Source organism: Sporosarcina luteola, from assembly GCF_023715585.1.
Lineage (GTDB): Bacteria > Bacillota > Bacilli > Bacillales_A > Planococcaceae > Sporosarcina > Sporosarcina luteola_D.
Genome location: NZ_JAMBOK010000003.1, coordinates 1 through 230,686 on the forward strand (window position 1 = coordinate 1; position 230,686 = coordinate 230,686).

A 230,686-nucleotide genomic window follows, 5' to 3' on the forward strand; every position below is an offset into this window, starting at 1 on the left:
TCCCTCAAAGAAGATGAGGTGGATAGGTCCGGGGTGGAAGCGTGGCGACACGTGCAGCTGACGGATACTAATCGATCGAGGACTTAACCTTAAGTTACTTAAGTACGGTTGAACTTGAAGTTCAGCACAATGTTGGTTTTATCCGGTTTTGAACGAACAAGAGTCGTTCAATTGTCTGGTGACGACGGCGAAGAGGTCACACCCGTTCCCATACCGAACACGGAAGTTAAGCTCTTCAGCGCCGATGGTAGTAGGGGGATTCCCCCTGTGAGAGTAGGACGTCGCCGGGCAACCCATCACTTTTCGATAAGAATGTAACCAGGTTAGAATTGATCAATTACTATAAATTTGCAGTTAGTGAACCTTGCATTCTATCGGAAAGTATACATATTAATGGTCCCGTGGTGTAGCGGTTAACATGCCTGCCTGTCACGCAGGAGATCGCCGGTTCGATCCCGGTCGGGACCGCCATTTTAATTTAACCTTGTCAACCGATTATGGATTTATTCCAGAGTCGGTTTTTTATTGTTTTTCTTTACAACTAAATCTCCAAACCTCATAGCTTTCGCAATCGCCGTATTTTCGGTACACTAAAGCAAAGTGGAGATGAAAGGAACATACGATGACTATAGAATTTACTGTTCATTCCTTAGCGGAAACTGAACACATTGCGAATAGATTGGCAGGCTTGCTTTCCCCTCCCGATGTTGTGACGTTGGAAGGCGACCTTGGTGCAGGTAAGACGATGTTTACAAAAGCATTGGCGCGCAGCCTCGGCATTACACGGACGGTGAACAGTCCGACATTTACGATCTTGAAACAATATGAAGGCCATGTCCCATTCAATCATTTGGACGTTTATCGATTGGCGGACAGTGATGAGGATCTTGGTTGGGACGAGCTGTTTTATGGGAACGCGGTTTCCGTCGTTGAATGGGCACATTTAATAGAAGCCGATTTGCCGGAGGAACGCTTGGAAATCCGGATTCAGCATACTGGGGATACTTCGAGAAAAATAGTGTTCACTCCAAAAGGGAAACGTTTTGAAAAGATTTGTGAGGCGATGACGTTATGATATGGTTAGGGATTGATACGGCGAACACGCCATTGTCCGTTGCGATTGTAAAGGACGGAACCATTTTAGCCGAGGTGAATTCTTCGATGGCGGTCAATCATTCGCTGCGTGCGATGCCGATCATTGAAGAACTTTTTGCGACGGTGCAGCTTCAGCCTAAAGATGTTGATGCAATCGCAGTGTCGGAAGGACCGGGATCTTATACAGGGGTCCGCATCGGCGTAACGATTGCGAAGACATTGGCATGGACGTTGAAGAAGCCTCTGTTTGGCGTCTCCAGCTTGAAGGTGCTTGCGGCGAATGCTCTTTATTTTGAAGGATTGATTTGCCCGATTGTAGACGCACGCAGAAATAATGTGTACGCAGGGGTATATGAATTCGTGGATGGCGGATTGACCGCCATCGCGGAGGACGGGCATTTTGCGATTGAAAATCTGCTGGATGTTTTGGCAAGCAAGGAACGGCCTGTCCTATTTGTCGGCAAGGATGTTGCAATGCATGAAGAGCTTATAAAAGAAAGATTACGGGAGAATGCAGTTATTGCTCCGTTCCCGATGCAGCTGCCGCGGGCGTCTTCGTTGGTTTTCATTGCGCAGCAAGATGGACAGGAAGAGAATACACATGCATTTACGCCGGAATACCGCCGTATCGCTGAGGCAGAGGCGAATTGGCTGATGCAGCAACGGAAGGAAAAGGGCCGTGAATAAGATCATAGCATATCGGAAGATGACGTTGGAAGATATTCCAGCGGTCGTTGAAATCGAGCAGGAGGCATTTGCGACGCCATGGACGCAGGAAGTCTTCGAACATGAGATGACGGGAAATGATTATGCTCATTACATTGTCGCAGTTTCGGATGATGAGGTGATTGGGCATTGTGGGATGTGGGTTGTGCTGGATGAGAGCCATATTACGAATGTGGCAGTGAGGACGCATATGAGGGGCTATGGGATCGGCGAGGCGCTTATGCGGAAGGCGATGGAGTTGTGCAAGGCGAATGATGTGAGGCTGATGACGCTTGAAGTCCGGGTTAGCAATCATACGGCACAGAACTTGTATCGCAAGCTCGGCTTCCAGGATGGCGGTATACGGAAAAACTATTATACGGACGACCATGAAGATGCGCTCGTCATGTGGGTGGAATTGTAATGGATAAAGATATTTATATTTTAGGAATTGAAACGAGTTGTGATGAGACGGCGGCTTCGATCGTGAAGAACGGACATGAGATCGTCTCGAATATTGTTGCGTCGCAAATCCAGAGTCAGCAACGGTTTGGCGGCGTCGTGCCGGAAATCGCTTCGAGGCATCATGTTGAACAGATTACGCTTGTCATAGAGGAAGCGTTGGAGAAGGCTAATCTTGCCCCATCGGATTTGGATGCGGTTGCTGTGACGGAAGGCCCGGGGCTTGTCGGGGCTTTATTGATCGGCATCAATGCGGCGAAGGCGTTCGCGTTTGCGAATGGGCTGCCTGTCATCGGGGTGCATCATATTGCAGGGCATATATATGCGAATCAGTTGATGCAGCCGATGGAGTTTCCGTTGTTGGCGCTAATCGTCTCAGGAGGGCATACGGAATTGGTCCTTATGGAGAAGCATGGGTCGTTCAAATTGATCGGCGAAACGCGGGATGATGCAGCAGGTGAAGCGTATGACAAAGTGGCACGCGTCCTCGGGCTGCCGTATCCGGGAGGGCCGCATATCGATAAGCTTGCGCTTGAGAGCGATGAAGCGGTCGACTTTCCGCGAGCATGGCTTGAGTCGGATTCGTATGATTTCAGCTTCAGCGGGTTGAAATCCGCAGTCATCAATTATAAGCATAATCTTGAGCAAAAAGGCGAAGAGGTCGTTCCTGCTCATGTAGCGGCGGGCTTCCAGCAAAGTGTCGTTGAGGTGTTGACGGAGAAAACGTTGAGGGCAGCGAAGGAATATGGCGTGAAGCAAGTCATCGCTGCGGGAGGCGTAGCTGCGAATAAAGGCTTGCGGGCTTCATTGGATGAAGTTTTTGAAAAAGAGGGGATACCTTTTTACGTACCGCCAATCTCGCTTTGCACGGATAATGCGGCAATGATTGCAGCTGCAGGTACTTCGATGTTCGAAAGCGGAAAACGGGGTACGATGGAAATGAACGGACGCCCGGGTATGGAACTAACTTCATGGGATGAATGAGCAGATGAATGAAGGAAATCGTCGAGTTCTGACGATTTCCGTTTTTATTTGTCCCGAAATGAATCCGAGTTGTCAAGAGGGAACATTCGTACTTATGCACAATTGTTGATAAGTTGTGGATAGTTAAAAGATTCATGTGTATGACCGATTCATCTTTTGGATAACTATGTTGGTATTTGCAACAAAAAATGTGGATAACGTGGATAACTATGTTCATATCCTATTATACCAACGTGCGACGTGTTGATAAGATTGTGGAAATCAAATGGATGGGATGTCGAAAATGGAAAAAAGCTGTCGAATGGGCGTTCATTCCCGTCGACAGCTATTCTTAGGCTTCCCTATTCATTTTTTCGAGCTCTTCCTGCAAATTCAGCCATTCCTCTGATAGGTTATCGTGCTGCAACTGCAGTTCGTCGATCTGTTCCTGAAGTTCCATTAGCTTCACATGGTCGTCGGCGAAGGCGGGATTCAGTAGTTCTTCCTGAAGGATGGAGATTTCGGCATCCAATTTGCCGAGCGAGTCTTCGATTTCAGTGATCGCCCTTGTCAATCGGCGCTCTTGCCGTTTAACTTCTTTATCGTCTTCATTCCTTCTGTTCTTCGGTTGGGCTTTTTGATCGGAAGCAGCTTGTTCTGCCTTCAGCTCTTCAAGCTCATTTTTCTTTTCAATGAAGTAATCGTAATCGCCGAGATACTCCGTGACGCCAATCGGGCCAACGTCAATCACTTTCGTGGCGATCCGGTTGATGAAATACCGGTCATGGGAGACGAAGAGGATCGTGCCAGGAAAGTCATCCAGTGCATTTTCCAACACTTCCTTGCTGTCGAGGTCGAGATGGTTCGTCGGCTCGTCTAGCACGAGTGTGTTCGATTTTTGAAGCATAAGCTTTGCCAGTGAGAGACGCGCCTTCTCGCCGCCGGATAGTGAAGCGACCGGCTTTTCGACGTCTTCCCCAGTGAACAGGAAGCGCCCGAGTACGGAGCGGACGTCCTTTTCATTCATCATCGGCCACTCATCCCATAGCTCATGGAGGACTGTCCCTGTCCCGAGGATTGTGGCCTGGTTCTGATCGTAGTAACCGAACTGGACATTCGTTCCGTAGCGGATCGTCCCGTCAACCGGCTCCTGCCTTTTGACGATCGTTTTCAGCAATGTCGACTTGCCGATTCCGTTCGGACCGATGATCGCAATCCGGTCTCCTTTGTATGCGTGCATGTTAATATGCTTGGAAACAGGTTTGCCATCATAGCCGACAGCGATGTTATCCAATGTAAGCACATCGTTGCCGCTTGGCCGATCGATTGAGAAAGAAAAGCTTGCGGACTTCTCATCCCCGTCGGGCGCGTCCATCCATTCCGTCCGTTCGAGCTGCTTCCGTCGGCTTTTCGCCATCTTGGAAGTTGATGCGCGCGCGATATTCCGTTGAATGAAATCCTCGAGCTTCGCTTTTTCGCTCGTCTCGCGCTCGAATAGCTTCTTGTCCCGCTCGTAGTTCTTCGCTTTTTCCACAAGATAGGCACTATAGTTGCCGACATACTTCGTCACTTTCCGCCTTGACACTTCATACGTGATCGTCACGATCTGATCGAGGAAATACCGGTCATGGGAAACGATTAGGATCGCCCCTTCATAAGAGACGAGGTATTTTTCGAGCCAGCCGAGTGTCTCAATATCCAAATGGTTCGTCGGCTCGTCCAAGATGAGAAGATCCGGCTTGCTGAGCAGCATTTTCGCAAGCGCTAGACGCGTTTTCTGTCCGCCTGACAACAGATTGACATTCTTCTCGTAGTCTTCAGGGTAGAAGCGCATGCCGTGAAGGACTGAACGCATATCTGATTCATACTGATACCCGCCTGAATCCTTGAAATCAATTTGCAAAGCGTCATAATCCTTCATGACCCGCTCGTATTCTTGGGGATTTCCGTAAACGGAAGGGTCCGCCATTTGCGCTTCGAGCTTGCGGAGCCTATTCTCCATTTCAAGCAGCGGTCCGAAAACGGTCAGCATCTCATCCCAGATGGTGAGGGGGGAATCAATGCCCGCATGCTGTTCAAGATAGCCGACTTGTACATCTTTCGGCATGATGATATCGCCGGAATCCGCGTTCATGTCTCCCGCAATGATCTTCAGCAACGTCGACTTGCCGGCTCCATTTCGTCCGACGAGGGCAACCCGGTCGCGGTGCTGCACTTCGAGTCGGACATTATTCAATATGTCAGTTCCTGAGAACGATTTCGTTATTCCATTCACTTGTAATACGATCATTCAGCACACCTCTATTCCACTTTTAGTGTAATCGAATGGGCGTGCCGGTGCAATGGTTGGCTTTACATCAGCACGCATCTGGAGTACGATAAAAAGAGGTATATAGCCCGTACAGGAGGTAAGAAATGGCTGAATCGACTCCAAGAGTTCCGCAGGCGACGTCAAAACGCCTTCCTTTATATTATAGATTCCTACAAAACTTCGCGAATGCCGGCAAGAAGCGAGTATCATCCAGCGAATTGAGCGAGGCGATGAAAATTGACGCCGCTACGATCCGCCGTGACTTCTCCCATTTTGGAGCGCTCGGGCGCAAAGGCTACGGCTATGATGTGAACGACCTCCTTTTATTCTTCCGAAGGGCATTGAATCAGGATGAAGAGACGGATGTTGCATTGATCGGCGTAGGAAGCTTAGGAAACGCATTTCTGAAATATAATTTCCAGAAGAACCATAATACGCGTATTGTTGTCGCGTTCGATCCGAAGGCCCCGAAAGAAGGCAAGACGATTAGTAATATCCCGGTGTTCCATCCCGATATGATGGAAGAGAAGATTAAAGAATTCGGCATTAATGTTGTCATCCTCGCTGTACCGACAAGGGCGGCGCAAGAAACTGCTGATCGGATGGTCAATGTTGGCGTGAAAGGGATCCTTAATTTCACACCGGTCCGACTGACACTGCCTGACTGGATGCGTATACATACAATCGACTTGTCGGTGGAGCTCCAGACATTGATTTACTTCATTAAAAATGACGAAAAACATTCACAAATAGAGTGACCTGTTCAATAGTAATAGAAGTTGTTTTCATGTAAAATGGAATACATATAAGGAGGTGTCCGAAATGGCTCCAGGAGTAACTAGTTTAATTCTTATCGCAATCATTGCATTGCTCATTTTTGGACCGAAGAAGTTGCCAGAGATCGGAAAAGCGTTCGGCTCTTCATTGCGTGAATTCAAATCAGCGACGAAAGGACTTGTGTCCGATGATGACGACACAGTCAAAAAAGTGGAAGACAAGAAAAATGATGTGCAATAAGTAAGGATGTCTGTCCGATGAAAGAGAAAAATTTAACAGTCATTGAACATATAGATGAAATTAGAAAACGACTGATGGTAATCGTCGTTTTCTTTGTTATTGCGGTGATCGGGAGCTTTTTCATCGCCAAGCCGATCATTAAGTTCCTGCAATCAGAGGCAGGGTATGAGGAATTCCACGCGTTCAATGTCGTTGATCCGATTGCCCTGTATTTGAAGGTCATCATCTTCATAGCTGTCGTCATCATTTCGCCGGTCATCATGTACCAGTTCTGGTCGTTCATTTCGCCGGGGCTGCATGAGACGGAGCGGAAAGTGACGTTGAGCTACATCCCGTTCGCTTTTATCCTTCTTCTCGTTGGAATTGCGTTTTCCTATTTTGTCCTCGTGCCGTTCGTCATGAATTTCATGAAGGAGCTTTCGGCGGAATTGGGCATTACGCAGACGGTAGGCATTAATGAATATTTCGCCTTCCTGTTTCAAATATTGATTCCGTTCGGCGTCATCTTCCAATTGCCGATCGTCCTGTTATTCCTGTCGAGGCTTGGCATATTGGATCCTGTGAAACTGGTGAAAATCCGAAAGGTAGCGTATTTTGTCCTGTTCGTCATTGCAGCATTCATCACGCCGCCGGACATCATGTCGCATTTATTGGTGACTGTGCCGTTGTTCCTGCTTTACGAACTGAGCATCATTATCTGCCGCGTCGGCTATCGTAAATTCCTGAAAGCCGAGGAGAAGCGGAAGATCGAAGAAATAAAGGCTGAGCAGCAGCGTCAGATTGATGAAGTGATGGGGAATTTGGAGAAATAAACTGGAGTCCCGCTTCCCGGGTGATGGAAGCGGGATTTTTTTGTAATGAAATTCCAAATAGATTCCAGTATGATAGGTGGTAGGGGACTTAACAGCAAGTCCTACTTCATATACATAAGAGTAAAAGGGGGAAAGAGCATGAATCCATTGCTATCCATTTGGAGCCAGCCGACAAAGACGCTTCAATACATGCTTGAGAATAAGTCCGTCGGGTATGGATTTCTTATTTATTTGTTAGGATCGATCAGCTCAGGTTCCATCGCGATGGCATCGACGGGTTGGTTCGGCAGTCTTCCGTTGTTCGCCATTGTTGTCATATCCATCATTCTATCCTACGGAGGAGCTTTGATCGGTTGGGTGGCCATGTCGGCCTTGTATACTTGGATCGGGAAGTTGCTCGGGGGAAGAGGGAAGTTTTCCGATATGGTGCGCATCACGCCTGCAGCGGCAATTCCGATGATCTGGCTTGCACCGATGAATTTCCTTGTGTTAGCTGTCTATGGGTCACGGTTATTCGAAGCGCCGCAGGATTATAGTGTGACGAGTTTGCCGCTCGGTATCTATTTCTTAATGAATTTGATTTCATTCGGTGTGGGCGTCTATGGAACGGTGATTTCCTGTAAGGGGATCGGCCTCGTACATGGCTTCTCGGCGTGGCGGGGATTTGGTGTCGTCGCGATTGTCATGGGCATATTCATCTTGCTGGCGATTCTGTTCGCCTTAACGATTGGCGTCCTCATCTTTTCGATGTTGTCGTGAATCGGCTGAACGAAAAAAGACTTCCACGTGGGAAGTCTTTTTTTATTGAAGGAAATGGATAAATGTTTTCTTCAAGTTTTGCAGTTGTTCCAGTTTATCGTAATTCAGTTGGACGATCATGACGAAGCCGTTCATGAGGAAGTGGGCGATCATCGGTGCCCAAATGCGCTTCGTGTGATGGTAAATGAAGGCAAACACGAATCCAGGCGCCATATAGATGAGCAGATGTTGAAGTTCGCCGTGGACAGCCGCGAATACAATACCGCTTACAATCGCCGCGATCCAGAAATTGGTCTTTGTATAAATGCCTCCGAATAAGACCCTTCTGAAAATGATTTCTTCCAAAAGCGGGGCGAAGATGACGATTGAAAAGATGATGATCGGCGACAGTTTGGCGACTTCGCTTAGTAAAGCGGTATTTTCAGAGCCCGGCTCGATGCCGAGAGCGATTTCGATGATGCCGGCAATCATTTGCCCAGCCATCGCCATGAAAAATCCTAGTACTCCCCAGAGGATTGTTATCAAGGGCGTCGCTTTCTTCCCTTTGAAGATATCCCAGAACCGTTTGTTCCGCGTTGTCATGAAGAGGATGATCGGTGCAGCGATCATGTTGGTGATGAACAGCGCCCAGGCGAAGCCGTAAAATGCGGCGTCTTCCTTAGCCATGCCGCCGGTGTCTTGAAAGTAGGTGAAGAGTCCTTTTGAGACAGGAATGCTCCCGAACTGCATTGCTATGTATAATAGAACGATCGAAATAGAGATTTTCCAGTTTTTCATTGCCAACTTCCTTTCTTCTATTGTCCATTTTAGCCTTTCTCGGAAGACAAGCAAAGGGAAAAGGGTATACCGATTTGAGACTGTCTGATGATGGATAGGGGTCGGCTGTCATTTTATTTTATTCTATTATCAGTCGAGTATTTTGCTTGCAATTTCTGGGCAACTTTATTATGATAAGAATTGTATTAGCACTCTTGATTGCTGAGTGCTAAAAAGAAGATAATTTGTCGAGGAGGTTGTTTCACTTGTTGAAACCATTAGGTGACCGTATCGTAATCGAACTGATCGAAGCAGAAGAAAAGACGTCTAGCGGTATTGTATTACCGGATTCTGCGAAAGAGAAACCGCAAGAAGGAAAAGTTGTAGCGGCAGGTACTGGACGAGTTCTTGAAAACGGCCAGCGTGTTGACCTGGAAGTAAAAGAAGGCGACCGCATCATCTTCTCAAAATATGCTGGAACTGAAGTGAAATATGAAGGCAATGAATATTTGATCCTGCGTGAAAGCGACATTCTGGCTATCATCGGTTAAGTCGCCCTTATAGATTAAGTACACGAAAAAACAGGAGGAATTCATAAATGGCTAAACAAATTAAATTTAATGAAGACGCGCGCGGTGCAATGCTACGCGGTGTAGATACACTTGCTGACGCTGTTAAAGTGACGCTTGGACCAAAAGGACGCAACGTCGTTCTTGAAAGAAAATTCGGTTCACCGCTTATCACGAATGACGGTGTGACGATTGCAAAAGAAATCGAGCTTGAAGACGCATTCGAAAACATGGGTGCTAAACTTGTAGCGGAAGTTGCTTCTAAAACGAACGAAATCGCTGGTGACGGTACGACGACAGCGACAGTTCTAGCACAAGCAATGATCCGTGAAGGCTTGAAAAACGTAACAGCTGGCGCAAACCCTGTCGGCATCCGTAAAGGGATCGAAAAAGCGGTTGCAACGGCAATCGAAGAGTTGAAAGGCATTTCCGATGAAATCGAAAGCAAGCAGGAAATCGCGCAAGTTGCAGCTATTTCTTCAGGCGACGAAGAAGTCGGCGAATTGATCGCTGAAGCGATGGAGCGCGTCGGCAACGATGGCGTCATCACGATCGAAGAGTCAAAGGGCTTCACGACTGAGCTTGACGTTGTGGAAGGTATGCAATTCGACCGCGGCTACGCATCTGCTTACATGGCGACTGACACGGACAAGATGGAAGCGGTTCTCGACAATCCTTACATCTTGATCACAGATAAGAAGATTTCAAATATCCAAGAAATCCTGCCGGTTCTTGAGCAAGTCGTTCAACAAGGCAAGCCGTTGTTGATGATTGCAGAAGACGTTGAAGGCGAAGCGCTTGCAACACTTGTTGTGAATAAACTTCGCGGTACATTCAACGCAGTTGCTGTTAAAGCACCTGGATTCGGCGACCGCCGTAAAGCGATGCTTGAAGATATCGCAATCCTTACAGGCGGGGAAGTCATCACTGAAGACCTTGGCCTTGATCTTAAGTCCGCTGACATTAATCAGCTTGGACGCGCTGCGAAAGTCGTTGTTACAAAAGACCACACGACAATCGTTGAAGGAAATGGCGATACACAGCAAATCGCTTCACGTGTCGGCCAAATCCGCTCACAACTTGAAGAATCAACTTCCGAGTTCGACAAAGAGAAGCTGCAAGAGCGCCTTGCAAAACTTGCTGGCGGCGTAGCAGTCATCAAAGTCGGAGCGGCTACTGAAACAGAATTGAAAGAGCGCAAACTTCGCATCGAAGACGCATTGAACTCAACGCGTGCGGCTGTCGAAGAAGGTATCGTATCCGGTGGTGGTACGGCGCTTGTGAACGTCTATACGAAAGTGGAAACACTTCTTGAAAGCACAGAAGGCGACGTTGCAACAGGCGTGAAGATCGTTCTTCGCGCACTTGAAGAGCCAGTTCGCCAAATCGCGACAAACGCTGGCCTTGAAGGTTCTATCGTTGTTGACCGCTTGAAACGTGAAGAAGTCGGCATCGGCTTCAACGCTGCAACAGGCGAATGGGTTAACATGATGCAAGCGGGTATCTTGGACCCTACAAAAGTTACGCGTTCTGCACTTCAAAACGCAGCATCCGTGGCGGCAATGTTCTTGTCCACTGAAGCGGTCGTTGCAGACATCCCAGAACCAGCTGGAATGGGCGGCGGCATGCCTGACATGGGCGGAATGGGCGGCATGATGTAATTAGAAAAGCGGAAGCGGCTGTCTAGCCCCGACAAGCATAAGACCTCTAAGAAAGGAAGGCGCTTTTTGCCTTCATTCTTAGAGCGGCTTATGACCTCGAGGGGCTAGCCGCTGGAGCTGGACAATAAGAAAAGCGGAAGCGGCTGTCTAGCCCCGACAAGCATAAGACCTCTAAGAAAGGAAGGTGCCTTTTGCCTTCATTCTTAGAGCGGCTTATGACCTCGAGGGGCTAGCCGCTTAAGCTGGTCATATGCCTTACCCAAATTAGAAAAGCTCCTCAAAAGTCATTGGACTTGTGAGGAGCTTTTTTCATTCTATTCGTTATTCTGGAATTTTCTCATAAGCCATCTTTCTGATGACATCTTTATGTTGAGGGTATTTTTCTAAAAGCTCTTGCTGTGTAAATAATTCAAAGTCCTCGTACTCAAAACCAGGAGAAACCATACACCCAACTAAAGAGAATGTATCCGGATCCATCACAGAGGATCCGAAGATGGTGTTTTTGGGAACTAACGCCTGGGGGACTTCCCCTTTATCCAAATTCAACCCTAATTTAATCTCTTTATACTCCCCATTTTCCTCAATGACATGAATGGTTAGAGGACTTCCCGCGTGATAATACCACAACTCGTCAGATTTTAAGCGATGGAAATGGGAAATGTCTTTTGAAGTTAGAAGAAAGTAAATACTCGTATATAGCTTGCGGTTCCCTTCGAAGTTCATCGTTACTTCCTGATCGGAAATCGTTTCGGCCGAATGGAATGATTGTTTATAATATCCACCCTCTCGATGTGGAGTTAATCCTAGGTTGGATATGAAAAATTGTGCATTATGACTATTCACTTTTAAATACCTCCGATTGTTTTTGTTATAATACCAATTTAATACTTTATTGCTGCATTTATTCTGGAGCATTCCCTTATTGTACAAATTCAGTTGGCTAGTTGCAAACATTTAAAACATTAAGAAGGCGAATATTACCTATTATTTCGGCTGATAATTCTAGTCGTTCGTGCAATTAGCGAACGATGTTGCGTTTTTTGAATTAATCATTCGGTTTTATATTGACACCTCGAATTCAGGGTGTTATTATTGGGTAGTAAAAATTGAATAATATTCTCGTATAATGTTGGGGATAGGGCCCAAAAGTTTCTACCAAGCTGCCGTAAATAGCTTGACTACGAGGTAGTACATATAACGATAGCGATCCTAACTTATTGATCTCTATCGTCTACCTTCCTGAAGTCAAGCACCGGTATCTACACGGTGCTTTTTTCAATTTTTACACAAACGCAGTTCAAACATATTAACAGGGAGGGTCATTTACATGACAAAAAATACAAAGAAAATAGCAATGGTATTATTCCTTGCTTTCATGACTGTTGTTATGGCCGCGTGCGGAAATAACACAGCTAATAAAAAAGAGGACAAGGCGGGAACTGGTGAAGAAGGCTTGAAAATTGCCATCGTCACAAGTCCTTCTGGTGTTGATGATGGTAGCTTCAATGAAGATAACTATAACGGCATTTTGAAGTTTATCGAAAATAATCCAACTGCAACAGTAAAGTCAGTTAAAGAACCAACAGGTGACCCAGCTGCAGCTGTCCAAGCTGTCGCCGACATTGTGGCGGATTATGATGTAATTGTTACTCCTGGTTTCCAATTTGCCGGAGTTTCTAGCATCGCTGTAGAAAATCCGGATAAGATCTTTATCATGAATGACACTGAGCCAGCTCCAGTAGATGGCCAAACTGATTTCGATAATATTTATGCAATGAATTTCGCCGAGCAGGAAAGTGGTTTCTTTGCGGGAATGGCAGCAGCACTTGAAACGAAGACAAACAAAGTAGCGGTTGTAAATGGGATCGCTTATCCTTCAAACGTAAACTATCAATTCGGTTTTGAATCAGGCGTAAATTATGCCAATAAAGTTTATGGGAAAAATGTTGAACTCGTTGAACTATCTGGTTATGCAGGAACAGATGTAACGGGTGCTAATGTAGGCGGTAACTACGCAGGATCCTTTGCAGACGAAGCAACTGGTAAAGTCATCGGCAATTCATTGATTAAACAAGGTGCAGATATTATCTTTGTTGCTGCAGGTGGAACGGGTAACGGTGTATTCACAGCAGTCAAGGAAGCGAAGGGCGATGTAAAAGTAATTGGTGTGGATGTTGACCAATATGATGACGGTGCAAACGGTTCTGAAAATATCGTTTTAACGTCCGGCGTAAAATTCATGGCTATGAATATTGAAAAGGCATTGAATTCTATTGCAGATGGAACGTTTAAAGGCGGAAATGTTGTTCTTTACGCAGATACAGATTCAACAGGTTTTATTAAAGAAGATGGCCGTCACCAATTATCTGAGGATACGCTTAACAAAATGAATGAGGTGTACGAGTTAGTCAAAGATGGCACGATCGTACCTGCATCCAATTTTAATGAACATTCTCCAGATAAGTTCCCAGGACTATAAGAGTAAGTAGAGACACAATAACAATAGAAGTTTATCAGTTCCCTACTAAATGTTTGGAATGATGAACTTCTATTATTTTTCCGATTTCTGAGGGAGGAGAATGAATGATGTCTGAATATATCGTAGAAATGAAACATATTACGAAACGTTTCCCTGGAATCGTAGCAAATGACGACGTATCCATCGGTATTAAAAAAGGTGAAATTTTTGCCTTGCTTGGTGAAAATGGTGCAGGCAAATCAACATTGATGAGTATGCTAAGCGGAATGTACGAACCCGATGAAGGAGAAATTCATATTCGCGGAAAGAAGGTTCAAATCAGTTCACCGAATCATGCGGCGAATCTCAATATCGGAATGGTCCATCAGCATTTTAAGCTAGTGGAGGATTATACGATTACAGAGAATATCATTTTAGGGATTGAGCCCATCAGCAAGTTTGCCGGTCTCATTCCATATGTTGGGATTCGACAGGCCAATCGTAAAATTGAAGAACTGTCCAAGAGCTTTGGCTTGGAAGTAGATCCGACGAAAAAAATTGCCGATCTTACGGTATCCATGCAGCAACGGGTGGAAATTTTAAAAGTGCTTTATCGTGAAGCCGAAATTCTTATTTTTGATGAACCAACGGCGGTCTTAACGCCACAAGAAATCGATTTTCTCCTCGGTATTATCGAAGGTCTGCGAGACAGTGGAAAAACAATCATTTTGATCACACATAAATTAGAGGAAATTAAGAAAGTGGCGGACCGTTGTGCCGTATTGAACAAAGGTAAATTGATTGATGTGTTGGATGTGAAGACAACAACAACCAACCGTATGGCTCAATTAATGGTCGGTAGGGAAGTAAGTTTTGAATCTGAAAAAGCACCTGCGAACTTTAAAGAGGAAGTATTGAAAGTAGAAAAGTTAACCGTGAAAAATGAGGATGGATTTGAAGTAGTCAAAGACGTTTCCTTCACGATACACAGTGGGGAAATATTTGCGATTGCGGGCGTCGCTGACAATGGTCAAGTTGAAATAGCGGATACCATTGCCGGTTTAGCAAAGGCGAGCGGCGGAAAGGTATTCCTCAATGGACAGGACATTACGAAAGACAGTATACGAAAACGGTCTGAAGCTGGAATCTCTTATGTACCCGAAGATCGACAAAGATTTGGACTGTTTCTGGATTTTGATCTAGCAACAAATTTAGCATCAAAGCAGTATTACAAGAAGCCTTTTTCCAATAAAGGAATCTTGAATAAGTCGGAAGTTGAGCAAGTTGGCACTCAGTTGATTGATAAATATGATATTCGAAGTGGGCAAGGGATCCATACACAAGTCCGTTCGATGAGTGGCGGAAACCAGCAAAAGGCCATTATTGCTCGTGAAATCGAATTACAATCCCCACTCATGATTTTCGTGCAGCCGACACGGGGAGTAGATATCGGTGCAATTGAAAATATCCATAAGATGATCATTGAACAACGCGATCAAGGAAAAGCGATCTTACTCGTGTCGCTCGAGTTGGAAGAAATTATGAATGTGGCGGATACGATCGGCGTTATCTATAATGGGCAACTGCAAAAAGTTGCAAGCAGTGAATCATTAACGACGAATGAAGTCGGTGAATATATGATGGGGGCAAAGCATGATGAAAGATAAAAAGAACAAAAGCTTACGTTATCGTCTGCTTTGGCCAATACGAAATGAGAAATGGCAACCGATCACAATCCCGGTAGCTTCTATACTAGTCAGTTTCATAGCTGCAGCCATCGTCATCCTCTTGCTTGGTAAAAATCCATTCCAAGCATTTTACAACTTGTTCCAAGGGGCAGGGATTTTGCCGAAGACTTCGTACGCTGGCTACAAGAGCATGCTTACTGATTTCTTGAGTCTGTTAGACGCCATGACGCCGCTCGTATTTGCAAGCTTGGCAGTGGCTGTAGCTCTAAGAGCGGGTCTATTTAATATTGGAGTTTCCGGTCAAATGCTTGCCTCCGGTTTTTTAGCGACCATTATTGTTGGCTACAGCGGGTTGGACGCCATTATTGCAAAACCGCTAGTGTTGCTGGTAGGAATGGTTGCCGGCGGTTTGATGGGCGGACTTGTAGGCTGGCTAAAGTACAAATTTAACATTCATGAAGTCGTAACGACGATTATGCTGAACTACATTGCACAATACGTCATCAGTTTCTTCATTCATATGTATTATATTGATCCCATTTCAAGACAGTCCAAATATATTACGGAAGCGGCACGGTTGACGTTAGTGAATGTCCAGATCGCGAACTTGAAAATGGATATTCCATTGGGCTTTATCATGGCAATCATTATCGCTATTCTCATCAAGTTTCTTCTGGATAAAACAGTCGTTGGCTTTGAAATTAAAGCAGTAGGATCCAACCGGAATGCGGCGAAGTATACGGGAATAAAGGTCGGAAGCAATACGGTCTTAGCCATGATCATTTCAGGTGGTTTAGCGGGTCTTGCGGGTGTGACGTATTATTTAGGTGATTTTGCATCTATACAACCCAAGGTGTTGACGAGCCTCGGATTTGACTCCATTGCGGTAGCGCTATTAGGTAACTCCCATCCGATCGGGATTATTTTTTCATCTTTCTTAATTTCAATTATTGACCAAGGAAGTACGTATATGAGTTCACAGGCCGGGATCAGACAAGAGATTGCGTCTGTGATCATCGGGTTAATCCTGTTGTTTAGTGCATGTGGTGCATACGTGAAGCATAAAGTCAGCCGTTTGAAGGAAAAAGAAGTGGAACGAAAGGACAGTGAATCATAAATGGATACGATACTTATTGATGGATTATCCTTTGCTCTGCCTCTTTTTATCATGGCAATCGGCGGTATATACAGTGAGAAAAGTGGGATTACCAATTTAGCGCTTGAAGGTTTTCAAGGTTTCGGCGCATTCATCGGAGCCCTGTCAGCTGTTTTGATCGCAAATGCTTCAGGAGCAGCTATTGAGGATATGTTCTACGTGGCGTTGCTATTTGCAATGATTGGCGGAATGGGGTTTTCTGTGATTCATGCAGTATTAAGTATTAAGTTTAAGGCAAACCAAGTCATCAGCGGTGTTGTCATTAATATTTTGGCGTTAGCTCTAACGACATTCTTAACAACACAGATCAATGCCCTTGTATTCGGAGCGGCTTCGGACAAGTTCCGATTAGGTGTATCGGAGCGGTTTACGATTGATGCGTTAGCCAATATACCCGTGATCGGTGCGGTATTTACGAATGTGTATCCGTTCCAAGTAATCATCATTGTAATTGCTATTTTTGCTTGGTATGTATTATATAAAACAAAATTCGGACTGCGTCTACGAGCGAGTGGGGAAAATCCTCAATCCGTTGATGCAGCAGGCGTAAGTGTATCGAGAATACGTTTTTCGGCGGTTCTTATATCGGGACTCTTATCAGGTCTCGCTGGAATGTGTTTTGCCTATTCCATTTCAGCGCAATTTTCTTCAGGCATTTATATGGGCTATGGATTCTTAGCAATTGCGGCTTTAATATTTGGCAACTGGAGGATTCTCCCGACGTTGGCCGCTTGTCTGCTATTTGGTTTCGCTAAATCCGGGGGAATGTATATTGCACAAGCAATGGCATTGCCTAGTAGTTTCACTGATCTATTCATGATCTTGCCGTACGTAGTAACATTGTTATTATTGATCTTTTTCTCTAAATCAAATCGCGCTCCGAGGGCGTTAGGTGAAATTTATGATAAAGGGAAGAGATAGGTAAATTTCAATAGGCAATAAGGTTTACCAAATTAAAAGAAGTCTCCTAACCAAACCTTAGGAGACTTTTGCTTTAATCCAGATTGATGCAGTTGTTTTAAATGCTGAGGTACTCGACAAGCCATAACAATTGCATATTTTAGTCATGGAATGAAGCTGTCTCAAATGAAATTGAGGCAGCTTCTTTTTTATAATATATCGTCGTCGCCAAGTATCTCTACGAAGCGATTACATGCAATGCAGGTGTGAAAGTGGAGTTAATTAGAAGGTTTTCTAAGTGATTATCGGTAGAAATCCAATCTTATTGGCTAACTACAGCTTTCCAATGTTCGTTCCAGTAGTTCTGCAACTTTTGTTTTCCTGCTTTCACATCGGGATGGAACTGGATATAAGCTTTGTTCCGCGTTTCTTCGATAGCTTTGATGGAATCATTGAGTTTGGCTTCTTGCTTGCCGCCGTCTGTGCTGTTGACGATTGCGAGTCCAGCAGTAACACCTTGGCTAATCGCCACTTTGGCACCTTCGATTCCTGTGATGTTTCCTGCAACGTATAGCCCTTCAAGTACCGTTTCCATCCGCTCGTTATGTAACGGTACATAGCCACCTAATTCTTCTACATGGTAGAACGGGCATCCAGCCACTGCGGCAAGCTCCGCTAATGGGTACAACCCGCCTGCGATACAGACGAAATCGGCTGCAATATTTTCTTCAGTTCCAGGGATAATGTCTCCTGAAGGACTGATGGTCGCGATTGTAACACCTTCGACTTGGCTTTCGCCGTAAATCTCGACGACCGCTTTACGAAGCATAATCGGAATATCCCACATTTTCACGCCGTTTTTCGGAAAGAAAGTGATTCCCATCCTTTTTAGAAAATCGTTTTTCATTAGCTTGCTTCCCATTTTCACGAATGCGGATGGTGCCATATGGGACACGTGCAAGAGTGAGTTCATGACATCCAAAGGATTCCCGGATTCTTTCGTAACCATATTCATTTTCGGTAATGTTATCGCTGCAACATCGATTCCAGCCAGTTTCAATTCCATTGCGATGGCTGACGACAGCACGTTGACGCCGACGATGACGCCTCGTTCGCCCGGCTTCACACGGTGGACGTTCGTCATGACTTGAGCCGCTCCGACGGACATGACGCCTGGAAGTGTCCAGCCTGGAATCGGCAGTGGCGCTTCCGCAGCTCCTGTTGCGAGCAACAGGTGGGATGTCGTATAGACTTCATCTTCCGTATAGACGTTCCAGATCCCATTCGACTCTTCGATATTGGATACAGGGGTTTGCAATTTGATTTCCACTCCTGTAGACACCGCTTTATCGAAGAGGTTTTGGGATTCCTTGATCCCATTCCACCAATTGCCGTTTGGCTCTTCGTATAGCTGGCCTAATAATCTGCCGCCAGGCTTCATGTATTCATCGATGACAAGGACGTTTAATCCGTTTTCAGCAATTGTGATTGCTGCAGATAATCCTGCGGGGCCAGCCCCGATAATGATTACTTTACTCATTATTGGCCCTCCAATCACGCACCGATGTCAATAGTTTGTCGCCGCTTGTAACGTCCATGCCTTCTTGGATCGGTGTCAAACAAGCGCGAACCCCTTGTACACCATCCACTGTGACACGGCATTCGAAACAATGCCCGATATTACAGTAGATTCCGCGAGGTGTGCCAAATTCTTCATGATGGCGGAGCGTGCGGATGCCGTTTGCCAATAAAGCTGCTGCAAGGGATTCATCACGCAACGCTTTGTATTTCTTATTATCAAACGTGAAGGAAACTGTGTCTGTTTCATCTATTCTATCAAGAACAGGATGATGAATAATTCTCCTAGTCATTGTTTCCCACACCTCCCAACTTACTGAAACTGATCGGACGGATAGGTGGCTGATATTTCAAAGTGATTTGTGAAACGTCTCTTTTAGTTGATGAATGGGCAATACTATCCACTGCATTCCGGCATGTTCTGCCGCCGCAATAACCCATTCCAGCACGCGTCCTAAGCTTTAGTTCCCTTGGCGAACAGCCATATTTGTCTGCTGTTTCCACTAACTCCCCGTATGTTACTTCTTCACATCTGCATATGATCATTTCATTTTCCGCCATTCCTATCACCCCATGCATAAATTTAATACTTATTGTCATGTATATATTTATGCAAGAACTGTGCCAACTTTATAATTTAATCCCTAATTTATTCATGCGGTTATACAATGTGGCCCTTGTGATATTTAGGTTTTTGGCGCATTCAAGTTTATTTCCATTCACCTTGTTCAACTCGCGTAAAATGATGTCCTTTTCATATTGTTGCAATTGCACACTTAATGCTTGGTTCTTATCCACAGCGAGTTGGCCAGATTGCACGTCTGGTGTCGGGCTAGAAGGATTCGATATCCGCTCCATTTCATTTGGTAGATCCTCGATTTTTATATTTCCGTTATCTGAAAAGACTACTAATCGTTCTACAACATTCCTTAGTTCGCGGATATTGCCGGGCCATGGGTGTTGCAGCAAAGATTGCATGACAGCTTGTGAAATGCCATGGATCGGACGGTTGTATTTTACTGAAATTTCGTAGAGGAAGTAATACGTCAATTCGATGATGTCCTCGGGACGTTCGCGGAGTGGCGGCACTTTGAAGTTGACGACATTTAAGCGGTAGTATAGATCCTCTCGGAACTTTCCCTCATTCACAAGTTCTTTCAAGTCACGGTTCGTTGCTGCAACAACGCGGAAATCTGCTTCAATTTCTTTCGTTCCGCCAACGGGGTAGAATCTCTTTTCCTGCAATAAACGCAAAATCTTCACCTGCATTTCAAGTGGCATTTCACCGATCTCGTCAAGGAAGAGTGTGCCTCCTCTTGCCAATTCGACTTTCCCTTTCTTCCCTTTTTGATCGGCCCCAGAAAATGCGCCTTTTTCATAACCAAATATCTCACTTTCGAATAAACCACTCGGAATCGCCCCACAGTTAATTGCGACAAACGGGGCATTCGGCTCCTCACGCAAATTATGCATGGCTTTTGCAAAGAGCTCTTTGCCCACTCCGCTTTCCCCATAAATCAAGATACTTACATTGGTCGTTGCTGCCTTCTTTGCTATTGATATTGTCTGCTTTAATGCGGGACTGTTGCCTCTTATATAGATGAACGGGTTGTCAGTCGGCAATGATTTACGGACTTCCTCCTCCAAGGTGAACAATTTTTCGGAAGTCATGTACAGTTCGTTATTTAACCGGATCTGGCTAGTGATATCTGTTTCCGAGACGACGGCGCCGATTATTTCATCATTGTAGTAGACGGGGTTTGAATTGATCAAGACGACAAGATCATTCCGTGCATTGTGCTGTCTATGGTAGACGGATGAGCCGGTTTTTAATGAGTTCAGGATCTCCAATTGATCCGAACTGAAGAAATCGGTGATTGGATTACCGATGATATCATCCTTTTTGATGGAAAATATTTTTTCGGCCCCTTTTGTCCAATACATCACGTTTGCCTGACGGTCAATGACGGTGCAGGACTCGTCGATTGTCTGAAGGATGGTATCCAAATAGGCTTGCCTCTGTTGATATTCATTCAAAAGATTTTTGGAAAAGATCTCTGTATTGACGTAGCCTACATAGTTGCTTTTGTACTCAATCAATAACGTATTATTTTCCTGCGTGAGTGTCGAGACGATACGTTCAATCGGTATAGTGATGGGATGGACTGGACAAGTCTCGTACAACAGTTCTCCTGTTGTTGCGGATATATGGACACATTGGATGGTGTGAGGATCTCGGAGAAATATCTTAGTTGGTGATTCTCGTATGATCTTTTCCTTTAATGCAGTCAGATCAATTTGTGAATCTAATATGAGGAAATCGGTATTTATTATCTTTTCGAGTAAATGTTGTGCATTGTTCATTTGTTTAGCCACCTCACTGTCAAATAATTTGTATCTGTCAAAATAATTTTACATGAATAGAATGAAAATTCAATAGAAAGATATAAATGCGTGGTTATGATTTGTTGGCATGAAACGTGCATTAGAGATAAATGAACTTTCAAATGGGAGGAGGGGTTTTATGAGTAGTATTCAACATCGAGATGTTGTGGTCATCGGTGGAGGCATTATTGGTGCAGCAATAGCCTATTACGGATCGAAAGCTAATTTAGATATAACAATTCTTGAAAAAAAGGAGCTAGCGAGCGGTACTTCCTCTAGATGCGATGGAAATATTCTAGCGATTGATAAAGATCCTGGTTTTGATAGTCAGATGTCATTGAAAAGTCAACAGCTTGTCCATGAGTTAGACAAAGACTTGGAAGTTAGCTTCGAGTACCGCAACCCTGGCAGTATCCTTGTTTGTGAAAATGATGCTGAAATGGAAGCGGCAAATCAATGGGTAAGCCGTCAACAAGCGGCTGGTCTTGATTTCAAGATGTTGGACCGCGCCGATCTTCGTAATGAGTCCAAATATTTTGCAGATGATTTATACGGAGGCCTGGAGTGTAAAACAGATTCGACAGTCAATCCATACATGTTAACGTATTCCATGTTTAGCAGTGCTGAAAAAATGGGAGCTAAAATCCATACCCATACAGAAGTGAAAAATATGAAAAGAGAAGCTTCAGGCAAATTCATCATTGAGACGAACAATGGAACCTATTCCGCTAATAAAGTGGTTAATGCAGGCGGGGTATGGGCACCTAGAATCGGCGAAATGGTGGGGCTCGACATTCCGATCTTCCCGAGAAAAGGGCAATTGATCGTAGCTTCCAGGCAACAGCCGGTTGGACTGCGGAAGGTGATGGAGTTCGGTTACCTCATCTCCAAATTTGGTGGGCAACGTACTGTAGATCCGATGACGGAAAAATATGGTGTCGCACTCGTTTTTGAACCAACGGAGTCGCAGAACTTCCTTATTGGAAGCAGCCGTCAATTCGCAGGCTTCAATACAAAAGTTGATCATGAAGTCATTAAGTATATTGCAAAAAGGGCTATCCGCTTCTATCCAAAAATTGCAGATATGACCGTGATTCGAACGTATGCCGGATTACGTCCTTGGACGGAAGATCATCTGCCAATCATTTCACGCGTCGACCATATCCCTGGGTACTATATCGCGGCAGGCCATGAAGGCGATGGCATCAGTTTGGCAGCGGTAACAGGCAAATTGATTGAAGAGATGCTTGCGGATAAGGAAACATGCATCCCGATAGAACCATTGCGATTAGAACGATTTAAACAGGCGGTGACAAGCTGATGAAGTACCAACGAGTATTTACAACAATTGATACACATACAGGTGGAAATCCAACAAGGACCCTTATTAGTGGCTTGCCGCCGTTAAAAGGAAAAACGATGTCCGAAAAAATGTTGTATATGGAAAAACATTATGATTGGATTCGGAAGTTTTTAATGAATGAACCCCGGGGGCATGGAGTCATGTCCGGCGCGTTAATGACTGACCCATGCCACCCTGATGCTGATGTTGGTGTCATCTATATTGAAACGGGCGGCTACTTACCGATGTGTGGCCACGATACGATCGGATTCTGTACAGCATTGATCGAGGCAGGATTGATTGACGTCCAAGAACCTGTAACGAATATTAAAGTTGATACGCCAGCCGGTCTTATTAACGTAGACGTCCAAGTCGTCGATGGCGTAGCGAAAGAAGTGACGTTCGTCAATGTTCCATCCTTCTTGTTGAAATCAATTGAAATCGGCGTCGAAGGAATCGGCAATGTGGAATGTGATATCGCTTACGGTGGTAACTTCTATGGAATCATCGACGCACGAAAGTTAGGCATTCCGCTCGTGGAGACCAATGCGACGAACATTATCAATAAAGGGATCGATATCCGGAATGCCATCAACGCAACCGAAGAAATTGTCCATCCGGAATTCCCATTCATCAACGGGTTGACACATATTGAGTTTTATACGGATCCTACTCATCCGGATGCGGACTTGAAAAATACAGTCATCGTGCCGCCGGGGGGAATTGACCGCTCACCATGTGGAACAGGTACATCCGCTAAGCTGGCAACATTGTACAAGAGAAAAGAGCTTGGCCTCAATGAACGATTCGTCTATGAAAGTATTGTAGGTACGCTGTTCAAAGCACGTGTCCTAGAAGAAACAACTGTAAAAGACCTGGATGCAGTCATTCCTGAAGTGACGGGTTCTGCATGGGTTATGGGGATGCATCGCTTCTTCTACAACGAAAAAGACCCATTGCGTGAAGGGTATCTGCTTATTCCGCCAATGGACCACTAATCTGAGGGAATGGGGCAAAGCGTCCGGTGGGATTATGCGTGGCGCAAATATTGTATTCGAAAGGAGTTGTTTACATGAACTATGAAAAATTGTACTGCACGATCGATACGCATGTCGTTGGAGAACCGTTCCGTATCGTCATCCAATCCCCGATTGCCTTTAGTGGGGTGGATGTCAACTCCAATCATACGGAGTTGGCAAATAACTTCGAAACTGAAAAGAACCTGTTGTTGAATGAACCACGGGGGCATCGAGGCATGAACGGTTGTATCGTCACATCGTCCCTTACTGCGGATTTTCAATTGTTATTCTTTACGCATAAAGGCGGCAACAATTTCAAGTACGAAGGATTGCTAGCGACTGTAACCGCACTCATCGAAACAGGGAATTTGAAGAGAACTACAGACGATTCTTATAAAGTGGAAACGGCACACGGCATCTACACAGTAAAAGCACACGTCAACGATCAGGAAGTGACCGCCGTTGAATTGGAGAGCGGTGTGTGTACGGTCACTGAATCAGAGGTCGATGCAGCTGCTGCGGTTTCCGTAGATAATACCCGGAACTACTTGATCTACAATTTGCCTGAGTCCATTCAGGGAATTGGACTGGAGCATTTAGCGGCGGTAAGCGATTGGGGGATCGCCAAAACTGTGGAGCTTACAAATGCGAATATCGCCTATGACGGTGTAATCCTCGTAGAGAAACTACAAGAATCATCGAATAGCGTCCGCTCCGTCACATTTGAAAAGGATGGCTATATTCTTCGGTCTCCGGGAGTGGATAGCAGTTTTGCGCTTCTAACGCTTCTCAATGCTCAGGAGTCTATAACTGACCTTGAAAATGAAAGTATTTTTGGTAGTTCATTAACTGTACATTCGCTATTGGCGAATGAAGGTCGGTATTCCGTTACAGCGGTGCCATTCGTTACTGGATCACATGAATTCATTTTTGATTCTGAAGATCCATTGAAAAACGGTTTCATCTTGGCGTGAGATTGGCTTGTCCAAATGGAGAGGATCTATTCGCGGTACAAATAAAGGGGGAGTGACGATGGAAATGGAGAAGAGATTACCGAAATTAGCAGAAGTTCTATTTGTGTTAATTAGTTTCGGTGTCATCATGGTTACATTTATAGTCGTGTTTGGAATTTCAATTCACCTGGCATTACTGACTACATGGTTCATGATTATGTTAGTAGGTTTGAAGATTGGTTACAGATATAAGGAAATGCAGGATGGGTTATTGAAGGGCGTGACAGATGGTCTGGAAGCGGTCCTTGTTCTATTATCGGTAGGCGCCTTGATTGGGACGTGGATTGCTGGCGGAGTTGTGCCATCCATCATATATTACGGCTTGTCCGTAATTGAACCGAACATCTTTTTAATGGCAGCTTTTATCATTTGTACGGTAACGTCCATTGTGACGGGTACTTCTTTCGGATCTGCAGGAACTGCGGGGATTGCAATGATGGCGATTGGAGCAAGCTTTGGCTTCCCACTGCCACTAGTTGCAGGTGCAGTAATTTCCGGTTGCTATGTAGGGGATAAGCTTTCTCCATTATCCGATACGACTGTCATGACAGCTTCTCTTTCGAAGGTAGATTTGATTGAACATATTAAATCGATGTTGACTGTCAGTTTTCCGGCCTGGTTGATCGCGGCTGTGCTGTTCTTGACTGCAGGATTCTTCTACAGTGGTTCAGGTGACTTGAGTGCTGCAACATCAACGATGGGTTCTTTGGAGGAGTATTTCCATATCGGTTGGTATATGCTCATCCCGGCACTGATTGTCATCCTCTTATTGGCATTTAAGATGCCAGCCATCCCGGTTATTCTATTTGGTGCATTTTTGGGTACAATCTGGGCGTTCTTATTCCAAGGCGCAACATTCTTGGAAGCGTTCAATATTATGTACGCAGGAAACTCCATTGAGTCTGGAGTTCAATTCATCGATAAATTATTAAATCGTGGCGGAATCGTTTTCATGCTTGATGTCATCGCATTGATCATCTTTGCGCTTGGTGTTGGCGGTTTAATGGAACGGATTGGTGTGTTACATGCGCTTGGTGACTACTTGGCGAAATGGGCTAACAACCCAGGGAAGACAACCACTGCGACCCTCCTTGCCGGAATACTCGGAAATGCTTTCGGTGGAGCGTATGTGTCGCTTATAACAGCAACTAAGATCACCGGTGAAAACTATGACCGCTTGAATATAGATCGCCGTGTGCTTTCAAGAAACTCTGAAGCAGGTGGAACAGTGACGACCCCGATGGTTCCTTGGTCAGATGGTGGAGTGTTCATGGCCGCAGCACTCGGTGTTTCCACAATGAGCTACTTGCCATTCTTATGGTTCAACTTCCTAGTAGTCATCATCTCCCTAATTTACGGCTTTACAGGTAAATTCATTTGGTACAATAAGCAACCGCTGCCTGATAGGAAAATGAATAACAGTGTAGTAATTGAAGATGAAAAGATATTAATTAAATCATAAATATAATTGGAGGAATTACAGATGGTTAAATTAGAAGGTGTATTTCCAGTACTTGTAACACCGATGTTGAATCAACAAGATATCGATTGGGACGGGTTCCGCAACAATATCGAGCATTTTATCGAAGAAGGTGTTGCAGGGATTGCAATCAACGGAAGCACGGGCGAATTCGTCAGTTTGACAAAAGAAGAACGTTTCAAAGCGGTTGAGGTGGCGGTAGAACAAGTGAACGGACGTATCCCGTTGGTTGTCGGTACAGCAGCTGAAACGACCGCAGATGCAATCGAATATACACAACAAGCGGAAAAAGCGGGCGCAGATGCAGCGCTATTGATCAATTCATACTATGCACATCCAAAAGAGGAAGAAATCTACGAGCACTTCAAAGCGGTTGCAGAATCGGTCAAATTTCCAATCATGATCTACAACAACCCATTTACGTCCGGCGTAGACATTAGTACGGAAACAATTTTACGCGTAGGCCGCGATGTCGAGAACATCACGCACATCAAAGAATCGAGCGGAGGCATCGGCAAAGCGCGCGACATCGCACGCCAAGGCGAGGGCTTCATCAACGTGTTCTGTGGTTCCGAGGACCTTGCGATAGAATCATTCCTGGTCGGTGCCACGGGCTGGATCTCCGTATCGGGTAACATTGTACCCGGTCTAGTGACTTCGATGTACAACCATGTAAAAGCTGGCGAATTAGACGAAGCCTGGAAACTATATGACAAATTGCTTCCGCTTTGCGAGTACCTAGAAGGTTCTGGAAAATACGTTCAAATCACAAAACGTGCAATGGAATTGAAAGGCTGCGCGGGTGGTCCTTGCCGTCTACCACGTCTACCACTAAATGAAGATGAGGATGCCAAATTAAAAGAATTGATGGCGGATTTAGGTGTACTTAAACGTACTTATAACTAATAGGAAGGGAGAATCATTATGCAAGCGATCAATTATGATTTAAAACCAAAAGTCAAAGCGTTCCTTGAAGGTGTAAAAGGCCTTTACATTAACGGGGAATACGTTGAGGCGAAAAGCGGGAAGACATTTGATGTAGTTGATCCGGCAACGGAGGAAGTTATCGCAAAAGTAAGCGAGGCGCAAGCAGAGGACGTTGAATTTGCCGTTGCGGCAGCTCGTGAGGCGTTCGATGAAGGTGAATGGACGAAGATGGATGCAGCGACACGTTCCCACCTCATCTATAAATTTGCTGATCTACTGGAGGCAAACCGGGAGGAGCTTGCACAACTCGAATCACTCGATAATGGTAAACCGTATGAAACTGCACTTGCGGATGATGTGGATGGAACGATTCAACATTTCCGTTACTACGCAGGCTGGGCAACAAAAATCACAGGCCAGACGGTGCAAGTGTCCCCGGATTACTTAAACTATATCGTCCATGAGCCAGTAGGTGTTGTTGGGCAAATCATTCCTTGGAACTTCCCGCTCGCGATGGCGGCATGGAAACTAGGAGCTGCACTTGCGGTCGGGTGTACAGTCGTAATCAAACCGGCAAGTGAAACACCGCTTTCCCTTCTTTATGCGGCAAAACTGTTCAAAGAAGCAGGCTTCCCGGATGGTGTTGTCAACGTAGTCCCAGGTGCTGGACGCGTTGCAGGAGAAGCCATCATTACGCATAAAGACATCAACAAAGTGGCCTTCACAGGTTCAACAGCTGTCGGTAAAGAAGTGATGAAAAAAGCGGCGGAACAAATGAAAGGTGTTACACTCGAGCTTGGCGGTAAATCACCGGCAATCGTACTCGAAGATGCGAACGTCGAAGATGCGATTGAAGGCGCATTTGCGGGTACAATGTACAACCACGGGCAAAACTGTAGTGCATGTACACGTGTATTCGTTCAGCGTGGCCTCTACAATCAATTCGTAGAAGAGCTTGCAGAAAAAGCGAAAGCGTTGAAAGTAGGACCTGGCTTGGACCCGGCGACAGAAATGGGGCCACTCGTATCTGCAAAACAACAGCAGACAGTCCTTGGATACATCGAACAAGGGAAAGCGGAAGGTGCGCGCCTTGTCGCGGGCGGAGAAAGAGCGCATGAAAAAGGCTTCTACGTACAACCAACCGTCTTTGCGGATGTTGAAGATCACATGACAATCGCACGCGAGGAGATCTTTGGACCTGTCCTTTCCATCTTTGTCTTCGACACCGTCGAGGAAGTCATCAAACGTGCAAACGACAGCGACTACGGACTGGCTGCAAGTGTCTGGACGGAGAATATCAAGAAAGGCCACTACATCGCAGGCAAACTCCAAGCGGGAACTGTCTGGGTGAATGACTTCGGCCTGGAATGGGAGACAATGCCATTCGGTGGCTACAAGCAATCAGGTATCGGCCGCGAAATGGGCGGCGAATACGGATTGGCGAACTACACGGAAGTGAAAAGTGTGTTCGTGAACATCAAGCAATAATCGAATTCCGTTTCCCCATCGAAAATCGAATAACATAAAACGCGGATATTCCCCCAAATATCCGCGAATCCGATTCTTATATGCAACACGCGAAATAAAGTCGAAAAACCTACCCCTGTAATATAGAAAAAGAGATCGCTGCACCAGTTGAACACCCACTGGTCGGCGGTCTCTTTCAAATAATAAGTAGATTTTGGCTTGGGCTAAACTCGTATTTCCTTCCGTTTACTGGAGGAGGGGATCCGTAATTCTTCACGGTACTTACTAATGGTTCGTCTAGAAATGGTAATTCCTTGTTTTGTAGTGAAGTAATCCGCTATTTTTTGGTCGGAATATGGTTTGAATTTATCCTCTGAGGCGATGTACTCCTCTAAAAGTGTCTTTACTTTTGTTTGAGAAATGCTATCGCCATCCGATGTATCTATTTTGGAGTTGAATAGAGTACGCAGTTCATATGTACCGTGTGGTGTTTGGATCACTTTATTCGCTGTCGCCCGGCTAACAGTCGATTCATGCATTCCGATTTCATCGGCTACTTCTTTCAATGTTAAAGGCATCAATGAGGATAAGCCGCTCTCAAAGAAATTCTTCTGTTTTTCTAGAAGGACCGATACGATTTTAATAATCGTATTGCGCCGTTGCTCGATGCTCGTTAACAGCCATTGATAGTTTTTATGTTGTAGCTGCATATATTTTGATACATCATTTTTCGAATGGAGGAAATGTGAATATGCCTTGTTCAGTTGGATCTTGGGCAAATAAGCGTCATTCAAGTGAAAAACGAACTCGCAATCTTTCAATTCGACGATAATATCCGGTGTCATGAACTCCGTTGGATGATCGCAATTCAAAGTACAAGGCCGTGGATTAAGCGATAGTATGAAATCGTGCAGCTCTTTCAATTCGGCCATCGTGATCCTCATCTTGGAAGCAATCTCATTCCATTTCCGATTGGCGACAAGGTCCAGATGATGTTGCACTAATTCCGAAGCTTTTCCTTTTTCAGGATGAAGATAGGAAATCTGAAGTAGAAGACATTCCCTCAAGCTCCGTGCTCCTATACCGATCGGCCCTAAATATTGAAGAAGATGAATTCCTTCTTCAATCTGCTCTTCATTGAATTCCGATGGATTGTCTGTATCGGCAATCAAGTCGGGTAAATAGCCATTGTCATCAAGATTATAGATGAGGTAACGTAATAATTTTTGAGTATATTTATCCTTATACATGAACTTGGCATGTTCGTATAATTCATCGCGCATGTTTCTACTATTGCTCCGAATTACCTCTGTCGGCATCCCAGAGGAGCTGGAAAATGAACGTTGGTTTACTTTTTCCTCATATTCGCTGCGATCCTCTTTTTCTTTCAGTTCAATGAGTGGGTTTTCCAATTCCTGTTGTCTAATATAATGTTCAAGCTCATGAGTTGAGTATTGTAAAAGTTCAATGGCTTGCCTTAGTTCCATCGTCATTAGTAAATTAAGCTCTTGTCGCTGTTGAAGAACAAGCTCCATAATTACTCCCCCTTCTTTTAAACGTTGAACTAATGTGAGCGCTTTCATCATGTAATTAGTATAACATAAAGAAAAGTGAAAAATAATAGAAAGATTGAATAGTTTTATAAAACATAGTGCGTTTGGAAGGAAAAATATTTTAAACTGCCCATCCCCTTTACATAGCAGTATATTGATTAGAGAATTTGTAGTTGTTTTGGAAAGGAAGTTAATACTTCCACATTCCCCTCCTCATTGATATAAACAATATCCTCTATGCGAACGCCGCCATCTTCGGGCATATAAATGCCAGGCTCAATTGTGAACACAAGCCCGCGCTCTGCAAGTTCCTCATTGTTGTGGTGGATGGAAGGCTCTTCATGTACTTCAATGCCTAGTCCGTGCCCCACGCGGTTATTGAAATACGCCCCATATCCATGCTCTTTAATGACATTTCTTGCAGCAATATCGAAAGTCTTCAACGGTACTCCCGCCCGTACCGCGTTAATGCCCGCTTCATTGGATTGAAGGACGATATCGTAGATTTCCTTTTGCCGCTCTGATGCCTCACCGATGATAAATGTTCTTGTAATGTCAGAGCAATAGCCATCCTTTATGACGCCGAAATCGATTAAAAGATAATCCCCTTTTTGTAGTTTACGTTCCCCAGGTGACCCGTGTGGCAAAGCCGCTTTTTCGCCTGTCAGTACGATTGTAGAGAAAGAAGGCCCATCCGCACCGAATTTCCGCATAAGGAATTCGAGTTCCGCCGTCAATTCCGCCTCATTCATGCCAATTTCGATCTTTTTGATGCCTTCTTCCAAAACTTTTTCAATTATTTCAATCGCTTTCTTTAACTGAACAACTTCTTCCTTTGACTTTTTCTTGCGTTGTGTATTGATGAAAGGTTGTACATCGACAACTTCGATATGAGGATACACTTCAAGCAAACTGTTGTAACGGAAGTAACTGAAGGCCTTTCCTTCAATGCCCACAGTCTGGGAAATAGAGCCGATTGTGTTTTTTACTACTTCAAATGGAATCTGGTCATCCCAAATTGGAATTGTTATTTCAATATCGGAGGCTTGAGCGGCCGCTTCTTTGTCTAAAGCAGGAACGAAGAGGTAGGATTCGTCGTTTTTGGTATCAATCAGCAAGGACATGAACCGTTCATGGGGATCTGAGTTGAAACCGGTGTAATAAAAAACATTGGCTGGGTCAGTAATCATTACCACATCGACCTGTTGTTCCGTCAAATAATTTTTCAAATGTTTACGTCTAACACTGTAAATAGTACTCACAACGGATTCCTCCTAGATTTATATTACTAATCCTACATCTCTATGCAAGATGCATGCCGGATTTCTTAAATATGCAATAAAAATAGTATTGTATTTCGATAATACTGACAGTTCGGTTGATTTGGCATGATACTTGCATTATCTATTGTATTGGTGAGTAGGATAGGCAGGTATATCAAGGGAGGAATGAGAGTGAAAAGACGACTAGAAAAGCTTCGAAAACAAATGGATGAACTGCAAATTGACGGAATGATGATTAATGGGGATTGGAACCGTAGATATATATCCGGTTTTACAGGGAGTAATGGCGTTGTCCTCATTACTGCAAATGATGCGAGATGTATAACAGATTACCGTTATTTTGAACAGGCGTCAAAGCAGACAGATATGGGAGTCGTATTACACGAGGAGCATACAGGGCATAAACATAAGATTTATGATGAAGTGGCAAAACAAGTGAAGGATATGGGCATCAAGCTACTTGGGTTCGAGCAACAGCATCTCAACTTCGGAAGCCATGCAAAATTGGATGGGCTCACGGATGCTGAATTAATCCCTACGTATGATTTGGTGGAAAACGTGCGCATGGTAAAGTCACCTGAGGAAATCGAGCATATCCGGGTTTCGTCAAAAATTGCGGACGCCGCTTTTGTACATGTATTGAATGTCATCCGACCGGGCCTGACGGAGTTGGAGGTCGCGGGGGAAATCGAAAATTTCATTAAAAGGAACGGTGGAGTTACTTCGACATTCAGCCCAATTGTCGCATCCGGATGTAGATCCTCTCTCCCGCATGGGCGTGCAAGCGATAAGGTCCTGGAAAAGGGTGACATGATCACAATTGACTTTGGGGCAAACTATAACGGCTACTGGTCCGATATTTCCCGCGTCGTGTCATTAGGGGAACCGAACGCTCAGCTGAATGAAGTGTACCAAGCAGTCCTTCGCTCTTTCAATAACTGTGCAAGCAACTTGAAGGCAGGATGGACAGACCAAGAAGTCGACAAATATATGAGAGACATTCTTATTGAAACAGGTTTCAATAAACTTTCCGGGACAGGCACTGGCCACGGCATCGGATTGGAAGTCCATGAAAAACCACTTTTTTCGGTGGACTCCGAGAAAATCCTATTGCCGAATATGGTCGTCACCATCGAGCCTGGTGTTTACCTTAAAGGAATCGGGGGAGCGCGTGTCGAGGATATGCTGCTCATTACAGAAGAAGGCTGTGAAGTGTTATCACCGTCTACGAAAGAGTTGGTAGTTTTATAAGATAAACCGCATTCGGCCGGGTATGCCCGATGGGGTTACTATGTATATTCAAAATAATTAGACACTAGGCATGTTGAACTTATTGATACACGATTAAAAACATAGGTAATTCACCTTGTCACATAATCACTGTAAAAGAAATTTTACAGTGAATATGTATTTAAAATATTTTTACAGTTCGCAACACTGAACTACCAATATTAAATACTGATAATTGAATAATTTGGGTTGGCACACAACTTGCATATATAGATTGCTGACTTGGTCGAAATTTTGAATGGATAGAACAAATAGATAGGCATTAGATTTCGATGCTTGGCCGGTTTACTGAAGATAAATGAGTAGAGGTGGGCACTATGTCGAATTTATTGGAAATAAAAAACTTACGTACACACTTTGTCAAAAATAAACGGATAATCCGAGCGGTGGATGGTATAGATTTTCAAATTGGGAAAGGAGAAACAATCGCTTTAGTAGGGGAGTCAGGTTGCGGTAAAAGTATGACCTCCTTGTCAATTATGGGGCTCGTACCTTCTCCAGGCGGAAAAATAGTCGAGGGGGAAATCATTTTAGATGGCGTTAATCTACTGGACTTAACTGAAAAGGAGATGTATGGAGTCCGTGGAAAAGACATCGCAATGATATTCCAAGAACCAATGACTTCCTTGAATCCTGTACTGACGATTGGGGATCAATTGACAAGCGTCATTATCCACCATCTAAAACTCAGTAAAAAAGAGGCGAATTTGAGAGCAATTGAGATGTTAGAGCTAGTTGGTTTCTCCGACCCTACTAAAATGATGAAAAATTACCCGCATCGACTATCTGGCGGTATGAGGCAACGTGTAATGATTGCAATGGCGATGTCCTGTAATCCGAAGTTGCTAATTGCTGATGAACCGACAACAGCATTGGACGTTACGATTCAAGCTCAGGTGCTAGAACTGATGAAGGAATTAAGTAAGAGATTTTCTACATCAATTTTATTGATTACCCATGATCTCGGCGTGGTCTCCGAACTTGCTGAAAGAGTTGTCGTGATGTATGCAGGTCAAATTGTAGAAATCGCAACGATCGAAGATCTATTTGATGACCCGCTCCACCCTTATACGATCGGTCTGATAAACTCCGTACCTTCCATAGAGGGTGAAATTAAAAGGCTTCAGTCCATTGAAGGCAATGTTCCGGCACCCGGTTCGATCATACAAGGGTGTAAATTTGCAGCTAGATGCAGCCATGCATTTGACCGGTGTTGGATAGAGGAGCCTGATCTTTTGCTAATGGATGATTCACGAGCTGTCCGATGTTTTTTGTACGATGACGAGGAGGCAAATGTATGAATTCTACACAATTACTCCAACCGATGGAGCAAACCGAAAGTGCAAATAAAATACCTGTCGAACCCATCTTGAAAGTGAAGAATCTGAAGGTGCACTTCCCGGTGAAGGCAGGAATTATGCAGCGAACGACAGGATACGTAAAGGCTGTTGACGATATAAGTTTTCATGTGAAAAGAGGGGAGACATTGGGCATTGTCGGGGAATCCGGTTGCGGAAAATCGACAATGGGCAGGTCTCTGATCAGACTTAATGAACCGACTGAGGGGAGCATCATTTTTAATGGAAATGATATAACGGCGATGTCCGAAAAAGAATTGAGGCCGCTGATCAGGAGAAAAATTCAAATGGTCTTCCAAGATCCCTATGCTTCCCTGAATCCTAGAAAGTCACTTGGCAATACGTTAAATGAGCCTTTGAGAGCCCATAATCTACATGGCAATCAGAGAGAACGGGATGAGAGGATTAAAGAGTTACTCAATGTAGTCGGCTTACACTCATCTTCAATGAACCACTATCCTCATGAATTCTCAGGCGGCCAACGCCAAAGAATAGGCATTGCACGTGCGCTTGTCCTAAATCCTGATCTAATCATTGCGGATGAAGCGGTTTCTGCTCTGGACGTATCGATTCAGGCTCAAATCATTAACTTATTGGAGGATTTGCAGGAGCAATTTGACTTGACGTATATCTTTATTTCCCATGACCTAAGTGTCGTACGACATATTGCTGACCGGGTGGGAGTTATGTATTTAGGGAAACTTGTAGAACTTGCAGACAAGGCTGAGCTATACGTCGAGCCGCTGCATCCATATACGAAGGCACTTCTCTCCGCGGTTCCTTCTATCCGTTCAAAGGGTGCACAGACGCGTGAAAGAATCGTTTTAAAGGGGGATATACCGAGTTCAATCAATCAGCCATCCGGTTGTGTCTTTCATACGAGATGTCCAGTCAGGATGGAACATTGCAAAGTGGCTATTCCGACTCTCAAGGAAGTTAAACCCGGACATTTTGTAGCCTGTCACTTGTATGACTGAAAAGGTTTTTCGAAAGGGGTGATGTTCCGACTTGTTTTATCCGGCAGTTACTACATTTAGGGGGAGAAAAAGAAGATGAAAAAACGTTTCTTACTGGCAGTTGTATTGATAATGACGCTAATTATTGCAGCCTGTTCTGATGGAACGGCCAATGAAGTTGAAAAGAATCAAGGGGATAAGAAAGAGGAAGCAAAGTCTGGGGGAAGGCTTTTATTAGGAACGACAGCTGCTCCTACACTATTCAATCCTTATTATTCGACCGATACATCCAGTTCGACAATTGAAGGGTTTATTTTCAGTGGACTGGTAACCGTGGATACAGATTTTAATCCAGAAGGGGACCTAGCCGAGAGTTGGGAGTTCTCCGATGATGGATTAACGTGGACATTTAAATTAAGGGAAAATGTGAAATGGCATGACGGAGAAGATTTTACCGCAGATGATGTTGTATTCTCTTATAACATTCCACTGCACGAAGATTATATTGGGCCACGTGGTCTGCCATTTGAAATCATTGAAGAAGTCAACAAAGTAGATGACTATACTGTGGAAATCATACTTTCAGAGCCATACGCACCTTTCATTACCATCACTGCACAATTTGAAATCCTGCCGGAACATATACTCGGAGATGTGCCGATCGCGGATCTTGGTAAGCAAGCATTCAATACGAAAGAGCCTATCGGAACAGGCCCATTCAAATTCACTGAATGGAAAGAAGGGGAATATATCCAATTGGATGCTTTCGAAGATTATTTTAAAGGAAAGCCAAAATTGGAATCGATCATTTATAAGATTGTTCCGGATACGAATACATTGATGGCTCAGTTACAAGTCGGAGATATTAACTTAGCAGGCATTTCGCCGCAGTATATTGAAACTGCGAAGAAATTAGAAGAACAAGGTAAGGTTGAAGTAAGTACAGGCGATTCCAATGCTTTCGAATACATTGGCTATAATCTTAGAAATGACTTATTTAAAGACAAAGAAGTTCGTCAAGCGTTGACGCACGCGATTGATAAAGATGCAATTGTCCAAGCTATTTTGGATGGTGCAGGAACTGTCGCGCATGGACCGGGAAGCCCGGCAAACTGGGCGTTCAACCCTGACATGCCAGAGTTTGAATACAATCCGGAGTTAGCAAAGAAAAAGCTTGAAGAAGCAGGATGGACACCTGGAGCGGATGGTGTTCTAGAGAAAGATGGAAAGAAATTCGAGTTCGTATTGAAAACCACTTCAGCTAACGAAATACGTCAACAGATAGCGGAAGTTGTCCAACAACAATGGAGTGAAATCGGCGTTAAGGTATCCATTGAATTGCTGGAGTGGAGTGCTTACGTTGAACAGACGAGCCCGCCATTATGGAATTTTGATGCCATTGTTGCAGGATGGTCGATTGGCAGTGATCCGGACCCGACATGGTTCTGGCACACATCAGAAATTGAAAACGGATTGAACTACAATGGTTTTTCGAATGCTCGAGTGGATGAGTTACTATCCAAAAACACACAGATCTCAGATCTCGAAGAGCGGAAGCGTATTATTGCAGAGGCAGATGCAATTGTTGCAGAAGAGCAACCGAATACATTCCTGTATTACGTCCAAGGAAGTCTTGCAAAATCGCCTACTCTTCATGGTCCGGAATTCAATGCAGCTAACACGTATTACAAAATTCATGAATGGTACTTCGACTGACTGATTGATTTGAAAAACGAACATCTCCCAAAATGAGGAGATGTTCGTCTTGTTGGGTAAGTGTGCCATGTTCGTAAATAAAAATGGCGCTCAGAAAGGAGTCTAAGGGATATGGCTTCATATATAGTAAGACGGATATTATATGCGATACCCCTGCTATTTTTGATAACCATCATATCATTTGGAATGATGAAAATGGCGCCAGGGGATCCGACTGCTCTGATGATGGATCCAATGATTAAAAAAGAGAACTTAGTAGCCTACCAAGAAGCGTATGGCTTAAATGATAATGTGCTTGTGCAGTATGTCCGATGGTTAGGGAATATGGTCCAAGGGAATTTTGGTGAATCACTCATACGCCAAGGAGTACCTATCAGTGACTTAATAACGGCTAGGCTGCCCAATACATTATTGTTAATGCTAGTTTCGTCTTTCATAGCTTTTCTTATTTCTATCCCTTTAGGTGTGATCTCGGCTACAAAGAGAAATTCACTGACTGACTATTCAATTACATTTGTTTCCTTCCTTGGTATCGCCACACCGAATTTTTGGATTGGGCTCGTATTAATTATGGTTTTTTCGGTGAATCTTGGTTGGTTTCCGACTGGCGGTGTTTCCACCCTTGGAGAACCATTCAGCATTTGGGATCGGATACATCATTTGATTTTGCCAGCTCTTGTTCTTGCAACAGCTGACATGGCAGGGTTAACCCGATATTCTCGCTCAAGTATGCTTGATGTACTTCGTCAGGATTATATCCGAACAGCGAAGGCAAATGGATTTAAAAATAGTACTGTTATTTTTAAACATGGTTTTCGAAATGGCTTAATCCCGATCATCACAATTTTGGGGTTAATGTTGCCATCATTTATCGGAGGCTCTGTCATTATCGAAAGCATATTTGCTTGGCCAGGTATTGGATTGCTGTTTGTAGAGGCTGCATTCCAACGTGATTATCCTGTCATCATGGCAGTAGTGGTCATCGCAGCTACATTAGTTGTCGTTGGAAATTTACTTGCTGACATCCTCTATGCTGTCTTTGATCCGAGAATTGAATATTAAGGGAGAGAAAGAAATGACACTTCCAAATCAAGTAGAGTTTACAAACCGACCCACCCTACTAGAAGATCATCAATTACAGCCGCACGATTCTATATGGAGAGTGATGCTACGAAAATATATGAGCAATAAATTGGCGGTAATCGGCGCAATTTTATTATTCATTATTATTGGGTCTGCACTATTTGCTCCCTGGTTAGCCCCACAGGATCCAAGTAAACAGGTATTGCTAGATAAGTTGAGTCCACCTGGTGATAAATACATCTTAGGTGCCGATAATTTAGGGCGTGACACATTGAGTCGCTTATTGTATGGTGCACGTGTCTCTTTGTTAGTCGGCTTCGCATCTGTTGCAGGTTCGATTTTCATAGGAACAGTGATCGGTGCGGTGGCGGGTTATTACGGAGGCAAGTTGGATGCAGTATTGATGCGGTTTGTTGATGCTGTTATTTCATTCCCGTCATTGTTTTTATTAATTACACTGGTCACGATTTTTGAGCCAAGTTTAATGACGTTAATCGCCGTATTCGCCATCTTTGGCTGGACGGGGACAGCCCGTTTGGTACGAGGGGAATTCTTATCCCTTCGTTCGGCAGAATTTGTATTGGCCGCAAGGACGCTGGGCATTCGGAATTCCCGTATCATCTTTTCACATATCCTTTCGAATGCAATGGGACCCATCATCGTTTCGGCGACTCTCGGTATTGGAGGGGTAATACTAGCGGAAGCTGCCCTCAGTTATCTCGGGCTTGGCATTCAACCGCCTATTCCTAGTTGGGGCAACATGTTGCAAAGTGCTCAAAATCCCCAAGTTATGCTAGGAGCCTGGTGGTATCCGCTGTTCCCAGGGTTTATGATCCTGATAACTGTGTTGGCATTTAACTTTGTCGGAGATGGATTACGCGATGCTTTTGATCCGAAGATTAATGATTAATGGAAAAGAGGGTGTGGTTATCATCTAACCACGCCCTCTACTTATTTGCAGTATATGAACTTACATCATATTCAAGTTCTTGAAAAGGAAGGAGTATATATCGGTATGTTCCTCGATGATCTTAGCAATCGGTTTTCCTAAGCCATGGCCGGCGTCTTTTTCAATCCGTATAAGGACCGGTGCGTCACCGCCTTGGGCTTCTTGTAATGTTGCAGTGTATTTCATTGCGTGTAAGGGAACTACACGGTCATCTGTATCTGCAGTAGTGACCAACGTTGCCGGGTAGGATGTGCCCGGTGAGACGTTGTGAAGTGGAGAGTATGCATAGATGTTTTTGAAATCCTCTTCATTTTCTTCTGCATTTCCAAATTCCGACGTCCAGAATCTCCCGACAGTGAATTTCTGATAACGGAGCATATCCGTGACGGGCACTTGGCAAATGACAGCACCGAACAAGTCGGGCTGCTGGTTCATACATGCAGCAACCAATAAGCCGCCGTTACTTCCGCCCATAATAGCCAGCAGAGAAGGGGAAGTATAGTTATTGCTTACGAGCCACTCCGCAGCGGCAATAAAGTCATCGAATACTTGTTGTTTCCTTTCAAAGGTGCCGGCTTGGTGCCACGCTTCACCATATTCTCCTCCGCCTCTAATATTCGCTACAACATAGACGCCACCCTCTTTTATGAACATGGCATTCGAAGCAGAGTAGGAAGGTGTCATGCTAATATTGAAACCGCCATAGCCGTACAGCAAAACAGGATTTTTCCCGTTTAATTCAAGCCCTTTTTTATGTGTGATGAACATAGGGACCTGGGTTCCATCTGTTGAAGTGTAAAAAACTTGTTTCGTTTCATAGAGAGTATGGTCGAGTCCCTTTTCAGAAGCAAATACTGTTTCTAGACGATCGGAAGCGACATCATATCGGACTATGGTTGTCGGATTCAAATAAGAGGTGTACCCTATAAAAATCTCCTGTTGTTTTTTATTGATAGAAACATCCGTGATTGTAATCATATCGGGCAATGCAATCGTTTTTACAAAGGCCCCGTCAAGTTTGAACAATGATAGGTGATGACGTGCATGCTGCATGAAGGATAAAACAAAATAATCCTCCATGATTTTTGTGAAATACATGACTTCTTGTTGCTCAGGAACAATATCTTTCCAATTCTCTTCTTCAGGTTGCTGAATATCGATTGCAATTATTTTTCCATTAGGTGCATTCTTGTTCGTATATACGTAAAAGATGTTCTCTTTATTGCCTAAAAACGAATAGTAAGCATCCCCATTTGGAGCTACTGGGATGAAATCCTCATTACTGTCAATTGAGCGGTAATAGAGCCGGCTTTTATTTTCGGTTCCTTTCCATGATTGAAGGATCAGGTAGCGATAATCGTCACCTAACGTCGCGCTGAAAGATAATTCCTTATCATCAGGACGCTCATGAATCAAAACGTCGTCCGACTGAGGGGTATTCAAGATATGCAAATAGAGTTTATTATAATTGCTTTCGTCTTCCGATGAGACCGTTCCTGGTTCAGGAAAGCGGCTATAATAAAATCCAGAACTGTCTTCCAACCAAGCGATCGTACTGAATTTACACCAGTTGATCGTTTCAGGATACTCTTCACCCGTTTCTACATTCTTGACATGGATCTCTTGCCAATCACTGCCGTTTTCGGATAGGGCGTAGGCCATTAAGTTTCCATTTTTATTGAATGTAACGTTAGTGATGGCGGTTGTCCCGTTCGGATTTAGAAGATTGGGATCGATGACTACCTCCGGAGAGGAAGTGGTGAAGTCCTTCATTCGATAGTAAACGGGCTGATTTTGTAACCCGTCATTCTTATGGAAGTAATAAAAGTCGCCGTTCTTCTGAGGTGCGAAATATTTCTCATAATTCCATTCTTCCTTAAGCTTCTCCTTGATACCCTCCCTCTCGGCAATCGAGTCGACATACTGTCTGGTCTGTGCACTTTGTTGTGAAATCCACTCTTGCGTGGAACTGGCTTTCATATCCTCTAGCCATCGATAAGGATCTTCAACAAGCACACCATGGTAATTCTCTGCAACAGTTTGTTTAGTAGATAACAAGTCCATACGACAAACACTCCTTAACGCTGTATTTTAAGTGCGTACTGCACAGTAAATACATGCAATTTTTGTGCCGAAAACACAAAAACAGGCTAATTTCCATGCTTTTCGTTACGAAAATTATTTGTCGGTGTACGGCAGTGTGAGACGCTGACTCTTTCGAATTTCTATAATCTGACGGGGTCTTTTTTTATACTTAAAATTGCATATCGGATAAATTAACGTAATTTTGTGGAATTCATGCACAAGTGTTTGTGCACTGTTGACAAATCGGTTTTTTTTGTTGGTTCACTTTAACAATGCAATTACATTTTATTGGCTACAAGGTCTAACGACTCTTACGTAAGAAGCTTGTATAATGAGGCTGAGCAATACTAGTAATTGATTAATAGTCTATATAACAAAACATAGAATTGGAGGTTTCAATATGTCAAAGGAAAATAGTAATAAAAAGAAGTTTCAACTTCCTCATATTTATGTCATTTTATTTACATTCAGTGCTCTCGCAGCCATTTCGACGTACTTTATTCCTGCAGGTCAGTTTGACCGTGTGCCTGGTCCCGACGGAAGAACAGCGATTGACCCGAACTCATTTACAGAAGTTGATGCTGCACCAATTGGCATAGCCGATTTCCTTACTGTTATTCCGAGGGGACTGATTGATGCCGGTGAAATTGTCTTTTTCACATTTATTATCGGTGGTATGTTTGCGGTTCTGAAAACGACGGGAATTATTGAAGTGGTCGTGGACAGGCTGGCCAACCGTTTTGCAAAAAACAGTATTCTGCTCATACCGATTTTAACGACTGTCTTTGCGATCGGGGCAACATTGATCGGAACTCCGGAACTATCGCTCGTTTACATTCCTGTGATCATGCCGTTAATTATTGCATTGGGGTATGATTCCATAGTGGCTGCGTCGATTGCTCTTGTCGGTACGGTAGTAGGGTTCACTACGGGAGTATTGAATCCGATTAACGTAGGATTATCGCAAAAGATTGTGGGGATCCCGGTGTTTTCAGGGTTGCCGCTGCGTTTAGCTCTGTTTATTGTTTGTATATCGGTGGGAATTTTCTTCATCATGCGTTATGCAAAAAAGGTGCAAAAAGATCCTTTGCACAGTTATGTGTATGAAGATGACCAAGAGAAAAGGGAACTATACAAGCAGAAAGATAAAATTGAAGCGAAGAGCATGAACACTAGACAAAAATATGCTTCCATTGCTGCGCTCCTCTTCCTTGGATTCCTAGTATATGGGGTGCTTCAGCACGGCTGGTTCATGGTAGAGATGGCAGGTTTATTTATCTTTATGGGGATTGCTGTCGGTTTAATTGCCGGACTGAATGCTACCCAGATTTCCAATGCTTTCACGGAAGGATTCCGAGATGTGCTTATGGGAGCGATTATTATTGGCCTTGCCCGGTCTGTCGCTGTTGTGCTTGAAGACGGACAAATTATGGATACGATCGTTTACAGCCTCGGTTCAATGGTGGGTGAGATGCCGTCTGTTCTCGGTGCAGTAGGGATGTATCTGGTCCAGTTGACCATTAATTTTATTATCCCGTCCGGAAGTGGACAGGCATTAGTCACGATGCCGATCATGGGGCCGCTATCAGATATGCTCGGCGTAACAAGACAGACAGCCGTACTGGCATTCCAGTTCGGAGACGGCTTTGCCCATATACTCTTCCCGACATCGGGTTACTTTATGGCTGCACTTGTAATTGCCGGCGTATCGTGGCAAAAATGGATTCGTTTCTATATGCCGCTATTCCTTGTGTTTTCAGCAATTGGAGTTGTCACATTAGTCATCGCTCAACTGATCCAATACACAGGCTGAATTGTGTGGGAATTGTGTGGGTGCCTGTGCAGCGCACAATTCAGATAATGCACTACAATTGCATAAAGTAAAACGAAGAAGCTGATCAAATAAGGATTTGATCAGCTTCTTTTTGCATTTATATAACGATTGTTGAATTGTCATAAATGTGTGCTGCACAGGCACCTCCCATTAATACTGGACGCCATGCCGGGAATGTGTCTTGAAGGCTTCTTCATTCGGCTCGAAATAGTCTTCTGTGTAGTTCGGTACGAATTCACCATTGGCGATGTGGCCTGCGCCCCATGTTGGGTCCATTGTGAGCCATTCGCCGTCGACTTTGACTTCGACCCAGGCGTGGCGGGACCAGTTGAAGCCCGCTCCGGCCGTTCCTGCTATATATCTTGCTTCCATGCCGGACGCGCGGAGCAAGGCGAGGGCGAGATACGTGTAGTCCTGGCAGATTCCTTTTTCAAGCTTCAGCACTTTTAACGCGCTATCATCCCATTCAAACTCGCTGTTTTTCTGTTTTTGTACGTCATAGGCAATTGACTTAGCCGTAAATTCATAGATGGCTTTCGCTTTCTCGCGATCTGACATATCTTCAGTTATGAGTTCTTTCACAATCGCAATGATTTCAGGGGCATCGGATTGAACTCCCCGTGATGGCAATCGATCACGTTGATCCTCCGTAGCTGTACTTTTTACTGTGAATTTGGCTACATCATAATAATAAAACTTTGCACTGTTTTTCTCTTTTATTTTCGGAACACTAACGGTAACGTCATAGGTTCCCGGTCCGAAGCGCAAATAGAACTCATCGTCGAATTTATAATTATCGACAGGTATGACGGATAGCGCCTCGTCTCCATCTTTTTTCGTCGTAATATATAGATGTGTCGTCTCTTTTGCAAATGGGGCGTCTTTGTCGATATTGCCTTTAATGCGATACGTTAAATTGGTTTCTTCGCCGCCGGCCGTTGGATAGGTGAGATTAACGCCTCGTTCCTCATATGTCGTCATGTACTTGATTGGTTCAGTGACAAGGTCGGATTCATTGTCGATATAGAGAATCGTTCCCTCTTGAAAATAATTGTTTCTCTCCTCGTCAGGTACGTAGACTTTTAGTTGATGGACGCCTTTTCCATAAAATAAAGGGACATCATACGCGAATTTGCCGTTTTTAACAGTTATCACATGCTTCCATGTTTCTCCGTCTTTTTTGAGTTCTAGCATCACTTGTTCGTTTGGTCCTTTAATGGAAGGGATTTCCCCTTTGAGTGTGAACATCTCGTTTTCATTCACATATCCGCTAGCCGGTGCCTCAATTGTCAATCCAGCTTCCTGGGCAAAGGGGGTGTATGTTAGGTCCCTCTGGATCGCAGGGTTGACGTTGAAGACAGTGAATTTTGCAAGGTCATAGTAATAATTTTTCTGTTTCGTACTCGGGAGCATCACAGTAACTTGGTATTCTCCCTCTCCATTAAACAACCTTACGTCCTGTTTGAATTTCCCATCCTGGATAGGTGCATAGTATTCCATCGAGTCAGTGGAAAGCGCTTCTCCAGAAAACCTGATTTTGATCCATACATAGTCTTCTTGTAATTGGTCGTGATTTTCAACCGTACCCTCAACTGTGACGATTTCATCCACTGCGAAGTTTGTGTGGGCCGGTTCAAGTAAGGTAGCACCAACTTCTTCGCTATAGGCTGTCAATTCTAAAGGTTCCATTTCGAGTTCAGCGTTTTTCTTTTCCACTGCCGCTTTATAATCATCCTTCTGCTTTTGTGGCTGCTCGGTCTTAGGCTGGGTCTCTTTGATAGGAGCAGAATCGTTTGTGCATGCGCCTAATAAAACTAGGCATAACAATGAAACAATCTGGATATGTATTTTTTTCATAGACATCGAATTCCCCCTTGGAATTAGTTGATCTTCATTTTCCGTAGTTCCTACTCCTGATTTTCCAATCCAAATCTATTTGCATTACGGGCCCGTGCCCGTTCAGCTTCAATTTCCCGATTACGAGGTTCGGCATTCGTTACCAATGTGTTGAGTAATTTTTGTGTAGCGATCACGACTTCCTCAACAGCTAGATTAATCGCATCCTCGTTTGCCTTCGATGGCTTGCTGTAACCAGAAACCTTCCGCACATACTGGAGCGAAGCGGAATGAATTTCATCCATAGTAGCCGGAGGGCAAAAATTAAACAGTGTTTTAATGTTTCGGCACATATCATTTACCTCATTTGTTGGTATTTTCTCGATTGTATCATATTCCAATAAATCGTATTGGTTCCTGTATGAGTAGAAGGCTGAAGAAAGAGGAGACCTCTTGATTCTGGTATAATGGGAAGCAGACTATGCAAAGTGGAGGAGACAAATGAATTTTATTCGTAATCGGCTATTAGGTTACGGAGTGGATGAAACCTTGGTTGACCCGCTGTCCTTTGTCATCCTGGTTGCTGTCATCACGCTCCTTTGCATCATCGCGAATTTCATTACGAAACATTTGATTATCCGATTCATCGCTCATATTGTGAAAAAGCATAAAATCCAGTGGGGCAGTATTCTGTTGGAACGGAAAGTGCTTCGCAGATTATCCCATTTTGTGCCTGCACTCATCATTTATTATTTCGCTGCAACTTTTCCGACGTATCAAAAGATCATCGAAACGTTGGCGCTGACGTATATTATGATTGTTGCTTTTAGTGTTATCAATCGACTATTAAGCGTGTTCAATGATATTTATCAGACGTATGAGATAGCAAAAACGAAGCCGATCAAGGGATACGTGCAAGTTGCTAAAATTACTGTTGTAGTTGTTGGTGCCATTTTGGTGACTGCCAATCTGATGGGGGAAAGTCCGATTATCCTACTGAGTGGGATTGGTGCTCTTTCTGCAGTGTTTATGTTGGTTTTTAAGGATTCCTTATTAGGATTAGTGGCGGGAATCCAGTTGTCGGCAACCGAAATGGTTCGAATGGGTGATTGGATTGAAGTGCCGAATTATGGCGCAAACGGGGATATCATCGATATTTCCTTGAATACGGTGGCGGTGCGGAACTTCGATCAGACGGTGACGATGATTCCGAGCTATGCGCTCATTTCGGATCATTTCATTAACTGGCGCGGAATGCAGGAATCCGGCGGCAGGCGAATCAAGCGTGCGTTGTATATCGATATGTCCAGTATCCAGTTTTGCACGAAGGACATGATTGAGCAGTATAAACAGATTCATTATCTCTCGGAGTATATTGTTGAACGGGAACGAGAGATTGAGGAGTACAATGTTTCAAACAAGATTGATCGGAATAATCATGTGAACGGAAGGGCCATGACGAATATCGGGGTCTTCCGGGCATACATTAATGAATACCTTCGACGCCATCCAGGCATCCATCAGGAAAAGACATTGATGGTGCGGCAACTGGCACCGGGGGAGCATGGACTGCCAATTGAAATTTACGCCTTTGCGAATAGTGTTAAATGGACCGTCTATGAAACTGTACAAGCTGATATTTTCGATCATCTTTTTGCCGTTGCAGGTGAATTTGGACTCCGCGTGTTTCAAAATCCGACGGGCAGTGATTTAAAAGCACTGAGCCATGAAATGATAGGCGAGTGAATTGTTTGGGAATTGTTTGGGTGCCTGTGCAGCGAACAATTCGGATAATACACTACAATTGCATAAAATAAATGAAGAAGCCGACCATATCAACATTTGGTCGGCTTCTTTCTGCATTATTATAAATTTCGTTGAATTGTCATAAATGTGTGGTGCACAGGCACCGAGAAGGACAAAGGGAAGACTGGTTTTTTGGGAGGCTATTCATTATATGTAAACATGGGTTATCGTCTATATAGTTTTATTTGCCTAGCATAATCTACTAGGAGTCTTTGAAAAGGGGGGGTAAATATGAGAAATACAGATAGCGGGCAAGAGCGTCGCCACGAGCATCGGCACGAGCATCGGCATGAGCATCGGCATGAGCATCGGCAGGAGCATCGGCAGGAGCATCGCCACGAGCATCGGCAGGAGCATCGGCATGAGCATCGCCACGAGCACCGCCACGAGCGTCGCCACGAGCATCACCATGAGCATATTCATCACCATCACATTCCGCACGTTCAACATGTAGGCCATCCAACAGGGCACCATATGGGACACCACATTATGGAACACCGCGATATGGGACACCCACAAATGATTCAAAATGTAAACTTGTTCCTTGAAGATCATAACGAGATGGTTCAACGTTTAAATTTATTTCCGGTAGGTTATCACCAAATGGTTCAACCTATAAATTTCTACCCTGAAGGTCATCACCAAATGGTTCAACCTATAAATTTTTTCCCTGAAAGTCATCACGGATGCCACTGCGGTCACATGAAGAATTTTGGAGGATTCAAGTGTTGAAATCAGACTTGCACTCAATTCGCATGTTTGGGTGCCTGTATAGCACACTATTCGGATAATACACTATAACTGCATAAAGTAAATGAAGAATCCTACCAAATCAATACTTGGTCGGATTCTTTCTGGCATGTATATAACTTTTATTGAATTGTCATAAATGTTTGGTTCACAGGCATCGAAAAGAAAGCCTGAAGATATTGGAAAGACTCTATGTAAGCATAGGGGATAGTCTAGGTTCCTTCATTACTTCCGCATAACCTAAAGGGAAGTTGAAAAGGGGGTAGTAAAATGAGAAATCAAGAGGAATTCCGTCACGGGCATGAACAGCATCGACATGAGCACCGGCATGTTCACCATCACCACCACGTTCATCACATGTCTCATCATGCAGGACACCATATGGGGCATCACCACATGGGACACCACAACATGGGACACCACCACCATATGGTCCAGCCGGTAAACTTTTTCCCAGCAGGTCATAATTTTAACCAATTCGATCACATGAGACATAATCAATTTGGAGGATTCAACCGTTTTTGAATTGAGACGTGCTCTAAATAGGTTCGTAAATATAGAATAAAGCCCTTCGGTGCCTGTGCATAACACTTTTCAGATTATACACTACAATTGCATAAAATACAGAAAGAAGCCGATCAAATAAACGTTCGATCGGCTTCTTTCTGTATTTATATAACTTTTATTGAATTGTCATAAATGTGTGGTGCACAGGCACCGAAGTTAACAGCCATCAATACCGCACGCCATACCTTCGGGGAAGTCGGGCGTTTGTTTGCGGATCTCCTGATCGATGATTTGTTCAAGTGTTTCCTTGGAATGAATGCCTGCAAACTTCGTGTTGCCAATGACAAAAGTTGGCACCGAAGTGATATTTACTTCTTCGTATGCGTGTCGAAGTGCTTCTTGATGGACTTCTTTGTATTTTCTCGTTTCTAATGCTTCGCGGTATTCTTTTTCATCTAATCCGAGTTCACCGGCTAACCGGGTCAACACGTCGATTTTGCCAATGTCTTGTTCTTCCTGGAAGAAAGCCCGGAGCATCCGATCATTGTATTCAATGCCTTTGCCTTTTTCCTTGGCATATTGATAACCTTCGAATGCCAAGTGCGTATATGGTTGAGGGGATACTTTTGGAAGGACGATATGAACGCCCAACCGTTCAGCCATCGGATAGACGCCCTGTTTCCATGTATTCTGCAAATAATGACCCTCGGGCTTTAAGGTTTCATTTGGATACGGACGCAACTCAAACGGCATCCATTCAACTTCCACGTCTTTTCCTTGGATTGCGTCTAGTAACGGTTTTTCCGCGAGTAGACAAAATGGACATACATAATCGGAATATACCTTTATTTTTACTGTCATCGTTACGACCTCCTTATTCCCTGTGGGGATATACAATTTCAGCTTACCATAAAGATATTTGGCTTTCTCCGAATGCAGCTTGCGCATGAATAAAGCCCTTGAAAACTCCAATTAGAGTTTACAAGGGCTTTATTGTTTATCAAAATTTAATTTGATTAACCGTAAGGCATACGGTTCAGTGCAGGGAATGATACCATTTCCTGTTGTGTATTTACATATTCAGTTGTATTTTTGTTGCTATCTTACTTTTTAAGCAATCCGAAGAATGAGCTGTAAGCTGTGACAACTTGGTTGTAATATCCGACTAGCTTGTCCCAAACCGTTGTTTTAACAGCATCTGTAGCTGGTTGCTCAGTAACTACTTCGTCTTCAACTACGTCTTCGCCTTCAACTACGTCTTCACCTTCAACAGCGTCTTCACCTTCAACAGCGTCTTCACCTTCAACAGCGTCGTCGCCTTCAACTACGTCTTCGCCTTCAACAGCGTCTTCGCCTTCAACAGCGTCTTCGCCTTCAACAGCGTCATCGCCTTCAACAGCGTCGTCGCCTTCAACAGCGTCATCGCCTTCAACAGCGTCATCGCCTTCAACAGCGTCATCGCCTTCAACAGCGTCATCGCCTTCAACAGCGTCTTCGCCTTCAACTACATCTTCACCTTCAACAGCGTCATCGCCTTCAACAGCGTCATCGCCTTCAACAGCGTCATCGCCTTCAACAGCGTCGTCGCCTTCAACTACGTCTTCACCTTCAACAGCATCTTCACCTTCAACAGCGTCATCGCCTTCAACAGCGTCGTCGCCTTCAACAGCGTCATCGCCTTCAACAGCGTCGTCGCCAGCAGGTAATTCTACTACATCTTCGACTTCAGCAGGTAATTCTGCCTCTTCACCTGGCAAGACAATTCCGAGGTGATCTTGGATTGCAAGGTTGTAGTAATCAAGTAAACTTACATAATTTTGTAAGATAGATTTATACTCATTTATTTGCTCATCTGTTATAATTGAATCGGCTTGGTCAGTTGACGTTGTATCTTCATTGATATTCTCGTCAGCTGGCTTTTCTGTTTCTTCAGCATCTTCTTCAACTGGTGCGTCTGTAGCATCATCTTCATTTACAGGTGCTTCATTAGAGTCTTCTTCGTCAGCTGGAGTTTCTTCAGCCGGAGCTTCTTCGTCAGCTGGAGTTTCTTCAGCCGGAGCTTCTTCGTCAGCTGGAGTTTCTTCAACTACGTCTTCGTCAGCCGGAGTTTCTTCAACTACCTCTTCATCAGCAGGTGTTTCAGCGTCTACTTCTTCCTCAGCCGGTACTTCAGCATCTGCTTCTTCGTCAGCAGGTGTTTCAGCATCTGCTTCTTCGTCAGCAGGTACTTCAGCGTCTACTTCTTCCTCAGCCGGTACTTCAGCATCTGCTTCTTCGTCAGCAGGTGTTTCAGCATCTGCTTCTTCGTCAGCAGGTACTTCAGCATCTGCTTCTTCGTCAGCAGGTGTTTCAGCATCTGCTTCTTCATCAGCAGGTGTTTCAGCGTCTACTTCTTCCTCAGCCGGTACTTCAGCATCTGCTTCTTCGTCAGCCGGTACTTCAGCGTCTACTTCTTCATCAGCCGGTACTTCAGCATCTGCTTCTTCGTCAGCCGGTACTTCAGCATCTGCTTCTTCGTCAGCAGGTACTTCAGCATCTGCTTCTTCGTCAGCCGGTACTTCAGTGTCTACTTCTTCATCAGCCGGTACTTCAGCATCTGCTTCTTCGTCAGCAGGTACTTCAGCGTCTACTTCTTCATCAGCAGGTACTTCAGCGTCTACTTCTTCATCAGCAGGTACTTCAGCGTCTACTTCTTCATCAGCAGGTACTTCAGCATCTACGTCTTCGTCAGCTGGTGCGTCTGTATCTTCTTCATTTACAGGTGCATCTGTATCTTCGTCTTCGTTATTAGGTGTGTCTGTGCCATCTTCATCTGTTGTATCATCCGAATCATCTTCACCTGGTTCTGCAGCTACAAAGTTTTTATTAGCAATTGTGCGCATGAATTGTCCTTTTTCAGGTGAACCCGGAATGCTTTTTGCATAATAGGAAACTTTTTCACCATGGTTTTTGAACTCTTTTTCACCATTTTCAGCTGCTAAAGCTGAACCACCAGCTCCAAAAATAGCTGCAGTTAGCATTGATGTCGACATGACAAACGGTAAAATTTTCTTTTTCGTGTTCTTCTCATTACGATTCATTTCATTAACCAAGAATGATCAAACTCCCTTTTTAAAAATTTTTTTACCCAACTACCAGATCAGTGAAGCGAAATAACACTCAGTTTAGTAAGTTGTTACGTTCATCCGCCTCCTTCTCAAGATTAGAGCGCTTTTTTACTATCCACCGTAACGTTTCACTTGGATAGTTTTGCAGTGCCTCATCTGCACATTACCAACAATACCAAAAGTAAATAACAGTGGTGTAACAACCAAATAACATATATTCGTGGAAATATTAACCTCTGTAACAATGAAAAATGCATTAATACACCAAAAAGAGGATGAACACTAATCGATTCGTCCCTCATAACCCATTTATTGCCAATTAATTAAATGCGGCAATCATGCTCTCCGTAGCCCTCCCATTACTTTATTAACACGAATAATGAATGGTCTGAATGGTCTAAAGTTATTTGTTACTAAGTATTACATAGACCTTGCAGTGCTAGTAATCTATGTTATAGTGTAGTAGAAAACTGAAAAGAGTTAACCACTGGGGGAGTCTTTGTGAAAGACTGAGACGTGTATTGATATGCGGACCCTTCGAACCTGATCTGGCTCATACCAGCGTAGGGAAGTGGGTCGCACGTCTTCCAAAGGTTATCTTACGCCGATATGCGAGCCGCTTCTTCAACGATTGTGTTGAGTGAAGCGGCTTTTTTGGTTTTCCAAAACTTGTAGAGGAGTGGTTGGAATGACGTTTTGTGAAGAGGTACGCAAAGAATGCAACGATGTGTGGGAGGCGAGCTTCCGTCATCCGTTCATCGCTGCGCTTGCTGACGGGACTTTGCCGGAAGATGTGTTCAAGCAGTATGTCCTGCAAGACTCGTACTATCTAAAGCATTTTGCGAAAGTGCATGCAATGGCGGCCGTGCAGGCTACGGATTTATTGACGGTGCAGCGGTTTGCGCAGCATGCGGATGGAACATGCGGTGCGGAGATTTCATTGCATGAAGGCTTCTTCGGAATGCTGGGGGTTACGGATGAAGACATTCAGAACTTTGAGCCCGCGCCGACAGCGTATGCGTACACATCGCATTTATACCGGGCAGCGTTGGAGGGGGACCTGGCCGCGACGTTGTCCGCATTGCTGCCATGTTATTGGTTATATTACGAAATCGGCGAACGATTGAAGGGTGCAAAACCGGATCACCCGATTTACGACAAATGGATTGCTACGTACAGTTCCGAATGGTTCGAACAGGCAACCCATGAACAGATCGACCGTTTGAATAAATTGACGGAAAGTCTTTCGGATAAAAGGCGCGAACAATTGAAAGCCCATTTCATAAAAAGCGTCCATTATGAATTGCAGTTTTGGGATATGGCATGGACGCAGCAATCATGGTCTCTTGAAACAAGCGAGGTGCATGTATAAATGGCTCAACCTTCATTGCTGCAAGAGCTGCGTACGCAAAACCCGTTAGTCCATTGCATCACCAATATTGTCGTCGCAAACTTTCAAGCGAACGGCCTGCTGGCATTGGGCGCTTCTCCGATCATGGCGGATGCTATCGAGGAGGCGGCGGAAGTAGCCGCCGTTTCCTCCTGTACATTGCTAAACATCGGGACGCTGGATCCTTCAGCTGTTGAATCAATGATCGCTGCCGGAAAAGTTTCTTCTATTAAAGGGCGCCCACTCGTATTGGATCCGGTCGGAGCTGGGGCGACCGCTTTCCGAAAACAGACGGTTACGAGACTTCTGGAGGAATTGGACATTACGCTCATCCGCGGAAATGCCGGTGAGATTGCGTCGATTGCGGGCGTTGAATGGGAAGCGAAAGGGGTCGATGCAGGGGCTGGCTCGGCAAATATTGAGGAGGCGGCGAGAGACGTGGCCCGCCGACATCATTGCCTAGTCGCTGTTACCGGTGAGACTGACATCGTGACGGATGGTGATAGAATTATCCGCATTACAGGAGGGCATCCGCTCATGAGTAAAATCACGGGAATGGGCTGCCTGTTAAGCGCAGTTTCCGCCGCTTTCCTGTCTGTTGGTACGAGTTCCCCGATTGACGCAGTTGCTTACAGTCTCGCCTTTTACAAACGAGCGGGTGAATTGGCAGCTGAACTAGCTTCCGGTCCAGGGGATTTTGCGGTTTATTTCCTAAACGCACTACATCAAATGGACGACGAAGCAATCGATATCGATAAATTCATTATTGAAGAGGGGGTTGCCAAATGACTTTTGTTGCGCTCACGATTGCCGGTTCCGACAGTGGCGGCGGGGCAGGGATCCAGGCAGATCTGAAGACTTTCCAAGAGCTCGGCACGTTCGGCACATCTGCATTGACGGCAATTACTGCACAGAATACGCTTGGCGTTCATGCGGTTCAACCGATTGAGACGGACATCGTCATGGCGCAGATTGATGCAGTGGTGAATGATTTCACGGTTGGCGCTGCGAAAACGGGAATGCTCTTTTCAGCGGAAATTATCGAGGCGGTCGCTGAAACATTGAGCCGTCATGAAAGGATCCCTTTGGTAGTCGATCCCGTAATGATTGCGAAAGGCGGCGAATCTCTTCTTCAGGAGGCAGCGATTGAGGCCTTGAAAGAGCGTCTCATTCCAGTAGCGGCTCTTCTGACGCCCAATATACCTGAAGCGGAAGTGTTGACGGGGATATCGATTGTGTCATTGAAGGATATGGAGAATGCCGCGAATCAATTGCTTCAAATGGGAGCGGGGGCTGTTCTGCTGAAAGGGGGGCATCGCGTGGATACCCCTGACGCGGAAGATTTATTCTTGTCCGCGGATGGCGAGTGTTTTCTATTAAGGAGCAAGCGGATCAAAACAAAAGATACACATGGCACGGGCTGTACATTTGCTGCTGCCATTACGGCGGAGCTAGCGAAAGGTGCACCGTTGCGTGACGCGGTCGTTACCGCAAAACATTTTATCCATGCGGCGATTGAAGATGGGCTCTATCTCGGGAATGGACACGGGCCGACAAACCATGCGGCATTACGGAATCGGGGCAATGTGGAAGGGAAGGATGTTGAATTGATTGGAAAACGTTGATGTTACGCTGTATTTCATTATGGGATCGACGAATGCCGAGAAGCCGCTGTCCGTTCTGGAGGATGCGTTAAAAGGCGGGATCACTTGCTACCAGTTGCGGGAGAAGGGGGCGCATGCTCTCGTTGGAACGGAAAAGAAAGCATTTGCTGTGAGCTGTCAACGGCTGTGTGCGCAATATGGAGTACCGTTCATCGTTAATGATGATGTGGATCTTGCTGTTGAGATTGACGCGGACGGTGTCCATGTTGGCCAGGACGATGTTGAGGCGCGATTCGTCCGAAAAAGAATTGGAACTGAAAAGATTTTGGGCGTTTCCGTTCATACAGTTGAGGAAGCGACGAAGGCAATTGCGGATGGGGCGGATTATGTCGGCATGGGGCCTGTCTACCCGACGATGACGAAAGCTGATGCGAAGCCGGTTGCGGGTACAGCTGTAATCGAGGAAGTTACGAAGGTGTATCCTTGCTTGCCTATTGTCGGAATCGGGGGCATTACGGCAGAAAATGCCGAGCCTGTCTTCCGGGCAGGGGCGAGCGGAATATCCGTCATTTCAGCGATTGCTTCATCTGCTGATCCTGAACTTGCGGCGAGGCGGTTGGCGGAAGTGTCATTGAAATGGAGCCGGGAAAGGGAGTTGCTGCGGTGAGTACGCGGAAGCTTGTTCTGATGACCGTATTTACGGCGATTGCGGTGGCGGGATCTGCATTCGTCTCGTTTCCTGCGGGGATAGCTCGCGCTTACCCGATCCAGCACGCGGTCAATGTCATCGCAGCGATTCTGCTTGGACCGGTTCCTGCCGTCGTCATTGCCTTCATGGCAGGTTTGGTTCGGATATTGACAGGCACGGGATCACTGCTCGCCTTTCCGGGAGGAATGATTGGCGCGGCGCTTGCAGGGCTGTTCTATAAGCAGTCGGGGAAGGCGTGGATGGCGGCACTCGGGGAAATCATCGGTACAGGGGTCATTGCATCGCTCTTCGCGGTTCCGTATGCAGCTGTGCTGATGGGAACAACCGTCACCGCCTTCTTCTTCATGCCGCCATTCCTCGTCTCTAGCGTAAGCGGGGCGGTCATAGGGGTCGTCGTTGCGGTACGGCTGGAGGCAATGCCAGTGGGCAGAAGAATCCGGAGTTATTAGAATTGTTTTGGAGTTGTTTTGGTGCCTGTGCAACACACAATTCAGACTATGCACTACAATTGCATGAAATAAAAGGAGAAGCCGACCAAATCAAGATTTGGTCGGCTTCTATCTGGATTTATATTCTTTTTGTTGAATTGTCATAAATGTGTGTTGCACAGGCACCCACACAATTGGCACCCACACAATTTAGAAGTTAGTAGTAAAAGCCAATGCTCTTGTGAATACTATGTTTTGTTTTAGGGTAAATGAACAAAATAAGGATAAAGAGGGGAGCGTCGGTATGGGTAGTGTCGGAACTGAAGGAAGCGAAAAGAGATTTCCTCATCTTATGGCAACGATGAAAGGTATCTCCCAAGTGCTTCTCATCGAGAATTGGGTGACAGGTCTACTTATTTTGGCTGCGATCTCGATTACCTCCCTACAGCTTGGTTTGATCGCATTCCTTTCAGCGGCAATCGGCACGGTTTTTGGCTCGGTTGGCGGTGGGAATCCGTCGAGTGTTGAACGGGGGCTGTATGGATATAATCCGATGTTGACAGGCATGGCGCTCTTTCTGTATTTGGAAGGGCCGGCAAGTTGGCTGGTCGCTATATTCGGAGCGGTCATTGCGGCTGCGTTCACCGCATCTGTTATGAGGTTTCTGCAGCCTGCCGGTATGCCGACATTGACATTTCCGTATATCGTGACAACATGGCTGATCATGTTGTCGTCGTATAGATTTGAAACATTCGGATTGACGGAAGAGGTAGTGCCGCAGAGTTTATCGCACTGGAAGTTGGAGAGCGCCGGCGAGATTCATTGGTCCAGTGCTTTTCTAGATGGGGCCGGGCAGATTTTCTTTCTGCAAGGCATCGCTGCGGGCTTGCTGCTCTTTTTAGGAATTTTTATTGCGAATAGGAGGATGGGGGTTTATGCGCTCGCTGGGAATTTCATTGGAATGTTTACAGCCTACATACTTGGCGGCGAACATACACTCATTGATGCAGGGCTCTACGGCTATAATGCCATCTTGACGGCACTCGCTGTCGGAGTTGTTTTCCAGGCGGGGGGAACTCGGATTTCAGTATTCAGTGCAGTGATCGCGAGCGTTTTAACGGTTGTCATTATAGGCAGTGTCGATACCATACTGTTACCGTATGGATTACCGGCCTTGACAATGCCGTTCGCTTTGAGCACTTCAATTTTTATAGGTGCAAGGATGATGATGAGAAATGCTTAACAGGGCCTTGTTCCCATTTTCGTTTTTTGTGGATGAAGTAGTGTTGTTCCTCGCAGAGCGGGTATGTGGGTAATGAAGGACGATGGAGGAGGAGAGTGTGTTGGAACATATTCAAGTAAAGGAAATGTTTAAAGGGCAAGTTCACGAACATGTAAAATTCAGTGTGACCATTGACGGCAACGATTATCAAGGCTTGTATAATGAAGGAGAAATTAATTGGTTCCGTCCGCATCCTAGAGAACAATTGGCAGATCATCATGTCGAAAAGATCGAAGCGAAAGCCCACGAAAAGATACAGGAGTTCAAGGACTGATAGAGCACAGTACAATTAGATGAATTGTTTGGGAATTGTTTGGGTGCCTGTGCAGCACACAATTCAGATAATGCACTACAGTTGCATAAATTAATTGGAGAAGCCAACCAAATCAATATTTGGTTGGCTTCTATCTGTATTAATATGAATATTGTTGAATTGTCATAAATGTGTGCTGCACAGGCACCGTAGAAAGGCCCGATAACATTTTCAAGTAATTGAGAATCAAAGGATTGAAATAAAATGATGCTTCTTTGGAATGAAGAAGTGGTTGACGAGGATGAATAATTGATACGAAAGCTGGTATGTAAGGGTTTGTGGGAGAAGTAAGTGTATCTGTTGACAAACTTCGACATCTATATGATAATGAGTATGTAATTAGAATTATTATAGTTAAGCGGTTGAGAACATAACATAATTCTTACTGCGGTTTAGGTTTTAATGAAATAACCTAGACTAACTATGAAAAATCACACTAGGAGGAATTTTTTTATGTCACTTATCGGAAAAGAAATACTACCATTTAAAGCGCAAGCTTACCATAGCGGTACAGGTGAGTTCATCGAGGTAACTGATGAGAATCTAAAAGGGAAATGGAGCATTGTATGCTTCTACCCAGCAGACTTCACGTTTGTTTGCCCGACTGAACTTGGAGACCTTCAAGATCAATACGCAACTCTAAAAGAGCTTGGCGCTGAAGTTTATTCCGTTTCTACGGACACGCACTTCACGCATAAAGCTTGGCACGATCACTCCGAGACAATCAGCAAGCTTGAGTACATCATGATCGGTGACCCTTCACAAACGATCTCACGCAACTTCGATGTATTGGACGAGGAGTCCGGTCTAGCGGATCGCGGTACGTTCATCATCGATCCAGACGGCGTTGTTCAAACAGTTGAAATCAATGCTGGCGGAATCGGCCGCGACGCAAGCACGCTTGTCGACAAAATCAAAGCTGCACAATATGTACGCAACAATCCAGGCGAAGTTTGCCCGGCAAAATGGAAAGAGGGCGAAGAAACCCTTAAACCTAGCCTTGACCTTGTAGGTAAAATTTAATTTTACGATAGCAGGAAAATCGGGAGCGGCCCCCTTCCTTTCGGGGAAAGGGGCTCCCTTTATATTATAAAAGTTTTCGGCTGATGTCTTAGATGTTGCATCGAATCATCAATTTTATCGATGCAACATCTAAGGCAATCATGCCGAGTTTTCTATGTGAAAAATACAAGTTAAGGAGTAGATTACATGATTTTAGATGCAGATATAAAACAACAATTAGCCCAATATCTAGAGTTGATGGAAGGCGATGTACTACTTAAAGTGAGTGTTGGGGAAGATAAGGTGTCTCGTGAAATGGCGGAACTTGTGGATGAACTGGCGACAATGTCATCTCGCATTAAAGTGGAGCATGCGGACTTGGAAAGAACGCCGAGCTTCAGCGTCAACCGCATCGGGGAGGATACAGGTGTTACTTTTGCAGGCATTCCTCTTGGGCATGAATTCACATCATTGGTTCTTGCTTTATTGCAAGTGAGCGGCAGAGCTCCAAAAGTGGATCAAAAAGTGATTGATCAAGTGAAAAACATTAAGGACGAGCTCCACTTTGAATCGTATATCAGTTTGAGCTGTCAAAACTGTCCTGAAGTTGTACAGGCACTGAACCTCATGAGCGTGTTGAACCCGAACATTACGCACACGATGATCGACGGCGCGGCGTTTAAAGAAGAAGTGGAGAGCAAAAATATCCTTGCTGTCCCGACGGTATACCTCAATGGTGAACCGTTCACGAACGGCCGTAAGACGATCGAAGAGATCCTTGCTGAACTTGGAAGCGGCCCTGATGCATCTGAGTTTGCTGATAAAGATCCGTATGACGTGCTTGTTGTCGGCGGCGGTCCGGCGGGTGCGAGTGCGGCGATTTACGCGGCTCGTAAAGGGATCCGCACAGGAATTGTTGCGGAGCGCTTCGGCGGTCAGATTTTGGATACGGCTGCAATCGAGAACTTCATTAGCGTAAATCGCACGGAAGGTCCTAAACTAGCTGCTAGCCTTGAAGAGCACGTGAAAGAGTATAATATCGATGTGATGAACTTGGTGCGTGCGAAGCGTTTGGAGAAGAAAGACCTTATTGAGATCGAATTGGAAAACGGTGCTGTTCTTAAGAGTAAATCCGTCATCCTTTCAACGGGTGCTCGCTGGCGTAATATTGGTGTTCCTGGCGAGGCGGAATTCAGGAATAAAGGCGTTGCATATTGCCCTCACTGTGACGGTCCTTTATTCGAAGGAAAAGATGTTGCGGTCGTCGGCGGCGGGAACTCCGGTGTCGAGGCGGCGATTGACCTTGCTGGGATCGTCAACCATGTGACTGTGCTTGAATTCAACGACGAGTTGAAAGCCGATGACGTCTTGCAAAAGCGTCTGCACAGCTTGCCGAATGTCACTGTCGTTACAAATGCCCAAACGAAAGAGATTACTGGTACGGATAAAGTGAACGGTATCACTTACGTTGACCGTGAATCAGGCGAAGAAAAGCATGTTGAACTAGCCGGCGTATTCGTCCAGATTGGTCTTGTCCCGAATACAGACTGGTTGGGTGACGTGGTTGAGCGCAATAGATTCGGCGAAATCCTCGTCGACAAGCGCGGCGCAACGAACGTTCCTGGCGTATTCGCTGCGGGAGACTGCACGGATAGCCCGTTCAAGCAGATCATCATTTCCATGGGTTCAGGCGCGACGGCTTCGTTAGGTGCGTTTGACTATCTCGTCCGGAATTAAGTAAGGAATATCAATAGACTGAAGAGGAACAGGCCATTCGTATGGACCTGTTCTTTTTTCATGTGTTGAGTGGGAATTCCTGCTTGGTTTGTTGTCAATAAACACCAATTTGAGTGGTCGGTAAGGGCTCTTTTTCCTGATTTTCGTTTATTGCACGGAAAAGAGTGAATTGTATAGATGTCAATACTTTACTGGAGGGAGCGTGTGGACATGAGAAAGTTGTTATGGATCACGATGATTCTCACCTGTGCTTTTATTTTCGCAGCATGCGCCGATGGGAAGGATGACTCGGCCGCTACGGGAACAGAAGGTGCAAAGGACGGTGCGGTCAATAAGGAGAATACGACCGATCCGGCTGAATTGGATTTAGTCGAAGACGATAAATTGCCGTCCCTTACTGTCAACCTGATGGATGGCAACGGAAAACCGGTGGGAACGGCAGAATTGACCGAGGAAGAGGACGCATTGAGGATTATGGTGGAAGCAGAGAATTTGCCTGAAGGCACTCACGGTTTTCATTTCCACGAAAAAGGGGTATGTGAAGCGCCTGACTTTGAATCGGCAGGCGGGCATTTCAATCCGACGGGTGCAAGCCATGGACTCGACCATGAAGAAGGACCGCATGCCGGTGACTTGCCGAACCTTGAAGTTGGTCCCGATGGAACTGTGAAGGAAGAATTCTTTGTTGAAAACCTGACACTATTAGCTGGAGAGGAAAACTCACTATACCATGAAGGCGGTACATCCCTGATCATCCATGCGGAAGCTGATGATGGGAAAACCCAGCCATCCGGCAACTCCGGTGACCGCATCGCATGTGGCGTAGTGGAATAAAGTCTACGTAAACTTTTAGTCGGTATTTTTCAGAATATTTCCGGTGACTGTGCAGCACACTATTCAGACAATGCACTACAATTGCATAAAATAAAACGAGAAGCCAACGTTATCAAGATTTCGTTGGCTTCTTTCTGTATTTATATTAGTTTTATTGAATTGTCATAAATGTGTGTTGCACAGGCACCAATAAGGGGACACCACTGAGAGGGCGCCGCTTAGAGAATTGGTTTGATTTTGCGGAGGATGAAGAGGCTGAGTTCCGTCCAGATCAGGCTGTAGAGCAGGGAGAAGGTGAAGATCAGGAGCAAGGTGAGCGGGTTGATAGTAGACGAGACGGTTGGGCCGAGTACAGGAAAGCCTAGTGTGTATAGGGGAATGCAGATGCCGATCGTTAATAGAAGACCGTTTGTCAGGATTACTTCTAAACGCTTATTCAGTTTTCGGAGCGTCCATCCTAACCCAAGGCCGAGTAATCCGGTTGTGAAAGGGAAGACGATCAATTCGCTTGGCTGCATTATGACCAACAAGAGAATCGTGACAGTGTAAGCGAAGACGGCGGAGCGCAAGGATAGTAAGCCGGCGATCATGATTGGGACAGTGGCAAAGGGGCTGATGGCAAACCCGATTGGGGGCAGCAATCCGCCGGCTGATTGCAGAATGGCCGTGAGTGCAGCCATTAATGCCAAGAACAGCAGCTTTTTTGTCGGATGCCATCGATTGAGAATCCGGTGGATATAATGCGGATGCGACGGAAGTGTTTTTGTGTAATGCATGGTCTCTCTCCTTTAGTAAGCAAGCCTTTCTCTATGGTATTGAAAACGGCTGATTTCCGTGCGGGTTTTGGGTACCGGAAATCTGAACGTAATAATTGGGAAAATTATGTTATTCTATATAAAAGCGGTCTAGCCACTTTTTACAAGAGTTGTTATTGCTATTGAAAAGGAGCGGATATCATGACATTTCCCGAATTACAAACAGACCGACTTCATCTTGTAGAGGTCACAATGGAGCATGCCCAAGGGATATTCGAGAATTTTTCAAATCCAGCGGTCCTCCAATATTATGGAATGGATCCGATGACTGAATTGGCGCAGGCGGAAAAGCTGGTAGAGCATTTTAGGAATTCCTTTTTAACAAGTCACAGCATTCGATGGGCGATGATTCAGAAGGAGGACAACCGTTTTGCTGGTACGATCGGCTTGAATAACCTCTCGAAAGGAATGAAACGGGCGGAAGTTGGTTTTGAGATCCACCCGGACTTTTGGCGAACCGGAATGACATCGGAGGCATTGAAGAGTGTATTGGACTATTCTTTCTCAGAGTTGGGTCTGCATCGATTGGGAGCTGTGACATTCTTGGACAATGTGGCTTCCATTAATTTATTAAAAAAGCATGGATTTGTACAAGAGGGAATCCTTCGTAGCTATCTTTTCCAAAACGGGCAATCGCATGATGCGCGGGTGTTTTCGGTTTTGAAAAATCAATGAGGGTGCCAATTAGAAGGGAGGAGGAAGTTTGAAAACGTTTTTTGCGTACAATTGGCAAGTGAGAGAGGATTGGTATCACTGGTGTGAAGAGGTGGAGGAGGCTGAGCTGCTCCGAAAACGGACTGGTGGAGTAGGGAGTATTTTAGAGACATTGTTCCACATTATCGATGTGGAGTGGAGTTGGATCCGAATGTTGCAAGGCAAACCGGATTTACAGGAGAATTTTGAAGAGTTTAGGAGTCTGGCGAAAGTCCGGGAGCTCGATGCGCGGTTCAAGCCGGAAGTGGAGGCGTTTGTCGGGGATTGGGAGGAGAGCATGGAGCTTAACTTGCTGCAAGATACGATGTCTGATGGCCGAATTGAAAAAGATGCCTGGGGCGAGATCATGCGGCATATTATTGCACATGAAATTCATCATATTGGGCAGCTGTCCGTGTGGGCGAGGGAGATTGGGAAGAAGCCGGTTTCCGCTAACGTGATCGGTCGGGGGCTGATTCCGCATACTATAAGGGAAAATGAAAAACATTTGTCTTAAGAAAATTAATTTCATCCCTATCCCAGTTACAACTTTTACAGAAAAAAGAAGTCAACCAGAACAATAGTTGGTTGACTTCTTTCTATACAAAACTAAAAGCTATGTGGGCATCGATTCAAATGCCCATTTATGCTGTTAGTCATTCAATTCTATCGTCTCATTGATGTCTGTCGACTCTGTACTTTTTCCTGTCATGCGTTTGTAGAAGAAAGCGATTTTCTTTGTGAAATTTCCAGTTTCCCAATATTCGACTGCTTCTGCTTTTACCTTTATCAAAATTATAGTAGGGTCATTGTAAGAGGTCTGCATTATTTTCTCATATGCTTTGCTCCATAATTCCTTTTTCTTGTTTAGATCCTCAACGACTTCCGCTCTTCCGCGTACGGAAACATAGGATTTTCCTGCGTATGCCACATTAACATCTTGCTCATGTAAAATTTCTTTGTATTTATTTGTCTCTTTTTTAGTGAAAAACCATAAGTCTCCGTCAAATTCCACTTCTTGTGTTTTCATAGGACGGGAAACAAGCCCTTCTTCAGACAGCGTCGTTAGCATTGCTGTATCAACGTCTTTGATTAACTCTCTTACTGTTTCTATTTCTTCTTGTTTCATTCCATCACCTCATTAATGTTATAGAAATACAATACCCTTTGCAGGAACTATTTATTCCTGTATGGGGAATCATGGTAAAAGCGGAAAGAGGTTAACAATACAATCCGGAGGGAAAAACAAATTACAAAAAGAAAGGAGCCGTGTATGGATCAGATATTTTACATGATTTTTACCTTCGTTTATCTTGCTTTACTCATTTGGGGCTTAAAAGGTATGAATGCAGGAGAGTTCAGCAAATGGACGAGTGTGGTCTACTTAGTCGCTATCGCCTTACTTTACGACAACGGAATTTTAGCTACCGGTCACTGGATTGGAGAAGGAGCATTACTAGAAAAATTAAATGCAGCAAGATTTTGGATTCATGCCATCGTTACACCATTATTAGTGATCTTCTCTATCGGAACATTACGCGAGATCGGCGTTACGTGGGCAATGAATACGTGGGTAACCGTTCTTTCCGTCCTCTACACCATAGCCGCGATTCTAATCGAAATCGTATTTGTAACCGCAGACCTTCAGCTACAAGTTGAAAAAGAATATGGGGTTGTCAGTTATTCATCCGCAGAACCGCAAAGTGGACCGCCGATTATGATTCTATTGATCACGTTTGCTATGCTCCTTGTCAGCGGGGTGCTGTGGAAGAAAACAGGATGGGCCGTGTTTTTCTTAGGCGTGGTACTTATGACAATCGGCGGTGCTGTCCCGTTTAATGTTGGAAGCAATGCCATTACCAACTTGTTTGAACTGATAGTGTTGGCATCGCTGGTATGGACAAAGCGGAGGCTTATTCAGGGAGAGTTGTATGTGAAGAGATGATGATTTGAATTAAGATCCATATCGGTGCCTGTGCAGCAAACAAATCAGTTTATTAACTACAATTGAATAAAATAAATGAGTAAGCCAACCGAATCAAATGGTTATTGATTTATTTCTGTATTTTTATCACTAGCAATGAATTGTCATAAATGTGTGATACACAGGCACCGACAAAGCGGTTGGAGTCTTGTCCAATGTGCAAGGGTGGGATTCTTTTTGCACATATGTACCGTCTAAGCATGCTGTCATCGCGTGAAAAAGAGCAGCACTCTAAGTAGCGGACAACGGGTATAGATTAAATTCCAAACAAGAAGGAAAGTTTAAATAAACATTCAATTTATATAGAGGTGAGTGATTACTGCATTTCTATATCAGGAGGTTGTTAGGTATGTCGAGAGAATTATGGTTGAACCTGCCAGTGCATGATCCAGTACGGGCAAAGGCGTTTTATACCCAGCTAGGTTTTCGGTTGAATGAGCAGTATATGAGTCAAGACGGCTCATTCAGCTTGATCATCGGAGACAATCACGTTGTTTTGATGCTCTTCCCGGAATCTAAGTTCCGCGATTTTGCGGGTAATGCTGTTGCGGATTCGGAGCAGGGCACTGAAGTGTTATTCTCTCTGGGGGCGAACTCTAGGGATGAAGTGGATGAGTTCGCCTAGAAAGTTGAACGTGCTGGCGGTACTGTTTTCAGCAAGCCGGGCGAAAAGGGTGGCTGGATGTACGGCTGCGGTTTTGCCGATCCCGACGGTCATCGGTGGAACCTGTTGTATATGGATATGAGCAAAATGCCGCAAGTTTGAAAACCGGATTCACCATTTCGTGACGAGTATTCAAACAGAAAATCAAATAAAGGTACTTAACCGCCTTTTTTAGTAAAGGGTAGGGGTAGGATAACAGGCAACAGCATCTATAAATCTTGGGTCGATACCGTAGAATTGCCAGAAAGCACCGTTCCACCTATATCCAGATACTTCTCCAGATTCCACACGCGTAGGGTAAAACCAAAACTGTCTGCCATTTGTAAGCCATACATAAGTGTTTTGATATAGACAGTCGATGATATAGGACACAGAAGGTTTTGGTGGTATGAATGTTGGAGGAGGGGATTGTGGACTCATTGGTCCCTGTTGTGGGAAATATCCCATGTAATTTCACTCCTTTAGTTAGGTTCTCAACAATATATGTTGAGAAGAAGTAAAAGGATTATTTAACGCGTAAACTATAGGTCATGAAATAATATACTTCAACGGGTGAGCAAAGCTTAAGTAGCAAGAGAATAGATGTATTTAACTGTTCGCCAGGTACACTTTTCAAAAATATTCGTTGAGGAGATGTGGCGGAAATTGATAATTCATCAAATACATCCGCTCAACATTCATCCTGACGAATTCATTTCCATCCAAGAGAGGCTGGCGGTAGAGATTGATGTCAGCCAACCGCTTTCCCTCCATGATCTCCGAATCGCGGGTGGCGTGGACGTCGCCTATGCAAGTGTGAATGGAAAAGAGATGGGTTTCTGCCATATCGCAGTTTTCGATTTGGCTACAATGGAGATCATTGAGCGGGCAGATAGCATCGGCTGCATCACCGTTCCCTACATGCCTGGCTTCCTTGCATTCCGTGAACTTCCTTTGATCATCGATGCGGCGAGACAGCTGAAGAATGTGCCGGACCTCTTTCTTTTTGATGGCAACGGAATCCTGCATCCGAGAAAAATGGGAATCGCGACACATGCATCCTTTTTTCTGGGCGCTCCGACAATCGGCGTTGCCAAAACGTATTTTAAAGTAGGCGATTCGGAAGTAACGCCACCCGGGCGGGAGAAAGGCTGTATGACAGATATTGTCGTAAGCGAGGAAACGATCGGCCGGGTGCTTCGAACGTCAGAAGGTGTAAAACCGGTCTTCATTTCCCCTGGTAATCAAATTAACATTGACTCCTCGACAAAGATTGCCCTTGCGCTGACAGGGTCTGAAAGCAGAATACCGATACCCATTCGCGCGGCGGATATCGCAACAAGGGTCATGCGGCGTGACTGGGAAATGAATCAATGATTAGTGGCAGGCACTTTATATTAAATTGTCATAAATGTGTGGCGCACAGGCACCGACAAAGTGAAATTACAATGATTGGCGAATAAGGAAGGAGTTACGAGTACACGTGCATAAGGTATATGCAAAATTCATTTTACCAATCCGCTTTTCGTAGGATGAAGGATGAAGAGGGGAGGTGTAAAAGTTGAAAACGGGGTTGTTGCATATTTGCAGGCTGTTTTTAGGTGTTATGTTTTTGGGGGCGGGGATTAATGGCTATTTTGTCGTATTCGGATGGGAGCCATTCATTGCGACGAGTCCTGAGGCGATGGCGTTATTCGAATTCAACTATTTATTGATCCCGGAAAAATCGTTGGAAATCATTTGCGGGATGCTGCTGCTCGCCAATCGATTCGTCCCATTGGCCATTGTTGTATTAGCTCCAATTGTCACTAACATCTTCTTGCTCCACTTGTTCCTCGATCATTCATTGCTTGTACTAGCCGTCCACCTAGTCCCTTCCCTCAGCTATTTGTTGTATTCTTACAGAAAAAACTTCATCGGGATATTGGAAAAAAATCCGAATCCATCTTAGGGATGTGTGTTCGCTTGTAATTCAAAAACGGTGCTGTTTTTAGCGTCAGGTTGATGACGTTAAAAATCCAGTGCCTTTTTTAGTTAATCAAGCAGATACCTTGAAAGTCAAAAAAGGTCAGTGTATAATTAGGTATAGTCAAAGATGGTCAAGGTCAGAATGAAAAACGAAAAAACGAGGAGGAAATAGCTTATGAAATGTCAAAATTGTGGTAGAAACGAAGCGACTATGAGCTTTCGCCTTCAAGTGAATCAACAACGTATGCAGATGCATATGTGTCATACATGTTTTCAAGAGATTCAAGGACAGTTAAACGCAGGCAATGCAAATCAGTTTTTCCAAGCGAACGGCAACCCTCAAGCTCATACGCAAGTTAGAGAAGCCGATGAAAATCCAGGGAACGGCTTGTTAGACCAACTTGGCAAAAACATTTCGAATGATGCGAAGGAAGGTCAAATCGACCCGGTCATTGGCCGTGATCAAGAAGTGAAGCGAGTTATTGAGACATTAAATAGAAGAAACAAAAATAATCCGGTGCTCATCGGGGAACCCGGTGTCGGTAAAACAGCGATTGCAGAAGGACTCGCAGTGAAAATTCATGAAGGCGATGTCCCGGCAAAACTGTTGAACAAACAAGTTTACGTGTTAGATGTCGCTTCACTTGTGACGAACACAGGAATCCGGGGTCAATTTGAAGAGCGGATGAAACAATTGATCGAGGAGATCGAAAATCGGAAAGATGTCATTGTGTTCATTGACGAAATCCATCTTCTTGTCGGTGCAGGTTCAGCGGAAGGCTCTAAAATGGATGCGGGGAATATCCTGAAACCGGCATTGGCGCGGGGCAGCATGCAGCTCATCGGAGCGACGACGTTGAAAGAATACCGTCAAATCGAGAAAGACGCTGCACTTGAACGTCGTTTCCAGCCGATTATCGTAAAAGAGCCTTCTATGGAAGATGCGATTACAATTCTGAACGGAATTAAAGACCGTTATGAAGCTTTCCATGAGGTCGTTTATTCCGATGAAGCGATCCGGGCATTCGTCACGTTATCACAACGCTATATCCAAGACCGGTTCTTGCCGGACAAGGCAATCGATTTAATGGATGAAGTTGGGGCACGCTTGAATCTTAAACACTCTTCTGCAGACGCAGATTCAATCGAAAAACGGTTGGAAGAAGTCGTCCTGGAAAAAGGACAAGCTGCAGAAGCGGAAGACTATGAAAAGGCGGCAGCGTTGCGTCAAGAAGAAATTCAGTTGCGTCAACGATTAGAAGAAGCCCAACAAGGCGGAAAATCCTTCATTGAAGTGACTGTTGAAGAGATTGAGGAAATTGTAGAAGAAAAGACAGGCATTCCAGTGACGAAACTGCAAGCATCGGAACAAGCGAAAATGAACGACCTTGCAGCCAATCTGCGAGCTAAAGTGATTGGACAGCAGGAAGCGGTTGAAAAGATCGCAAAAGCAATCCGCCGGAGCCGTGCAGGATTAAAATCAAAAACCCGTCCAATCGGATCGTTCCTATTCGTCGGTCCAACGGGTGTTGGTAAGACGGAGATCACAAAAGTGTTGGCGGAAGAATTATTCGGTTCCCGAGACACGTTAATTCGCCTTGATATGAGTGAATACATGGAGAAACATGCCGTGTCTAAGATCATCGGCTCCCCTCCAGGTTATGTAGGGCATGAAGAAGCGGGCCAATTAACGGAGCAAGTCCGTCGTAATCCGTATTCGATCTTGCTGCTTGACGAAATTGAAAAGGCACATCCTGATGTTCAGCATATGTTCCTTCAAATTATGGAAGATGGTCGCTTGACGGATTCGCACGGTCGGACAGTCAGCTTCAAAGACACGGTCATCATTATGACAAGCAACGCCGGGACAGGCGAGAAGAGGATCAATGTCGGGTTCAATCAAACCGCACATGAATCAGTCTCCATGCTCGAATCGCTTGGAGATTACTTCAAACCTGAATTCCTCAACCGTTTCGACGCAATCGTCTCCTTCAATGAATTGACAGAAGACAATCTGCTCGAAATCGTCGACCTGATGCTTGTCGATTTGGAAGAAGCGATTGAAGAAAACGACATTGCGATTTCAATTTCACCTGAAGCTAAACAGGAATTGGTGAAGCTCGGCTACGACAAACGCTTCGGAGCGCGGCCGCTTCGCAGAGTCATTCAAGACAAAATCGAAGATCCACTCACAGATCTCATTTTGGAAGAAGACCAGATCGAAAACGTCCATGTAGACGTTGTCGATGAAGAAATCGTTGTCAGCAAAGCATAATTGTGTGAGAATTGTTTGGGTGCCTGTGGAGCACACAATTCAGTAAATACACTACAATTGCATAAAATAAATGAAGAAGCCAACCGTATCAACATTCGGTTGGCTTCTTGCTGTATTTATATAGATTTTGATGAATTGTCATAAATGTGTGGTGCACAGGCACCGGTTTTAGATTCTCTTCAACTCAATACTAGTAATTTCTTCAGCGATGGCTTTTGTTAAGTCGGTGGCTGTTTTTGGGACGAAGGATTTCAAGATCGCGTTTACCATTGGTCCCGTTACCCCTTTTGCGGTGATGTCCAAGTTCCCGGTCATCTCTGTTTTGGAGTCCGAGATGGCGGCAGCTTTAAAATAACCGTTGCCCACAAAGTTTTCATTCAATCCTGTCAAGTTGAATGTGACGAGTGAAGGCTCTTTCCATTCCGTAATGTCGATCCGCAATTTAACGGTTTTCTGCATAATGCCGATGTCGCCTTTAAATGTCCACGTCGATTGCTTGTCATTCAAGAGTTCATGTTGGATATATCCCGGGACGAGAGGTGCCCACCTGTTCATATCGCTTACAAAATTCCACACCTTTTCAATCGGGATATCCAGTTCTGTCGCATGTGTTCCGCTAGGCATGTTATCCTTCCTCCTTTAGTAAGCTAAAACAATCTCTTCGCTGCTTATAGTACGCGCTGGTGTGCTGCCAATATGCATCCCAGACAAAAGCCAATTGTTAAAGCCGGACCGTTTGTGCCCAAGTATTGCGCATGTAGAGGCACTGCAACAAGCTTTAAATCTATTTGACTATTCCCTTAAAGTGATTGAAGGAAACGGAGTGAGCGGCCTTCGTTTTGCGCTTTTGCAAACCGCGCTAGCCGTGCCTACATTCTTATTTCGTTAAAAATGACATTAGTCCGGGCCATCTTTCATACAATATAGTTGAGGTGAATAGATGCCAAGAGTTAAATACCGTGAAAACGATGTCGATTTAATGGCAAGGATGATGAGAGCCGAAGCCGAGGGTGAAGGACAACAGGGGATGCTATATGTTGGCAATGTAATTGTTAACCGCGCTGTTGCAGATTGTTTAGATTTTCGTGATGTCAGGACAATTAATGACGTCATTTTTCAGGTGCAAGGAGGAAATTACTCATTTGAAGCTGTTCAAAAGGGGAATTTATTTTATCAACGAGCGAGAGAAACTGAGAGAAGACTAGCAAGACGGAACTTGGAAAATTGGAGACAGCATCCAGCGAAATTCGCTCTTTGGTATTTCAATCCATTCGGTCCTTGTCCTCCAACCTGGTACAACCAACCTTTTACCGGCCAATTTAAGCTTCATTGTTTTTATGAACCGATTGCAGGGACATGTGAAAGCGTTTATAACGGCTAAGTTGTCTAGTGGTAGAATAGAAAAGACCGGATGCTGGTCCATCCGGTCTTTTTCTTGTTTCAGAATTGTTTGGGTGCCTGTGCAACACACAATTCAGATTATACACTACAATTGCATAAAATAAAACGGGAATCCAGTTATAGCAGTGTTCTGTTGGCCAATTTATACATGTTTATAGATTCAGACGAATTGTCATAAATGTGTGGTGCACAGGCACCGACTTTGTTACGCTCTACTAAGAGAGGGGGAGTTAGATGTATATTCCAAAGTACTTTAAGGTTACTGATGTTGAGGAGATCCGAGGTTTTATTCAAGAGAATTCTTTTGGCACGATTGTCACGACGAAAAAGGGGAAACCGATTGCTACCCATTTACCTTTCGGGTTCACGAGAGAAGGTGATGACTTCTACATTACCGGGCATATGGCTTATGGCAATCCCCAGTGGCGGACGTTTGATGCAAATGATGATGTTCTCGTTATGTTTCAGGGGCCGCATGCCTATATTTCTTCTTCCTGGTATTCTCATGAAAATGTGCCGACGTGGAATTATCAAGCGGTCCATATATATGGCAAAGCAAGCATCGTAGAGCAAGATGAATTAATTAAGGGCTTAACAATCATGCTGGAGAAGTATGAGGGGCATCGCGAAAACCCCGTGTTATGGAATACACTTTCCCCGAAACTCCTGGAAAGTGAACTGAAAGGCATCGTCGGATTTAAGATAAAAGTAGAGGAGATTCAGGCTGCCTATAAATTAAGCCAGAATCGTAATGAAACGGACTATCAAAACATTATCGAGAAGCTTCGAAACGAAGGAAGTCCACAATCGCAACAAGTGGCGGAACAGATGGACAAGAAATAAAGCCCCTGACACATCTTCGTGTCAATCATAGAAAAAGACAAAGTGTGAATGAATCACGCTTTGTCTTTTTTCAAGACGACTGTATATAAAAACAAAACGGGCATGATGAAGCAGGCACTTGCCAGGATCGCCGTTTTTACCGCAAACCGTGATGCGATCACCCCGATAATCGGACCTCCGCCAATTTGACCAATCGCGTCGACTTGGCCTTTGACCGAAAAGAAGGTTGCCCGTGTCGAGGAATCCGAGATGATTTTATTCAACCAAATGTCCTCCAATGGGTACATGACTTGCCTTGTCACTTCGATCATGACGTAACAGACGAGCAAACTGATGACAACGGCGGAGAATGCAAATCCGATGAGTGAAGCGACAATCAGAGAGCTGCCAATGAAAAGGGCAATGTAAATATGCCGCAAATTCAAATGGATCGTACTTCGGTTCATAAAGTGAAGAACCGTGAAGGAAAGTAGGACGACGATGAATTGCAGTCCGCCCATAAAGAGGACAAGCTTTTCATTCGAAAGTGAAGACAAAGCGGATGCGTCAATGAAGTGCGTCATCCATAATCGATCGAAGCCTTCACTGTACAAGCCGATGAACAACGTAATAAGAAGCAGCATTCTCATGACAAAGCTCGCTTTGGAATAAACAACGATTTTCTTCATATTCCCCTTCATGCTTTTCCACGCTGAAACCCGTTCGCCTGTCCGCAAAGGCTTGAAATTCTTCTCTTCCATGAAAAACAGTAAGTAGATTGCCAGTCCGAGCATGCAGATGCCGCCGATGATGATGGGCAAGTGAATCATGAAATAACCGGTTAGGATGCTTAAAGGAATAGCAATGACTTGCCCAAGTTTCCCGAACTTCGCTCCACGAATGAATGCGAGAGACGCCCGTTCTTCCCCGATTTCATCCGCAATCCAAGCCTGCTGGGCACCGCTTGTAAATGTGTACCCGATGCCCCATGCAATTTGCGAGAAGATGACAGCCGCAAATAGAGGGAACATCCCTTCCATCATAAATCCGAATCCGATTAAGAAATAGCCGATGACGAGCGAAAGTTTTCGACTTTTCACGTCTGCCAGGACGCCAGTCGGAATCTCAAATAGGAAAACCGTCAGTTCCAAAACGGTACCGACCAAAACAAGCTGAAGCGGATCGAGCTTAACAATTTGCACATGGTATAACAAATTCACCGTAAAGATGAACGTGAAAAACAGTTGCGATAAAAAGCATGTGAACAAGTAAACTGTATATGGATCTTTTTTGTTGAATGTTCCCATAATCTTCCCCCTCCATATGATTATAGGGAAAGTGCACCGTCATGTCTGTTCTAATTTGCGATTTTCATATGGAATGAAGATTCATTTTCATTCCGCTCAAATTCCGTTATAATAGGACAGTTGAAGAAATTATAAGCCGTTTGAAGGCGGCTGCTTAATAGATGAAGGAAATATTGAAAGGGGAATCATGACTTGACCGTTATCATAGGAGAAAGAATGGTTGCGGAAATTGACCACTTGGACAGAAAAGGAAATGGACAGGCCGCAATTTGGCGTGAGAATGAATTGGGCAACAAGAGAAAGTTGAAGCTCGTCATTCCGCAAACATTGCCGGGGGAGACCGTGCAAGTTACTGTGGAGGATCCGACCTTGAGATGGAGTAAGGTGCTGCCTGAAGAAATCTTGGCCGCGAACCCGGACCGTATCGAGGCGCCTTGCCCGCATTTCGAACTTTGCGGCGGCTGTGTCTGGCAGCATTGGAGCTACGACGGCCAGCTGAAGCATAAGACGGAACATGTGAAAAAGGCGTTGGAAAACGTGGGAATGAATCCGGATCTCGTTCACGACACGATTGGCATGGACGAGCAGTGGCATTACCGAAATAAAATGGAATTCACCTTCTCGCCTGAAGGGAACCTCGGGCTGCATGAACAGGGGAATTTCCGCAACATCATCCCGCTAGAAACATGCTTGATCGCCGGTCGGAATATGGTCGACGCGACAATGGAAGTGAGCGAGTGGGTGAAAGAGTTTGGCCTGCCAGGCTACAACAAAGATACGCATGAAGGACTGCTGCGCCATTTGATGGTGCGTGAGTCGTTTGAAACGGGCGAAATTATGCTTGCATTGTTTGCAACGGAAGCGCCTGCTGGTGATTTTGCGGCTGCGGCGGAAAATTTGATTGACCGGATCACGAAAAACTATCCGAACGTGAAAAGCCTCATGTGGTTTGTGAACACGGATTTGGCGGACCGTACACAAGCCGAAGAGACATTCGTGTTGGCCGGCCGGGACTTCATTTATGATGAGCTGGGCGGATACCGCTACCGACTTTGGTTCGATACGTTCTTCCAGACGAACCCCGTGCAAGCGCAGAAACTGGTTGAGCTGGCACTGGAGATGGGCAATCCGCAGGAAGACGAAAAAATGATCGACCTGTTTTGCGGCGTCGGGACATTCTCACTTCCGTTCGCAGCGCGCGTGAAGGAATTGGCGGGCATTGAAATTGTCGAGACATCGATTGAATCCGCAAAACGGAACGCGGTTGACAATGATCTGCATAACACGACATTCCTTGCCCGCGATGCGCGTAAAGGAATCGATGAAATACACGAAAGCTGGGGCTTGGCGGATCTGTTATTGGTCGACCCACCACGGAGCGGTGCTGGCGGCAAAGTGATGCGCCGGATCGGCCGCGCCCAACCGAAGCGAATCGTCTATGTATCATGCAACCCGGACACATTCGCAACGGACACAGCGGAATTGCTGCAATTCGGCTACACACTCCAAAGCGTGCAGCCGGTCGACCTCTTCCCGCACACCGTGCACGTGGAACTCGTCGCGCTGTTGACGTTGGATGAAAATTGATTGAATTGTTTGGGTGCCTGTGCAGCAAACAATTCAGATTATGCACTACAATTGAATGAAATAAAAACAGAAGCCAACCATATCAACATTCGGTTGGCTTCTTTCTGTATAACGATAACTACTAATGAATTGTCATAAATGTGTGATGCACAGGCACCAGATTTCTCTCCTATTTATTACTCCGCAACTTCGATAGCAGCCGCAGGATCTCAAAATACAGCCATACGAGCGTGACCATCAGGCCGAATGCGCTGTACCATTCCATATACTTGGGTGCCTGTTGCTCCGCTCCCTTTTCAATGAAGTCAAAATCGAGCACAAGATTCAATGCCGCGACAACGACGATCCCGACCGAAATCAGAATGCCGATGAGCCCCGTTTCATGGATGAACGGAATTTCCATGCCGAAGAAGCGAAGGACGAAATCGGCCAAGTACACGAAGAAGATGGCCCCAGTCGCAGCGACAACCCCGAGCTTGAAATTCTCGGTCACCTTGATCACTCCCGACCGATACGCGAGCAACAGTGAAAACAGAGTTCCAAGCGTCAACAGAATCGCCTGCGTCGTAATTCCCTCAAACTCGGATTCGAACATTGCCGAAATCCCGCCGATCGCCAAGCCCTCCAAGAGCGCATAAAGCGGAGCCGTATATGGAGCCGCCTTTTTCACGAAAATCGTAATAAGCGCAACGACAAACCCGCCGCCAAGCCCAATCCAGATGAGCGCCTGAATATCGTTCCCTGCAAAATACTGATGCCATGTAAAAACCGCAGTCGCACATAGCAATAAAAACAGGATGAACGTCTTGTTCACAGTCCCTTGAATGGTCATCGACATCCCGTCGTCTGCCCGCAAGCCCTTAAACGTATTCTCCCCTAAACTCGGATTCGCCGATCTCATCATGCATCCCCTTTCTGTATACCAAAATAGACTAGTAGTTGAGTATACGGGGGAGGGGCGTTATAGTTTCAGGCAATCCGAATAACAAATCGAAAGTCACGTGGGAATTCATTCAAACAAACGTAATTTTAACCTCGCCAACCGCTGAATACGTGACGTTATACGTTCCTTCCTTTGCAACAAGCGGCGAAATGAAAGTCCCCGAAGAGATGACCATGCCTTTCCGCAGCGCTATATCTTTCTTCGCTAGTTTTTCAGATAACCAAGCAACGGATGACACGGGATTGCCGAGCACGGCTGAAGAAAGACCATCCCCAATCTTTTCACCGTTATGAAACAGCTCCATTTCAATGCTTTCAAATTGGTTGAAAGTCAACGGTTCAATCGGGTCGGATAAGACGACAAGTCCAGTTGCGGTATTATCGCAAAGCAAGTCCGCCAAAGAGAAATTCGGGAACCAATCGATATAACGGGCATCCGGAATTTCAATGCCTGCACAAATTTTGCTCTTCCGAATGATTTCCTCTTCACCGGCATTCAGTGACAAATCCTCCTGCAAAATAAACATAATCTCCGGTTCGATCAGCGGGTCGAATAAAGAAGAAAGCGCGATCGTATCTCCGCTCTGTTGAATATGTGTTGAAAGAAGCGTGCCGTATGCCGGCTCATCGGTGTTCGCGATTGCCTGCGTTTCAGCACTCGTCATACTGATCTTATAGCCGGCAATTTCAGCGTTATGTAAGTCCATTTTTCTCTTAATGAGTTCTTCCTGCACGAAATAGGCGGTCTCTTCATCTACCTTATAGTCGTGGCGGATAAATTCAATTGGCTGCTTTGTCTCATGTGCATGATAGATCTTATTCACAATCTCATCCATTTTAATCATCGGAAGAACCCCCCATTTAGAATTGTTTAAAAGCAAATGTACTATATTTTTAGATTTTAGTAAAGGTGGCGATAATTCAATGTATTGGTGAAGGGCACCAAGACCGCCGTGTCTGTTATAATTAGGACGATTTATAATGCAACCAGAGGAGAACTACATATGCATACATTGAAACAACAATGGTTCGGAAATATCCGGGCCGATCTATTAGCAGGAATCGTCGTAGGGCTCGCGCTCATCCCTGAAGCACTTGCCTTTGCGTTCATCGTAGGAGTGGACCCGCGTGTCGCACTCTACGCTTCATTTACAATCGCTGTCATCACTTCATTTGTCGGCGGCCGCCCTGGTCTGATATCAGCGGCAACCGGCGCAATGGCGCTGGTCCTCGTCAACTTGATGGCGGATCACGGCTTGCAGTATGTATTGGCGGCAACTGTCTTAACCGGAATCATTCAATTCATTCTCGGAAGATTTGGAGTCGCGAACTTAATGCGCTTCATCCCGAACTCCGTCATGCTCGGCTTCGTGAATGCGCTCGGCATCATGATCTTCATGACCCAACTGCCATACTTGCGAGGGCATGGCGCAATGACCTTTATTTTTGCAATCGCGACATTGGTTTTGGTCTACGCGGTCCCGCGTTTTATTAAAGCGATCCCCGCGCCACTCATTGCGATTGTCGTTATGACGGGCATTGCACTCCTTACCGGTGTATCGCTGCAAACAATCGGCGATCTAGGAAGGATGCCAAGTTCACTGCCGACGTTTTTCCTTCCGGATATTCCGCTGAATTTGGAAACGCTGAAAATCATCTTCCCGTATTCCTTGGCGTTGTCGATTGTCGGTCTGCTCGAATCATTGCTCACTTCCCAAGTGCTCGATGATATGACAGATACGCCGAGCGATAAAAATCGGGAGGCGCGCGGACAAGGGATTGCGAACTTCATTACAGGGTTTTTCGGCGGAATGGCAGGGTGCGCGTTGATCGGCCAATCAATGATCAATATCAAATCAGGCGGACGCGGACGGTTATCGACATTCACAGCAGGTGTCTTCCTCATGTTTCTGATCATCGTTTTGGGCGACGTGGTCGTCAAAATTCCGATGCCAGTGCTTGCGGGAGTGATGATCATGGTCGCTGCGACGACATTCAACTGGGGCTCGTTCAAGTTCCTCAAGCAAGCGCCGAAAACGGAATCGATCGTCATGCTGATTACCGTCGCGATCATTCTGTACACCCATAATCTAGCGATTGGCGTCGTCATTGGTGTCGTTTTGAGCTCGCTATTTTTTGTCTCCAAAATATCCCGTGTGACTGTGACTTCGGATGCGGGCATATATAAGGTTAAAGGGCCGCTGTTTTTCGCATCGACGACAAAATTCATCCAGTCATTTAACAACGTCATGGAAAAGGAAATTTGTATCGACTTTGAAGACAGCCAGCTATGGGACGAGTCCGCTGTCGGTGCCATAAGTAAAGTGAAGGGGAAGCTTGAGGAAGAAGGGATTTCTGTGACAATCCGAGGGCTCAATTCATCGAGTGAACAGTTATATGAGAAATTACAATGAGGGAGGAATGTTCATGAAAATTGCGGTCGCGATCGACGGTTCGGAAAATGCGCTGCGTGCTGCAAAACATGCCATTACGCTCGCCAAACACTTTCCGGAGTCGCAATTGGAGTTCATCTATGTAGCGGATTTTACTAAAGCGAAAGACGAACGGCTTTTATCGCAAAGCGAAGAAAGCCTCCTGCTGAAACGAAAGCAGAAAGTCGACCCAGTTTTGGAGCTGGCACGCAATGCCGGCGTAAAAGCGAAATTGACCATGCTGAAAGGAGATCCAAGCCAGGAAATCATCAAATACGTGAATACCGAAGCGATGGACCAACTCGTCATCGGCAGCCGGGGGTTAAGTACATTTCAGGAAATGGTCCTCGGCAGCGTCAGCCATAAAGTGATGAAACACGTCAATTGCCCAGTGACCGTCGTGAAATAGCGTTCATAGAAATGATGACGATTATGCTATACCGCGAGCACGTCCCTGCATATTTCCAAAACACATTTCGTGAAGTAGGTGCCCGTGAAGTAGGTGCCTGTGCAGCACACTATTCAGTTAATACACTACAATTGCATAAATTATTTTAAGAAGCCAGCTATGTAAACAATTCACTGGCTTCTTTTTGTATGAATATACTTTTCATCGAATAGTCATAAATGTATCGTGCACAGGCACCCGATCAATTCTGACAATACACTACAATTGCATAAAATAAATGATGAAGCCGATCGTTTCAATAAACGTAAGGCTTCTTTTCGTATTTATATAAATTTTAATGAATTGTCATAAATGTGTGGTGCACAGGCACCTCATTTGGGCACCTAATTTGAGTCTTTCATAGTTGCTATTTCTCTGCTTGTGTATTAATATTTAGTTAAGAAACAATTAGACGTCTAACTATATGAGTACGATATGACAGGGGACTATCCAGCAACTAGCAAGGTATTCATGACAAACAATAAGGAGAGTTTAGCATGAGATTACAAGGGAAAGTGGCAATCGTTACAGGAAGCGCATCAGGAATCGGCAGGGGAATAGCGCTTGCGATGGCGAAGGAAGGCGCACATATTGCGGTTATTGATATTAATGAAGAAAAAGGGCAAGAGACGTTAAAAGAATTGAACGAGCTTACGGAAAGCATGCTGTTTATCAAAGACATTTCAAAACCCGAAAACGTCACTGAGATTGTACAAGCTGTCGTAGCAAAGTTCGGTAAGTTGGACATCCTTGTGAATAACGCCCATGCGTCCCGACAAGCTCTATTCGCTGAGACGACGATGGAGATGATTGACTTGTCTTTCGGGACAGGCTTTTATCCGACATTCCATTTCATGCAAGCTGCGTATCCTGAGTTGAAGAAGACAAAGGGTAAAGTCATTAACTTCGCGTCAGGCGCAGGTTTGGACGGCCAGCCGACACAGGCATCTTACGCAGCAGCGAAAGAAGCGATACGCGCGATTTCACGTGTGGCGGCGAATGAGTGGGGTCCTGAAGGCATCAATGTAAACCTTATTTCACCAATCGCTTTGACACCGGGCGTGGCAGCATGGGCTCAAAGTGCACCAGACATGTTTGAAGCGATGATCAACCGCATTCCATTGCGCCGTTTAGGGGATCCGGAAGGCGATATCGGCCGCACAGCAGTGTTTTTGGCGAGCGACGATGCGAACTATATTACAGGACAAACAATTATGGTTGACGGCGGTTCTATTAAATTACGCTAAGGAGATGCTCAACATGGGTAAATTAGTCGGAAAAGTAGCGATTGTAACAGGCGGAGCTTCAGGCATCGGTGAAGGAATGGTCGACCTGTTCCAATCGGAGGGTGCGATTGTCATTGCAGCGGATATTAACGAAGTAGCTTTGCAACGTGCAAGTGAAAAGGAAAACGTGCATGGCATGAAGTTGAATGTAGCGTCTGATGAAGAGTGGGCTACGTTTGCAAACAAAGTGAAAGAAAAATTCGGCCGCATTGATATTCTTGTGAACAATGCGGGGATTTCCTCTGAAAAACCGTATACGGAAATCGGCATGGATGATTGGCAAAAAATGATGGCGATCAACAGCTTCGGTCCATTTGCAGGCATGAAGCATGTAGCGCCGATCATGGCTGAACAAAACAGCGGTTCGATCGTTAATATTTCATCTTACACGGCGCAAATCGGGCAAGGGTTTAACCATTACTCTGCATCCAAAGGGGCTGTCCGTGCAATTTCCAAGGCGGCAGCGACAACTTTCGGCCGTCAAGGTGTGCGGGTAAATGCGCTATTCCCTGGAATTATTGAAACGCCTATGACGCAAAACCTAAGCGCATCCAAAGAGTTGCTTGACCAACTCGTACGCGCAACGCCTTTACAACGTCTTGGAAAGCCGGCTGATATCGCCAATGCAGCGCTCTTCTTGGCAAGTGATGATTCTTCTTATATTACAGGCGCAGAAATTGTCATCGACGGCGGATTCTCCGCACAGTAATTGAATAAGGAAATTTTGAATGAACCTAAATCATCGAATTTAGGTTCTTTTTCTTGTATATGATAAAATGGTATTGCTTATTTAGAAAGTAGGAGAAGAAATGAAGGAAGAAACAATCTTTGACATCATACACAATATGGACAAGTTCACGAATAACTTGATCATTCAATGGAATAAACTATTCAATGAAGATTTGGGTGTATCCCATATACTCCTTCTCGGCCATTTAGCTTCCAACGGGAAAAGCCGGCCTTCTGATATCGCGAAAGTACTTGGGCTGACCCCTCCCACGGTTACTCACTTAACAGAGAAACTTGTAAAAAAGGAACTTGCCGTTCGCTCTACTGATGAAGAAGACAGACGCATTGTCTACTTGACGATTACAGAAGCGGGAAAAGAAGTCTTACAACGCGCAAACCTGGAAGGCCAAGTACTAAGAAGAAATCTATTTGAAAAACTAACATCTGAGGAGCAACAGCAAATGCTCCGTATTTATCAAAAGTTGAATGAGTAACACTAGTTTTTTAGGATTTTTTTGGTGCCTGTGCAGCACACTATTCAGTTAATACACTACAATTGTATAATTAAATTTGGAAAGCCAGCTAGATAAACAATTAGGCGGCTTCCTTTCGTATAAACATACTTTTTATGGAATAGTCATAAATGGGTGTTGCACAGGCACCCAATCAATTCTGACAATATACTACAATTGCATAAAATAATTGGGGAAGCTAACCGTATCGACAATCGGTTGGCTTCTTTCGGTATTTTTATAATATTACTTGAATAGTCATAAATGTGCGTTGCACAGGCACCTGAGAAAATACATACCAATGAGTGTCTGAATGTTGGTATAATTAATACAGCGATAGAGTGAGGAGAGGGTATGGGTGGAGCAAGGAAGGTTTGAATACGACCGTAACCGATTTAACCTCTCTGAATATCTAGTTGCGGACATGTTTCTTCTATCCTATATTTTCATTTTCATCTTAGGAAAGACAGGTTCGGCAATTCCGTATATCTGGCTTCTTATCTCAATAGCTGGCGGAATTGCGTCTTATTTTATATTTTATTCCCGAAAGTATTCATTGGGACTCGGTATTGGACTAGCAGTAGGTGTAACGGTGCCCTTGTTTCTATTCGGGGCACCGTTGTTGACTACATTGATTTTTTTCGTATACGTGTACTGGAGAATTCAAGCTAACTTTAGCGGGTCTCGAATTCATGGATGGCCATTTATAACTGTTGGTAACACAACGGTTTTCATCTTATCCTGCTTCCTAGCAAGATTGCTTTTTGTCAATGATCATCATGAGGAATTACTGCAACAACAGCTAATTCTCTACTTGCTAACCTCATTTCTGTTTTATTTTATTCGCATGGTCACAATAGCGATAATTGGTAGGCGGTTAGGCAATTTTCAAGTAAGAGAAGCTGGAAAAGTTTTCAGCATCATCATAGGGCTAGGTGCTTCTGTCTTTTTCATTGTGCTGATTGCGCTGGAACCTGTGAGGTTACTATTTATCAAAACAACGGGCTTTCTATTTGGCGGGGCATTTATGATTTTCTTAAAAGGAATAGATCCAATTTTGGAGTTTATGAGGGGACTTGCCGAAAAGCAAGGCGAAGACATCACTGAAGAAAATGAATTCCATTTTATCGGTTTTGAAGAGCGTGAGGCCACATCCTCATTATTTGAATACTTGTCAATTGCATTTGTAGTAACTGTTCTCGTCATTATCACTGTCGTTCTTATCGTGATAAAGAAAAACAAACGTTATAACGACAGACAGGAAGCTTACTTTTTTTCATTTAAAGGTAAAAGGGAACGTGAAAAAGAGCAAGGAAAGATGTTGTATGATTACTCAACAGCCAGAGATGAAGTGCGAAAATCATTCGAGCGATTCGAGAAGGAAGCGCAAAAGCATAAACTACAGCGGTATCATGAGGAGACCGTAAACGAGTGGTTTTCACGCATGGGGTGGGAGAATGACGAAAATATCTTGTCGGTGTACAATGCTGTTCGATACGGCTCGCATACGCCTTCGGAGAGTGAGCAAAACAATTTTATCGGTGCACTGACAAGCATGAAGAAAAGTTTTTTCGTGAAGTAAGTTTGAGAATGTTGTAAGACGGATTAGTAGAAGAGATAGTAAGTAAATGAAATTGGGGGATGGCCATGAAGCTGGATCGTTTGCGTCAGTCATTTGAAGAACTTGCACGATTTACAGATGAAGGGGAAGGCATCAATCGGCTGGCCTACACCGCGACCGAGCGGAATGCGCGCGATTATCTGATCAAGCAATTGGAACTTGCGGGGCTGACAGTGCGGATCGACTACGCAGGAAATGTCATTGCGCGACGGGAAGGGCGTTCTCCTGATTTGCCGGCTGTTGCGACCGGCTCGCATATCGATTCCGTCTATGCGGCAGGTGAATTCGACGGGACAGCGGGCGTTCTTGTTGCACTGGAAGTGATGCGTTCTCTCACGGATGAAGGCGTGGAGACGGAGCACCCGCTTGAAGTCATCATCTTTGCTTGCGAGGAATCCGCCCGCTTCGGTGCATCCACTCTAGGAAGCAAAGCGATGACAGGCCGTCTGGATCCGGCGTACACCCGGTCGCTCACTGACAAGAACGGAATTACGCTGGCGCAGGCATTCGAAGAAAACGGGCTCGATTTGGAAGAGGTCCATTTGGCAAGGCGATTCGGAGATGAAATCAAAGCGTTCGTCGAGCTCCATGTCGAACAGGGTCCTGTGCTCGAAAAACAGGGGAAGGCGATTGGCATCGTCTCTGCCATTGCCGCACCGATCCGCTTTCATGTACATGTCGGCGGGACAGCGGATCACTCCGGAACGACGCCGATGGATTACCGTCATGATGCGTTACTTGGAGGCGCGGAAATCGCCCTTGCCGTTGAAAAGGCCGCACTCGCGGAACTGGAGCATGGTACGGTCGGCACAATAGGTGTCTTCTCCATAGAGCCGGGCGCGATGAATGTAGTACCGGGAGCTGCCGATATGTACGTCGACATCCGAGGGACAAACCGCGAATCACGCCAGCGGGTTGTCGATGCACTCGAAACAGCTGTCAACGACGTCGCGAAAACACGGGGCTTGGACATATGGATTGACGAAATTTCAGAGGAAGAACCTGTACAAATGGACAGCACAGTCGTCGCCGAATTAAAAGCGATCTGTGAAGAAAGAGGAGTGGCATGGCTCGAAATGCCGAGCGGCGCGGGGCACGACACGATGAACATGGCTACACTTTGTCCAACCGGCATGATCTTCGTCCCGTCAAAAGACGGACTTAGCCATAATCCAGCCGAATACACATCAATGGAACAACTCATGGCAGGGGCGGAAATACTGCTCGCGTTCATGTTGAAACAAGCAAACGCAATTTAAGTAGGTTTTTAGATGAGGAATCAGGCGGTCGTGATGCAATATCAGGTGTTTCAGGCGGGAGTTCAGGCGGTCGTGAGGTAATATCAAGCGGTTCGGCCGGATAATCAGGCGATTAGTATAAATAATTCAACGGAAAAGGGCATCTCCCAATTGAATGGGGAGTATGCCTTTTAACAGTTAGGTATATCAAACAAAGAACTTGAAAGTCAAAAAGGTCAGTGTATAATAAAGTCGTAGATCAAAGATAGTCAAATTCAGTTAACATAAATGCACGAAAAAGTAAAACCCCTTCATAGCCGTGAAAAGGCTTGAAGGGGTTTTGCTGTTTTTACAAACAGTCCCAGTCTCGAAAAAGTTTCATCATGGGGTAATCTCCCTTATACCGGTCAAAGGGGAGCCGTTTATATACTTTTACACTAATTCTAACGACTGATCTTCAGACGCCTTTTCGAGCATACGCATGGTTGTTTTGCGGATCAACAAAGGCAAAACTCCGAATGAGTAAGGTTTATAGACACGTTCCGTCCATTTATGGCCGTCTTTTCCGTAGACACCTATATTTACGGATGGGATGTTCAATTTTTGAATGGTATGGAATGGAATTGTGTAAATGTTGTCCCATTCCGGCAAATTGTGAACAAGTGGTGCCAGTTCTTCCTCTGCCTCATGAATCGATAGAAAACTGCCATCTGCCAAATAAGGGAAGAATTTTTTTAACTCAAAACACTCGTCTGTCAGTTCACCCATTTCTTCCAGCACTTCCGCAATGGAAGAGTGGATCTTTTTATCACGAGAAACATCCGTCTTCAAATAATTATGCGGAAGGAACGGCGGTGCGAAGAATAAAATGACCCGAGCTTTTTTTTCAGGATCGGCTTCCTGCAAGGCGCTGACGATAGAGAAACTAACATCTCGTAAATCGCCAGACTTCTTTGCAAGCGCTTCGTCGATAATCGGTTTCACATTGACGCCACGCTGAATCAAATATTGTAAGTACTCATCATAAGTAGTCACGTCAATTTCCCATGACAAATCTCGGGAAGGCAATCCGGTAAACTCGATATATTCTTCAAACTGTTGCTGCAAGTAACGCTCGGTTTCCTTACATGCCTCTCTAGCTTCATGCAACAATTTCCCGAGTATTTGCTCGGGAGTATCTTCATAAACGAAATAGTTGAAGTAAAGATGACTGCTAATCGCCGTTTGAACCGTATAAAGCTTCTTCGTGTCGCGTTGTTGTAGACAAGTCGGCGGCAGAACAAGCTCCCCGGGAATTTTTTCCGCAAGGGCATATCGGTTATGGATCCGTTCCGTCAATTTGGCAGCAATGAAATTCGGATCAATACCTGATAGTGTGTCACCAACATGTACTTCTTTACCGTAAATATGGAAGCAAGGAAGGATCTTGCCTGCGGCTCCCGTGTAAATATATCGGTTTGAATCGCCGTCATACAAAGGAGTGATGAAATCAGTATTGATAGCGGTGACAAAATCAAGACCCTGTTCCGCTTGGAGTCGATTTAATTCGGAAAGGGCACCGATAATGCCACGGTGTTCGCTTTCTTCATCCCCATTGCATAGGAGGAGAACATTACCGGTCAGTTCTTCTGGATGTTCTGTAAAGTATAGAATATTCGTAATATGGACAGCTGCACCACTTTTCATGTCCACAGAGCCGCGTCCGAACATCCAATCGCCTGAAAGTGCCTCCTGTTGGATTACTGGATCATTTTCATATCCACGGAAAAAATCTTCCATTGCATCCGTAGAAAAAGCATCCTTTTTCAAAGGTCCGAAATCTTCGACAGCAACCGTATCAATATGAGAATGGTATAAGACGGTTTGCTTCGAGAGTTTTTCGCCTTTTACTAAAGCGAAGACATTTTGACGGCCAATCGGATCACCTTCAATCGTCTGGAGCCAGAGATGTTCGGGATGTTCTTCGAAATATGGGAATGACCGAAGTATCCGATAGATCTCCTGAACAATCTCCACCTCACCAAGTGTCCCGTTAATGCTATTGATGCTTACCAAATGACGAGTCAACATCTCGACCTGTTGTGATAATTCTAAATTTCTTAGCTGATTGTACATATTTCTTGCCTCCTTAATTGATTCATTTTTTTCGTTCGATCGGATAGAGATTCATAAAATAGTCGTTTGTAATTTCTTTCACTTTACCGCTCAAGAATAGAACAGCGATGACGTTCGGGATGACAACAAAAGCGAGCAATAAATCGAGGAACTGCCAGATGAACTGCAATCCTCCGACTGCACCGACGATAATGGCACCGATATAAATGAAGCGCATCACCTTGGAGAATGTTGTCCCGAAAAGGAACTCAGCCTGCTTTTCACCATAGAAAATGATGACGACTACTGTGGTGATGACGAATAGGAATAGCGTTGCTGAAACGATAGTCCCGGCAAGTGATGAACCGAATACTGGCACAAACGCTTCTGTCACCATGGATGAGGCATCATCCGGTGACATGGTTTTCCAGACGCCAGACGTCAAGACGACAAGGGCAGTAATTGTACAGACGACGAGTGTATCGACGATTACTTCGAACACACCCCAGAATCCTTGTTTCGCAGGATGATTCGTAATGGCTGCTGAATGGGCAATCGGCGCCGTTCCCATACCTGCTTCATTGGAATAAAGCCCCCGGGCAAGGCCCCAACGAATGGCAGCCGCTATGCCAGCGCCGGCAAAACCGCCCGCCGCCGACATCGGCCGGAACGCATATTCAAAAATCAGTCCGAACGCAGTTGGAAGTTCTTTTATATTCGAAACAATAACAACAAGTGCAGCAACAAGATAAATGACAACCATGAGTGGTATCAGCTTCTCCGACACTTTTCCGATTGTTTTAATTCCACCGTAAGTCACCAAGACAACAAGAAGTGCAACAAGAGTGCCCGTAACAATAGGAGACAAGCCAAACGAACCTTTCATCGTTGTTGCGATGGAATTGGATTGCACCATCGTACTCGCTACAATTTCAATCATAAGTGCAAATGCAAAGAAAGAAGCGACCTTTTTCCAGCCGAGTCCTTTTCGTATGTAATACATTGGGCCGCCGACATATTCACCGACCTCGTTTTTCTCCCGATAGTGCATTCCGAGAACGACTTCCGAATACTTGGTTCCAATCCCGATAAGAGCGACAAGCCACATCCAGAAAATTGCCCCCGGTCCGCCGAGTGCGATAGCTACCGGAACCCCGACAATATTCGCTGCACCCATTGTGGAAGCAAGCGCACTTGCCGTCGCTTGAAATGGAGTCAACGTACCGTCCCCTTCACTTTTTGAAAATATCTTGCCGAAAGTCTGCTTGATAATATGCGGGAAGTAGCGGAATTGGAAGAAACCAAGACGCACCGTCAAGAAAACGCCACCTCCGATGAGAATGACCATGATCGGTATCCCCCATATGAAATTTGAAATATCCGCGATGAACTTTATGAACCCTTCCATTTCTCCCATCCTCTCTATTTCTCTCTTTAGAAAGCGCTTTCACTTGTCGTGTTGAAATTCCGCATTGTGGAATTAATTCTACATAGTGAAATGTTAATATTATTTTAGTTCTGTCATTGGGTGGATGTCAACCAATTTCTCTTTTATTTTGGAAGGGTCTGATAATTAAAGATGCGGGGCTGGTCCAATATCTGCTACAATATGGGGAAGACGGGAGGCAAACGAAGATGATTCAATCGATAGACAGGGCCATGCTCATCATCGAAGTCATGTCGGACTCGCAAAAGGATAAATGGCTCGTCGCAGAGTTGGCGAAGGAGACGGGACTGCCGATTAGCACGGTGTATCGGCTGTTGCAATCACTTGAGATGCATAATCTCGTTTCGCAAATCGAACATACGAAGCAATATGAACTAGGCTATAAATGGATGGAACTGGGCTTAAAAAAATACGAGAAACTGGACATTCGTCATGTAGCTCGGCCGATTCTCGAAAAATTGGCAAAGGAAGTAGAGGAAACCGTATACCTGAATACACCGAACGATGACGTATCTATTATCATAGACCGGATTGATAGTCCGCGGAATGTACGTATCATTGATAGTATAGGTGAACGCATACCGATGAACATCGGGGCCGCTAATAAAACGATGCTTGCATATGCGCCTCCCCATAATACGGATGCCTTGCTGCAAAGGCTAATTCTGGAGGAGGGGGAGCGGGAACAATTTAAGCAACAATTGCGCTCGATCAAACGGAAAGGGTTTGCAATCAGTATAGGCGAAAAAACGAAAGGGACACTAGCAGTCGGTGCGCCTATTTTTGATTTTGAAGGAACGGTACTTGGGGCTATTAGTATCGAGGCACTCGAAATGCAAACAACTGAAGATCAATTGGATCACTTTATCGAAAAAGCAACCGAAGCTTCAGAAAAGATTTCTTCTGCGATGGGGCAAATAAAATAAATAGTGAAGTCATTGAGCTGGCAAAGGAAATGGGAGAGCTGAGATCGACTCATTTTACCGAAATAAAAGAGCAGTGGATGAAGAAGGGGCGGATAAATGAGGAGTCCCTTCGGATAGTAGGATGATTACATTTATATCATATTAGTGATGTTAGTTGCACGCTGGACCAATTAAAGACGACCTTCAAACATCATGGATTGCTATCGCATGCATATTCCCATTGGCCAGCAATACCCTGTTATCGCCCCCAATTGTAGTCAATAGGTGATTACTGTATACTCACTTACGGAAGACTCCTGATAATATCAATTAGGAGCACAATAGAACCTATTCTAAAGGGGAGATTCGATAATGCTAAAGAACAGATTTATCGTTCTATGTTGTGTTTTATTATTATTAGCTGCTTGCGGCGATGAAAATGATGTTGAGGAAACCGAGAGGAAAACTCCATTTGAATCCATTGTGCTAAATGATAATCATCCTATGTATCTCGATGACCTTGAAAGTGCTTTACATTTTGCTGAACAACATTCAAAGAAAAACATAGCAGTTGAGAATGTAGGTGGAAAAAGTTATAGCAAATATACGGATGAAACCATTATCATCTATAAAGGTTATGACAACCGAGGAATCATTACAGATATACAAATTTATTTATCTAAAGCGGATGAAGACATTGATTTGAAAAAGGGCTTGTCTGTGGCTAATGATTACTTGTCTAGCGATTTCATAAAAGAAAATTACATAATCGAAGACTCCTATAAAATTGTGCCAAAGGATCGTACTAGAAAAGATGTAAAAGACCATATCGTTATTGAATATCGCATGATTGATGAAAGCAAGAGGGATGAGGCGTCAAAACAACCTATTACCTTTTATGTCATGCTGGAGTTAGTAGATGACAAAGTTTATTTGGTAAGGATTCACACAGATAAGCCCAATTGGATGAGGCGTCTGGAGTTTAATGGTTATGATAAAGAGGACTGGGATATTAATCAATTCTAAGTCCGTAATTATTATACCTTATTATTAAACCTCTACCACGCTAAAGCACATCTCTTACAGCCAAGTATTCCAGCGCATACTTGGCGCAATAGTACGATGCTCAAGTGAAATAGGTTGTCGTACTTACAATTTTGTAGTAGATTTTGGTGCCTGTGCAGCACACAATTCAGTAAATACACTACAATTGTATAAAGAAATTGAAGAAGCCAACCGTATCAACTGCCGGTTGGCTTCTTTGTGTATTTACATACTTTAAGTTGAATTGTCATAAATGTGTGGTGCACAGGTACCTGATTAATAGTAAATATATTCTAGTCTAAAAAAATCAAAGAACGGGTAGAGAAGATATAGAATTAGGAGGTAACTAATAATGAAAAATCATGTTATTGGCATATACGAAAGTGAACAACAAGTGGTTGAAGTTGTTGAGGATTTACTAAAGAAGGGCTATACAACTGATGACATTTCAGTGATCGCTAAAAACACAACCCAACTACCGAAAATCGCAGAGGAAGTGAAACCCTCCATGAAGGATGGAGCCATCGCTGGAGCTGCAACGGGAGGAGCAATTGGTTTAGCAGGAGTGATAGCAGGGTTATCCACTATATTAATTCCCGGATTTGGAGCTGTGTTGGCCGCAGGTCCTATCATCACCACAATTGGAGGGGCAGTCATAGGGGCCAACTCGGGTGCTGGCGGATTTAAGCATGCGCTTATGGAAATGGGAATCAAAGATGATGAAGCTGAGCGCTATTCAAAAGATGTCGAGGACGGTAAAATCCTAGTATTCCTTCATCCGAAAGAGTGAGGATGGATTGGGATTAACTTAATGCAATACATGGAGATACACGGAAGTATCGTGAAGTAATTAGCTTCAATTAAGAAAAGGATGATAACATTCGGAGATACCGGGTAGAACGGATGCGAAATGCCCGCGTACAGGACGAACAATTCGTGCCAGACCCATACTTTGATCTACAGGAATACAAAACGAAGTTGTTCCAAATGTTCGAAGGCATCTTGAAAATTGACGGGTTCGCATCGCTAGGTCTTGCGAAGTCTGGGATGTTTTATCAGCTGTTTAAAGGTGTGGATGCAGAGAAGGTTAACGTGACAATCGATATGGTGGATCAAAGTACTGGAGAAGTAATGGGTACGGTTAATTGTCATGAGGCGATTGAGTATATGGAATAAGTAGGGAGTCGGAGGCTAATGCTTCTGGCTCTTTTTTGATCACATCATTATTATCGATTAATCTCCAATCACCTTAAAGATACCTTCTTGCACATGGGGCTGATTAACTAAACAATATATGAGTGCTATAATGATATATATAATTACAATAATCAAAACTAATTATTTTTCTTGTTTTTTAAGACGGTACAATAGACTGTCTCAAATTAAAGTGTCAAGGGAGTTTATCACTTCTTTAATAATTTTATAGGAGGCGAATTATGATACAGGTAGCAGCTGCAATTATCGTTAAAATGGGCAAGTTGTTAATTACTAAAAGAAGTGAAAGCATGAGCTTACCTAACTTATGGGAGTTTCCTGGCGGGAAGCTAAAAGAGGATGAATCACCTGAAGATTGCGTCGTACGGGAAATACGAGAGGAACTGAAAGTCGACATTACAGTACTTCGATATTTTACAACTACTCGTCACAAATACGATTTCGGTGAAATTGAATTAATTGCGTATGTTGCAGAATTAGACAACGGCAAGATCACCCTTACAGAACACTCAGAATTTAAGTGGGTCGATATAAGGAGTCTATGCAATTATGAGTTTGCACCCGCAGACATACCTATCATTAAAAAATTAGAGGAGGAAGGCATTTGGGATTTGATCCAGGGTTAACGATTGGACAGGTCGTTACAAATGATGATATACGAAATATTTTTAAATGTGGCAATATGGGAGGGATGAGGAGATCTAATACGACAAATACACTTATTATTGTAACCGATCATACAAAAGGGTTATATGACGATCGGTGGGAGGACGATATCCTACATTATACAGGAATGGGAAAGAACGGCGATCAAAAAATTGATTTTGCACAAAATCGTACGTTAAATGAGTCAGACACAAATGGTGTGGATGTATTCCTTTTTGAAGTTGTGAAGGAAAGAGAATACACCTATTTGGGCCCTATTGCACTTTGGGATAAGCCTTATCAAGAAGTACAACCTGGTGAAGATGGTGAAATGAGAAAGGTATGGATCTTCCCTGTCAAAGTGAAAAATAGTGAAGAAGTATCTTTACTATCTAGAGACTTAGTTGAACAAAACTTTTTCGAGAAGTCCAAAAAGGCAAAACGCTTATCAACTTCGGAAGTTAAAGAAAGAGCTGAACAAACGGGTACAACATATGTTGGTTCAAGAAAGTCACTCGTTACGACATATGAAAGAAATGTATATGTAACCGAATATGCTAAAAGAAGAGCGAAAGGGATTTGTGAATTATGTGAGGAACCAGCACCTTTTGCTAATAAATTAGGGGAACCTTATTTAGAAACGCATCATATAGTATGGCTCGCAAACGGCGGCGAAGATACAATTGAAAATACTGTTGCGTTATGTCCGAATTGCCATCGGAAAATGCATATTGTTGATTCGGAAAAGGATATTGAAAAGCTTAAACAAATTATCAAGATGTGAGGGGGCGTAAATATGTGTGCTCGAATCAAGAGTATAAAAAATTTCTGTTTGCATTGTAGTGCAGAAGCTTTCTTTCGATTATCTATACAAGAATTTATGGAAGAGATGAACACAAACTATTTAGAGATTTGTAGGGAAGAGCCATCTGACTTACAACAACAAGCATGGATTGATTCGTTTCACATACTTCAAGAATATTTATCCCCATTACAAGAGTATCCAATACATATGATTTTCGAATATGTACTTCCGCATGAAGGGGGGAGAAGGCCGGATCTTCTGCTAGTGAGTGATAAAGAAGTCCTCGTTATTGAGTTTAAAGAGAAGGCCACATTCCACCAAGCCGATGTGGATCAAGTAAGTGCATATGCCAGAGACTTGAGACATTACCATTACGAATCAAGAAATCGGAAAGTCACACCGTATTTAGTCCCTACAAAGACTAGGGGCAAGAGTGGATTATACGGTGATGTTATAGCAATTTCGCCAGATTTGTTATTGGAGGGCATACAAAAGTTTTGCCACAACGCAGATAGTCATGACAGTAAACAATGGATCAATTCAAAATACGAACCGTTACCTTCCATTGTAGAAGCGGCAAAAATGATCTATACAAATAAGCATTTACCTACTATTCATAGAGCGAACAGTAGTGGATTGCCTGAAGCTCTACGTAAATTGCAAAACATTGCTGAATCGACAGAAGCTACGAATAAAAAAGCACTCGTTTTAGTAACTGGTGTCCCAGGGGCGGGCAAAACCTTACTTGGTTTGCAATATGTTTATGAATCAAGTTTACAGGATCATAAATCTGAAGGCGTGTTCTTATCTGGAAACGGTCCCTTAGTGCAAGTACTCCAAGACGCGCTCGAGAGCAAAGCATTTATTCAACCATTACGAAATTTTATTAGCTATTACGGGAGTAAAAACTCGCTTATTCCCCAGCAACGAATATTGGTCTTTGATGAAGCTCAGCGCGCTTGGGATCGCGAACAAGTAAGAAAAAAACACTGCCACGACTTTTCGGAACCAGAGCTATTAGTCCAAGTCGCTGATCGAATCAAAGGCTGGACCGTCGTTCTAGGTTTAGTTGGAGAAGGTCAAGAGATATATGTTGGGGAAGAGGCGGGGATTGGCCAATGGATGGAGGCTATCTCAAAGAGCGAATCTGAATGGGACGTGTATGTACCGTCCAAACTTGCTAACACATTTGAAGAATACAAGGGGGCTGTGATGTATAGTGACGTTCTCAATTTGAGTATCACTTTACGGTCGCATATTGCAGAGGACGTCAGTCAATGGGCCTCAGAACTGCTGGAAGGATCTACTGATTTAGCCAAAGAACTGCTAGCGCAGATTTACGAGCAACACTTCAATATCTACGTAACGCGCGATTTAGAAAAAGCTAAACGATACGTGCAAAATCGGTATTATGAGGATCTGTCAAAACGATATGGGCTAATCGCTTCATCACAGTCTAAAATGCTTCCGCGGTTCGGAGTTGACACTTCGTTTAGAGGAACAACTTCTGTTAACATCGCTAAATGGTTCAATGATGATGTGAGAAGCGAACATTCGGGATGTCGATTATCAAAAGTAGCAACTGAGTTTTCTTGCCAAGGTTTAGAGTTAGACTTTCCGATAGTTTGTTGGGGAGAAGACTTGGTTTGGAATAAAGGTAAGTGGATTTTCAGCAATAATAACAACTCCCGACTAAGGAATCCGAATTTGTTGCGGATTAATAGCTATCGTGTGTTACTGACGAGGGGGCGAGATGGGATGATTATTTATGTGCCTAGCCATCAGGCACTGGATGAGACATATGAATTGTTGAAACGGATAGGGGTAAGGGAGTTATAGTATCAGAATGCAAAGTGTCTAGGCTGAGGGATAGGAAGATTTTTGTTTGGACAGTGTCGATCCTTGCGGTAAGTACAGAATTGTAAGATGATAATATTAATTCAATGCTAAAATAATAACCAATATTATGATAAAAGTGAAAAAGTTGGTGTACTTATGATTATATATGAATCGACAAAAGAACAATTTGTAGGAGATGTAGTCAATGAATTGCTCATAGATAGGCTATATAACTCCTATCAAAAGAAAATAGGCCGTACTTCTAAAGCTGAGATTCGTTCATGGGAGAACTCCCTGCAAAAAATGTCCAATGTCAAGCAGGATGATGAAATTCCAAATGACGCGTCAGTTGCCATTGAGTTTAATATTCCCAACACCTCTAAACGAGTGGATTTTCTAATTCCGGCAATGATGGTAATCAAGATCACGTCGTCATTGTAGAGCTGAAGCAATGGGAAGAAGTTGAGATAGTATCCAATAGAGATGCCGTAGTCCGAACTTATTTAGGAAAAGGCAACCGGGAAACGACCCATCCATCCTATCAAGCGTGGTCGTACGCTGCACTTATTGAGGACTTCAATGAGAATGTACAAGAAAAAGAAATTAAGTTGAAGCCTTGTGCGTATTTACATAACTATAGGAAGGTCGACAATGATCCTTTGACAGATGCTCATTACCAAGATCATCTTAATAAGGCCCCTGTTTTTACAAAGGGAGAAATTCAAAAACTTAGGGCATTTATTAAGAAGTTTATTCGAAAAGGCGATCAGAATCACCTGATCTACCAAATTGAAAACGGAAGAATCCGTCCTTCAAAATCCTTGCAGGATGCGTTGAACAGCATGCTAAAGGGCAACGAAGAGTTCATTATGATCGACGAGCAAAAAGTATTCTTTGAAGAGGCTTTTCACCAAGCTTTGGAAGCCTCTAAAACAGATACGAAGCAAGTGATGTTAGTAGAAGGGGGCCCTGGTACAGGTAAGTCAGTGTTAGCCATAAACTTATTAGTGAAACTGATCGACCAAGGGCTTGTCGCCATGTATGTAACAAAGAACTCAGCCCCACGGAACATATACTCTACGAAGCTTAAGGGTGATTTCAAGAAATCGCATATCGATAATCTATTCAAAGGCTCCGGCAGCTTTACAGAGGTGGATGAAAACGAATTTGATGTGCTGATCGTGGATGAAGCGCATCGTCTAAACGAAAAATCAGGTATGTTCCGTAACAAAGGTGAAAACCAAGTGAAGGAACTAATCAAAGGGTCAAAGTTCACAATCTTTTTCATTGATGAAAATCAAAAGGTCACATTGAGTGATATCGGCAGTGTCGAAATGATCAAACATTATGCTGAACAATACAATGCCGAAGTTATCTCATGCGAACTTACATCCCAGTTCCGCTGTGACGGGTCTGACGGGTATATCGCGTGGCTAGATGATGTGCTGCAAATTAGAAATACGGCAAATAAGAACGACTTAGGAATGGATTATGATATTAGATTATATGATGATCCAAATGCAATGCTTGCGGAAATTGAAAGGTTGAATGAACGAAACAATAAATCCCGTGTAATGGCGGGGTATTGCTGGGAATGGCCGAAGGAGAATCGCCAGGACGTGGACCACCATGATATCTCTATCCCTGAGCATGATTTCGGGATCAGCTGGAATATCGAAAACACCTGGGCCATTGAAAATACCTCCGTGAGAGAAGCGGGCTGCATCCATACTGCACAGGGATTGGAGTTTGACTATGTCGGCGTCATTATCGGTGACGACATGCGCTTTGAGAACGGACTAATTATTACCGATTTCACAAAGCGAGCAAAGACGGATCAATCCTTAAGGGGAATTAAAGGAATCGCAAAGAAAGATCCGGAAAAAGCACATGAATTGTCGGATCCTATTATCCGGAATACATATAGGACGTTAATGACCCGTGGGCAGAAGGGGTGCTTTGTGTTTTGTACAGATCGAGCATTGCAGGCGTATTTGGATGAACGGTTGGAGAAGGTTATGTTGTATCGGAAGGAAAGGGAAGAGATGTTGTATTTGGTGGAAGAGGGGGCGAGGTATATGCGGTACAAAAACTAGATATATCTTTTCCGAAAATCAGTTTTACCCAGTCCTAGGTTCTGACATAATTAATAAATTGTGTTAGAATCTAGCGCTTTCATTTCGATTTAATAATTTTCGTAAATCAATATGGTATTTATTAATTCGGAAAAGGAATTGAAAAACCAGTGTAAACCTTATAAGATGACATAAGCACTACCCTAAAATTATTCGAGGAGAGAAATTATGAAGAAGTTGTTTGTAAAGTTGAGTATTGTATTATTTACCTTATCTCTCTTTGAAAATGTGGCTTTGGCGCACCCTGGGCGGACAGATGGCAACGGAGGTCACACATGTAGAACAAACTGCGCCAAATGGGGACTGAAGACGGGTGAATACCATTATCATAATGGGGGCGGTTCCAGCTCTAGCTCTGGGACAACCTATTCTAAACCGAAACCCAAACCGCAACCAACTTATAGTCAAGCAGACGTTGATTATGGAAAAAATTCTGGCGAATCGCAAGGGTATGAAGATGGTTATAATAGAAGATACAAGAATGCGAGCACTGATATGGGCAACGAAGGCTATAAAAAAGGATATGCCTCCGGATATGCAGCCGGCTATCAGGAAGGGCTAGAGAAAATTAAAGAAGAGGATATACAATCTGGTGCGACTTTAGGAGAAAAAGACGGAAAATCGGCTCTTCGAAAAGGTGAAAACAAGGAAGTCTCAATGAATGATTCTAAATCAGATGATTGGAATAGCGCCTATAAAGTAGCCTTCATCAAAGCATACGATTATGAAAAAAATGTGCAAAATGCTGAGCAATCCGGCCATAATCTGGGCTACACTTTAGCTGAACTGGTGCTCCCCACTGAATTTGACAAAGACACCACGTTTAAAAAGGCATTTGAGTCCCACTACAAAACAGGTTATAAAAAACGTATAGAAGAAGAGGAGAAAAAGCACTTTGAGTTAGGAAGAAAAGATGGGTATGCCTTATCATTACTAGCAATTACATCGATGGACAATAGATTCCTAAACTCCTATGAGCAAGGATATGAAGAAGGGAAATCTAGACGAAAAGAAGAAGTCATAGCAGAAGGCCATCAATCCGCTTTCGTCAATTTTTACTATCCAGAAACAGACGAATATGATAACCAAGAACTAATAGATTGGTTTAAAGAAGGGTACGACTCGAACGAAATTGCTGTTCAAGTTAAGGATAGTGCGTTTGACAATGGTTATGCTAATTCGCAGTATGTCATACCTGAAGAGTTCAAAGTCAATGGAGCATCTATCGCATTATATGATTCATTGTTCAAAGAAGGACAAGAAGTGAGAACTCGAGAGAAAAAAGAGAATATGAAGACAGCTACAGGGGTTAGTCTAACAGCAGGCGGTATAGCGATGGGCGGATACCTACTAAGAAAACGGAAAAAGAAAAAACTGATTTAATTTTATAGTGGTGTTTATGAAGGCAGAGCTAAAATTTTAATTGGCTCTGCTTTTATTTTATAAGATCGAGCGAAGCCTAATCGGTAATTGCCGGTTTGTTTCATCATAACGTATTCTGTATTTTATTATTAGTTCACTCTTAAGCTGGACAGTGTTCGGTGACAAAAAGAGCTTGATGATTCAAGTGCAGCGTTTCCCTTTTAAGTTATAAAAACGTTCAAGTATTTTATTGAAATTGGATTCTTCTATATTAGGAATCGGGGAGAACTGCCAATAGGACATACTGCACCTCACATGCTTTTTCATATTGTATTCAGACTGTCTCGGATCTAAGACATATAGTTAAAGTATATGGGAAAAGGGGTGGGTGATTAATGTATCTCGTAGTAATGTTTTAGGTAAGTTAACCCATACATAAGAGACTAAGCAAGAGCCCAATCTTACAACAATGAAGATATAAAGTTACAACTCTTTCTTGCTCCTCTTCAAGAGGAAAAGGAATGTTGTCGACGTTAACTACTAAAACAGCTTTAAAGTCTAAATTTACGCGACAGCCACTATTTATAAAACACCCAAAGTCCTTAAAACGCAAAGTCATTGGGCGTTTTATATTTCTAGTTGAAGTTATGGAAAGTGCGGTGAACGTGAAATAAATAATACGTAAATCCGGAGATACTTCATTTAAAGCACTTGAAGGTGTAATGCTGACTTCACGGAAGATGAAAAAAAGATGTTTGATAATAATAGTCTAAAAATCTCCGGCAAATTAGTAGACTCCATTTGTGACATGATATAGAATTGAAAAGAAATTTGTAATAAAATGGAGGGTGAGAATGAAGAAATTTTTGTCAGTGTTTCTTGCTGCTGTTTTGTTGATTAATATATTTCCTATAACACCTGCTTCTGCGGCATATTCGGATGTACCTAGCAGTCATGGGTTTTATCAAGAAATCATGTTCTTGAAATCTAAGGGTGTAATTGGCGATCAAGCAAAATTTGGTGTGGATGATAAAGTAACAAGAGAAGAAGTTGCAGTAATGGTAAGTAAAGCTCTCGGACTTAACGGTAAGCAGACGTCCACAAAATTCAAGGATGTTCCTTCGAGCTTGACCTCATCTGGTTATATCAATTCCGCAGTAAAAGAAGGAGTAATCAATGGATATACAGACGGGACCTTTAGACCAAAGAGCATTGTGAACCGTGGCCAGATGGCGATCTTTTTGGCAAATGCATTCAAACTTAAAACTGAATCAACAAAGAACTTCAAAGACGTAAAACCTTCAATGGCTTCATACTCAGCTATTAAAAAGATAATACAGGCAGGAATTACAACTGGCTACTCAGATAATACATTCCGAGCAAATGATACTTTAACACGTGGGCAAATATCAGCCTTTTTAGCTCGTGCTATGGGATTTAAGAAAACTGTTGCGAAAGACATGAAAGTCCACTTTATTAATGTCGGGCAAGGAGATTCCATACTTATACAATCTCCTAACGGGAAGAACATGTTGGTTGACGGAGGTGCTAAATCTGCAGGAGCTGATGTAGTTGCATTTCTAAAAGCAAAAGGTGTCAACAGACTTGATTATGTTGTTGCCACCCATCCGGATGCTGATCACATAGGTGGATTAATTGCAGTCTTGAACGCTTTCCCGATTAGCAATTTTGTAGATTCTGGACAAGCACATACAACACAAACGTATTTAGAAATGCTTTCCTTAATTGATAGCAAAAATATAAACTACATTACTCCTAAAGCAGGTGACAAACTTGCGTTAGATTCAGCGCTTACGATTTCTGTCTTGAATGCTGCTGAACAGGGTGATGACAACAATGAAGCCTCTATTGTCCTTCAAGTGAAATACAATGGAATTTCATTCTTGTTGATGGGAGATGCTGATACAGGTCAAGAGAAAGAAATTATGTCGAAATACAGCATCCAGTCAACGATTTTGAAAGCCGGGCACCATGGTTCGAATACAAGCAGCTCAGCAACTTTCATCAATGCGGTCAAACCAAAAGAAACAATTCTTTCCTATGGGAAAGCAAATTCCTATGGGCACCCACACAAAGAAGTGGTTGCTAATTTACAGAAGGTGAATTCGAAAATCTATTCAACAGCTGAAGCTGGCAATATTACAGTTACGACAAATGGAGTAACTTATTCTGTTTCTGCAAAGCCGTTTAGTGGAAGTACGCCAATTCCAACTCCAACTCCGGTACCAACACCGAAGCCGGCTCCCAAACCACCTGGAGACCTGAATACCGGAACTTATGTAATACCAGGAGCACCGACGTCGTTTGCTAACTGTACGGAAATGCGTAAATATTATCCAAGCGGAGTAAAATCCAGTCACCCTGCCTATGCTTCAAAGCATGATCGTGATAAAGATGGATGGGCTTGTGAGCGATAAAAGGAGTGATTATATGGAGAAGTATACTCTTGACCGGTTTGATGAAGATTATGCTGTCCTCTTAAAGTATCCAACAGAAGATGAACAGTTGTTGATTCCTAAAGAAAACCTTCGAGAGTTCCATGAAGGGGATATCATGTTAGTTAAACAAGAGGGAGAGGAATTCTCCTTTCTTCCGCTGAAAACAGAAACTGATGCCATGAAATCCAAAGTAAATAATCTAATAAATAAACTGAAAACAAAATGAGCAACTGAATAACGCTTTAAATCGTACACCCCAGATGATTTAACATAAACCCTAAACTTCGGGGTGTTCTTGGGAAATAGAGAAAAATAATAAACCTTAACGATAATTGAAAAAGTAAGTGCGCAAGTAATTTGCACGCTTACTTTTTTCTTTTTTAAAACAGCGGGTTTCATAATGAATGCTGTCATCCAGTAGATTGTGTCAGCTTCAACAGTAAGTTTCTTCAAGTCATCCAGCAATTTCTGTGTAAGTAAGCGCAGTTTAGTCAACTTCTACTTCCACTAAAAAGATCCGTTCCTCGAAACCGCCACGTTTAGCGGCTTTCTCTCGCTCCAGTTCATCCGCTGTCACTCCGTGAAACTTTGCTGATTATATAAGTTGTCTGAAATATATGTTTTTGATGTGATATAATATCCATATTAATAATAGGAGGGCAGTGCCTATGTTTAGATCACATATTATTTGGGGGAACTATCCAGAAACTGAGGATTTGATTGAGGAATTACAGCAACATGAATTGGACATGATAACTGTCATCGATGATGATATGAAGCGTAGTCTGAAGAGGCAAGGTGATATTGTATATGCTTCAAGAGAATACGTGGAAGATGCTCGACTTAGCCAAGTTACAGAATACCACTATTATTATATCTCTCCTTTCAGGAGGATAGGTGGCAACGCTTGGAAGGTTCAAAAAGTAATAGGATTGTTACATGAATTTCGGACTTATAAAAAGCACTAGGCGTATATGCATGAAACTATATAAGTACCAGAAACCCGATCGATTCTGAATTCCTCGGGTACCTGGTATCAGACAGGTGATATTAGGTTAAAGGGGAGATATCGAAATTTGCTTATAAGGGGGGGCTAACATGCCAAAAAATATAACGCAATTTGATCTATTAATATCTTGTCCATCCGATGTAAAGGAAGAATTAGAAATTATTAAGGATACTGTTGCTGACTTTAATCGCATGTATGGTGCGGCTAATAATACCTCGATAGTCGCAAAGCATTGGTCTACAGATGCTTATCCACAATTGGGCGAGAAGCCACAGAATCTGTTGAATAAACAATTCGTTCTAGAATGTGACGCAGCTGTTGCTGTATTTTGGACTAGATTTGGCACTCCTACTGATAATTATGGGTCTGGAACAGAAGAAGAAATTGAAGAACTACTAAAGAGTGGTAAACAAGTATTTCTATATTTCAGTGACCGTCAGATTAACCCCGTTTCCATAAATTTTGATCAGTATAAAAAAGTCCTTGAATTTAGGGAGAGGTATAAAGATAAGGGCATTTTTGCACCTTACTCTGATCTAATGGAATTTAAAAAGAAATTTTTAAACCATCTATCTTTATACTTTGTGAATTTATTGGCAAATGGAAATGAAAAACAATCTTCACATACCAGCAAACTAGCGGTGAAAGGTGTTAGGGACGGAAAAATAACTGAAAATCTAACCATTTATAAAAGGAGGAGTTATTTAGAATCTGAATTTATGACAAACATGGTGTCGAACATCCAAAGTCTATTTGAAAAGGTGAACAATATATGTTTACCTGACAAAACAATAGTGTCGCAAGGTTCGGAAATTAAAATGGGGAATGATGGAACACCACCAGCTTTAGTTGTCGGCAAATCATTAACTAATGTTGAAAGTGCTAAAAATGAGTGGCAAGATCAACTTAAAGGACTTAATTCAATATTTAGTTCCGTTGAATTAACTTTACCAAAAGAACTACAAAGTGATATCGAATCATTCGTAGAAGAATTTAGTATTGAAATAAATAATGACATTTTTAATATCGGGAAGTTATCTAAGCAGAAACAGCCTTTTGGTGGTGGTCCATTTGGGACAGGCTCTTCATATACTTTGGTTGGTTCTGAAGATGAAAAAGAGAAATATAGAATATTAATAAAAGTCTATGGAGAAAACAATGAATTTAGACAGTGGGAATCGTTTTTTGCAACCCTAGAATCTAAATATTACTTGGATTTATGCCTAGCTAATTTTGGGACCAGCTACGATGAGGATGTTGATATTAGACTCTATGTAAAGACAGGGTATTTGTGTACAGTTAAACAACTGCCAGTGCCTGGTAATGATATTTTGGCAACAGCAATAAAATTTATCGAGCCCTTTTTCAAACCTGAAAAATCTCTCACGGTAAATGAGTATGCTGATTATCCTGAATATGGGTCAATATCTTCTTCTGATATCGCATTGTATGGTCTAACTCGTTCATATGAGGAGAAAGTTGAATCAAGGAAAGAAGAGTATTTAGAATCAATCGATAACGTTTTTTGTTATGAACACTTTCAAGATGACGGCTATGATGTTATTTGTTATAAGCAGTCATATATAAAACAGAATACTAATGTGTTTTTTCCGTCAATTATTGTATTTCATAGTTTGCCTGACACAATAAGATATGAAATATCATCAAAATTTTTTCCTGAGGTAATAGAGGGGGAACTAAAACCTATTCTGGAAAATTAATTTATATTTCTAATGTGTGGTGCGCCTTGCACCACACATTCAATACTTCTCACTCCATCTTACCTTTCCTCTCAAAATACCAATGCAACCGATACTCACAAATTTCCTTCACCCACTCAAACAGTATTTCATCATACTCTTTTGCCACCTCTATCTGCGGGGCAAAAATTCCATCTTCAAATTGGATCAGACCCTTTGAAGTGCCACTCCACTTTGTCATAGGCATAGTCTCAATGAGCTTAGCAACTTTCGCTTCATCATAATTATGTAATGCCAGTCCTTGCTTATCTGCCAGATCCGCATCTCTACGATATGGTTTCTCCATAAGATAGGCATGAAAGAAAGGTGCCACTTCCACAGCTGTAACAGGCTTATACCAATTGCCAGCTCCTCTTGAAAGCATATATTTCAGCACGACCATCTTGTAACTTTTATTCATACCAGTGCGGTTCACTTCAATCAGCCAGTCCATATGACGTTTCAACACGTCGGTTTCTAATTCATTCAACTCCCCAGCGTGTTCCAAGAGGTTAGGGTAAGTTTTGAACTTCTGTTGAATCACTTTTGAATCCTCTTTTGCCTTTAAATGATATTTCAAGTAAGAAGGTCGATGTCCGAGCTCTTCTTTTAATTCAAAATAAGCATTGAGCAGTCGTTGCTGGATCGGCTCATTCTGTTTCATTGCTTCCAAGAGGTCGATGACGGCCGTTTCGAAATTGAATTCGAAATACGTAGGTTCCGTGAATGTTTCACTGCTGATTTTAGCAGGCAGTTCATTGTTATCTGCGAAGACTTTGTATTTCTGGCGTGCATTGCGGTAATTTCCAATGAGATCGATGATTGTACAATGTGATTTGCCGGCCGCAAGTCGTAGTCCGCGTCCGATTTGTTGAGTGAAGACGGTAAGTGATTCTGTTGGACGAGCGAACAACAATGTATCTACAGAAGGGATATCGACACCTTCATTAAATAAATCTACTGTGAAAATGATGTCAAGTTGCCCTGATTCCAACATGCTCCTAGCGGCATTCCGGGTCTCCCTGTCTGTATTGCCATGAAGTGCGAGGGAGCGGTAGCCTGCTTGCTGGAAATGCTCGCTTAGGAAAACGGCTTGCCGGATGGACGAGCAGAATCCGATAGTCTGGCTCTGTTTATGCTCCTTCCAAGCTGTCAGCACAGCTTCCGCATAACTGTCACGTATTTGAAGACGGAGCAGTTCCTCTTCGTCATACCGATTGTTTCGCCACTTCAACTCGCTGTAATCCGTTTCATCCAATACGCCGTAATAGACGAAAGGGGATAGCCAGTTTTGCCGGATAGCGTCCAGGAAGTGGATGGATATGGCTTCGTTGCCGTCACACAAACTATAGACGTCCTTGTTGTCCAATCTGTCAGGTGTTGCGGTCAAGCCTAGCAGGAACTTCGGCTTGAAATAAGCCAATACCTTTTCATACGTAGGGGCGGCGGCATGATGAAATTCATCGACGACAATCAAGTCGAACGCAGTCGGTTCAAAACGCTGCAAATGATGTCGCATAGCAAGTGTCTGAATTGAAGCGAACACAAAATCTACGTCACTTTCTTTCTGTTGACCATTATAAATTCCGCTTGTTCTGTCAGGGAATACATGCTTGAAAGATTGCTGTGCCTGCATCAACAGCTCTTCGCGATGCGCTATAAAAAGAACCCGGGAATAAGTTTGGGCAAAGAACGCAGCCAAGTACGTCTTGCCGAGCCCCGTTGCAAGTACAACCAAAGCTTTTTCATATCCAGCTTCAACTGTTTCATTCAATGCGTCCAATGCGAGTTGCTGTGCAGGTCTGGGTTCTAGGGTAGTTGATTCATAAAGAGCTGATGGATCTGCAACTTGGTCATCCAAGATAGTTGCTCCGAATGTCATTTCAAGCTCGGTCTTTGAATCATACACAGCGCTGAACGGCAATTTCCGGTTTGTTTCATCGTATCTAGTCCTGTATTTTGCAATCTGTTCATTGTTGATCTGAACAGTGTTCGGCGACAAAAAGAGATTCATGAACTCATGGGCAGCCGTTTCAAAGATTTCGGTATCGACAGTGGAGGGGGCATATAGGTTCCATTCAATGCCGCTCGTCAAGGCAGACTTTGATAAATTGGACGAACCTACGATGACAGATGCTTCGGTCTTTGATTGAAATAGATAAGCTTTCGGATGAAATGAAGTGCCGCCGCTTTCCATCATACGGATCTCGGCACTAGGGATCTCATCTAACAGCAATTGAAGCGCATCTGGTTGGGTGATGGACAAATAATCGCCCGTCAGTATTTTAATATCAGCACCGCGCATTACTGCCTCCCGTAAGACAGGTAACACTTCCTGTACACCAGACTTCATAAGGAATGCCGTCATCCAGTAGATCGTATCAGCTTCAGCAGTAAGCCTCTTCAAGTCATCCAGCAAGTTCTGTGTAAGTAAGCGCAGCTTAGTCATCTTCTACTTCCACTAAAAAGATCCGTTCCTCGAAACCGCCGCGTTTAGCAGCTTTCTCCGCACGGATTGCCTCCAGTTCTTCCACTGTCACTCCATGAAACTTCGCTGCAGCATGAATCAATTCCAACATATCAGCCAGTTCCTCAACAGCATCATCTGATGAGACAGCTCCTTCATATTCCGCCAATTCCTCATGCATCTTCTTGTTCACTTCTGTTATGTATTGTGAGTCATCCAATAGATACGTTACATACGTCTTCCCGTCCTTCTCGATAATTTGTGGAATGAGGTCACGTACAAGTTTATTGTAGATAGGCATATGATTTTCTCCTTTAAGTTACAATTTTCTATATTTTAGTATATAAGTTGGCGGCTCGAATGGATAAATTGGAAAGTTGACATATCCACTTATGAACTACCGCTTGATGTAGCTTGCTCCAAGAAAGACAACTGGACAGCCGATCATACGATTCAATGATTGACTGTCCATTCAAATTAAAGCTCCTCCACTAACCGAAACCCCTTTGTCTTCAGATGATTCATACGATGTTCAAACGTCTTAATCGTTTCAGAGCAATCGATAACATCAAAAAGCATACCGTCAAGTTCTTCTCGTCTTATGCGTGTAGAAATGATGCATCCTTTCGTAGGTAGTTCATCTGCCTGGCTATAATCGTATGCATGGATAAGGACCTTTTCTGCCGGGAGGATGGCGAATACCTCTCTCGCGATCCGGATGACGCAACTACAGACATAGTCTTGATAAAGAGTGAAATAGTTGGTTTTACCCAGCTTTTTTCGTGATAGATTTCCTTTTGCAGTAAGTGACAACACCTCTGTTGGCACATGTTCTTTATTGCCGACTTGGAAATAGGCTGTAAGCTCTTCGTTGTTGAATTTGAAATCAATTTTACCGCCTAATTGTTCAATATCATCGAAAGGGTGATAGGCTTTGAGTGCTCTGAGCCATGCTTCTTCACTCCCGGCCAATACCTCTTCGGCTAATTCCCGCTTTGCTTGTTTTTCAGTCAAGAGACGCTGATCCTGCTTAACTGCATCAGCGAGTTTCTTTTCGAGGGCGCGTTTTTGGGCTTCGCCGCGCTTAAGTAATCGGCTGATCCATGACGGTTTAAAGACGGCAAGTTCCTGGCGGATCGGTTCCGCATTAGGTCCGCTGTTGCCCCTAAACGAATCCAAATCCTCCCGGATAATTCCTTCCCAGTCCACTGGATCCTCCGATTCCAGATGAATGGAGATGAGCATGTTGACGTATGCGTTATAAGCTTCTACTTCTTTAGCATCGGCAGGGGAGGCAGTCGCTATATTAGGAATCGTCTCATAGGAAGAGCGTTGTGGTCGCTTTTTCCGTTTTGTTAATTGCTCTGAGTAAGAAAGACCTGTCCCGGGAATGCCGACATTGGCACGGACCCCGCGCTTTCCGACCGTTACTGAAGCTCCGCGACGGCCAATCGACGTGCTGACTCCGCTTTTACTAATATTCAAACGGACACCTGGTGCAATTTTAACCCGTTTTTGAAATCGAAACCCCATTTTAATCCACCTTTCTATTTTTAATGTAGTACTTCTCGTTAATCTAATCATAATGAAGTGCTAGTTTAATTTCAAAATAACTATTTCTGAAATCCCAAATGTAAAGTACAAATGAAAGTTAAGATTGAGCACATGGTACAAACAAGCAACAATGCATAATAGCGACAATTGTAAAAAGGAAGCCAAGTAACATCGGCTTCCTTTTACGTCGTATACCTGAAAGTACGCATGATTATTCTTCTCGACAATCGCTTTCACATCTTCCGCGAATCATCAGTCACTCCGTTAATAACTCGAACGATGTCCCAGTTTTTTTGAGATGCGCGTCCCTGTTTCGAGTAATCGCTCCCGCATGGAGGCGAGGCGTTCTTCAGTCATGTGGAAGCTGGCGTAGCCGATGCTGACCGCGCCTACGACTTCCCCAAATCCGTTAACAATCGAGACGGCTATGGAGGAGGTGCCTTCCGTCCGTTCCCCGTGACTTTCTGCGTATCCTTGTTTTCTTATTTCTTCTAATTTCTTTTCAAAGTTGGGGATTTCTTGTTCCTGAATGAGCCTTTTCAAAATAGCTCGCGTTTTTTCTTTCGGGAAGGCGGCTAGCATTACTTTGTTCGCTGCGCCAATGTGTAAAGGAATCCGAATCCCGAGTTGGTCGTAAATGCGAATCTGGTTTTTTTCATTATCAATTCGTTCGATAATGATCGCGTCCAGTTCTGCTGGTTTGCTTAAATAGACGCTTTCTTCCACTTCCCTTGAAAGCTGGTCAAGCTCCACTCGGATTGTATTGACATAATCCATCGAGTCATATACTTGCAGGCCGTACTCCAGCCAAATGGTGCCGAGCCGATAGAGCTTCGTTTTAGGATCTTGCTCCACCATTCTTTGGTTAATCATCGCTTTTAGTATCCGATGTAGCGTGCCGAGTGGAAGATGCAGTTTTTCAGAAAGCTCCGAAATGGATAACCCTGTATCAACAGTTTGAGTAGCTAATAAATTTGCAATGAGCATCGTGCGGTCAATGGTTTGCACAGAAATTTACCTCCCGTGAGTAAGACAATTTGGATAGATCGTTTTTAAGATGTGAAAAAAGATAGATTACTTTCTTCAGACTTATTGACATTTTACCATAATGGCAATATATTTAATCTAATAAATTTCCCGACAATGGAAACGCTTTCCGTTCAGTGGAAAAGGAGGGGTTGAATTGACGTACTGTTCTTCGATGTATGGACCTTTGAAACACGTGATTGTGAAGCATCCGAACGATGCATTCCGCAGTCAGTCGCATTTGGCGCGTGAATGGCAGACCTTCAACTATTTAGCCGAACCAAATTTTGAAGAGGCGATCAACGAGTATGACAGATTCATTGACATTCTGAACAAGCATGTTGAACAAATTGATTATTTACCGCAGTCGGATGATGTCGGTTTGGATTCTTTGTATGCCCATGACCCGGTGAAGTTCACTCCTGTTGGGGCCATCATTTTAAAATCAGGAAAAGAGCTGCGGCAACCGGAAGCTGCTGTCTATAAGCAGTTTTTGAAAGAGAAAGGTATTCCGATCATCGGTGAGTTAACAGGCGATGCTGTTTCGGATGGCGGTGATATCGTCTGGCTGGATGAACGGACACTTGTGGTAGGAAGAGGGTACCGGACAAATGATGAAGCCATCCGCCAATTAAAAGAAATGACTGCTCATATGGTGGACGAGTTCATCGTTGTACAATTGCCGCATGATTTAGGTGAAGCGGAGTGTCTGCATTTAATGTCTTTTATAAGTATGGTGGATCGAGACTTGGCAGTTGTTCACTCCAGATTGATGCCTGTGTTTTTCCGTCAGTTGTTGATCAATAGAGGTATTCAGCTCATCGAGGTTCCGAATGAGGAATACGACAAGCTAGGCTGCAATGTGTTGGCATTGGCACCGCGCGTATGTGTGCTCCCTATTGGAAACGATTACACGAAGGAGCAATTAGAGAATGCCGGTGCAACGGTTTATGAGTATAAGGGCGATGAAATTAGCGTCTTAGGCACGGGGGGACCGACGTGTCTCACCTGTCCAGTTGTCAGAACCTAAAAAAAAGGAGAGATTTCATATGTTTACAAATGTCATCGTAAAAACACCAGGTAACAGCTATGTAAATGGACTTACTACATCGGATTTAGGGGAGCCAATTTATGATGTTTTGCTCGAGCAGCATAAGGCTTATGTGGAAGCTTTGAAGCAATGTGGAGTGAACGTGACTCATTTGCCTGCGAATGAAGCGTTCCCTGATTCCACATTCGTTGAAGATACGGCAGTCCTTACTTCAGAATTTGCTGTTATTTGTAATCCAGGAGCTGCTTCCCGTAATCGTGAAATCGAAGACATGGAGCCTGCCATTCGGAAATTCTATGACAAAGTCTATCATATCGAAGGATCCGGAACGGTGGACGGCGGAGATGTGCTCCAAGCGGAAAATCGGTTTTATATCGGAATTTCTGACCGTACAAATGAAGAAGGTGCCCGCCAGCTACAAGACATCCTTGTAAAAGAAGGGTATGAAGCTGAAATCATTCCGTTGAAAGAATTCTTCCATTTAAAGACGGGCATCGCTTATGTGGGAGAGAATCGGATGGTACTTGCTGGTGAGTTCGTGGACCATCCTGCTTTTGAGTCATATGAAAAAATCATTGTCAGTAAAGAAGATGAGTATTCTGCGAACTGTATTCAAGTGAATGATTATGTCATCATTCCAAAAGGCTACGAAGCAACTAAACGTCAATTGAATGAAGCCGGCCTGAAAACGATCGAGCTTGAAATGTCCGAGTTTCAAAAACACGATGGTGGTCTAAGCTGTTTGTCTTTACGTTTCTAAAGAAGTATCCCCGATTAATTTCAGATGAATTTGTCGGGGATCTTTTCCAGCTACGGTAGACTGAATTTTAATTTTATTCAAAAGGGAAATGGGGGGTGGATAGTATGAATAAAGTAGGGGAACAAGCACATACGCCGCAATTGAATCGTTCGATGAAAAGCCGTCACTTGCTAATGCTGTCTCTTGGAGGTGTGATTGGAACAGGATTGTTTTTGAATGTCGGCTATACGATCAATCAAGCTGGTCCTGGCGGAGCGCTTCTCGGGTACTTGATTGGTGGGTTGATTTTATATATGGTGATGACTTGTTTGGGGGAACTCGCCGTCCATATGCCGGTGACTGGATCATTCCAAGCGTATGCAACGCGTTATATCAGTCCTTCAGCAGGGTTTTCACTCGGTTGGATGTACTTTGTCGGTTCGGCTGCTACGGCGGGGGTCGAGTTCACTGCTGCCGGAATCCTCATGAAACATTGGTTTCCTGATATATCGGTTTGGGTGTGGTGTGCCGTATTCATGGCGTTGTTGTTCTTTTTGAATGCGCTCACAACAAAAGGTTTTGCGGAAGCGGAGTTTTGGTTTGCGGGCATAAAAGTCCTTGCTGTCATCGCTTTTATTATCATCGGAGCACTTGCGATATTCGGGTGGATACCGCTGCAAGATCGTGTGGCGCCGCATCTCTCTAATTTGGCGCCTAGCAATATGTTTCCTGCTGGGATTGTCATTGTATTCGTGACGATGATGAATGTCATTTTTTCTTACCAAGGTTCTGAACTCGTCGGAATCGCGGCTGGGGAGACGGAGAATCCGAAAAAGAACATTCCGAAAGCCATTCGGACGATATTGTTCCGAATCATCGTTTTTTATATTGCATCCATCGTCGTGCTGTCTGCGATTTTTCCTACATCTGAGTTAGGGCTGATGGAAAGTCCATTTGTCACATTGATGAAGTTGGCGGGTGTTCCTTATGCGGCAGGCATCATGAACTTCATTATCCTGACGGCGATTTTATCGGTAGGGAACTCTTGTTTATACGCATCCACACGTCTCCTTTGGGCGATGGCAAATGAAGGGATGGCACCTAAGCTGTTCGGTCGCTTGACGAAGAACAAGGTGCCGCTCAACGCGTTGATCTTCACGATGTTCTTCTCGTTGCTATCGCTGTTAACAAGTGTGATGGAAGCCGATGCAGTGTTTGTGCTGCTCATGTCGATTGCTGGAATCGCTGTCACGATTTCATGGATGGGTATTGCACTGTCCCAATTAATGTTCCGTCAACGGTACATTAAAGAAGGAGGGAAAATAGAAGACTTGGAGTATCGAGTCCGCTTGTATCCTTGGATTCCGGCTTTCTGTATCGTCTTCTGTTTAGCCGTACTAGGTTTCCTTGCGAGTGATCCTACACAACGGATCGGCTTAGTATACGGTGTCGGTTTTTTCATCGCTTGTCTATTGTTCTATAAATTCAAATTGGCAAAGAAGCCTCCTGAGGGTGTTGAAGCATCGGAGCTTGGGCCGGAAATAAAATAAGAGTGTCTGGTACTGGAAAAGGAGATTGGGAATGATGAAAGAATCTTTATGGGCGACATCTGAGAACCTACGTGCTTTGTTATGTGAACTCGTCAGTTGGGATAGTCGAACACTGACAGAAGGGGAGCGGTTTTTTGCACCGAAAGTTATGGCGAAGCTAGGCGAGCTCGACTACTTCCGGGATTATCCTGAACTGTTATCAATGCATGACGCAGGATTGGGCCGGAGTGCTGTCACTGCATTGTACAAGCATGCCGAAGCGACGGAAACGATTGTGCTGATCAGCCATTTTGATACTGTTCAGACCGAGGAATATGGTGTGTTGGAACCGCTTGCTTTTCATCCGGAAGAGTTGACAAAGAAGCTGCATGACCATAAAGAGGATTTATCTGTGGAAGCGAGAGAAGATCTTGAATCCGGTAATTACTTATTCGGCCGCGGTACGATGGATATGAAGATGGGTCTTGCTCTACACATGCAACTGATCGAGAAAGCGAGTATAGAAAAATGGCCGATCAACCTTGTGTTGACGACTGTTCCCGACGAAGAGGTCAACTCTGCAGGAATGCGAACAGCCGTTACGGAGCTCGTCCGTCTTCGGGAAGAGTATGGCTTGACATACAAATTGTTTTTGAATGGCGAACCTTCTTTTTCTCAAGGTCCAGCAGACAATAAAGAATACATCTATTCGGGAACGATTGGGAAAATCATGCCGGCTGCATTGTTCTATGGTAAAGAGACGCATGTCGGAGAACCACTTCGAGGGATGACGGCGAACTATATCGCTTCGTTTTTGACACAGAAAATGGAATGGAATGAACGGTTTCGGGAAACGGATCGAGGGGAGAGCACGCCGCTACCGGTTTCGCTGCAGCAAAAGGATCTGAAGATGCAATACTCGACCCAAACACCTTACCGTGCGGCTGCCCTTTACAATGTGTTCTTATTCCAGCGGACTGCTGCTGAAGTGATGGATCTTTTCACGGAAGTTGCTAGTGAAGCGATGGCGGAGTGCAACGCGCATTATAAGGCAGTTTGTGAACGGGAGCAGCTGAAGGGTGTAGGGGATGTGAAAGTGCTGCGGTATGAGGAACTGTTGTCATATGCCTTGAACAAACTAGGCGTGGAGGAAGTGAAGCGGCACAAGCAAGAAGTGCTCCAGAACGAGGAATGGGATGATCGTGAAAAATCGCTGCGCATTGTGGATAATCTGATGATCCAGTGTCAGGAACTTGCTCCGGCAACTGTTCTGCTCTATGCGCCTCCCTATTATCCGGCCATCAATTCGTCAGATTCTCCGCTCGTTGAACAGGCGATCAAATTAGTACAGCAAACTGCAAGTACGTTCGACTTAACGGTGAATCAAATTCATTACTTTAATGGAATCTGCGATTTAAGTTATGTGAACTATTCGGATGAGGAGAACGGTTGGACAGCTTTTGAAAATAATACGCCTGTTTATGGCGAAACCTATAGCATCCCATTTGAGGAGATGTCCGAACTGCAGGCACCCGTCTTGAATGTCGGCCCGTTCGGAAAAGATGCACACCAGAAAACGGAGCGGCTGCATGTGGATAGCGCATTCAAAGAGATGCCGGTCATTTTGGAAACATTGGTTAAAAGCATGTTCTGATAGACGTTTCCGGGGCTGACTGTCACCAGGCCTATCAAGTTTTTGGTACCAGGTTCTCATTGAATTTCAAATTGTTCAAGAACCTGGCACCCTTCACTTACTTCACTTTCAACGAAACAAGTGCATTGTGAATGGCCTCGAGTTTCGTTTCAAGCCGGTGCAAGAGGTAAAAAGATACGAAAATCGGAAATCCGATTTGTTGTATAAGATTTATCCATTGTTCCATCTTGAATTCGCCTCCTTCTTTATAATGCGTAGGGCGGCGTTTTGCCTCGACAGGCACTGGAGGACTTGAAAAAAAGGCGCTATTTGCCTTTTCTTTCAAGACCGAAGTGACCCGAGAGGTGGCAAATATATGCTCCTAACGCTTCGCTTTTACTCGCAAAAGCCGTTCTTCGTAACGGCTTTGGCCGCCCGAAGCTGGAATGGATAATGAAAAGGCTCCCCAGCCAAGCCGGAGAGCCTTTTTCTTATGCTTTTACAAGATCGTCTACGTTGCGTTCGATAATGCGGGCGCCTTTTACGGTTGCAAGATAGGAGCCATCCACTTCAAAAACCTGTGAATTGATAATCTCCTGCATGGCTGCCTCCACTTCGGCTGGTGTCAATCCAGCTTTTGGCTCGTCCACTGTTAGGGATGTTTGTTTTCCCGCAGCGGTTGTGAAGTTCAATTGTAACGTTTTCGCCATTCCTCATCTCCCCTTTCTCCTTAGTTTTCTACTTAGTTCATAATGTCAGCTGTTTCTACTCGTTCTGCTCCGATTAATGGATATTCGGAGAGCTGTCCCAATTGTGTAAGGGCTTTGTGTAGGTTGTCAGCCGTCGCCCCTTCTGCGATGTTACGGTAGGATTTTGATTTTCGGATCATTTTCCCATCCTCCGTCATCCCGCCGTCAAAGTACACCTTTCCAACTGCATTTCTGAATTCGATTGTCGCCATTTGCTTCCCCTCCTTTCACACACTATATAGACTTGAAATGAGGGAAAGGATACTTCTTCGTGAAAATTTTAAAAAGAATAGTAGATGCGTAATGAACTAGTTCCATTAGAAGTGGATTTTGTCAGCCCTACAATTGATTCAATAAATGAAAAGTTCTATGTCAATCAGACAAGCTTGCCACTGGATGAAAGTTAAGTGGAGACTGCAAAAGCCCTGCAAAAAGAAGTGGATTATAAATTAAGGGGTTCGGTTGATGGGGAGAAAAGTGTAATTAACAACAAATAACAGGTTAAGCAGCATACATTTCAACAGTGAAATAGCCATATAAAAACAAGTAAAAGCGCTCAGAAATTTGAACGCTTGTTAGCGTAATATTCTACTATCCTTATTGAACTAAAGCACCCCGTTAGTTGAATAAGAAATTTAATTTTCGACTGTTTTTATATCGAATTTCATATTGTCTAAATTCCAAATATCAGCATCAGTATTAGAAAAGACAGTTATTTCAAGCTTTTGTCCAATGTTATATTTCTCTACATTATCAACGGGTATTTCGTATACATTTCCTTCTCGTCTACCCTGAGAAACCCCGCCATACTCCTTCATAATCAACATTTCTTCTTCAACAAGAATTTCTTCTACTGTACCTGTGAAAGTAAAACTTTCTTGATAATCATCAGAACAGCCAGCAAAAAATAAACAAATCAATAATGTAAAACTTATTGTAAATTTAGTTTTCACAAGGCACCCCCTTGAAAGATTAGATGCATATTACGTACTAAAGTTTCAAATTGTTGTTAAACTAACCTGCCCCGTTAGTTGAAGAACGAAGGATTATAAAGATTGAGTTTCTTACTATGGTTTACCTATGACAGGAAATTGAATAATGATATCATCTAATTCTTTTATTAGCATATTTAAATATGTCTGATCTGATTCAAATTTAAATTCAAGTACAGCACCATTCCCTGCTGGATAGCAAGTCTCTGCATTCCATTTGATTTTGCCTAACTTATCTATTTCGCCTTCAAAATCTAAATTACCCTCAAATTTGTAAGGCTTGCCTTTGCTCTTAACGATTGACGTAATGATTTAAGTTCATTTAGGAACTTTCCTAATTCGTCTGTTCTTAAATCAGCATCAAAACTTACCTGATAACCTGGAATCTCTATTTTAATAGTCGCATTAACCCAATTAGCATCCCAGTAATCAGAACTGTTAGGATAACTTCGATACAACACATCTATTTCTACTTTTGTTTCCTCACCTAAAATATAGAATTTCATTAAAAACACCTCTAATGCATTTTGATCTAGGAATGAATGGGATGAATTAAATAAAACCTTATTGAATTAACCTGCACCGTTAGTTCAACAAGTAAGATTAATAACTAGTTTGCATTTCTTCAATTACATTTCCATCAAGAGAAAGTCCTATTAATGTAGCATCCAGAAGTTCTCTATCTGCAATTAAAAACCAAAACCTATCCTTATTATTATATTTTATCACTTTGGCTTGATATTGATTCCCGTCTTTCGTGATAACTTGTACTTTCTCAATTTCAGGGTCAGTTATTTTCCCTCTAAGTAAATCAGTATAACTTGTTGAATCATCCCTTAATTCTAAATGCCCCCAATTCAACTTAGAGTCCTCTAACAGATATAGACTTCCTCCCCGAACAATTTTCCAACCTAAGAAACTTTTCTCCAAGATTACATTCCCAAACGACGAATCTTCACCATGCCCCCACTCGTAAAAGGCAATAGCTTTATTTTTTTCTAGTAATTCAATATGAGCTACTTTTAATTCTGGTTGTTCTAATGCTATAACAGCCTTTTGAATTTCCTCTATCGCGTCTTTTGATGCTACGTTTATAAAATAAATACCAATAATAATTAAAACAGTTATCAGTAAAAATAAGATCCTTTTCCCCATTTTAATCTCCTTTTGACTATCCTGCTTCATTAGTTTAAAAACACCATTTCATAATATTCAATATATTTTAACATAAATTTCTTATCTTACTGTATTTCTTTCCAATATGACGCATCGGGAGCACATTTTTCATTTGTCCATTAATTTTGAAACCTTTTGCATCCATGCACTCGTCTTAGAGGTAAGATTGTTTTTAGTGAGGGTTGGTGAGAGTGGAAAATGCTAGATAAAAGTGGCGGGCATCATTCCGAGGAGGAAATATGGCTATCAGGTTTGATGGACAAACTTGGCGAACGCTTGACGAAGCTGTCTTTCAGCTATTTGAAAGATTGGGGGAGAGCGCAGGAAGTCGTACAGGATGTTTTTTTCATCTGTTATAAGAAACGTCATCAAGTGCTTGAATTGGATTCCATTGAATCATGGCTATACAGAGTCACTGTGAATCGGTGTAAAGACGTTTTGCGGACTTCATGGTTCAAGAAAGTGACCGTCAACAATGATCTATTTCATTATCAAAAAACGGATCAGCCATCGCCTGAAATTGCTTCTATCACAAAAAGCGATCATGAGAAGTTGGCACAGCTTGTTCTGGCATTACCGATTAAATACAAAGAAGTCATTTTGCTCTTTTATTATGATGATCTGTCGATTGAGGAAATCAGTTATGTGTTGAGGTCCAATTCAAATACGGTTAAAACCCGTTTGAAAAGAGGGCGGGAATCATTACTGAAGAACATGGAGAGGAGTGATTTTCTTGAAAGATCCTATGACGGATATTAAAAAGTCGTTAGACGATACTGTCTTCAAAGATCCGAAGTTTACTGCGAAAAATAAGCATGCAGTCTTTCAAAAGATTCATAAGCCGAAAAAAGTGTATCTTCTTCCTACATTGGTTGGGGGGATGCTGATCACGATATTGGCCTCGGCGGGCATTTATTTTGCGTCAGAAAAGCTGAATGGGGAAAGTCCAATTGCATCTGAACCAAATAGTCCTATCACAACGGAGATTCCGCCAAGTAATGGGCAGGGGGGAACGCAAGCCACTCCTGTATATGCGGTTGCGGATGAGAACGAACTCTCTATGGCAGATGCTGAAGCGGCGTATGAAATGACCGTGGATGCACTGACGGATTATTACAATGCAATCTGGAACGGCACGGATATTGACTTGGATCGGTATATCGAGAACGAGAACCTTAAAGCATATATGCAAACGAAGGTCGAATCTGAATATAAGAAGTACGGCACGTTGGATAGCAAGGTGAAGAGTGTTGAAATTGGGGATTGGGAAGTGAAGTTTTCGGATGATGAGAAGGGAGGCTATCTGTATTTCGAGGTCCCTGTCGCTGTCCAAAAGCATCATGGAGGTGGGTATTGGGAAGCTACTGAATTCTTTGTGCGGAATCTAGATGGCAAGTTGACCATTGTAGACTGGTACACGGGTGGGAAAGATACGTACGATTACGTAGTGCGTGGGTATACGCAAAAGATTGACGATCCTGATATTTGGAATGACCGTGAATGGGTGAAAAAGTTCACAAGCGGCACTGGCCTGTTTGATTTCGAGCAGAAGGTTTATGATCGATTTACGCTCAACCGAGACGAGAAAGAATTAAGGGGTTTAGACCCGATCAGCATCGCGAAATTATATGTATATGCAAGTTTCCATCAGGATTTTGAAACGGAGTACGCACTTTACACGGATAGGGAGGATCATATCTTATGGACCAAGGAAGAGGATGAAAAAATCCCTCTGTCTGATCGCGGAACACCAGAACAGATCCTGCAAACATTTAGGAATATCGAAAAAGGGACTTTTGTCAAAACGAGTGAATACGAGGGATATATCGAATTTTATCCAAACGGTGACTCTGACGATAAATCCGGATTCTCTATGATCAAAAATGAGGATGGAATCTGGCAAGTGGCGTTTTTACCTGTGCAGTAATAATAGTTCAGTACCTCACATTTAGTTACAGGAAGAAATTCGAGCAATCATTATAGAGGCAAAGGAGAAGTGGGTATCCCGTGCAGTTGAGCGGTACAAAACGTTAAATAACGGCGTAAATATCAATACAAATAACACTAAATTATAGGACGAACTAGCAATGCATTAGCATTGCTTTTTTATATGTATATCGAGTTATTCGGTAAAAAAAGGAAACTGATGAGTAATGTGCTATTATTCAAAGACGAAGATTTAAAGCTCTGAGTAATAGTAAAAGACGCTTCTTCAACTAACGCAGCAGTTTAGTTGAAGAAGGGAAATGGGAAAAAGTATAGAATACTTATTCCTCATAGATATAGGTATAGTGAAAAGGCAATTTCAAAGGAGGAAGACATAATGGATAGAAATATTCTCGCAATTTCTGGTGGTGGCTTTTCTGAAGAAGATAATGCCTATATTGATGAATATTTACTGAAAATATCCAGAAAACAGGAACCATTAAAAATTGCATTTATTGCTACGGCAAGTAATGATGCAAATGGTTATATTGATAAATTTTACGGGGCTTTTAATAAAGAACATCCTAGCCATCTTACAATTAAAGATTTTGATTCACCAAACATCCAAGAAGTTGTAGATACTTTAGATATTGTATATGTAGGTGGTGGCAATACTCAATATATGCTTGAAATTTGGCGAAAAACAGGCTTCGACATTGTATTGAGAAATGCATATCAAAACGGTGTCATCTTAGCAGGAATAAGTGCAGGAGCGATGTGTTGGTTCGAAACTTGTTACAGTGAAAAAAATGACGAAGTGTACGAAGAATTTAAGGGTCTAGGAATATTAAAAGGCAGTTTATGTCCGCATTATAATGACGTTGAACGGCGTCTTGCATTTAATAACTGGGCAACTACTAAACATAACAGCACTTTATATACTTTAAATGACACTGAAAACTTACATTTCAAAAATGAAAAGTTAATCGCAAAAATTATTACATAGAGGTTATATAACAATTTACCACTTATTTAAAAAAGCGGATAGGAGTTAAATGAGGATGTTTGTGAATAATTGTACTTAAAGTAACGGGGTGCTTTAGTTTAAGAAGAAAACATTTCGTTGTTTTAAAATGAGGAAAACGCCGAATTAATGTTCAGCATTTTTTATCGTTTATAAACAATGTCTTCTCACGAACACACTCGATCATCAACGACTCCAATTTTCATTTTTAACGTTTAGATTAGCGCTAGCTTTAACACATACATTGGCAGACCTACAATAGAAATTGTCGATATGACGTCCAAAAGGGGGGGTTCATCGATAGATGTTGATATATAGGCGAATGGAAAGAGTCCAATTCATGTGCGAATTCGGACTCTTTTTGTGTGTTTACATTAGATTTTGTACCTCTGAACTTAACGGGTTAAGAAGTGGGTGTCCAGCTTTTTAATTTCGTAACAATGGGGTATGTATTTATTGAAATTACAATAGAAATGTTTGAAGTGGGGAGAACAAACTGTGGCTTATATTTTATTAATTGTCGGATTTGCATTGTTGATAAAAGGAGCAGACCTCTTTGTTGACGGGTCTTCTAATATTGCGAAACTGCTTCGGGTTCCGTCTATTTTAATCGGGTTAACGATTGTGGCTTTTGGAACAAGTTCACCGGAAGCGACTGTCAGTATTATTGCAGCACTGGAAGGAAGTGCAGATGTTTCACTGGGTAACGTAGTTGGAAGCAATATTTTTAACATTACCCTTGTTGTAGGTGTAGCAGCTTTTTTATATCCGTTGAGAGTTGAAAGTGAAACCATTCGAAAAGAAATCCCATTTACCTTACTCGCAAGTGCGGCATTGCTAATTCTAATGTGTGATATTTTCTTACAAGGGTCCAATAGCAACTTGCTGACACGGAGTGATGGATTTATCTTTTTATTGTTTTTATCCATTTTTATGTACTATATAATTGAACTTGGCCTAAAAAGCCGAAAAGATACAGCTGGTGAACCAGTTCCGGAGAACATCAAATGGGGTAAAAATATAGTAATTACCATATTAGGCCTGGCTGCAATTATGTTCGGAGGGGATTTGGTAGTAGATAACGGTACGGAAATTGCTTACTCTCTTGGTATGAGTGAAGCATTGGTGGGGTTAACGATTATCGCCATTGGAACATCTCTACCTGAACTTGTCACTTCTATCTCTGCGGCACTGAAGAAAGAAAGTGAAATTGCTTTGGGGAATATTGTTGGTAGTAACATTTTTAACATTCTTTTTGTACTAGGTGTATCAGCTACGATTTCTCCCTTAGCAGTCAATGATAAAATGTTTGTTGATGTCATTCTAATGATTGTCCTGACTATGGTATTATTGGTTTTCTCAAGAACGAGCTTCAAGATTGGAAAGCGGGAAGGGTCAGTGCTTGTCATCGCCTACATCATTTACATGGCGTATATTTTCATACGGAATTAATAACAGGGACCACAAATAATACAACCATGAAAATAGGTACCAGGTGCTCACTGAATTTTGAATTATTCAGGAACCTGGTATTTTTACTATGATTTCATCGTTATTACATATAAAATATACTTCGGTACTTCTTTAATTTACAGAAGAAGGATGAACTGATCACAACAATAAATAATGTAACGGAGGCTATTTATGAATTATAGAATCAGTAACAAGCAAGTATTTGAACAAGCACAGGTGCGATCGGTTTCAGATGTACCGTTCACTGAGGAAGAACGTCAAAACGGCATGAAACTTGCGGTTTCTAAGGTGGATCCTACGCTGGCTTTGTATTTGGTTGAAATAGATGGTTATAAGAAATTTGAGGTCCGTTGGGATGATTCGCAGGAAATCTTCACCGGCTGGAATTCCGCCTGGGAAAACTTCACTTGGTGTCTGAATGTCGTAAGCAATTCAGCGGTTGAGTAACATCGTTTGCAGCGCCAGGTTCTCATTCCGAGTTTTACTCAAGTAATACTAAAAAACTAAAGTGATCCGCACCAACCCATCGACAAGAAAGTCGAAAAAGGGTTGGTGTTTTTTGTGCCTGAAAAATATATTTTCTCCCGCAGTATCCTTTTCCTAAACTCGCATCTATATAAGGTATGACAGGTCTGGTCAATTACGTAAAGGGGCGTGGGAAGGAAATGAACAGTGGGTGGATGAAAGTACATAGGTCGTTATTGAATAAGCCGATTTGGACGGAGGCGACGTCGGAGCAGAAGGTGGTTTTGATGACGTTGCTTATGATGGCGAATTACGAGGAGAAGCAGTGGGAGTGGGGTGGAAAGGTGTATGTATTGCAGCCGGGTCAGTTTGTCACTTCTCTTCCGATGCTCGTTCAGCGATGCGGGAAAGGGGTCACCGTGCAGAAAATCCGGACAGCTTTGAAGCGCTTCGAGGCGTATGGATTTTTAACAGACGAGTCAACAAATCAGAATCGGCTCATAACGATTGTCAATTGGGGCTCTTATCAAGGAAACGACTGCAAGCTGACAGGCGGATTAACAGGCAATCAACAGACGGGTAACAGGCAACTAACAGCTACTAAGAAAGAAAGAACTAAGAACATAAGAAAAAGAGCGCGTGTGAATGAATTCACGTTGGATCTGACGAAGGGAGAAGCGATATGATTGCGGAAAAAGCGGTTCTCGGTTCGATGTTGAAAGAGAATTATTTGATAACGGATTCCGGCATAGCCGTTTCCCATTTTGCAAATCCGGTCCATAAGATGATCTTCCAGTCGATGAAGGAACTTCGCGCGTCAGGGAAGACGGTTGATTTCATCACTCTGCTGACAACGTTCAGTCCACAGGATTTGGGCGGGGCGAATTATGTGAAAGACCTTACGAATTATGCGCATATCGAGAAGTTCGATGACCATGTCGGGGCGATGCTGGACGTTTGGCGGGAGCGTGAAAAGCAGAATGTGCTGCAGATTGCGGGGCAGGAAAATTGGCCGATCGACCGGGTTATGAGTGAGCTCGATGCACTTATGGATAATCGGGTAAGTGACCACTCCGATATTTTCGACTTGTTGATGGATGTGTACGAGGATCCGTTCACCGAGAAGGGAATTGAGGATGGCGCACCGTCAGGCATTGGGAAGCTGGACGAGATGACGAACGGGTTTCAAGACGGTGAATTGGTCATTTTGGCTGCGCGGCCGAGCATGGGGAAGTCCGACGTCATGCTGACGATTGCAAAGCATGCCGGATGGGAAGGCCGTTTGCCGATCATCTTTTCGCTTGAGATGTCGGGCACGAGTTTGCGGGATCGGTTGATCGCATCGACGGGGCGGTTTTCAAGAATCCGTATGCGTGATCCCTATTCATTATTCAGTGAGTCGCAAAAGGACGATTGGGTGAAAACGATTGGAAGAGTGGCGGAAACGAATAGCCATTTTTTTGACCGGAGCAGGCAGACCGTTGCGGAAATGCGGATGAAGGTGCGTAAGATGATCCATCAATTTCCTGATGTAAAACCGGTTATTTTGATTGACTATCTGACGTTGATTCATTCCGAAGACAAGGGCTCCAACATGCATTTGCAAGTTTCCCAGATCACGAAGGATTTGAAGGGGATGGCACGTGAGTTCAATTGCCCGGTCATTACGCTGGCACAGTTGAGCAGGGCGGTTGAACAGCGGAATGACAAGCGGCCGCTCATGTCGGATTTGCGGGAATCGGGCTCGATTGAGGAGGATGCGGATGTCATCGTCTTTTTATACCGAGATGCATATTACTCGAAGGATGAGGATGATAACATACTGGAACTGATCGTTTCGAAGAACAGGAACGGTCCGGTCGGGACGGCATATGCGGCTTACAATAAATTTACGGGGGAGGTCATCGGAATTGGAACTGACAGTGAAAGAGCTATTTCATGATGCGATTTTGTACGATGTGCCTCATATGGCGCATGCCGTTTATTACGCGGTGGAGAAAGGGCTTGTACAGTGGGATGATCTTGAAAGCCGGATTCCTTATGAGCGGTTGGATCATGATGCGATTAAGAAGATACGGGACGAAAATTGGTTGGAGATGTGTACGGTCAAGCTGTTCGTCATTCCGATTGGCAGGAGACGGTTTGCGATCTATTTGGCGGAAAGAGAGGAGGAGGCGAGGGTGCAGCATCGTCAGATTTACGGTGGACCTGCTAAGCAGGTGATGGATGTGAGTGGCAGGATGGATGCGTCGGTTTATTGTGAGGAGACGGGTGTGTGGCAGTCGTTTTGGGAGTTGAAGCGGCAGGCGGTGGAGTTTCCTTGTTTTGTGGGGGAGATGTAATGAAAACGAGACCCATCCATATCCATCTGGCTAGTATTTGTTAACCTAGCATAGAGAACTGGTATCCATTCAGTCAGAACTTGTATCGTTGTCAAACACAAAACCGATTGTTCCCCCCAGAAATGCTTAGTATTTCAAACTATGCTTAGCTTAACCAACATTCCATAACTAGTTTACCTTAAATCAGATTAGGTCAAGTCTATTTTGGCGTATGACGCTTATGGCGAGATATCCAAGTGCCGTTCCTCCAATGGCCCTTAACAGTAACTGTCATAGGGCCGCGCCTTCGCGGATTCTCAGAACACTTACCTCTTCTAGGCATGCTGATCACCTCACTTTTCACGTAGCGGTTGGTTAAGCTACCTTACTATACCTCAAATTAATAGTAGGCAAACGTACGTTTTGGTGGATGAATAAAAATTTCGAAGCAGGTAATCGGCATCTAAATATACCGGATCGAGTGAATGCTTGGTGTCTCACAATGAAAAGCCCTCAACCAAAGAATTGGATGAGGGCGGGAATCACAATTTATTTATCTAAATTAGCAATCGCGTAATCTGCTTCAGCCTTTGTGAATTTCTCGCCGTATTGAGAGGTGAGTTGGTCTCTAATCGCTTCTGGTGACATACTCATTGATTCCTGATAACTTTTTGCTTTTTTCAATGCGTTTTCATTAAAATCAGCTTTCATATTGTCAACAGCATACTTTGCCTCTTCGGCAGTAAATTTTTCACCATGTTCAGAAGTAAGTTGATCATAGATTCCTTGTTTTGACATGTGCATTGAATCGGAATAGGATTCGGCCTTTTTCAAAGCGTTTGCTTTCCAGTCAAATTCAAGATTATTCATTGCATACTCGGCAGCTTCTACAGAAAACTTTTCTCCATATTCGGAAGTTAATTGATCAAAAATACCACTTTTGGACATGTTCATTGTTTTTGCGTACGATTCGGCTTTTTTCAAAGCAGATTGATGTTCTTTAGGAACATTCTCTTCTACCTTCGCAACTTCTTTTTTAGCCTCTTCTTTTTTTGGTTCTTCCTTCTCTTCCTCTTTCGTCTCCTCAGGCTCAACTTTTGCCGTTTCAGTAACTGCTGGTTCGTTTTCCACTTTGTTTGTGTCTGCTTTTTCATCATCATTGCTGTTGACAGCTATCACGATAATAATCGCAATCACCCAAACCCACCATTTTTTATAGAACGGTTTTTTCTGTTTTGGCTTTTTCTCCATTTTTCGTATCTCCTTTATGTATATTCAGGTCAATTATATCATATAAGAAACTGGTAATATAGTTCCAGTTTATTCATGGTGTATGGTACTATGATTATAATTGTTGAAAAGTAGACGCGTTGATATGGTTGCCAAATGAAATGGGGGATTTCATGAGTGTGGACAACAATATGATGTCGGGATTTTACGAAGGCATTTGGATTGCAATCAAAATGTATATGGCATCAAGCATGTTTCCGGTAGTTGTCATTTTCGTGATCTTGTCGATCATACTGCAGTGGAAAAAGCCAGTTATCAAAGGTAAGTATGGGGAGTGGGTTGTAAAGTCCAAGCTGCAGAAATTAGGGGATGCATATACTGTCTATCATGATGTTTATATTCCTAATGGCGAGCGCGGGCTGACGCAAGTGGACCATATAGTGACGTCGGTTCATGGTGTGTTTGTTATCGAAACAAAACATTACAGCGGTTGGATTTTCGGGGATGAATATAAGCCGTACTGGACACAAGTCATTTATAAGAAGAAAACAAAAATGCATAATCCGATCCGGCAAAATTACGGCCATGTGCAAGCATTGCTTACATACATAGGACAAGAAGAAATGAAGGATGTCCATTCCATTATCGCCTTTTCACCGAACTCTACTTTTAAATTCAAAAAGGGTTTTACGTCCGCTCATGTTATACAGTTTCCTGAATTGCTGACAACAATCAAGCAGTACAAGGAGCAGCGTATTAGTGAAGCTGCGGTGAAGGGGATTAATGAAAAGCTTAAGGGTCTGTTGGTTGAGGATAAAAGTGAGAGGAAGCATCTTAAGGCGGCGCATATGCAGTCGGTGCGGAAAGCGAAAGGTGCCAAGCAGACGCACCGTATACAAGCCAGCCTTATGTCAAAGGTGACTAAGGAGGTTGCTCCCACGACTTGTCCAAAGTGTGAAGGGCAACTGACTATTAAGGCGGGGAGGTATGGGAAGTTTTATGGGTGTAGTAATTATCCGGATTGTAGGTTTACAGAGAATTTGAACACGAAGCAGCGGAGTGTTATAAAGGAATTCAAACCAGTTAAGCGAAGCAAATATAGAAGCTAGCATAAGGCTTTTTATAGCAAGGAATTATGAAGAATTCTTTCTCCTATAAATCATTGCTTGGTTTGCAAAGATCGCAAGCATGAAAGGATAAATGAACCTTTTATACAATACAGTTATGACACTTCCATCCTCGATGCCAACAGGGAAATAACTATCCGCGGACGAACTAAGAATAATCGTAAATATGAAAGTGTTATCAGCTATGAAAAAGTGAAGAGAATAGTGGAAGAAGGATCAGCAGGAATCTACCATAGTACGTTAATTCATCATTTCTATAATAGAAGAACGATAAAGGCGTTTATTTTAGAACGTGATGACTATACATGCCACTATTGTGGAAAGTATGGAGATACGCTGGATCATAAAGTCCCGAAAGCAGTATGATGAATATATGAATAGAATTCAGGGAATTCATTCCCGAGTTTAGGATCACCATTTACAAGTGCAAATGGTGATTCTTTTTAGGTTGTTCAAATTGACTGGTTACACGTAATTTATCTGGTCCTAAACCGTTTTAATTGTACGGATACCTTGCACTGAATACATAGACAGAACTCGCAATCAATGATTTGGAAAGTAGATACATAATTTGTCTGGTACTTTTACTTGCCACCATTTCTCTAATTGTCTCCCAACACTGATTTTATTACTATTTTTATTACAAATGCCTAGTTATTAAACCTACATAAATATGTCTCACTAATAAGATGTTTCTCCCTAGTTAGTTATTTTTAAAAGCTATTCAAATTTTAAATGATTTTCATTATACTAAGGTTTGGCTAAGAGGGGTTTTAATTGTCAGAATAATTAATTGTGTTTTCAACAGGAGAAAGGGGTTTCCCATGCAAACGAAACGTAAAGGGTTTTTCCAAAAGTTTTTAGATATGATCGAAACAACCGGAAACCGCTTGCCACATCCCGTAACGCTATTTGCATTGCTTGCGTTACTTGTCATTGTACTATCTGCGGTCGTTTCTTCCTTCGGGATCAGTGTTCCGCATCCCGGTAAAGAAGGAGAGTCTATTGAAGTTACGAACCTTCTTACCGTAGAAGGCATTCACTATATCATTACGAATATGACCGCGAACTTCATCGGCTTCGCTCCACTGGGCGTCGTGCTTATTACGATGCTTGGAATCGGATTAGCCGAAGGATCGGGTCTGATCAGTGCGATGCTTCGTGGATTTGTCATGTCTGTACCAAAGCAACTGATTACGTTAGGACTCGTTTTCGCAGGTGTCATGTCCAGTGTTGCTTCTGATGCGGGTTATGTTGTACTTCCGCCATTAGGCGCCGTCATCTTCGCTGCACTCGGACGTCATCCACTTGCCGGACTTGCCGCGGCATTCGCTGGTGTTTCCGGTGGATTTAGCGCTAACTTATTGCTGTCGGGTACAGATGCTTTACTTGGTGAGCTGACAATTATGTCTGCGGCAATCATCGATCCTGCTTATGCAGACGGCATGAATATCGCCATGAACTATTACTTCATCGCGGCTTCTGTGTTTGTTCTTACAATCGTCGGAGCTTGGGTAACCGAGAAAATTGTTGAACCACGCCTAGGCGAATACAACGGAGAATTCCGTGAAAAGGTTGAAAAGCTGACATCTATCGAGAAAAAAGGATTGCTATGGGCGGGTCTGTCATTACTCGTTGCAGGAATCCTTGTCTCCTTGCTTGTTCTACTACCAGGTGCGCCTCTTCGCGGAGACGAAGCGGACATGCCTATTATTAAATCACCATTCATGAAATCACTTGTGCCGATCATCGCCTTCCTGTTCTTCGTTCCAGGACTCGTGTACGGAAAAGTGACGAAAGAAATTCGAAATGATAAAGATGTTGCAAGAATGCTGTCCGCAACAATGGCTGCTATGGGTACATTCATCGTATTGTCCTTTACAGCGAGCCAGTTCGTCGCTTTCTTCTCTGAGTCAAACATGGGGCTAGTACTTGGTGTGTACGGTGCGAAGTTCCTTGAAAGTATCAACTTGACAGGTATTCCACTAATACTACTATTCATCGGCATTGCGGCATTCATTAACCTGTTCATCGGTAGTGCATCTGCAAAGTGGGCGATGATGGCACCAGTATTCGTACCGATTATGATGAAGCTTGGCTATTCACCAGAACTGACACAAATGGCTTACCGAATTGCCGATTCATCAACAAATATCATTTCGCCACTAATGACGTACTTTGCGATTATTATCGCTTTCGCACAAAAATACGATAAAAAAATGGGTATTGGTACACTGATCTCTGTCATGTTCCCGTACTCTATGTTCTTCCTGATAATATGGAGCATTACTCTCATCGTCTGGATGCTATTCGGCATCGATCTCGGACCTGGATCTCCTATTCACTACAACGGAAACTAAGACTGAAGCACAACCTTCTATTATGGGTTGTGCTTTTTTTATCCGTGGAAGCTCTTTGCTTTTTCGTCCTCATCGCCTACATCATTTACATGGCGTACATTATCATACGGAATTAATAACAGGGACCACAAATAATACAACCATGAAAATAGGTACCAGGTACCCGAACAATTATTACAACCAAACCATTATAAAAATGCCTGGTACGAACGCAATTCGCAATTGCATCAGTACCAGGCACCTTACATTAAGCCCTGTATTTTATAGCTAACCCTTTTAAGAAGTTCCTCGCGTATCGATCCAGGCAGGGTTTATAATTTTTGTGCCCTTCTTTCCTCAATACAGCACTTAGTTCACCTTTGGATATAGTGACTCCTGCATTTTCCAAAATCTCAAGCATGTCCTCACTTGTTAACGCGAGTGCTATTTTCACTTTCTTCAGCAGGAGATTATTAACACTTTCATTCGTTGCCGTAGATACGGCCGGACCTTGAGGTTGTCCTGGTTTCGGATCTTGTTTGCCTCTTTTATAGATAATGAGGCCATTTAAAAATGAATCCAACATCTCATTCGTACACTTCATTTGCAATTCATTTTCAGGTTCATCTTCATTTGATTTTGTTAGCAACTGGATTACATCTTCTTTTGTCACTTCAACGCCGCCAAGTTTAAAAATATCTACCATCTCAGTATTCGTAAAATCCAAAGCATATCGCAATCGGATTAATATATCATTATTATTCATTTGTAGACCTCCTGTATAAAGTGCTTGTACAAAATGACTTCATCCTTATTATTGCCATTTTGTTTGTTACTAGTATGTATTTATTCGATTTACCCCTAATAATAGCACAAAAAAAGTGCGAAAGATTCCTGTGCATAAAAACGGGTAATCGAAATGCAAAAAATAACGCAATATAATCGAGTATTAAAAGAATAAACGTGAATGGGAATTCCTATTTACACAAATAGCGGGTCAAGAAGCACAGGTTTTATAGTAATAGTTGAAAATATTTTACATATTAGTAGTATAAGATAGAGTGAATATATTAATGTTTAGAGGAGATTTGATATGAAGCGATTACTAGTTTTAACAGGGGCAATGTTAGTAAGTTTGAGTGTACTGGCCGCTTGCAATTCGGATTCAGGGAAACAAGAGGACGAAGGGTCTAACGGAAAAAATGAACAAGAAAACAACCGTCTTGAAGCTGATCAAGCTAGTACAGGTTTCAAAGACCAGACTGACCTGAAGATTGGTGATTCGGGAGAAGCTGAAAGCACAATTGGAAAATACAAAATCACAGTCAACTCCGTGAAAAGAGTCGATGAAATAGATGGAAAAACCCCTAGTCTGGACTATTATTTTATTGCTGATATGACTGTTGAAAATATTGGTGATGAACCATATGATGCCATGGATATCATCGATAATTTAAACTTTACGAAGAGCCTAGATTCAGGGGGAGCAGGAGATTTCTCGAATTTGCATGACAGCGTAAAGCACTTTACAGGAACAATACAACCGGGTGAAAGTGTAACAGGAGAAGCTGTTTTTCAAGGACAAGACTCTGACGTTTATTATATTAAAACGATCGATGGATTAATCGCTTCGGGGGCTGTGAAAAACCAAACGATTTGGTCCTTTGATATAAATGAAACGGAGTAATCATTTCGGTGAACCACGTATTCGTAACCTTGAAAAGTAAGTGCCAGTCACCCGAATAATTTTGGTGTAAATCCGTTCACCTAATTCCCATTGTAGGGAACCTGCTAGTACAGGCCGCCTAATGTTAGCGCATTAGGTGGTCCTTTTTATTTTATTTGTAGTAGACAGACAAATGTTTTGGAAGTGTCCTGCGATGAGTTGAGGCTTTGAATGTGAAGCAGTAAAATATAGTTGTGTTTAAAAGGAGCGGTTCGAATGTACAATACTGACTTGTTTGAAGAAGAAGAGTATATTCTTTGTAAAAGTAAGATGGAAAAGCAGACATTTACTTTATTAATGGATGCTTGTGATAGGAACGAAGGGGAAGGAATCCCGTTACCTCTGATATGCATTATGGATGTATGCGAAGATAAGGTTCATTGGGGTAAGTTCTGGACTAGACTTTCAGATTTCAAGAGGGAATATCTGTCCCATACTAGTTATTATGGAGATCTGATTAAGGTTTTAGCTTTTACAATCTTTGGATATGGAAATTGGTCTAACAATGATCGAATCAGAAAAGGTTTGAAACCAATTCGATTTAAACAGTTGTAATGAAATGAATGACTGGTTTGGCGGAAAGGGGAATGATGTCATGAATCAGGAAAGATGGAGAGAACAACTGCGTACCAATCAAGAGTTGTTCATTGGTGAGGCGACTGCTCTCCGTTCAGCTGTTTTGATTCCACTCGTCCAGGTGGAAGGGCAATGGCGTGTGTTGTTCGAAGTCCGTTCGGCAACGATGAGGAGCCAGCCTGGCGATATTTGTTTTCCTGGCGGCCGAATTGATCCTACCGACGATTCGCCTCTTTTCGCGGCGTTACGGGAAACGCATGAGGAGCTTGGGGTGAGCCCCGATACGGTAGAAGTGCTGGGTTCACTAAGTCCGTATGTTGCTTCTCCGTCATTTGTTGTCTATCCGTTTGCCGGGATTGTGGATTATAAGGAAATCATTCGGTCCTATAATAAAAATGAGGTTGAAGAAGTGTTCACCGTGCCGCTTAATTATCTGCTTAGTCATGAGCCGTATATGCATCCGGTTGCGGTGAATCTCTCGCCCGATTTAAATTTTCCTTACGATAAGATTCGGAATGGTGAGAACTACCAATGGAGGGGGCGTACGGTGGAAGAATGGTTTTTCGAGTACGGGCCTTATACAATTTGGGGACTGACCGCGAGGATTTTGAAGCATTTCATTGAGATGATCCGTGAATAGTTCTGTGCAAACTAATTTGAGTTGCATCATGAAGGCGGTTGCTATCTATTCGGATGCAAGCTGCACGGACACCCGGAATACGTTTTGGAACAGATTGTAGCCATACTGTTTTTCCACGATAAAAAAATAATCCATCCTTGCGTGTAACTCGCTTAGGATGGATTATTTCATCTCGTGGAAATTAATACACGTTTTGATCACGATTAAATTTCAGGTCTACTAGTGCCTTCTTCAACGTTCCCTTTGTCATTTGATTACTAAAGTCCAATCCTAGACTTACAGCAGTCTGGGCAACTTCTGGCCTTATACCTGTTATGATCGTTTGAACTCCCAGCAATTTCAGGGTAGAGCTCAAATTAAAGATATGTTGTGCCACCATCGTATCGACAATCGCTACCCCGGACAAGTCGAGGATTAAGTAAGAAATTTTTAATCTGCCTACTTCTTTCGTCGTATTCTCCATCAACATTAATGCCCGTTCAGTATCAATATTTCCGATTAATGGCAGTATGGCGATATCATCAGAAATAGAAACAATCGGCACGGACAATTCAATAAATGCTCTTTTAGCATTATCGAGGTTAACTGTGTAGAAGTTTACAAAGGTTAAGCTAAAACAGTAAACGGCATGGTCAAGCAATGGATCTATGATCTTACATGTTGCTAACAATGATTTAACCGACATGTCATGTGTAAGTACCGTGTTTTCAATTACTTCATGGATAAAGGTTCGGTAAAGCGATGTATCTTTCAAGGCTTCATCTAATGGTACTCCAAGTTTATATACATAATCTGAAGTTTCCTTTGCCCATTCTTCTATTTGCTCATAGGCCCTTTCTCTCTTTTCTGGTTTGGCCAAGAATTCTCCAAAGAGACCTACAAAGTTTGCTCTCATCTTTATTATTTCGTCTTCAATATGTGAAGGGATTAATTGTCTTTGATCATCCGGAATCTCTGATAATCGTAACTCATGAATTTTACGTGCTATATTAATTTTTTCTTCTACTAACGTTTCTCCGAGTAATTCCATTTCATTTATCATCAGCACTTCCCCCTTTATAGAAATATATATTCTATTTGCCATTTTATTGTAGTGCATACACTAGATTTCTGCAAACTAACAATTACTAATGTAAAGGTCCCATGAGAATATTCCAAAAAGTAAAAAATGTGGTAAAATCATTTTAAAGTAGTTATTGATGATACTCTTCAACATTGAGGGGTGTAGGAGGAATAGAAAATGTCGGAAACAAGGAAACTTCATGATTTCTTACTGAGTAAGGCAGAGCAAATGACGGAAGAATGGTACGACAAACTTGATAAAAGTGATCCGTCAGGCGTGTATTCTTCTACCGATCCTTTGGAGATTGAGAAATTGAAAGGGCAGAACTTTGCCTTCCACGAAAATGCTTTTAGAATATTAATCGAAGAAGAATCTGAAGTGATGAATCGGATGGAAAGCTGGATTTTGGAGACGACAAGCGATCCTCAACTTGTCAGTACACCTATCGAATTTATCATAAGAGAGTTTATGAGGACGCGGAATGTATATTTTGACTTCATCAAAGAGTTTGTGGATGAGAATAAAGAGTCGATGACCATTGAATCCACTTTACATTATTATGAACTGATCATTAAAATAACGGATCAGGCGATTGTTTGGTATACACATGAAAGAAACAGACATCTAAGAGAAAAACTGCGAATCCAAAAAGATGTGATAAATGAGTTAAGCGCCCCAGTCATTGCGCTGAGTGACCAAACAGCGTTGCTTCCGATTATTGGAGAGCTGGATGCCGATCGGGCACGAATACTACTAGAGAACACATTAGAACAGTGTGTGGCTAAGGGGATCAGCAGCCTCTATATAGATTTGTCTGGCGTGGGACTGATGGATACGATGGTTGCGCAACAGCTTTTCGGTCTAATTCAGTCTTTAGAGCTGATAGGTGTCGGAACAACGTTATCCGGTATCAGGCCAGAAATTGCCCTGACAGCGATTCAGTTAGGGATCTCTTTCGATAATGTACGGATCACTTCAAGGCTTTCACAGGCGATCCAACAAGCATACTAAGTGAATGATAGTAAACAAGAAAACCACTCTCGGCCGCTGCAGGCTGAAGAGTGGTTTCTCACTTATATGGAAAAGCGCTCACTGTGAAGAAAATCGAAAAGAAACAATTGATAAATTATTCTGTACGTCATATAGTTAGGTAACACCAAAAAATAAACTGGTCTTACCAAATGGGCACTTTCCAAGTTAGGGATTTTGGAGGAACTTCAACTGACAGACAGGGGGATTATCAATGAATACCAAGTACGTGAAAGAGTTTGTTACGTTTCCGGACGTCACAATTATGCTTGTTCTGCTTGCTCCGCTTTTGGGCTATACGTTTTTCCATCTTCTTTCCTACGGGACGTGGATTGCGTTCGGCATCGGGATGGCTACGTATGGAATGAGTGAGTATGTCGTCCATCGGTTTTTATTTCACATGAAAACGCCGGAAAATCCTACTTTATTGAAAGTGATTAAGCGCTTACACTTTGATCACCATGCCTACCCGGATGATCTCAAATTGCTTTTCCTGCCGCTTTGGTTCAGTTTGCCCGGCTTCGCCATCTTTTCAACCATTTGCTACTTCATCACAAATAACTTCACATTGACGATTGCTTATCTTGCAGGAATTGTCCTCTATTTTATGATTTATGAATGGAAGCATTATGTTGCGCACCGGCCGATTCAGCCGCGCACAGCATTCGGCAAAAAGATTAAGAAAGTGCATCTCTGGCATCACTTCAAAAATGAGAACTACTGGTTTGGTGTGACGCATACCTCTATCGATAAAACATTTGGAACGTATAAAGATCAAAAACTGGTCGAGAAAAGTGAGACAGCCAAGAATTTGGAGAAGCGCGCCTGAATGAAAGGGAATCGTGCCCGGCACGCTACGGGTTGCGCAGTCAAAGGAGATTTTGCGATGAGTCGTACAGCAGCTGTTGAAAAAGAACTGATGAAAGCAATTCTTCAAGGAGACTATCCGGCAGGAAGTCAGTTGGAGACGGAACGGGAATTGGCTGCGACGTATCAAATAGGGCGTCCTGCCATACGGGAAGTCTTGCAGCGCCTTGGCCACGGGGGATGGCTGTCGCTCAGAAAAGGGCAGCGTGCGGTGGTGAATGATTATTGGTTTGAAGGCAACAGTACGACAATCGTCGATATAATCGAGTACTTCGATGAGGTGCCGGATGCGTTTGTTCTCTACTTTTTGGAAATGCGAGTTGCGCTGACACCCCATTATGTAAAAAGCGCATTGAAGCTCCACCAACCTAAAGTCGTTGGCTTGCTGGCGGAATTCGATGAGCTGCCGGATACAGCGCAAGCTTTCGCTTCGTATGATTGGAAGATCCAAAAAGGGCTGGCAAGATTATCAGGGAATCCCCTGTTCTCGCTTGTGCTCAATAGTTTTGATTCAGCTTATGAGAAAATAGCAATTAAGTATTTTGAGAGCGCTTTTCGGCGTCGGGCTTCGTTAGATTATTATGGGGAACTGATGGAGGCTGCTTTAAGAGGGGATTCTCGGCAGGCAGAAGAGATTGCACGCGCTATGATGGAGAAAAGTTATGCGCTGTGGAAGGATGAATTATCACCTCACGAAAAGATCGGCGTGAAGTTCAGCTTCGCAGACATGCAGTAAGAGAGGCATACTGCCGAGATAGATGGAAGAGGGGGATTCCGATTCATAAAGTAGGGGGCAGTTTGATTTCGTTCATTTTTATTACAGCAATCGTCTTTTTTATGCCTATTCCTAAAGGAAGCGCAGATTCACAGGGAGATTCCATCACAATCCTTTTCACGCATGACATGCATGACAATCTGCTGCCGTTTGAAGTTGAAAGGGAACAAGGGAAAATGACCGTCGGCGGATATGCCCGATTGTCCAGCGCCATTCGGGAACAGAGGAGTAAAGATCCGGATGCAATCGTAGTGGATGCTGGTGATTTCTCGATGGGGACGCTGTTTCAAACTATTTTCACTTCACACGGACCGAGCCTGACCTTGCTTGGTAAGATGGGATATGACGCGACCACGTTCGGCAATCATGAATTTGACTTCCGGTCTGACGGTCTGGCGGAAAGCTTGCTCGCAGCGAAAGACAGCGGCGTGCGGCTTCCCGGAATTGTTTCTACCAATATCGAATTCCCGAAAGATGAAGATGGAAAGATCGCTGCCGATGTAAAAGCGTTAAAAGAAGCGGTGGATGCATATGGCGTAAAGGAGTATATCATCCTCGAACGTAAGGGCATCAAAATCGGCATCTTCGGGCTGATGGGAGAAGAAGCCGCCGGCAATGCCCCGATGTCCGGTGTGACGTTCCGCGACGCGGTAAAGAGCGCCAAGTCAACGGTCGCTGCATTGAAGGAAAAAGAGGGTGTCGATCTTGTGGTTGCTCTTTCTCATTTGGGTACATCAATGGACCCGTCCAAATCGGAAGATGAACGAATGGCAAAAAGCGTGTCGGGCATCGATGTCATTATTAGTGGGCATAGCCATACGACGCTCATGGAGCCGATCATTGTTCGGGATACAGTTATCGTGTCGGCAGGCGAGTATGGAGAGAATCTAGGCGTCCTCAACATCTCTCAGGATAGCAAAGGCAAGTGGGCAGTCAATCAGTACCAATTGCGGAAGATCGACGACTCTCTCCCTGCAGATCGGGTGATCGCCGAAACAATCGAGGACTACAAACAGGAGATTCAGAAAGAGTACCTCAACCGCTTCGGGATGGAATTTGATGAAGTGCTCGCCGTATCACCATTCGATTTTACCCCGTTTACAGAGCTCGGGGTTGAACAAAGAGAAGAGCCGATCGGCAATTTGATCGGCGACGCATTTATTCACACGATTCGGGAGTTGGAAGGAAGCGATTATGAGCCGATCGCTGCAGCGGTTGTGCCGTACGGGAATATCAGGGATTCATTCAGCGAGGGGACTATTACGGTTGCAGATGTTTTTAAGGTGTACTCATTGGGCGTCGGATCGGACGGGATTTCCGGCTATCCGCTGCTGGATATCTATTTGACGGGGAAAGAATTGAAAACTGTTGCGGAAGTCGATGCATCGATCACGCCGATTATGAATGAAGTCCAGTTGTATATTGCTGGTTTAAGTTATACGTTCAATACAAACCGCTTCCTATTCAACAAGGTGACAGACATTCATTTGCAGTCTTTTGACGGCACGAAGGAAGAAATCGATGACGAAAAGCTCTATCGCGTCGTGGGCGGATTGTATTCCGTTCAAATGCTGCCCTATGTAAATGAAAAGTCATTCGGCCTTCTCTCGGTTGTCCCGAAGAATGAAGACGGCAGCCCCGTAACGAACTTTGAAGACCGGATCATTTACATGAATGATCAACAGGAAATGAAAGAATGGTATGCGATTGCGAATTACTTCAAGTCCTTCGAGAAAATGGACGATGTCGCACAGGTGCCTGCTTATTATGAAAATGCAAAGGATAGGAAAATCGTCGAACACGATGCGAATATTTTAGCGGTGCTTACCAAGCCGAATGGCATTATCTTAACTGCGTACGCCGTTTTGCTCACTTTTGTCGGTTTGCTTGGACTACTGATTGCCGTTTTACTGAAAAAGAGGAAACGTAGATTGGGGAAAGTGCGTGTGTGAAAAAATGAAGTTGAAGAAGAATTTATAAGTAGGGACACCCGACTAATAACTATTTCTCTGATGACTCTTTGTACTTCTGATGTTCTTCCCTAACAAAGACCATAGTCTTTTCAACATTTAATATATCAATTAACCCGACTTTCGCCCTTTCTGAAAAACGTCGAAACCCTTGAGTAACAAGGTTTTTGTGCGTTTTTTTATCTGCGAGTATTGGAAAGGAAAGTGCGACTAACCTTAAAACAATCAAAGTTGATAAAACACGCAGTGTTCAGGGACACAATTCATCTGAATTTGGTGTCCCTGTTTTTGTTGCATCAACATTAAGATGCTTTAGATAGACAAACTGGTTAGCACAGTAATTAGCAGCCATCGCATAAGTTTATATGCCTTTGTTATTTCCATTGTTAAAACACTTGCTCCTCGGAAATTGGAATGATTTTTTTTGAAGGAAGTAGAGGAATCTATGCTAAAGTAAATTAAAGATTGCTAAATGTTGTACTTTAAATAACTGAGCAGGTTAGTTCATGAAAAACGGTGAAAACTTTCGTTTGTCTTATTAAAGAGGGAAGGAGGACAGCTATGAAAAAGTATCTTTTGTTCATGTTAATGGGTTTTACTTTAATGTTATCAGCTTGCTCCCAAACCGAAGAAGAAAAAATACAAGTTTACTTAGAAAATAAAAGCACGAATTTTTATGATTTTTCAGTTGTTGATATTACAGATGGGAAATTAAACATTGAAGTCAAAATGCTTTCCAATTCTGATACAAGGAGTAGTGAAGATGTAGAATTTGATGTACGTGTTGAAACAAAAGCATCATTGGAAGCTGTAAAGCATTATTCTAAAGAACATTTAGATGTAGTAAAGGAAGTAAATCTTTACTTTGTTACAAGAGAATCAAATAAAACCGTTGCAGAAATAAATGCAAGTAACGATACTATCTTGGGAACCAATTGGAGAGACCTGGATAACAATGAACTTCCTCAAATTGTGGATGGTTACAAATATTATGGTGTATCAAATTAGTTCTTTGCTGCATGATCGGACCAAGAAGGGCTGATTTATTTTTTTTGTGCCAATTTTCACCTATTTCTCTTACCAACGGGTGAACCATTCCGATGCTACTAAAATTTGCAACTCATCTTCCTTCTAAATCTTTCTATCCATTATTCAATCAGTAAGTGTTTTAACAAGCGAATTAGCAAAGGTTCATGAATTTATGTGCTCTTGTTAATCCCTGTGCTAATTGCGTTTCCATTTCGTCTATACAAATCATCTAAACGTTGATATAACAACAAAAACGGGGACCCAATTCATATACGAAATGTGTCCCCAAATGCTGTGTTTTTAATGTTTTCTCCCCATCAACCGAACCCGTTAGGATCGATCAGCTTTTTCTTTTGACACTATTTTTTTAGTAGGGAAGGAAATGCTCGATTCCTGTCGAAGTAGTACATATGAAGAGAATGGAGTGAGATCTATGTCATTGGATTACAAACAAATTATTATCGCAATAGATGGGTCAGTAGAGGCGGAATGGGCATTCAAAAAGGCGGTGGCAATTGCAGACCGTAATAATGCCACATTGAATTTGGTCAATATCGTCGATACGCGGTCGTATTCTTCTGCTGAAGCTTATGACCGTTCAATTGCTGAAAGCGCACATACATCTGCAGTGGAATTGCTGAACAATTATAAAGCGGAAGCCGTACAAGCAGGCGTGCAAAGCATCAATGTAGTTGTCGAGTATGGATCGCCGAAAGTGATGATTGCAAAGGACCTGCCGAGTAAATTGAATGCAGATTTAATTATCTGTGGAGCGACTGGTTTGAACACGGTTGAACGCTTCATCATGGGCAGCGTCTCTGAAAATATAGTGCGTTCTGCGAAATGTGATGTACTCGTTATCCGCAGACCGGAAGACTTGTAAGTGGGAAATAGATAGGAATGGAATACGCCATCTCTTCGATTCAATAATCGTCAGATGGCTTTTTATTACGCGGACTTGAGAGTTAATTTTTCAATTAAGCAGCCAATCGGTCGGCAGGTAGTTCATGATGATAAAAAAACGGGTATACTCCTTTCAAAAGGAGTTGCATGAGCTGATGACTGTGAAAAATTCAGAGCGTTTTATTGTCGCTTATAACCGGATTGAGAAGATCCTTTCTGAAAAAGCGGATGGCGATGAGTATTCCCCGTTTTACCGCCTGATTGATAAAGTAAAGATTACAAACTCCGTAGTTCGCAAATACGAAGACGATTTACGGGAGTTAGGGGATTTGCGCAATGCAATCGTGCATAACCGAACAGACATCGACTATGTGATTGCAGAACCCCATGATGAAATTGTAGAGCGCATTGAATTGATTGAACAGAAATTAAGCAATCCACTTCGTGTAGGTGCTCTTTTCGGCTGTAAGGTACATACTTTGCAAGCGGAGGATCCCTTAACTGCGGCATTGAAATTAATGGCCGAAAGCAGGTTCACCCAAATCCCATTTTATCAGAATGGTAAATTCAAGGGATTGGTTACGGCTGCAGACATTACCTATTGGTTTGCGGGCCATTCGACAGAAGACTCCATTTCCCGGGAAATACCGACACTTTCCGAGGTTTACGATTATGAAGATCGTAATGAACCATTTGAATTTGTCGACAAAGACCTATCTGTGTATGAGGCTGAAGATTATTTCAAGCGGGCGATTTCAAGAGGTGTCCGTTTGGAAGCATTGCTCATAACGGAAAACGGTCATGCTGATGGAGAATTGATTGGCATCATTAGACCTTTTGATGTGCTGAAGATAAAATAAACGAAAAACCCCCATCCTCAACACTGGATGGGGTTTTTCGATTCGTTTGGACTTTTCGATCCATACTCTAGCTGCTCTTATTCTACACTCACATTATCCATCCAGTCTTTTCCTTCCAGCTGCCTCGTCACAATCATACTTGCGACTGTGTCTCCGGTTGCGTTGACCATTGTGGCAGGTGGGTCAACAACGACGCCGATTGCTGAAATCATCGGCAATGCTTGAATCGGGAGACCGTAAAGTGTGACAATGACCATTTCACCGATAAATCCGCCGCCAGGAATTCCGCTCATCACAACACCTGACAGTAAGGAAATCGCAATCGCTGTTACGAAGGTGCCGAATCCTGTGAAATCCATATTGAACACGCCGAAGACGAACGCGATTTTGAGGATGGCAGAAAGACAGGATCCATCCATATGAATGGTCGCGCCGAGCGGCAACACAGTTTCCCGAATATCCTTTGGCACGCCGATTTGTTTTGCTGCCTGCAAGTTGATAGGGAGGGTTGCAAAACTGCTTCCCGTGCCAAGCGCTGTTGCCGCTGGTGCAAGGATGTTTTTCCAAAAGCGGACAACTCCTTTTTTCCCGCCGGCAATGAATGCGTAAAGCGTGAATCCAACCACAAAGTATAGAAATGCAACAGGGTAATAAAGGATGAATGCTTGCGCATAATCACCAATCAGTTCTCCGCCGAAGTCGCCGATCAGCGCTGCGAAATAGGCGCCCAAGCCGATCGGAGCATAGTACATGACGAGTTGAATCACTTTCATGAAGATTTCGGAGCCGCTTTCTAAAAAGCGGGCAAACGGCTTGCCGGCTTCGCCTGTCAACCCAGTCGCAATTCCTAATAATACTGAGAAGACGATTAACGCAAGCATATGTTTACGTGAGAATAAATTTACGAAGTCCGGCACTGTAAAAGTATTTACAAGTTGATCGGACAACGACAGAACTTCTGTGTTTTCAACAACCTCCATAGGAACATCCACCCCGGATCCAACCGGGAAAATAAGAACGGCCACTAACATTGTGAGGGATGCAATGATTCCTGTAATGATAAATACCGACAGCATGGAGCCCATGATTTTTCCGAGACGTTTCATGCTGTCCATATTCGCGACAGCTGATGAAATCGAGAAGAACACAAGTGGAACAACAATCATGAATAGTAAATTTAAGAATAAATCCCCGAACGGTTTAATGACGCTGGCCTTTTCTCCAAAAATAAGCCCGATAATCGATCCGATGATAATGGAAGCTAGAAGAATGAGTGGAAAACGATACGCTTTTAATTTTTTCGCCATGCAATTGTTCCCCCTTTTGAATGATATCTATCTATTATTCCTGACGCTTCCAGTGGAAAATCCCTTGAATCGTAGTCTCCGCCGGTCCGGTCATCCAAACGCGGTCATCGTCCGCCCATTTAATGCGCAGATCTCCGCCGCTCAAATGGACTGTGACATCTGTCCCTTTTTCGATAAAGCCGTTTAAAACAGCAGCGACAACAGCCGCGCTTGCTCCCGTTCCGCAAGCTTCTGTTACACCGGAGCCTCGTTCCCATACTCTGTAATTCATTTCATTGCTGCTAATGATTTCAACAAAACCTACATTTACACGATCCGGAAAACGCGGGTCTTCCGTAACGATTGCGCCCACCTCGTGTAAAGGCGCTTCCTCGATCGCATCGACAAAAAACACAGCATTTGGATTGCCCAAAAATAATGCCGTCACTTGCAATGCACGTGACGCAACGTGAAACTCTTCTGCAATTACTCGGTTATCGTCAGGACCGTGCATCGGAATTTGACTCCGATGTAATGAGGGCGATCCTAAGTCTACTGTGACATTGTCTATGCATTCTCTATCGCCGTACACTTCGGCTGCTACGATTGCCGCCTTCGTTTCAATCCGGAAGGTATGGCTAGAAACAAGAAGATTTTCAAACACATATTTTGCTGTACAGCGTAAGCCGTTTCCGCAACTTTGTCCTTCCGACCCATCCTTATTGAAGATACGCATACCGACATCGGCTACGTCACTCGGATGGATCACAATGAGGCCATCTGATCCTATGCCTGTATTGACATTTGAGACGTCCACCGCTAGTTGATTGAAGATCGAAGCATCGAATTCGTTTGTGATCGCATCGATATAAATATAGTTATTTCCAATTCCATGCATCTTTGTAAAAGGTATTTTCATAGGGCTGTCCTCACTTCCGGCAAAGCTTCATAACGCAAACAGGTCTTCATCGAACAGGGCAGGGGTTGCGTATAACGACGGAGACCCGCCTGTATGGACAAACAGGACATTGTCTTCTTTCTTGAATGCTCCCTTGCGAATCAAGTCGATAAGTCCTGCCATCACTTTTCCCGTATAAACGGAATCAAGCAGGATGCCTTCCGTTCTCGCCAACATTTGTACCGCTTCAATCATCCCTTGGGTCGGAATGGTGTAGCCTTCGCCAACATAGCCGTCGTAGCAGTGGACATGATCGGCTAAGTGATTGGCTGATACGTTTAAATAATCCGCTGTTTGCTGCACGAGATCCGTGATTTTCGGGATTTGTGTTTCGTTTGGTCTGGAAACATTGATGCCATGCACGGTAATAGGCGCGCTGCTTGCATGGAGACCGACAATCAACCCTGCCTGCGTACCACCGCTGCCGCTCGCAACGACTACATCATCAAGTACGAGTCCGTCTTCAAAAGTTTGCTGCAGAATCTCTTGGGCGCACGCTGCATAGCCAACCGACCCCAATGCATTCGATCCACCGATCGGAATTACATAAGGTGTCCTGCCCGCCATTGTTAATTCCTCGCTCAATGTTTGCATTTCCGCTATTATATCTGAGCCATGCGGGACGACCTTGATAGACTCGGCACCTAGTAATTTAAATAGCAGGTTATTGCCGTTTGCACCTGGCTCATAAGGAGTCGCAATACCTTCCTCCAAAACTAGCTGGCATTTTAAACCTTCCTTGACGGCGGCGGCCAGCGTAAGCCGGCAATGGTTTGATTGGAGTGCGCCGCCAGTGACAATCGTGTCTGCACCTTTGCGAAGTGCATCTGCAATTAGGAATTCCAGTTTTCTCGTTTTATTCCCGCCACCGGCAAGTCCTAGTAAATCATCCCGTTTGATATAGATTGAAGGACCGTTTAATAGCTTAGTTAGGTGAGGTAACTTTTCGACCGGTGTTTTTGCGTGCGTATAACTTCGCCTAGGATACTTTGCTAGTAACATTCGGGCATCTCCACCTTTACATTATTTGGATCTGTAGAACATAGCGACTTTACATTTCCATCTCCTTTCAAATTATGTTTATTCCAAAGTATCGATTAGAAAAACTTTTCTGTCAATACACAAAATACAAATCCCGACATTCTTCTACATATGTTTGTATTGAAATGCTGATCATTCATGGGCGTACTACAGTATATTTTAGGAATACTTTATTATGCTTCGCTTTGCTTAATTCGCGGTGCCTGTGCAAGGCAAGTAATTCGCGGTGCCTGTGCAAGGCACAATTCAGTAAATACACTACAATTGCATAAAAATAAAAAGAGAAGCTGGGAGCCCCAGCTTCTCGATACAACAATGTATATTTAATCAAATTGTATGAATTAACATGAATGTTTCTTGCACAGGCACCGACAAGATTCTGACAATTTTATTTGGATGCCAGCATGTTGATGGTTGTGATGATGATTGGGGCGCTGAAGACGACGTCCATTAGAAATGCGCCTACGATTGGTACGACTAGGAACGCTGTGCGTGATGGGCCGAACTTGTTGACAGTGGCGCCCATATTGGCCATCGCGTTTGGTGTAGCACCTAGTCCGTGGCCTAGGAAACCGGAAATCATTACCGCCGCATCATAATCCTTGCCGAGGGCGCGGAACATGATGAACACGGAGAATCCGACTATGAAGACCACTTGAACGAGAATGATACCGATGAGCGGAAGTGCTAGTCCTGCGAGTTCCCATAGCTTAATGCTCATGAGCGCCATGGAGAGGAAGATCGCTAGCGACACGTCGCCAATCAGATTGATTTCCTTCATGTTGACGGTTCCTGGCAAGAAACGGTCCATGATGTTGCGGATGAGCACCGCGAAGAACATCGCGCCTATATAACCGGGCAATACGAAGCCGGTTGCTTCGGTGAACAGGTCGCCAAGGATTATTCCGCCTGCCATCGCTAATGTGATCATTGTCACTTGGATCATGAAAGAATGCTGGCTGATCGGCTTTTCATCCTCTTCCATGTACTCAGCCACTACGCCTTCTTTCGGTTTCAGGTTATGTTTGCCAATTAGGTGACGGGCGATTGGCCCGCCTGACAGGCTGCCGCAAATCAATCCGAGTGTCGCAGCGGCCATCCCGATTGTCACGGCAGATGTGACGCCCAGACTTTCAATCGTCTGCCCGTATGCAGCCGCTCCTCCGTGTCCGCCGCTCATTGACACAGCGCCGCTCATGACGCCTAGCAGGGGATCGATATTAAACACTTTTGCAAGGGAGACGCCGATGACGTTCTGCATGAAAACGGTTACTCCGCACAGCAGCAAATAGATGATGAGTAGCTTGCCGCCGAGTTTTATCAGCTTAAAGCTCGCGCCCAGTCCAACTGTCGTGAAAAAGGCTACCATGAACAAGGACTGCAAGGATGTATCCAATGAAATCTCGACAATGCCGGTGGATTTCAAAATGAGCGCGACAATTGCGAACAGCAGACCGCCTACGACCGGTGCAGGAATGAGGAACCGATCAAGGATGCCGATTCGGTTAACAAGCGCCGTGCCAAGCAGGTACAATGCTGCCGCTAGAAATAATGTTGTTATCTGATTTAGTTCAATCATGCATATTCACCTTTCCTTTACGTTGAGAGGACGCGATGCAGCCATTTCCTCTCCTTTAGTCAGGCCTTATCTGTGTACGATACCCGTTTCGGCATATTACACACGTATAACCCATCCTTAAAATGTAACAAATCCATAGTCAACTTGGAACAGTATAGGAATATAAAATTGTCTTGGCAATTTTCTTGGAAGAGTAATAAATCAAACACATGCTACCGTTGCTGCATATTGCATATTTACCTTTTAAATTCATAATTTTCCTTATAAATCGCTTTTTGTATCCGAGATGTAAAGGTCTTAACGGAGTATTCTTAAAACTGTATTGACTATTGGGAAAACGTATTATAATCTGAAATATATCTTGTATGGTACATGCAAGATAGGGGAATCGTTGTGAATGCAGTATCAACAAACTAAAGGGGTGGGGGAAACGTGGCAAAAAACTATTGGTATTTTATTCGGGAGAAGATTGACTGGCCTGTATTTCTGTTAAGCGGGGGGGCGCTAGTAGCATTTGTTGTTCTATCCTACTTTAAAGTAGAAGCAGTGAGTAAATTTGTGAGTACTGGTTTTGATTTTTCAATCCGCTATTTTGGGGCTTATTGGCAGTTTCTAATGTTAGCTACATTCGTTGTTGGGGCTGTCTTGGCTATTTCTAAATATGGAAAGGTTCGGCTTGGAGATCGGCATAAACCGGAAATGAGTTACTTTAAATGGGTGGCTGTCATTATTACAACAGGTCTTGGAGCTGGTGGAGTGTTTTGGGCCGCAGCTGAGCCAATGTATTACTTTTTAGAAGTTCCTCCAATGCATAAGGGGATCGTCGGTGCGACGACCGATGCGATTGGACCCGCTTTGGCACAGAGTTATATGTCGTGGGGATTCACGGCGTGGTCCGTTTATGGTGCGATCAGTGCAATCATCCTTATTTACGCACATAACCATAAAGGGATGCCTTTGAAACCAAGAACACTTTTATATCCAATACTCGGAAAAAGGGTGTTGACGAGTAAGTGGGGAATAGCGGCAGATGTTTTTTGTATTATTGGGGCAGCTGCAGGAACGATTGGACCGATTGGTTTTTTAGGATTGCAAGTCAGTTATGGTACACATGCAATTTTTGGAGTACCTGACACATTCAGCACTCAATTACTGATCATAATTGGTTTGACAGCTGTTGTATTAGTTTCGACGATAACAGGGATTGATAAAGGGATTCAGTGGTTAAGTAAGTTGAATGTCAATATGATGATTCTCATCGCAGGATTCCTCTTAGTACTCGGTCCCGGTCTGTTTATTATTAACTCATTCATGGCGTCTTTTGGGACCTATGTAAGTAATTTGTGAATATCAGTACATTCCGCGGTGATGAGGAATGGTTAGGGTATTGGATGCTATTTTTCTTTGGTTGGTTTATTGGCTTCGGACCTTTGGTTGCCCTCTTTGTTGCGAGGATATCCAATGGCCGCAAGATTAGGGAGATTTTCATTGTTGTAGCTGTGTTAGCTCCAGTAATCACTAATTTTTGGTTTACTGTACTAGGTGGCACGGGCATTTTTTATGAATTGAATAATGTAGGTTCTGTTAGTGGTCCGCTGAAGGAGGGGGGCCTGCCGAGTGCGATCATCGCGATTGCAGAACAGATGCCGCTAGGTACTATTATGCCAACGATCTTTCTCGTTCTAACCACACTCTTCGTTGTCACAACTGTGGATTCCATGTCTTATTCAATTTCCATGGGGGTAACCGGTGATGGAAATCCACCAAAAGTAATTCGTGTATTTTGGGGAGTCATCATGGCGGTCATTGCAACGATTTTAATAAAGATTGGTGGCGGTGGAATAAGTGCTTTGCAATCATTCGTGGTCATTGCAGCGGTTCCAGTTTCTATTTTGATGCTCCCGATTTTATGGTACGCGCCCAAAGTTGCAAAAACGTTAGCAATAGAGCAAGGGATTGTTGAAGAAAATAAAGATTCATTACCAGCTGGGGATTCCAACTCTTTCTCTGCAGTCAACTATAAAACTCGAGATTGATAGTGGGGAACTTTCTAAATATTTATTGACATCTGATTAGTTCTATATTAATCTAGTATCAAATCTCCTTGCATGGTACATGGTAAGTGCAAGAGGATACTAGTTTCTATTTAGGTCGGCTTGTTACCTACTGTATATGTTTTTCTACCATGGTACATGGCAATTTAACTAAAAATGAAAGAGAGGTGTGCTCGTCATCACTCAAACGATATTGACTACAAGTATTACGACTCAAGTAACGAACGCTATACGGACAGCAATCATTACGGGTGAATTTGAGCCCGGCAAACAATTGTCTGAAGCTGCATTATCGCAGTCGTATAAGGTGAGCAGGACTCCCATTAGGGAAGCATTAAAGCAACTGGAACGAGAAGGATTGGTTGAAATCATTCCACGAGTTGGAACTTGCGTATTAAAGCCGACAGAAAAAGATTTGGAAGAATTATTTACTGTGAAAGAAGCATTGGAAGGCTTCGCAGCAGGTCTCCTTACGGAAAGTGGAAATGCGGAAGCAATCGAGCAAGTGAAAGAAGCGGTTGCCTTAATGGAGAGGGCTGTAGAGAAAAAAGATCACAAACTGTTTGTTGAATCAAATAATCTCTTCCATAAAGCAATTATGGATGGAGCTGAAAATTCAAAGCTAGGGTACTTGTACAATCTGTTATTAAACCAAATTCCATACAATGGATATGTTTACCTGAGTATCGACGTTCCCAACCGGTTGGAAGTATCTCTCCGGGAACACCAACTCATATTAGCGGCCATCCTGAGTGGGGATCGGGAGGCAGCGGAGAAAACAATGCGAATGCATGTTAAGGAAAGTGCAAAGGGATTAAAAAAAGCGATCGGCAAAAGATTGTATCAAGACGATGAAAAATAAGGGGGAAATAGGGTTATGAAATTCGGAATATTTGCGAATCTAGCGGGGCCAGGTCGTCATGACGAGTATTATAAAGTATTGGATGAGGCACGGGAGCAAGCTGTCTATTGCGATGAAAACGGTTACGATTCCATCTGGTATACAGAGCATCACTTCGGTCACGAAGGAAATGAATTGATTTCAAATCCACTGATGATGGGGGCAGACATTGCCGCTCGGACAAAAAATATCAAGATTGGTCAGGCAGCGAATGTTGCCACGTTCTGGCATCCATTGCGCTTGGCAGAGGATATTGCCATGTTGGACCAATTAAGCAAAGGCCGCGTAGAGGTTGGGTTAGCCCGGGGATTATACGGCCGTGAAGCAGCGAATCTAAATCCATTGGCAGATCCGAAAAACAATGATCAAAACCGCGCTCTGTTTGAAGAGACGGTGGAGATTATGAAGAAAGCGTGGTCCAATCGTTTCTTTTCACATGATGGGGATATTTACAAGTATCCGCCGGAAGGATTGAAATGGAAGCACCCAATGAGTCCAGCGTCACCTGAATTCATGGATATGGAGAAGGGTGAAATCAATAAAATTTCGATTATGCCACGCACATATCAAAACCGGATGCCGTCTATTTGGCAAACGATTGATTCCCCGCGTTCGATTGAAATTGCGGCTGAAACTGGCATCAATGCGATGTTCTGGATGCCTACAGTGAAAGAGCTGAAGGGACGCTTTGAGTTGTATCGTGAAAGAGCATCGAAGGCACGCGGCTATGAAGTGCCGCTTGGTGAAGGGATTGCACTTGTCCGCGATGTGTATGTAGCGGAAACGATGGAGCAAGCACGTGAAGACGCTGCAGAAGCAGTGCTGAACACCTATCGCTGGATTTGCCACTGGAGAGGTCTTGGGAATTTGATGGATCCGGGCGAAGAAGTGGAGCTTGGCCAGCAGTTGACATATGAATTCCTCCATCCGAGAAACCTATTATTCGGTACACCGGAGTACGTAACGGAAAAAATCAAGGAACTACAAGAAGAGTTGAATCTGCAAAATTTACTGCTCTGGGTAAATCACAGTCATTTGCCGCATGAGAAAATGATGAAGAGCCTGAAGTTGTTCACAGAAGAGGTAATGCCTAATTTCACGAAAACTAAACAGGGGGTACTGTAATCATGTTAGAAATCCGTAAAGTATATACAGCAATTGAGGAAACACGCATTGAGGGCGGCCTACAAATCGAAGATCCGATCAGGATGATCACGACAATGTTAGTCATGAAAAACCCTTGGGCTAATAGAGGTTTTGTTGAGGATTTAATGCCTGAAATCAACGAATATGCACCGCAAATCGGTGAATTGCTAGTGGCGGAGTTGTTTAAGCATATTGAATCGGCAGACGATGTGGAAGCATTCGGTAAAGCTGCAGTTGTCGGTGTGGATGGAGAAATGGAGCATGCATCGGCATTTATCCATACATTGAAGTTCGGAAACAAGTTCCGGGATGCAGTGGAAGGGAAAAGCATCTTGCCGTTTACAAATAAACGCGGCGGTGCAGGCACACCGGTCATCATTCCGATGGTGCATAAAAACGAAGATTCGAAACGCTCACACTTCCTGACATTCGAAGCAACAATTCCGGATGCACCAAGAGCAGATGAAATCGTTGTTGCAATTAGTGTATCGACAGCAGGACGTCCGCACCCTAGAACAGGGGATCGCCATCAAGACATGATTGAGCTGGGGCTTGTCTAATGCCAATCTTTCCGTATGATCAGGGGACCATTTATTATGAAGAAAAAGGAATGGGTGAACCCCTCGTTTTCATTCATGGAGTCGGCTTGGATCATGCAATGTGGGAGCAGCAAGTGAATCAGTTATCTAATGAGTACCGCGTAATTGTGTACGACATGGTAGGGCATGGGGGATCTTCGCATCCTCCGGGTCCTTATTCACTTTCCCAGTTTGTCGAGCAACTGACTGCGCTTATCGATGGATTAGGTCTTGATAAAATCCACCTCGTCGGATTCTCCATGGGGGGGATGGTTGCGCAGGCATTTGCACAGGCACATAAAGAGAGAATGAAAACGCTCACAATCATGAACGCGGTCGCAAATCGATCGGAAGAGCAGCGGCAGGCAATTCTGGCCAGAGTGGAAGAAGTGGGAACGACTGGACCTGAAGCTACCATTGAACCGGCAATTCAGCGATGGTTTACTCCTGAATATCGTTATGCTCAGGATGGAACGGTCGGTCGGATCCGTAGACGTCTTCAAACAAACAACCCCACTTCTTACATAGTTGCGTACAGGTTGTTTGCAACTGCTGATCAGGAGCTTTGGAAGAAACTTGATCAGATTGATATTCCAACATTGGTCATTACGGGGGAGGATGATATCGGCTCAACACCCGAAATGGCGCAGCAGATCCACGAGAAAATAGCTGGTTCGGAATTGGTGATTGTCCCTGCGATGAGGCATATGCTTCCCGTGGAAAGACCGGATATCGTCAACGAAGCAATACATTCGTTTATCAGAAAGAACAGTAGTAGCGAGGTAAAGGAGATGCAGACTTGACAGAGCTGATGACAGAGCTAAAAACCTACGATATGTATATAAATGGCAGATGGACGGCGTCCTCAAGCGGAGAGTACTTTCCAAGCTATAATCCCGCAACGGGTGAGGCTTGGTGCCGCGTAGCAAAAGGGACGGCGGAAGATGTGGATCAGGCGGTGCAAGCCGCACATCAGGCGTTTTTGAATTCAGAGTGGACCCATATGACCTATACCGAAAGAGGTAAGCTTGTGAGGAAACTGGGTGAGTTGATCGCTCAAAATGTTGAACAACTTGCCCAGTACGAAACGATGGATAATGGAAAATTGATCCGGGAAATGCGGGGACAATTAAATTATTTACCGGAATTCTACTATTATTACGCAGGTCTTGCTGATAAGATCCATGGTCAGACATTGCCGATGGATAAGCGGGATATGTTCGCCTTTACGACTCGTGAACCGCTTGGCGTTGTCGCCGCAATCACACCTTGGAATTCACCGCTGTATTTGACGACATTGAAACTGGCGCCTGCACTCGTCGCTGGAAATACGATTGTCATAAAGCCATCCGAAGTTACCTCCGCTTCTCTGCTTGAACTTGTGAAACTTGTTGAAGAAGCCGGATTTCCACCGGGAGTCGTCAATGTAGTGACTGGTTTCGGAATGCCGGTAGGAGATGCGTTGACCTCTCATCCGCTTGTAAGACGTGTTGCGTTTACAGGAGGCACCGAATCTGCTCGCCACGTCGTCCGTAATACAGCAGAGAATTTCGCGCAAGTGTCACTTGAACTCGGCGGGAAATCACCGAACATTGTTTTCGAGGATGCGAATCTCGATAATGCCGCAATGGGCATCATCGCCGGGATTTTCGGCGCTTCAGGGCAGAGTTGCGTTGCAGGATCCCGTGCTTTCTTACATGCGGACATTTACGACCAAATGATGGAGAAGCTTGTTGACCGTGTTTCGAAAATCAAGATTGGTGACCCGTTAGTCGATTGTACAGAAATGGGACCACTTGCAACGGAGGCGCAGTTGGCACGCGTTGAGGAATATGTGTCCATCGGGAAAGCGGATGGAGGAACAATTGTTATCGGTGGAAAAAGGCCGGAACACCTGGAAAAAGGATGGTATTTTGAGCCGACGATCTTCGAACATACCGACAACACGGCACGCATAACGAAAGAGGAAATCTTCGGACCGGTTTTAAGTGTAATTCCCTTTAAAGACGAGGCAGAAGTAATCGAGCTTGCAAATAGCACAGAGTACGCATTAGCGGCAGGCATTTGGGCAAGTGATATTGGGAAAGCCCATCGAGTGGCCAAAGCTGTCCGGGCCGGAATTGTTTGGGTGAATACCTATCGAAGCATTTCGCCAATCGCACCAATCGGCGGTTCCGGTTTAAGCGGGCATGGCAGAGAGAGCGGTTTTGATGCGATTTATGAATATACACAAAGTAAGGTCGTCTGGGTGAATACTTCATCCGAACCGATTCCCGATCCGTTTATTATGCGTTAATCAGTAACTGGAAATTATTATAGGGAGGAGAGCAATTGACATGCCAATAGACAAAACGATTCATTTGCCAGATCTGTCCTTCATCCGTTTGTGCAATGAAAAGTATGGTGTCAACAGGGGACTCTATAATACGATCGATACGTTTTTTTATGAACGTGGCTTTGAACGAATCGTAGAAAGACGGAAAAACATTCTATCTTTTCTCGATTATCTCCAAAAGAGTACGGATGAAACGACTACCCGCGTCAAGTTCGGAAGTGGGGGATTAAAGATAAAGATCGATGAATATTTCATCGAGGTAAAAAGAGCGAAATGAAATTGAATAGAGGCAATCCGGTAACCAAGCCCATTCAAAGAAAGAAGGGTAACCTGATTATGACAGAATCGTTAACAAGTATTATCAAGAAACACCTACTTATTAATGGGGAATGGGTGGAAGCTGGGGAGTACGGTTCGCTTCATTCCCCCTACTCAGGAGATATGATTGCGGAAATTCCTTTAGCGACGGCAGCAGAAACAGAGCTGGCGATTGAAGCGGCGATCGATGCACAGAAGACAATGTCAAAAATGCCCGCTCATAGACGCGCCGAGATTTTGGAAAATTTAGTTCTCTTATTGCAGGACAGAGCCGAAGAAGCGGCTGAAATCATAGCAATGGAAGCAGCAAAACCGATTGCTACGGCCAGGGGAGAAGTCAGCAGAACAATTGAAACATACAAGTTTGCGGCTGAGGAAGCGAAACGCATTCATGGTGAAACACTTCCGCTTGACGCTGCTCGCGGAGGAGAAAATCGGTTGGCTTATACAGTGCGTGAACCAATCGGTGTGATTGCGGCCATTACACCATTCAACTTCCCGATGAATCTTGTTGCGCATAAGGTTGGCCCGGCGATTGCAAGCGGCAATACGATTATCTTAAAACCTGCAACACAAACACCGCTCTCCTCATTCTTTATAGCAGAACTCCTTCTGGAAGCGGGATTGCCTGCCGGAGCACTTAACGTTGTTACGGGAAGCGGCAGAGTGACGGGTGACAAACTTGTAACGGATGATCGTGTCAGCATGATTACGTTTACCGGAAGTCCGGCAGTCGGAATTGGAATACGAAGCAGGGCAGGGTTGAAAAGAGTGACTTTGGAACTCGGATCCAATGCAGCGGTGATTGTCGATAAAGACGTTGACATTGATAAGATCATTCCACGCTGTGTAACCAGTGCTTTCGCTTTCCAAGGGCAGGTATGTATTGCTTTGCAACGGGCATATGTCCATGAGGATGTATACGATGAATTTGTTTCGAAGCTTATCAATGAAACGAAAAAGCTGACAATCGGTGATCCGTTAGATGAAAAAACAGATGTGTCAGCACTAATTTCATCCGGAGATGTCGAGCGCGCGCAAAGCTGGATTAAGGAAGCGGAAAGCCAAGGCGCAAAAGTCGTAGCAGGCGGCAATACGGAAGGCAACGTACTCTATCCAACAATTATCTGCGATGCCGATTCAACGATGAAAGTGTCTTGTAATGAAGTGTTTGCCCCAATCATTGTCCTCAATAAAGTGACAGACGTAGATGAGGCAGTGGAACTCGTAAATGACTCACGATACGGATTACAGGCGGGCATTTACACAAACGATATTACGACAGCGTTGAATGCGGCTGAAAATCTCTATGTCGGCGGCGTGATGATCAATGACACCCCAACATTCCGCGTAGATAATATGCCATACGGCGGCGTGAAAGAAAGTGGAACAGGTCGTGAAGGTTTGAAATATGCAGTGGAAGAAATGACGGAAATGAAACTGGTTGTCTGGAACCGGAATTAGGAGGTTGAAGATGACGTATTATGCGGCACTGTTGCACATGATCGATCCTGAGAAGAATAAGGAAACCCTCCCCCGTCATATTGACTATCTGAATGGATTGGATGAGCAGGGGAAAATCTTTGCAAGAGGACCTTTCGGGGATGGGACTGGCGGCCTCGTAGTCTATATCGCAGACTCATATGAGGAAGCTTTGGCTATGGCAGAAGCAGATCCACATGTGATCGAAAAGGTACGCCGACTTGAACTGAAAGAGTGGAAACCGATTATTAGTCAGAATCGGTAGATTGAAAAGTTCATAGAGCTTGAAGCTTTTTAATCCAATTCTTGCATGGTACATGGCAAACATGCTTCATTAAAATAAATAAGAAAGGAGCTTAGCAAATGGATGTAGCGAATACGGCACTCCTCTTGATTGACCTTCAAAAAGAAGGCGGTACTTCAGATGTTGTTGGAATGGAAACGATCATTGCTAAAACAGCTGCTCTAATTGAGGTATGCCGTCAAAAGAATATTCCTGTTATTTACACGCGCCATTTAAATAGAGGGGATGCCATCGGACTTGGAAACAGGGAACCGTTGGATGAAAAAGGAGAGCCCCTTTACTACCATACCGGTACAGAGGCAATTGAGATAATGGATGAAGTGAAGCCGGAACCCAGGGATATCATTATTGATAAATACAGGTATAGCGGTTTTCATGAATCCAGTTTGGATCTGATGTTAAAGGGTCTGAATGTAAAGCATTTATTGCTTGGCGGCGTCCTCACGGATGTCTGTGTCATTTCAACTGCAATGGATGCGTACTACCGAGATTACCAGGTTAACTTGGTAAAAGATCTATGCGGTACAACTACAGAAGGTTCGCATATGGCAGCGACCTTAATGATGGCGAACTGGATCTATGACATCCAAATCTTTGACGCCGATCAACTTTGCAAAAAACTTTCCGGTGAAGAGTATAGCGTTTGGGCATCTAAGGGGCCGGATGAATTGCAATTTACTCCGGAAAATTTGAGAGATGCTTATGCGAAGCTAACAGTCAACCAATTGCAAGAGCATGAATCCATTCATTGCGCTACTAACTAGCGCTGAGTTTCAAACAGAGGGGGAGAATTATTGAAAACCGTGGAGAAAGTTGAAGTGCCGAGCATTGGGGTGGAAGTTGCAGAGCAAGCTTTCGGTGGTGAGGATGTCGTTACGGTAGAACATTACGCGACCGATGAAGTTCCCATGAGTCAAAGAAATATCGGTTTCTTTGACATGATCGCCATATGGGTTGGCGCAAACTCGAATAATGCATCCTGGTACGTTGGGGGAACGGTTGCCGGAATGGCATTTGCTGGGGCGATTACGGTCACATTAATTTCAAATCCTATCGCCTATCTTGTTCTGGCACTTGTTGGGTATATGGGATTTAAAGTTGGAACTTCCACGATGGCATTAACAAGGCCGGCTTTTGGAATTAAGGGAAGTCTCTTGCCAACTGTGTTAAATACCATCGTTTTCTTAGGATGGGCGGTTGTTAATACATTCATTGCCGTCATCTCTATGAGTTTCATATTAAAAGGTTTATTCGGATGGCCTGCTTATGGTGAGCCGGGGAGTGCGGGCCCGATGATTCTGGGCATTGTCTTTATGAGCATTTTGAATTTGGCTGCCGTTTCACTGGGAAGGAACTCCATTAAAATTGTCGAGAGAATTGGAATCGTTCTCGTCCTTGCTTTGGGCATTTGGATTACGGTTGTCGTGTTGAAAACACATTCAATCGCGGACATCATGGCTTGGAAGGCGCCGGCAGATGCGGTCATGCCGGTTGGGAAAGCGATTGACATAATGGCTGCATTCAGCTTGGCATGGGTTCTCGGCATTGCCGAATTCACGAGGTATACAAGGTCCGCTAAAACAGCAACCGTCGCACCGCTTCTTGGCGCATGCCTTTCCCTCATGTGGTTTGCATTCATCGGTATAATCGCTACGATTGGCGCGGCGATTACGACAGGCACATTTAATCCGGATAATTCGGATCCAAGTTCAATTGTGACGAATCTTGGACTCGGTTGGTTTGCATTGGTGCTGATTGTTGTCGCTTGTATTACAACAAACGTGGTGAATCTGATGGCCGCGGGAATTTCAATTACCAACGTAACGAAAAAAATCAAGCCGCTTCATTCCATTTGGCTTGTAACAGTCTTGGCGGGATTTGCAATGCTCATTCCACTGTACTTGGCCAGTTTCTTATATACATTTATGGGCTTCTTAGAGTACATCGGTATGGTATTAAGTGCATTGCTGGGGATTTTGGTTGCCGACTACTTCTTTGTCCAAAAGCGTTCCTATGATGTAAAGGAATTTGAGAAAGTAGGCGGGAAATACTGGTATTCAAAAGGGGTTAATTTAAGAGCGGTAGCTGTCTGGGCATTCGGGGTGGTCTTCTTCTTAGCGATCCGTGACTCTGTTTTATTGGGGAATTCTGTAGGGGCTGTATACCCAACTATAATCGTAACGGCAGTACTCTACAGCCTCGTATCATTGCCGCGGCGAAGAGCTGCAAAGTTGTTGTAAGGGAAGAAACGGTTGTATGAGATCACAAATTACAATAAAGGGAGAGAGCAAACATGGAAAAAGTAGAAAGACAGGATTTGTTCAAACAGATCATGGGGAATTACCCAACAGGCGTAACGATTGTGACAACAACGGATGAGGACGGAAAGCCTGTCGGGTTAACGGTGAATTCATTTGCTTCCGTATCATTGGATCCGCTCATGCTGCTTTGGTCTATCGATCATCGAGTATCGTCGCTGAAAGCGTTTACGGAAGGCGGCAAATTTGCAGTCCATGTTCTGGCAGGTGAGCAACAAGATCTTTGTAAAACGTTTGCAAGTAAAGTTGAGGATCGATTTGCTGCTTGTGAGTGGACCCTTTCCGAAAACGGATTGCCGATCATTGACGGTGCATTCGGCGTATTTGAATGTAAAACGTTCAAAGCGATCGAGGCAGGCGACCATACCGTTTTAATTGGCGAAGTTACAGATATTCAAATTGATCAAGAGAAAGACCCGATGCTCTACCACCGAAGAGTGTTCGGACCGATTCCAGAAGAGTTTTACACGCCGAAACAACCTATCGCATAAGTCCATACCAGCTAGACCGCGAAGAAGCCCCACTCCTTCATTCAGAAGAAGTTGGGGCTTCTCGTGATAATAAGTGAACGATGTAGAGTGTACAATCCGGCTAATGGGGGAGAAAGGTTCATGTTTCAGCTTAATTTGAGAAAAAAACTTATCATTATTTCATTTTTGTTTTTATGTGTCCCAAGCTTATTGATCGGCTTGGTTAGCTACAAATTATCGTTGGATAGCTTGAATGAATCAGGGAAATTGATGATGAAAAACAGTGTGAAGCAAACGATTGAAATGATTAAAACGATGGATGACGAAGTGCAAAAAGGTACTATTAGTCTGAAAGAGGCGCAAGAGTATGTGAAAGTGGCCATTTTGGGGGAAAAGCAAGCAGACGGAACACGTCCGATTAATAAAAATATAGATTTAGGAGAAAATGGCTATTTTTATATTATCGATCAAAAGGGCATGCAAGTGGCTGATCCTTTTTTAGAAGGCACGAATACATGGGATTATAAAGATGATAACGGTGAATTTTTCTTTCAAGAAATGATCAAGAGGGCGCAAACAGAAGGATCATTTTATCTTGATACGATGTGGGAATTGCCCAATGAGCCAGGTAAGATGGCGCTAAATGTAAGTTATGTTGAGCTTGAACCCACTTGGGGATGGATTGTTTGCACGAATAGCTTCTATCAGGATTTTAATAAGAGAGCGAACGATATTGTTACAACTCTCATTATTATACTCGCAATCTCATTGGTAGTCGGTGGAGCATTCATTATCCTGTTTTCGCGAAAAATTTCAAGTCCGTTGCTAAAACTAGCAGAGCAAGTTAAGCACGTCGCAAAAGGAAATCTTACAATTGATGTCCCGACCGTAAAGAACAAGGATGAGATTGGTATCGTCGTAGAAGGCTTTCAACAGATGATTCAGAGCATGAGACAGCTGATCACTCAAATTAATGTCACATCCCACCAAGTCGCTTCCTCTGCGGAACAACTAATGATTAATGCTGGGCAAAACACCAAAACGAGTGAGCAAATCGTCGCTGCGATTCAGGAAGTTGCCGGTGGGTCAGAAACACAGACGGCAGGTGCGGAAACTACTGTACATAGGATGACAGAAATGGATATAGGGCTCCAAAGCATTGCAGCAACAATTTCGGATGTTTCTCAAGCGGCCCGACATTCCTCCATCTTAGCAGAAGGAGGAAACAGCTCCCTGCAGCACCTCGTTGGACAAATGAATATGATTCGTACGTCTGTCGAACAATCCAATACCTCGATTAAAAGGTTGGATGGACGCTCACGTGAGGTTGGGCAAATCCTTGAAATTATGCGAGACATAGCGGACCAAACTAATTTATTGGCTTTGAATGCCGCAATCGAAGCGGCACGGGCTGGGGAACAAGGTAAAGGTTTTGCTGTCGTTGCTAATGAGGTGAAAAAACTCGCGGAACAGTCGTCAAATTCTGCGCAACATATCGCGAACTTAATTATAGAAATGCAGGAAGAGACGGACACGTCAGTCCAGAGCATGAATGAAGTAAACGCCGAGGTGGATGCTGGGCTTACGATTGTGAATGAAACCGAGAGCAAATTTCATGAAATCGTAAATTCACTGCACCAGGTTGCCAATCAAATTCAAAACGTATCGGAGACAACACAGCGAATGAAGACGAGCGGACAGGAAATAACTTCATCTGCGAAGGGGATGAGCCAAATTGCGCAAACCACTTCCGAACATGCCATAAGTGTATCGGCAGCCAGTGAAGAGCAACTCGCTTCCACGGAAGAAATTGAAGCATCAGCTTCTTCTTTGGCTCAACTAGCGGAAGAAATGCAAACGCTGATCTCGAGATTTAACGTATGAAATTGTAAACTGGCACATTATCTCGGCTCCCTGTTTGACGCAGGGAAATCCGAAATAATGTGCTTTCTTGTTTACTTAATAGGTGCATCGTGCAAAGAGGTTAGTTTTCTAGATTGATTAATCTCCCGAGAGGATTTTTGCTGCTATTGTAATCAATCCACTTTTCCATCTCTCGTTCCACAGCCCTATTTTGCCATTCAAACCATACCCCTGAACATTCCCCGCAATGGCTTTCCACTCCACTGTTATGATGTGAATCTCTTTGTGTGAAATAAGTCGTTTTGCGACAGATATAGCAAAATACTTTCTTATCTTCATAATAGTTATTTGCCAAGAGAATCAGCTCCCGAAGTTTTACACTTATTCTTTCCAGGTTTGATTTATTTCATACGGAAGTAGAAGGTTAAAGTCTGAGGTGTAACAATCGGTTTGGGAGTTTAAGTGGCAGGGGGTGGGTGGGCAGTTGGGAATGGTGCAAGGAGAATTATATCGATCATTTCCCACGAATTATCGTTCATTTCCCGAAGTTTATCGAACATTTCGAGGGGGATATCGATTATTTCCCAACATATATCGATCATTTCCCGAGTTATATGGTCATTTTGTGACTATGGACCTAATAGAGAGGGCGCTAAAGATCGATCACGAGCAATGATTCGCGAGTTATGTAATACACTCTATTCATACTTCCCCCTCAACGGAACAAATCTCACTTCCTCCAGCACTGTCGTATGGATTTCTCCGTCTTCATCTTTTCCAACCAGCAAAAGCTCCTGTAGAAGGGGTGTACCTACTGGAATAATCATTTTTCCTTCGATCGCTAATTGGTCGATGAGCTCACGCGGCACTTGGGCAGCGGCGGCCGTCACCATAATCCGGTCGTAAGGAGCGTTTTCTTCCCAACCGGTGCTACCGTCATCCAGTTTGAAATTAATGTTAGAGAAGCCGGCTTTCTCCAATCGTTCCATTGCCCGTTCATGCAAGGCGGCGATTCGTTCAATTGTGTAAACGGAATTCGAAAAGGCGGCGAGCAGGGCGGTCTGGTAGCCGGATCCCGTTCCGATTTCGAGCACTCTTGAACTGGGCTGCAAATCGAGGGCCAATGTCATTTCAAGTACGAGGGAAGGCTGGGAAATTGTCTGTTCATGCCCGATTGGAATGGCCTCGTCCATATATGCGAATTCCTTGAGTTCATCCATGAAAAAACTGCGGTCGAGTTTTTGAAAATAGGTGATGATGTCGTGGTTTTGATCGGCCATTGTAGACGCCCCTTCGTAAAATGATGGCTTGCACTGCATAGTAACCTTTTCCTTTAATGGGTGTTCATAAACAACATGAACCTAACTTCACTCAGCCATACCATCCAACGCCTTCACCCATTCTCAAAAGGGAAAGGGTGTCTACTTATTTTAAATTCAGAAATTTGAAAGATAAGTGGTGGTTTTATATGGTGAAATTGATGCGGATAGTAGGGAGGGAAAACGATGATTTGTTGAAGTTAGGAAAAGATGACTGATGAACATAATCACATCTTAAACGGTGCCTGTGTAAGACACAATTCAGATTATGAACTACAATTGCATAAATGACTGAAAGAATCCAGTAACACCAAGAAATCACCGTATTTTTATTACTTTTTATGAATTGTCATAAATGTGCCTTGCACAGGCACCCACACAATTCTCACACAATTTGCACGGATGAAGATGTTTGAAGTTTTTTTAAATGGGTATAATTGAATGCTGAATCTTTATGGCCGTCTATGACGATTTTCTAAATCGGATAGGCGGCTCGTTTTATAGTGGTTTACGTATAGCTGGGAAGTTCTGTTCTCATGCTAAGGAGGGGGAGTTCTCATTGATGTGATTTATGATTTCTGTGAAAGATAGAGAAGCGGAATAGAGAGAGGGGAATTTTCTTGCATATTACTAGGGTATTTTGGTATTCGGTCGTTATTTGTATAGCGATTGTACTTTGGGGTTCATTTGCCCCGAATAGTTTGAACGGGTTGACAGTAGCTGTGACCGAATTTATTTATGATCACTTTGCATGGTTTTACATATTCGTCATCGTTGCGATGATCAGTTTTTGCTTTTATATTATGTTTTCGCGTTTTGGCAAGGTAAAGTTAGGTAAACAGAATGAGAAGCCTGAATTTAGTTTGCTGGCATGGTTTGCGATGTTGTTCAGCGCAGGTATGGGTATTGGATTGATGTTCTTTACAACGGCGGAGACCATTTCTCATGCGTTCATCAGCTCGCCGAACGCGACGCCAGGGTCTGATCAGGCGATACTCGAATCACTTCAATATGCGATGTTTCACTGGGGCCTTCATGGCTGGGGGCTGTACAGCATTGTAGCCCTTGTACTCGCTTACTTTAAATTCCGCGTTGGCGCTCCCGGGTTGATCAGTGCGACGCTTGAGCCGTTGTTCGGCAAGAAAATCATGCGGGGTACAGTTGGACATATCGTAGATACGCTTGCGATTTTTGCCACCGTTGTCGGTGTCGCATCTACTCTCGGTTTCGGATCAGCGCAAATAAACAGCGGGTTGTCCTATCTCTTTAACGCCCCTAAAACGTTTTGGTTTCAATTGATCATTTTACTAATATCGACGGTCTTATTTATTGTATCCGCATGGTCGGGTATCGGACGGGGCATAAAATACTTAAGTACAATTAATATTGTCGTTGCATTCTTCCTGTTACTCCTCGTGTTTATTGTCGGTCCGTCCATGTACATTTTAAATCTATTTACAACTTCAATCGGTAAATATGCAGGGAACTTCATTGAAATGAGTTTTGAACTTAAACCGTTGAATGGCGATCAGCGCCAGTGGATTAATGAATGGACAATCTTTTATTGGGCATGGTGGATTTCCTGGGCGCCGTTTGTAGGCATGTTCATTGCACGCGTTTCAAAAGGCCGGACAATAAGAGAGTTTGTCGCAGGCGTATTACTTGCTCCGACACTTGTGACATTCATCTTCTTTGCTGTTTTTGGCGGCTCGGCATTGTATCTTGAGCAGAACGGGATTGCTAAGCTGTCCACTTTAGTTACGGAAACGGTGACATTCGGCATGTATGAGCATTATCCACTAGGAACGGTCTTGTCTTTGATTACCGTGTTTGTAATTGCCATATTTTTTGTAACCTCTGCGGATTCGGCAACATTTGTACTCGGCATGTTCAGTACAGGAGGACAATTGAATCCTTCGAATGTTGTCAAAATCGTATGGGGGCTCGCTTTATCAGCAATGGCGGCCATTGTCATGTACTCCGGAGGCATTAAAGGCTTTCAAAATATGCTCATCATATCAGCCTTGCCGCTCTCATTTATTATCATTTTAATGGTCGTATCCTTTTACAAAGTCATTCAACAAAAAGAGTGATCAGCGAATTATTCATTTAGTCATTGGAATGAAAAGTGACAACAAACTAGAAAAAATTATAAGGTGGGTTCGTAGTGAATTTATTGAATGTTAGAAGAGGACAATTTGTTTATTATCAAAATAAACTGCACAAAGTGTACTCGGTAAACCCGTTTTTCAGGAAGTCTGTGCATCTAATCCGGCTTGAAGATATGGAGCAGCAGCTCGTAACTGCTAGAGAGATCACATTGTATAGACCGAAGCATTTGGATAGTTTCAGGTTCAATTATCAACGATACACGCTTCATAAAGAAGTGAAAGCAAAAGTCGGTGATTATATTTTAATTATTAACCCGAAACCTGACTCCATTGACCATCACCATCTGCACGCGATTGAAACTGTCTCTTCCATAGAAGCAAACGGCGTAATCAGCAACAGATCGAATGGCATCAGACATAGCGAGTATTGGGTTATGGTGCCTGGGCTGGAAGAGGGCGCAACAATCATTGACCGGGCACAGCCTGACGGGAATGAACCAAACGAGCACGCGAAGGTGGAGGAACATCATCCAATTCAAATCCATATGCCTAAAATCGGCGATGTGTACCAAAAAAACAATAGTGATCCCGTCATACTGGCAATGGTCGTCGCCATCAAAGGAGAGACTGTCTATTTAGGCGGGGATATCGAAGTCCATATTGATAAATTGACGAAAAGCGGAGTGTGGAGCTTACAGACACAGGTGTCATTGTAAATTATTTCGTGTAACAGCGAGAAAAGGAAAAGAAGAGAAGGGGAGTCAATCAGAGCGGTTTTGGTTGGCTCCTTTTTGCTGTATTAATGTTGTCATTCAACTGGAATCATAATTTCTGGATTTTTAGGAAGGACTTGCTGTAATGTGGAAGCTAGAGAGATTATGAAAATGGCGGTGATTCATTTGATGGAAGTACCTTCAAGTTTATCTAAATTGACAAAAGGATTCTCGTGGGAACCGATTACTATCGGCCATTCGGAGGCGATGACCTTCTTGTTGAAAGGACCTCAGACGAATCAATACTTGAAAGTGCAACCGATACATTCTGTTGAACACCTTTTTGATGAAAAAGAAAAATTGGAGTGGTTAGAAGGTAAGCTGCCTGTGCCGCGCGTGCTTTTTTATGGAAAGGACGAGGCACACGAATACTTGCTGATGTCTGAAGTAAAAGGCGTAAATGCTTCGGATCAATCACATCGGGACGATTTGCCTTCGATGTTGGAGTCGTTAGGAACCGGACTCAAGACGATCCATCGTGTTCGCATTGACAATTGTCCTTTTATTCAAAGCATGGATGTGAAATTAGTAGAGGCGAAAAATAGAGTAGAACAAGGATGGGTCGATGAAGATGATTTTGATGAGGTGCGCAAAGGGAGGAAAGCAATCGATCTTTTTGAAGAGCTCATCGCTAAAAGGCCGTTGAACGAGGAGTTTGTTTTCACGCATGGGGACTATTGTTTGCCGAATGTGATTATGGAAAAACAAGGAGTAAGCGGGTTTATAGACTGGGGCAGGGCTGGGCTTTCGGATAAATATCAGGATTTGGCTTTGGCAATACGAAGCATTACGAGTAATTTCGGCAAGGAATTTGTCCCTTTCTTTCTCGCAGGTTATGGAATGAGAGAATTGGACGAATCTAGAGTCGCTTTTTATCAACTAATGGATGAGTTTTTTTAAAACAATGTTTCATTACTCAATTACCAACATATCGTAAGTGTCCTGCAGCAATAATAAATAATCCATCCTTGAGTGGAAGCTCATAATGGATGGATTATTTAAACACTCACGTGACCCCCTTGAAGGGAATCTGCTAGTACGAACCGCGTAAATGTTCATTAATTGGTTTTATCTTCTTCACTTTGCATTTTTCGTATCTCTACAATTCGTTTCCAAATACGTTTATTATTAATTTTTGCAAATGAGCGGATACTCGGAGTCGTATTCACTTCTAATAATATTGGTGTCCCTTCTTTATTGACCCCGAAGTCGATTCCATACTCTCTATTGGGCAAAGCGGAATGGATTACCTTCGCAGCTGCAATTGCAATCTCTTCTATTTTCTTTACTGTTTCCTTTTGTTGATGCTTTGTTGTGTGTGATAATACATCAGAAACGGTCATTACAATAGCGTCCCTATGGGTATTCACAATTCCGTTTTCTGTCGTTAAGCCGGTTTGGGTGGCGCTGATTGCCCCGTACATCCCGCCAATCACCCAGTTGCCTTTCAGTTTTTGTACATGAACCCGAATAATAAAAGGCTGTCCATTTTGGTTGTAGCTTTGGATATTTTCTTGAATAATATAGAGACCGCTTTTTCTGCCAAGCTTTATAAATGGATGAAGAAGCTGCTGAATTTCATCAGCTCTCGATACGGATTTTTGTATCGGCGTGCCTTGAATTGTCGTTCCATTTACGAAGTAGTTCCCGCCGTCACTTTTGTGAATCTTTAAAATTGCTCTGCCCTGGCCCGTTGTGTCATGTTTCACGTAGACAGACTGATAGCGGTTCAAGAAACCATCCAAATTGCTCTCATTGTAAAGCTGTGTTTCTGGAAGATGTTTTGCGACGAATGGATGTTGCTTTAATAATACATTTTGCTCCCATTTCCCCATTGCTCTCTTCATCGTAACAACCTCAATTCGTGAATTTATTTTACCTTACTCCTCTTCGTGGCTGCTGTTATTATTCAGCTCTTTACTAGTCTATGCATACGGAATAATTGTTTCTGGATATTTAGGAAAGGTGTTGTAGGGAGAGGAGGTTTGATGGCGCTTGTCTACATATAGCTTTGTGCAGCCAAATGACCTCCTTTGTTCGGAGGTCATCAGTTTTTATCCATTTAGTTTGCAGAATGAAAACCTATCTGTTGAAGATACTTTTCCAATAAGGCTAGGAAGAGCTCAATATCATTTTTTGTTAGATCACCTATATTGGCCACCCGAAAGGAATTCAAATTGGCATGCTTTCCAGGATAGATCGTTATGCCGTTTGTGTAGAAATAATCATGCATGCTCTCAAAATTGTAGGCCTTACAATCCGGCTCCACGATTGCAGTGACAATTTTTGAATGGTGCTCGGGAGCGACGAGATGCGTCAGTCCAAGTTTTTTGATGCCGGCGATCAGCGTATCCCAACTTTGGGAATAGCGTTCATATCGCTCTTTTACGCCTTCTTCTTTAAGTTCTATGATGGCTTGTTGTAAGGCGTACATCGTCTGTACAGGCGGGGTGAACCGCATTTGCCCTGTTTCTTTGAAATGCTTATATTGCGCAGACAGATTTAAGTAATAGTTGGTTGGTTTCGTCGTTCTTTCTTTCTCTAGTTCCTCTTTTTTTGCGATAACAAAAGAGATGCCTGCCATCCCTTGTAGGTTTTTATTGGAACTCGCTGCTACATAACTAATGTTCATTTTACTCATATCAATTGGAATCGCAGCGAACGAACTCATGGCGTCTACCATCATTGTCATATTGTTTGCCTTACAGAGTGAACCAATCGATTCAATATCATTTACTAATCCTGTTGTTGTTTCATTGTGAACAACCGCGAGATAGGAAGCGGGGCGCGGTAGTTTTTGAATGAATGCTTGCAAGTGATCGAGTTGAATCGGTTGATCCATTGGACTTCCGTACTCAACCCAATCCAGCCCGTATGCGTCTGCAATTTCACACATTCGTTTTCCATATGCACCATTATTGATAATGACGATAACCCCATCATTCATGACCGAACTTAAGATGGACTCCACTGCAGCGGTACCGGAACCGCCGAACAGAACGGTTGTATACTGTTCGGTATCTGCGACGAAGCTCGTAAGTTCGGAAGATACAAATCGCATAATTTCACCGAAATCTTTTTCACGGGGACAGATATCTGGCACAATTTGTGCGAATTTAACTGTATCTGTTGTCGTGGCAGGACCTGGATTCAATAAGATATTTCTCTTCACTTTCTGCATGCTGTTCATCCTTTGTCATTGATAAATCTTTGAAGTCGTATTTTCACTTCACTAGGCGTAACGGTAGGGCGCCCGAGATTTTGTTTAGATCCTTTTGCAATTTTTATAAATAGGAAAGTGAGCCCTTTTGTCTTTTTCCATTCGTTTATTTCATTTTCGAGTTCTTCTAGACTATGAATATAAATTGATTTCTCGTAACCGCAAGCGGCAGCAATGTCGACAAAGTTTACATTATGAGAAACGGTACGTTGCCCTCCGGTAGAGTCGTGGGATTGATTATCTAGAAGGATGTGTAGCATGTTTTCGGGTTGATAGGTACCGTTCGTTGCTAAACTTCCCATTCGCATTAGCAAGGAACCATCTCCATCAATGGCAACTATGTTGAGGTCTTTTCTTGCAAGAGCTAATCCTAATCCGAGGGAACTGACACACCCCATGGAACCAACCATGTACAGGTTGTTCGAACAATCCTCAACTTCATATAGTTCTCTGCCTGTTTTACCTGTTGTTGCTAGCTGCACGGTCTTTTCATCTTTGCGCCGATTGATCACGTTCAACGTTTCCATTCGACTTGGAACTTCATCCGAAGAGGTTTTTTCGATTTTTTTCTTATTTCTATGAATGGATCGGTCCTCTGGTTTCAAGTTCTCCTTTTCAAATGTATCTTTTTTTACAACAAAGAAAAATGGTTGATGTTTCTCAATCCACTCATTAGCTGTGACAAGCTGTACCTTTGCATCGTTAATATTATTTGATAAATACTGCCACTTTATTTGCATAAGGTCTAACAATTGAGTAGTGATTTGTCCCATTACTTCATGCTGAGGTTCGTCCTTTAAACCCGGTTCTCCTCGCAGACTGACAAAACCGAGCACGGGGATTTGGAACGGGTGGGTCAAGGAGGTAAGGGGAGAAACAGCATTTGTGAGACCGGAGTTTTGCATGAGGACCACTGTTTTCCTGCCCCCTAAGCATGCCCCAGAGGCGATCGCGACAGCATCCCCTTCATTAGCAGCGGCAATATAGTTACACTCATTGATCGAGTAGTTAATAAGACTTTTTAAAAATGAACAGGGGACTCCGCTGTAAAAGTCAAAACCAAGGTTTTTTAGTTCATTTCCGAATTGCTCTGTGTGCAACAAAAAAATCACTCCGTCTCCGGTTGTGATGGGGTAGCATTGGAAGGCAAATATTTCTTTTCCGCTCTTTGAAGTTCCTCTACATTCTGGAGTCTAAAAATTTCATCGACAGTTACAATTGAATCCTCGACGTGTATAAGACTCTCATCTTTAAGGATTTTCTTTGAAATTTCCTGCATTGCCGTAATTGATGCTCTTACGTTATGGTTCGCCCAAATGACCGCGTTGACTCCCGACTTTACGAATTCAGAAGTTGGTGTCGAATAATATTTTGTAGGAACGATAATAACTGGATGTCTCCTCTTCCACTCTTTCATAAAAGCAGCAATTTGATTGAAATCGGAACTTTTACTGTGGATGAGAACCGCATCGGCGCCGGCTTGCCGGTAAGCTTCCGCGCGAGCAAGTGCTTCATCCAACCCCCATCCTGCAATAAAAGCTTCAATCCTCGCTACAACTACAAAATCTTCATCCATTTGCGTATCTTTCATCGCTTTTATTTTCCCGCAAAACTCTTCAATCGGGGCAAGGGGCTGAGCGTTTCCGTTAATAAAGGAGTTTGTTTTTGGAAAGAGTTTATCTTCAATACAAACGCCGGCTATACCGATTTGTTCTAGTTTTTCAACTAACCTTCTGGCGTTGTTGAAGTTTCCATATCCTGTATCCCCATCTACGAGAATCGGTATTGTCGTAGCATCACTCATAAACTCAAGAACATCTACTACTTGCGTCCATGAAGCCTCATTATTATCCCGAACACCCATGGACGCCGAAATCGAAAGTCCACTAGCCCAGATCGCTTTAAAGCCAGCTTCCTCTACAATTTTTGCGGATAACCCGTTATGAGCCTCCATTAAAAACTCAAGTTGTTGTGAATTCAGTAACCTTTTTAATTTAGTCGTTTTTTTCATCATGATCCCTACCTAGCATCTACTTTAATTCTTACATGCATGTCTTTATTAACATACGTAAGAATTTTGTGGATTGACAGGGCATATAGTCGAAGGCCTCTTTGTATATGGTATCTGCCTATGATTAGCTAGGCGTTTCGAGGACGTACAGTAAGAGGTGGGTTTACGCTCTTTTTCGTATCGTGAAATTGTCTTCGAGCAAGAGCCAATTTTGCGGGAAGGGATATCCGAGTACCCAGTAACTGATGCCACGAAGTTTATAATTTTTAACCATATTGAATTTCGCTTGTGCACTGCGGGCGTCTTCGAACCACACTTCATGGGTGCGCCCTTGGTCATCGGCGTAACGGAAAAATGGAGATTGAGCTACCGGATCATATTGAATGGCTACTTGATGTTGAATGGCTCGGCGCACCGCTTCCTGCTGGCTGAATGTTTCAGCTTCCGATCCCCGAACGAATGGAAGCGTCCAGTCGCGTGCATAAATTTGAAAGCCGAACATAATTTTCTCTCTTGGTATGACCGTGACAGCATAGTCGAGAACCCGTTTTATCTGATTAAGAGGTGAGATCGCTTGGGCAGGTCCCTTTCGATAGCCCCATTCGTATGTCATCAATATAACGAAATCGACAATCCTACCGTGCGCTTCATAATCATGTGCTTCAACGAGCAATCCTTTTTGTTCACTACTCGTTTTTGGGGCAAGCGCTGAGGAAACAAAGTACCCCTCTGGATGCAACCGATCGACCGCAAGTTGTAAAAATTGATTGTAATTCTCTCGGTCAGCGGGAAATACATTTTCAAAATCGATATTTAATCCTTGATACCCTTTCTCTTTCATGACAGCCAGCACATTCGTAATGACCTTTTCCTGAAGTTCTCGACTTGAGAGAACGGTATGGGCAAGGCTGGATCCGGTAGCTGTAGCACTGAAATTTGTTATCGCGATCACGGGCACGATTCGCTCGGCTGCAGCGGATTTAAGCATTTCCGTATCATCGAGAGTCGTTAAGCTCCCATCTTCTTTCACACTATAAACAAATGGCATCCAATACGTTAAGTATCGGCCTACTTCTTGAATTTCCCTCGCACCTGTTTCACCGGTATTGAGTGTATAGGCATTTACATCAATGACCGGCTTTGAAACAGTCGATCGGGAAACGGTTGGTATGACAAGTGCCTGACCAATTACTAATGCATTCGGGTTTTCCAATTGGTTCGCTATGACGATTTGATTAATTGTAACACCGTACTGATGGGAAATTTTCCACAAGGAATCACCCTGTCTGACGACATGAATCTGCAATCCGCTTCTCTCCTTACCTATTCATCTCCTTTATGGTATTCAAATAGAACTTGGGTTGTCATCACTATCGGCGAATTGTGTGGGTACCTGTGTGGGTGCCTGTGTAAGACACTATTCAGTTAATACACTACAATTGCATAGAAGAAATAGGGGAATGTGGTATCGTCAACGTTCGATTAAATTTACTATGTATTTTCATTAGTCTTAGTGAATTGTCATAAATGTGCCATGCACAGGCACCCACACAATTCCCGCACAATTTATATGGGTTTGCGGGGGCGCTGTATAGTTGTCCTTGGCGGGGAGGAGACTATTCATGTCTTTTCAATTATGGGTGAGTTGAGGTGCGATATGACAATTGTACGAATGGGATTTGTAGCGATGAGCATGGAACTGAAAAATGCGTCCCCGTCTAAAACGATGACGTTTACGCAGTTCCAAAAACAAGAGGACCGTGAAGCGGCAATCCGCAAATTGGAACGGATTGCACTGGAGAATTTGGAGAATACACATCGAATCCTTAAACATAATCTATTTAATGAAATCCATTTTTACCGCTTCAGCTCCAAGCTGATTCCGTTGGCGGATCATGCAGAGCTTGCCGGATGGGATTATATGCAGCCGCTGAAAGGGAAGTTGGCTGAAATTGGGCGCTTCGTAAAAGAGCATGGGATAAGAGTCGATTTTCATCCTGATCACTTTGTCGTTTTGAATTCCCCGAATCGGGATGTACTAGTCAATTCGGTAAAGAACTTAAAGATGCATTACTTGCTGTTAAAAGGAATGAAGCTCGATCCCACTCATCGCTGTGTCCTCCATGTCGGCGGCAATTACAAAGACACTGAGAAATCGTTAGAGCGTTTTGTGGAGCAGTGGGGCGAGGTTCCGCTGCCCATTCAACAGATGATTATGCTGGAAAATGATGATACGTCCTTCAACCTTGAGGATACGCTCTATCTTTGCGAGAAACTCGGTGTTCCGCTTGCGTTTGATTATCACCATCATCTGGCCTTTCACCGAGATAAAGTGTGGGAAGATAAATGGGAACGTGTCGTCGATACATGGAAAGCGTCCCCTCTGCCGATCAAAATGCATATTTCAAGTCCGAAAAGCGAGGACAAATTTCGGCACCACGCGGAGTATGTGGATATGGACATGTTCTTCAGGTTCCTGAATGAAATCAAAGGTTCCGTCCCGCAAATTGATTGTATGATTGAGGCGAAGCAGAAGGATGAAGCCCTTTTTACGTTAATCAAGCAGATCAAGGACAGGGCAAACGTTGAAATGATAGACGGCTCGTCTTTTTATTTGAAGTAAAAATGTTTTTGGCATAGGTTCATCTGCTGCGAATGGCATTTTACAAAAAACTACCTGCACGGGGATCATCCCTTGTGCAGGTAGTTGTTTTTGTTAGGAAGGGATCGGGTGGGAAGATTCAGCGGACGTAATCGTTTCCCTGCTTGTCAGCACCTTCTTCAGTTTCTCCTGATCTACCTCATAGCCGATTCCATCACCGGAAGGGACGAGGATGATGCCATGGTCCATTGTAATTTCAGGAGTGACAATATCTTCTTCCCAGTAGTGGGAGGAAGGCGCCGTGTCTCCCGGTATCGTGAAGTTCTGGAGTGTCGTCAGTTGGATGTTATGAGCCCGCCCTACGCCCGTTTCAAGCATACCGCCACACCAGACGGGAATATCGTTCGCTTGGCACAGGTCATGGATCCGTTTCGACTCTGTCAGTCCGCCGACCCGTCCGATTTTAATGTTGATGATTTTACAGCTGCCGAGCTCGATTGCCTTTCGGGTATCCTCCAATGAATGAATGCTCTCATCCAGACAGATCGGCGTACTGATCTGTTTCTGCAAAGTGGCATGGTCAATGATATCGTCATGGGCAAGCGGTTGCTCGATCATGAGCAGGTTGTATTGATCTAGCTTTTTCAATTGTTCGGTATCAGCCAGTGTATAGGCGGAATTGGCATCTGCCATAAGAGGGATATCGGGAAACGCTTTACGGACTGCAGCAATATACTCAAGATCAGCGCCGGGTTTTATCTTCACTTTGATTTTGCGGAAGCCCTCATCTACATACTGGCGGACCTTCTCGACCAGCGCGTCCGGGTCTTTTTGAATTCCGATGCTTTTCCCAACCTCTATTTCGTTCTTTTTCCCACCAAGAAGTTCAGCGATGGACTTCCCGTTTTTCTTAGCAAAAACATCCCACATCGCTGTTTCAATAGCGGATTTTGCAATGTTATTGCGGCGAACGAACTGCAGCATGTCATGTACATCTTCGGCATGCTTGATTTCCTTATGAATCAAGCGGGGAATGAGAAATTCCTTCAGCATATACACAGTCGTTGCTGTTGTTTCCTCGTTGTAATAGGGCTCGTTGCTTGTTACGGTTTCCCCCCAACCTGACATTCCGGATTCGTCGATCACTTCCACTAAGCAGACATCCTTACGTTGCATCGTCCCAAAGCTTGTCGTGAACGGTGCAGTGAGAGAGACGTTGATATGATGGAGAACAACTTCTTTTATCGTAATGGGCTTCATCATTCATTTTTCCCCTTTCGAATGGTATTCCAGAATCTTCACGAGGACGTCTATGCCATTGAACATGGCGTCCCGTTCGAATGTCATGTGGGGATGGTGTAATCCAGGCTTTAAATCGCATCCAAGTCCGACCATCGTTGCTTTCAAGTGCGGTTTCTTGATCGTATAAAAATGAAAATCGTCACCGCCCGGCGTAATGATCGGATCTGCCGTGTTTTCTTCGCCTAATACAGCCGCTATCGCGCTTCTCGCCATCGCTTCCGCTTCCGGATGCACCACGGCAGCTGCGATGCCATAGTCCTCGGTAATATTGATCGTTGCATTGAATAGTGAACGGGCCGAGTCGAGCACATCGTGCACCCTCTTCACGAGAATATCCATCGCTTCGTTCTGTTGCGCACGCAAATCGACTGCAAGTGACGCGCTTCCAGGGATGATGTTCGTGCTCCTGCCGCCTGCTTGAAAGCGGGTCACTTTAGCAGAATGGGGAATAGTCGGGTCGAGATGGATCGTCTGAATTGCATTTACGATATACGTTCCAATTTCAACAGCGTTGCGGTTGAGATGTGGACGGGCTCCGTGCGCATCATCTCCACGGATTTCGAACTCAATGGTCCATGTCGCACCATGAACGATAGCAGGGGCGGCTTTGCCATTCTCCGTCTCTTGGAACGGCCGTAGATGGATGCCGTAATAGAAATCGACATTGTCAACGACCCCTTTATCCACAAGTTTAAGTGCCCCGGCGCCAACTTCTTCAGCCGGCTGGAAGATGAAACGGACGCCGATTTGATCCAAAATGTCCTTTCTGTCTTTCACACGTTGCAGAACGCCAAGCACCATTGTCATATGGGCATCGTGACCGCAGGAATGATTGGCTTTCATGACTCCATCGACTTCCTGCCACAATGCGTCCATATCCGCCCGGAGTGCAATGATCGGCACATTTCCTGAGAAGTTGCCGATATCGCCGACGACTCCCGTACAGTCGTCAAACGCAGTCACAGTGCAGCCTGCTTCTTCCAACTTCTTCTTAATGAAAGCGGTCGTATTCACTTCTTCCCAGCTCAGTTCCGGATTTGCGTGCAAATGATTGAATGTCTCCATTACCTGTTCCTTTGTTGCATTGCTCATACAAACTCCCCCTTGAATTCATTGGATGTAATAATTATTTGTCGGATTAACAATATCTAACTTATCGATTCGGTGCGCAATATGCAGCAGAAGGCTATTCAACACCGAAAATGTGACCGGCCCTTTTTCCAACACGGAACGTTGGGCAAACGGTATGACGAGCGCATGGTCGGCATATTCCACTACCGGCGAAGAGCGGGAATCGGTGATGACGATGACTTGATTGCCTTGATCCCGGGCTTCCTCCGCTAACCGGATTGTGCCGATTGCATACCGAAAGTACGAAAAAATGACAACACATTGGCCGCTTCCTGGCTTCGAGATGCCGATATCCGTTTCGGGCCGGTAAAGCTGCGTGTTGCCGAGGAGCTTGTTCAGAAGAACCGCAAACCAATGCGCATACGCAAAAGATTGGTAGTAGCCGACCACTTGGATATTCTCAGCCTTCTGCAAAGAGTCCACGATATTCTCCGCGATCCTCCAGTCCAAATGATCGATAATGTGGTTGATGTTATTGCTGTCGCTCTCCATGATGCGGCGGAACGGATGCTTGTCTTCAGCAGACACCTTTTTGGGAGGCTTGATTGTCAAAAGGTTGTGCTTGACGTCCGCCTGAAGTGAGCCGAATCCATCATAACCGATCGCTTTGGAAAAGCGTATAACCATCGTTTCGCTTACATCCAACACGTGGGCAATTTTTTTTGCAGGATGCGTCGCGAACAGGATCGGGTTTGTCAGCAATACTTCAGCGACCTTCTTTAGTCCCGGCGTCAGGTTATCATACTCGTTTTTCGTCTTGTCGTAGTAAGTCATGCCTACACCAGTCTTTCTTTTGTAATAAATCATATAATTTACTGTTGTCAAAATAAATTATATGATTTATCATGTGAATAGTCAACAGAATAAAAAGACAATTCAGGAAGGAGTGGCAGCATGGAGAAGAAAAAGAAGATAACGTTAGGCATACCGGATGCCTATGTAATCCTATTCATGATACTTGTCCTTATGGCAGTCTTGACGTACATAATTCCTGCAGGGGAATTTCAGAGGGAAGAGGTTGACGGCGTGACAGTCGTCGTTCCGGGAAGCTATGAGAAGATTGAGTCCTCAGCTGTCAGCCCGATGGATGTTTTTATGGCAATCCAAGATGGAATGATCGCTTCTGCGCCGTTGATATTCTTAGTGTTAATCATCGGGGGCTCTTTTGCAGTCATTGAGTCGACAGGAGCAATTGATGCACTCATATTAAAAACGATCGAGAAAACGAAGAACAAGGAAATTGTCTTAATCACCATCGTCATGGTCTTATTCTCGATTTTCGGTACGCTTGGCATTATTGTAAATGCGGTGATCGCCTTTATTCCAATCGGAATTATTTTAGCTCGTTCGATGAAACTAGACGCAATCGTCGGGGTGTCAATCATCTACCTCGGTGCTTACGCAGGCTTCAATACCGCGTTTCTAGATCCATTGACGACAGGGACGGCGCAACAAATTGCGCAATTGCCCCTCTTCTCTGGGATCGGCTACCGGGTGATTATCTATATTGCTGTCTTGATTTCCACGATCCTTTACGTCGCCTGGTATGTGAAGCGGATAAAAAAGGATCCCGCGAAGAGCGTACTTGGCAACAATCCGTTCCCGAAGTTGGAAGAGCAGAATGAATTGAAAGAAGAAGTGCAAATAACAGGTATACATAAGCTCGTTCTTCTATGGCTTGTACTAGGCATCGCGCTGTATGTCTTCGGCGTATTCAAATATGAATGGAGCCTTAACCAAATGGCTGCCATTTTCATTATCATTGCAGTCGGAACGGCGGTGATCGCCCGTTTGACACCGAATCGGCTTGTGAAAGAATTTTTTGAAGGGGCAAAGGGACTTGTCTACGGAGCGATGATCATAGGGATGGCCCGCTCAATTGTAGTGGTTCTCGAGAATGGTAAAATCCTCGATACGATCGTTCAAGGAATGGCCAATGTCATGACTCCTTTCACCAGTGTGAGCGGCGCAATTGTCATGTTTATCGCAAATGAACTGTTCAATATCCTCGTTTCGTCAGGAAGTGGACAAGCAGTCATTGTCATGCCGATCATGACACCGCTTGCGGATTTGATGGAGATTCCGAGACAAGTGGCCGTGCAGGCGTATAAAATGGGTGACGGCTTTACAAATGTCATTACGCCTACATCCGGCATCTTGATGGCGAACTTGGCCATTGCGGGGGTAGCTTGGACGAAATGGATCCGGTTCGTATTCCCGCTCTTGCTCATCTGGACAGTGCTCGGCATCATCTTCCTCTCAATCGGAGTCATTATAGATTGGGGCCCGTTTTAATAAAATCAACTGCAGGTGCCTGACGGATTGTCATAAATGCACAATGGACGGGCGCCTGCTATGTATGGAATAAGGCGATTTCAACATGTTTTTTGAAATAAGAATCGTACTATTTGCTATTTCATCATATGTCTGTTAATCTAAGGAAGAGTTATTTTTGTTCTTTTTCAGATTGAGAATAGATTTTGTTATTCGTCTAAGGTATTTGAACAAAGATAGTAACATATTGTGTGGAGATCCACACATAGGAGGCAATAACTATGGAACAAGGTACAGTTAAATGGTTCAACGCAGAAAAAGGTTTTGGATTCATCGAGCGTGAAGGTGGAGAAGACGTATTCGTACACTTCTCAGCAATTCAAAGCGACGGTTTCAAATCTTTAGACGAAGGTCAAAGCGTAACATTTGAAATTGAGCAAGGACAACGTGGCCTACAAGCTACAAACGTTCAAAAAGCTTAATAATTGCATGAAAAGGACCCTACGTGTAGGGTCTTTTTTTGTGGTTGTAATTTCTTAATGAAGTGACTTTTATTTTTAAAAGTGAATAAAACCACTCATTGCGTCGATACATGGTATAGTAAGAAAGTACATTTTACAAGTGAGAAGGTGAACAGCATGATCGAAGTAAAAACATCTTCACTGAGTGACGGTGAATTCAATAGAGGGGTATTTGCCACATGTGATATCGCCAAAGGAACGATGGTTCATGAAGCACCCGTCATTGCCTATCCAAACGACCAGCACCCACACATTGAGCAAACGTTGTTGTCTGATTATGCCTTTGAATATGGCATTAAACATTCCGCGATCCTCCTTGGGTACGGAATGTTATTCAACCATTCCTATGAGCCAAATGCAACGTACGAAATCAGCTTTGAAAAGCATACGTTTGACTTCTATGCATATACAGATATAAAAGCCGGCGAAGAAATATTGATCAACTACAACGGCGACGAAAACGACAAAGAACTGCTGTGGTTCGACCAAGAGTGAACTCGGTCGAATAATTTTGCAGGTACCCGGTCTGGTGCCCTTCAGCAGGTGCCTGTGTAAGACACAATTCAGATAATGCACTACAATTGTATAAAATGCAAAAGGGAATCCAGTGAACTCAACGTTTACTGGGTTCCTTTTTGCATTTTTATTATTTTCAATGAATTGTCATAAATGCACCATGCACAGGCACCCACACAATTCCCACACAATTTGTTGAAGTGAAAATGAAGAGCTCAAAGACCGTCCCATGATCGTGTGCATGGGCGGTCTTATTCATTGGATTAGCATTTTATTTTCGGGATTTATCGAAACTTTGGAGTTGTGAAATCGTATTAATATCTACTAAAGGGTTTCTGTTGTTTGGCCGCTATCTATATTGATGTGTTCAGGTGGGGTGAGTACATAACGAAAAAAACGTTCCCGATAAACAAACGGATCAGGATGCGGAATAATACTTCATAAGGGTGAGAAAATGTTCGGAGATAACGATACGCCCGAAGATAAAAGGGAGAGACTTAGACAAAATGAATTAAAATATCGATCAAGCAGTATTCAGGGAAGTAACCTTTCTGATTTGGTGGGTGGTTTAGGTTGGAAGGGTACAGGGATAATGATTCTGGTATTACTATTAGCCGTTGTAATATATTCTGTATTCTTCCACTAACGGCCCTAGAGGATTGTTGCTGAAAGTGGGTAATATATAAACTTTTTTATTGGGTCTCTGTTTATCTGTTTAAAAGATGAAACGAGGTTGATATATGATGATATATAAGAAATTCAGTTTTTGGCTCACAATCATTGCTATCGGTATATGCCTTTTCAACCTATTGGGTTTTGATGACAAATCCATATTGTTATTCCTTGCAAGTCCTCCTTTTCAAATAATGGGAACGCATTGGTTTGTTGAAAACGTTACACATCCCGCCAACATTTCAATAGCAATAAAGTACGTTTTAACCATATTGTTTTGGTTTATAATTGGTGCTGCATTGGATAAATATATCTCTCACCTATTGAAAAAACACCATGCGAAGGAGTAAAACATCACGGCATATTGCAGGTGCCTGTGTAAGATGCAATTCAGATAATTCGCTACAATTGTACAAAATGCAATAGGGAACCCAGTGAAATCAACGTTTACCGGGATCTCTATTGCATTTTTATTATTTTTAATGAATTGTCATAAATGCACCATGCACAGGCACCCACACAATTCCCACACAATTTAGTAGTATGGCGGTGTCCATGTACGCCAGTAGTTGTTGGCGGCGGCTACTGTTTGGAAATGGGTTGCGATGACTTGTGAAACAGCGATTAAGCTGTCCGCATCTCTCGAATATACTGGTCGCAGCATTTTTCTGATCTCCTCAGAAGGCTGTGTAACTCCCACCCCTTTTTGTGCAAGTTTGACCGCTAATGCATACCCTTCTTCCGGTGTTTGTGTCAGCAGCGTCTGCAATGGGTTGCTTGGCATGCAGTTCACCTCCTAGGTTCTTCACTACTGCTATACATATGCCTAAACCTTTTTGGTAGTGAGGGTCCTATTCGAGGTCACTCATACAAAATCTTGCCGTCCTTCGAGAAAGCAGCAAGTTTGTATTCTGCCGAAACATCTTTCATATTCGTATCAACAATATAATATATTCTCATATCATTTTTAGTTCCAATTATATTCACTCCCTTATCTTTGTTATCCACCACCTCGATTTTGTCTATTTCTTCATCTGCGATTAAACCCCAAGTTAAGACTAAAAACTCTTTGTCATTTAGATACAAGGGTCCTGACATACCGCTAAAACCTCTTGATAGGTCAAGTATCCCTAAGCCGCCTGTTGTATCACTGGCTTCCCATCCATTTTTGCGATTAACGACTAACCCAGCCCTCATCATTCCATCCGCTTCTTCCATGAACACTAAAGCATACTCATCATTTGTTTGGGTGATGTAAAAGACATCCTCCCATTCCTTATTCTCTTTAATAGCTTCTTCTAGCGTTGTATCATTGCCGCATCCACCCAGCATAATTAGTAAACAGAACATTATCAAACTTGATATGGCTTTCATTATTCACGCTCCCTTATTCAACTATTGTTGACCAGTAGCATTCTAACTAGGAATACGTCCTTGTCGAGTACAAGTTTCAGTGATGGTTAATAAATAACTCTTCGTTATTAATTCTTCTACTCCAGGATCATCAGTTACATACTTTGAATTGTTTTTAGAATTATAGAAACTTTTCGCCGGTGAGGTCGTATAAAGTTATGAATAGAGGGAGAAATTGTTGATCCTGACATAGGAGGGGATGAAAATAAGTATTTTTAATAGAAAGGATTTAAAAGGAATTGCATGGCTATTCGTTCTTGTATTATTTGCAGGGGCTATACTAATGATTACCACTAGTTATTACCACAATTCAGAGATAAATCTACTCCTCACCGGCTGTTATAAAAATGGTGGAGAAGCCATATTAGAAATCCATAATAATCTCACGGGAAGTTATTCTTTTGAGTGTAAGCCGAAATAGAGTTTTCATTGAAACGACTGAGCTAATGGGTGCTTTACTGGGGGTGGGCAAATGAAAAGATGGCTATCTTATTTATTTTATTTTGTTACAACAATAGCGGTAACCTATGTCTTCCAGTTGGTAATCTTGTTTTATATAAGTGGTATGCGTTTTACTGCTGCTGATAGAAGTCCAACCGTAGATATAGATATAGGTGCAAAGATTATGTTTAGTATAGGTATTCCAGTATTCTATTTTATCGGTTTAATAATCTTTTTCTTTTTTTATCGTTCAGTACTGGAGCTGTTTAAAATTGAATTAAAAAACATGCTTCCCATTTGTTTTAATACCTTTATTACTTTGTGTTTAATAGTCCTTTTCACTCGTTTTGCATTTGACTTCTCTTTCTTTCACTAACGGTGCAGTTTAGTTGAATAAGAATTTAAAGAACAAATATCGAATAAAGAGATGTTTATTATTTGAAGGGAAATGATTTAAATGAAAAAGTTTATCTGGATAGTATTGTTCTTAATTTTGCCAGTAATATTTTCAGGGTGTTCATCATCTGATGAAGTGATTCGAGTAGGAACTCCTGTTAATGGAATTGAAGGAATAAAAATTAATAAAGAAATCAAGGACTCGGAATCAATCGAAGCTTTGAGGGCGATCATTAGAAAAAGAACGGAGATTGAAGAACCAAAAGACTTAGATAGTGAACCCGACACATTCTTTTCGCTTGATAGACCCAAGGAAGGCATTGCTGAATTGTGGTTATATGTTTACTATCAAGACGACGGTAGTTCAATTTTATCTAATGACGGTGTAAATGGTTACTTTGCCCTTTCTAAAGAACAAACTAATGAATTAAGAAGCATATTAGAACAATAGTAATTCTTTATTCAGCTATATTACACTTACAGGGCGTTGATCCAAAAAGGGATTGATTCCTTTTTAGAAATTGTTACTAAAGCGGCAGTTTAGTTGAAGAAGGAAAAGGATGTAGAAAGTAATTTTCATCAATAATTTAGGAGGATGAGAGGGAAATGGGGCTATTCTTATTGTTTGCTATTCCAATAGTAGCAGCTATTTTATGGTTTCTAAATTTAGTAACTCTCATAAAAAACATCAAGGACAATAGAGATTCGCGTAACCAAATGATACTTGGTGCAGTATATACATTCTTCGTGATATCACCGATTATTTATATACTTGTAGACTTATTTTACAGAGGGGTGCTTTATTAAACTAACGGGGGGCTTTACTTCAAGAAGGGGTAAAGCCTTTTTTCTTACTTGAACTAACGGTGCAGGTTAGTTCAAGAGTGTTGTTTAACTTGTGTTCAACAATCGGGCCAGATTGATGAATTCATTATTCATTCATTGGGGGTAAATCTATGAAAAAAACTTTTGGGACACTCATTATCCTTTTCACGTTATTACTTGCCTCTTGTGGAGGGACTTCAACTGCCTCATCGTTAACTGTGATTGAAAAAGGTCAGTCAAACAATAACAAAGAATTTTGGATTTTGGTAAATGACTCGAACGATCCAAGCAAAGAAGAAACGTTTAAGATAATGATAAAAGAAAGGGCAATTTGGAACCTAATTGAGGAAGAGAAGGAGTATTTCATCATGTATTCAAACAATGGAGACAAACCTCGGGTATTAGAAAACATTCAGCCTTAATGGCTGGAAAGGATAATGTTTAGTGCAATCCTCGCCTACAATAGGGCGATATTGTTTAAGGAGGTCTCTGTTCTTCTTAAACTAACAGGGTGCTTACTTCAAGAAGGGTTAAAGCCTTTTTTCTTATTGAACTAACGGTGCAGGTTAGTATGATTAAGCATGAAACAAACCGACTAGGATTCCGTCTAATCGTAAAAGGGAGTGGGAACGATTAGAAAATTATTTATCGTTGTTTCTATAATTTTGATTTTCGGACTATTTGGCTGTGTAAAAAATAATAACAATGAAGAAAATGTAAGTGGTGAACCGAAAATCACCAATGAGTCTAAACAGGTAGATGATTTCAAAGTAACACTAAATGTTGAAAAAGACCTTACTGTTTATGCCACGATTACTTATATAGGAGAAGCAGCAGAAAAAGATATATATCATGGTGGAAGTATTTTTTTCTTAAATGTCTATCAACAAGATGGTGATTTTGAATATTTTGGTGCTATGAATCAACCATTATTAACAACTACACTGATTCGGAATGAACCTCACATAGTAAAATTTAAAGGGATAGAAAAACTTAAATTAAAGACAGGTACTTATGAATTTGAAGCTATTGCTGATTTTTCCTTGGATTCAGATGATGTATTAGGAACAAAAATTGAAATTCCTGTTTCTAAAATTGCGGAAGTTAAATAATTCCTTGTTCAACTAATGAATGCTTTAGTTGAAGATCATTGGGCTGCTTACGGCTCTTTTTCCTTATTGAATTAACGCCGCAGATTAGTTGAATAAAGAATAGACAGTCGTAAAACGGGACTTGCAACTGAGAGGGAGTGGAAGTTGTTGAATTGGGAGTAAAGGGGAATTAGACCATAAGCTGATATCTAATCTTCTGAAAGCATTTCTCAATCAGCCTATAGTGAAGTTGCATTTGCCACAGGTGATACGGGTATCCATCTACTTGAAGGAAGGGAGGACGTCCGGCTTGTCAGGTTTATGAATCGGCTGGATCATTTTACTAACAAATAATAGCGGTGTGAATTGTGGTTTCTGAACTTGGGGGGAAGTATCAGATGGAAATTATAGTGAGTGTAGTATTGTTGTTACTCTTCGGATATGTTCTTTTCAAGTTCTATCGGCTCAAAAGTAAATTGAAACAAGCTGTCGTTTTTCCTGTCACAGAAGAAGACTTGAAGGCGATGCGGGCACAACCAAAAAAAGCATTGGATTTGCCGGTGGTTGCTAGTCTACTAAGGGGCATTTGTGCTTTAGGTCTCTTGTTTCTCTTTTTTATTATCACGGTAATTTATGATTTGTATGACAGCGAAGTGGTAGGATGGAATCTTTATGCCATGTTTATAGTGCCTTTGATGATATTTAATCCAGCTTGGAATCTATTTGCGATCGTGGAAGACGGTGTGATATGCGAGGGGCGGTTTGTACCATGGAATAGCATTCGATCGTATCAAATCGAGGAAGTTCATTCGAACCATCCTGTTTATACACCTGGCGTAAGCAATGCATACGTGCTGAAGATACACAGGAAGAGGAAGTATTTCATAATTAGTTGTTTTATTACGACAGATGCGGTGATAGAGAAGCTAATCGGATTACTGGATGCCCGTTTATCGTGAACATAAAAATATCCATCCTTGCGTGTAACGGGTTCGGTTGATGGGGAGAAAACAATAAAAAATACTGCATTTGGGGACACATCGAATTTGATGTAGTATCCATTGACCATAAATCTACATTTGATAAAAGACTACTCGGAAAAGAATCCCATCACCTTGAAATTACAAGTCAAGCTTACCTACATATCTTGTCTTGAAAGAGGAGGAGACCCAATGACGTTAAAAGAGGAAATTAACAGACCAGTGAAAGCGGATAATCTTATTGTCTTTGCATTTTTTCTGCATCTTTTGTTTGTGTTAGTGGCCAGCTCTGTACCGGAAGGACAGTTCTCTTTTTGGCTGCCCATCAACTTAACATTGGAGGCTTTCATTATGTTCCGTCTCCTCCTATTGTGGAGACGTTATAGTAAGAGCGACCCAAGGCGGTACAATTCCCTCCAGTTGTATTGGATACTTACCGGACTATCTATTTTTGCAATGATGCCTTTTGTTAGGGCGGTATATGGTTCGGTAGCTTTTTGGCCTTTCCTGGTCGTTACAGTGTTTTTATTCCTATTGAGTCATTTATGGAAAGAGCGGATTGCTTCAGTTTTTGTGAATCCCGGCAAAACGAAGCAACTCGTCAAATGGCCGAAAGCCCTCGCCATCATGATTATCGTAGGGATTGTCATTATGTCTGCGCTGCGCTTCACACCGGCACATCCAAACTTGGGACTTAGTATCTTTATATATATGATAGGTGGTTTTATGGTTTTTCTTGCAACTCCTTTTTCGATTTCCAAAGAACGAATCCAAGAGCTGATAGACGAATAAGAAATGGTACTAAATGGGGGATTATCAAGAAATCGATTCTTTACTAAAAAACGATAAGAGCAAAGAAGCCCTAGTCAAGCGGGTGCTGATAATATTGAGGTGCAAAATTAACAATGTCTTTACTAACGAGTGCTTCACTTGAAGATCGTTGACCTGCTGGGACTCTTTCATATAGAACTAACGAAGCAGTTTAGTTGAAGAGTGTTGTTTAACTTCTGTTCAACAATCGGACCATTTTGAGGAACACTGAATAAGTGATAGAAGTGAGGTTATACGAGAGGTGGGATGTAATGACGTGGCTTTTTTTGTTGGTTTTTCTAATCGTAAGTTACTATTTTATCATGAAAGCTAAATCGAAAAATATCGAGAAATCTTTTTCTTTATTATCCCTGTTAATGTTTATGTTAATGGCTACTCCAATTTGGAACGAAAGATTATTTGATTACATCATAGATATAAGTCTATTTTTGCCTTTTGTGTTTGGGATGTTAGGAATCATATTTGGATGGTTTGGTATTAAAGATGGTACAAGAGCAGGTTTCATTTTAATAAATATCTTGGCATTACTTTTTTATCTCATTGTTTTCCTGATGGGAACAATAGGTTTTCAAGAACCTTAAAATGACTTTTCAGTTATCAAAGGCGGGATTATTGTATTAGCCTCGCTATTCTTATTGAACTAACGCGGCAGTTTAGTTGAAGAAGAAGGTTTTTTTACGATCGCATTGAATAAGTTAATATATGTAAATTATTTGTACGGGTAGGAAGGGGGTAAACTTTTGAAAAAATTATTTTCTATCTATTTTGTACTGATTTTTTGCATTGGTGTTTTGTTTGTACCTGTGTCATTAAAGTGGGGACCAAATCTTGAATTTCATAGCAAAAAATATGTTCCTTTATGGCAATTACAAACACAGCACTTTACGATTGATGGTTATAATCCAATTTATGAGCTTGATATTATGAGACTAATATATGAAATTGGCATAGTAACCTTATTAGTCTATATATTGTATTTAATATTAAAAAGAGAGTTGAATAATTAAATAATTTATTGAAGTAAGTGAAATTTTGGCTCGGAAGGATAAAAAATATAAAGAGGCAATTTGGGGATTCAAGATAGGATTATCCGCGAAGATAATCATCAATCAATGCAAGTAATCGGATTATTTTTTTATTAACGGGTGCTTTACTCAAGAATCAGAGCTGCTTAGACGATACTTTCAAAAAAATGGGACATCAAAATAAAGGGGGTTATCAATGGATGCTTTTCGTGGTTTTCATGTAGATATGTCAAATTATCCAAGTGGACTCGCAGCCTTTCTAATCGTGAGGCTGATCTAAATTGGATTACTGAATGACAAAAAAGAACTAAAAGAAATAGTGACCGTAGTCTGGGACCTGCTATTATTTATATTTATTTGCTACTTTACGTTTACATATCGTGAATATATGCTGGACGAGATTGGTTACAAAGTACATTTTGTTTGGTTGCTTTTGATAGGGTTGCTTGTACTTCATGTCAAAGATATTTATTCGCTAATCAAATCTAAGAGTACAAAAGAAGAAAAACAATGATTATAATGCACATATTTTACTAATGGGTGCTTTACTTGAAGAACAAGCTACAAAGACGGGTTACTGTTCTTATTGAAGTAACGTGGAGGTTAGTTCAATAAGAAAATGCATAAATGAATATATTGAAAACTGCAACTATTTATATGTTGACTCGTATAATAGGTAACAGGTGTAAGGAGGTATTTAGATGAAACGTTTTATGTATTATTTTGTATGGGTTCTATTTATTGGTTTCATCTGTTATCTAGGAAGCCAATATTATATGAGTTTAAAATTCATTGCCCAAGAAACGTTTGATAACAAATTATTCTTTATGTACAGTCTCGTGTTTCCTGTCATTATTGGGATGCTATTAAAGCTACCTGTATTGGTCAAAGACATTAAGCAACAGAAAAAATGGACATTCGATTGGGTGAAATTGTTAGCAATTGGTGCCCCAACCTTTTTTATCGTAACTTCTCCCGTTTTGATTTATCTCATTTGGACTTATACCTCGATTGGTCAACATTCAATATTTCAGGACTATTTAATAATAACAATTAGTACTCCATTCACGACAGCAGCAGGAATAGTGCTTGGATACTGCTTGTTGGATATTCTGAAAAAGTAAAACACTTTTAGTCATCAGTTACGCTTGTATTGAAAAAGCGGGTAGGATTTGGAGACTCTTGTTCAAGTAACGGGTGCTTTACTTGAAGATCGTGGCTGCTTAGACAGCGGCTCTTTTTTCTTTAACTAACAAGGCAGGTTAGCTGAAGAACAAACTCTACCTGTTTCAAAAAAAGGGGGGATTCATTGCATCCAGCTGAACTAATCGAATTGATCATAGTCGGTGGGATTTTACTTGTTATTCTATTAGTTTCTCTTGTTTTGAAAGGAAAATGGAGAAAAGTTATTCAGGGATTGGCTATATTATTTTTGGTGTCTTTTGGTATTTTTTATTTTGTACGTCCATATTGGATTGATATGCAAATTGAAAAAAAAGTAGGTTATATTCAGATGCATTTGGAAGAACAGTACCCTGGGGAAACTTGGGAATATAGGATAGTGCCTCATCGTGAGGACGGCTATAAACACCTGAATCCATATTATATAGGCGTAATATTTGATACCGAACCACTAGTGGAATATAAATATTTCGCCCGTAATAAAAGTGATATTACCCAACGAGGGTGGGTTACTCCTGATTTACACAACCTAAAACATTTAGAAGGTTTAGGAGAGTAATTACTGTTTATTATGAAGTTTCATCTTCTCTTATTGATTTGATTATTAATCTTCCTTATGATCTTCAACTTACGGGTGCTTTAGCTCAATAAGGAAAGTAAAATATTTCGCAAATAAACGCTCAGATTTGAGCGTTTACTTGTTTTTTATATAGCTATTTCACTGTTGAAATAAATGCTGATTAACCTGTTAGGTACGTTGTTAATTGCACTTTTCTCCCCATCAACCGAACCCGTTACTAATTTAGGTGGTCTTCTTTATGATCAAACTTGTGAAATCGAGCCCGTTAATTAAATAACTCGTCTACTTTATTTTCATCATCCGAGTGTTTTTGTATGAACGTTTTTACTTCATCCTCACTTTGCATTCCTGTAAAATCTTCTCCATACCAATTTTTTAGTTTATCTTTAGTAATTGTGTATTCTTCATTCTCAAAATTAAACATGATCCAATCTGCATTCTGAAGTAAGGTGAATAAAAATGTAGCATTATAAATAACAATATCTTTATAATCCTGTTCCGATTCTTCATAGCTGTAATTCAAAATGATGCCATACGGCTCCTCATCTGTTTTCAGTTCGAATCCTTTAAATCGCTCTGCATTCTTTAATCGACTTACAATATTCCCTACTGCACTGTTATCCCCAACATAAGCATCCTTATATTTGAATAAATCCCCAACATAACCGAATTTAATGTCAAGAGGTTCTCCGTCCCTGCTTTTTGAATCACACCCACTCACAATCAGAGCTACCAACAGTAAAAGTGATGAAAGTTTACGTATTTTTTTCATAAGCATCCTCCCAAGAATGAATTACCTATTCAACTAAAGGATGCATTTGTTGAATAAGGCGGCTTCTTAAAACTCTATTTTAGCACAGTATCCCTTGCGCTCTTCAATATTTTCAATTACTTCAGAATTATATTCAAGGATCCATTCCACCTACCAATTAACACGTATAGTAGCTGTGTAAGGAGCAGAGACACATAAATTTAGGTACTGTTGTTGATTGGCTTAACAATTGTGGTGAGATTTACTTGAACATTGATACATCAATAAAAAAGGAGACACAATTCATATGCGAATTGCGTCCCCGAATGCATGTTTTCCCCCTCAACGAACCCGTAACGCTTTCTGACTGGCTTCTTTTATTCACCAACCTAGCGCCATCCGCAACGTGCAGCAGCTGTTTTGGGCGTCGCTGTTCGAGAAGTCGATCCGGATGCCGGAGGGTGTGTAGGATAGAGTGTATTTGATGGTTACACCTGTCGAGCGGACGAGCCGCTCAACTTCTTTTTGGTCCGAACGTTGTGCTGCGTCCATGAGCCGGCGGGCGAAATCATCTGAAGCTGTCAGCGTACCGATGAATAGATTCGCTTCATTCATCACTTGCTTGAATCGTTTGGCCGATTCGTTTAATTTCCGCGTATTTACCGGAGGAAAGGGGCTTCTTCCGTCTTGCGGTGCCGGAGTGGGCATCGCCATATATCCTGGGTGGACCGGCATGAAAGCTTGTTGCCGGGAATTGAATCCATAAGGAAAAGAGGAATAATACATAGGCAACCTCCGCATTTCTTCGATGCCTCAGTATATGTCCATTGCGTGGGACTCGTGTTTTTCCGTTACGCCCCGATCGTTCGGATCAGCTTATCCATATCCTCTTTAAATAATATCTTCGGCACCGGGTAAAGTGGATTCGCTTCTTGTACCGCGCGCTCTGCCATGAGCGGGATGTCGCTGTCGATAATGCATTCCACATTCACAGGAATTTCCATCTTTCCATTCAAATCCTTGATTGCCTGAATGAATTTCAGTGCCTTCTCGCTGGTGGAGTCGGAAGATGCGCAAACACCGGCTGCATCCGCCAACTCTGCCAAAGGTTCGTAGACAGTTTCCCCGTAATAGTCGAGGACATAAGGCAGGATGACGGCATTGGCGAGTCCGTGCGGCATATTGTAAAACCCGCTCAGCGTATGGGCGATGGCATGGACATTGCCGACATAGGCGCGAGTGAACGCCATTCCTGCGAGATAGGCGGCTTTTTGCATATTCGTCCGTGCAGCTATATTTAACCCATTGGAATAAGCTTCGTAAAGATTTTCAAAAATGAGCTTCACAGCATCCGTGCTCCATTGTCTTGTCTGCTTCGTATTGCTTTTGCCGATATACGCTTCGACTGCATGCGTCAAAGCATCCATTCCGGTTGTGGACGTGATATGCTTCGGAAGTTTCACGGTGAGCAACGGATCCAGCACTGCGAAATGCGGAATGAGTGCGGTGTCCATGAGTGCATATTTCTCATGCGTTTCACTGTTGGAAACGACGCAGGCGAGTGTTGCTTCACTGCCGGTCCCAGCCGTCGTAGGCACTACGAATAGTGGCGGCATTTTTTTAATCACCTTCAAAATGCCTTTCATTTGGGGAATGGTTTTGTTTGGCCTCGCCAAGCGTGCACCGACCCCTTTCGCACAATCAATCGGCGATCCGCCGCCGAATGCGACAAGGCCTTCGCAATCGTTCGTTTTATAGAGTTGCAGCGCGTCCTCGATATTATCGATCGTCGGATTCGGGACAGTTTTGTCGTACATGACAAACTTAATTCCTTCCTTCCGCAAACCTTCAAGGAAATCATCCATTAACCCTGTCGCCACAATCCCTGTATCACTCACAATCAAAACCGTTTTAATGCCTTCTCGTTTAATCAACCTCGGAAGCTCTGCTAAACTATTTTCCCCTTCGAGTAGCTGGGGTTCCCGCCATGGCAGAAAAAGAGTAGACACTTTCATCACACGCTGAAAGCTGCGGCAATACAATTTGTACATGCAAATTCACCATCCTTTGAGTAGATGTAACATTCTAACTATTGTACCTTGAAATGGCAGTGAATTGCTATAACCCTTTATAAGATTTAACGGCTTAGAAGTTATCGATCATTTCCCAAGAGTTATCGTTCAGTTGCAGTCAGTTATCGTTCATTTCCAAGTTTTATCGATCATTTCCTGAGTTATATTGTCATTTTGTTACCTTAGACCTATCCAATAACAAAGCGATTTCCAAAATATTGCTAGAAATAAAGAGACAAAGCTGACGCATATAGTGAAGTTGAGAAACAAACGCCATTGGAGGGATCATATGCCGAAAAAACTGTATTTCTTTTTGTTGCCCCTAGTATGCCTAGTAGCCGCTTGTTCCTACGATAGTGAAAAAGCCGTCAAAAACGGGGATGTCATCAATATGAACGGACCCATTTTCAACTTTGACCGATTCCAACATTTCTTGGAAAGTGTCGAAGAGGATGAAGTGGCCTCCGTACGGATCACCAACTACACACTCGAAGGAAACCCGACATTGTACAATTTATCTTTCGATGGAGCTGAATTCGATTTGGAAATCGATCAATCGAAAAATAAGGAGCGAGGGGACAATCCTCGGAAAATGAGCATGTCCTGCACGGAACTGGTGGAAGATGAAGGACAGCAATTGTTCATTTATACGTTGGAGGGGTGCCAGCAAGGGACCTCTGCCGATCGTTTTCTTCTATTAAATATCTTGAAGGAGCAAATAGAAGACCATGAGCATTAATGGAATCTTGGGTAGTTGATCTTCGCGATATTCCACTCCCGGACAACCACTATGGCTGATTAAAATCCTACTCCTTTCAAATAACGTTTATGCTTTTTATTCACAACACATGGACGGATGGCTCTATTTGTGACAGAATATTAAGATGATAATTAAAGTCTGGGGGAGTTTACATGCGGCTTGAGAAACCGTCCTTGAAATGGAAAGCAGAACATATTGCATATATGAATGAGTGGGATGATGCCCGAATGACGCCTAGCAGTTTTCATTTGCAAGCGGACATTCCTTATGAAGTATATTTGGAAGAGATGGCGGCAAAGGAAGCGGGGCTCGACAACCGGATGCTGAATACAAATTATTTTCTTATCGATGACAGCGGACGGCTCGTAGGAATGGTCAATATCCGACATGGCTTGAATGATGCTTTACGCCAAATCGGCGGACACATCGGCTACGGGATCCGCCCTTCGGAACGGCGGAAAGGGTATGCGACCTATTTGCTGTCTGAGGCATTGAAGAAAACGGATCAGCTGGGCATCCATTCTGTGCTTGTCACATGCAATGAAGATAATGTCGGTTCAGCTGCAGTCATTATCAAAAATGGCGGAATAGAGGACGAGAGCTTCACGGAAGCGCATGGCAATGTCGTTCGTAGGTTTTGGATTGAACGGTGATCCTGAATAGCTACGTTTCTTTCAACTGTTTATGTATAATGGAAGAATGAAACAATCTGATTGGAGGAAATGTGATGACTACCACTCAAACGATGTCGATTCACCGTGCTCTATCTGAATTGAAAACATTGAATGACCGTATTCCAAAAGTGATTCAAGAGGCGGATTTCATTGCCACCGACCGGAAATCTGCACAAAAAATCAATGGCCTATCTATAGAAGACTATGAAAAGACGGTCCAAGCCGGATTCGATAAGGCGGTATCGTTAATTGAACGGCGCAATCGACTGAAAGACGCAATTGTACAATCGAATGCAATTACCGAGGTTGTGGTGGCTGGAGAGAAGATGACGGTCGCCAAAGCTATTGAGCGCAAGTCATCCATTGCAAATGAAGAAAAATTGCTTGCCGCGATGGTTGGAAAACGCCGAATGGCTATCAGTAAACTGTCGATGGAAAACGATACACTTCCGTCACGACTGGAAGATTATTTAACAGCAATTTTAGGTAATAAAGATCATGCGAAAAAAGAAGAGGTTGAGTTACATACGAAATCATTTAAGGAACGGAACGAGTACGTCCTCATCGATCCGTTGAACCTCGATAAGCGAATTGAAGAATGGGAAGAGCGGATCTCCAGCTTTAAAGCTGAAGTGGATGCGGTCCTGTCCGAGTCCAATGCCCTTACGAAAATAACCATTTAAGGCGTATTGCATGAGTAATCGAAAACGATATCCACAAGACCCTTCTTTTCCGGAGTTCTTTGGGTGAAATAGAAACCGGCTTACCTTTACTTTCAACTAGTGAACGAGCAAAGAGAAAGCTCAAACCTTAGCGTTCAAAGCTATAAACCTTACAACTTAAAGTTCTTTACAATTTAAAGGTTAACGTTTAAAGTTCAAGACTCTTTCAAATCTTGGGGAACCAGTTACGGGATTCTTGTGTTGGCCCATCGTTTGCTGCCAAGCTGATTATATCGTGCAATTTGTAAACCGTCGCAGGAGGTTTCCTGGGACGGTTTTTATTATCCCTTATTCATTGACGTTAATTGGTTCGCCACTTATCAAACTTCTTATTAATTTCTTTTCACCGAGGTACGAAATTTTTGCGATTTTGTCGTCCCGCATAATGGCAACGCCTGTTAGCTTAATCGGCGTTTCCTCACCGTCTTTATTGACATAGTCCAAATCCACGGTGAAGTTGTAATTGGTCGGCGTCACTTCGTTTTGCTCAACATCCACATGGTTCACTTTCAGTTGGTAATCAAACCTGTTAGCTGAATGATGGAATGCAACAAGTTCATTCGTCAATATATATTGCTCGAAAGTGCTTTCCGTCAAATAGGGTTTGTACGTTTCCTCCAAATACTTCTTGAATTCAATAAATCCTTCATCCATTTCGTCCTCATCGAATGTATCCGGCAAATAATTTTCGAAAAGTGATTTCTCATCGGGCGCATTCAATTGAAGTTCAACAACCTTTTTTACCGCTTCCTTGATCGGATCTTGATCATCATCAGGCTGCGAGCACCCTGTAACTGCGAGGGAAATCAGTACCAAAAATATGGCGGCCCCAAATTTCCGTCGATAGTTCCTTTTCATCAACCTGCCTCCTTTTCACAAACGATTCATTCAACTGTTTATACGGCAAAAAGGTCATAAAAGTTTCGTATTACGGACTACCAACTTTGCACTTCATAGATTCTTGCTTACAATTGTAGGAAGAGTTTCAGACCAATTTGATAAGAAGGTGTCGAAGATGAAAAAGCAATGGAATCATAAGGGGATTATCGAGAAGTTCGAAATGTGCCGGAACGTCGAGCAAGCAGAGCCAATGAAAGCGTATATGAAACACCATTTTCCGTTCTTGGGCATTAAAAGTCCGCTGCGAAACGAGCTGCTGCGTGAGCAATTCCGGGAATATGCGCTGCCCGAAATTGACGAAGTATTCGACGAGGCATGGAAGCTATATGAATTGCCCGAGCGGGAATATCAGTATGCCGCAATTGCTTTGCTCGATAAAATGAAAAAGCAATTCACGACTGACGATTATCCGAAGCTATTGAAGTTCATCGAAACAAAATCGTGGTGGGACAGTGTCGATGCAATCGCCCCCAATCTTGTCGGCCATGTCGTCAAATTGGACCGTGCATACGGGAAAAAAGTGATGCTTGACTGGTCGCACTCGGACAATCTGTGGACAAACCGCTCCGCTATTTTGCATCAGTTAAAGTTCAAAAAAGAAACCGATACCGAGCTATTATTTGAAATCATCCTACAGCATGTGGAATCAAATGAGTTTTTCATTCAAAAAGCGATCGGGTGGGTATTGCGGGAGTACGCGAAAACCGATCCGGTAATCGTGAGGGAGTTTGTCGAAGAACATACGCTGAAACCGTTGAGCAGGCGAGAGGCTTTGAAGCATATCGGTTGAAGGATACTAAAGGAACGCATGCACAAGTAGCATGCGTTCTTTCATTTTGTAAAAAGGTAACTTGAATTTCAACTATGTTCATCTTCCGTTAATGTTAGCGGTTTAGTATAACGTTATAACAAATAACGGAGGCGGATTTGATGGGGTATTAAAAACATCTACTTTTATTACATTTAAATTTTCACGCTTTGTTTTCCATTGAAATCAATCACATCGATTTTAAACCGATTTGAAATAAAAGCATGGATCAAAGCAGCCGGCAAAAGTGGAATAATACTCATTATCATCTTAATTTCATAGAAAAGAGTGGTTTTTTCTATTTTTTTGCCTTTGATACGGCTTCTGAATGCACTTAATGCGATACCATAGATATTTCCAATCATAATTGTTCGAATGACACCCAGTATTCCCAACGCTTTTTCCGTTCCATACACTTTAACTACGCGATTCCATGCTTCTTTGGATGGATTTCCTCTCGTATCGGCATAATGCTGTGCAAAAACAATTGCCGTCATTTCACCCTCCGAAATTCCTTCAGTAATTCCTGATAAAAGCATTTTTATTTCCTTCTCGCTCATCCCTTGCTCCAGAGCAATTTTTGTATGGGCATATGAGCAAACTTCACAGCCATTCACTTCCGTTACAGCTAGCATGATCCTTTCGATAAAATGTGAAGATATCCTATTCATTTTCTTGTTCTTTCTCATATATTTGAATGTCCTTATACCTTTATAGAGAGCAACATACAATTCTTTTGTCCCATAAATATTTTTATATAATTCCTGACCCATACTTGTATCTCCCTCTACCATAAAATTGCTACTTATGAATTAGTCAAGACTGATAACTACAAATCGCTATAGCCTTAATGATCAGTAATTATTCAACGTATATCCATTACTCATCCTCACAAAAAAGAGCCCCTAAGCAATCAACTCTTTTAAGGCGCCCATTGATAAATTCAACTAAACGGGTTATATATTATTGATACAAATTCTTGTACCTACCGTTCGGTACAGAATGTAGTCTATCACAGATACTCAAAAATTGGCAAGTAAATTACATGCCATTAAGTAAGGTTGTACTGTTCACGAATTACATCGATAACGTTGATTAAAAAATGGATATTTTGATGACTTTTCATTAATAAAACTCCGCCTTCAATCATAGCTATCATCGCTTGAGCGCTTTTTTTGGTATCGATAGCGGCATCTAGTTGACCTTGCTCGACCATTTCATCTAGAGTTGCTTCTACAGATCCAATCCACTGTTCGATAATATATTGGATTTTCACCCGAAAGGTTTCATCATGTTCACTCATTTCAATGGCTAAATTTCCAATTGGACAACCTGATTTATTTGGTATTTCAGTATGAAAAGTGAGGATTCTATCAAGCATCTTGTTTAATTTAGCTACAGGTTTAATTGTTGATTGAAAAATGCCGATAATTAACTGTTGATCCCACTCTTGAACTAGATCTTCTACAACGGCTAAACCTAGATCATATTTAGAGGAAAAATAGTGATAAAACTGACCTTTTCCAATATTAGCAGCAAGAAGAATGTCACTTATAGATGTTGCCTGATAACCTTTAGAATAAATAACTTCTCTAGCAATGGAGAGGATCTCTTGTTTTTTAGACATATTTACACACCTTCATCATTAAATTTTGTATAGTTTATAATCCTCTATTAATTTAGGGATTTTTCTCTTGAATGGAAAAAACCTATTTTTTCCCTTCTGAAAGCTTTCGATACAATGAAGCCCTTGACACATTTGTAACTTCACAAACCAGTGCAAATTAGTCATTTGCAACGCAATAAAAAACATTGAACCTGACGACGTTGATGGTGACGCATGATGAAGAGTTGCTTCCCTATGCCGACCGGATCATTACAATGAGGGATGGATATATTGTTGAGTAAGATCAATTAGATAATACCTCTTGACAGAATCATCGGGGGTGAAATGAGCCCCCGCTAATCGATGTCTTCTTTTATTCCAACAAACCCGCATCCTTTAAAAATGCGCGTGCAACGTCTTCCGGTTTTTCACCTTCCGCGTTCACTCTATAGTTCATGTCCCGCATCTCGTCGTCCGTCACTTTGCCCGCGAGTCGGTTGAGCACTTTCTCGAGTTCAGGATACGTTTCGCGTGTTTCTTTCCGGAGGAGAGGGGCCCCTTGGTATGGCGGGAACAGCTCCTTGTCGTCCTGTAGAACGGTGAGTTCGTATTGTTGCAGTTCACTGTCGGTCGAATAGGCATCCATAAGGTTGATATCCCCTGATTTAATCGCCTGGTAGCGGAGTTTCGGTTCCATCGTCCGGACGGAAGGGAAGTCGATTCCGTATACGCTGCGTATGCCTCGGTAGCCGTCTTCGCGGTCGTTGAATTCGAGTGTAAACCCAGCTTTTACGGCATTTTGAATCGCGGCGAGGTCGGAGATTGTTTGTACGCCGTACTGCTCCGCGAACGGTTTGGATACTGCAAGCGAGTAGGTGTTGTTATACTCCATCGGCGGCAGGAGGACAAGGTCGAATTTCTCGGCAAGCCCATCTCGCGCTTGTGCGTATACTTCGTTCCGGTCATTGCTGACGGCCGTCTCTTTCAAGAATTCGGACAGCGCCGTCCCAGTGAATTCAGGATAGAGGTCGATGCTCCCGGATTGCAACGCGTTGAATACGAATGATGTTTTGCCAAGTCCCGGCTTCAGTTCAACGGACAGGTCCGTCTCTTCTTCGATGAGGAGCTTGTACATATTTATAAGAATTTCAGGTTCCGCCCCTAATTTGGCGCCGATGACAAGCTGTTTTTCATTGCTAGTAGGCAAAAGGGGCAGGACGATGATGAGTAGGGTAGCGACCAAAAATGCCACGAGTGCAATGGTAGCCCGCCGGAACGATAGCCCCTCGAATTTCCTCAGTAACAAGTCGAATGACAGCGCGAGAAGTGCTGCAGGGACTGCACCGAGAACGATGAGGGAAGGGCTGTTCCGATCGATGCCGAGCAGGATGAGATCGCCGAGACCGCCAGCGCCGATCAGCGCAGCGAGAGTGGCGGTTCCTACAATCAGCACCATCGATGTCCGGATGCCTGCCATGATGACAGGCATGGCAAGGGGCAGTTCGACTTTCGTCAGACGCTTCCGCCGGTTCATCCCCATCGCGGTCGCCGCTTCGATCAAGGAAGGGTCGATTCCCTTGATGCCTGTATACGTGTTGCGCAAAATCGGCAGCAATGCATACGCGACAAGTGCGATGATGGCAGGGATCTTGCCGATGCCGAACAACGGGATCAGCAGGCCGAGCAATGCGAGCGACGGTATCGTCTGCAACACGGCGCTTGTCCCGATGACTGTTTCTGCAATCCGCTGCCGGGTTGTCAAATGGACGCCAACCGGGATGGCTATGAGGATGGCGAAGAAGAGTGCGATGAGCGAGATTTGGATGTGTTCCAACAACGCCAAAGCAAGTTCGCCTTTCCGATCTTGAAAAACGTTTACAAAGTCACTCATGCGCTGCTTTTCCTCCTTCCTGCCCGTTTGCCAAATAGGCAATGACTGTTTGTCTTGAAATGGTGCCGATCAGTTCCTCTTCTCGCTTGATGACGGCCCGGTCTGATTTAGCGAGTGCATGCAGCACTTCATCCCACCCGGCGTTGAAGGCCAATACAGGCAACCGTTGCGCGTCTGACGTCATCGGCTCAAGATGCTCTGCTATTACGAACGGTTTCACGCTGTCGCTCTGGATGAATTTGCGGACGAATGGTGTGGCTGGTGTCAACATAATTTCATCCGGGGTGCCGATCTGTTCGATCTTGCCCTCCTTCATGATGCAAATACGGTCTCCAAGTTTTAATGCTTCCTGGATATCGTGTGTGACGAATACAATCGTTTTCTGAATGGACCGCTGCAGCTGCACCAAGTCATCCTGCAACTTTCCCCTGCTGATCGGGTCAAGTGCGCTGAACGGTTCATCCATTAAGATGATGTCGGGATCTGCTGCAAGGGCACGGACGACGCCGATCCGCTGCTGCTGGCCGCCGGATAGTTCATGAGGCTTCCGGTGCCGGTATGTATCCGGATCGAGCCCTACCATTTCAAGAAGTTCCGTCACGCGGGCATGGATCCGGTTTTTATTCCAATTCTTAAGTTCAGGTACGATTGCGATGTTTTCCTCGATCGTCATATGCGGGAACAATGCGATTTGCTGCAACACATATCCGATCTGCCACCGCAATTCATGGATTGCGTATTCGCTCACTTTTCTGCCGTCGATCCATATCGTCCCGTCCGTCAGTGGAATGAGGCGATTGATCATTTTCAACGTAGTCGTCTTGCCGCATCCACTCGGCCCGATCAGTACGAGAAATTCCCCTTTGGCAATCTCTAAATTGATTGAATCAACGACAAGTGTTTGATTGTCATATGATTTCTTTACACCGTCAAAACGTATCATCGAATCACACTCCTATAGTTCAATATGGTGACACAAAAAAGAGATTAATGAAAATGATTGGCAATCAATGGAGGAAATTTGTTTCAATAGATCATTTGCACATCTTTGCATCAACACGAAAGAGAAGTGATTCATTGTTACCTTTTTTGAACTTTTTTAATCTTGCAACCTATTCAGAATACTGATATTCTGAGATTAATCCAAGTAAGTAGATAAGGTAATAGTGATTACGTGGATGCGATGAGAAGGAGTGATGAATATGTCTGCGACAGAAAAAAAGATGAATGTGGAAAGTTTTAATTTGGATCATACAAAAGTGAAAGCTCCGTTTGTGCGACTTGCCGGGGTGAAGGAAGGGATTAACGGCGACGTTATCCGAAAGTATGACATCCGTTTTTGTCAGCCGAATAAGGAGCATCTTGAAATGCCTGCAATTCATTCATTGGAGCATATGATGGCGGAGTTCAGCAGGAACCATTCCGACAGAATCGTGGACATTAGTCCGATGGGATGCCAGACGGGGTATTATTTGGCGCTCATCAATCACGATAATTACGAAGACGTACTCGATATATTGGAAAAGACATTGAATGATGTGTTAGTTGCAGATGAAGTGCCGGCATGCAATGAAGTTCAATGCGGATGGGCTGCAAGCCATAGCCTTGAGAGCGCCAAAAAAGCGGCAAAAGAGATGTTGGAAAAGCGGTCCGAGTGGACGACTGTGTTCTCATAATGGGACTGTAAAGTAGTATGCCTCGTCCTTTACAAGTGAGCTGATTTTTCTCTGGGAGAATGAACTAAATAACGATAGCATTCCTACGGTAAAAGGCGTACGATGGACATGATGCCAGGCATATAAAATCAGCCCTGGCAATGTTCAGCGTACGCCATATTGGCGATCTACATAACGAGAGGAAAAGGGACAAATGAATTTATTATCCGGAAGAATCGAAAAGGATTTCTTAGGGGAAAAAGAAGTTCCCAACCATGCATATTACGGGATTCAAACGATACGGGCGACTGAAAACTTTCCAATTACGAAAGAGCGCATGCACCCGGAATTGATTCGCGCGATCGGAATTGTGAAAAAAGCGGCGGCCATTTCGAATGTGCTCGTCAATGATTTACCGAAGGATGTCGGGTTTGCCATCGTCGAGGCTTCGGACGAAGTGATCGAGGGGGCGTTGACGGATCAGTTCATCGTCGATCCGATTCAAGGGGGAGCAGGCACTTCATTCAACATGAATGCGAATGAAGTGATCGCGAACCGCGCGCTTGAAATCATGGGACGTGAAAAAGGGGATTACGGCTTCATCAGTCCGAACAACCACGTCAATATGTCCCAGTCGACAAATGATGCATTCCCGACGGCGATTAAAATTGCGACACAGCAAATGGTCAATCAGCTGGTGGAAACGATGGAGCTTTTTGTGGACGAGCTGAAGGCGAAGGAAAAGGAATTCGATGGGGTTATTAAGATGGGAAGAACTCATCTGCAGGATGCTGTTCCCGTCCGCTTGGGCCAGGAATTCAGCGCGTATCGGAGTGTCATCGAACGTGATATCGAACGGATCGGTAGGACGAGAGTGCATCTTTCCGACATCAATATGGGAGCGACTGCAATCGGCACGGGGCTGAATGCAAATGCCCAATACATTGAAACTGCGGTGGAGCATCTCCGCACGATCAGCGGCTTGCCGTTGAAATCGGCGAGCAACCTGATCGATTCAACGCAGAACACGGATGTATACACAGAATTGTCTTCCGCTTTGAAAATATGCATGATCAATCTCTCAAAAATGGCCAATGATCTTCGTCTCATGGCGTCAGGGCCAAAAGCCGGCCTGAATGAAATCAATCTTCCGGCAAGGCAGCCAGGCTCGTCCATCATGCCCGGGAAAGTGAATCCCGTCATGGCGGAAGTGATGAACCAGATCGCCTTCCAAGTGATCGGCAACGACCATACGATCAGCCTCGCTTCCGAAGCAGGCCAATTCGAATTGAATGTCATGGAGCCGGTCCTTGTCTATAATTTATTGCAATCATTGACGGTCATGAACAACGGCATCGAAGTGTTCCGCAAGTACTGCATCAGCGGAATCACCGCGAATGTCGAGCAAATGCAGGACTATGTGGAAAGAAGCATCGGCACGATCACGGCGCTCACGCCATTTATCGGCTATGAAATGTCATCGAAAATCGCACGTGAATCTTTTGAAACAGGTGTGCCGCTCAAGGAACTCTGTCTCCGTTACAATGTTCTTACACTCGACGAACTGACCCGCTTGCTCGACCCTTATCAAATGACGGAAATGAAAAGGGAAGGCGCAGCGCACTATTAATCCAACACAAAAAGCCCTCGGAAACGGTGAACCCGTTCCCTGGGGCTATTTGTGTTTCATTCAAATAAAGTTACCCTTCTGCGCCACGATAGCCGGTCTCCGCTTTGAAGCGGACTTCCGCATAAGCAACTTCCGCAGCTTCGTGACGTTTCGCCCCGATATAAGTGCCGACAATCGCAGCAATGAATCCAGCCGGTATGGAGATGATTGCCGGATTGACGAACGGGAAGAGCGGTTCGCCGACAAAGAATGCAGCGCCTTCAACCGGGTTGATGACGTTCGGGCTGACCGCAACGAGGACGAGGGCTGTAATGAGGCCTGTCAGCATCGAAGCAACCGCGCCTGTCGTATTGAATTTGCGCCAATAAATCGTGAACAGGATTGTCGGAACGTTCGCCGATGCCGCGATACAGAAAGCGAGCGATACGAGGAACGCGACATTGAGTTTTTCCGATCCGAGTGCAAGCAAGATGGAAACGGCAGATACCCCGATCGCTGCGAGACGTGCTGCTCTGACTTGCTGCTTTTCCGTCACTTTGCCTTTTTTAATGATTTCTGCGTAAATATCATGTGCGATAGCAGATGCACCTGAGAGCACGAGTCCTGCGACGACTGCGAGAATCGTAGCGAATGCGACGGCTGCGACGAACGACTCAAGAGGATCCCCGCCAAGCACTCCCGCCAGCATTGGAGCGGCCATATTGCCCGCCGAGTTTTCCGCGATGATCGCGTCCCTGCCGACGAATTTCGCGGCACCGAACCCGAGGAAAATTGTCATGACATAGAAAATCCCGATGATCCACACGGCGTACACGACGGAAGAGCGTGCAGTTTTCGCGTCTTTAACTGTAAAGAAGCGCATAAGGATGTGCGGCAGTCCGGCAGTCCCAAGGACAAGTGCAAGAAGCACGGAAATGAGGCCGATCGGATCTTTGTAGACGACGCCTGAATGGAGGAATGACTCTCCGTGTGGCGTTGCTGTCCGCATTATGTCGAACATGCCGACGAAATTGAAATTGAATTTCATAAGAACGAGGAACGAAATGATAATTGTACCGGCCATGAGCAGTATCGCCTTAATGATCTGCACCCAGCTCGTAGCAGTCATTCCACCGAATAATACATAGACCAACATCATTACACCGACAATAAGTACGGAAATCCAGTATTCGATGCCGAAGAGCAGCTTGATGAGCGCGCCTGCGCCGACAAGCTGTGCAAGCATATAGAAAAGAACGATTGTAATTGTATTAAGTGCAGCGGCCCCACGGACTTTCTTGGCGCCGAAACGCGAACCGATCATATCGGCCATCGTGTATTTTCCAAGATTCCGAAGCGGTTCCGCGATTAAAAACAAAACAACGAGATAAGCGGTCAACCAGCCGACGCTGTAATAGAAACCGTCAAAGCCGTTTAGTGAAATGGCTCCCGCAATTCCTAGGAATGAGGCCGCCGATAAATAATCCCCCGCGATGGCCATCCCGTTCTGCCATCCCGTCAACGAACCGCCTGCCGTATAAAACTCACTCGCCGTGCGCGTCTGTTTCGCTGCCCAATAGGTGATGTATAGCGTTAAAGCGATAACTGCAAAAAAGATTGAATAGGACCAAAAACTCATGATTCATTCCCCCCTTATTTCCGAACGTGTTTTCCGAGCAAATGCTCGACGTCTTTATCGAATTCCCGAGCCTTTTTTACATAAATCTGTGTAAGCACCCATACCATGACGAACATACCGAAAGCATAGACCCACGTCCATGTCATCCAGCCGATCGCCCGCGCTTCAAGGATTGACGTATACCCCGTCAAAATCGGTAGCATCAAATAGATTGCAAAAAAAGCGATGACATAAGGCCTGAAAAAGTGTTTCTTCTTTTTGACCAAATGCTTGAACTCGTCCGTTTCGATGAGCCGCTCATAGTCGAGCTGACCGTCCGTCCTAAGCGGATTCTTCCGCTTGGCGGCATTATCGGCTTTATTCATCTTCACTGTCATTCCTTCATCCCCTTTGCTTGAAAATGTACGCCAGCTCGCAGTTTACGAGATTCGATCCCCACATCGATTCTGACCATATTAGAAGACTGCCAGCATGTCATATTGTACAACGTAACAAACTAACAGAAAATAATCAATATTATATTTATAAAACTACTAGAAAAGTTGACTAACAGGCGGAAGGTAACAAATTCGGTTGGCGAGAGGAACAAAAAAATCCATCCATGAGCAGATTGCTCAAAGGATGGATTATGTTCAGTCTGTCGTGCTTTTTCTTTCAAATCCCAAATAACGTGTGCCTTGAAAAGTTAGGATGCCGAGGTCGCCTTCAGCTAGCATGCCGTACTCTCTTCCGGACATCTTCAGTTCCATCCGGTCGCCGCTTTCCACTTGGAATGTGACGTAATAACTCGTATGCGCAGAAGAATCACCGCTGCCGCCACTTGTGTTTGTACGCTTCGTCTTCACTTGCGCCGGGACAGTCAAGCGCGGAGAGTTGTTATTGGAGGACCATTGGCCGACCCCTTTAATGAGCGCGAAAATGATTACGCCGATCACAATAACGAAAATCGAGAAAATAAAAATTGGCACAGCCGAAAACATGAAATCACCAAACGGGGAAAAGCCCATTTTGCCACCACCTACTTTTTCATTCGTTAGTTACCTATACGAATGAAGGGATGAATAGTTTCAGGAAAACAATCTGTTTAGTTAGGACGATTCACATGTTGATCGACAAGGAGTAGATTGCCATCCGGATCTTCGAGGGTGAAATGCCCAACTCCCTCACTCGTTTCATCCGCCTCCGTCAGCAGTTGAACCCCTTTCTCTTTCAGTTCCTTTTGTAGGTCTCTGACATCCGTAAATGAAGCGAGGTTTTCGGCGTTTTGATTCCACCCAGGATTAAAGGTAAGGATGTTTTTCTCAAACATTCCTTGGAAGAGGCCGATGATCGTCTCTTCATTTTTCATGATGAGCCAGTTCTGATTGATATCCCCTCCGAACGAATCGAATCCAAGGTTTTCGTAAAATGCTTTCGATGCGTGGATATCTTTCACATTCAAACTTACAGAGAATGCTCCGAGCTTCATGTTTTCTTCCTCCTCATACGTTTTGAAAATTCGCGCGTTTCCCGTTGAGTATAAAGGAGTATTTTGCAATAAACAATAATGCTTTGAGAATTTGATTGCCAAAAAGCAGTGTTGGTTCCTTCATAACACATAGGAATCCCGTTTTTGGACAATCTAACAAGAAAATATCGGATGAGGGGATGTTTATGCAAATAGAATGGTCGTCCGATTGGAAAGAGGGCTTTGTTGAGCGGTTGGAGAATCGCAAAGCTTGGGATAATTGGACGTTGTATAAGATGTGCTATGACGTTGAAAAATTGAAATTGATTACAGACTTCGACGGCCTTCAATGCCCAAAATACTTGCCTGAACTAAAGCCTTTTCCTCATCAGTTGGAGGCGGCGGAGACGGTCATCGAGCGGATGAACGGGAAAGCGATTCTTGCGGATGAAGTAGGACTCGGGAAGACGATCCAGGCCGGTTTGATTCTGAAAGAATATCTCATTCGGGGCCTTGTGAAAAAAGCACTGATCCTCGTTCCTGCATCACTTGTGAATCAATGGATCGAGGAGCTGAATCGAAAATTTCATATCCCGGTGATCCAATATAAAAAGGCCTATGATTTGAACTACTGCAATATCGTCATTGCCAGCATCGATATGGCGAAGAGAAGTCCCCATAAGGAAAATCTTTATGACCAGGATTTTGATTTGATTATCATCGATGAGGCACATAAATTAAAGAACCCGAAAACGAAAAACTATGAGTTCGTGCAAAACCTGAAGAAAAAGTTCTGCCTGCTGTTAACAGCTACGCCCATTCAAAACGATGTGTTTGAGTTGTTCAACTTGATTTCATTATTAAAGCCCGGGCATCTTGGCAATTTCGAGACGTTCCAATCCGTCTTTTCCGCAAGTAAGCACAATGTGGAAGAGGATGAGTTCCTTAAGGAATTGATCAACCAAGTGATGGTGAGAAATTCAAGGCATGATACTGGAATTGAATGGACGAGCCGTCGTGTGCAAATCATTCCGCTCGAGTTCAGCGAAGAGGAAAAAGAAGTGTACGACATGATTTCAGAGTTGAAAAACGTGTCCTCTGTCTTTTCGGGCGCATTCTCGATGATTACATTGCAAAAGGAAATTTGCAGCAGTAAAGAGGCGGCCTACCTGACGTTAAATGAAATGCGGCAAAAGTGCACGCAGCCTGACGAAGTTGCGTATACAGAGGGATTGTTGCAGAAGTTAGCTGCGCTTCAAATCAACACGAAAGCGGAAAAGGCCTATGAGATCATTACGCAGGCGAATGAAGAGAAGGTCATCATTTTCACGGAGTACCGGGCGAGCCAAGCCTATTTAATGAACTATTTATACGAAAAGGGCATCGTCAGCGTCCCGTTTAATGGGCAATTCAGCAAAAGTAAACGTGAGTGGATGAAGCAATTGTTCAAGGAAAAAGCGCAAGTATTGATTGCCACGGAATCCGGGAGTGAAGGGATCAACCTTCAATTTTGCCATCATGTCATCAATTATGATTTACCGTGGAACCCGATGAAATTGGAGCAGCGGATCGGCCGTGTCCATCGGTTGGGGCAAGAGCATGATGTTAATATATACAATTTGGCTATGAAACATACAATTGAGGACCATATACTGGAGCTGCTGAATGTGAAAATCGGCGTCTTTGAAAAGGTCGTCGGTGAGTTGGATGATATTTTAAGCGCCTATAAAATGTCTATTTAGATGCAAGGAGGATTCATATGTACCCACAGCAGATCCATCAATACGTCCGGCGGTTTTTCATTGAAAATAATTGCCCCATCTTGCGGGAAAATGAGCACTTCATTAACGTGCAATTAACGATTGAGATGGATAAAAAAATAATGAATCGACCGTTTTACTGGAAGTATGTAGAGAGCACGGGAGACGAGCCGAATCCTGCCCAACTGACATTGATCACCGATAAAAACAGGCTGACGGAGAGCATTGCGGGGGAGGTTGTCCACTACGGCTCTCCCCGTCTCAGTCAACTATTCCGAGTGACGAATGAGCTCGGTTCATTCGTGCAGATGTATGAAAAACCGCCCGCGTCTCAAGTTCCTGCGCAAATCATCTTAACACCTTGGGTAGGAGTGAACTATAAAATAACGTATTCCAGCCACCGGACACAGGAAACCCTTTATTCACTGGGCATCAACTTGATGACCGGGATGATAATCAACGGTTTTCAGGAATCCATCAGCCGTCTGGATCTGGAGAGTACGATATCTGCAAACACATTCCACTTGCCGTATACGATCAAACCGCTCCGCGCCTTGGAACGATTGGACGCGGTAATTGAAAATCAGATACAGCAGGACGACCATACGTGGGCGGAAGAGGCGCAAGTAAGGCAACAACGCGACATTCGCGTACTGGATTATTTTTACGAAGGAATTGAAGACAAGCCCGAAACATACGAGAGCGAAAAGAAAGCGATCGAGGAACAGTATAAAACCAAAATCCGAGTCGAAATCATCAACGGCGGACTGTTCTACCTAAAATCGATGTGACGAAGTGAGGGGTTGTTGAGTTGGGATTTGAGCTGGTGCCTTGAGTCGGTGCCTGTGCGGCACACAATTCAGATTATGAACTACAATTGTATAATTGAATTTGGGGAATGTTGATTAGATACTGTTTGTGTGAAATGTGAGTGCATAAATCTATCAACATCGCGAATTGTCATAAATGTGTGTTACACAGGCACCGACACAATTTCTTTGATAAGCTAGAGGGAGTAATGTAAAGGAGTGGTGATGAATGAAAAAGTTTATTAACGCGACTATATATGGAGATGCAGAATCTCGTGAAATTCTAGTAGAGGAAAAGAAATTTAAAGCGATCGGCAATGAATTAGGCGATGCTGCTGAAGTGATTGACTTAGAGGGCCGTTTAGTTTTGCCGCCTTATGTGGATCCTCATTTGCACTTGGATTATATCTTTTCGGGACTGGGCGAAGGGAATGCCAATGTGTCTGGAACGTTGTTCGAAGGAATTCAACGTTGGAGCGATAATAAGAAATCATTGACGGAAGAACTCGTGCGTGAGCGTGCGATGAAAGGGATTCAGAAAGAGGTCAGCAAAGGGGTTCAATTTATTCGGACGCATGTCGATATTACGGATCCTAATTTGACGGGGATGAAGGCTCTACTTAAACTTCGTGAGGAATTAAAAGATATCGTGACTCTACAACTTGTCGCATTTCCTCAAGAAGGATTCTTCCGCTATAAAGGTGCGGAGCAGTTGATGGAAGAGGCGCTTAAAATGGGAGCTGACGTCGCAGGTGGAATTCCTCATTTTGAAATCTCCTATGAGCATGGCGTTGAATCATTGAAGCGGATTGTCGATCTGGCAATAAAGTATGAAGTGATGATTGATATTCATTGTGATGAAAACGACGATCCGAATAGCCGGTTTTTAGAAGTGCTGAATGCGCTTGTGATGGAAAAAGATTATGGTGAATACACAACAGCAAGCCATACAACGAGCTTCGGTTCTGTAGAAAATAGTTATGCGAATAAGATGTTAGGTTTATTTAGAGAATCAAAAGTTAACTTCATTTCTTGCCCGACTGAGAACGCACATTTACAAGGACGCGGCGACAGCTATCCGAAACGACGCGGTTTAACGCGAGTAAAGGAATTACTAGAGAATGGAAATAATGTGGCGTTTGCTCAAGATTCCATCGCGGATTACTGGTATCCGTTAGGGAACGGAAATATGATGAACATTCTCGACAACGGCATTCATTTAGCGCATTACACGCATATTGATGAAATCAATAAAGCACTCGATTTGATTACATATAACGGTGCTAACGTTATGAGAGTGAACGATGAGTATGGAATCGAAGCAGGGAAACCAGCTAACTTTATCGTTTTAGATGCACAAGATGCTTATGAAGCCATCCGTGAACGAGCGGAAGTGCTCATGTCCATCCGGAATGGGGATTATCTGTTTAAACGTGAACCGCGGAAAAATGAAATCGAAATTGATTTCCTGAAGCAATAAAGCGTTTGCCCCCTCAACAGCAATGTCGAGGGGATTTTCCTTATTAACGGCATGTACAAAGGACTTTCCTGCGTTGTGTAGAAATAAGATGATGATAGCTCAAAATGAAAAATGGGAGGCATACATAATGAATCGAGAAGAATCAAGAAGGCTGGAATTCAAGGTTCCGGACCTTCGGAAAAAGGAATTGCGGTCAAAACTGACAGCTTCAGAACAGCAGGAATTGGATAAAGGGAGAGCGATCATGGCTGAAGAATACCCAAATCGCACATCCGAGCAGTATGCCGATAAGGTCAGATTGATGGCCATCCGAAACTTCACCATCATAGACACGACACGCAAGAAATCGCTCTTTCAAAAGCTTTTCAAAGAGGAAAATCCAAATGAGTACAGACTTCAGTTTCCGAATGAGGAAGAGGATGTGGCGGAGTATACATTCCCTTTCACATTCGGCTTGGAGCTCCGTCAACTGATGGAGGATGTCGGACTCGGGCTTGATTGGCCGAAGATGTTGCCGGTCGATGACGGCATGTGCCATACAGATCCGCTTGAAGAGGATGATAAGGAGTGGTTTGAAGCTTTCCCGGATCCTTCTTGGTGCGCCGCCAAAATGGAAGAAGCGAAAAACCTTGACGAGAAAGCCGCTGCTCACGGTGAAGAGATGGTGCAAGCGATTAAGTGGATGAAGACGCGCTGGGAAAATGGGTTTCAAATTTACGCGGACATCGATCCTTGGGAAGAGGACGATCTATAAGATACTAATAGAAGAAAAGCGGAAAGGGCGAGTGCATTCATGAAGAAGAAAATCTTTGGTGTCCATGATGATAACACGTTGCGTCAATTTAAAAATTGCTTGCGGACGGGGCAGGTGGCGGGCGGCGTGCTATGTGCCGATGGGCATTACGGATATAGCCAGCCGGTCGGGGGCGTGGTCGTGTATGACGGCCAAATTTCGCCGTCCGGTGTCGGGTATGACATCGCCTGCGGAAACAAAGCCGTCCGGACCAATTTGAAGTTGGCCGATATCGAAAAGGATCTTTCTCGAATCATGGATGAAATTGCGTCATCCATATCTTTTGGCATTGGCCGGAAGAACAAGGACAAGGTGGACCATGAAGTGTTCGACGATCCCGATTGGGCAGTGTATCAGGAGATCGGCAAGCAGGAACATGATCGGATGAAAAAATTGGCGAAGGACCAACTGGGTACGGTTGGAGCCGGAAACCACTTTGTCGATCTGTTGGTGGAGAAAGAGACGGGAGCTGTGTGGGTGGCCAATCACTTTGGCAGCAGAGGGTTTGGCCATAAGACGGCAAGCGGATTTCTGAACTTGGCAATTGGGCGGGATTTTGATGATCGCGCACCAGGCGAAAGCATGGAGCAGGCGCCGACTTTGATTGATTTGGACAGCGAATTGGGCGACCTTTATTATCGTGCGATGACGTTGAGCGGGAAATACGCATATGCGGGCAGGAATTATGTGATGGATGAAGTGCTATCCATCTTAGGCGCGGATTCAGAGTTCGAGGTTCATAACCACCATAACTATGCTTGGAAAGAGACCCACTTTGGCAAGGAGTACATCGTCGTCCGAAAGGGAGCAACCCCTTCAGCTCCTGGGCAAATGGGCTTCATTGGCGGAAGCATGGGGGACATTTCAGTAATCGTCCGCGGGAAAGAAAATGAAGCTAACGCTGATGCTTTCTATAGTACGGTCCATGGAGCGGGCAGAATCATGAGCCGCACAGAGGCGGCGGGTCGGATGAACTGGAAAACCCGTACACGACGAGGCGGGAAAATCACCCAGGAGCGGATGGATCAAGCCATCAAAAAGTATGGCGTGGAGCTCCGTGGCGGAGGGACGGATGAAAGTCCATTCGTCTACCGCAAATTGCGCGACGTCCTGGAAGCGCACAAGGAAACGATCGATGTCCTCCACGTATTGAAACCAGTAGGCGTCTGCATGGCCGGCGCCAATGAATTTGACCCATTTAAAGATTGAAGAGATTGTGGTGCCTGTGCAGCACACTATTCAGATTATGCACTACAATTGTATAATTTAAATGGATGAATGGAATAGGGACAGCGTTTAAAGAGAATTTTGTTGTATAATTATTCATGACGTTAAATAGTCATAAATGTTTGCTGCACAGGTACTGGAACAATTCTGACAATACACTACAATTGTATAGATGGAAAACAGGAAAGTGGACACGTCAGTGTTTCACTTTCCTGTTTTTGAATATAAATACAAGTAGTTGAATTGTCATAAATGCACCTTGCACAGGCACCGTTAAAGGAGGCGCCTTTAAAAAGAAACCACTGCAAGTTGAAAGAATGTTTAAAATACGTCTAACAATCTGATTGGAGTTGTGCTATATTAATGGTGAACTAACAAAGGGGGAAATGAACTATGAAGAGGATTGGGGCTTTGGTTTTATTGTTGTCAGTTATGCTTATGATTGCAGCATGCGGCGCTGACAAGAGTACTGGTTCAGGGGGAGGAACCAAATATAAAGTCGGGGTCGACAATACGTATCCGCCTTTTGAATTTGAGGTGGACGGCAAACTTACGGGAATCGATATCGATATTATCTCAGCGATTGCAGAGAACCAAGGATTTGAAATTGAGTTCGACTCTATGGATTTCGGGGGAATTATCCCAGCGATGCAAGCAGATCAACTTGACATTGCAATCGCAGGTATGAGTATCACTGACAAGCGAAAAGAGGTTGTTGATTTTTCGGATCCGTACTTTGATGCTGGCCTTTCATTAGTCATTAACGGCAAAACGACAGACATTACTTCACTTGAAGATTTATCCGGCAAAGTGATTGCTGTTAAAAATGGTACAACGGGTGCAAGTTTCGCTCAAGAACACGAAAGTGAATATGGCTATAAGGTTGTTCAGTTTGATGACAGCCCGGCAATGTTCCGGGAAGTTCAAAATGGAAGTGCTGATGCTCTAATTGAAGACTATCCTGTCATTGCATATGCAATTTCTCAAAACAACCTTGATTTGAAGATTGTAGGGGAGCGTTTAAACGGCGACCAATACGGGATTGCAGTTCTTAAAGGGAAGCACAGTGATGTTCTGAAGAAAATTAATGATGGATTACAAGAACTTCGCGATAGCGGGGAGTACGACAAGATATTGGCTAAATATCTTGGTGAATAAATAAAAAATTAAAATATAGCGTATTTTTTACGCTATATTTTTTTATACACTCAGAAGGATGCGTTTCACAGATCCTTTACCAATCACTGCTCTGCTGTCGCCAAAGCAACACGGAGATAGCGGAGTGTTTCTCATAAGGAGATGAGTTGATGGAGACAATAGTTGCCGCATTTCCCTATTTACTTCTAGGAATGAAAGTAACGCTTTATATCTTTTTCTTTTCAATAATCTTTGGTTTTTTAATAGGGTTACTAACTGCACTCATGCGATTAACAACTATAAAACCATTAAATTGGATAGCGAAAGTATTTGTGGATATTATTCGGGGAACTCCCTTTATCGTCCAACTATTCTTCATTTATTTTGGATTGAATGGACTGGAGTTTATTTCGTTAGACCGGACAGTTGCAGGGATTTTAACTGTTTCAATTAATGCAGGAGCCTATTTTTCCGAAATCATCCGTGCAGGAATTCTGTCGATTGACAAAGGGCAAACGGAAGCTGCGAGATCCCTCGGTCTTACTAAAGTGCAAACGATGCGAACCATCGTGTTGCCCCAAGCATTTCGGACGATGCTCCCGACTATTACGAATCAATCCATTATTAGTTTCAAGGACACCTCACTCTTATCCATCATCGGGATTGCTGATATCGTTCAAAGAGGAAAGGTTCATGCGAGTACAACATTTAAGCCTTTTGAAGTATGGTTGACAGTTGGCGTCATTTACTTTGTAATCATCTACCTGATGTCGTTACTTTCCAGCTTTATTGAAAGGAGGTACAAAATCAAATGACGCTGATACAAGTGAGAAATCTAAAAAAGTCCTTTGGGGAACTTGAAGTACTAAAAGATATTAACGTTGAAATTAAGGAGCAGGAAGTTGTATGTGTAATCGGTCCCTCTGGTTCCGGCAAGAGTACGTTTCTAAGGTGCTTAAACCGCTTGGAAGGGATTACGGGCGGCCATATACTCATTGACGGCAAAGATATAACAGATCCGAAGCTTGATATTAATAAAGTAAGGGAGAATGTCGGGATGGTTTTTCAGCAGTTTAATTTATTTCCACATATGACCGTCCTTCAAAATATTATGCACGCGCCGTTAATGCTTAGAAAAGGCGATAAGCAGTCAATTGAAAAGCAAGCCCTGGAGTTGCTGGCAAAAGTCGGTTTGTCCGATAAAGCGAAAGCGTCGCCAAGCGAACTTTCCGGTGGACAAAAGCAGCGTGTGGCAATTGCCCGGGCCTTAGCAATGAATCCTAAAATTATGCTTTTCGATGAACCTACATCTGCACTTGACCCCGAAGTTGTTGGCGATGTACTTTCCGTTATGAAGCAACTTGCGTTAGAGGGAATGACGATGATTGTTGTGACACATGAAATGGGCTTTGCACGTGAAGTTGGGGACCGAGTTATTTTTATGGATGGTGGCTACATCGTAGAAGAGAATGTACCTGAAGAATTGTTTGGCAATCCACAGGAAGTCCGTACAAAATCATTTTTAAGTAAAGTGCTGTAGCAGTTGATGGGTGCCTGTGACATAACAATCGCATGAACTGAAAACGGAAAGTGAAACGTGTCGCTGTTTCACTTTCCGTTTTTGAATATACATACGAAATATCATCTATGCGTCTTGCCTAGGAACCATTATTTAGACAGGTTTAATGCTGATTGTGATACGTAGAAATCTTTTTCGTTATATACGGTTACGCCGTCTAGTGTTTTTGTGTAAGACTGATTATTCTTCGTTACATGGGCGAAGTTTTTATTGATAGGGAGCTCGATTCTACTATTTTGCTTTTCCGCAATGAATACAGGGTTATGCTCGTCTGTCACATCGATTCGCGTCTGATAACCCCGTTTCTCGAATGACTCTCGTGCATTGACGAACAGCTTGTCCGTAATTTTATTCAAATCAAATCCTAGAAAGGCTGCCATTGTTTTCGCGATGTCGGTGTTATCGATCAATCCATACGGTTTGGATGGTCCGTAGGCGTAGAGGAAGACATCCTCCCCTGTATGGCCACCTGTAGTGAATCCGATATTTGCACGATTTGAAAGCATTTTTGTCATATCTGACTGTAATGACTTCGATGCTTTGAGAATTTCAATTTCTGTTTTAGTCAGGTTATCTAAACCATATAATTCTGCTACTACTTTCATATTAGAACGATCGTCATTTAATTGGTTCAAAGCACCTTCAACTGTGAGCGATGCTTTTTTCAAAGGATCCACATAAGCCGAAACCGGGATTCCAGAATAGTTGCCGCTTGTATTGACATTCCCCATTGTAATCCCGCTGTTGCCATGATCACTCACTGCAATGACCATTGTATTCCCGTCCTGTTTCGCAAACTTCAACGCTTCATTAACCGCATCGTCGAATGCCAGCACTTCACTAATGATACCGATCGGATCATTTGCATGTGCAGCCCAATCCACTTTGCTGCCTTCAACGAATAGGAAGAAGCCGTCTTCATCTTGGGAGAGAGTATCAATCGCTTTTTTCGTCATTTCAGCGAGAGATGGTTCTTCATTGCTCGTTGTTTGCCGATCAAAGTCATAGGCGAGGGCAGAAGGAGCAAAGGAGCCCCAAATCTTATTAGAATTTGTTTGTAATAGCTCATCACGTGTTTGGACAAAGTCATATCCTTGAGCATCAAGAACTTTTGTCAAATCTTCACCGTCGACTCGTGCGTTTTTAGATGTTCCCGGCAATAAAGACTCTTTACCTCCCCCAAGAACAACATCGATTTCCTGATACACTTGTTGCTCAGCGATATCCTGGTAGTTGCTACGGTGTGTTGCATGAGAAGAGAAGCCTGCAGGTGTTGCATGTTGAATTTCAGAAGTGGAGATAATTCCTGTTGACTTCCCTAATAATTTTGCACCTTCTAATACGTTGGCAACTGGTTTGAATGCATCCTCTGAATCAACCGATTCGACGCCAGGCGTATTTACGAGTGAGGGAAGTAATCCAACAACCTTATCATTGCTCTTATGACCCGTTGCCAAAGCAGTTGCAGCCGGGGCGGAATCGGTGATCGCTGATTCGGCGGAATGCGTGCGTACGCCTCCGATAAGAATTTCATCCATTGCAAGGTCCTCGCCTTTGTACCATCTTGCGAGCGATGTAGCGCCTGCACTCGTTCCATCCATTACCATCATAATGACATTCGTTGGTTCATTCTTCTTGTTCTTCGCCACAGTGATAGTATTGTAGCCGAAACCTACTGCGGAAAAAGCTACAAGGGCAGCCAGTGATAGGACTGCTGTTTTCCTTCTGAAAAAGTTCTTCATGGTAAATCCTCCTCAATGAAAGTAGTAAACTCATTATTTATCATAGAGATGGATTATTAATTTGATATGGGTATTATGTAAATGATTTGTTAAATAAATTAAAAATATGGATTTTTGATCATTTACTTTAGTTCTTCTAAGAAAGAGGGCTTATCGATTTTGTGAAGAATATTACTATGGAGCTACAAAAAATCCAAAAGGAAAAAAAGAGAGGGCTTATCCCAAAAATCGGGAAAAGACTCTTGGGATTAGCCTCTCTCGCAATCCTTATTACGCTATTGACTCATGTACGCTTATCGAATCTGAGTCAATTCTGAGTTGAGAACGCGTTGTGCAGCAATGATTCGATCTGCCGCTGTTAGTCCCCACACAGAGAACAAGCCACCGTTTTGATTTGGAATAATTTCCACTTCATACTGTGGTGACCCTCCTAAATTCCGAGTGATAAAAGTAGAAGCATTTGCATTTACGCTAAAGTTAGTGGATGAAATTAGTTGTCTTGTCCCGTTGAGTCTGAAGACACGAACAACTCCAGTGAGTCGTCCACCCGTAAGATTGAGGATTTTGACTCGAACTCTAGCTGCATTTGCCGGTAGATTTCCAGTGTTTTCAATCGGTCCAGTAGTGAAAGGCATTTATAACACCTCCTTTAAAATTATTTAATCTGCAGATTATAGTGTCATTCTATTCGGAACTCGGATAAGTGAATAAGCGTATGTAACGTAATAGTTGAAAATACTAAGGTAGCTGCTGAAAATGTGTGGGCAATTGTCCCATAGGAGAAATAAAATTATGACACCAGTAGGACTCATACGAGAGGATGTTAAAAACATGAAAATGCATAAAGAACAAGCAACGAACTTTCTTCAACTAATCGTTGCAGGGCACATTGACGAAGCTTATGAGAAGTATGTGAGTGCCGATTTGCGCCACCACAACCCGTACTTTCCAGGGGATGCAGAGTCGCTGAAGAACGCTATGAAAGAGAATGACGGCATGAGTCCGAATAAGACCCTCGAAGTGAAGCAGACGATTGAAGAAGGGGAAATGGTGATGGTTTATTCTCACATCAAACAGAACCCAGGGGATCTTGGAGTTGCTGCAGTCCATATCTTCCGCTTCCGTGAGGGGAAGATCATTGAGATGTGGGATGTCGGCCAACCTGTACCGGAAGAATCGCCGAATGAGAATGGGATGTTTTAAACGAGTGTCGGCATAGTAGATCGAATGGAAAATCTATAGGTTTGGAATGAAATTATGAATCAAGAGAGTGAAAAATTAATTCAAAGACTTACGAATCTGTTGAGCAATGATTTAATGGAAATTGTTCCGGCAGCCGATGGATATCATAATCAAGTGTTCATCGTTACACGCAGTACTGATCGGATTGTAGCGCGGATTAGCCCTCGTAGCGGCAAGACGATAAAGGATATCGAGACGGAGCTAGATTGGATTGCCGCTTTGGATAAGGCGGGGGTGTCAGTTGCAAAGGCGATAACATTGCCGGGGCACAAACAGATTATTGCATTGGATACTGATAAAAACGGCTATTGGCTTACCTTCTTCCGACATACTGAAGGGCGTCCGGTCGAAGTGGCGGATCTTACTGATTGGAATAAAGAATTCTTCCATGAGTGGGGAAGTCAACTAGCCAGAATGCACAATGTAGATGCGAGCCGAATCGATCGACCCGTCTATTTGGACAGTTTTAATAAGAATAAGAGGTCCATGCCGGAGTGGCTGAACAGTAGACATTCGCAGCTGCTCAATGAAATGCGGAATTGGGAACGACATCCGGATACATTTGGAATCGTTCACAATGATCTCCACCAAGGCAATTTTCATTTGAATGATAGCGGGCTGATTTTCTTTGACTTTGCTGACTGCGCCTATCATTTTCATATGCAGGATTTGGCAGTCTCCATTTATCATGCTCTGTGGACAGGAACAGCATTCCATCCTGAAGTAGAAGGCTTTCCGATTGATTTTCTGCTTTCCTTTTTAAGCGGGTATAAGACATACAGGCGCTTGACGTCGGAAATGTATGACCAACTTCTCGTATGTTTACAGATGCGCGAAGTTTATTTGTATGCGCTATTTGTTTCTGAATGGAATAAGGATGATATAGAGGATTGGCAAGTTGAAAAGCTGAGAGAGTTGGAAGTGAATAGTAAGGCAAAAGTTATTCCATATCAAAAACACCTTGAAAAGGTGAAGCATCTGTTTCTCTAAAAAATGAAATCGGTGCCTGTGCAGCGCACAATTCAGATTATGCACTACAATTGCATAGAAAAAAAGAGGGAGCCATTCAAACTAACGTTTGGGTGGCTCTCTTTTGTATGTATATACCCAATGTTGAATTGTCATAAATGTGTGCTGCACAGGCACCAAAACAATTCGGACAATAATTTTGAATAAAAAGGACTTGACTTCTCTGGTGGGCATGATAAGATTCAAAGAATTACTTTTATGCAGGAACATTTCAATTACATAAATAATGAGAGATGGTGCAGTAATTCGATTGTGTGCAGCAGCAAGAGACTGAATGGGTGGTGGGAATTCAGGCAGCAATCAGGGTGAAGTACGCCATCGGTTTTTCTCAATCTCACATGAAGTGGATGGCCGATTCAGTATCGGCTCATCAAGTAGGGTGGTAACGCGGAGAACTCCTTCGTCCCTTTCCAAGGGATGAATGGGGTTTTTTTGTATTTATTTTTCGTAGAGTCCCAGTGATCGTTATAGAAAAGGAGATGTCATGTATGAAAAAGGAAATGACTTTTGGGCTTGCAATTATCCCAATATTGGCATTAGTAATCGCCGCAGCTTCTTCGATTTTCATTTGGAAAGCGGGGATGCATATCCCGTTGCTCATTGGGGTGTTTGCTGCTACTGTGATTGCGAAAATTTGTGGTTGGCGTTGGGAGAAAATCGAAAAAATGATGGTGAACGGGGTATCCCGGGCATTGCCCGCCGTTTTTATCCTACTGATCATCGGCATCATTGTTGGAACTTGGATAGCGAGTGGTGTAATCCCGACGATGATTTACTATGGCTTATCGATCATTGAACCTTCCTTGTTTATTCCACTTGTGGCGCTCGTTACTGGAATTGTTTCGATCACACTAGGAAGCTCATTTACCTCCATTGCGACAATCGGGATTGCGTTCATGGCGATTGGAGAGGGATTGGGATTTGCTCCGGGACTTGTTGCAGGGGCAGTGATTTCGGGGGCCTACTTCGGTGATAAACTATCCCCATTGTCCGATACAACAAACATCGCTCCTGCTATGGCTGAAACGGATTTGTTCAGTCATATCAAGCACATGCTTTGGGATACGATTCCGGCATTTGCCATTGCACTTATTTTATATTGGTTTGTCGGTCTTTCAGGTGCAGCAACGCATGCTGTGGATACAGCTGGCATTGATGTAATCAAATCAGGATTGGGAGATGTCTTTGTCATTCATCCACTGCTCTTGCTGATGCCTGTATTTACAATCATTTTGATGATGATGCGTGTGCCGGCCATTCCAGCATTAACGATTGTCGGCCTTTTAGGGGCTGTACTAGCCGTCGTCGTCCAAGGCTCTTCCGTCTCCACCATCGCGCAAGTCATGACAAGTGGATTTTCAGTGGATTCGGGGATAGCTACGGTGGACTCCTTATTGAATAAAGGCGGTCTTTTATCGATGTTGGGGACAATCGGTCTGTTAGTCATCGCCACTGCTTTAGGGGGGATTTTGGAAGAGACGGGATCTTTTGAAGTGGTCACACGAGAAATGATAGCAGGCGTCCGTTCAACGGGGACATTAATCAGCACGACCATCCTTTCGACTTTTGTCGTGGCATTTGCAAGTGGAGCTCAATTTTTAGCGATTATTTTACCGGCAAGAACATTCGTCCATACGTATAAAAAGATGGGAATCGATACGAAAAACCTATCCAGATGTGTCGAAGCAGCGGGGACGGTCGGCATTAACCTCGTCCCATGGAGTGTTCCTGCGATTTTTGCAGCAGGCATTCTAGGGGTCAGTCCGGGACAATTTATTCCTTATGCATTCTTTGCGTTTTTAGTCCCACTTATCAATATCGTTTTCGGCTTCACCGGCTGGACGATTACAAAGAAGAGCTATCAGAAGGAAGATGAACTAAAAACGGAAGGAGTAATCTCGCTATGAGCAAAGTCATTTTACATGTGTTAGGGACGGCTCAAGATGCCGGTCTGCCTCATCCGAATTGCTTTTGTAAAAACTGTTTGGAAGCTATCGAAAATCCTGCATTCAGGCGCACTGCCGCGTCATTAGCCATTGTGCTGCCTGAACAGAAGGCTTGGCATTTGATCGATGCAACGCCAGATCTGAAAGAGCAGATGGCAAGGGTGCAGATGAAGCACAATCTGCAAGGGCAACTCATGTCGAGCATCTTTTTGACACATGCTCATCTAGGCCATTATCCCGGGTTATTATTTTTAGGGAGAGAAGCGATTGGTGCGAAAAACGTGCCAGTGCTGGCGGGGACGAAAATGAAGAAACTGCTGGAGGAACAAGCGCCTTGGAGCCAATTGACAAAGCTTCACAATATTGACCTTCAGGAAATCCGGGATGGTCAAGCGATTGCTGTTTCAACGGATGTCACCGTTATACCTGTTGATGTCCCTCACAGAAACGAGTTTTCAGAGACATTTGCGTTTTGGATTACAGGTACGAAGAAGAAAGTTTTGTACATTCCGGATATCGATCGATGGGAACAATGGGACAAGGATATTTATGAAGCGTGCAAGGAAGCGGACATCTGCTTACTTGACGGCACATTTCATTCCATCGAAGATCTTACAAACATCGGCCGGGATTATCGGGAAATTCCCCATCCGCTCATGACCGAAACAATGGATCGATTACAAGATCTAGTGGAGCAAACTGATATTTACTTCATTCATCTCAATCACTCGAATCCCGCCCTTGATAAGGAGCGAACAGTTCGGAATGAGCTCGAAGCGAAGGGCTTTCATATTGCAGAGGAAGGTTTGGAGTTTGTTCTGTGACATTGGTAAAAATAAAGAAAGTTTAGTATACTCATGGAAACTAATTTACATAGAGAGGGGATAGGGTGATGACGAAAATTGGCTGTGACGAGGGAATTATCTATGAATTCAATAAGGTGCATGAACCGATACGGACCATCCCGGCCGGTTCAACGGTGACGATTCAAACGTACGATTGTTTTCAAAATCAAATCCAATCCGCGGATACCGAAGTGACTGCGATTGATTGGAATAAAATCAATCCAGCGACGGGGCCGTTTTACGTAGAAGGTGCGATGCCGGGCGATGTGTTGAAAGTTAAAATCGAACGGATCGATATCGGGGAGCAAGGCGTCATGGTTGTCGGACCGGATTTGGGTGTAATGGGACACGCTTTATCCGAAATGGAATCCAAGATATTGCCGATCCGGGACGGTCATGTCCTTTTCAATGATCTGCAAATCCCTGTGAATAAAATGATTGGCGTCATCGGCGTAGCACCTGAAGGGGAGGGCGTGAATTGCGGAACTCCTGGCGCGCATGGCGGCAACATGGACAATAAAATGGTGACGGAAGGTGCGACATTGTACTTTCCTGTATTTACAGAAGGGGCATTGTTCGCGCTCGGCGATCTGCATGCCGCGATGGGCGACGGAGAAGTGAGTGTTTCAGGAGTTGAGGTTGCAGGAGAAGCGACCGTGACACTTGATGTAATAAAAGGAGTATCCTTGCGCCATCCGATGCTTGAAAATGAAGATGTGTTCACGCAAATCGTCTCCGCTCCGACATTGGACGAAGCAGCAAAAACAGCGGCCGTCGAAATGATCGAGCGTATTGCGGAGAAGGCGTCCATGCCGGTAAGTGAAGCAACGATGCTCATGAGCGCAGTCGGACAATCGGAAATCTGCCAAATCGTCGACCCGCTCATGACGGCAAGATTCGTAGTGCCGAAATCGGTGCTTAATCAGCTAGGCATCACGTTTTTTGAATAAGACTAAATTTTTTTTGGTGCCTGTGCAGCACACTATTCAGTTAATACACTACAATTGTATATTTTAAATAGATGAATGTTGTTGAAACAATGTTTACTAGTAAATTTATTGTTTAACTATTCATTATAATGAATAGTCATAATTGTGTGGTGCACAGGCACCGACACAATTCAGATAATACACTACAATTGCATAAAGAAATTTAAGACTCCAACCAAATCAATGACTGGTTGGAGTCTTCTTGTATTTATATGCCTGCTATTGAATTGTCATAAATGTACCATGCACAGGCACCATTTTCACCGTTCCCGATCTTTCCGCTGTTCCGTTCGTGCTTTCGCGTCAAAATCCTCCGCGAATTCCTGTGTGCGGTTTTCGCCTGGATTATTCGTATTGCTGTTTGTGTTGTGTGCCTCTTTGTAAGTATCGAAGCTATTATGCGTTCTTTCATTCATTGTCTTCTTATTGTTTTTATTCACCGTTTCCTCACCTCCTCTACGTACTATGCACGTCAGCGCAAGAAGTATACGCCACCGCCCACAATGAAAAGAAGGGATTGGAAATGCATGTGGCGAATGATGAATTATGGGATTTACTTACATTGGGGGATGCGACATGAATTATGACGTCATTGTTGTGGGAGCCGGACTTGCCGGCTTAGTGGCCACTTCTGAGATTATCAAAACCGGAAAAAAGGTGCTTTTAGTGGATCAGGAACCGGAGTCATCCATGGGCGGGCAGGCGTGGTGGTCGTTTGGGGGATTGTTTTTAGTTGATTCACCGGAGCAGCGTAGGCTTGGCATTAAGGATTCCAAAGAGCTCGCCTGGCAGGATTGGATGGGTAGCGCAGGGTTTGACCGGCTCGGCGATGAGGATCATTGGGCTCTAAAATGGGCGGAAGCGTATGTGGATTTTGCGGCAAATGAAAAACGGGAGTGGCTTCATTCGCTAGGTGTCCGATTTTTCCCTGTCGTTGGTTGGGCGGAAAGAGGTGGCTATTTAGCGGAAGGACACGGCAATTCAGTGCCTCGTTTCCATATAACGTGGGGAACGGGTCCGGGGCTTGTGAAGCCGTTCGAGGAAATGGTCAGAGAGGGAATCGGCAAAGGGCTTGTCGATTACAAACCGCGGCATCAGGTGGATGAATTAATTATTGAAAACGGCGAGATTGTTGGCGTGAAGGGCTCTGTACTCGAGCCGAGCGACGTCCAACGTGGCGAACGAAGCTCCCGGACCATCATCGGAGAATTTACATACAAAGCACCCGCAGTTGTCGTGACGAGCGGAGGAATTGGCGCGAATTTCGATCTCGTCAGGGAAAACTGGCCGTCGCGATTAGGGGAGCCCCCGAAGCAGATGATCTCAGGCGTCCCAGCTCACGTCGACGGCCGAATGCTTGCGATAACTGAAAACGCGGGCGGACGGATTGTGAATAAAGACCGCATGTGGCATTACACGGAAGGCATCCGGAATTGGAGCCCGATCTGGCCGTCCCATGGCATCCGCATTTTGCCGGGGCCGTCCTCCATTTGGCTGGACGCGGAAGGCAACCGTTTTCCGGCACCAAATTTCCCGGGCTTCGACACGTTGGGGACCTTGCAGGCGATAAAAGAAACGGGCTATGACTACTCATGGTTCATTCTCACCGAAAAAATCATTGAAAAGGAATTCGCATTGTCCGGGTCTGAGCAGAATCCTGATTTGACGGGAAAAAGCATCAAGAAAGTACTGTCGAGAGTGCTCCCGGGTCCGCCTGCTCCTGTGAAGGCGTTCATGGATCATGGTGAGGATTTCATAGTAGCGGAAACGCTTGAAGAATTAGTTGGTGGAATGAACCGAGTGGCCGAAAATGACTTAATTGATGCCGCAAAGATCAAGCAACAACTGCTTGCAAGGGATCGGGAGATGGATAATACATTCACGAAGGACTTGCAAATTACTGCGCTCCGTGGGGCAAGGAATTACATCGGCGACAAACTGATCCGTGTCGCGAAGCCGCATAAGATTCTGGATCCGAAAAATGGACCATTGATAGCGGTCAAGCTCAATATTCTAACCCGAAAAACTTTGGGCGGGCTTCAGACAGACTTGTCCGGACGTGTGTTGAATGAAGCCGGAACTCCTGTACCGGGATTGTATGCAGCAGGGGAAGTTGCCGGTTTTGGCGGCGGAGGCGTACATGGATACCGCGCATTGGAGGGAACTTTTTTAGGAGGCTGCCTGTTCAGCGGACGGATTGTCGGAAGGGCGCTGTCGCAATAAAAGGGGAATTGCCGCTCCATATCGAATAACTAATTAACGACAGATGAAAAGGGGAAGAGAACATGACGGTTGAGCAGTTTTTGGAAGAGCAAAATAAAGCGATCAAGGATCTGCATCTCGCAAACGCTGAAACCTCCTGGATGGCGGCGACGACAGGGGAGGAAGAATGGAACCGGAAAACCGCAGAAGCGGAGACGGCTTATGATCTTTACTTCGCTGATCCGGAACGTTTCCAGCAAGTGAAAACGTACCTGGCTCAGGACGGTCTGACAGCTATCGAGCGTCGCCAGCTCGAAAGTTTGTATAACGGCATGGTTTCGAACCAGATTCCGGAAGAGGATCTGAAGGAAATGGTGGAGCGCTCGACAGAATTAATAAGCGTCTTCAATACGTTCCGGGCGACAATTGACGGGAAACCTGTGTCCGAAAATGACATACGGCAAATTTTACTTAAAAGCAATACTAACGCTGAACGCGAAGAAGCGTGGCATGCAAGCAAGCAGATCGGGAAGGAAGTCGAAGAGAAGCTTTTGATTCTCGTGAAAAAACGGAATGAAATAGCCCGTTCTTTAGGGTACGAGAACTACCACCAAATGAGCTTCGAGCTGCAGGAATTGGACCGGGATGAAGTGTTCTCGATTTTCCACAAGCTGAAAGACCTTTCCGATGAGCCATTCCGTGAAATGAAACAGGAGATGGACAGCGAACTGGCGGAGCGTTTCGGCATTTCGATCGATGAGCTTCGTCCATGGCATTATGCCGATCCTTTTTTCCAGGAAGCACCGCCAATGAAGGAATTGGACCTCGATCCATTCTATGCCGGAAAAGATCTTGAGCAGCTGACGATTGCAACGTTCGAAAGCATGGGCATGGACATCACCGATATGCTTGCGAAAAGTGATATGTATCCGCGTGATAAGAAAAATCAGCATGCGTTCTGCACGGATATCGATCGTGAAGGCGATGTCCGCGTGCTATGCAATAATGTGCCGTCCGATTATTGGTCCGTCACGACGTTGCATGAGTTCGGCCATGCGGTTTATTTTAAATATGTTGATCGTCAGTTGCCATTCCTTTTAAGGACTTGCGCGCATACGTTGACGACGGAAGCGATCGCGATGCTCTATGGTCGGTTCGGGAAAAATCCAGCATGGCTGCAACAGTTTTTAGGGTTGGATAAAGCCCAAGTGGAAGAACTGACGCCGTTGATCGAGAAATCATTACGCCGGCAAATGCTTATTGCAGGCCGTTGGATCATGACATTCACGTTCTTTGAGCGCGAGCTGTACGAAAATCCGGATCAGGACTTGAACAAGCTTTGGTGGAAAATCGTGAAGGACGTCCAATTTGTGAACCCGCCGGAAAACGTCGACTATCCGCATTGGGCAGCAAAAATCCATTTCACACTCGTCCCGGTTTATTATCAAAACTATCTGCTCGGCGAGTTGACGACGTCACAGCTACAGTCCTATATCGAGAACAACATCTCAAAAGACATGTTCACACCGGAAGTAGGCACGTATTTGGTAGAGGAGTATTTCAAGCCAGGCGCGCTCTACCCTTGGAATGAAAAGATCGAGAAAGCGACCGGCGAGAAGTTGAATCCGCAATATTTCATTGATCAGTTCGTAATGAAAGCACTCGTGTAAATAAAACATGCCGAACAAGATTAGAAAATCCTGTTCGGCAGTTTTTCATCTTCTCTTCTTTTTCGCTAATTCTTCGGCAGCCAATTTCTTTTTATCCACAACTTTTTCGAACTCGACAAACACATAATAGACATTTTCCTTTATTTCCTCGACACTCAACACCTTACCTTTGCGACCTTTCAGCGTCACATTGTCGTCGATGGAAGGGATGTTTCTGAGTACTTGATTGAGTACGTAGTTTTTGTTTTCGTAGAAATGAATGGCATACATAATTCGAATCTCCTTTAGTAGTGTGATAGTTGGAATCCATTCATTTTATGATTGTCCAATAGATTTAGAACAAAGGACTTTTAGCGGGCCATGTCGAATAAAGGAGGAACGGAACAAAGGGAGTGGTATGGATGAAGCTTGCCGAGGCATTGATTGCACGGGCGGATTTGCAGAAAAGGAACGAACAGCTGAAAAGGCGGATCAGCCTGAACTTGAAGATTCAAGAGGGAGAGAAGCCTGCTGAGGATCCGAATGAAATGTTGACGGAGCTCGACAGCAATATGAAAGAATTGACGAGTTTGATTCAGCGGATCAATCGAACGAATTGCTCCGTGCAATTCGACGAAAAGCGGACGCTCGCTGATGCATTGGTTGAACGTGACCAGAAGTGGGACAAGCGGTTGATCCTCGCCAAGATTGCGGAGGAAGGATCAATCCGCAACGACCGGTATAGCCGGTCCGAAATTAAAATTATGAGCACCGTGGACGTCTCTGCCATTCAGAAGCAGGTCGACCAATTATCGAAAGAGTTCAGAGAGCTCGACACGAAGATTCAAGGGTTGAATTGGAACGTTGATTTGCTATAGAGGCCACAGATTTTCAAAGGAAGATTATCGGGCGCGCCCGATAAAATCTGGACGCACTTACGCCAAGGCGTAAGTGATCAGCAAGTCGGTAGCTGCATCGCAAAGGTGAGTACAAACCCGCCGACTGGGAAAGTTGGACTCAATGGTAGGTAGATGGGGCTATGCCAATCGGTTCGAAGCCGTCATGAACAACTTATGCCCAGTACCGTGACATGTGTACAAGTAGAATGTAATTGTAACGACCATGTACTAATTTGCGAAGGCAGTGAGGGTGGGTTCGGGGACTTGTTTGAGATGAAAGCATCTATGGTTTACCGTAGATGCTTTTTTGTGTGGAATAAAAAAATAGGCAGACATCCCATACAAGTGATGCCCGCCGCTCGTCACTCTATTCCTTCATTTACAATCGATCGGATAATATGGATTGAATTCCATTCGCCGAAAGAAAAATAAGTGATCGGATATTTTTTCGGGAAAAGCCGCTCGTGGATTTCGCGCACTCCATACCCTTTCTTCCGCAAGGCAAGCGTGTTTTCCCGGAGTTCTTGTAAATACGCAAGTTTCTTCTGAAGCGCCATGCGTCCGTCCTGTACATATCCTGCATGGCAGCAAAATAGTTCCCCAAAATCATATGATAGCGTCTTTTCTAGTGAACTGATAATGGTAGGAATGCTTTCATCACGCAGTATGAGTTTTGTTTTGGGATGCACGTACAAATCTCCGGAAAAAAGCTGTCCTGTTTCTTTATTCAGAAAGGCTAGATGATCTTTTGCATGTCCTGGTGTCGGGATGACCGTCCAGTCGGCGTTTCTTGAACGGAATGATTCCCCGATCGGCTCTGCCGTAAAAGGCTGTCTGTTTCCCCAGAAAAACTTCCGGTAGAGTGGATAGTCCGCTTTTTGTGCACATTCTTCGATTGCCATCTCATTCATGAAAATGGGGAGTCCATATTCTGTTTGCAAGTACTGTGCGCCTCCGGTATGGTCCTCATGTGCATGCGTAATGACGACTTTGTCAACGTCAGCCTGTGTGAAGAATTCTTTGAACTCCTCCGCTAATGATTGGGAGCCGGTATCGATCAGCACCCCATCTGTTTCGAAACAATATATATTCAGCTTTACGCTGTTCAATTGAACGACTCCGTTTACAAATCGGACATTGCTGCAGATATCGTGCATTGATTTCGTTTTCAAGAACAAGGGCTTCACCTCTTATCTTCAAATGTTTTATATAGTAGTAGACTACCACAATATGAATGATTATTCATTCAATAGCGAAATATCTTTATGAAGGATTTTTACCAGCTAGAATCGAATAGAGTAGCGAGAAGGGGGATGCCGTATGTCAATCGGAACAGAATATTTAAGGGTAGTACGGGAACGGTTCACTGTAATAAAAGGGCAGGGTGAAAAGACATTTGCCCAATTGAATGAGGAAGATTTTTATTGGACGATGAACGATGCCTCGAACAGCATTGCAACCCTCATCCAGCATATAAGCGGAAATATGGTGTCGAGGTGGACGGATTTTCTGACGACGGACGGTGAAAAGCCGGACCGTAATCGGGATGGGGAATTCGAGGCGAAACAAATGGCCAAGGCGCAACTGCTGGATAGTTGGGAGCACGGCTGGGGTGTATTTTTAAATACCTTGGAAAGCTTGAATGAGCAGGACTTGGAAAAGACCGTTCATATTCGGGGTGAGGCACATTCAGTTATCGATGCGATCGAGCGGCAACTGGCGCATTACTCTGCCCATATCGGACAAATCATGTTCATTGGAAAACAGGTCAAAGGGGAGCAATGGGGAAATTTGAGCATTCCTAAGGGAGAATCGGAAGCGTTTTTGCAGCGGATGTTGAAAGGTGAATAAAGAGGAAAGTGAAATTGCCTGGGAGATGGTGTAATATCGCCTTTTCTCAGGTTTTTTTAATACAGGGATCATTTAATCTGCCAGATTTCTCATACTCGCGTTATAGGTGCTCGTTCTTCTTCAAAGAGTTCTCATACCCGCGTCCGGATTTCTCGTTTTCCCTCCACCTTTTAAAAATCAGCACAATGTATACCTTCGGCCAATCAATGGGAATCCTACTTGTAGTACATAGTACAGGAGGGCAAGATATGAACAGTCAAAGCAATGGAAAACTGCCGGAGCATCCGGAGCCGTTTTGGAGGACGAGTGTCGACTTTCCGACCTTTCCTAGTTTGAAGGAAGACCTCAATGTAGATGTAATTGTCGTTGGCGCCGGTATCACCGGGATTACATCCGCGTATTTATTGGCAAATGAAGGGCTCAAAGTTGCGGTCATTGAAGCGGACAAGGTGCTGAACGGGACGACGGGGCATACGACTGCGAAAATTACGGCGCAGCATGATTTGATTTACGATGAATTCATTCAAAACATGGGAAGAAATACGGCGAGAATGTATTACGAAGCAAATATCGAGGCACTTGAATTTATTAGAAAAACAGTCGAGGAGCACCAAATCGACTGTGATTTGACGAACGAAGATGCGTATATTTACTCTGTATCCGAAAACTATGCCAAAAAAATTGAGAAGGAAGCGCAAGCCTATGAAAAACTTCACATCGATGGCGGCTTAGTCGATAGCATCCCTTTTGATATTGACAACGTGCATAATGTCCTTGTCATGAGGAACCAAGCCCAGTTTCATGTGACTAAGTATTTGGTTCACTTGATTGATTTATTCCAGCAAAAGGGTGGGCAGCTCTTTGAAGACACAGTGGCTGTCAATATTGAAACAGGCGACCAGCCCGTCGTTCTGACGCGTGATGACAAACGAATTCGTGCCAAGCATGTACTGATTTGTACTCATTTTCCGTTTTACGAAGGAACAGGCCTCTATTCCACCAGGATGTATGCGGACCGTTCGTATGCGCTTGCTGTGAAAGCGAAAAAGGAATTTCCTGCAGGCATGTACATTAGTGCGGATGAACCGACCCGATCGTTGCGGTCTGTCAAAGACAATAACGGCGAAGAATTGGTTCTCATCGTTGGGGAAAATCACAAAACCGGACAAAGTAAAGTGGAGACGATGGAGCATTACAAAGCGTTAGAACAATTCGGGGAAGAAGTTTTCGGCCTCGAGAAAGTCGTGCAGAGATGGTCAGCGCAAGACTTGGTCACGTTGGATAAACTGCCGTACATCGGTGAAATCACGTCAGGTAACCCGAATATCCTGATTGCAACCGGCTTCCGGAAATGGGGAATGTCCAACGGAACTGCGGCTGCATTGCTGTTCCGCGATATGGTCACAGGAAAAGAGAGCAAGTTTAAGGAATTGTATACACCGTCAAGGTTTTATGCACACCCAAGTTTGAAAAACTTCCTCGTCCAAAACGCGAATGTTGTTGGGCAATTGATCAAAGGAAAGCTGAATTCACCGAAGACAAGTCCTGATGATTTAGCCAAAGGGGAGGGCGCGATCGTGACGCTCGATGGGCACCGGAAAGGCGCGTACCGGGATGATGACGGGAAAATTCATATCGTCGATACGACATGTACGCATATCGGATGCGAAGTTTCATGGAATAGCGGCGACCGGACATGGGACTGCCCGTGCCACGGATCCAGGTTCAAACCGACAGGCGAAGTGGTTGAAGGACCTGCTGAGAAGCCGCTGCAGCGTTATGATTATACGATGATGGACAATTTGACTTCCGAGGATTCGGGATATTGAAATGAAAATGACCCATCTGGCAAAAATGCCGGATGGGTTGTTTTATGACTTTTTTCGGTATACACAAGGCTTATACCGTTTCCACTCTTCATCCAACTCCGTCCATTCAACAATCTTCCACGGATTGAAATACGTCTGCCCATTTTTATTAAAAAACAACTGCCCATCAATGCAGTAGGCTGCATGTTGAACATTATTATTATCATCGATCCAGACAACAGCATCTCCTGCTGTAAAACGGTCTTCGACTTTCGTGAATGAAGCCAGAGTCAATTTCCGCATAAAAGTATCGCCATGAATCCACTCATGAATAATCCATTCGTCCAACTCAGGTTTGGAGCTGATGGCGAACAGGGTGGCGGCGAGGCAATTGGCACCTGGCTCTGTGGAAAATGTATTAGCATAGTTGATTAAATGGGAAGGTGTAGTTGTTGCAGGTGGTTGCAACGATGTCCATTCATCGTATAGCTGCGCTGTTTTGCAGACGATTTCTTCTTTAAGGGAAGTGGGTAGTTCCATCCACATCTTCCTTTGTAAAACACCGAGTTTCTCCCCGTTCAATTCCAAAATGTAGTCCTTCGGAAATGAATCGAGCCCAGGCAACAACGAAAGCGGACCGACTAAACCTCTTCCTAGCTCATATTGAAACGCAAACAGCGCATTTCTAGTTTCATCGGAAAGTGAGGTGATCCACTCAGGCTGCGCAACGATTACAAGCTCGGCACCTTTTGAAATCATCCAGTACATATAACTATTCACCATTTGAATGCCGTTGTAGGAGGAATGCTTGAAAAACTCCTCTTTTGGGAAAACCAATGTTCCTGCTAAATCTTTCTGGAATAAAGAGAAATCGCTCTCCTGAAGGAAAAACAAATCTTTTTCAGGTACATATTTTTCAATCCAGTGATCTAGCTGTTGTTGTGTGGGCTGTATTTTGATATCCACTTGATGCAGCTCCTTTTTCAATTTTCCAATACCTTCTAAATGTATACCGGAATGAAAGAATGAACAAGCATTCATTCCACTAAGAGGATTTACTCCCAAGCGAATCGAATATATAGAGTAGAAATAGTGGAGGTGGGAAGATGGAAACGACAATAACGACAAAGATGAAAATACACAAACCAGCAAGTGAAGTGTTCGAGGCGATTGTCGACCCTGAGAAAATGGGCAGCTACTGGTTTTCTTCGGGTACTAGCAGAGTCGAACAGGATAAGACAATCACTTGGAAGTACGAGGAATATGGTGCCGAAGGGGATATCGAGGTATTGAAAGTTGAAGAGAACAAGGAAATTGTTTTCACATGGGGAGAAACGACAGTCACGATGACATTCTACGAAACGGCTGGAAGTACAATCATGGAAGTGACCGAATCGGGCTTGAAAGCGGATGACTCGGAAATCGTCAATAAAATGATGGATCAGAAAGAAGGATGGGTGTATATGCTCACTTGTTTGAAAGGGTATTTGGAAAATGGCATCACCACATTGCGGGCTTCTTTGGTTAAATAAAGCGTTATGCGCGTCTGCGGCGAGTTATGCGCGCTATTGCGGATTTATGCGCGGCTTTCGAGTATTATGGACTTCTCCAGCGTTTTATGCGCGAATAATAGGATTTATGCGCTTTTGGCAATTTTTGCGCTGCATATGGATGGCAGCGCCGATTGGAAAAGAGGGAAATTCCGTACCATGGCGAATAACCTTAGTATGAAGTAGGTTCAAGGGGGGATTCACATGGGAGAGACAGCAGCGGTGAAACCGTTTCATGAGTATGCGCAGGAATATGTCGAGAAGCATTTGATTCCGGGGGCGATAATCGGCGTTGATTCAGACGGTGAGAGGATGTATGAGCTGGAGCTTGGCTATCGGAATGTCGCGCAGAAGCTGCCGGTGACGGGAGATACGGTATTCGGGATTGCTTCGATGACGAAGTCATTTACGAGTGCGGGCGTTATGAAGCTGCAGGAGCTTGGGAAGTTGTCGGTGCATGACCGGATTGTCGACTACCTTCCGGAATTGAAGAAGCCGGGGACACAAGTCGAGCGGATCACGCTCCATCATCTAATGACGCATACGGCGGGCTATCCGCCGCTTGCAACGCATGTGTATGCACGGAAAAACAGCATCGAACAGGATCCATCGGCGAAGGATTATGGACTCGACCTGTTGAATAATCCGGGTCCGCATATCGAGACGTATGACGAAATGCTTGCGTTCATGGCGACGGATGACTTTGAATGGCTCGGAGAACCGGGGCAGTTTTACAGTTATTCGAATGATTCATATGGGCTGCTTGGCGTCATCATCGGCAGGGTGAGCGGGCAGCCTTATGAGGAATTCATTGAGGAAAACATTTTGAAGCCTGCGGGAATGAAAAACAGCTTTTTCGACATGCGGCTGTTGGAAGAAAAGGAAGACGTCACAACCCTTTACATGAAAGCGAAGGACGGCACTCACGTGTATGAAGCGCCGCTTTGGTGGGATGCGCCGTCGATGCGGTCGGTCGGTTATTTGAAGTCGACGGCAAATGACATCCTCCGTTATTTGGAGATGTATTGGAATGGAGGCGTCGTCGGTGGGACGCAGATCCTATCAAAAGAAAGCGTCGGGCAGATGATCCATCCGCATGTCGAATACGAGCCAGGGAGATGCTACGGCTATGGACTGCGGATCGTCCCTGATTATTTCGGTTCCACATTGATCAGCCATGGCGGCGGCTTGAAAGGTGTTTCCTCTTATATGTGTGCAATTATTGAAAAGAAGAAGGCGGGCGTGATTTTGACGAACGTTTCGGACGTGGATGCAGGCGGTCTGTTGATGAGTACGATGAATGTCACGGAAGGCCGGAAGCTGGATGCTTCCCCTTCAACGCATCAAGTCTTGGAAATCGATGCGGAGGAACTGCGGAAATTCGTAGGTTCATTTATCTCGAATGAAGGGATGAATGTGAAGGTGTCGCTAAATAAAGGGAAGCTCACGATCGAGTCAAATGAAGTGTCCCGGAAGTTGAAATACATCGGGAGAAACTTTTTTATCGATGAAGATGAAAAGGAAGGCATCCTGCAATTCATTGAGAACCGTAGCGGGGAAATTGAGCGGATCGTCTATGGCGGAAGGCATATTATGAAGGAAAACGTTTAACTGCCAGCAAGTCTTTCACTGTCAGGTGGGAGGCTTTTTTTATTCCTATAAAGCGAAGAGGGGCCATCTGGGGGAATGTCATGGGCAGGGATTGTTTACATACATAGAATAACAGCATCAGGAATTTTGGAGGTGTGGAAGAATGTCGAATGAAGTCGGTGGCAATGTAGGGTATGGGAACGGATTTACGTTGATTGTCGTATTGTTTATTCTGCTGATTATTGTTGGAGCAGCATACCTAGGTGAAGGTTACTGTTAAGAATAAATTATTAGTAAATAAATTAACGGAAAATGCATGAAAGTCAAAAAGTGGAGAAGGCGCAGCCGCGTCCTCTCTATTTTTTTATGTGCTAATTTTGTCAATCCTCATTCGGGGAAATCTATGTTATTATAGGCAAGTTGGGAAAAAACATATAACATTTTCATTCTTATCCGACTAATTCGGCGTTTTTGGCGATGATTTGTTTTGTATATAAACACTGGAATTGTCGAATAACTAAAGTGATTCCCGGCTTGGGAAGAGATAAGGAAATTGCATTGTTTGCTCCACACATAAGTCATGCATCCAGAGAGGGGGAAACCGCTTTGAAATTCCTGATATTCATTGCGGCGTTACTTGTTATCTTTTTCCTTGCGTTCATCGTAAGCAATGGTAAAAGGAAGATTAAATATAAATCGATTGTCACAATGATCGGTTTGCAGCTCATATTGGCTTTCGCACTATTGAACACCGAAGTCGGCCTCATCCTCATCAAGGGAGTGGCAAATGCTTTTGATAAGCTTTTAGCATACGCGGCGGAAGGCATCAACTTTGTTTTCGGCGGACTTGCTAATGAAGGCTCTTTTCCTTTTTTCCTGAATGTTTTATTGCCAATCGTATTTGTTTCCGTACTTATCGGGATTGCCCAGTATATTCGACTGCTTCCCATCATCATCCGTTTTCTCGGATTAGTATTGAGCAAAGTCAATGGCCTTGGGAAATTGGAGTCGTTCAATGCAGTCGCTTCGGCGATTTTCGGACAATCAGAGGTGTTCATTTCCATTAAAAAACAGTTGCCTCATATTCCGAAGCATCGGATGTATACGTTGTGTACGTCAGCTATGTCGACTGTATCCGCATCAATCCTAGGGGCATACATGACGATGATTGAACCGAAGTATGTCATTACGGCACTCGTGTTGAATCTGTTTGGCGGGTTCATCATCGCCAATATCATCAATCCGTACGAAGTGACGGAGGAAGAGGATATTATTGAGATCAAGGATGAAAGAAAACAGTCCTTCTTTGAGATGTTAGGCGAGTATATTATGGACGGGTTTAAAGTGGCGGTAATCGTCGGCGCAATGTTGATCGGTTTTGTCGCTTTGATAGGCATGATTAACAGTATTTTCGAAGCGGCAGTCGGCGTTACTTTCCAGACTGCGTTAGGATATGTATTTGCACCATTTGCATTCATCGTCGGTATTCCGGCATCTGAAGTGGTACAAGCCGGCACGATCATGGCGACGAAATTGCTGACGAACGAATTCGTAGCAATGATGGACTTGGCTAAAATTACATCATCTCTATCGGACAAGTCGATCGGCATCATTTCCGTCTTCCTTGTGTCCTTCGCGAACTTCTCTTCCATCGGTATCATTTCGGGAGCCGTGAAAGGTTTGAATGAAGAGCAAGGGAATACAGTTGCTAAATTTGGTTTAAAATTGCTTTACGGGGCGACGTTGGTCAGTTTGTTGACAGCGGCGGTCACTGGAATCATGTTATAAAAGAGTCCCCATGGAGGGGCTCTTTTTTTCGTATCAATTCCCTTTAATGGAAGTAGCTGTGCCGAAGGGGTATCATGGAATGGAAGAATAATACCGATTTACTACACTTGGAGTGAGACAATTGATAAATGATAGAGCGAAGAAATTCAACGGCATCCCGCTGTCCATCCTTGATCTTGCGATGATTAATGAAGGGAGCGATGCCGGTCAGTCTTTCAGGCACAGCGTCGATCTTGCTCAGCATGCTGAAAAGTGGGGATATAACCGCTTCTGGCTTGCTGAACATCATAATATGCCGGGCGTCGCAAGTTCGGCTACGTCTGTCATTATCGGTCACGTGGCGGGTGCGACGGAGACGATCCGTGTCGGAGCGGGAGGCGTCATGCTGCCGAACCATGCGCCGCTCGTCATCGCAGAGCAGTTCGGCACGCTCGATGCATTGTATCCTGGCAGAATCGATCTCGGTTTAGGACGCGCTCCCGGCAGCGACCAGGCAACGGCTTATGCGCTGCGACGGACGTTGCAGAGCAGCGGCAACGATTTCCCCGAGCAGCTGGACGAGTTGCGTTCGTATTTCAAACACGATCCTGCCGCCCGTGTCCGTGCAATTCCCGGGGAAGGGCAGGATGTACCGATCTGGCTCCTCGGATCAAGCGATTTCAGCGCGCGGCTAGCTGCGGAACTTGGTCTTCCTTTTTCCTTCGCAAGCCATTTTGCACCGACTTATATGATGCATGCGCTTAACCTGTACCATCGAAATTTCAAGCCTTCGAAAGATCTGCAAAAACCGTAC

Annotated in this window: 221 protein-coding genes, 1 tRNA gene, 2 rRNA genes, 3 pseudogenes and 2 riboswitches (1 of these 229 cut by a window edge); of the genes and pseudogenes, 157 read left to right on the plus strand and 70 right to left on the minus strand. The window is 43.7% G+C overall.

Translation table 11 applies throughout. The features are described 5' to 3' along the window. The 7 genes from M3193_RS12820 to tsaD all read left to right on the plus strand — a co-directional run. Positions 1–91 (plus strand): 23S ribosomal RNA (locus M3193_RS12820); the annotation flags it as partial. Between the two features lie 83 nt (positions 92–174). Next, positions 175–290 (plus strand): 5S ribosomal RNA (rrf, locus tag M3193_RS12825). Positions 291–395: 105 nt separating this feature from the next. Beyond that, positions 396–471, plus strand: a tRNA-Asp gene (locus tag M3193_RS12830). Between the two features lie 151 nt (positions 472–622). Next, positions 623–1,075: a tRNA (adenosine(37)-N6)-threonylcarbamoyltransferase complex ATPase subunit type 1 TsaE gene (gene tsaE / locus M3193_RS12835; protein WP_251628328.1), complete on the plus strand. Its 453-nt coding sequence runs from the start codon at positions 623–625 to the stop codon at positions 1,073–1,075. Further along, the gene (gene tsaB / locus M3193_RS12840; protein WP_251628330.1) at positions 1,072–1,782 is read left to right on the plus strand and encodes a tRNA (adenosine(37)-N6)-threonylcarbamoyltransferase complex dimerization subunit type 1 TsaB; all 711 of its coding nucleotides are present in this window, start codon (positions 1,072–1,074) and stop codon (positions 1,780–1,782) included. Before tsaE ends, tsaB begins: the two co-directional genes overlap by 4 nt. Continuing rightward, positions 1,775–2,224 (plus strand): ribosomal protein S18-alanine N-acetyltransferase, encoded by a 450-nt coding sequence (gene rimI, locus M3193_RS12845; RefSeq protein ID WP_251628338.1) that lies wholly within the window; start codon positions 1,775–1,777, stop codon positions 2,222–2,224. The genes tsaB and rimI overlap by 8 nt, the downstream gene beginning before the upstream one ends. Then, a complete protein-coding gene (gene tsaD / locus M3193_RS12850; protein ID WP_251628340.1) occupies positions 2,224–3,246 on the plus strand; it encodes a tRNA (adenosine(37)-N6)-threonylcarbamoyltransferase complex transferase subunit TsaD in 1,023 nt (340 codons plus the stop codon). Before rimI ends, tsaD begins: the two co-directional genes overlap by 1 nt. A 331-nt stretch (positions 3,247–3,577) precedes the next feature. Here tsaD and M3193_RS12855 read toward each other — a convergent pair whose 3' ends face one another. Next, positions 3,578–5,515, minus strand: coding sequence for an ABC-F family ATP-binding cassette domain-containing protein (locus M3193_RS12855; protein WP_251628341.1), 1,938 nt, complete (start codon positions 5,513–5,515; stop codon positions 3,578–3,580). A gap of 125 nt (positions 5,516–5,640) precedes the next feature. On the opposite strand from M3193_RS12855, the gene M3193_RS12860 reads away from it, so the two are divergent. The 4 genes from M3193_RS12860 (at position 5,641) to M3193_RS12875 (ending at position 8,124) form a co-directional block, all read left to right on the plus strand. Further along, a complete protein-coding gene (locus M3193_RS12860) occupies positions 5,641–6,294 on the plus strand; it encodes a redox-sensing transcriptional repressor Rex (RefSeq protein WP_251628343.1) in 654 nt (217 codons plus the stop codon). A 64-nt stretch (positions 6,295–6,358) separates the two neighbouring features. Then, the gene (locus tag M3193_RS12865; RefSeq protein WP_060205182.1) at positions 6,359–6,553 is read left to right on the plus strand and encodes a twin-arginine translocase TatA/TatE family subunit; all 195 of its coding nucleotides are present in this window, start codon (positions 6,359–6,361) and stop codon (positions 6,551–6,553) included. A gap of 17 nt (positions 6,554–6,570) precedes the next feature. Continuing rightward, on the plus strand, positions 6,571–7,365 hold the full coding sequence (tatC, locus tag M3193_RS12870; protein ID WP_251628345.1) for a twin-arginine translocase subunit TatC: 795 nt from the start codon (positions 6,571–6,573) through the stop codon (positions 7,363–7,365). A 138-nt stretch (positions 7,366–7,503) separates the two neighbouring features. Next, the gene (locus tag M3193_RS12875) at positions 7,504–8,124 is read left to right on the plus strand and encodes a Yip1 family protein (protein ID WP_251628347.1); all 621 of its coding nucleotides are present in this window, start codon (positions 7,504–7,506) and stop codon (positions 8,122–8,124) included. A gap of 42 nt (positions 8,125–8,166) precedes the next feature. Here the strand turns inward: M3193_RS12875 and M3193_RS12880 are convergent, their stop codons facing one another. Beyond that, entirely contained in the window at positions 8,167–8,901 is a 735-nt protein-coding gene (locus M3193_RS12880; RefSeq protein WP_251628349.1) for a CPBP family intramembrane glutamic endopeptidase, read from the minus strand. Between the two features lie 245 nt (positions 8,902–9,146). Between M3193_RS12880 and groES the strand changes: the two genes are divergently transcribed. Together groES and groL are read left to right on the plus strand one after the other, a co-directional pair. Beyond that, positions 9,147–9,431: a co-chaperone GroES gene (groES, locus tag M3193_RS12885; protein WP_251628351.1), complete on the plus strand. Its 285-nt coding sequence runs from the start codon at positions 9,147–9,149 to the stop codon at positions 9,429–9,431. A gap of 47 nt (positions 9,432–9,478) precedes the next feature. Further along, on the plus strand, positions 9,479–11,110 hold the full coding sequence (groL, locus tag M3193_RS12890; protein ID WP_251628353.1) for a chaperonin GroEL: 1,632 nt from the start codon (positions 9,479–9,481) through the stop codon (positions 11,108–11,110). A 321-nt stretch (positions 11,111–11,431) separates the two neighbouring features. On the opposite strand, the gene M3193_RS12895 is transcribed toward groL, so the two are convergent. Next, the gene (locus tag M3193_RS12895) at positions 11,432–11,953 is read right to left on the minus strand and encodes a cupin domain-containing protein (RefSeq protein WP_251628355.1); all 522 of its coding nucleotides are present in this window, start codon (positions 11,951–11,953) and stop codon (positions 11,432–11,434) included. A gap of 256 nt (positions 11,954–12,209) precedes the next feature. Then, a riboswitch (purine riboswitch) is annotated at positions 12,210–12,311 on the plus strand. A gap of 126 nt (positions 12,312–12,437) precedes the next feature. Between M3193_RS12895 and M3193_RS12900 the strand changes: the two genes are divergently transcribed. From M3193_RS12900 to M3193_RS12915, 4 genes are all read left to right on the plus strand, one after another. Then, complete coding sequence (locus tag M3193_RS12900; RefSeq protein ID WP_251628357.1) at positions 12,438–13,589, plus strand: BMP family lipoprotein; 1,152 nt, start codon at positions 12,438–12,440, stop codon at positions 13,587–13,589. Positions 13,590–13,696: 107 nt separating this feature from the next. Beyond that, the gene (locus tag M3193_RS12905) at positions 13,697–15,235 is read left to right on the plus strand and encodes an ABC transporter ATP-binding protein (protein ID WP_435372050.1); all 1,539 of its coding nucleotides are present in this window, start codon (positions 13,697–13,699) and stop codon (positions 15,233–15,235) included. Then, positions 15,222–16,373: an ABC transporter permease gene (locus M3193_RS12910; RefSeq protein WP_251628361.1), complete on the plus strand. Its 1,152-nt coding sequence runs from the start codon at positions 15,222–15,224 to the stop codon at positions 16,371–16,373. The genes M3193_RS12905 and M3193_RS12910 overlap by 14 nt, the downstream gene beginning before the upstream one ends. Further along, positions 16,374–17,333, plus strand: a complete 960-nt coding sequence (locus M3193_RS12915) for an ABC transporter permease (protein WP_251628364.1) — start codon at positions 16,374–16,376, stop codon at positions 17,331–17,333. A 301-nt stretch (positions 17,334–17,634) separates the two neighbouring features. Here the strand turns inward: M3193_RS12915 and M3193_RS12920 are convergent, their stop codons facing one another. From M3193_RS12920 to M3193_RS12935, 4 genes are all read right to left on the minus strand, one after another. Further along, positions 17,635–18,852: an NAD(P)/FAD-dependent oxidoreductase gene (locus M3193_RS12920; protein WP_251628366.1), complete on the minus strand. Its 1,218-nt coding sequence runs from the start codon at positions 18,850–18,852 to the stop codon at positions 17,635–17,637. Next, complete coding sequence (locus M3193_RS12925; RefSeq protein WP_251628368.1) at positions 18,845–19,183, minus strand: (2Fe-2S)-binding protein; 339 nt, start codon at positions 19,181–19,183, stop codon at positions 18,845–18,847. The genes M3193_RS12920 and M3193_RS12925 overlap by 8 nt, the downstream gene beginning before the upstream one ends. Next, the gene (locus tag M3193_RS12930) at positions 19,176–19,451 is read right to left on the minus strand and encodes a (2Fe-2S)-binding protein (RefSeq protein ID WP_251628370.1); all 276 of its coding nucleotides are present in this window, start codon (positions 19,449–19,451) and stop codon (positions 19,176–19,178) included. Before M3193_RS12930 ends, M3193_RS12925 begins: the two co-directional genes overlap by 8 nt. 69 nt (positions 19,452–19,520) lie before the next feature. Continuing rightward, positions 19,521–21,254, minus strand: coding sequence for a sigma-54 interaction domain-containing protein (locus tag M3193_RS12935; RefSeq protein WP_251628372.1), 1,734 nt, complete (start codon positions 21,252–21,254; stop codon positions 19,521–19,523). Positions 21,255–21,423: 169 nt separating this feature from the next. Between M3193_RS12935 and M3193_RS12940 the strand changes: the two genes are divergently transcribed. From M3193_RS12940 to M3193_RS12965, 6 genes are all read left to right on the plus strand, one after another. Continuing rightward, the gene (locus M3193_RS12940; RefSeq protein WP_251628940.1) at positions 21,424–22,596 is read left to right on the plus strand and encodes an NAD(P)/FAD-dependent oxidoreductase; all 1,173 of its coding nucleotides are present in this window, start codon (positions 21,424–21,426) and stop codon (positions 22,594–22,596) included. Further along, positions 22,596–23,615: a proline racemase family protein gene (locus tag M3193_RS12945; protein ID WP_251628374.1), complete on the plus strand. Its 1,020-nt coding sequence runs from the start codon at positions 22,596–22,598 to the stop codon at positions 23,613–23,615. Before M3193_RS12940 ends, M3193_RS12945 begins: the two co-directional genes overlap by 1 nt. Before the next feature lie 74 nt (positions 23,616–23,689). Next, complete coding sequence (locus M3193_RS12950; RefSeq protein ID WP_251628376.1) at positions 23,690–24,610, plus strand: proline racemase family protein; 921 nt, start codon at positions 23,690–23,692, stop codon at positions 24,608–24,610. 58 nt (positions 24,611–24,668) lie between these two features. Beyond that, positions 24,669–26,111: a Na+/H+ antiporter NhaC gene (gene nhaC / locus M3193_RS12955; RefSeq protein WP_251628378.1), complete on the plus strand. Its 1,443-nt coding sequence runs from the start codon at positions 24,669–24,671 to the stop codon at positions 26,109–26,111. Positions 26,112–26,132: 21 nt separating this feature from the next. Continuing rightward, complete coding sequence (gene dapA / locus M3193_RS12960; protein WP_251628379.1) at positions 26,133–27,035, plus strand: 4-hydroxy-tetrahydrodipicolinate synthase; 903 nt, start codon at positions 26,133–26,135, stop codon at positions 27,033–27,035. An 18-nt stretch (positions 27,036–27,053) separates the two neighbouring features. Continuing rightward, positions 27,054–28,544, plus strand: a complete 1,491-nt coding sequence (locus tag M3193_RS12965; RefSeq protein WP_251628381.1) for an aldehyde dehydrogenase family protein — start codon at positions 27,054–27,056, stop codon at positions 28,542–28,544. 203 nt (positions 28,545–28,747) lie between these two features. On the opposite strand, the gene rpoN is transcribed toward M3193_RS12965, so the two are convergent. Both rpoN and M3193_RS12975 read right to left on the minus strand, forming a co-directional pair. Further along, positions 28,748–30,058 carry an RNA polymerase factor sigma-54 gene (gene rpoN / locus M3193_RS12970; protein WP_251628383.1) on the minus strand — a complete coding sequence of 437 codons (1,311 nt, stop codon included), beginning with the start codon at positions 30,056–30,058 and terminating at the stop codon, positions 28,748–28,750. A 176-nt stretch (positions 30,059–30,234) separates the two neighbouring features. Continuing rightward, complete coding sequence (locus tag M3193_RS12975; RefSeq protein WP_251628385.1) at positions 30,235–31,338, minus strand: M24 family metallopeptidase; 1,104 nt, start codon at positions 31,336–31,338, stop codon at positions 30,235–30,237. A gap of 192 nt (positions 31,339–31,530) precedes the next feature. On the opposite strand from M3193_RS12975, the gene M3193_RS12980 reads away from it, so the two are divergent. The 6 genes from M3193_RS12980 (at position 31,531) to opp4C (ending at position 38,672) form a co-directional block, all read left to right on the plus strand. Then, positions 31,531–32,610 carry a M24 family metallopeptidase gene (locus tag M3193_RS12980; RefSeq protein WP_251628387.1) on the plus strand — a complete coding sequence of 360 codons (1,080 nt, stop codon included), beginning with the start codon at positions 31,531–31,533 and terminating at the stop codon, positions 32,608–32,610. Between the two features lie 356 nt (positions 32,611–32,966). Next, positions 32,967–33,950, plus strand: a complete 984-nt coding sequence (locus M3193_RS12985; protein WP_251628389.1) for an ABC transporter ATP-binding protein — start codon at positions 32,967–32,969, stop codon at positions 33,948–33,950. Positions 33,951–33,973: 23 nt separating this feature from the next. Beyond that, positions 33,974–34,984: an ABC transporter ATP-binding protein gene (locus M3193_RS12990; protein ID WP_251628941.1), complete on the plus strand. Its 1,011-nt coding sequence runs from the start codon at positions 33,974–33,976 to the stop codon at positions 34,982–34,984. 75 nt (positions 34,985–35,059) lie between these two features. Next, a complete protein-coding gene (locus M3193_RS12995) occupies positions 35,060–36,679 on the plus strand; it encodes a peptide-binding protein (protein ID WP_251628391.1) in 1,620 nt (539 codons plus the stop codon). Between the two features lie 111 nt (positions 36,680–36,790). After that, the gene (locus tag M3193_RS13000) at positions 36,791–37,741 is read left to right on the plus strand and encodes an ABC transporter permease (RefSeq protein WP_251628401.1); all 951 of its coding nucleotides are present in this window, start codon (positions 36,791–36,793) and stop codon (positions 37,739–37,741) included. Between the two features lie 13 nt (positions 37,742–37,754). After that, positions 37,755–38,672: an oligopeptide ABC transporter permease gene (gene opp4C, locus M3193_RS13005; protein WP_251628403.1), complete on the plus strand. Its 918-nt coding sequence runs from the start codon at positions 37,755–37,757 to the stop codon at positions 38,670–38,672. Between the two features lie 60 nt (positions 38,673–38,732). On the opposite strand, the gene M3193_RS13010 is transcribed toward opp4C, so the two are convergent. After that, entirely contained in the window at positions 38,733–40,775 is a 2,043-nt protein-coding gene (locus M3193_RS13010; protein ID WP_251628405.1) for a prolyl oligopeptidase family serine peptidase, read from the minus strand. A 421-nt stretch (positions 40,776–41,196) separates the two neighbouring features. Between M3193_RS13010 and M3193_RS13015 the strand changes: the two genes are divergently transcribed. Continuing rightward, positions 41,197–42,609 carry a YfcC family protein gene (locus M3193_RS13015; protein ID WP_251628407.1) on the plus strand — a complete coding sequence of 471 codons (1,413 nt, stop codon included), beginning with the start codon at positions 41,197–41,199 and terminating at the stop codon, positions 42,607–42,609. A 171-nt stretch (positions 42,610–42,780) separates the two neighbouring features. Here M3193_RS13015 and M3193_RS13020 read toward each other — a convergent pair whose 3' ends face one another. Together M3193_RS13020 and M3193_RS13025 are read right to left on the minus strand one after the other, a co-directional pair. Beyond that, positions 42,781–44,493: a transglutaminase domain-containing protein gene (locus M3193_RS13020; protein WP_251628409.1), complete on the minus strand. Its 1,713-nt coding sequence runs from the start codon at positions 44,491–44,493 to the stop codon at positions 42,781–42,783. 44 nt (positions 44,494–44,537) lie between these two features. Next, positions 44,538–44,819: a DUF2277 domain-containing protein gene (locus M3193_RS13025; RefSeq protein WP_251628943.1), complete on the minus strand. Its 282-nt coding sequence runs from the start codon at positions 44,817–44,819 to the stop codon at positions 44,538–44,540. A gap of 148 nt (positions 44,820–44,967) precedes the next feature. Between M3193_RS13025 and M3193_RS13030 the strand changes: the two genes are divergently transcribed. Next, on the plus strand, positions 44,968–46,212 hold the full coding sequence (locus tag M3193_RS13030) for a mechanosensitive ion channel family protein (protein ID WP_251628411.1): 1,245 nt from the start codon (positions 44,968–44,970) through the stop codon (positions 46,210–46,212). 249 nt (positions 46,213–46,461) lie between these two features. On the opposite strand, the gene M3193_RS13035 is transcribed toward M3193_RS13030, so the two are convergent. Continuing rightward, positions 46,462–46,722 (minus strand): hypothetical protein, encoded by a 261-nt coding sequence (locus M3193_RS13035; RefSeq protein ID WP_251628413.1) that lies wholly within the window; start codon positions 46,720–46,722, stop codon positions 46,462–46,464. A 570-nt stretch (positions 46,723–47,292) separates the two neighbouring features. On the opposite strand from M3193_RS13035, the gene M3193_RS13040 reads away from it, so the two are divergent. Then, entirely contained in the window at positions 47,293–47,547 is a 255-nt protein-coding gene (locus tag M3193_RS13040) for a hypothetical protein (protein ID WP_251628414.1), read from the plus strand. A gap of 198 nt (positions 47,548–47,745) precedes the next feature. On the opposite strand, the gene M3193_RS13045 is transcribed toward M3193_RS13040, so the two are convergent. Together M3193_RS13045 and M3193_RS13050 are read right to left on the minus strand one after the other, a co-directional pair. Continuing rightward, positions 47,746–48,390 carry a DsbA family oxidoreductase gene (locus tag M3193_RS13045; protein WP_251628416.1) on the minus strand — a complete coding sequence of 215 codons (645 nt, stop codon included), beginning with the start codon at positions 48,388–48,390 and terminating at the stop codon, positions 47,746–47,748. 242 nt (positions 48,391–48,632) lie between these two features. After that, positions 48,633–50,621, minus strand: coding sequence for a hypothetical protein (locus M3193_RS13050; protein WP_251628419.1), 1,989 nt, complete (start codon positions 50,619–50,621; stop codon positions 48,633–48,635). A 494-nt stretch (positions 50,622–51,115) separates the two neighbouring features. Next, positions 51,116–51,223, plus strand: a riboswitch (TPP riboswitch). 101 nt (positions 51,224–51,324) lie between these two features. Here M3193_RS13050 and tenA point away from each other — a divergent pair. The 10 genes from tenA to M3193_RS13100 all read left to right on the plus strand — a co-directional run bounded on the left by tenA (position 51,325) and on the right by M3193_RS13100 (position 59,935). Next, positions 51,325–52,008: a thiaminase II gene (gene tenA / locus M3193_RS13055; protein ID WP_251628421.1), complete on the plus strand. Its 684-nt coding sequence runs from the start codon at positions 51,325–51,327 to the stop codon at positions 52,006–52,008. Then, complete coding sequence (gene thiM, locus M3193_RS13060; RefSeq protein ID WP_251628423.1) at positions 52,009–52,815, plus strand: hydroxyethylthiazole kinase; 807 nt, start codon at positions 52,009–52,011, stop codon at positions 52,813–52,815. Then, positions 52,812–53,651 carry a bifunctional hydroxymethylpyrimidine kinase/phosphomethylpyrimidine kinase gene (gene thiD / locus M3193_RS13065; protein WP_251628425.1) on the plus strand — a complete coding sequence of 280 codons (840 nt, stop codon included), beginning with the start codon at positions 52,812–52,814 and terminating at the stop codon, positions 53,649–53,651. Before thiM ends, thiD begins: the two co-directional genes overlap by 4 nt. A 19-nt stretch (positions 53,652–53,670) precedes the next feature. Next, entirely contained in the window at positions 53,671–54,297 is a 627-nt protein-coding gene (gene thiE, locus M3193_RS13070) for a thiamine phosphate synthase (protein WP_251628946.1), read from the plus strand. Beyond that, positions 54,294–54,788 carry an energy coupling factor transporter S component ThiW gene (gene thiW, locus M3193_RS13075; RefSeq protein WP_251628427.1) on the plus strand — a complete coding sequence of 165 codons (495 nt, stop codon included), beginning with the start codon at positions 54,294–54,296 and terminating at the stop codon, positions 54,786–54,788. Before thiE ends, thiW begins: the two co-directional genes overlap by 4 nt. Before the next feature lie 283 nt (positions 54,789–55,071). Then, positions 55,072–56,010: an urea transporter gene (locus tag M3193_RS13080; protein WP_251628429.1), complete on the plus strand. Its 939-nt coding sequence runs from the start codon at positions 55,072–55,074 to the stop codon at positions 56,008–56,010. Positions 56,011–56,107: 97 nt separating this feature from the next. Continuing rightward, entirely contained in the window at positions 56,108–56,323 is a 216-nt protein-coding gene (locus tag M3193_RS13085) for a DUF5342 family protein (protein WP_251628436.1), read from the plus strand. Between the two features lie 492 nt (positions 56,324–56,815). Beyond that, positions 56,816–57,385 carry an alkyl hydroperoxide reductase subunit C gene (gene ahpC / locus M3193_RS13090; protein ID WP_251628437.1) on the plus strand — a complete coding sequence of 190 codons (570 nt, stop codon included), beginning with the start codon at positions 56,816–56,818 and terminating at the stop codon, positions 57,383–57,385. Positions 57,386–57,571: 186 nt separating this feature from the next. Further along, the gene (ahpF, locus tag M3193_RS13095) at positions 57,572–59,101 is read left to right on the plus strand and encodes an alkyl hydroperoxide reductase subunit F (protein ID WP_251628439.1); all 1,530 of its coding nucleotides are present in this window, start codon (positions 57,572–57,574) and stop codon (positions 59,099–59,101) included. 210 nt (positions 59,102–59,311) lie between these two features. Beyond that, positions 59,312–59,935, plus strand: coding sequence for a superoxide dismutase family protein (locus M3193_RS13100; RefSeq protein ID WP_251628442.1), 624 nt, complete (start codon positions 59,312–59,314; stop codon positions 59,933–59,935). A 218-nt stretch (positions 59,936–60,153) separates the two neighbouring features. Here the strand turns inward: M3193_RS13100 and M3193_RS13105 are convergent, their stop codons facing one another. After that, on the minus strand, positions 60,154–60,711 hold the full coding sequence (locus tag M3193_RS13105) for a hypothetical protein (RefSeq protein ID WP_251628444.1): 558 nt from the start codon (positions 60,709–60,711) through the stop codon (positions 60,154–60,156). A 180-nt stretch (positions 60,712–60,891) separates the two neighbouring features. Here M3193_RS13105 and M3193_RS13110 point away from each other — a divergent pair, with 180 nt between their 5' ends. Continuing rightward, the gene (locus M3193_RS13110) at positions 60,892–61,425 is read left to right on the plus strand and encodes a GNAT family N-acetyltransferase (RefSeq protein WP_251628446.1); all 534 of its coding nucleotides are present in this window, start codon (positions 60,892–60,894) and stop codon (positions 61,423–61,425) included. 28 nt (positions 61,426–61,453) lie between these two features. Then, complete coding sequence (locus tag M3193_RS13115) at positions 61,454–61,960, plus strand: DinB family protein (protein ID WP_251628448.1); 507 nt, start codon at positions 61,454–61,456, stop codon at positions 61,958–61,960. 135 nt (positions 61,961–62,095) lie between these two features. Here M3193_RS13115 and M3193_RS13120 read toward each other — a convergent pair whose 3' ends face one another. Next, positions 62,096–62,572: a pyridoxamine 5'-phosphate oxidase family protein gene (locus tag M3193_RS13120; protein WP_251628450.1), complete on the minus strand. Its 477-nt coding sequence runs from the start codon at positions 62,570–62,572 to the stop codon at positions 62,096–62,098. Positions 62,573–62,785: 213 nt separating this feature from the next. Between M3193_RS13120 and M3193_RS13125 the strand changes: the two genes are divergently transcribed. From M3193_RS13125 to M3193_RS13145, 5 genes are all read left to right on the plus strand, one after another. Then, positions 62,786–63,388 carry a phospholipid phosphatase gene (locus tag M3193_RS13125; protein WP_251628451.1) on the plus strand — a complete coding sequence of 201 codons (603 nt, stop codon included), beginning with the start codon at positions 62,786–62,788 and terminating at the stop codon, positions 63,386–63,388. A gap of 388 nt (positions 63,389–63,776) precedes the next feature. Further along, on the plus strand, positions 63,777–64,052 hold the full coding sequence (locus M3193_RS13130; protein WP_353056414.1) for a VOC family protein: 276 nt from the start codon (positions 63,777–63,779) through the stop codon (positions 64,050–64,052). 684 nt (positions 64,053–64,736) lie between these two features. Further along, positions 64,737–65,447: an endonuclease V gene (locus tag M3193_RS13135; RefSeq protein ID WP_251628453.1), complete on the plus strand. Its 711-nt coding sequence runs from the start codon at positions 64,737–64,739 to the stop codon at positions 65,445–65,447. 184 nt (positions 65,448–65,631) lie between these two features. Beyond that, on the plus strand, positions 65,632–66,021 hold the full coding sequence (locus M3193_RS13140; RefSeq protein WP_251628455.1) for a hypothetical protein: 390 nt from the start codon (positions 65,632–65,634) through the stop codon (positions 66,019–66,021). Between the two features lie 192 nt (positions 66,022–66,213). Then, entirely contained in the window at positions 66,214–68,313 is a 2,100-nt protein-coding gene (locus tag M3193_RS13145) for an ATP-dependent Clp protease ATP-binding subunit (RefSeq protein WP_251628457.1), read from the plus strand. Positions 68,314–68,481: 168 nt separating this feature from the next. Here the strand turns inward: M3193_RS13145 and M3193_RS13150 are convergent, their stop codons facing one another. Then, complete coding sequence (locus M3193_RS13150; RefSeq protein WP_251628458.1) at positions 68,482–68,937, minus strand: CoxG family protein; 456 nt, start codon at positions 68,935–68,937, stop codon at positions 68,482–68,484. 316 nt (positions 68,938–69,253) lie between these two features. On the opposite strand from M3193_RS13150, the gene M3193_RS13155 reads away from it, so the two are divergent. Together M3193_RS13155 and M3193_RS13160 are read left to right on the plus strand one after the other, a co-directional pair. Then, positions 69,254–69,694: a cell wall hydrolase gene (locus M3193_RS13155; protein ID WP_251628460.1), complete on the plus strand. Its 441-nt coding sequence runs from the start codon at positions 69,254–69,256 to the stop codon at positions 69,692–69,694. A gap of 254 nt (positions 69,695–69,948) precedes the next feature. Then, positions 69,949–70,557, plus strand: a complete 609-nt coding sequence (locus M3193_RS13160) for an FMN-binding negative transcriptional regulator (protein WP_251628462.1) — start codon at positions 69,949–69,951, stop codon at positions 70,555–70,557. Between the two features lie 53 nt (positions 70,558–70,610). On the opposite strand, the gene M3193_RS13165 is transcribed toward M3193_RS13160, so the two are convergent. Next, entirely contained in the window at positions 70,611–71,843 is a 1,233-nt protein-coding gene (locus M3193_RS13165) for an MFS transporter (RefSeq protein ID WP_251628464.1), read from the minus strand. Positions 71,844–72,059: 216 nt separating this feature from the next. Here M3193_RS13165 and rlmD point away from each other — a divergent pair, with 216 nt between their 5' ends. After that, positions 72,060–73,430: a 23S rRNA (uracil(1939)-C(5))-methyltransferase RlmD gene (rlmD, locus tag M3193_RS13170; protein ID WP_435372051.1), complete on the plus strand. Its 1,371-nt coding sequence runs from the start codon at positions 72,060–72,062 to the stop codon at positions 73,428–73,430. Between the two features lie 169 nt (positions 73,431–73,599). On the opposite strand, the gene M3193_RS13175 is transcribed toward rlmD, so the two are convergent. Continuing rightward, positions 73,600–74,331, minus strand: coding sequence for a Bax inhibitor-1/YccA family protein (locus M3193_RS13175; RefSeq protein ID WP_251628468.1), 732 nt, complete (start codon positions 74,329–74,331; stop codon positions 73,600–73,602). 112 nt (positions 74,332–74,443) lie between these two features. Further along, the gene (locus M3193_RS13180) at positions 74,444–75,217 is read right to left on the minus strand and encodes a 2-keto-4-pentenoate hydratase (RefSeq protein ID WP_251628470.1); all 774 of its coding nucleotides are present in this window, start codon (positions 75,215–75,217) and stop codon (positions 74,444–74,446) included. Positions 75,218–75,376: 159 nt separating this feature from the next. Between M3193_RS13180 and M3193_RS13185 the strand changes: the two genes are divergently transcribed. The 7 genes from M3193_RS13185 to M3193_RS13215 all read left to right on the plus strand — a co-directional run bounded on the left by M3193_RS13185 (position 75,377) and on the right by M3193_RS13215 (position 82,659). Beyond that, entirely contained in the window at positions 75,377–76,786 is a 1,410-nt protein-coding gene (locus M3193_RS13185; protein WP_251628473.1) for a SulP family inorganic anion transporter, read from the plus strand. A 13-nt stretch (positions 76,787–76,799) separates the two neighbouring features. After that, a complete protein-coding gene (locus M3193_RS13190; protein WP_251628475.1) occupies positions 76,800–77,213 on the plus strand; it encodes a universal stress protein in 414 nt (137 codons plus the stop codon). A gap of 536 nt (positions 77,214–77,749) precedes the next feature. Then, a complete protein-coding gene (locus tag M3193_RS13195) occupies positions 77,750–78,499 on the plus strand; it encodes an SDR family NAD(P)-dependent oxidoreductase (RefSeq protein WP_251628477.1) in 750 nt (249 codons plus the stop codon). A 13-nt stretch (positions 78,500–78,512) separates the two neighbouring features. Continuing rightward, entirely contained in the window at positions 78,513–79,247 is a 735-nt protein-coding gene (locus tag M3193_RS13200; protein ID WP_251628479.1) for an SDR family NAD(P)-dependent oxidoreductase, read from the plus strand. A gap of 100 nt (positions 79,248–79,347) precedes the next feature. Further along, the gene (locus M3193_RS13205; RefSeq protein ID WP_251628481.1) at positions 79,348–79,761 is read left to right on the plus strand and encodes a MarR family winged helix-turn-helix transcriptional regulator; all 414 of its coding nucleotides are present in this window, start codon (positions 79,348–79,350) and stop codon (positions 79,759–79,761) included. 376 nt (positions 79,762–80,137) lie between these two features. After that, positions 80,138–81,361 carry a hypothetical protein gene (locus tag M3193_RS13210; RefSeq protein ID WP_251628482.1) on the plus strand — a complete coding sequence of 408 codons (1,224 nt, stop codon included), beginning with the start codon at positions 80,138–80,140 and terminating at the stop codon, positions 81,359–81,361. 65 nt (positions 81,362–81,426) lie between these two features. Beyond that, positions 81,427–82,659, plus strand: a complete 1,233-nt coding sequence (locus M3193_RS13215) for a Zn-dependent hydrolase (protein WP_251628484.1) — start codon at positions 81,427–81,429, stop codon at positions 82,657–82,659. Positions 82,660–83,070: 411 nt separating this feature from the next. Here M3193_RS13215 and M3193_RS13220 read toward each other — a convergent pair whose 3' ends face one another. Together M3193_RS13220 and M3193_RS13225 are read right to left on the minus strand one after the other, a co-directional pair. Further along, positions 83,071–84,753, minus strand: a complete 1,683-nt coding sequence (locus tag M3193_RS13220; protein ID WP_251628486.1) for a M20/M25/M40 family metallo-hydrolase — start codon at positions 84,751–84,753, stop codon at positions 83,071–83,073. 22 nt (positions 84,754–84,775) lie between these two features. Next, entirely contained in the window at positions 84,776–86,140 is a 1,365-nt protein-coding gene (locus M3193_RS13225) for an alanine/glycine:cation symporter family protein (RefSeq protein ID WP_251628488.1), read from the minus strand. A 227-nt stretch (positions 86,141–86,367) separates the two neighbouring features. On the opposite strand from M3193_RS13225, the gene M3193_RS13230 reads away from it, so the two are divergent. From M3193_RS13230 to M3193_RS13290, 13 genes and pseudogenes are all read left to right on the plus strand, one after another. Beyond that, positions 86,368–87,105: an IclR family transcriptional regulator gene (locus M3193_RS13230; protein WP_251628490.1), complete on the plus strand. Its 738-nt coding sequence runs from the start codon at positions 86,368–86,370 to the stop codon at positions 87,103–87,105. Positions 87,106–87,456: 351 nt separating this feature from the next. Further along, positions 87,457–88,110 (plus strand): hypothetical protein, encoded by a 654-nt coding sequence (locus M3193_RS13235; protein ID WP_251628492.1) that lies wholly within the window; start codon positions 87,457–87,459, stop codon positions 88,108–88,110. A 370-nt stretch (positions 88,111–88,480) separates the two neighbouring features. After that, a complete protein-coding gene (locus M3193_RS13240; protein WP_251628495.1) occupies positions 88,481–88,918 on the plus strand; it encodes a general stress protein in 438 nt (145 codons plus the stop codon). A gap of 89 nt (positions 88,919–89,007) precedes the next feature. Then, positions 89,008–89,304 carry a WYL domain-containing protein gene (locus M3193_RS13245; protein WP_353056415.1) on the plus strand — a complete coding sequence of 99 codons (297 nt, stop codon included), beginning with the start codon at positions 89,008–89,010 and terminating at the stop codon, positions 89,302–89,304. Between the two features lie 260 nt (positions 89,305–89,564). Beyond that, entirely contained in the window at positions 89,565–89,969 is a 405-nt protein-coding gene (locus M3193_RS13250) for a (deoxy)nucleoside triphosphate pyrophosphohydrolase (protein WP_251628499.1), read from the plus strand. Continuing rightward, a complete protein-coding gene (locus M3193_RS13255) occupies positions 89,948–90,772 on the plus strand; it encodes an HNH endonuclease (protein WP_251628501.1) in 825 nt (274 codons plus the stop codon). Before M3193_RS13250 ends, M3193_RS13255 begins: the two co-directional genes overlap by 22 nt. 12 nt (positions 90,773–90,784) lie before the next feature. Next, complete coding sequence (locus M3193_RS13260) at positions 90,785–92,632, plus strand: DNA/RNA helicase domain-containing protein (RefSeq protein ID WP_251628503.1); 1,848 nt, start codon at positions 90,785–90,787, stop codon at positions 92,630–92,632. Between the two features lie 156 nt (positions 92,633–92,788). Continuing rightward, a pseudogene (locus M3193_RS13265) lies at positions 92,789–94,728 on the plus strand (DNA/RNA helicase domain-containing protein). Between the two features lie 207 nt (positions 94,729–94,935). Next, entirely contained in the window at positions 94,936–96,150 is a 1,215-nt protein-coding gene (locus M3193_RS13270; RefSeq protein ID WP_251628505.1) for a YHYH domain-containing protein, read from the plus strand. An 833-nt stretch (positions 96,151–96,983) separates the two neighbouring features. After that, positions 96,984–98,567, plus strand: coding sequence for an S-layer homology domain-containing protein (locus M3193_RS13275; RefSeq protein WP_251628507.1), 1,584 nt, complete (start codon positions 96,984–96,986; stop codon positions 98,565–98,567). Positions 98,568–98,580: 13 nt separating this feature from the next. After that, positions 98,581–98,814: a DUF3006 domain-containing protein gene (locus M3193_RS13280; RefSeq protein WP_251628509.1), complete on the plus strand. Its 234-nt coding sequence runs from the start codon at positions 98,581–98,583 to the stop codon at positions 98,812–98,814. Between the two features lie 442 nt (positions 98,815–99,256). After that, a complete protein-coding gene (locus tag M3193_RS13285) occupies positions 99,257–99,556 on the plus strand; it encodes a hypothetical protein (RefSeq protein WP_251628511.1) in 300 nt (99 codons plus the stop codon). Positions 99,557–99,686: 130 nt separating this feature from the next. Beyond that, a complete protein-coding gene (locus M3193_RS13290) occupies positions 99,687–101,318 on the plus strand; it encodes a hypothetical protein (protein WP_251628513.1) in 1,632 nt (543 codons plus the stop codon). Positions 101,319–101,367: 49 nt separating this feature from the next. Here M3193_RS13290 and M3193_RS13295 read toward each other — a convergent pair whose 3' ends face one another. From M3193_RS13295 to M3193_RS13310, 4 genes are all read right to left on the minus strand, one after another. Continuing rightward, positions 101,368–103,785: a DEAD/DEAH box helicase family protein gene (locus M3193_RS13295; RefSeq protein WP_251628515.1), complete on the minus strand. Its 2,418-nt coding sequence runs from the start codon at positions 103,783–103,785 to the stop codon at positions 101,368–101,370. Then, positions 103,778–104,104 carry a nucleoside triphosphate pyrophosphohydrolase gene (locus tag M3193_RS13300; protein WP_251628517.1) on the minus strand — a complete coding sequence of 109 codons (327 nt, stop codon included), beginning with the start codon at positions 104,102–104,104 and terminating at the stop codon, positions 103,778–103,780. The genes M3193_RS13295 and M3193_RS13300 overlap by 8 nt, the downstream gene beginning before the upstream one ends. A gap of 176 nt (positions 104,105–104,280) precedes the next feature. Next, a complete protein-coding gene (locus M3193_RS13305; protein WP_251628519.1) occupies positions 104,281–105,336 on the minus strand; it encodes a DUF4236 domain-containing protein in 1,056 nt (351 codons plus the stop codon). A gap of 285 nt (positions 105,337–105,621) precedes the next feature. Further along, on the minus strand, positions 105,622–106,365 hold the full coding sequence (locus M3193_RS13310; RefSeq protein ID WP_251628521.1) for an IclR family transcriptional regulator: 744 nt from the start codon (positions 106,363–106,365) through the stop codon (positions 105,622–105,624). A 193-nt stretch (positions 106,366–106,558) separates the two neighbouring features. On the opposite strand from M3193_RS13310, the gene M3193_RS13315 reads away from it, so the two are divergent. From M3193_RS13315 to M3193_RS13330, 4 genes are all read left to right on the plus strand, one after another. Next, on the plus strand, positions 106,559–107,413 hold the full coding sequence (locus tag M3193_RS13315; protein WP_251628948.1) for a dimethylarginine dimethylaminohydrolase family protein: 855 nt from the start codon (positions 106,559–106,561) through the stop codon (positions 107,411–107,413). 19 nt (positions 107,414–107,432) lie between these two features. Continuing rightward, positions 107,433–108,194, plus strand: coding sequence for a dimethylarginine dimethylaminohydrolase family protein (locus M3193_RS13320; RefSeq protein ID WP_251628523.1), 762 nt, complete (start codon positions 107,433–107,435; stop codon positions 108,192–108,194). A gap of 104 nt (positions 108,195–108,298) precedes the next feature. After that, the gene (locus tag M3193_RS13325; protein ID WP_251628525.1) at positions 108,299–109,723 is read left to right on the plus strand and encodes an amino acid permease; all 1,425 of its coding nucleotides are present in this window, start codon (positions 108,299–108,301) and stop codon (positions 109,721–109,723) included. Positions 109,724–109,757: 34 nt separating this feature from the next. Beyond that, on the plus strand, positions 109,758–111,356 hold the full coding sequence (locus M3193_RS13330; protein WP_251628950.1) for a M20/M25/M40 family metallo-hydrolase: 1,599 nt from the start codon (positions 109,758–109,760) through the stop codon (positions 111,354–111,356). A 97-nt stretch (positions 111,357–111,453) separates the two neighbouring features. Here M3193_RS13330 and M3193_RS13335 read toward each other — a convergent pair whose 3' ends face one another. The 7 genes from M3193_RS13335 to M3193_RS13360 form a co-directional block, all read right to left on the minus strand. Then, on the minus strand, positions 111,454–111,582 hold the full coding sequence (locus M3193_RS13335) for a YvrJ family protein (RefSeq protein ID WP_251628527.1): 129 nt from the start codon (positions 111,580–111,582) through the stop codon (positions 111,454–111,456). A gap of 244 nt (positions 111,583–111,826) precedes the next feature. Further along, positions 111,827–112,045 carry a DUF2922 domain-containing protein gene (locus M3193_RS13340; RefSeq protein WP_251628529.1) on the minus strand — a complete coding sequence of 73 codons (219 nt, stop codon included), beginning with the start codon at positions 112,043–112,045 and terminating at the stop codon, positions 111,827–111,829. A 32-nt stretch (positions 112,046–112,077) separates the two neighbouring features. Further along, complete coding sequence (locus M3193_RS13345; RefSeq protein WP_251628531.1) at positions 112,078–112,296, minus strand: DUF1659 domain-containing protein; 219 nt, start codon at positions 112,294–112,296, stop codon at positions 112,078–112,080. Positions 112,297–112,719: 423 nt separating this feature from the next. Next, positions 112,720–113,037, minus strand: coding sequence for a hypothetical protein (locus M3193_RS13350; protein WP_251628533.1), 318 nt, complete (start codon positions 113,035–113,037; stop codon positions 112,720–112,722). 114 nt (positions 113,038–113,151) lie between these two features. After that, on the minus strand, positions 113,152–113,388 hold the full coding sequence (locus tag M3193_RS16870) for a WapI family immunity protein (protein WP_435372052.1): 237 nt from the start codon (positions 113,386–113,388) through the stop codon (positions 113,152–113,154). Continuing rightward, complete coding sequence (locus M3193_RS13355) at positions 113,331–113,582, minus strand: WapI family immunity protein (protein WP_251628535.1); 252 nt, start codon at positions 113,580–113,582, stop codon at positions 113,331–113,333. Before M3193_RS13355 ends, M3193_RS16870 begins: the two co-directional genes overlap by 58 nt. Before the next feature lie 97 nt (positions 113,583–113,679). Next, positions 113,680–114,231 (minus strand): hypothetical protein, encoded by a 552-nt coding sequence (locus M3193_RS13360; RefSeq protein ID WP_251628537.1) that lies wholly within the window; start codon positions 114,229–114,231, stop codon positions 113,680–113,682. 219 nt (positions 114,232–114,450) lie between these two features. Between M3193_RS13360 and M3193_RS13365 the strand changes: the two genes are divergently transcribed. The 8 genes from M3193_RS13365 to M3193_RS13400 all read left to right on the plus strand — a co-directional run bounded on the left by M3193_RS13365 (position 114,451) and on the right by M3193_RS13400 (position 121,482). After that, a complete protein-coding gene (locus tag M3193_RS13365; RefSeq protein WP_251628540.1) occupies positions 114,451–115,011 on the plus strand; it encodes a sigma-70 family RNA polymerase sigma factor in 561 nt (186 codons plus the stop codon). Next, the gene (locus tag M3193_RS13370) at positions 114,986–116,179 is read left to right on the plus strand and encodes a hypothetical protein (protein WP_251628541.1); all 1,194 of its coding nucleotides are present in this window, start codon (positions 114,986–114,988) and stop codon (positions 116,177–116,179) included. The genes M3193_RS13365 and M3193_RS13370 overlap by 26 nt, the downstream gene beginning before the upstream one ends. A 396-nt stretch (positions 116,180–116,575) precedes the next feature. After that, complete coding sequence (locus tag M3193_RS13375; protein ID WP_251628543.1) at positions 116,576–117,184, plus strand: peptidase E; 609 nt, start codon at positions 116,576–116,578, stop codon at positions 117,182–117,184. Positions 117,185–117,700: 516 nt separating this feature from the next. Beyond that, positions 117,701–118,654, plus strand: a complete 954-nt coding sequence (locus M3193_RS13380; protein WP_251628548.1) for a calcium/sodium antiporter — start codon at positions 117,701–117,703, stop codon at positions 118,652–118,654. Between the two features lie 192 nt (positions 118,655–118,846). Beyond that, positions 118,847–119,122: a hypothetical protein gene (locus tag M3193_RS13385; protein WP_251628553.1), complete on the plus strand. Its 276-nt coding sequence runs from the start codon at positions 118,847–118,849 to the stop codon at positions 119,120–119,122. A gap of 233 nt (positions 119,123–119,355) precedes the next feature. Further along, positions 119,356–119,826: a hypothetical protein gene (locus M3193_RS13390; RefSeq protein WP_251628554.1), complete on the plus strand. Its 471-nt coding sequence runs from the start codon at positions 119,356–119,358 to the stop codon at positions 119,824–119,826. Continuing rightward, a complete protein-coding gene (locus M3193_RS13395) occupies positions 119,823–121,082 on the plus strand; it encodes a replicative DNA helicase (protein WP_251628556.1) in 1,260 nt (419 codons plus the stop codon). Before M3193_RS13390 ends, M3193_RS13395 begins: the two co-directional genes overlap by 4 nt. Then, positions 121,051–121,482: a hypothetical protein gene (locus tag M3193_RS13400; protein ID WP_251628557.1), complete on the plus strand. Its 432-nt coding sequence runs from the start codon at positions 121,051–121,053 to the stop codon at positions 121,480–121,482. Before M3193_RS13395 ends, M3193_RS13400 begins: the two co-directional genes overlap by 32 nt. Positions 121,483–122,010: 528 nt before the next feature. Here M3193_RS13400 and M3193_RS13405 read toward each other — a convergent pair. Further along, positions 122,011–122,712, minus strand: a complete 702-nt coding sequence (locus M3193_RS13405; RefSeq protein WP_251628559.1) for an Ltp family lipoprotein — start codon at positions 122,710–122,712, stop codon at positions 122,011–122,013. Positions 122,713–122,864: 152 nt separating this feature from the next. Between M3193_RS13405 and M3193_RS13410 the strand changes: the two genes are divergently transcribed. Then, positions 122,865–123,800 (plus strand): NERD domain-containing protein, encoded by a 936-nt coding sequence (locus tag M3193_RS13410; protein ID WP_251628561.1) that lies wholly within the window; start codon positions 122,865–122,867, stop codon positions 123,798–123,800. Between the two features lie 842 nt (positions 123,801–124,642). After that, positions 124,643–126,178 (plus strand): AbgT family transporter, encoded by a 1,536-nt coding sequence (locus M3193_RS13415; protein ID WP_251628569.1) that lies wholly within the window; start codon positions 124,643–124,645, stop codon positions 126,176–126,178. 247 nt (positions 126,179–126,425) lie between these two features. Here M3193_RS13415 and M3193_RS13420 read toward each other — a convergent pair whose 3' ends face one another. Further along, positions 126,426–126,923, minus strand: coding sequence for a DUF1456 family protein (locus M3193_RS13420; protein ID WP_251628571.1), 498 nt, complete (start codon positions 126,921–126,923; stop codon positions 126,426–126,428). Positions 126,924–127,250: 327 nt separating this feature from the next. Here M3193_RS13420 and M3193_RS13425 point away from each other — a divergent pair, with 327 nt between their 5' ends. From M3193_RS13425 to M3193_RS13435, 3 genes are all read left to right on the plus strand, one after another. Then, on the plus strand, positions 127,251–127,844 hold the full coding sequence (locus M3193_RS13425; protein ID WP_251628573.1) for a DUF4352 domain-containing protein: 594 nt from the start codon (positions 127,251–127,253) through the stop codon (positions 127,842–127,844). Positions 127,845–128,099: 255 nt separating this feature from the next. Beyond that, a complete protein-coding gene (locus tag M3193_RS13430) occupies positions 128,100–128,438 on the plus strand; it encodes a hypothetical protein (RefSeq protein WP_251628575.1) in 339 nt (112 codons plus the stop codon). Positions 128,439–128,478: 40 nt separating this feature from the next. Next, positions 128,479–129,099 carry an NUDIX hydrolase gene (locus M3193_RS13435; RefSeq protein WP_251628577.1) on the plus strand — a complete coding sequence of 207 codons (621 nt, stop codon included), beginning with the start codon at positions 128,479–128,481 and terminating at the stop codon, positions 129,097–129,099. Positions 129,100–129,280: 181 nt separating this feature from the next. Here the strand turns inward: M3193_RS13435 and M3193_RS13440 are convergent, their stop codons facing one another. After that, a complete protein-coding gene (locus M3193_RS13440; protein WP_251628579.1) occupies positions 129,281–130,141 on the minus strand; it encodes an STAS domain-containing protein in 861 nt (286 codons plus the stop codon). A gap of 198 nt (positions 130,142–130,339) precedes the next feature. Between M3193_RS13440 and M3193_RS13445 the strand changes: the two genes are divergently transcribed. From M3193_RS13445 to M3193_RS13475, 7 genes are all read left to right on the plus strand, one after another. Beyond that, positions 130,340–131,173, plus strand: coding sequence for an STAS domain-containing protein (locus M3193_RS13445; protein WP_251628581.1), 834 nt, complete (start codon positions 130,340–130,342; stop codon positions 131,171–131,173). A 232-nt stretch (positions 131,174–131,405) separates the two neighbouring features. Then, a complete protein-coding gene (locus tag M3193_RS13450; RefSeq protein ID WP_251628584.1) occupies positions 131,406–132,020 on the plus strand; it encodes a sterol desaturase family protein in 615 nt (204 codons plus the stop codon). A gap of 57 nt (positions 132,021–132,077) precedes the next feature. Then, positions 132,078–132,794 (plus strand): GntR family transcriptional regulator, encoded by a 717-nt coding sequence (locus tag M3193_RS13455; protein WP_251628594.1) that lies wholly within the window; start codon positions 132,078–132,080, stop codon positions 132,792–132,794. A gap of 62 nt (positions 132,795–132,856) precedes the next feature. After that, positions 132,857–134,785: a bifunctional metallophosphatase/5'-nucleotidase gene (locus tag M3193_RS13460; protein WP_251628596.1), complete on the plus strand. Its 1,929-nt coding sequence runs from the start codon at positions 132,857–132,859 to the stop codon at positions 134,783–134,785. Between the two features lie 579 nt (positions 134,786–135,364). Beyond that, positions 135,365–135,811: a hypothetical protein gene (locus tag M3193_RS13465; protein ID WP_251628598.1), complete on the plus strand. Its 447-nt coding sequence runs from the start codon at positions 135,365–135,367 to the stop codon at positions 135,809–135,811. A gap of 454 nt (positions 135,812–136,265) precedes the next feature. Then, complete coding sequence (locus M3193_RS13470; RefSeq protein ID WP_251628600.1) at positions 136,266–136,715, plus strand: universal stress protein; 450 nt, start codon at positions 136,266–136,268, stop codon at positions 136,713–136,715. A gap of 175 nt (positions 136,716–136,890) precedes the next feature. Beyond that, positions 136,891–137,595: a CBS domain-containing protein gene (locus tag M3193_RS13475; RefSeq protein ID WP_251628609.1), complete on the plus strand. Its 705-nt coding sequence runs from the start codon at positions 136,891–136,893 to the stop codon at positions 137,593–137,595. 77 nt (positions 137,596–137,672) lie between these two features. On the opposite strand, the gene M3193_RS13480 is transcribed toward M3193_RS13475, so the two are convergent. From M3193_RS13480 to gltS, 4 genes are all read right to left on the minus strand, one after another. After that, positions 137,673–138,902 carry a dicarboxylate/amino acid:cation symporter gene (locus tag M3193_RS13480; protein WP_251628616.1) on the minus strand — a complete coding sequence of 410 codons (1,230 nt, stop codon included), beginning with the start codon at positions 138,900–138,902 and terminating at the stop codon, positions 137,673–137,675. A 34-nt stretch (positions 138,903–138,936) separates the two neighbouring features. Beyond that, the gene (gene dapF, locus M3193_RS13485) at positions 138,937–139,800 is read right to left on the minus strand and encodes a diaminopimelate epimerase (protein ID WP_251628618.1); all 864 of its coding nucleotides are present in this window, start codon (positions 139,798–139,800) and stop codon (positions 138,937–138,939) included. A 27-nt stretch (positions 139,801–139,827) separates the two neighbouring features. Next, positions 139,828–140,841, minus strand: a complete 1,014-nt coding sequence (locus tag M3193_RS13490) for a D-cysteine desulfhydrase (protein WP_251628619.1) — start codon at positions 140,839–140,841, stop codon at positions 139,828–139,830. Positions 140,842–141,268: 427 nt separating this feature from the next. After that, entirely contained in the window at positions 141,269–142,459 is a 1,191-nt protein-coding gene (gene gltS, locus M3193_RS13495) for a sodium/glutamate symporter (protein ID WP_251628621.1), read from the minus strand. A 432-nt stretch (positions 142,460–142,891) separates the two neighbouring features. Here gltS and M3193_RS13500 point away from each other — a divergent pair. From M3193_RS13500 to M3193_RS13560, 13 genes and pseudogenes are all read left to right on the plus strand, one after another. Then, positions 142,892–144,495 (plus strand): annotated as a pseudogene (locus tag M3193_RS13500) (BCCT family transporter). A 187-nt stretch (positions 144,496–144,682) separates the two neighbouring features. Beyond that, a complete protein-coding gene (locus M3193_RS13505) occupies positions 144,683–145,375 on the plus strand; it encodes a GntR family transcriptional regulator (protein ID WP_251628623.1) in 693 nt (230 codons plus the stop codon). Between the two features lie 15 nt (positions 145,376–145,390). Then, complete coding sequence (locus M3193_RS13510; RefSeq protein WP_251628624.1) at positions 145,391–146,539, plus strand: LLM class flavin-dependent oxidoreductase; 1,149 nt, start codon at positions 145,391–145,393, stop codon at positions 146,537–146,539. Between the two features lie 2 nt (positions 146,540–146,541). Further along, a complete protein-coding gene (locus M3193_RS13515; protein ID WP_251628626.1) occupies positions 146,542–147,120 on the plus strand; it encodes an amino acid synthesis family protein in 579 nt (192 codons plus the stop codon). Further along, entirely contained in the window at positions 147,120–147,941 is an 822-nt protein-coding gene (locus M3193_RS13520) for an alpha/beta fold hydrolase (protein WP_251628628.1), read from the plus strand. The genes M3193_RS13515 and M3193_RS13520 overlap by 1 nt, the downstream gene beginning before the upstream one ends. After that, the gene (locus tag M3193_RS13525; protein WP_251628630.1) at positions 147,938–149,434 is read left to right on the plus strand and encodes an aldehyde dehydrogenase; all 1,497 of its coding nucleotides are present in this window, start codon (positions 147,938–147,940) and stop codon (positions 149,432–149,434) included. Before M3193_RS13520 ends, M3193_RS13525 begins: the two co-directional genes overlap by 4 nt. 40 nt (positions 149,435–149,474) lie before the next feature. Beyond that, complete coding sequence (locus M3193_RS13530; RefSeq protein ID WP_251628632.1) at positions 149,475–149,750, plus strand: hypothetical protein; 276 nt, start codon at positions 149,475–149,477, stop codon at positions 149,748–149,750. Between the two features lie 59 nt (positions 149,751–149,809). Beyond that, on the plus strand, positions 149,810–151,255 hold the full coding sequence (locus M3193_RS13535; protein ID WP_251628640.1) for an aldehyde dehydrogenase family protein: 1,446 nt from the start codon (positions 149,810–149,812) through the stop codon (positions 151,253–151,255). A 10-nt stretch (positions 151,256–151,265) separates the two neighbouring features. Next, positions 151,266–151,538, plus strand: a complete 273-nt coding sequence (locus M3193_RS13540) for a YciI family protein (protein ID WP_251628642.1) — start codon at positions 151,266–151,268, stop codon at positions 151,536–151,538. A 98-nt stretch (positions 151,539–151,636) separates the two neighbouring features. After that, positions 151,637–152,341: a cysteine hydrolase family protein gene (locus tag M3193_RS13545; protein ID WP_251628644.1), complete on the plus strand. Its 705-nt coding sequence runs from the start codon at positions 151,637–151,639 to the stop codon at positions 152,339–152,341. A 39-nt stretch (positions 152,342–152,380) separates the two neighbouring features. Beyond that, positions 152,381–153,817, plus strand: a complete 1,437-nt coding sequence (locus tag M3193_RS13550) for a cytosine permease (protein WP_251628951.1) — start codon at positions 152,381–152,383, stop codon at positions 153,815–153,817. 53 nt (positions 153,818–153,870) lie between these two features. After that, a complete protein-coding gene (locus tag M3193_RS13555) occupies positions 153,871–154,386 on the plus strand; it encodes a flavin reductase family protein (RefSeq protein WP_251628647.1) in 516 nt (171 codons plus the stop codon). Positions 154,387–154,506: 120 nt separating this feature from the next. Then, the gene (locus tag M3193_RS13560) at positions 154,507–156,249 is read left to right on the plus strand and encodes a methyl-accepting chemotaxis protein (protein WP_251628649.1); all 1,743 of its coding nucleotides are present in this window, start codon (positions 154,507–154,509) and stop codon (positions 156,247–156,249) included. Positions 156,250–156,926: 677 nt separating this feature from the next. Here the strand turns inward: M3193_RS13560 and M3193_RS13565 are convergent. After that, entirely contained in the window at positions 156,927–157,508 is a 582-nt protein-coding gene (locus tag M3193_RS13565; protein WP_251628653.1) for a protein-L-isoaspartate(D-aspartate) O-methyltransferase, read from the minus strand. Positions 157,509–158,167: 659 nt separating this feature from the next. Here M3193_RS13565 and M3193_RS13570 point away from each other — a divergent pair. From M3193_RS13570 to M3193_RS13580, 3 genes are all read left to right on the plus strand, one after another. Beyond that, a complete protein-coding gene (locus M3193_RS13570; protein ID WP_251628656.1) occupies positions 158,168–159,640 on the plus strand; it encodes a BCCT family transporter in 1,473 nt (490 codons plus the stop codon). A gap of 74 nt (positions 159,641–159,714) precedes the next feature. Continuing rightward, complete coding sequence (locus M3193_RS13575) at positions 159,715–160,374, plus strand: hypothetical protein (protein WP_251628659.1); 660 nt, start codon at positions 159,715–159,717, stop codon at positions 160,372–160,374. Between the two features lie 168 nt (positions 160,375–160,542). Then, positions 160,543–161,331: an APH(3') family aminoglycoside O-phosphotransferase gene (locus tag M3193_RS13580; protein ID WP_251628661.1), complete on the plus strand. Its 789-nt coding sequence runs from the start codon at positions 160,543–160,545 to the stop codon at positions 161,329–161,331. Between the two features lie 158 nt (positions 161,332–161,489). Here M3193_RS13580 and M3193_RS13585 read toward each other — a convergent pair whose 3' ends face one another. From M3193_RS13585 to M3193_RS13605, 5 genes are all read right to left on the minus strand, one after another. After that, positions 161,490–162,278 (minus strand): YheC/YheD family protein, encoded by a 789-nt coding sequence (locus M3193_RS13585; RefSeq protein ID WP_251628663.1) that lies wholly within the window; start codon positions 162,276–162,278, stop codon positions 161,490–161,492. A 215-nt stretch (positions 162,279–162,493) separates the two neighbouring features. After that, positions 162,494–163,612, minus strand: coding sequence for a 2-aminoethylphosphonate aminotransferase (locus M3193_RS13590; protein ID WP_251628665.1), 1,119 nt, complete (start codon positions 163,610–163,612; stop codon positions 162,494–162,496). A gap of 5 nt (positions 163,613–163,617) precedes the next feature. Next, positions 163,618–164,751 (minus strand): phosphonopyruvate decarboxylase, encoded by a 1,134-nt coding sequence (gene aepY, locus M3193_RS13595; protein ID WP_251628953.1) that lies wholly within the window; start codon positions 164,749–164,751, stop codon positions 163,618–163,620. 8 nt (positions 164,752–164,759) lie between these two features. Then, a complete protein-coding gene (aepX, locus tag M3193_RS13600) occupies positions 164,760–165,662 on the minus strand; it encodes a phosphoenolpyruvate mutase (RefSeq protein ID WP_251628667.1) in 903 nt (300 codons plus the stop codon). Between the two features lie 163 nt (positions 165,663–165,825). Continuing rightward, positions 165,826–166,968, minus strand: coding sequence for a glycosyl hydrolase family 18 protein (locus M3193_RS13605; protein WP_251628669.1), 1,143 nt, complete (start codon positions 166,966–166,968; stop codon positions 165,826–165,828). Positions 166,969–167,319: 351 nt separating this feature from the next. On the opposite strand from M3193_RS13605, the gene uvsE reads away from it, so the two are divergent. Further along, entirely contained in the window at positions 167,320–168,285 is a 966-nt protein-coding gene (gene uvsE / locus M3193_RS13610) for a UV DNA damage repair endonuclease UvsE (protein WP_251628678.1), read from the plus strand. Positions 168,286–168,378: 93 nt separating this feature from the next. On the opposite strand, the gene menC is transcribed toward uvsE, so the two are convergent. From menC to M3193_RS13625, 3 genes are read right to left on the minus strand one after another with little or no spacing between them, the layout of a single operon-like run. Next, the gene (gene menC / locus M3193_RS13615) at positions 168,379–169,524 is read right to left on the minus strand and encodes an o-succinylbenzoate synthase (protein ID WP_251628955.1); all 1,146 of its coding nucleotides are present in this window, start codon (positions 169,522–169,524) and stop codon (positions 168,379–168,381) included. Between the two features lie 3 nt (positions 169,525–169,527). Next, entirely contained in the window at positions 169,528–170,658 is a 1,131-nt protein-coding gene (locus tag M3193_RS13620; protein WP_251628680.1) for a M20 peptidase aminoacylase family protein, read from the minus strand. Positions 170,659–170,676: 18 nt separating this feature from the next. Further along, a complete protein-coding gene (locus M3193_RS13625) occupies positions 170,677–171,504 on the minus strand; it encodes a MurR/RpiR family transcriptional regulator (RefSeq protein ID WP_251628682.1) in 828 nt (275 codons plus the stop codon). Between the two features lie 87 nt (positions 171,505–171,591). On the opposite strand from M3193_RS13625, the gene M3193_RS13630 reads away from it, so the two are divergent. The 4 genes from M3193_RS13630 (at position 171,592) to M3193_RS13645 (ending at position 174,654) form a co-directional block, all read left to right on the plus strand. Continuing rightward, complete coding sequence (locus M3193_RS13630; protein ID WP_251628684.1) at positions 171,592–172,992, plus strand: YfcC family protein; 1,401 nt, start codon at positions 171,592–171,594, stop codon at positions 172,990–172,992. A gap of 260 nt (positions 172,993–173,252) precedes the next feature. Then, positions 173,253–173,453 (plus strand): cold-shock protein, encoded by a 201-nt coding sequence (locus tag M3193_RS13635; protein ID WP_147058293.1) that lies wholly within the window; start codon positions 173,253–173,255, stop codon positions 173,451–173,453. A gap of 156 nt (positions 173,454–173,609) precedes the next feature. After that, positions 173,610–173,987 carry an SET domain-containing protein gene (locus M3193_RS13640; protein ID WP_251628685.1) on the plus strand — a complete coding sequence of 126 codons (378 nt, stop codon included), beginning with the start codon at positions 173,610–173,612 and terminating at the stop codon, positions 173,985–173,987. 475 nt (positions 173,988–174,462) lie between these two features. After that, a complete protein-coding gene (locus tag M3193_RS13645; RefSeq protein ID WP_251628687.1) occupies positions 174,463–174,654 on the plus strand; it encodes a DUF6366 family protein in 192 nt (63 codons plus the stop codon). A 561-nt stretch (positions 174,655–175,215) separates the two neighbouring features. Here M3193_RS13645 and M3193_RS13650 read toward each other — a convergent pair. Then, the gene (locus M3193_RS13650; protein WP_251628689.1) at positions 175,216–175,464 is read right to left on the minus strand and encodes a hexameric tyrosine-coordinated heme protein; all 249 of its coding nucleotides are present in this window, start codon (positions 175,462–175,464) and stop codon (positions 175,216–175,218) included. Between the two features lie 77 nt (positions 175,465–175,541). Beyond that, positions 175,542–176,054 carry a hypothetical protein gene (locus M3193_RS13655; protein ID WP_251628691.1) on the minus strand — a complete coding sequence of 171 codons (513 nt, stop codon included), beginning with the start codon at positions 176,052–176,054 and terminating at the stop codon, positions 175,542–175,544. Positions 176,055–176,565: 511 nt separating this feature from the next. Here M3193_RS13655 and M3193_RS13660 point away from each other — a divergent pair. The 10 genes from M3193_RS13660 to M3193_RS13705 all read left to right on the plus strand — a co-directional run bounded on the left by M3193_RS13660 (position 176,566) and on the right by M3193_RS13705 (position 183,423). Continuing rightward, positions 176,566–176,910 (plus strand): hypothetical protein, encoded by a 345-nt coding sequence (locus tag M3193_RS13660; RefSeq protein ID WP_251628694.1) that lies wholly within the window; start codon positions 176,566–176,568, stop codon positions 176,908–176,910. Positions 176,911–176,991: 81 nt separating this feature from the next. Further along, on the plus strand, positions 176,992–177,381 hold the full coding sequence (locus M3193_RS13665; RefSeq protein ID WP_251628696.1) for a hypothetical protein: 390 nt from the start codon (positions 176,992–176,994) through the stop codon (positions 177,379–177,381). Positions 177,382–177,886: 505 nt separating this feature from the next. Further along, positions 177,887–178,177 (plus strand): hypothetical protein, encoded by a 291-nt coding sequence (locus M3193_RS13670; RefSeq protein ID WP_251628699.1) that lies wholly within the window; start codon positions 177,887–177,889, stop codon positions 178,175–178,177. Between the two features lie 201 nt (positions 178,178–178,378). After that, positions 178,379–178,867 carry a hypothetical protein gene (locus tag M3193_RS13675; protein WP_251628702.1) on the plus strand — a complete coding sequence of 163 codons (489 nt, stop codon included), beginning with the start codon at positions 178,379–178,381 and terminating at the stop codon, positions 178,865–178,867. Positions 178,868–179,244: 377 nt separating this feature from the next. After that, complete coding sequence (locus tag M3193_RS13680) at positions 179,245–179,805, plus strand: hypothetical protein (RefSeq protein WP_251628705.1); 561 nt, start codon at positions 179,245–179,247, stop codon at positions 179,803–179,805. A 213-nt stretch (positions 179,806–180,018) separates the two neighbouring features. Continuing rightward, positions 180,019–180,618, plus strand: a complete 600-nt coding sequence (locus M3193_RS13685; protein ID WP_251628708.1) for a hypothetical protein — start codon at positions 180,019–180,021, stop codon at positions 180,616–180,618. A gap of 290 nt (positions 180,619–180,908) precedes the next feature. Further along, positions 180,909–181,238, plus strand: coding sequence for a hypothetical protein (locus tag M3193_RS13690; protein ID WP_251628710.1), 330 nt, complete (start codon positions 180,909–180,911; stop codon positions 181,236–181,238). A gap of 159 nt (positions 181,239–181,397) precedes the next feature. Continuing rightward, a complete protein-coding gene (locus M3193_RS13695) occupies positions 181,398–181,664 on the plus strand; it encodes a hypothetical protein (protein ID WP_251628711.1) in 267 nt (88 codons plus the stop codon). A gap of 719 nt (positions 181,665–182,383) precedes the next feature. Continuing rightward, positions 182,384–182,806, plus strand: coding sequence for a hypothetical protein (locus tag M3193_RS13700; protein ID WP_251628713.1), 423 nt, complete (start codon positions 182,384–182,386; stop codon positions 182,804–182,806). A 185-nt stretch (positions 182,807–182,991) separates the two neighbouring features. Beyond that, complete coding sequence (locus tag M3193_RS13705; protein ID WP_251628715.1) at positions 182,992–183,423, plus strand: hypothetical protein; 432 nt, start codon at positions 182,992–182,994, stop codon at positions 183,421–183,423. A 286-nt stretch (positions 183,424–183,709) separates the two neighbouring features. Here M3193_RS13705 and M3193_RS13710 read toward each other — a convergent pair whose 3' ends face one another. The 3 genes from M3193_RS13710 to M3193_RS13720 all read right to left on the minus strand — a co-directional run bounded on the left by M3193_RS13710 (position 183,710) and on the right by M3193_RS13720 (position 186,246). Continuing rightward, entirely contained in the window at positions 183,710–184,216 is a 507-nt protein-coding gene (locus M3193_RS13710) for a DUF4825 domain-containing protein (RefSeq protein ID WP_251628718.1), read from the minus strand. A 360-nt stretch (positions 184,217–184,576) separates the two neighbouring features. Beyond that, the gene (locus M3193_RS13715) at positions 184,577–184,981 is read right to left on the minus strand and encodes a hypothetical protein (RefSeq protein ID WP_251628721.1); all 405 of its coding nucleotides are present in this window, start codon (positions 184,979–184,981) and stop codon (positions 184,577–184,579) included. Between the two features lie 65 nt (positions 184,982–185,046). After that, positions 185,047–186,246: an iron-containing alcohol dehydrogenase gene (locus M3193_RS13720; RefSeq protein ID WP_251628723.1), complete on the minus strand. Its 1,200-nt coding sequence runs from the start codon at positions 186,244–186,246 to the stop codon at positions 185,047–185,049. A gap of 310 nt (positions 186,247–186,556) precedes the next feature. On the opposite strand from M3193_RS13720, the gene M3193_RS13725 reads away from it, so the two are divergent. From M3193_RS13725 to M3193_RS13735, 3 genes are all read left to right on the plus strand, one after another. Further along, positions 186,557–187,006 (plus strand): DUF4362 domain-containing protein, encoded by a 450-nt coding sequence (locus tag M3193_RS13725; protein ID WP_251628724.1) that lies wholly within the window; start codon positions 186,557–186,559, stop codon positions 187,004–187,006. A 173-nt stretch (positions 187,007–187,179) separates the two neighbouring features. Continuing rightward, positions 187,180–187,680: a GNAT family N-acetyltransferase gene (locus M3193_RS13730; RefSeq protein ID WP_251628732.1), complete on the plus strand. Its 501-nt coding sequence runs from the start codon at positions 187,180–187,182 to the stop codon at positions 187,678–187,680. A gap of 74 nt (positions 187,681–187,754) precedes the next feature. After that, on the plus strand, positions 187,755–188,384 hold the full coding sequence (locus M3193_RS13735; protein ID WP_251628743.1) for a hypothetical protein: 630 nt from the start codon (positions 187,755–187,757) through the stop codon (positions 188,382–188,384). A 327-nt stretch (positions 188,385–188,711) separates the two neighbouring features. Here the strand turns inward: M3193_RS13735 and M3193_RS13740 are convergent, their stop codons facing one another. Further along, positions 188,712–189,281, minus strand: coding sequence for a hypothetical protein (locus M3193_RS13740; RefSeq protein WP_251628745.1), 570 nt, complete (start codon positions 189,279–189,281; stop codon positions 188,712–188,714). Between the two features lie 157 nt (positions 189,282–189,438). On the opposite strand from M3193_RS13740, the gene M3193_RS13745 reads away from it, so the two are divergent. Continuing rightward, the gene (locus tag M3193_RS13745) at positions 189,439–190,113 is read left to right on the plus strand and encodes a DNA alkylation repair protein (protein ID WP_251628747.1); all 675 of its coding nucleotides are present in this window, start codon (positions 189,439–189,441) and stop codon (positions 190,111–190,113) included. Positions 190,114–190,286: 173 nt separating this feature from the next. On the opposite strand, the gene M3193_RS13750 is transcribed toward M3193_RS13745, so the two are convergent. Together M3193_RS13750 and M3193_RS13755 are read right to left on the minus strand one after the other, a co-directional pair. Beyond that, positions 190,287–190,904: a carboxymuconolactone decarboxylase family protein gene (locus M3193_RS13750; protein WP_251628749.1), complete on the minus strand. Its 618-nt coding sequence runs from the start codon at positions 190,902–190,904 to the stop codon at positions 190,287–190,289. A 278-nt stretch (positions 190,905–191,182) separates the two neighbouring features. Next, the gene (locus M3193_RS13755) at positions 191,183–191,758 is read right to left on the minus strand and encodes a TetR/AcrR family transcriptional regulator (RefSeq protein WP_251628752.1); all 576 of its coding nucleotides are present in this window, start codon (positions 191,756–191,758) and stop codon (positions 191,183–191,185) included. Between the two features lie 179 nt (positions 191,759–191,937). Between M3193_RS13755 and M3193_RS13760 the strand changes: the two are divergent. Continuing rightward, positions 191,938–192,039: pseudogene (locus tag M3193_RS13760) on the plus strand (hemin ABC transporter ATP-binding protein); the annotation flags it as partial. Between the two features lie 71 nt (positions 192,040–192,110). Here the strand turns inward: M3193_RS13760 and opuFB are convergent. Together opuFB and M3193_RS13770 are read right to left on the minus strand one after the other, a co-directional pair. Continuing rightward, positions 192,111–193,628, minus strand: a complete 1,518-nt coding sequence (gene opuFB / locus M3193_RS13765; RefSeq protein WP_251628755.1) for an osmoprotectant update ABC transporter permease/substrate-binding subunit OpuFB — start codon at positions 193,626–193,628, stop codon at positions 192,111–192,113. Then, entirely contained in the window at positions 193,621–194,571 is a 951-nt protein-coding gene (locus tag M3193_RS13770) for an ABC transporter ATP-binding protein (protein WP_251628758.1), read from the minus strand. Before M3193_RS13770 ends, opuFB begins: the two co-directional genes overlap by 8 nt. A gap of 259 nt (positions 194,572–194,830) precedes the next feature. On the opposite strand from M3193_RS13770, the gene M3193_RS13775 reads away from it, so the two are divergent. After that, a complete protein-coding gene (locus M3193_RS13775) occupies positions 194,831–195,304 on the plus strand; it encodes an S-ribosylhomocysteine lyase (RefSeq protein WP_251628761.1) in 474 nt (157 codons plus the stop codon). Positions 195,305–195,497: 193 nt separating this feature from the next. Next, positions 195,498–196,913: an aspartate ammonia-lyase gene (gene aspA, locus M3193_RS13780; protein WP_251628763.1), complete on the plus strand. Its 1,416-nt coding sequence runs from the start codon at positions 195,498–195,500 to the stop codon at positions 196,911–196,913. Positions 196,914–196,983: 70 nt separating this feature from the next. On the opposite strand, the gene M3193_RS13785 is transcribed toward aspA, so the two are convergent. The 4 genes from M3193_RS13785 to M3193_RS13800 form a co-directional block, all read right to left on the minus strand. Beyond that, positions 196,984–198,531: a solute symporter family protein gene (locus M3193_RS13785; protein WP_251628766.1), complete on the minus strand. Its 1,548-nt coding sequence runs from the start codon at positions 198,529–198,531 to the stop codon at positions 196,984–196,986. A gap of 14 nt (positions 198,532–198,545) precedes the next feature. Continuing rightward, positions 198,546–198,908, minus strand: a complete 363-nt coding sequence (locus M3193_RS13790) for a DUF485 domain-containing protein (RefSeq protein WP_251628768.1) — start codon at positions 198,906–198,908, stop codon at positions 198,546–198,548. A 255-nt stretch (positions 198,909–199,163) separates the two neighbouring features. Next, positions 199,164–199,538, minus strand: coding sequence for a DUF2500 domain-containing protein (locus M3193_RS13795; RefSeq protein ID WP_251628770.1), 375 nt, complete (start codon positions 199,536–199,538; stop codon positions 199,164–199,166). A gap of 77 nt (positions 199,539–199,615) precedes the next feature. After that, on the minus strand, positions 199,616–199,999 hold the full coding sequence (locus tag M3193_RS13800) for a VOC family protein (RefSeq protein WP_251628772.1): 384 nt from the start codon (positions 199,997–199,999) through the stop codon (positions 199,616–199,618). Positions 200,000–200,178: 179 nt separating this feature from the next. Between M3193_RS13800 and M3193_RS13805 the strand changes: the two genes are divergently transcribed. From M3193_RS13805 to M3193_RS13840, 8 genes are all read left to right on the plus strand, one after another. Then, positions 200,179–201,720: a DEAD/DEAH box helicase gene (locus tag M3193_RS13805; RefSeq protein ID WP_435372049.1), complete on the plus strand. Its 1,542-nt coding sequence runs from the start codon at positions 200,179–200,181 to the stop codon at positions 201,718–201,720. 17 nt (positions 201,721–201,737) lie between these two features. Beyond that, a complete protein-coding gene (locus M3193_RS13810) occupies positions 201,738–202,529 on the plus strand; it encodes a YqhG family protein (RefSeq protein ID WP_251628777.1) in 792 nt (263 codons plus the stop codon). Between the two features lie 247 nt (positions 202,530–202,776). Beyond that, complete coding sequence (locus tag M3193_RS13815) at positions 202,777–204,027, plus strand: amidohydrolase family protein (RefSeq protein ID WP_251628780.1); 1,251 nt, start codon at positions 202,777–202,779, stop codon at positions 204,025–204,027. Between the two features lie 127 nt (positions 204,028–204,154). After that, positions 204,155–204,781, plus strand: a complete 627-nt coding sequence (locus tag M3193_RS13820; protein WP_251628782.1) for a hypothetical protein — start codon at positions 204,155–204,157, stop codon at positions 204,779–204,781. 39 nt (positions 204,782–204,820) lie between these two features. Then, a complete protein-coding gene (locus M3193_RS13825; RefSeq protein ID WP_251628785.1) occupies positions 204,821–206,029 on the plus strand; it encodes an RtcB family protein in 1,209 nt (402 codons plus the stop codon). 411 nt (positions 206,030–206,440) lie between these two features. After that, the gene (locus M3193_RS13830) at positions 206,441–207,205 is read left to right on the plus strand and encodes a transporter substrate-binding domain-containing protein (protein WP_251628787.1); all 765 of its coding nucleotides are present in this window, start codon (positions 206,441–206,443) and stop codon (positions 207,203–207,205) included. Positions 207,206–207,354: 149 nt separating this feature from the next. Next, positions 207,355–207,999, plus strand: a complete 645-nt coding sequence (locus tag M3193_RS13835; RefSeq protein ID WP_251628798.1) for an amino acid ABC transporter permease — start codon at positions 207,355–207,357, stop codon at positions 207,997–207,999. Then, positions 207,996–208,724: an amino acid ABC transporter ATP-binding protein gene (locus tag M3193_RS13840; protein WP_285852001.1), complete on the plus strand. Its 729-nt coding sequence runs from the start codon at positions 207,996–207,998 to the stop codon at positions 208,722–208,724. Before M3193_RS13835 ends, M3193_RS13840 begins: the two co-directional genes overlap by 4 nt. 128 nt (positions 208,725–208,852) lie before the next feature. Here M3193_RS13840 and M3193_RS13845 read toward each other — a convergent pair whose 3' ends face one another. Next, complete coding sequence (locus M3193_RS13845; RefSeq protein ID WP_251628800.1) at positions 208,853–210,505, minus strand: alkaline phosphatase; 1,653 nt, start codon at positions 210,503–210,505, stop codon at positions 208,853–208,855. A gap of 293 nt (positions 210,506–210,798) precedes the next feature. Then, positions 210,799–211,140 (minus strand): ATPase, encoded by a 342-nt coding sequence (locus M3193_RS13850; RefSeq protein ID WP_251628803.1) that lies wholly within the window; start codon positions 211,138–211,140, stop codon positions 210,799–210,801. Between the two features lie 196 nt (positions 211,141–211,336). On the opposite strand from M3193_RS13850, the gene M3193_RS13855 reads away from it, so the two are divergent. The 5 genes from M3193_RS13855 to M3193_RS13875 all read left to right on the plus strand — a co-directional run bounded on the left by M3193_RS13855 (position 211,337) and on the right by M3193_RS13875 (position 216,517). Then, positions 211,337–211,708 (plus strand): nuclear transport factor 2 family protein, encoded by a 372-nt coding sequence (locus M3193_RS13855; protein WP_251628806.1) that lies wholly within the window; start codon positions 211,337–211,339, stop codon positions 211,706–211,708. A gap of 54 nt (positions 211,709–211,762) precedes the next feature. Next, a complete protein-coding gene (locus M3193_RS13860; protein WP_251628808.1) occupies positions 211,763–212,737 on the plus strand; it encodes a phosphotransferase enzyme family protein in 975 nt (324 codons plus the stop codon). A 527-nt stretch (positions 212,738–213,264) separates the two neighbouring features. After that, positions 213,265–214,683, plus strand: coding sequence for a Na+/H+ antiporter NhaC (gene nhaC, locus M3193_RS13865; RefSeq protein ID WP_251628811.1), 1,419 nt, complete (start codon positions 213,265–213,267; stop codon positions 214,681–214,683). Beyond that, positions 214,680–215,546: an MBL fold metallo-hydrolase gene (locus M3193_RS13870; protein ID WP_251628822.1), complete on the plus strand. Its 867-nt coding sequence runs from the start codon at positions 214,680–214,682 to the stop codon at positions 215,544–215,546. The genes nhaC (M3193_RS13865) and M3193_RS13870 overlap by 4 nt, the downstream gene beginning before the upstream one ends. A gap of 68 nt (positions 215,547–215,614) precedes the next feature. Next, the gene (locus M3193_RS13875) at positions 215,615–216,517 is read left to right on the plus strand and encodes an acetamidase/formamidase family protein (protein ID WP_251628824.1); all 903 of its coding nucleotides are present in this window, start codon (positions 215,615–215,617) and stop codon (positions 216,515–216,517) included. Between the two features lie 299 nt (positions 216,518–216,816). On the opposite strand, the gene M3193_RS13880 is transcribed toward M3193_RS13875, so the two are convergent. Next, complete coding sequence (locus tag M3193_RS13880; RefSeq protein ID WP_251628826.1) at positions 216,817–216,996, minus strand: hypothetical protein; 180 nt, start codon at positions 216,994–216,996, stop codon at positions 216,817–216,819. Positions 216,997–217,132: 136 nt separating this feature from the next. Between M3193_RS13880 and M3193_RS13885 the strand changes: the two genes are divergently transcribed. Together M3193_RS13885 and M3193_RS13890 are read left to right on the plus strand one after the other, a co-directional pair. Continuing rightward, positions 217,133–218,779 carry an FAD-binding dehydrogenase gene (locus M3193_RS13885; RefSeq protein ID WP_251628828.1) on the plus strand — a complete coding sequence of 549 codons (1,647 nt, stop codon included), beginning with the start codon at positions 217,133–217,135 and terminating at the stop codon, positions 218,777–218,779. A 62-nt stretch (positions 218,780–218,841) separates the two neighbouring features. Next, positions 218,842–220,428, plus strand: a complete 1,587-nt coding sequence (locus M3193_RS13890) for a M2 family metallopeptidase (protein WP_251628830.1) — start codon at positions 218,842–218,844, stop codon at positions 220,426–220,428. A 45-nt stretch (positions 220,429–220,473) separates the two neighbouring features. Here the strand turns inward: M3193_RS13890 and M3193_RS13895 are convergent, their stop codons facing one another. Continuing rightward, a complete protein-coding gene (locus tag M3193_RS13895) occupies positions 220,474–220,698 on the minus strand; it encodes a hypothetical protein (protein ID WP_251628832.1) in 225 nt (74 codons plus the stop codon). A gap of 131 nt (positions 220,699–220,829) precedes the next feature. Here M3193_RS13895 and M3193_RS13900 point away from each other — a divergent pair, with 131 nt between their 5' ends. After that, complete coding sequence (locus M3193_RS13900) at positions 220,830–221,285, plus strand: DIP1984 family protein (protein ID WP_251628835.1); 456 nt, start codon at positions 220,830–220,832, stop codon at positions 221,283–221,285. A 383-nt stretch (positions 221,286–221,668) separates the two neighbouring features. Here M3193_RS13900 and M3193_RS13905 read toward each other — a convergent pair whose 3' ends face one another. Further along, entirely contained in the window at positions 221,669–222,463 is a 795-nt protein-coding gene (locus M3193_RS13905) for an MBL fold metallo-hydrolase (RefSeq protein ID WP_251628959.1), read from the minus strand. A gap of 163 nt (positions 222,464–222,626) precedes the next feature. On the opposite strand from M3193_RS13905, the gene M3193_RS13910 reads away from it, so the two are divergent. Then, positions 222,627–223,157: a DUF1572 family protein gene (locus M3193_RS13910; protein ID WP_251628837.1), complete on the plus strand. Its 531-nt coding sequence runs from the start codon at positions 222,627–222,629 to the stop codon at positions 223,155–223,157. A gap of 248 nt (positions 223,158–223,405) precedes the next feature. Further along, a complete protein-coding gene (locus M3193_RS13915; protein ID WP_251628840.1) occupies positions 223,406–224,986 on the plus strand; it encodes an FAD-dependent oxidoreductase in 1,581 nt (526 codons plus the stop codon). Between the two features lie 42 nt (positions 224,987–225,028). Here the strand turns inward: M3193_RS13915 and M3193_RS13920 are convergent, their stop codons facing one another. After that, a complete protein-coding gene (locus tag M3193_RS13920; RefSeq protein ID WP_251628842.1) occupies positions 225,029–225,931 on the minus strand; it encodes a hypothetical protein in 903 nt (300 codons plus the stop codon). A gap of 140 nt (positions 225,932–226,071) precedes the next feature. Between M3193_RS13920 and M3193_RS13925 the strand changes: the two genes are divergently transcribed. The 5 genes from M3193_RS13925 to M3193_RS13945 all read left to right on the plus strand — a co-directional run. Next, a complete protein-coding gene (locus M3193_RS13925) occupies positions 226,072–226,497 on the plus strand; it encodes an SRPBCC family protein (protein WP_251628845.1) in 426 nt (141 codons plus the stop codon). A gap of 222 nt (positions 226,498–226,719) precedes the next feature. After that, complete coding sequence (locus M3193_RS13930) at positions 226,720–228,126, plus strand: serine hydrolase domain-containing protein (RefSeq protein WP_251628848.1); 1,407 nt, start codon at positions 226,720–226,722, stop codon at positions 228,124–228,126. 142 nt (positions 228,127–228,268) lie between these two features. Beyond that, on the plus strand, positions 228,269–228,385 hold the full coding sequence (locus tag M3193_RS13935; RefSeq protein ID WP_251628850.1) for a YjcZ family sporulation protein: 117 nt from the start codon (positions 228,269–228,271) through the stop codon (positions 228,383–228,385). 326 nt (positions 228,386–228,711) lie between these two features. Beyond that, the gene (locus tag M3193_RS13940; protein ID WP_251628852.1) at positions 228,712–229,893 is read left to right on the plus strand and encodes a NupC/NupG family nucleoside CNT transporter; all 1,182 of its coding nucleotides are present in this window, start codon (positions 228,712–228,714) and stop codon (positions 229,891–229,893) included. A 121-nt stretch (positions 229,894–230,014) separates the two neighbouring features. Then, positions 230,015–230,686, plus strand: partial view of an LLM class flavin-dependent oxidoreductase gene (locus M3193_RS13945; RefSeq protein WP_251628854.1) — the 5' portion only. 345 nt of this gene lie beyond the right edge of the window; only the first 672 of its 1,017 coding nucleotides appear in the window; its start codon is at positions 230,015–230,017; its stop codon lies off the right edge, out of view.

What these genes read in the sequence shown, in the direction of transcription:
- tsaE (WP_251628328.1), top strand. Translation starts at nt 623, where the DNA reads ATGACTATAGAATTTACTGTTCATTCCTTAGCGGAAACTGAACACATT.
- tsaB (WP_251628330.1), top strand. Translation starts at nt 1,072, where the DNA reads ATGATATGGTTAGGGATTGATACGGCGAACACGCCATTGTCCGTTGCG.
- tsaD (WP_251628340.1), top strand. Translation starts at nt 2,224, where the DNA reads ATGGATAAAGATATTTATATTTTAGGAATTGAAACGAGTTGTGATGAG.
- M3193_RS12855 (WP_251628341.1), bottom strand. Translation starts at nt 5,515, where the DNA reads ATGATCGTATTACAAGTGAATGGAATAACGAAATCGTTCTCAGGAACT.
- M3193_RS12860 (WP_251628343.1), top strand. Translation starts at nt 5,641, where the DNA reads ATGGCTGAATCGACTCCAAGAGTTCCGCAGGCGACGTCAAAACGCCTT.
- M3193_RS12865 (WP_060205182.1), top strand. Translation starts at nt 6,359, where the DNA reads ATGGCTCCAGGAGTAACTAGTTTAATTCTTATCGCAATCATTGCATTG.
- tatC (WP_251628345.1), top strand. Translation starts at nt 6,571, where the DNA reads ATGAAAGAGAAAAATTTAACAGTCATTGAACATATAGATGAAATTAGA.
- M3193_RS12875 (WP_251628347.1), top strand. Translation starts at nt 7,504, where the DNA reads ATGAATCCATTGCTATCCATTTGGAGCCAGCCGACAAAGACGCTTCAA.
- M3193_RS12880 (WP_251628349.1), bottom strand. Translation starts at nt 8,901, where the DNA reads ATGAAAAACTGGAAAATCTCTATTTCGATCGTTCTATTATACATAGCA.
- groL (WP_251628353.1), top strand. Translation starts at nt 9,479, where the DNA reads ATGGCTAAACAAATTAAATTTAATGAAGACGCGCGCGGTGCAATGCTA.
- M3193_RS12900 (WP_251628357.1), top strand. Translation starts at nt 12,438, where the DNA reads ATGACAAAAAATACAAAGAAAATAGCAATGGTATTATTCCTTGCTTTC.
- M3193_RS12905 (WP_435372050.1), top strand. Translation starts at nt 13,697, where the DNA reads ATGTCTGAATATATCGTAGAAATGAAACATATTACGAAACGTTTCCCT.
- M3193_RS12910 (WP_251628361.1), top strand. Translation starts at nt 15,222, where the DNA reads ATGATGAAAGATAAAAAGAACAAAAGCTTACGTTATCGTCTGCTTTGG.
- M3193_RS12915 (WP_251628364.1), top strand. Translation starts at nt 16,374, where the DNA reads ATGGATACGATACTTATTGATGGATTATCCTTTGCTCTGCCTCTTTTT.
- M3193_RS12920 (WP_251628366.1), bottom strand. Translation starts at nt 18,852, where the DNA reads ATGAGTAAAGTAATCATTATCGGGGCTGGCCCCGCAGGATTATCTGCA.
- M3193_RS12925 (WP_251628368.1), bottom strand. Translation starts at nt 19,183, where the DNA reads ATGACTAGGAGAATTATTCATCATCCTGTTCTTGATAGAATAGATGAA.
- M3193_RS12930 (WP_251628370.1), bottom strand. Translation starts at nt 19,451, where the DNA reads ATGGCGGAAAATGAAATGATCATATGCAGATGTGAAGAAGTAACATAC.
- M3193_RS12935 (WP_251628372.1), bottom strand. Translation starts at nt 21,254, where the DNA reads ATGAACAATGCACAACATTTACTCGAAAAGATAATAAATACCGATTTC.
- M3193_RS12945 (WP_251628374.1), top strand. Translation starts at nt 22,596, where the DNA reads ATGAAGTACCAACGAGTATTTACAACAATTGATACACATACAGGTGGA.
- M3193_RS12950 (WP_251628376.1), top strand. Translation starts at nt 23,690, where the DNA reads ATGAACTATGAAAAATTGTACTGCACGATCGATACGCATGTCGTTGGA.
- nhaC (WP_251628378.1), top strand. Translation starts at nt 24,669, where the DNA reads ATGGAAATGGAGAAGAGATTACCGAAATTAGCAGAAGTTCTATTTGTG.
- dapA (WP_251628379.1), top strand. Translation starts at nt 26,133, where the DNA reads ATGGTTAAATTAGAAGGTGTATTTCCAGTACTTGTAACACCGATGTTG.
- M3193_RS12965 (WP_251628381.1), top strand. Translation starts at nt 27,054, where the DNA reads ATGCAAGCGATCAATTATGATTTAAAACCAAAAGTCAAAGCGTTCCTT.
- rpoN (WP_251628383.1), bottom strand. Translation starts at nt 30,058, where the DNA reads ATGGAGCTTGTTCTTCAACAGCGACAAGAGCTTAATTTACTAATGACG.
- M3193_RS12985 (WP_251628389.1), top strand. Translation starts at nt 32,967, where the DNA reads ATGTCGAATTTATTGGAAATAAAAAACTTACGTACACACTTTGTCAAA.
- M3193_RS12990 (WP_251628941.1), top strand. Translation starts at nt 33,974, where the DNA reads ATGGAGCAAACCGAAAGTGCAAATAAAATACCTGTCGAACCCATCTTG.
- M3193_RS12995 (WP_251628391.1), top strand. Translation starts at nt 35,060, where the DNA reads ATGAAAAAACGTTTCTTACTGGCAGTTGTATTGATAATGACGCTAATT.
- M3193_RS13000 (WP_251628401.1), top strand. Translation starts at nt 36,791, where the DNA reads ATGGCTTCATATATAGTAAGACGGATATTATATGCGATACCCCTGCTA.
- opp4C (WP_251628403.1), top strand. Translation starts at nt 37,755, where the DNA reads ATGACACTTCCAAATCAAGTAGAGTTTACAAACCGACCCACCCTACTA.
- M3193_RS13010 (WP_251628405.1), bottom strand. Translation starts at nt 40,775, where the DNA reads ATGGACTTGTTATCTACTAAACAAACTGTTGCAGAGAATTACCATGGT.
- M3193_RS13015 (WP_251628407.1), top strand. Translation starts at nt 41,197, where the DNA reads ATGTCAAAGGAAAATAGTAATAAAAAGAAGTTTCAACTTCCTCATATT.
- M3193_RS13020 (WP_251628409.1), bottom strand. Translation starts at nt 44,493, where the DNA reads ATGTCTATGAAAAAAATACATATCCAGATTGTTTCATTGTTATGCCTA.
- M3193_RS13025 (WP_251628943.1), bottom strand. Translation starts at nt 44,819, where the DNA reads ATGTGCCGAAACATTAAAACACTGTTTAATTTTTGCCCTCCGGCTACT.
- M3193_RS13030 (WP_251628411.1), top strand. Translation starts at nt 44,968, where the DNA reads ATGAATTTTATTCGTAATCGGCTATTAGGTTACGGAGTGGATGAAACC.
- M3193_RS13035 (WP_251628413.1), bottom strand. Translation starts at nt 46,722, where the DNA reads ATGTTGAACGTGCGGAATGTGATGGTGATGAATATGCTCATGGTGATG.
- M3193_RS13040 (WP_251628414.1), top strand. Translation starts at nt 47,293, where the DNA reads ATGAGAAATCAAGAGGAATTCCGTCACGGGCATGAACAGCATCGACAT.
- M3193_RS13045 (WP_251628416.1), bottom strand. Translation starts at nt 48,390, where the DNA reads ATGACAGTAAAAATAAAGGTATATTCCGATTATGTATGTCCATTTTGT.
- tenA (WP_251628421.1), top strand. Translation starts at nt 51,325, where the DNA reads ATGACGTTTTGTGAAGAGGTACGCAAAGAATGCAACGATGTGTGGGAG.
- thiM (WP_251628423.1), top strand. Translation starts at nt 52,009, where the DNA reads ATGGCTCAACCTTCATTGCTGCAAGAGCTGCGTACGCAAAACCCGTTA.
- thiD (WP_251628425.1), top strand. Translation starts at nt 52,812, where the DNA reads ATGACTTTTGTTGCGCTCACGATTGCCGGTTCCGACAGTGGCGGCGGG.
- thiE (WP_251628946.1), top strand. Translation starts at nt 53,671, where the DNA reads ATGGGATCGACGAATGCCGAGAAGCCGCTGTCCGTTCTGGAGGATGCG.
- M3193_RS13080 (WP_251628429.1), top strand. Translation starts at nt 55,072, where the DNA reads ATGGGTAGTGTCGGAACTGAAGGAAGCGAAAAGAGATTTCCTCATCTT.
- ahpC (WP_251628437.1), top strand. Translation starts at nt 56,816, where the DNA reads ATGTCACTTATCGGAAAAGAAATACTACCATTTAAAGCGCAAGCTTAC.
- ahpF (WP_251628439.1), top strand. Translation starts at nt 57,572, where the DNA reads ATGATTTTAGATGCAGATATAAAACAACAATTAGCCCAATATCTAGAG.
- M3193_RS13100 (WP_251628442.1), top strand. Translation starts at nt 59,312, where the DNA reads ATGAGAAAGTTGTTATGGATCACGATGATTCTCACCTGTGCTTTTATT.
- M3193_RS13105 (WP_251628444.1), bottom strand. Translation starts at nt 60,711, where the DNA reads ATGCATTACACAAAAACACTTCCGTCGCATCCGCATTATATCCACCGG.
- M3193_RS13110 (WP_251628446.1), top strand. Translation starts at nt 60,892, where the DNA reads ATGACATTTCCCGAATTACAAACAGACCGACTTCATCTTGTAGAGGTC.
- M3193_RS13120 (WP_251628450.1), bottom strand. Translation starts at nt 62,572, where the DNA reads ATGAAACAAGAAGAAATAGAAACAGTAAGAGAGTTAATCAAAGACGTT.
- M3193_RS13125 (WP_251628451.1), top strand. Translation starts at nt 62,786, where the DNA reads ATGAATGCAGGAGAGTTCAGCAAATGGACGAGTGTGGTCTACTTAGTC.
- M3193_RS13130 (WP_353056414.1), top strand. Translation starts at nt 63,777, where the DNA reads ATGTCGAGAGAATTATGGTTGAACCTGCCAGTGCATGATCCAGTACGG.
- M3193_RS13145 (WP_251628457.1), top strand. Translation starts at nt 66,214, where the DNA reads ATGAAATGTCAAAATTGTGGTAGAAACGAAGCGACTATGAGCTTTCGC.
- M3193_RS13150 (WP_251628458.1), bottom strand. Translation starts at nt 68,937, where the DNA reads ATGCCTAGCGGAACACATGCGACAGAACTGGATATCCCGATTGAAAAG.
- M3193_RS13155 (WP_251628460.1), top strand. Translation starts at nt 69,254, where the DNA reads ATGCCAAGAGTTAAATACCGTGAAAACGATGTCGATTTAATGGCAAGG.
- M3193_RS13160 (WP_251628462.1), top strand. Translation starts at nt 69,949, where the DNA reads ATGTATATTCCAAAGTACTTTAAGGTTACTGATGTTGAGGAGATCCGA.
- M3193_RS13165 (WP_251628464.1), bottom strand. Translation starts at nt 71,843, where the DNA reads ATGGGAACATTCAACAAAAAAGATCCATATACAGTTTACTTGTTCACA.
- rlmD (WP_435372051.1), top strand. Translation starts at nt 72,060, where the DNA reads ATGGTTGCGGAAATTGACCACTTGGACAGAAAAGGAAATGGACAGGCC.
- M3193_RS13175 (WP_251628468.1), bottom strand. Translation starts at nt 74,331, where the DNA reads ATGAGATCGGCGAATCCGAGTTTAGGGGAGAATACGTTTAAGGGCTTG.
- M3193_RS13180 (WP_251628470.1), bottom strand. Translation starts at nt 75,217, where the DNA reads ATGATTAAAATGGATGAGATTGTGAATAAGATCTATCATGCACATGAG.
- M3193_RS13185 (WP_251628473.1), top strand. Translation starts at nt 75,377, where the DNA reads ATGCATACATTGAAACAACAATGGTTCGGAAATATCCGGGCCGATCTA.
- M3193_RS13190 (WP_251628475.1), top strand. Translation starts at nt 76,800, where the DNA reads ATGAAAATTGCGGTCGCGATCGACGGTTCGGAAAATGCGCTGCGTGCT.
- M3193_RS13195 (WP_251628477.1), top strand. Translation starts at nt 77,750, where the DNA reads ATGAGATTACAAGGGAAAGTGGCAATCGTTACAGGAAGCGCATCAGGA.
- M3193_RS13200 (WP_251628479.1), top strand. Translation starts at nt 78,513, where the DNA reads ATGGGTAAATTAGTCGGAAAAGTAGCGATTGTAACAGGCGGAGCTTCA.
- M3193_RS13205 (WP_251628481.1), top strand. Translation starts at nt 79,348, where the DNA reads ATGAAGGAAGAAACAATCTTTGACATCATACACAATATGGACAAGTTC.
- M3193_RS13215 (WP_251628484.1), top strand. Translation starts at nt 81,427, where the DNA reads ATGAAGCTGGATCGTTTGCGTCAGTCATTTGAAGAACTTGCACGATTT.
- M3193_RS13220 (WP_251628486.1), bottom strand. Translation starts at nt 84,753, where the DNA reads ATGTACAATCAGCTAAGAAATTTAGAATTATCACAACAGGTCGAGATG.
- M3193_RS13225 (WP_251628488.1), bottom strand. Translation starts at nt 86,140, where the DNA reads ATGGAAGGGTTCATAAAGTTCATCGCGGATATTTCAAATTTCATATGG.
- M3193_RS13230 (WP_251628490.1), top strand. Translation starts at nt 86,368, where the DNA reads ATGATTCAATCGATAGACAGGGCCATGCTCATCATCGAAGTCATGTCG.
- M3193_RS13235 (WP_251628492.1), top strand. Translation starts at nt 87,457, where the DNA reads ATGCTAAAGAACAGATTTATCGTTCTATGTTGTGTTTTATTATTATTA.
- M3193_RS13240 (WP_251628495.1), top strand. Translation starts at nt 88,481, where the DNA reads ATGAAAAATCATGTTATTGGCATATACGAAAGTGAACAACAAGTGGTT.
- M3193_RS13250 (WP_251628499.1), top strand. Translation starts at nt 89,565, where the DNA reads ATGATACAGGTAGCAGCTGCAATTATCGTTAAAATGGGCAAGTTGTTA.
- M3193_RS13260 (WP_251628503.1), top strand. Translation starts at nt 90,785, where the DNA reads ATGTGTGCTCGAATCAAGAGTATAAAAAATTTCTGTTTGCATTGTAGT.
- M3193_RS13270 (WP_251628505.1), top strand. Translation starts at nt 94,936, where the DNA reads ATGAAGAAGTTGTTTGTAAAGTTGAGTATTGTATTATTTACCTTATCT.
- M3193_RS13275 (WP_251628507.1), top strand. Translation starts at nt 96,984, where the DNA reads ATGAAGAAATTTTTGTCAGTGTTTCTTGCTGCTGTTTTGTTGATTAAT.
- M3193_RS13280 (WP_251628509.1), top strand. Translation starts at nt 98,581, where the DNA reads ATGGAGAAGTATACTCTTGACCGGTTTGATGAAGATTATGCTGTCCTC.
- M3193_RS13285 (WP_251628511.1), top strand. Translation starts at nt 99,257, where the DNA reads ATGTTTAGATCACATATTATTTGGGGGAACTATCCAGAAACTGAGGAT.
- M3193_RS13290 (WP_251628513.1), top strand. Translation starts at nt 99,687, where the DNA reads ATGCCAAAAAATATAACGCAATTTGATCTATTAATATCTTGTCCATCC.
- M3193_RS13295 (WP_251628515.1), bottom strand. Translation starts at nt 103,785, where the DNA reads ATGACTAAGCTGCGCTTACTTACACAGAACTTGCTGGATGACTTGAAG.
- M3193_RS13300 (WP_251628517.1), bottom strand. Translation starts at nt 104,104, where the DNA reads ATGCCTATCTACAATAAACTTGTACGTGACCTCATTCCACAAATTATC.
- M3193_RS13305 (WP_251628519.1), bottom strand. Translation starts at nt 105,336, where the DNA reads ATGGGGTTTCGATTTCAAAAACGGGTTAAAATTGCACCAGGTGTCCGT.
- M3193_RS13315 (WP_251628948.1), top strand. Translation starts at nt 106,559, where the DNA reads ATGTATGGACCTTTGAAACACGTGATTGTGAAGCATCCGAACGATGCA.
- M3193_RS13320 (WP_251628523.1), top strand. Translation starts at nt 107,433, where the DNA reads ATGTTTACAAATGTCATCGTAAAAACACCAGGTAACAGCTATGTAAAT.
- M3193_RS13325 (WP_251628525.1), top strand. Translation starts at nt 108,299, where the DNA reads ATGAATAAAGTAGGGGAACAAGCACATACGCCGCAATTGAATCGTTCG.
- M3193_RS13330 (WP_251628950.1), top strand. Translation starts at nt 109,758, where the DNA reads ATGAAAGAATCTTTATGGGCGACATCTGAGAACCTACGTGCTTTGTTA.
- M3193_RS13335 (WP_251628527.1), bottom strand. Translation starts at nt 111,582, where the DNA reads ATGGAACAATGGATAAATCTTATACAACAAATCGGATTTCCGATTTTC.
- M3193_RS13340 (WP_251628529.1), bottom strand. Translation starts at nt 112,045, where the DNA reads ATGGCGAAAACGTTACAATTGAACTTCACAACCGCTGCGGGAAAACAA.
- M3193_RS13345 (WP_251628531.1), bottom strand. Translation starts at nt 112,296, where the DNA reads ATGGCGACAATCGAATTCAGAAATGCAGTTGGAAAGGTGTACTTTGAC.
- M3193_RS13355 (WP_251628535.1), bottom strand. Translation starts at nt 113,582, where the DNA reads ATGAAATTCTATATTTTAGGTGAGGAAACAAAAGTAGAAATAGATGTG.
- M3193_RS13360 (WP_251628537.1), bottom strand. Translation starts at nt 114,231, where the DNA reads ATGGGGAAAAGGATCTTATTTTTACTGATAACTGTTTTAATTATTATT.
- M3193_RS13365 (WP_251628540.1), top strand. Translation starts at nt 114,451, where the DNA reads ATGCTAGATAAAAGTGGCGGGCATCATTCCGAGGAGGAAATATGGCTA.
- M3193_RS13375 (WP_251628543.1), top strand. Translation starts at nt 116,576, where the DNA reads ATGGATAGAAATATTCTCGCAATTTCTGGTGGTGGCTTTTCTGAAGAA.
- M3193_RS13385 (WP_251628553.1), top strand. Translation starts at nt 118,847, where the DNA reads ATGAATTATAGAATCAGTAACAAGCAAGTATTTGAACAAGCACAGGTG.
- M3193_RS13390 (WP_251628554.1), top strand. Translation starts at nt 119,356, where the DNA reads ATGAAAGTACATAGGTCGTTATTGAATAAGCCGATTTGGACGGAGGCG.
- M3193_RS13395 (WP_251628556.1), top strand. Translation starts at nt 119,823, where the DNA reads ATGATTGCGGAAAAAGCGGTTCTCGGTTCGATGTTGAAAGAGAATTAT.
- M3193_RS13405 (WP_251628559.1), bottom strand. Translation starts at nt 122,712, where the DNA reads ATGGAGAAAAAGCCAAAACAGAAAAAACCGTTCTATAAAAAATGGTGG.
- M3193_RS13410 (WP_251628561.1), top strand. Translation starts at nt 122,865, where the DNA reads ATGAGTGTGGACAACAATATGATGTCGGGATTTTACGAAGGCATTTGG.
- M3193_RS13415 (WP_251628569.1), top strand. Translation starts at nt 124,643, where the DNA reads ATGCAAACGAAACGTAAAGGGTTTTTCCAAAAGTTTTTAGATATGATC.
- M3193_RS13420 (WP_251628571.1), bottom strand. Translation starts at nt 126,923, where the DNA reads ATGAATAATAATGATATATTAATCCGATTGCGATATGCTTTGGATTTT.
- M3193_RS13425 (WP_251628573.1), top strand. Translation starts at nt 127,251, where the DNA reads ATGAAGCGATTACTAGTTTTAACAGGGGCAATGTTAGTAAGTTTGAGT.
- M3193_RS13430 (WP_251628575.1), top strand. Translation starts at nt 128,100, where the DNA reads ATGTACAATACTGACTTGTTTGAAGAAGAAGAGTATATTCTTTGTAAA.
- M3193_RS13435 (WP_251628577.1), top strand. Translation starts at nt 128,479, where the DNA reads ATGAATCAGGAAAGATGGAGAGAACAACTGCGTACCAATCAAGAGTTG.
- M3193_RS13440 (WP_251628579.1), bottom strand. Translation starts at nt 130,141, where the DNA reads ATGATAAATGAAATGGAATTACTCGGAGAAACGTTAGTAGAAGAAAAA.
- M3193_RS13445 (WP_251628581.1), top strand. Translation starts at nt 130,340, where the DNA reads ATGTCGGAAACAAGGAAACTTCATGATTTCTTACTGAGTAAGGCAGAG.
- M3193_RS13450 (WP_251628584.1), top strand. Translation starts at nt 131,406, where the DNA reads ATGAATACCAAGTACGTGAAAGAGTTTGTTACGTTTCCGGACGTCACA.
- M3193_RS13455 (WP_251628594.1), top strand. Translation starts at nt 132,078, where the DNA reads ATGAGTCGTACAGCAGCTGTTGAAAAAGAACTGATGAAAGCAATTCTT.
- M3193_RS13465 (WP_251628598.1), top strand. Translation starts at nt 135,365, where the DNA reads ATGAAAAAGTATCTTTTGTTCATGTTAATGGGTTTTACTTTAATGTTA.
- M3193_RS13470 (WP_251628600.1), top strand. Translation starts at nt 136,266, where the DNA reads ATGTCATTGGATTACAAACAAATTATTATCGCAATAGATGGGTCAGTA.
- M3193_RS13475 (WP_251628609.1), top strand. Translation starts at nt 136,891, where the DNA reads ATGACTGTGAAAAATTCAGAGCGTTTTATTGTCGCTTATAACCGGATT.
- M3193_RS13480 (WP_251628616.1), bottom strand. Translation starts at nt 138,902, where the DNA reads ATGGCGAAAAAATTAAAAGCGTATCGTTTTCCACTCATTCTTCTAGCT.
- dapF (WP_251628618.1), bottom strand. Translation starts at nt 139,800, where the DNA reads ATGAAAATACCTTTTACAAAGATGCATGGAATTGGAAATAACTATATT.
- M3193_RS13490 (WP_251628619.1), bottom strand. Translation starts at nt 140,841, where the DNA reads ATGTTACTAGCAAAGTATCCTAGGCGAAGTTATACGCACGCAAAAACA.
- gltS (WP_251628621.1), bottom strand. Translation starts at nt 142,459, where the DNA reads ATGATTGAACTAAATCAGATAACAACATTATTTCTAGCGGCAGCATTG.
- M3193_RS13510 (WP_251628624.1), top strand. Translation starts at nt 145,391, where the DNA reads ATGAAATTCGGAATATTTGCGAATCTAGCGGGGCCAGGTCGTCATGAC.
- M3193_RS13515 (WP_251628626.1), top strand. Translation starts at nt 146,542, where the DNA reads ATGTTAGAAATCCGTAAAGTATATACAGCAATTGAGGAAACACGCATT.
- M3193_RS13520 (WP_251628628.1), top strand. Translation starts at nt 147,120, where the DNA reads ATGCCAATCTTTCCGTATGATCAGGGGACCATTTATTATGAAGAAAAA.
- M3193_RS13530 (WP_251628632.1), top strand. Translation starts at nt 149,475, where the DNA reads ATGCCAATAGACAAAACGATTCATTTGCCAGATCTGTCCTTCATCCGT.
- M3193_RS13535 (WP_251628640.1), top strand. Translation starts at nt 149,810, where the DNA reads ATGACAGAATCGTTAACAAGTATTATCAAGAAACACCTACTTATTAAT.
- M3193_RS13540 (WP_251628642.1), top strand. Translation starts at nt 151,266, where the DNA reads ATGACGTATTATGCGGCACTGTTGCACATGATCGATCCTGAGAAGAAT.
- M3193_RS13545 (WP_251628644.1), top strand. Translation starts at nt 151,637, where the DNA reads ATGGATGTAGCGAATACGGCACTCCTCTTGATTGACCTTCAAAAAGAA.
- M3193_RS13555 (WP_251628647.1), top strand. Translation starts at nt 153,871, where the DNA reads ATGGAAAAAGTAGAAAGACAGGATTTGTTCAAACAGATCATGGGGAAT.
- M3193_RS13560 (WP_251628649.1), top strand. Translation starts at nt 154,507, where the DNA reads ATGTTTCAGCTTAATTTGAGAAAAAAACTTATCATTATTTCATTTTTG.
- M3193_RS13565 (WP_251628653.1), bottom strand. Translation starts at nt 157,508, where the DNA reads ATGGCCGATCAAAACCACGACATCATCACCTATTTTCAAAAACTCGAC.
- M3193_RS13580 (WP_251628661.1), top strand. Translation starts at nt 160,543, where the DNA reads ATGGCGGTGATTCATTTGATGGAAGTACCTTCAAGTTTATCTAAATTG.
- M3193_RS13585 (WP_251628663.1), bottom strand. Translation starts at nt 162,278, where the DNA reads ATGAAGAGAGCAATGGGGAAATGGGAGCAAAATGTATTATTAAAGCAA.
- M3193_RS13590 (WP_251628665.1), bottom strand. Translation starts at nt 163,612, where the DNA reads ATGCAGAAAGTGAAGAGAAATATCTTATTGAATCCAGGTCCTGCCACG.
- aepX (WP_251628667.1), bottom strand. Translation starts at nt 165,662, where the DNA reads ATGAAAAAAACGACTAAATTAAAAAGGTTACTGAATTCACAACAACTT.
- uvsE (WP_251628678.1), top strand. Translation starts at nt 167,320, where the DNA reads ATGACAATTGTACGAATGGGATTTGTAGCGATGAGCATGGAACTGAAA.
- menC (WP_251628955.1), bottom strand. Translation starts at nt 169,524, where the DNA reads ATGAAGCCCATTACGATAAAAGAAGTTGTTCTCCATCATATCAACGTC.
- M3193_RS13620 (WP_251628680.1), bottom strand. Translation starts at nt 170,658, where the DNA reads ATGAGCAATGCAACAAAGGAACAGGTAATGGAGACATTCAATCATTTG.
- M3193_RS13625 (WP_251628682.1), bottom strand. Translation starts at nt 171,504, where the DNA reads ATGATTTATTACAAAAGAAAGACTGGTGTAGGCATGACTTACTACGAC.
- M3193_RS13630 (WP_251628684.1), top strand. Translation starts at nt 171,592, where the DNA reads ATGGAGAAGAAAAAGAAGATAACGTTAGGCATACCGGATGCCTATGTA.
- M3193_RS13635 (WP_147058293.1), top strand. Translation starts at nt 173,253, where the DNA reads ATGGAACAAGGTACAGTTAAATGGTTCAACGCAGAAAAAGGTTTTGGA.
- M3193_RS13640 (WP_251628685.1), top strand. Translation starts at nt 173,610, where the DNA reads ATGATCGAAGTAAAAACATCTTCACTGAGTGACGGTGAATTCAATAGA.
- M3193_RS13645 (WP_251628687.1), top strand. Translation starts at nt 174,463, where the DNA reads ATGTTCGGAGATAACGATACGCCCGAAGATAAAAGGGAGAGACTTAGA.
- M3193_RS13650 (WP_251628689.1), bottom strand. Translation starts at nt 175,464, where the DNA reads ATGCCAAGCAACCCATTGCAGACGCTGCTGACACAAACACCGGAAGAA.
- M3193_RS13655 (WP_251628691.1), bottom strand. Translation starts at nt 176,054, where the DNA reads ATGAAAGCCATATCAAGTTTGATAATGTTCTGTTTACTAATTATGCTG.
- M3193_RS13660 (WP_251628694.1), top strand. Translation starts at nt 176,566, where the DNA reads ATGAAAAGATGGCTATCTTATTTATTTTATTTTGTTACAACAATAGCG.
- M3193_RS13665 (WP_251628696.1), top strand. Translation starts at nt 176,992, where the DNA reads ATGAAAAAGTTTATCTGGATAGTATTGTTCTTAATTTTGCCAGTAATA.
- M3193_RS13670 (WP_251628699.1), top strand. Translation starts at nt 177,887, where the DNA reads ATGAAAAAAACTTTTGGGACACTCATTATCCTTTTCACGTTATTACTT.
- M3193_RS13680 (WP_251628705.1), top strand. Translation starts at nt 179,245, where the DNA reads ATGGAAATTATAGTGAGTGTAGTATTGTTGTTACTCTTCGGATATGTT.
- M3193_RS13685 (WP_251628708.1), top strand. Translation starts at nt 180,019, where the DNA reads ATGACGTTAAAAGAGGAAATTAACAGACCAGTGAAAGCGGATAATCTT.
- M3193_RS13690 (WP_251628710.1), top strand. Translation starts at nt 180,909, where the DNA reads ATGACGTGGCTTTTTTTGTTGGTTTTTCTAATCGTAAGTTACTATTTT.
- M3193_RS13700 (WP_251628713.1), top strand. Translation starts at nt 182,384, where the DNA reads ATGAAACGTTTTATGTATTATTTTGTATGGGTTCTATTTATTGGTTTC.
- M3193_RS13710 (WP_251628718.1), bottom strand. Translation starts at nt 184,216, where the DNA reads ATGAAAAAAATACGTAAACTTTCATCACTTTTACTGTTGGTAGCTCTG.
- M3193_RS13715 (WP_251628721.1), bottom strand. Translation starts at nt 184,981, where the DNA reads ATGTATTATTCCTCTTTTCCTTATGGATTCAATTCCCGGCAACAAGCT.
- M3193_RS13720 (WP_251628723.1), bottom strand. Translation starts at nt 186,246, where the DNA reads ATGTACAAATTGTATTGCCGCAGCTTTCAGCGTGTGATGAAAGTGTCT.
- M3193_RS13725 (WP_251628724.1), top strand. Translation starts at nt 186,557, where the DNA reads ATGCCGAAAAAACTGTATTTCTTTTTGTTGCCCCTAGTATGCCTAGTA.
- M3193_RS13730 (WP_251628732.1), top strand. Translation starts at nt 187,180, where the DNA reads ATGCGGCTTGAGAAACCGTCCTTGAAATGGAAAGCAGAACATATTGCA.
- M3193_RS13735 (WP_251628743.1), top strand. Translation starts at nt 187,755, where the DNA reads ATGACTACCACTCAAACGATGTCGATTCACCGTGCTCTATCTGAATTG.
- M3193_RS13740 (WP_251628745.1), bottom strand. Translation starts at nt 189,281, where the DNA reads ATGAAAAGGAACTATCGACGGAAATTTGGGGCCGCCATATTTTTGGTA.
- M3193_RS13745 (WP_251628747.1), top strand. Translation starts at nt 189,439, where the DNA reads ATGAAAAAGCAATGGAATCATAAGGGGATTATCGAGAAGTTCGAAATG.
- M3193_RS13750 (WP_251628749.1), bottom strand. Translation starts at nt 190,904, where the DNA reads ATGGGTCAGGAATTATATAAAAATATTTATGGGACAAAAGAATTGTAT.
- M3193_RS13755 (WP_251628752.1), bottom strand. Translation starts at nt 191,758, where the DNA reads ATGTCTAAAAAACAAGAGATCCTCTCCATTGCTAGAGAAGTTATTTAT.
- opuFB (WP_251628755.1), bottom strand. Translation starts at nt 193,628, where the DNA reads ATGAGTGACTTTGTAAACGTTTTTCAAGATCGGAAAGGCGAACTTGCT.
- M3193_RS13770 (WP_251628758.1), bottom strand. Translation starts at nt 194,571, where the DNA reads ATGATACGTTTTGACGGTGTAAAGAAATCATATGACAATCAAACACTT.
- M3193_RS13775 (WP_251628761.1), top strand. Translation starts at nt 194,831, where the DNA reads ATGTCTGCGACAGAAAAAAAGATGAATGTGGAAAGTTTTAATTTGGAT.
- aspA (WP_251628763.1), top strand. Translation starts at nt 195,498, where the DNA reads ATGAATTTATTATCCGGAAGAATCGAAAAGGATTTCTTAGGGGAAAAA.
- M3193_RS13785 (WP_251628766.1), bottom strand. Translation starts at nt 198,531, where the DNA reads ATGAGTTTTTGGTCCTATTCAATCTTTTTTGCAGTTATCGCTTTAACG.
- M3193_RS13790 (WP_251628768.1), bottom strand. Translation starts at nt 198,908, where the DNA reads ATGACAGTGAAGATGAATAAAGCCGATAATGCCGCCAAGCGGAAGAAT.
- M3193_RS13795 (WP_251628770.1), bottom strand. Translation starts at nt 199,538, where the DNA reads ATGGGCTTTTCCCCGTTTGGTGATTTCATGTTTTCGGCTGTGCCAATT.
- M3193_RS13800 (WP_251628772.1), bottom strand. Translation starts at nt 199,999, where the DNA reads ATGAAGCTCGGAGCATTCTCTGTAAGTTTGAATGTGAAAGATATCCAC.
- M3193_RS13805 (WP_435372049.1), top strand. Translation starts at nt 200,179, where the DNA reads ATGTTTATGCAAATAGAATGGTCGTCCGATTGGAAAGAGGGCTTTGTT.
- M3193_RS13810 (WP_251628777.1), top strand. Translation starts at nt 201,738, where the DNA reads ATGTACCCACAGCAGATCCATCAATACGTCCGGCGGTTTTTCATTGAA.
- M3193_RS13815 (WP_251628780.1), top strand. Translation starts at nt 202,777, where the DNA reads ATGAAAAAGTTTATTAACGCGACTATATATGGAGATGCAGAATCTCGT.
- M3193_RS13820 (WP_251628782.1), top strand. Translation starts at nt 204,155, where the DNA reads ATGAATCGAGAAGAATCAAGAAGGCTGGAATTCAAGGTTCCGGACCTT.
- M3193_RS13825 (WP_251628785.1), top strand. Translation starts at nt 204,821, where the DNA reads ATGAAGAAGAAAATCTTTGGTGTCCATGATGATAACACGTTGCGTCAA.
- M3193_RS13830 (WP_251628787.1), top strand. Translation starts at nt 206,441, where the DNA reads ATGAAGAGGATTGGGGCTTTGGTTTTATTGTTGTCAGTTATGCTTATG.
- M3193_RS13835 (WP_251628798.1), top strand. Translation starts at nt 207,355, where the DNA reads ATGGAGACAATAGTTGCCGCATTTCCCTATTTACTTCTAGGAATGAAA.
- M3193_RS13840 (WP_285852001.1), top strand. Translation starts at nt 207,996, where the DNA reads ATGACGCTGATACAAGTGAGAAATCTAAAAAAGTCCTTTGGGGAACTT.
- M3193_RS13845 (WP_251628800.1), bottom strand. Translation starts at nt 210,505, where the DNA reads ATGAAGAACTTTTTCAGAAGGAAAACAGCAGTCCTATCACTGGCTGCC.
- M3193_RS13850 (WP_251628803.1), bottom strand. Translation starts at nt 211,140, where the DNA reads ATGCCTTTCACTACTGGACCGATTGAAAACACTGGAAATCTACCGGCA.
- M3193_RS13855 (WP_251628806.1), top strand. Translation starts at nt 211,337, where the DNA reads ATGAAAATGCATAAAGAACAAGCAACGAACTTTCTTCAACTAATCGTT.
- M3193_RS13860 (WP_251628808.1), top strand. Translation starts at nt 211,763, where the DNA reads ATGAATCAAGAGAGTGAAAAATTAATTCAAAGACTTACGAATCTGTTG.
- nhaC (WP_251628811.1), top strand. Translation starts at nt 213,265, where the DNA reads ATGAAAAAGGAAATGACTTTTGGGCTTGCAATTATCCCAATATTGGCA.
- M3193_RS13870 (WP_251628822.1), top strand. Translation starts at nt 214,680, where the DNA reads ATGAGCAAAGTCATTTTACATGTGTTAGGGACGGCTCAAGATGCCGGT.
- M3193_RS13875 (WP_251628824.1), top strand. Translation starts at nt 215,615, where the DNA reads ATGACGAAAATTGGCTGTGACGAGGGAATTATCTATGAATTCAATAAG.
- M3193_RS13885 (WP_251628828.1), top strand. Translation starts at nt 217,133, where the DNA reads ATGAATTATGACGTCATTGTTGTGGGAGCCGGACTTGCCGGCTTAGTG.
- M3193_RS13890 (WP_251628830.1), top strand. Translation starts at nt 218,842, where the DNA reads ATGACGGTTGAGCAGTTTTTGGAAGAGCAAAATAAAGCGATCAAGGAT.
- M3193_RS13895 (WP_251628832.1), bottom strand. Translation starts at nt 220,698, where the DNA reads ATGTATGCCATTCATTTCTACGAAAACAAAAACTACGTACTCAATCAA.
- M3193_RS13900 (WP_251628835.1), top strand. Translation starts at nt 220,830, where the DNA reads ATGAAGCTTGCCGAGGCATTGATTGCACGGGCGGATTTGCAGAAAAGG.
- M3193_RS13905 (WP_251628959.1), bottom strand. Translation starts at nt 222,463, where the DNA reads ATGCACGATATCTGCAGCAATGTCCGATTTGTAAACGGAGTCGTTCAA.
- M3193_RS13910 (WP_251628837.1), top strand. Translation starts at nt 222,627, where the DNA reads ATGTCAATCGGAACAGAATATTTAAGGGTAGTACGGGAACGGTTCACT.
- M3193_RS13915 (WP_251628840.1), top strand. Translation starts at nt 223,406, where the DNA reads ATGAACAGTCAAAGCAATGGAAAACTGCCGGAGCATCCGGAGCCGTTT.
- M3193_RS13925 (WP_251628845.1), top strand. Translation starts at nt 226,072, where the DNA reads ATGGAAACGACAATAACGACAAAGATGAAAATACACAAACCAGCAAGT.
- M3193_RS13930 (WP_251628848.1), top strand. Translation starts at nt 226,720, where the DNA reads ATGGGAGAGACAGCAGCGGTGAAACCGTTTCATGAGTATGCGCAGGAA.
- M3193_RS13935 (WP_251628850.1), top strand. Translation starts at nt 228,269, where the DNA reads ATGTCGAATGAAGTCGGTGGCAATGTAGGGTATGGGAACGGATTTACG.